Source organism: Actinacidiphila sp. DG2A-62 (assembly GCF_035825295.1).
GTDB lineage: Bacteria > Actinomycetota > Actinomycetes > Streptomycetales > Streptomycetaceae > Actinacidiphila.
The window spans coordinates 4936797-5132500 of record NZ_JAYMGI010000002.1; the positions used below are offsets into that span (position 1 = coordinate 4936797).

A 195704-nucleotide genomic window follows, 5' to 3' on the forward strand; every position below is an offset into this window, starting at 1 on the left:
CGTGCGATGCTCGGGGTGCTGGGCCTGGACCCGCTCGACCCGCACTGGGCCGGCGCCGACCGCGGCGACGACCTGCACGGCGTGGTCGACTCGCTGGTCCGGCTGGTGCTCGACCAGCGGCAGTCGGCCAGGTCCCGCAAGGACTACGCGACCGCCGACGCGATCCGCGACGAACTGGTCCAGGCGGGCCTGGAGATCGAGGACACGCCGACCGGATCGCGCTGGACTCTGCGGGGCTGACCGCTCCGCCGGGCCCGCCGCGCCCCGCCGGGCGCGGGGCGCGCGCCGGGCCGCTACGCCCGTGGACGCCGTAGTTTTCCGCCTGACCGACGAAGTGAGAGTCCCATGGCCGGCAACAGCCAGCGCAGGAACCGCCGTACGACCAACAAGAAGGGCGCCACGGTCGGCAGCGGCGGCCAGCGCCGCAAGGCTCTGGAGGGCAAGGGCCCGACGCCGCCGGCCGAGATGCGCAAGGGCCACAAGAAGAACCGCATCGCCACCGCCCAGGCCAAGCGGGCGGTCTCCGCGCAGTCCCGGCGGCCCTCCGGCCGCGGCGCCAAGTCCACCGCCGAACTCGTCGTCGGCCGCAACCCCGTGGTCGAGGCGCTGCGCGCGGACATCCCGGCGACCGCGGTCTACGTCCAGCAGTTCATCGACAACGACGACCGGGTGCGCGAGGCGCTCAAGCTCGCCACCGACCGCGGCGTGCCGCTGATGGAGGCGGCCCGGCCCGAACTGGACCGGCTCACCGCGGGGCTCAACCACCAGGGCCTGGTGCTGCAGATCCCGCCGTACGAGTACGCGCACCCCGAGGACCTGCTCGCCGACGCCGCGGACGCCGGCCAGGACCCGCTGATCGTGGCGCTGGACGGCGTCACCGACCCGCGCAACCTGGGCGCGGTGGTCCGCTCGGTCGCCGCGTTCGGCGGCCACGGCGTGGTGGTGCCCGAGCGGCGCGCGGCGGGCATGACCGCGGGCGCGTGGAAGACCTCGGCGGGCACCGCGGCGCGCGTGCCGGTGGCGCGGGCCACCAACCTGACCCGCACCCTGGAGGCGTACCAGAAGGCCGGGCTGACCGTGGTCGGCCTGGCCGCGGACGGCGAGGTCGAACTCCAGGACCTGGAACTGCTGTCCGGGCCGGTCGTCGTCGTCGCCGGCAGCGAGGGCAAGGGCCTGTCCCGCCTGGTCGGCGAGACCTGCGACCTGCGGGTGCGCATCCCGATGCCGGGCGGCGCGGAGTCGCTGAACGCGGGCGTCGCGGCGGGCGTGGTGCTGTACGAGGCGTCGCGCCGCAGGGCGTAGCGGCGGCGGGGCGCGGGTCGCGGGCCCGTCGGGGCGGGCGGTGGCGCGGCCCGTGGCGCCGGTCGCGGGTTGGGCCGCGGGTCGCGGGGCTTTGTCGGGGCTCCGACAGCAAGCACGCTGCGAAGCCGTTTCTAAACGGTGTGTCACTCGGTTAGATGAGTGTGGACACCAGAACACCCCGCACTCCCTCGGGGGAGGGGCGCCCGGATTCGACGAGCGTGTGCTGACGATGCCTCGGGTTCCGAGCGATCCCGCCCAGGTCATCGTCAACCATGCGAGCTTCCGGGTGCGGTTGGGGGCGACCTCGACCCGTGCCCTCGGCCTCGGCGGCGACGGCCTCGCCGACACCGCCAGGATTCCCGTCGTCCCGCAGGGCGCCGGCCGGCGCCGCGCCCCCGTGGTGTGGTCCGGGCAGGGCGCGCCGGGCGACGCCCTGGCCGGCGAACTGCTCCAGGCGGTCCGCAGGACCGAGCCCGGCGCGGCCACCCAGGTGCTGCCGCGCCTCGACGAGACGTCCGTCCTGCCGCCCGCCGCGCCCACCGTGGTCGGCCAGCGCGGCGCGCCCGCCGCGGACGGCCTGCGGCCCGGGGCCGCCGACGAGCCCGCGGTCGGCTGGACCGGCGGCGACGGCTCGGACCGGTACGGCCCCGGTACGGACGGCCCCGACCCGTACGGCGACGGCGTGCGCGGCCCCGGCCGGGACCTGCCCGGCGCGCCCGAGGCGGAGCGGCGGCCCCGCAACCGCCGCGGCGAGCCGGTCAAGCACGCCTGGTACCCCGGCCGCCGGATGAACCTCGGCATCGTGCTGCTCCCGCTGCGCGTCTTCCTCGGCTTCGTCTGCATCTACGCCGGCATGGGCAAGCTGTGCGACCGCGTCTACTTCGACGGCGGCAAGCGCGGCTCGATGGTCACCTGGCTGACCTCGCTGCACCCCTGGAAGGTCGCCGAGCCGCTGCGGGACGCCGCGCTGAGCCACCCGGTGGGCGCGGGCCTGAGCATCGCCTTCCTCCAGGTCGTGGTCGGCGTGCTGACCGTCTGCGGGCTGTGGCAGCGGATCGCCGCGGTCTTCGGCGCCGGCCTGTCGATCGCGCTGCTGGTCACCGTGAGCTGGCGGACCGTGCCGGTCTACGACGCGCCGGACTTCATCTACCTCGCCGCGTGGAGCCCGCTGATCATCGCCGGCGCGCCGGTCTACTCCGTCGACGGCCACCTGGCCGGCGACGCGTGGCGGCGGCTCGGCCCCCGGGTCACGCTGTGGGACCTGCGGCGGCGGGTGCTGCGCCGCGGCGCCGTGCTGGCCACGGTGGTCATCGGCCTGACGCTGCTGGTGGGTTCGGTGCTCGGCGCGGCGGTCCGCGCCAGCACCGGGCACGAGGACCGGCCCGGTCCGGCGGTCACGCCGACCAACAACCTGCCCGGCTCGCCGCTGCCGGAGGTCTCCGGCGGCCAGAGCGACGGCGCGTCCCCCTCGCCCTCGGCGTCGGCGCACAAGAAGAAGCACCACGCGCAGGAGAGCACCGAGCCCTCGGCCACGTCGCAGCCCACCCACCACGCGGCCTCGCAGGGCGGCACGACCGCGCCCACGCACTCCGGCGGCGGTTCGAGCAGCACGCCGAGCGGGTCCGGCTCCGGCTCCGGGTCCGGATCGGGCGGCTCGAGTTCGAGCGGCGGCTCCGGCGCCCAGCCGCCCGCCACCTCCGCGCCCACCCAGGCGCCCCCGCCGCCCCCGCCGGCCGACCCCAAGCCCAGCCAGGGCGCGATCGGCGGCCTGCTCGGGCTGCACGCGCCGAGCGGGCTGCTCGGGATGCCGGCGGGATCGGGGTCCCCGACGACGGCGTGACGCCGCGCGTGACGCCGCGCACGGCGTCGTGGGCGGTGAGGTGAGCGGGGCCGGCCCTTGACGGGCCCGGCCCCGCTCGTCGTTGCGCGGGCGCGGGTCCGGGTTCGTACGGTGGCGTGCGGCAGGGCGGTGCGGCGCGGGTCCGGGCTCGTACGGTGGCGTGCGGCGCGGGCGCGGGGCGGACGGGGCCGGCCCGGGCTCGTAGGGCTCAGCGGGCGCCGAGTTCCTTCGCGGCCTCGCTGAGGTCCTTGGCGGTGTCGATCGCCCGCCAGTACGCGCCCTGCGGGATCGGGAAGCCGGCCAGTCGCCGTTCGCGGGCCAGCCGGGGGAAGGTCGTACGCTCGTGGTCGCCGTGGTCCGGCAGCAGCGAGGTGAACTCCGGCGCGAAGACGTACACGCCCGCGTTGATCAGGAACGGCGACGGCGGCGCCTCGATGAAGTCCAGCACCTGGCCGAACTCGTTGGTCTCCACCGCGCCCCACGGGATGCGCGGGCGGGCCAGCGCGAGCGTCGCCGCGGCGTCGCGCTCCTCGTGGAAGGCGGCCATCTCGCGCAGGGAGAAGCGCGTCCAGATGTCGCCGTTGGTGGCGTACCACGGCTCGTCGGCGCGCGGCAGCGACGCGGCGGCGTACTTCAGCCCGCCGCCGCGGCCCAGCGGTTCGTGCTCGACGACCGTCGTGACGTTCAGCGGCAGCGGCGCGGCGTCCAGCCACTCCTGCAGCACCTCGGCGAGGTGCCCGCACGACACCACGGCGTCGGTGACGCCCTCCTCGGCCAGCCAGGCCAGTTGGTGGCCGATGATCGGCGTGCCCGTGCCGGGGATCTCCACCATCGGCTTGGGCCGGTCGTCGGTGTACGGCCGCAGCCGCGAGCCCTGACCGCCGGCGAGCAGGACGGCCTGGGTGACCGCGGTGGCGACGGGTCGGGGGGTCGGGGGTGGTCGGCGCTCGTCATGGAGCGCACCCTATGCGACCGGGGCGCGCCGCCCGGGGAGGGGCGGCACGCCCCGAGGCGTGCCGGGGGCCGGCGTGCCGGCAGGCCGCGGCGGGACCGCGCCGGGGGTCAGCCGACGGAGGCGACGCCCGTGGCGAACGCGGTGTCGCACACCGGGCGGGACCACGCCTGCGCCCGCTTGGTCGCCCCGTCGTACTTCGCCACCGCCGCGCGGCCCAGCGAACGCGCGATGGACGTGCAGTACTTGGCGAGCGAGGGGTGCTTGGCCATGGCGACCTGGAGGTCGGTCAGGGCGGCGCCCGGGTCCTTCTCCTGGAGTTCCGCCAGGAGTCGGCGGCGCAGGGCCTCCTGCGGGGCCTTCGCCGCGCGCTCCGCCTCGGTCTCCTTGGGGGACTTGGCGGACGCGGTGAGGATCTGCGCGTCCGACGACGAGGCGGCCCACGGGACGCGGGTGACGGCGAGCGTTCCCGACAGCACGAGAACGACCGGGAGTACGAGCGCGAATGTCTTGCCGAGACGGCGTGCTACCTGGTTCACGCATCGGATGGTAGCGGCCGGTGATGATTTGGCGACATTTAGTCACTCCGACGAGGGAGTGAAATGCCGCCGGGTGCGTTCGTCGGTTGACGAACGCACCCGGAAGGCCCGATTTGCTGATGTATGCGACGTGCCGCGCCGGCGGCGCGGCGTCAGTCGCTCAGGCGCTCGCCCGTGGAGGTGGAGAACACGTGGGTCTCGCCCGGACGCGGGACGACGTGCAGCACGGAGCCCTTCTCCGGGATCTCGCGGCCGCCGACCCGGAGCACCAGGTCCTTGTGCTCGCCGCCGACCTCCGCGGAGCCGTACACGTAGCCGTCGGCGCCGAGCTCCTCGACGACGTTGACGGTCACGGCCAGGCCCTCGGGGCCCTCCTTGGACAGGCCGCTCGCGCCGCCGGAGGTGATGTCGAAGTGCTCGGGGCGGACGCCCACGGTCACCGTCTTGTCGCCCTTGTCGGCGGCGGCCTGGACCGCGTCGCGCGCCACGTTGACTACGGTGTTGCCGAACTTCACGCCGCCGTCGGTGATCGGGACCTCGACCAGGTTCATCGCCGGGGAGCCGATGAAGCCCGCGACGAAGAGGTTGGCCGGCTTGTCGTACATGTTGCGCGGGCTGTCGACCTGCTGCAGCAGGCCGTCCTTGAGCACCGCGACGCGGTCGCCCATCGTCATGGCCTCGACCTGGTCGTGGGTGACGTAGACCGTGGTGACGCCGAGCCGGCGCTGCAGGCTGGCGATCTGGGTGCGGGTCTGCACGCGGAGCTTGGCGTCGAGGTTCGACAGCGGCTCGTCCATGAGGAAGACCTGCGGCTCGCGGACGATCGCGCGGCCCATCGCGACGCGCTGGCGCTGACCACCGGACAGGGCCTTCGGCTTGCGCGAGAGGTACTCGGTGAGGTCGAGGATCTTCGCGGCCTCCTCCACCCGGGTGCGGATCTCCGCCTTGTTGACGCCGGCGATCTTCAGGGCGAAGCCCATGTTGTCCGCGACGGTCATGTGCGGGTAGAGCGCGTAGTTCTGGAACACCATCGCGATGTCCCGGTCCTTCGGCGGCAGGTGCGTGACGTCGCGCTCACCGATGCGGATGGCGCCGGCGTTGACGTCCTCCAGCCCCGCGAGCATGCGGAGCGAGGTCGACTTGCCGCAGCCGGAGGGGCCGACGAGGACGAGGAACTCGCCGTCGCCCACCTCGATGTCCAGGCCGTCCACGGCGGGCTTCTCGCCGCCCGGGTAGATCCGGGTCGCCTTGTCGAACGTGACAGTTGCCATGACTGGGGTCAGTCCCTTCACCGGCAGGAACGTGCCGGACGATCCGAGTAAAGGAAAGGTATTGGTCTAGTCCGGTGTGAGCGGACCAACAGCGACGCTACCTGCCCGAACCCCCCTTGTCACCAGCCCCCGGCCAACGATTTCCCCCCGGCCCCCCTCGCCACGCCCGCTACACTTCCTCTCGCGCCTCCTTAGCTCAGCTGGCCAGAGCGACGCTCTTGTAAAGCGTAGGTCGTCGGTTCGAACCCGACAGGGGGCTCCGCTGAGGTCCGGGTCGGATGGCTTCCGACCTGGGCTTTTCTGCTTTCCCGCGCCGATCGGCGGAGGCAGCGGGTCCTCGCGGGAGTTCGTTGATCGCCGCCGGTGGACAACCGGTGGACAGGCGTGCAGCGGGCGTGCAGACCCGGGGACAAGCAGGCGGTCGCCAAGGAGCGATGAGGGGGGTGATCACACGGGTGCGTCCGCACTTCTCCGGCAGCGCCGTGTCGCCAGATCTCTTGGGGGGTTCCCATGGAGCGGGCGGCTCGCGGCCCTGATTGGAGAATCAGCAGGTCTGTAGTTCGTTGTGGAGGTTCTGGTCGTGAACGTGATGCGCTTCGACGCGGAGGTGGGGGAGTTCGTCCTCGGCGTCCGGGAGGAGAGCGTGCATCTTCTCAAAGGCATGGGCACGATCTGCCTCCAGGTGGGACTGGACGTGAAGGCGCCCGTCGCCACGAAGGCGGGGAGGTTCCTCGCGTTGCAGGCTGACCTCTACGGCATCGGGGGTTCTTACCAGCGGAATCTCGTGGGCCGGGTGACGGAGATGCTGTCGTTCACTCCCGAGACCGGTGTCGAGCGCCCGGTCTTGAAGTTCCTCATCACCTCGGCCCAGCTCCACGCCATCAATGAGGCCCGCGACGGGGACCTGCGGATGGAACTGGAAGTCACCGGCACGCTGCCGCAAGCCCCGGGCTATCCCGGCCGTACGACGGAGGTGCTGCGCTTCAGCGTGGCCAAGAGCCGCTGGACCGATCAGATCACGGCGCTCGGCCCCTCGGTCGCCTTCGAAATGCAGGTGCCGTTCCCGCTGGAGGACGACCCCCGTGCTGAGCCTGCGCAGCATCTGCGCGCGGCCCAGCGTCGGCTCTTGGACAAGGACATCGACGGCGCGATTCTGGAAACCCGTCAGGCGCTGGAGTGGGTACGGCTGCACAGCGGGTGGACGTGGCCTCTCAACAAGGACCCCCGTCAGCGTGGGCAGGGCGAGCGGTGGGCGGCGATCCGCACGGCTGTGGAAGACCAGGCCAGCGGATCTGTTCATGCGGACGCCGTGACAGCGGCGTTCACGTACAGCCTGGACGAGGCCAGAGCGTTGATCGCCATCGCAGCAGCGCTGCTGACGGTCGTGGACAAACCCGTTTGAACGCTCAGGGAGGCACGCGGATCGGCCCGCCACAAAGGCCGGAGCCCCGGTCAGCTTGCCTCTGACCGGGGCTCCTCTCTCGTCTTCCGCACGCTGTCAGGCGGAACGGTCCTGTTTCGGCACCTCCTTCCTACGTGGCGGCACCATCCTCGGCCTCCGGGAAGCCGTGTTGGGATTTGCCTGTTCATCGTGGACGGCTGCCAGCGGTTTGCGGGGGTGCGGAACGAGCTGCACGACCTTCTCGGCAGCGTCGCGGGCCAGGTCGTCGAGCACGGACTGGTAGATGTCCCGCGTGATCCGAGTGTCGGAGTGACCGAGGGTTTCGGAGACCACCTTGATGTCGACCCCGGCGGCCAGCATCAGCGTGGCGGCGACATGGCGGAGATCGTGGAGCCGGATGGGGGGCAGGCCGGCGGCCCCGGTGAGGCGCTCGAAGAGGTCGCTCACCTTTCCGGGGTGGAGGAGCGAACCGTCTTCCTGGGTGAAGATGCGGCCGGTGTCCTGCCAGCCTTCGCCCCACTCCTGCCGTTCTTGCTGCTGGCGTGCCTTGTGCGCGAGGAGACCTGTGTTGGTCTCCTCGTCCAAGGCCAGCAAACGCACACCGCTGGCGGTCTTGGGTGCATCTTCGTAGACGTCCCAGCCGTCTTGGACAAGCTGGGTGGCGATAGCCAAGGAACCGGCCTTGGCGGAGTGGTCCTCCCAACGGACGCCGCAGGCTTCGCCGCGTCGTGTGCCTCGGAAGGCGATGATCCGCCAGAGCATGTAAAGGCGATCCTGGGCGACGAAGTCGAGGAAGGCACCAGCCTGTTGGGGAGTCCAGACCATGACCGGCGAGGGTCGCTCGCCGGTCTCCTTCCAGCGTGCGATGCGCTCGTCGGTCCAGATCAGGGCCTTCGGCTTCGTCCCCGGTAGCAGCTCGACGTGGGCTGCCGGATTGAAGGCGGGCGTCACCTGCTGGGCGATGGCGACATTCAGGGCGGCGCGCAGGGTGATGCGGATCCGGGGCTGGGTGTTCAACCCGGTGATCCGGCGGAAGGGAGGCATTGCGTCGAGCTGGGCTGAAAGCCACTTCCGCCTCGCCCGGTTCTCAACTCCCCTGTTCGGAGTAGCTTTCAGCTCGTCCGCTACCGCTCGTCGCTGGGCGTTCTGCTCCTGGATCTCGATGTTTCGCTCGTTGATGGCGTCGAACATCTCCGAGACGTGGTGGACCCGAAGCCTGTCGAGGCGGAGGTGCCCCAGGTGGGGCTTGAGGTGAATGCGGATGTCTGACTCGTAGCGTGCGTACCCTGACTTGCGTAGACGCTTACGCCCGGCCAGCCAGGTGTCCAGCCACTCGCCCACGGTGACCTTGGAATTCAGCGCCTGACCGGTCTGGAACCGGCGGCGGATCTCGTCGTAGTCCGGCACGGGAGACTTGTCCTTGACGCAGCTCTCGAGCAGGTCGCTGATCTGCGTTTTGCCCCAGGCGTCGTCCTCTTCGGGGATGGCCATGAGGGCGCGGACCTTGTCCAACTCCTCCTTGGCCTTGGCGGAGGTGTCGAAGCCGCCTCGCCGAAAGCGGCGGCGGCGACCGTCCTGAGCTGGGTCCAGTTCCTGGAAGACTCCGTACGTTCCGTGACGCCGCGACCGGAGCTTGGGACACGACGCCCCGAGATCCTTGCCGGTCTCGGGATCGGTGCACCGGCACCGCCTGGTTATGGTGCCGTTCTTCACTCGCTCTCCTCCGCAGCTGCATCGGGTTCGTCGACGAACGCGAGGTCGTCGGGAAGAGGCGGGGGCACGAGGTCGCGATCGCGCATCCGGGTGCGGAAGGCGCGCAGATCGGCGCAGTCCTCGAAGGCGTGTTCTTCGTACCCGGCTGCACGTTCCAGGAGGGTGGCTCTGCGCTCGCGGTCCAGGGTGGTGCTGGCCTCGCGCCGCCGCTCCTTGGCCAGAGCGGTCGAGGCGGTGGCGGCGGCGACGAGGTCGCCGTGGGTCCGGAAGAGATCGAGCACTTCACGGGCGCTGCCCTGGGGGCCGGCTGGTCGGTGGGGGCTTCGCCGGTGAACCAGGCGAGGGCCTCCCAAATGGAGACCTCCCGGTCCGGGAGGACCTCGACGGTGGCGTCGGCGCCGAGGGGGAAGAGGAGAGTGACCGGGGGGACGCCGAGGACGTCGGCCAGAACGACGAGATCGGCGATCGTGATGCTGGCCCGGCGTCCGCCTTCCCAGTTCTTGATGGTCTGCTCTTTGACGTCCGGGTAACCGCGGTCAGCGCAGCCCTGGGCAACATCGCCCATGGTGAGGCCCGCGGTTTGCCGTGCCTCGCGCATCGCCTGGACCACGCGTGCGGTGAAGACTGCTGGCCATCGCTCTTGTGTCATGACTGCACTTTATGGTCATCAAAAGTGCATCCGCAACATTGTGGTAGACCTTCACCGCGCACAAGGCGCCAGAAACCGTCAGGAGGTCATCGTGAAGGCACTAAAAGCAGCGCGTGAAGTGCGCGGACTGACAGGCGAAGAACTCCTCGGCCTGCCGGCGGTCATCGACCTCGACACCGCGAACCGTGCATTGATGATCGGCCGATCTACCGGGTACGGGCTCGCCAGGCAAGGCGACTACCCGGTCAGGGTGCTCCGCCTGGGAAACGCCTACCGGGTCGTGACGGCTGACCTGCTGAAGTTGCTCGGGCTAGAGCGTCAGCCGGCGGTCGCCAGCCGAACTGACGACGTCGGGAGCGAGCACGGCCTGTGTGCCTGACGGAGGAGAACGTCGCCGATCGCCACAGGGGGGAGCCGGTAGGGTGGACGGCGAGATCACTGTCCGACACAGAAGGCTGCGCGCTGTGACCGCTGCTGCTGGTGTGGCCCCCGCTGCGGATACTTCGGACTTCTAGTCACCAGGCCATTCCGCTGATCTCGTCCACGATGCGGTAGGGGGTGACCCTGTCGTCGAGCTTGCGGACGTCGTTCCGGAGGCTCTCGGTCAGCAGGTAGCCCGCTTCGCAGAAGCGGTCGGTCCGGGCGCTGGCCCCGTTCGCGCAGGTGTCGCCGCAGCCGTCGCCGGTCGAGCACTGGAGCTTGCCGAACGGGTGCGCGGCGAGCACGACCTTCACGTCCAGCGGCGCGAAGTCCTCGTCGTCCAGGTCGGTGAACCCGGGTGCCGTGGTCAGGGTGGTGCCGGTCATGGTGATGTCCTTCCGTCGGGTCGAGGCAGTACGGGAGTTCCGGCCTGCGATTACTGCTGTGCGGTCGGCCAGGACAGGGAGATCCGGGTGTGGGTCTTGTCGATGATCCGGTCGCCGGGGATCTGGTCGTCGGGGGTGCCGGCGGGGTGGACGCGGATGATCGGGCTGGGGCCGCCGCGGTGGGTGTCGGCCCAGTCGTGGAGGTGGCCGGTGAGGATCTGGGCGAAGGCGGCGGCGTCGGGGCCGAGGGCGTGGACGCCGTATTCGACGTGCTGGTTGTCCTGCGTGCGGCGGGTGGTGAGGTAGGCGAAGGTGGTGCCGGTGTCGTTCACAGCGGCCAGGGAGAAGCTCTTGTTGGCCGGGGCGACGATGCCGGTGTCCAGGTCGGGGTCGACGGCCATGGTGCAGAAGCCGGGCAGGGCGATGGCCAGGTGCATCTGGAGGGTGTCCAGCAGCTCGCTGAGGCCGACGGTCACGCCGGTCCACGTCTCGTGGCGGGGGTGGGTGACGGCGTTGTCGAGCAGGCGGGGATCGGTGGGCAGGCCGTCGTCGAAGCGCAGTCCGATCTCCGGGGTGCCGTTGACCAGGAGCAGGTCCTCGTGGTGTGCGGTGGAGCCCTGCATGGGAACGAAAGCAGATCTTCGCCGATTCGCTCTCCAGGTGGTCGCCGGCGCGGGTGAAGGCGATGGAGCGGGTCAGGCCGCGCATCCGCAGCGGCACGACGATGCGGCCGGCGGGGGTGAGCTGGTCGGTCCAGGCGGGCGGGATGTCCCAGGCGCCGGCGGTCACCATGACCACGTCGACCGTGCCCAGGCCGGGGATCGCCTCGGCGGCGTCGGCGGTGACGACGGTGACCCGGCCGTACCCGTGCTCGTCCAGCAGGCGGCGGGCGCGGTCGGTGACGGCGGGGTCGATGTCCACGGTGGTGACCTGGCCCTGGGGGCCGGTGAGTTCGGCGAGGTAGGCGGCGTTGAGGCCGCCCGAGCCGATCTCCAGCACCCGCATCCCGGGGCAGAGGCGGGCCTGCTCCAGCATCAGGGCCTGGATCTGCGGCGCGGACACCGAGCTGAGCTGCACACCGTGCTCGTCGGTCTTGGTGATCACCGCCGCGAACGGGTTGTACGCCTCCTGCACGCTCGCCTCGGGCGCGAACTCATGGCGCGGAACCCTACGCATCACCGCTTCGACCTCGCGGGAGGTGATCCAGCCCCGGTCGCGCAGGGTGTCGACGGCGTTGTTGCGCAGGCGGGTGGCGTCGTCGGGTTCGACGGTGGTCGTCATGAAAGCGGTGCCTTTCGTTGGGCGGTGGTGAGGAGACACGCAGGTCGGCGGGACCAGCCTGAGTGCCCGGGCTGACGAGGTCGACGAGCGCCCCTACGCGGTCGGGGAGCGGCAGGCAAGCGGGGCGGAATCGGGCGACGAGCGGGAACCGCCGGACAGTCCGGCCCTCAGGTCCGGACGCGGGTCACCGCCAGTGGACAACGATGCGGTTCAGCGGGGTGTCGATGGCGAAGAGGCCGGGCCGCTGCTCGCTCGCGGGTGCGTCGAGTCGCTGGATCTCGAAGGATGCCTCACGGCCCCGGTGGTCGCGGTCCCACGTGCGGATCGCGTCGGCGACCTGCGCGGCCAGTTCGTCGGCGCCGGGGCCGTGGCCGATGACGCCGAACTCCCAGAGCTTGCCGCCCTCGGGCCTGGTCTTGTCCAGCGGGCGGCGGGCGAGGTAGGTGAGGGCGCCGTTGTCGACGGCCGCGGTGGAGGAGGGGTAGGGGTCGTCGGTGAGCAGCGTGCCTTTGGCCGCGGTGGGGAACAGCATCCGGAACAGGCCGCTGGGCAGGGAGCAGGAGACGAACAGCTCCATCCACTCCGGCGACTCCATGGCCCGGACGGTCATGCCCGTCCACTCCTCGGTGCGCGGCTGGTCCAGCACGCCGGCCAGGGCTTCGGCGTCGATGGGCTGTCCTGCGAGGCCTGGAGTCGCACGGTGCCGTCGGTGCTGAGGGGGATGACGCGGCGGTCGTCGTCGGCGATGCCCCTGCGCAGCGGCATGAAGGTGTTCACCTTGCTGCTGATGCTGGTCCAGCGGCCGTGGCGCTGTTCGTAGGCGATGGAGCGCGACACGCTTCCCTTGAGGCGCTGGGGGACGACGAGCCGTCCGCCGGGGGCGAGTTGCTCCATCCAGGCGTGGGGGACGCCGTGGGCGCCGACGGTGGCGATGATCCGGTCGTACGGTGCGCCCTCGGCGTGACCGAGCGCTCCGTCGCGGTCAGGGCCTGCACGTTGGTGAATCCGGCGGTGGCCAGGTGGGTGCGGGCTCCTTCCACGAGGTCGTCGACGTCGATGGTGGTGACGTGGCCCCTGTCGCCGACGAGGTGGGCGAGGAGGGCGGCGTTGTCGCCGGTGCCGGCGCCCAGTTCGAGGATGCGTTCGCCAGGCTGCGCGTCGAGCTGGTCGAGCATGAGGGCGACGATGCTGGGTTGGGACGCGCAGGAGATCGATGTGCCGTCGGTGTCGTACTTGATGCTGACCGGGCTGTTGGCGTAGGCGTCCTGGAGGGAGGCGTCGGGCACGAACAGGTGGCGGGGGACGGTCCGCAGCGCGGCCTCGACCGCGGAGGTGCCGACGTGTCCGGCCGCGGTGAGCTCGTCGGCCAGCTGGTGGCGCAGAGCGGTGGCCTCGTCGAGGTCTGTGGCGGGGGGTGTGGTCACGTGCGGGCCTTTCGGTCGGACGGGTTATAGCTGGTCGGGGACGGTGGGTGCGGTGGGGTGGGGATGGTCGGGCGGGCCGGGTTGCGGCGTGCTCGATCGCTCACCTGGCCTGGGCTTCGTCGTGGTCCCGCAGGAGGCGTTTCAGCGCGGCTTCACCGAGGACGACGGACTCGGACAGGGCTTGCCGGTGGCGTGCGGACAGGGTGCCGGCGCCGAGACCGGCCGCCTCGACCACCGAGCCGAGCGTTCCTGCCTGCTCGGCGCTGAGGAGTGCCCGGGCGTGCGGGTGGTTCAGCACCTCACGTGCGGCGTGGGCGTCGAGACGGGCCGCGTCGGCTAGGGCTTCACCGAGCGCCCTCGGCCGGCACCTGCTGCTGCCGAGTTCCAGGGCGGCCAGGCCGGCACGCGTCTGGAACACGGCGGTCGACGGCTCGGGGTCGGTGAGGAGTGCGGCAGCCGCGCGCCGGGCTTGGTCGAGTTCGGCGCGGGGAAGCGGTGCCTGGGCTGGTCGGCAGTGGGCGCGCAGGAGTTGGGCGACGAGGGTCTCCCAGAGCTCGGTGGGCCGTGTGGCGTCGATGAGGTCGCGAGCTTGCTCGTCCAGCCCCTGTTCCATGAGGGCCATGATCTTGATCTGTCTGCCGTCGAGAAGGCGGTTGCCGATGCCGTGGTGCTGGGCCATGGCGTCGGCCGCTGCCGTCCACCGGCCGATGCGGGCAAGGGCGCGGGCGCCGTCCACGAGCAGCGTGATGTAGAGCTCCTGGCACACCGTGCGCTGGTCCTCGTCCGTGCCGGTCAGAAGCGACAGGTCGACGGTGCGGCCGTCGATCGTCGTCTTTTCCCGGTGCCGCGCGGCGTGGTTGAGGCGGGCCAGCAGGTCGTAGGCGGCCTCGCCCCGGCCGTTGCGGGTCAGCAGCCGGGAGAGGTTGACCAGTGGCATCAGCGACATGACGGCGGTTCGCCCGCCCAGGCGTCCGGCGTCGGCGAAGACCCGGTGCTGGCGCCAGCACAGATCGGCGGCCATGTCGGGCAGGCCGATGTCGGAGGCGATGAGCGCGGCGTAGTTGAGGACTCCGCAGGTGCGGGCCACCAGGTCGTGATGGCCCGCGCTTGCGGGCGCGAAGTTCAGGCCGGTGAGGTGGTCGATGCGTTCTCCCAGGGGGAGCGCGGGCGCCTTGGCGCGGCGGACCAGGGGGATGCGGCCGGCTGTCGCGGGGATCAACGCTTCAGCCCTTGCGCGCCCGGTCGACGACGAGTCGGCTGTAGGGCTTGTCGATGACGAAGCGGGGATCGTCCGCCGCCAGCCGGTCGCGGCAGTCGGCGACGGCCATCCGGAAGCCCGGTTCGGGGGCGTCGTTGCCGCCGCCGGCGTCCCAGGCGCGGATCTCGCTCACAACATGCTCGGCGAGATCGGCACCTGCCTCGCCGTGGCCGATCACGCCGATCTCCCAGTAGCGGCCGCGCTCGTCCGCACCCTCACGTACGGTCAGGTACGCCAGCGACCCGCCGTCGAGGGCCGCCATCGAGCCCCAGCCGAAATGCGGGGTGAACCCGGGGCGCTTCCCCGGCAGGCGGGACAGGCCGTTGGGCAGCACGCAGGCCAGGTACAGGTACAGCCACTCCCACGCCGAGCCCTGCCGGAACTTCACTCCGGTGTAGATCTTGGTCTGTTGCCGGTCGAGGACGGTGCAGCGCGTCGCGGTCGATGTCCTGTTCGCTGAACGTCTCCAGGCGGGCGTTGCCCTCTCCGGCCAGCGGCACGACGGTGTACACGTCGTCGCAGACGCCCTTGCGCAGGGGAATGAAGGTGGCCATCTCGCAGGAGACGGTCTTCCACGTGTCGCCGTCGCGTTCGAAGGCGAACGAGCGGGAGATGCTGCCGCGGACGCGCATCGGAAGGACCAGGCGCCCGCCGGCCGCAAGCTGATCGAGGACGTTCACAGGGACGTCGCCGGCGCCGACGGTGAAGATGATCCGGTCATAGGGGGCGTGCTCGGGCAGTCCTTCCGCGCCGTCGGCCACCACTGCGGTGGCGTTGCCGACGCCGGCGTCGGCGAGGTGCTTGTCCGCGCCCGCGACGAGGTCCTCGTCGACGTCGAGGGTCCACACCTGTCCGCCGGGGGAGACGATCTTGCCGAGGAGGGCGGCGTTGTAACCGGTGGCGGCACCGGCTTCGAGGACCTTGTGGCCGGCCGCGGCGCCGAGCTGTTCGAGCTGGGTGGCGACGATGGAGGGCGCGGAGATGCAGGAGATCATCTCCCCGTGCTCGTCGTGCTTGATCGCAACCGCGTCCTCCTTGTACGCGGAGTCAAGGTCGGCACCGGGAAGGAAAGCGTGCCGGTCGGTGGTGCGGAAGGCGTTGATGGCCGCCTGGGTGCGCAGGTGGCCGCTGTCGACGAGGCGCTGGGCGAGGGCTTCGCTCAGCCGGGTGGTGTCGGTCACGGGTGTCACGGTGGTCTCCGTTCGGGGGAGGCTTGGGTCCTCCCGGTCGGACTTGCGGGCGGACACGTCCGCTCCTTCTCCGGTGGAGAAGGCGACGTGACGGCCGAGCCACGCGGTGGCCGCCTGCACGTCGGCGGGCACGCCCGCGCGGTTGAACGCGAAGATCGCATGGTGGGCGAGGACGCCCCGGATTCCGCGTGTGAGTCGGCCGTCAGCGGCGAGCCGGTGCAGGCGGCGGCCGGCGTCCTCGAACGCGGCGACGCGCTCGACCCAACCGGCTTCGGCGTCGGGGCGCAGGGCGGCGTCGGCGTTCATCAGCCGGCGCATCGCCGAAGCGGCTTGCTCCAGCGGGTGCCCCTTGGGCGCAGTGACGGGAGGCCGGAGGGCTGCCCATCGGGCGTAGACGTCGCCGGCTTCGAACGGGTCAAGACCGGCGGCGCGGATCATCGCGGACAGCAGCATCACGCCGCGCTCGCGGGCGCCGGGGGCGCCGGTCTCGGCGAGGGCGGCCGGGCTGTCGGCGCAGAACACGTCGTGCGCGACGTCCATGCCCTCGGGGCCGCCGAAGGCAAGGGTCTCCGGTTCGTAGATCCCGCCCGTCCAGCCGGTGATCACACGGTCGGCGACGAGCTGGTCCAGCAGGTCGGCGGCGGGCTGCGGGGTACGCAGGCGCACCCCGGCGTCCTTGCGCAGGAAGTGGAAGCGGCGCCCGGCCAGCGCGGTCGCCAGGGCCCGGGCCGCATCGGTGTGCGAGTCGGGGAAGACCACGGAGGCGTGCCACCAGGACCTGTCCCGAGGGAGCGGCAGGTTCTCGTCGTCGAAGCTCATGGGCAGGGATTTCCTTGTGGGGCGGCGGGGAAGGGGTCAGGTGAGCAGGAGGACGCGGGTCCAGCCGGTGGCGTCTGTGGCGTTCAGGGCGAGTTGCGCGCCGGCACGGCCCTCCATGACGCCGCGTTTGGTCAGGTGCTCCCAGTCGGCGGCCAACCTCCGGTGCAGGTCTTGCACGATCGGGGCGAAACGCTGGGGTGCGGGGCTGTCGGCGGCGACCGCGCGGGTCAGGACGAGCAGACCGGCCCAGCCGTGGCAGAGGGTCGAGTCGGTGATGCGGGCGAGGCACAGCGGGTCGGTCAGGATGGCCTCGACGGTGTCCTCGGCTGCCTGGCGCCGGGCGGGGTCGTCGAGGGCGAGCGCGGCGAGTTGCTGGGCACGCGCGGTACCGGGCCGGCCGTAGCACCAAGAGGGGCGGGTCGGTTCCGAGACGGGCGCTTGCTCCGCGCCCAGGTGAGCTGCGGTGGACCAGTAGCGGGTGCCGTGCCGGTCGAGCCAGGTCGCGAACGCGCCCACGGCTTCCTCCTGGCCGGGTACGCTGACGCCTTCCCGCAGGGCGAGGGAGAGGATGGCCAGGGGCCCGGCGATGCCATGGGCCATGCCGTTGTTGCCGTGCCCGCCGGCCATCTCCTTCCCGTCCGGGCCGACCGGCGACCACCACCCGGGCAGTATCCGGCCGTGGTTGCGGGCGGGGTGGGCGAGCGAGACGAGGCAGGCGAGCACGTCGGGCAGCCGGGGTGCTTTCGGGCGGCGGGTCAGCAGCAGCGCGGCGAGCCCGGTCAGGCCGCGGACGAGGTCCCATTCGGCGAGGTGGGGCAGGGCGCCGGACGCCTGGCGGCGGTGGGCGGCAGCCAGCCGGGCGTCCACGACGCGGTCGACGGCCGTGCGGATGTCGTCGCCGGCTCCGTGAGCGCGGGCCAGGACGAACTCCAGGGCGGGTGCGCCGTGAAACAGGCTGGCGTTGGTCCCGGTGCTCACCCCGCCGGCGGTGGCCTGGGTGAGGTGGCGGCGGGCGGTGGGCAGGTCACGGCGCTCGATGTCGAGCAGGGCCATTCCCAGGGCGCCCTCGGACAGGTCCTGTGTGCGGGGCACGGTCGTCGTGGTCATGAGCGCCTGGCCAGGGGGATGACGATGCTGTGGGCCCGGCCGCCGATCCACCCGTCGGCACCGGGCGGGGGTGCGTCGTGCAAGGTGGCGATGCCGAAGGGGCTGGCGTCCAGATGCGCGCGTAACAGGTCCAGGTCGATGTCGCGGGTCAGGACGAGGGGAAGGTGCTGGTCGTCCTCGGCGAGCAGGACCCGGTCCGGCACACCGGACCGGGCGCGCCAGGCGTGGAGGTGCTCCGCCCACTGGTGGAGTGGGGCGGTGCGGGCGGGCAGGATGCGGCGGTGGATCCTCCACCGGGCGGCGGTGAGGATCGTGCGCCGGTAGGTGAGGGCCGGGGTGAAGGGCAGGGCCCAGGCGGCGCCCCAGTCGAACCAGGTCACTTGCGGGGACGCGGCCCTGCTGATCTCGCTGAGGAAGCGCGCCATCGGCGGGGTGTAGTTGTTCCACTGGAAGTTGATGGCGGTGGGTGCCAGCAGTTCCAGAGGCTTGCCCGTCGCGGACTCCACCAGCTGCGGGCGGCCTTCGGTGACGGTCACCGCCAGGTCGCGGGGGAAGAGGACGTGCGGGTCGGGGTGCCGGAATTCGCCGACGCTGACGACGCGGGGCAGGGCCTGCGGTGCGCGGGTGAGCAGGTCGGCCGGCACACGTCCGGCGTGGAAGGAGAGCTGCACGAGTTCCGCCTCCGGATCGACCGTAGGCAGGTTCGCGTACGTCGCTGCGACGCCGGGGAACAGGTGCCAGAACCGGCCTGTCATCGATCCGGCCGAGCGGGAGACGGTCAGCACGCGCAGCCGGAAGTCCCCCGGTCCAGAGCCGGGACACAGGAGGAGTGGACCTGCACCGCCAGTTCGAGGTGGGGCGCCAGGCCGTAGGGCTTGTCGCCTGCTGCTTCGAGCTCCTCGATCATCGCTCCGGTCATCGCGACAGTGCGGCTGCCTTCGACGCCGGCCGTGCCGGCAAGCTCCAGCAGCAGGCGGTCACGTCGCGACATCGGCCGGGGCGGTTCGCTCGCCGTGACGAACCCTGCCGGGAAGCCCAATCCTCGGTCGGGGTCCGTCACCGCCTCCACCGGCACCGTGGCGTTCTCGCCGTAGCGCTCCGAGAACTGCTCGATCCACCGCCGCCAGGCCGGTGTCCCGTTCGGATGGGTGACCAGGCGGGCCAGCACGGTCGCCGCGGTCCCCGCTTCGGTCAGCACCTGTCCGGGCAGCCGCACCTCGGCGTCCAGTCGCAGGTCGCATGCGGTCCGCGGTCCTGTTGTCTGGGGGTGCGCCGCCGGAGGTAGGACGCCGGCGGGGTCGGTGACGGTGGCGGGCGCGCGCAGCGAGGAGCGCAGCAACCGCACGCGCAGCAGTTCACCCAACAGCCGGTCGAGCGCGGTCCCGCTCATGGCGGGGAACTCCGCGGCCAGCTTGTCGGACAGCTGGTCGTAGCCGATCGGGGACCGCGCCACGTCGAGCACGAGGCGCAATGCGGGGCTCAGCGCGAGGCGGAACTCGGCATCACCCTCGGACGGCACGTGGACGTGCCGGTCCCGCCGACGGATCAGGTTGTTGACGCAGACCTCGGCGTCGGCCATGCGGGAGGCGTCGCTCTCCCAGGCGCTGAGCATCCCGTCGAGCCCGATCGGGTCGGGGCGGGCGACGGCCTGGTGTTCCCCACCGAAGCGGACAGACGTGGCGTGGCCGAAGCCGAGCGGGGCGACTCCGGCGAACAGGCCGTACGGGATGGAGCGATGGGTGTAGCGGATCACGTAACGGGCCGTGGACAGCGCCGCCCGGCGAACCCTGCGCGCCTTCGGTGTGCGGCCGTCGATGATGGCCAGCACCTGGCCCGCCAGGTGAGGGCTCGCCTGCGACACGGTCCGCCGGAAGTCGCTGTCGGACCACACCGCGCTCAGCCACGACCGCCACTCCTCCACCGGCGCCGTATGCGTCGGCCAGGGCGGCATGGCGGGCCCCGTCGTGTGGACCGTGGCGCGCAGCATGGCCTGCCCCGCGCCCCCGTACAAGCTGGGCCGTTGCCGTGTCATCAGCGCTCTCCTCCTCTTCTGCGTCGCGCGGACGGACGGGGTGGGCCGGGCGGGGAGAGTCCCGCCCGGCCCGATGCCAAGGCGGTCCCGCCTACGAAGTGGTGCAGGCGCTGGGGCAGGAGCTGCCGCAGGTGTCGCCCGTGCTGCACATCAGGGTCGTTTCGGTCGCCGGCGTGCCCTCGATGAAGGTGATGTCGAGCCCGAACGGGTCGTTGTCGACCTTCACGGGGTCCGCCTGAGCGGGAGCGGTCGGCCTCGTGGCCTGGACGGCGGTCATGCATGCCTCCTGGGGATGGTGAACGGTACGGGCCACCGGAATCCGGCCGGACCCCGGAGATTGCGCCCAGACGGCCATGACCGGCGCAGTCACCTGGGCCGTGGCGCCTGGGAGTTGGAGTGCCGCGCAGGCAGGCTGCGGGGTGGTCTGCGGACGTTTTTCCTGACCGCATCGCAGGTCGCACTTCGACGCGAATGACGTTGTCAGCCACGGTCCACAGCCACTCCGGCGTCGGCCGGGCTCGGCCTGGACCACAGAGCCGGGAAGCCAGGCTGCAAGGCGAGATGGGGAGTCGGCTGTCCGAGGGCCCGCAGAAGCAACCGCTCTCCGACGAACGAGGTGCGGCCGTGCAGAAAGCGGTGGTTGTCCAGCACGATCCCCTGCCCCTCGAACAAGGTCAGGCGAATGGTGTTCCGCTCGATGGCTCGGCGTAGCGCCGGCAGGTGCGCTTCGGCTTCCGGAGAGAAGCGGGCGAGGGAATCCTGGCGCAGCCGAAGTCGCCACCGACCGTTGGCAAGACGCTCCAAGACCGGGGCGAAGTGGCCGTCCACACCCCCGAAGTACGCCGCCCGTGGCGCTGCGAGAGCCTCCAGCGCCGAAGGGCGGACGTCGGCGAGTTCGGTGAGAACGGTCCGGCCGTCCACCAGCAAGCTCTCACCGCCGGCATCGGCTGACCGTGCGCATGCCAGCAAGAGCAAACGGGGAGGGTGCGGCAGTTGGGCACACTCGGTGTGCAGCGCGAGGCTGCCGCGCCCCAGGCCGGCGAAGCCCGGTCGGCCCTCATGCCGGCCGGTGTCACGGATGACGGTCAGACCGTCCGGATCAGCGTCGCGGTGCTGCCACACCGCGGACATCAGCCGCCCCGCAGCACCGAGAACGCCCCCGCGTCCCCCGAGCCGCCCGAGCCGGATCAGTCCGCGGTCGCGCAGCGCCGCCGCGGCTCGCTCCAGCGCCTCGCCGCCCAGGGCATCGGGGGTGAACTCCTCGCCCGCAGACGCAACCGCGGTACGGAATGAAGGCATGGAGAATCCCCCTGGTGAGAACGGGCGGATGGGAGTGGACCCACTGTCTCGGACGCATCGGCCCGTAGTGAAGTGACAGATTGTCAAAGCCCGCTCACCCGCAGCGCGGGTATTCGCCGGCGGTCGACTGCTACGTTCGACGGACCCCATGCCCGCTCGCTCACTGCGGAAGAAGAGATGACCGGACAGTCTGAACAGCCCTACGTGCCAGCGACCTTTCCCATCTCGGTCAAGGGCGTCGTCCTCGACCCGCAGGAACGGGTCCTGCTGCTGAAAAATGAGCGGGCGGAGTGGGAGCTGCCCGGCGGGAAGCTGGAGGGATCGGAGACGCCCGAGCAGCGGGTCGAGACCGAGATCCGCGAGGAGAGCGGCTGGGGAGCACGTGCGGGCCACCTGCTCGACGTGTGGCTGTACGAGCCGATCCCCGGCCGACAGGTGTTCATCGTCACCTACGGCTGTACCGCGACGGACACCGGGCGGCCGCCGGTCGTCAGCCACGAACACAAGGAAGCAGGGCTGTTCCACCGCCACGAAGTCCCCGGCCTGGTCATGCCCCAGGGGTACAAGGACTCGATCGCCCGCTGGTACGAACTGCACGACCGGGCGTGACCGGTGAGCCGGCCGAACGCCCACGGCGGCATCCGCTGGCACTGGACGACTCCCCGCGCCCAGGCCATCCTGCGCCGCCGCAGCCTGTCCGAGATCCTCGCCTTCTACCGGGAGCTGAACCACCTCCCGCAGGAAGAACCCGGCGTCCTCCTGGGCTACTCCACCTCGTACATCTCCAGGGTGGAGACAGGGAGCCGAACCATCACCGACATCGGTGCGCTGCGGCACATCGCCGAGCGCCTTGGCCTGCCACCCCACGTCTTCGGTATCACCGACGACGCCGACGGAGACCACCGGGCCATGATCCAGTTCGGGGAGAGCGTGCTGCGACTGGCCGACATCGCCCGCCAGGCCGGTCACGCCGCCGCTGCCGTCGACGAACTCTGGCCTCTCGTCGCCCGCCTGGAAGCCGGCGCCGCCGACGGGCACGCCGACACCGACGTTCTGCGTCTGCTCGCCCGCGCCCGTGTCGGCCTCGGCGTCGCCCTCGGCCACGTCCTGCCGGAAGAACGCCTCGCCACCGCGGCCCGCTGGACGGGAAAGGGCGTAGCCGTCGCACGCCGCCTCGACGACCCCACGCTTCACGCCCACGCTCTGCGCCACCACGGCAACGAGTTGCGCAAGGCCGGTCTGCACCACGCGGCCCTCGAACGGCTCGGCCGCGCCCGCGACCTCTCCCGTACCGCGGACGAACGTGCGGCGGCCGTCATCCTGCTGGCCCGCGCCGCAGGGACTGCCGGCGCCACGAAAGTGTTCGACGATGCCGTGGCGGAATGCCGAAGCCTGCTCGAAACGGCCAGCGTCACCCCGCTGTTCTCCGAGTTCACCGTCCACGAGGTGCACCTGCGCGGGCTGGCCGCCACAGGCCGGACCCGGCAAGCCGTGGACCTGCTTGCACGCTCCCCTGCCCCGGGCCTGCAGGCCAGCCCGCAGTGGCGCATCATCTCCGCGATCACCGCCGGCGAAGTCCTGCTGCGGCGCGGCGGCCGTGACGCGGCAGCCGCGCAGATGCGCTCCGCGTTGCAGGGCGCCGAACTGCACCGCCTGCCGCACCAGGTCCAGCGGGTGGTCCGCGCCAGCGACTCCTTGCCCGACGTCCGTGAGCAGGCGCAGAACACGCTCGCACGGCTGCGGGCGGACATAGCGGCCTGAGCCCGGGGAGCCCAGGCGATACTCGCCCGCGCCGCCGGTGAGCACGTCCAGGCCCCGGCACACATCGAGAAGACAACGGCCCGCGCACCCGCCGGCCTGCCACGCACCCAGGCGCACTCCTGGGCACAACTCCCCACGCTCGCCGAACGCGGCCGGGAACGGGAAGCCGACGCCGGTCGTGCCACGGCCGCACGGGGACTGGAATCCGGCGCGGGCGGAGGGGCAACGGGACGGTTCGGCTACGACGCGGCCGCATATGCCGCCTACGAGGGCGACGCACACCGAGTCCTTCGACGGACCGAACGCGCGCCGGCCTGCGCCGGGCAGTCGCTGAAGGCCGGGCGGGCTGCTTGCTGATGCGGACGGCATGGCGTGTCGACGGTCGCCGGCAGCGAGCCTCGTCGAGCGGGCGGTGTGTTTCACCCGCCGATCTCCCAGGTGTGGTTGCCGGGGTGGGCGGCGAAGAGGCCGCAGGGTTTGCCGATTCCGGGGGAGCAGCTGGTGCAGTCGGGGAGAAGGAAGACGGTGGTGGGCGGGTCCTGGTTCCAGCGGGTCCAGATGGCTCCGGAGTCGTGGCCGGGGAGGTGGTCGTAGACGATGGCGAAGTGGTCGACGGTGTCGTCGTGTTCCGCCAGGTGACAGATGATCTCGTCGACGACGTGGTAGGGGGTGACCCTGTCGTCGAGCTTGCGGATGTCGTTCCGGAGGTTCTCGGTGAGGAGGAGGTAGCCGGCTTCGCAGAAGCGGTCCGTCCTGGTACTGCCGTCGTCGTCGGGGTGTGGTTCGGTCACGTCCGGGCGGCGCCCTTTCTTGTGTCGGAGAAGACGTTCACTGGTGCGCGCTGGCCGTGCACGGCCTACGACGGCCGGTGCGGTCAGTTGTCGTTGTAGGCCGTGGTCGTCAGGGCAGACGGCGGTGCCGCCCGGCGGGTGGAGGGAGCGTGTGGCGGGGCGCGCCGACTGCTGCGAACCCGGAAGCGGGAGATCGGTCCTTGATCATCTGGGACTCGATGATGTGATCGGCGAGTGCCTGCGCACATGGCGCGCAGGAGAAGACGTCCGCGGTGACGCCGTGGACGGACGCCGGGCCGAGCCAGACGACTCGGGTGGTCTCGCGGCCGCACCAGAACCAGCAGCGGCCGGTGGCCCAGCGGTTGCCGTCGTCGAAGTCCGCGATGGGCGGGAGCCGCCAGGGTGCGATGCGGTCGGGCCGGCCGTCCGCGCCGGTGGGTCGGCGGATTGTCACGGACGTTCCGTCGACAACTCGGTCCAGACGGTCTTGTCCGGGCCCACAACTTCTGTGCCCCACCGGTCCGCGATCGCGGCCACGATCAACAAGCCCCGCCCTCTCTCGGATTCCTCGTCGGGTGCGCGGAGCATCTCCGGCAGTGCCCCGCCCTGGTCGGAGACCGAGATGCGGATGCGGCGCTGCGCGAGCAGGGCGATGCTGAGTCGGAAGGACTGGCAGCCGGCGTGCTGGATGGCGTTGCCGGCGAGTTCGGAGGCGACGAGCGCGGCGTCCGCGCCGAGTTGGCCGATGCCCCATGCGGTTAACGCATCCCGGACCAACCTCTTCGCGTAGACCGCGGATTCGAGCTCGCAGGGCCAGGACCCGCTGAAACTGCTGGGTACGTCGGCCGTGCGGGCGTGGGCGCGTGTGTGAGTGGTGGTCACTGGTAGTCCCTCCGGGATCGCTGGAGGCAGCACGACGTGCCGACGGGCAGGCTGGGCCGCACTCCGGACAGAGACTTCGCCAGTACGGAGAGTCGGCATCGCTGTCCGAGAGCAACTCTGGCGTATGAGCAACGTTTCTAGCAACTAGAGTGAACAGAAACGTTGCTCATGCGAGGAAGTTGGCATATGCCAGCAACGTTGCTGGCGCTACCCTTCAAGCGATCACGAGAGAGGCGAGACCATGGCAGAAGCACGGCCCAACGTGCACCGCAGGCGGTTCGGCTCGGCGCTCCGCTCGCTGCGGCTCGCCTCCGGTCTCAGCCTCGAGGAAGCGGCGCAGCGCCTCGGCCTGGCCGGCAAACCCGCGCTCAGCAAGATCGAGACGGGCAAGCAGCGGGTCTCTGGTCTCGGACTGACGGCGTTCCTGAGCGTCTACGCGGTGGACAGCGAAGAGACCGTCGCCAAGATCAAGGCCATGGCTGCGCTCGCTTCGTCCAGCAAGCGAACGAACCTGCTCGACGAGTACAAGGAGGCGATCCAGACCGCCGAGTTCGAGGACTACCTGCACCTGGAAGGAATGGCCTCGAAACACGAGTCGTACCTGCACATGGTCCCGGGGCTCCTCCAGACCAGGGAGTACGCGACCTCCGTCGTGGAACGAAGCCAGGTGTGGGCGTCGCAGCGCGAGGTGAACCGCTTCGTAGACCTCCGGATCGCACGGCAGGCCGCATGGGCCCGGGAGAATCCCCTCAGTGTCTGGTGCATCCTCGACGAAGCGGCTCTGCGCCGCGTCGTCGGCGGCCCGGAGGTCATGCGCGGGCAGTTCCAGCGCCTCCTGGACGTGACCGAGGAGCACGCACACATCGTGATCCAGATCCTGCCGTTCAGTGCCGGAGCACACCCAGGGCTCGACGGTCCGTTCCAGCTCCTGCACTTCCCCGGCGGATCGCCGGTCGCCATGGTCGAGACAAAGACAACGTCCATCTACCTGGAGGAAGATGGCATCGTCGACCGTTATCGAACCGCCCTGGACACCCTCCGCGAAGAGGCTCTCGACGTACAGGCGAGCCGACGCCTCATTCGCGAACTGATCAAGGACAGCTGAATGAACAAGAACGTTGATCTCACGGACGCCCACTGGGTCAAGAGCGACCTGTCCAATGGGGGAAACAACTGCCTTGAGGTGGCCTTCGTGGACGGGGTCGTCGCACTGCGTGACTCGGTCGACGTGGGTGATCCCGAGGCCAAGGTGCTGATCATCTCCCGTAAGGACTACGACCTCTTCACCCAGAGCGTGCGGGCCGGCCAGGAGAACCTCCTCCGTCCCTGATCGCTTCGCCGCCGGTCTGTCACGGGGAGCGCTTGCGTTCGAGTGCCACGAGAGGGCAGTTGAGAGCGTCGGCGATCTTCTTGAGGTTCGCCGGAGTGGCGCTGCGCCAGCCGGACTCGATCTCACCCATCAACTGCTCGGAGATTCCGATGGTCTCGGCGAGAGCTCGTTTGGTCAGGCCCGCCTTCTCGCGCGCCCAGCGCACCACTTCCGGCTCTTGGTGAAGACGGCGAGGAGCCGTACGGGTGCGGGGGCCTGCGGGACGGTCCACGGAGAATTCCTTCCTGCTGTCTGCGAGCCGGTGATGGCCAGCGGCCGGCTGCCCGCGGGCTGGACTGGGCTAGCCTCGCCACCAGCAAACCGTGCGTAGCGACGCGGTGGTACTGGGTAGCGGTACGGGATGCCGTCAACGCCGTCAAAGATCATCTTTGGAACAAGGGGTGCACCATGGCGCGCACTCGGAACGAGTTGCTGGCCGCGGTCATTGCGGAGACTGGTTGGTCGCAGGCCCAAGTCGCAGCGCACGTCGTCAAAGTCGCGGCGGAGAACGGGGTGCAGGAACTGCAGAGCGTCTCCCGGTCCCACATCGCCATGTGGATCAGCGGAGTTCAGCCGGAACGGCGCGCACCGCATATCTTGTGCGAGACCCTCTCGCGGCGGCTCGGGCGCGTGGTGACGCTCAGCCAGCTGGGCCTCGCCCCCGTCGACCGCGCGTTACCCGCGGCGTCCGCATGGGAAGTCGACACTGCTGTCGCACTCGTGGATCTCGGAGACCAGGACATGAAGCGTCGGAGCGTGCTGACGGCCCCGGCGTACTCCGTGGCCCATGCGGCACTGCCGCCGGAGACCTGGTGGGACGAGACCCGTCGCACGGCACGCGATCGGCAGTCGGTGTCCCGGTTCACCGTCACCGTGGCGCACGTGGAGAGCATCCGCGAGGCAGCCCGCTTCTTCAGCCGGCAGGACCAACGTCTGGGCGGCGGCGCCAGCCGGGCAGCGCTCGATGCCTTCCTCAGAACCGACGTTGCGGCCTACGTCGCGGCCCGGTTTCCGAACGACACGGTCCGCCGCGCTCTCTTCTCCGCAGCCGGGGAACTGGTCTACCTGGGCGGATGGATGGCATTCGACTCCGGCGACCACCCCACGGCGCAGAGCCGGTTCACCCTGGCCACCAAGCTGGCAGCCGAGGCCGACGACGCACCGCTGGTCGGCCATGTCCTGCGCGCGGCGGCCCACCAGGCCGTCGATCTCGGGCACCCCACCGTCGCCGTCGAGTTCGCCGAGGGCTCCCTGGCGCGGCGCCGTTACACGTCGGCCAGTCCTCGGGAGAAGGCGCTCCTGGGCGTGGTGCACGCGCGCGCCCTGGCCATCGCCGGTCGAAAGGCCGATGCCCTGGGGGCACTTCGCCGTGCTGAGGACGATCTGCGCAGTGCCGCGGCCGGAGACGAGGAGCCCGAGCGCGTGTTCTTCTTTGCCGAAGCCTCCCTTGCCCACGAGACCGCGGCCACCTTGCGGGACCTGGGCGATCTCAAGGCCGCGGAGGCGCAGTTCAAGCGGAGCGTGCGGACCCGGTCCCTGCCCCTGGCCTCGCGCACCCACGCGGTGACCTTGGGATACCTGGGCGCCGTCCAGGCTCGGCGGGGGATGATCGATGTCGCGTGCGAGACGTGGACGCGGGCGCTGGACAGCATGGACGGCATCCAGTCCGGTCGTACCCGTGACGCTGTGGTGCAGATGCGGCGTTCGCTGTCGCCGGTGCTGCAACGCGGAGGCGGTCCGGCCCGCGAACTGGACCAGCGGGCGAGAGACGTTCTTCGCCGCATAGGCTGACGCCACGGCTCTCCCCGTTCCGCGGAGGAGGCCGCCAGCTTACCGGTCGGCCGGTCTGAGACGGGGAACGATGATGCCAGTCACGATCGAAATCGAGTCCATCGCCACGGTCGTCGGCGGTCACACGGTGCCGGCGGACGACTTTCAGGGCGGCGTCGAGTCGGTCATCCGGCTCGACGAGAGGTTCCCGCTGGAGACCCTGGCCGGTCTCGCGGAGTTCTCGCACCTTGAGGTCGTCTGGTGGTTCTCGAAGGCGTCGCCGAGCGACGTGGCCCTCCACGCGCGCAGCCCGAGGAACAACCCCGCTTGGCCCCGGACCGGCACGTTCGCCCACCGCAACCACCGGCGGCCCAACCAACTGGCGGTGTCCCACCCTCAGTTGCTCGGCGTCGACGGACGTGACCTGCGGGTCACCCACCTCGACGCGGTGGACGGCACGCCCGTCTTCGACATCTCGCCGTACTTCCCCGTCATGGGCCCACAGGGAGAGATCCGCGTGCCGACGTGGGTGTCGGAGATGCTCGACGGCTACTGGGCTCCGGCCGACCAGCGCCCGGGCGAGTAGCCCTTGCACGGTACGCAGCTGCGGAGGGTGGCGCGGGCCAGACGGTGCGTATCGGCGCCAGCGACGTCGCCGTGGTGCAGAGCATGACGGACAAGATCGCGGACATTCTCGATGAACTCGGCGGGGCCCACGCGCGTCCCATGGCAGCGGCGTTCGTCGTGAACCCCGCTGCTGCGCGGGATGGCGTTGCAGGCCGCGAACCTCAAGCACGCCAACAAGGCCCTGTCGCTGGCCGATTCCGCGGCCGAGGCCGCGCCTCGTTCCGGCCCGCGCCTGCAGGCGTTTCTGCGCGGACAGCAGGCCCACGGAGCGGCCCTGGTCGGCGACCGTCGTCTCGCTTTCGCCCATCTCGCCGACACCGAGGCGGCGTTGTCGAAGGCCGACAACCGCAGGGACGCGATCGGCGGATACGACCAGGCGGCGTACCACTTCCACGTGTCCAGCGTCCTGTACGCCTTGGGCGACCTTCCGGGGTCCATCGAGGCGATGAAGGCGTCGAACCGGGCACGTCCGGCGGTCGAACGCCAGGGCAACGCCCACGCCAACGGTCTGCTTGCCCAGCGCCAGATGGAGTTGGGACACCTGGAAGCGGCCTGCGAGACATGGCACGCGTTCCTCGACGACTACGCCACACTGGCCTCCGCCCGCGCCGACGAGCACTTCGACGTGCTGCGCCGCCGCATCCGCCCCCACCTGGGCAACGCGAAAGCACGCGAACTGAACACCCGTGCACGGGAGATGGCCCAGCAGAAAGCGCTGCGCTGACCCGGCGCCCGCGCGTCTCGCGCCATGGGCCGGGGGCTATCTGTGCGTCGATCACGTCCATCACGGAGCTGACGATGACCTACCGTGGCCTGATTCTCGACTTCGGCGGGGTTCTCACCGTCCACATGCGGCTGAACCGGGAGGCGTTCGAGCGCAGTGAGGGGCTGGAGCCCGGCGCCTACTACCGCGCGTTGAACGAGCATCCGGACGGGGTGGCGGTCTACGCGGCTTTGGAGGTGGGCGAGGCCACGCAGGAGGACTGGAACCGCGTCATCGGCGGCATCCTCGGTATCGATCCCACGGACCTGATGCGGCGCGCGCTGGCCAACCTCCACCTGGAGCCGGCCATGGTCGACGCCGCCCGTCGCGCCCGCGCCGCGGGCATCAAGGTCGCCATGCTCTCCAACAGCTTCGGCCTCACGCCCTTCAACCCCTACGCAGCGCTGGGCACGTGGGACGGAGAGTGGGACACGATCGTCCTGTCCGAGCAGCTCGGCGTACGCAAGCCCGACCCGGCCATCTACGCGCACACACTGAAGCAGCTCGACCTTCCCGGCGAGGACTGCGTGTTCGTCGACGACCGCGCGGCCAACCTGCCGCCGGCCGAAGCGCTCGGCATCCGCACGATCCACCACACGCAGGTGGCCGAGACGCTCGCCCAGCTCGACGCGCTGCTGAATCGCGCGCCGACGTCGAACTGACGTTGGACGGCATCACCGTGTCCAGTCGGTGGCCCTTCACCCATATCGCAGAGGCTGCGCGCCCTTTGGGCCGATGAGGAACCCGCGAGATGGCCGAGCGGTCGGTCACCGGGCGCGCCGGTTGCGAGCCCTTCGGGCTGATGAGGGACCCGTCCACACGGTCCAGTTGACCGCGCCCGGCCCGGGTTGCGAGCCCTTCGGGCTGATGAGGGACGTGCGGCAGGTCGCCAGCGCGGAGCGGGATCTGGGGTTGCGAGCCCTTCGGGCTGATGAGGAACAGGCGTCGGCGCCCACCCCGTAGACCAGGGCGTGGTGTTGCGAGCCCTTCGGGCTGATGAGGAACGGGCCGGGTGTGGTCCACGCACGGCGCGGCGGTGATGTTGCGGGCCCTTCGGGCTGATGAGGAACGCGTGTACGCCGTGCATGGGGCGACCTGATGTCCCGGTTGCGAGCCCTTCGGGCTGATGAGGAACCTCCTGTGGGAGGGCGACGACCCGGCGGAGCCGGCGTTGCGAGCCCTTCGGGCTGATGAGGGACCTTGGCCGATCTCACCGATCAGCCTCACGGCCACGTGTTGCGAGCCCTTCGGGCTGATGAGGGACCAGGGCCGATCTCACCGATCAGCCTCACGGCCACGTGTTGCGAGCCCTTCGGGCTGATGAGGGACCTTGGCCGATCTCACCGATCAGCCTCACGGCCACGTGTTGCGAGCCCTTCGGGCTGATGAGGGACCAGGGCCACGCAGTCCGCGATCCACCTGGAGACCCGGTTGCGAGCCCTTCGGGCTGATGAGGGACGGTGATGTTGTGGTCGGCGCCGACGTAGACGCGGGCGTTGCGAGCCCTTCGGGCTGATGAGGGACCCGAGGGTAAAGGCGCAGGCCAGGCCGCGTCCACGCGGGGCTTCTCGTGGTGCTTCTGCAGCGAGCCATCGGTAGTGCATCTGCGGTGGTCAGAGCGTTTTGGGGTGGCCGAAGTCTGTCCCGCAGGCTAGTGGTTGCGAGCGCGGAGGAGCGTCGGTCGCCGCTCGCTGTCAGTGGGGCTCGCTAGCGTGCTCGTCGCGCTGTGGCCTCGCCGATGCCTTCCTGCTCTGGCTCGCTAGGCATATAGCACTTCCCTAGAGTCTTCATGATCTTTCATCTGAAAGACGTTCGTATCGTCGTTTCTTACGTTACGTTGCTCGCCATGAATGACGGTTTAGCCTCGCTCGTGGGGCACCGCCCGTCGCACCTTGGCGGGTGCGCATGCGGTTGAGAGTTGATGTCGCGTCGGATGCGCCCTCCCTCGCCTGGGACAACCTGCACGGTCCAGCGCGCGGTGTGGTGTACGGGCTGCTGCGCGAGCATGATCCCCAGCTGGCCCGGTCGTTGCACGACGACGGGTGGAAGGGGCAGCCGATGAAGCCGGTCGGTGTGGCCTGTCCGCGGTTTCGCGGGGTGCGGCGGCAGAAGGGGGTCTACGCGGCCTCGTCGCAGGGGTCGGTGTGGTTCGCGTCGCCGGTGCCGGAGATCGCGTCGGCGTTGGTGAGCGCGTTGGCCCGGCGTACGGAGATCGACTGGGGAACCGCCAAGCTGCGGGTGCGCGGCTTCACCGTCGACATCGACAATGCGGCCGTCGCTGACGGGTTCGTCGAGGTGGCGACCGCGACGCCCGTCGTCGTCCGGCACGACAGGTGGGATCTGCTGCCCGGCGACGAGCACTACGTGGAGCGCGTGACGCACAACCTCGTGCACAAGGCGGATGTGCTCGGTCTGCCCGCCCCGCAGGGGGTGCGGGTGTTGGAAGCAGGGCCGCGGCGGCGGTTCTCCGTGCGGGGCGCGCCTCGCATCGGGGCCCGGGTGCGGCTGGGGATGGAGGCCGACGCGCGGTTCGTGGACGCCCTGCGCTCATGGGGCGTCGGGCTCGACACCATCCAGGGGTTCGGGTGGGTGGAGTGACGGACGCGCCGGCACTGGCCGTGACGAGCCACCCGCTGCAGCGGGCGGGCGCCTGGGCGGCGGCGATCATCGCCGGCCGTGAACAGCCGGCGGAGATGACCGCCGACGACCTGGCAGCCGTGGCCTCCCGTCTCACGAGCGACATCTGCGAGGCGGCCACCGCATCGAAGGACGGGGCGGCGTACGACTGGTGGAAGGTCCTGTTCGCGCTGTATCCGAACTCGAAGGCGACGCACAGCAAGCGGCCGTCGGAGCAGCGGGCGCTCAAGCCGGAGATCGAGAACCTGTTCGCTCCGGACGCCGCGGGCGCGATCGTCCGCCCCTGCACGTTCTGCGGCGCCGACGCTGGCGCGGTGTGGGCGAAGTCGAACCTGCCGCTGTTCGACACCAGCAAGGCGCTCAACACCCTGCCGCCCGGCGTCCGGGGCTGGCCGGTGTGCCACGGCTGCCGGATCGCGATGTGGGCCCTGCCGTACGGGGCCTGGGTGACGGCCGGATCGGCGACGGTCCTGTCCTGCGAGAACGAGGCGGCGGAGCGGGAGTTCGCGCGACGCAACGTCCAGCGTGCCCGGCGCATTCTGCACGCGGGATTCAACGGACTCGTAGCCGGCGCCCGCGCCGAATTGGTCGCCGTCACCGCCCTGCGCGACGCGGCTGCCGGGCTGTGCGCCACCACCCTGTGGTCCTTCAAGAACGACAACCAGGAGCCCTGGCTGCGGGTGACCCGCACCCGCCGCGCCGTCTCCGTCTTCCTGGCGACGGTCGACGGCAACGCGTCACTGCGGCGCGGCTGGCACCTGCTGCGGCGCGCGCTCACGCGGTACGACGCCAAAGGCGCGGTCACCGCCGGGGGAGCGGGCGAAGCCGCACGGCTGTTGTTCGAAGCCGAGGATGGCCGTAGCCGGTCGCTCCTGCTGCAACTCCACTATCTGCTGAAGGAGTCGGAGGACTCCTGGCGCCTGGCCGACCGGGACGCCCTGACCCGACTCGCCTTCACCTACGCCGAAGAGGTCTACGGAATGACAACGGACCTGGAGCCCGTGGCCGTCCTGCTCACCGAGTGGATCGCCCGGGGTAGCAGCCCGCGCGGTCGCCTCGCCGAGTACAACAACGCCGCGCTGAGCGACTACCACCTCGGGCAGCTCCTGCTACGGGCGTCCGTGCGGCTGCAGATGGACGACACCGGCACGCCCATGGCCGGCCCCAGTACTGGGCGCCGCTGATCGAGCGCCGCCCGCGGGCCTGGGAGCAGCGGCTGCTGCTCTCCGCGCGGGTGCTTCTGCTGCTTCAGCAGCGCGGTGTCGCGGTCGGCGCGAAGGCGCCCGACCCCGAGGAGGAACGGCGGATCGAGGCCGAACTGGATCGGCCGCCGTTCGACGACAGCCACGACGACTTCGCGGCGGACGACTACAGCATGGGACCGGCGTAATGAGCTATCTGGCAGGGACGGTCGTACTCGCGGTCCAGGCGGGCGCGCCCAACAACGGCAAGGGCGAGGACACCACGGCGCGGGTGAAGTACGCGCAGGTGCGCGGACGTAAGCACCCTTACGTCTCCGCGCAGGCGGTACGCCGCTGGATTCGCGACGGCATGGTCGAACTCGGTGACAAAGCCTCCCCGGTGACGCGGGTGGGCAAGGCGCAGGGCAAGGCGCAGAAGGCCAACACCGAGGCGAACCCCGTCAAGTTCGCCGACGACGACCTGTTCGGCTACATGAAGGCCGGTGCCAAGCGGGACGACTCGGCGACGACGCTGCGCGACAGCCCGTTCATGCTCGGCACACTGATGTCCGTCGAACCGGTCTACCCCGCGGTGGACTTCGGAGTGATGTCGCGCGGGGTGACCGAACCGGTGCTGCACGGGCACGAGTTCTACACCGCCGACCTCGCGGCCCCGTTCCTTCTGGACCTGCCGCGCGTGGGCACCTTCACCCTTCCGAACGCCGACGGGGTGGGTCGCCCCAATTACCTCACCGCGGAGCAGGCGCTCCAGGTGGCGGAGGCGACCGCCCACGGCGCGAGCACCCTGCACTTCCGCGATCAGCCCGCTGTACGGCTCCCGCTGGAGGAGCGCGCCCGGCGCGCCGCGCTGCTGCTGGAGGCCATGGCGAATCTCAGCGGAGGGGCCAAGCAGGCGCTCCACTACGGGGACCGGGTGCCGTCGCTGATCGTCCTGGTCCCGTTCAAGGGCGGCATCAACCCCCTGGCCAACGTCATCGACAGCGACATGGTCACCGGGGTGCGAGTCCGCGGCGACGTGCTGCGCCAGGAACTGGAGGCGTGGCAGGGGGAGTGGGAGGCGCCGGTGCGCGTCGGATGGCGTCCCGGCTTCCGTGACCAGGCCCGCGAGGACTTCGAGAAGCAGTGCAAGGACCAGATCGACGACGGAACCGTCGTGATCGGTCACCCTCGGACCGTGCTGCTCGACCTGGCCAGGGAACTGCGCGACGGCAAGCGCAACGCCTGGTTCGACGACCCGGTCCGGCAGGAGGTGCGGTGATCCCGCCCCAGCGGACAGCGACCGCGACAGCTGAGCCCGTCCCGGCCTGGCGCGCGGAGTTCCACGCCCCGGTGGCCTCCTTCCGCGACCCGCTCTTCCCCGGTGTCACCCGCGGGCTCCCCGTCCCGCCGCCGTCGACCGTACGCGGCATGCTGGCGGCGGCCACCGGGGAATCGCTGGAGCCGGTGGTCCTGGGGATGGCCGCGTGGTCCGAGGGCAGCGGCGTGGACACCGAGACGTACCACCCCATCGCGGCGGACGGCACCAACCCGTCCTCCGGCGGCAGGGTGCGGGCCGTCAAGGGCGGGATGACGATCAGGGACCGCAGTTTCCTCGTCGACGTCCACCTCACCGTGTGGCTCCCGGAGCCTGACGGGGAACGGATCGCCCAGGCGCTCCGCCGCCCGCGCTGGCCGCTGCGCCTGGGCCGCTCGCAGGACGTCGTGCACCTCGAAGCCCTGCGCCGGGTGGAACTGCAGCCGGCCGCGACCGCTGTCGTGGACCACGCCCTGGCACCGCGGGACGGGCACGCGGTGGGTGCGGCGTTCGACTACCGCATGGCGACCCAGGTATCCCTCGACCGGCTGACGACCGCCTGGTCGGATTACCTGTGGTGCGACGAGCCCACTGGAGAGCAGCCGGTGTCCGGAGCCCTGCGCGACCCGGACGGAGGCCGGGCCGTATGGCTGCTGGCCCCCTGACCGCGGGCGGACGGCAGCGCAGCCTTGCTGATCTGCGCGCCAAGTCGCGTCCCAGGCACGACCCGGAACGGCTGACCACTCACCTGCGCGCGGTGCACGACGCCGTGGCGCAGATCGAAGCCCGCATCGCCGCCGCCGGGCCCATCGCGACGCGGTCCGGGTTCTGGACGGCCGTCCGCCGCGCGGCGCTCCTGCACGACGCCGGGAAAATCGCTGAAGGCTTCCAGCGGCAGGTCGAGCCCGGTGGGGCGGTGTGGGGCGAGCGGCACGAGGTCCTCTCGCTCGCCTACCTCGACCTGCTCGCACCGGCTGCGGGGTGGAGCAGCGCCGAGCGGCTGCTGATCGGCACGCTGGTCGCCTCCCACCACCGGGCGCTGCACGCCGCGTCGTCGCTCGGTGGCGGGAAGCCGGCGCTGTCCCGCGTGTACAACGAACGGACCAAGTGGGAGGAGGCGTTCTCCGCCACATCCGGGCCGGACGGCACCGTGGTTCAGGTACCGCGCTACCTGCACCAGCAGTTCCTCGCCTGGCTCAGCGGCTTCCTCGCCGTCGACCCGCCGCCGGCCGGCCGTGAGGACCCGCCGCTGGCACACCGCGCCAGCTGGGAACTCACCGATGTGCTCGACGCCTGGCGCGACCCGGTGAAACCCCACACGGGGCTGCTGGCCGTGCTCGCCCAAGGCGCGCTCACCCTGGCCGACCACGCCGGTTCCGCCCACGAGCGGCTCCAGACCCACATGCCGCTGCTGCCCGACTACCTCGAGCGGCTGCCGTACCCCGCCCATCAGCACCAACGGGAGGCCGGGACGACCCTGGGCCACCTCGTCCTCGTCGCCCCGACCGGCAGCGGCAAGACCGAAGCCGGCCTCGCCTGGGCCGCCCGCCAGGCCGACACCATGCCCGGACAGCCCCGCGTCGTGTGGACCCTGCCGTACCGCGCGTCGCTCAACGCGATCCGCCGCCGTTTCGAGAAGGGACTCGCCCCCGCTCCCGGCGAGCGCACCGCGGACATCGGCCTCCTGCACGGAGCCGTCGCGCGCACGCTCCTCTACGAAGCGGTCGAGGAGGACTGCGGGCCGGACACCGCCACGCGCCCGGTCCCCGACAAGGGCGACGCCGGCAAGGCACGGGCGCGGGCCAACGCCATGCGGCTGTTCGCCCAGCGGGTGCGCGTCGCGACCCCGTACCAGCTGCTCAGCGCCGCCATCGCCGGGCCTTCGCACTCCTCCGTCCTGCTGGAGCAGGCCAACTGCCTGTTCGTGATGGACGAACTGCATGCCTACGAGCCGGAGATCCTGGGACGGGTGTGCGCCGCGGCCCGGCTGTGGGAGCAACTCGGCAGCCGTTTCGCCGTGCTCTCCGCGACGCTTGCGCCGCAGCTCCTCGACCTCATCGGCGAGAGCGTCGAGCAACACGTCACCCTCCACAAGGCGCCGCCCGGCACCGCGCCGGTCAGGCACCGCCTCGTCCTCGACGAGTGGCCGATCGACGCCCCCGACAGCGTGACCAGGCTCGGGGAGTGGCTCGGCGAGGGGCACAGCGTCCTCGCCGTCGTCAACACCGTCGACACAGCACAGAAGCTGTTCACCACCCTCGCCGACGAAGTCCGCGCGGCGCGGCCCGACGACCCGCAGGCGGCGCTGCTGCTCCACTCCCGCTTCAAGAACCGCGACCGCGACGCCATCGAGCGCCGGCTGCTGCGCCGGCACCCCGAACGCCGCGAAGGCGAGGCAGAGTCACGCGGCGGGCTCGTCGTGGCGACCCAGGCCGTCGAGGTCTCCCTGACCCTGGACTTCGACCGGGGCGCGGTGGAGAACGCACCGGTCGAAGCCGTCGCCCAGCGGGCTGGCCGGGTCAACCGGCGCGGCCTCCACCCGCACGGCCCGGTCGAGTTCCGCGTGCACCGTGGGTCCGGTTTCCGCCCGTACGAGCAGGGCGCCGTCGAGGCCGCCTGGGAAGCGCTGAAGGCTCTGGGGGCCGAAGGCGCGGACGGCCTCGGCGAGCAGGACATCGACCGGCTGCTGGCCCTCGCGTACGACACCGAGTGGGGGCAGAAGTGGCTTGAGCGGGCCCGTGACGCCCGCGACGCCTTCACCGCGGAGTTCCTGACGTTCACCGACCCCTTCCACGACCGTACCGAGCACGCGAAGGCACTCAGCGAGCGCTTCGACACCGCCGAGGTGCTGCTGCGCGACGACCTCGACGAATACCGCCGGCTCGTCTCCGGCCGGCACGGCGATCCGCTCCTCGCCTCCGGCCTGCTCATCCCCCTGCGATACGGCCAACTCAACACCTACAACGCCGAACTCGACCGGCGCCTCGGCGTCTTCCTGATCGACGGCGACTACGACCCGGTCCTGGGCCTGCGCCCGCCGCCCGACCAGGAGACCATCCTGTGAGCCCCGCGAACCCTGGGAACTCCGGGAACCCCGGTAGCCCGGTTTCCCCGCTCGACCCCGGCGAGGACGACCAGTCGCTCGGCGGCGTCCACATCAAGTACCTGCACCACTGCCCGCGCCAACTCTGGCTGTACATGCGCGGATACCGCCCCGAAGCGCGCAGCGACCTCGTCGCTTTCGGCGAGGTCGTGGACGACACCACCTTCACCCGGCGCCGCGACGTGGACCTAGGCGAGGCGAAGATCGACTGGGTGACGGCCGGCGCGGTCGTCCACGAGACGAAATCCTCCCGGGCACCGTCGGCCGCGCACGAGGCCCAAGTGCGCCACTACTGCCTCCTGTTGGAGCGGCGCGGCATCAACGTCCGCGGCGGCGTCGTCCACTACCCGCTGATCCGGCGCACCACGGACGTCCCCTGGGACGACGAGGCACGCGACCTCGCGGAGACGGCGGAGGCCGACGCCCAGGCGGTCATCGCGGCCCCGACGCCGCCCGACCGCCTCACCCGCGGGAAATGCCGCGGCTGCTCGTATCTCGACTACTGCTGGGGAGAATGACCCATGGCCGCCGTCGGCCGCACCTACTGGCTGACCGAACCCTGCCGCATCCGCCGCGAGGACAACAGCATCCGCGTCGAACGCCCCGACGGCAGCCCGGTCCGCATCCCGATCACCGACATCCGGGACCTGATCGCCTTCGACAACGTCGACGTCAACACCTCCGCCATGTCGCTGCTGAGCCGCAACGGCGTCACGCTCCACGTCCTCGACCACTACGGCAACCATGCCGGCCACTTCGCCCCCGCCGAATCCATGGCCTCGGCCGCAGTCGTACGCCGCCAGGTCGAACTCACCGCCGACACTGCCGCGCGCCTCGCCGTCGCCCGCTCCCTCGTCCTGACCACCGCCGAGAACCTGCGCTGGTCCCTGGACACCGACCTCCTCGCCCCGGCCCTCGACGCTCTGCGTACCGCCGTCCCGACCTGCGAGGACACCGACGCGCTCATGGGCCAGGAAGGCAACTTCCGCCGTACGGGGTGGGCCGTGCTCGACACCTTCCTCCCGCCGTGGCTGCGCCTCAACGGCCGCACCCGCCGCCCGCCGACCAACGCCGGCAACGCCTTCGTCAGCTACCTCAACGCGCTCGTGTACGCCCGCGTTCTGACCGCCCTGCGCAGCACGCCCCTCCACCCGGCCATCGGCTTCCTCCACGCCGACACCGACCGCCGCCGCAACACCCTCGCACTCGACCTCGCGGAGCCTTTCAAGCCCTTGTTCGCCGAGCGTCTGCTCAAGCGCGCCGCGGCACAAAAGCAGCTCAAGGAGAGCGACTTCGAGACCGATGTCGGCCGCGCGTCGCTGAGCAAGGACGGCCGCAAGAAGGTCGCCGCACTCGTCCGCGAGGAACTCGCCACGACCGTCCACCACCGCACCCTGAAACGCCAGGTCTCCTACGACGAGCTGATCCATCTCGAAGCGCTCAAGCTCGTCCGCCTCTGCCTGGAAGGCACACCGTACAAGCCCTTCCGGCCGTGGTGGTGAGCCGACGGTGTTCGTCATCCTCGTCTACGACACGGCGGTCGAACGCAACCCGCACGTGCTGAAGACCTGCCGCAAATACCTCCACTGGACCCAGCGCAGCGTCTTCCAGGGCGAACTCACCGCGGGCCAGTACCGCGCCCTGATGACCACCCTCGGCACGGTCATCGACCCCGACCACGACAGCATCGTCACGTACACGGCCCGTTCCCCCGACTTCATCGCCACGTCCACGCTGGGCGTCTCTCTCGGAGGCCCGGGCGACATCCTCTGACCTGCGACGATGCATTACCGGAGCGCTGCTGCGGAATGATAGGTACGACGAGTTCCAAAGGTCGCCCTGACCTGCGACTTTACCGTCGGGCCGTCATCAGCCCGAGAGGGTTCGCAACGCGCTGACCGGGCTGCTGACCGTCAGCGCGGACACCGCCGTCATCAGCCCGAGAGGGTTCGCAACCAGGTCTCCACCTGGGACCTGAGCAGCGACGACGCCGCCGTCATCAGCCCGAGAGGGTTCGCAACTCCGGACCGAGGTGGAGAAGCTCACCGGCTCGATCGCCGTCATCAGCCCGAGAGGGTTCGCAACCCCGGCGCGCCGGCCAGCTGGACCGCGAGCCCACCAGCCGTCATCAGCCCGAGAGGGTTCGCAACACGAGGGCAGCGCGGGCGGCGAGGAGGAATGGCTGGCGCCGTCATCAGCCCGAGAGGGTTCGCAACAGCGACGGCAGAGCAAGGGTTTGGCGCTGCCACCGTGCCGTCATCAGCCCGAGAGGGTTCGAAACCCGCGGACTACGCCGCTGGCCGCCTCACCTGCGCCCGCCGTCATCAGCCCGGGAGGATTCGAAACAGCTCCATCAGTGCCCTGCCCGGGCCCGAGAGCTACGGCTGTCATCAACCTGAGAGGGATTCAAAACACGGAGATCCGCCCACGACGGAAGGGACGAGAACCCGTTGTGCTTCACCCACGGAAGATCGCTCCGTCTGTCGTCCTCTCCTCCCGACGTGCAGCGAACCGGTTGAGTGGCGCTTGGCAGCGGAGGAGGCTCAGGCTGCTGCCGCCGAGCTTGTCGGTGGCTCCTTGGGCGTTCGCGGAGCGAGGATGGTCATGCGGCATCCGGGGAGGCCGGCGGGTTCCATGACGTGGGTGACGAGTTCGGCTGGCCGCCCGTCGAACGTGGGGAGGGCTATCCGAAGCACGTGGCCGTCGTGGTGCTCGGTTATGTCGCCGGCGCTGCGGGTCCACAGGCCGCGGACGATCGGGTCCTGGGTGGTGTCGTGGATGAGCTGCTGGAGGTCGCAGTCCTTTGGGCGGGCGACGGCGGCGGCACGGAGCATGCGAACGCAGACGACGGCGTCGGCTTGCCAGTCGAGGTGCTGTTCTCTGGCCTCGGGGTTGAGCAGCAGCCAGCGCATGAGGTTGGCTTCCGGCTCGGCTGACCATGGGAACAACTTGGCCATCACCTCGTTGACCGCCAGCACGTTCCAGGCTGGGTCGACGACGTAGGCGGGGAACGGCTGCCGGTCCAGCAGGAGGCGCAGCTCGTCGCTGAGCTGCGGCCGTTCCTTGGGCGCCACCTGGCAGGCCAGCTCGCCCACCGTGGCGAGGAGGAGCGCGTGGCGCTGCGCCATGTCGAGGCCGAAGACCTTGCCCAGGGCTGCGCGTTCCTCTCGGGTGAGGGGGCGGGGGAAGGTGCCGCTCTCAAGGTCGCGGTACCAGCGCTCGCTTCGGTCCAGGGCGCGGGCCACGTCCCGCTGGAGCATGGGGCGACCGGACCTGGCGCCGGCCGCGGCCCGCCAGGCGCGTAGCAGCCCGCCGGCTCCCAGGGTCTCTTCCACACGCGGCGCTGTGTGCGACGTTCTCGTCGCACGTGCGTATCCCTCGAATTCCGTGCCCATTCCACAGTCCTCGTGCTTTCGGATTACCCGATGTGGGACTCACCGGTTTGACCGTGCGCAGATCATACGTGACTCGCAGTTGGCCCAGAACTGTTGCCGACGGTAACAGATGCTGATCTGAAGCTTGTGTCTCGCTGGGTGAACGGCAGAAAAATTGCCGGTCATGGAATTTTTGCCCCTTTTGCCAGTAGTGGTCCAACCGTGCCTCCCGATCCCCTCGCGCGCGTAATTACGCGAAGTCGACTTAAAAACGGGTTAGTTGAGCGAGAGGGGTGCTCGCTTCTTTGCCCGCGGTCACGGAAGGCGGTGCTCCTCTGTGACGGCTCGGTCGCGTTGACGAATGATCTGGACCAAGTCCAAAATCTTTCCGTCCGTGCGGAACTCCAGGTCGTGGGCCATGGCGGGTGGGGGTGGTCGTGATCATCGTTGCTGTGAGAGCCCAGCCCTGCGACCTTCGGCAGCCGTCGAGGGGCGATTCCCTTGCGACGCGGGAGAGATGTCGCTTTGGCATCGTTGCCGCCGAGCGACGGTATCCGCTGGATCGTGGGCGCGGTTGCGTCATACGTTGCTGCTCCGCGCCGGGCTGACCGAAAGGGGAGGGGGACGGGAATGCCGAAAGGCCACCGAAAAGGCCACCGAAGGCTCAGCCTGCCGTAACGACAAACCGGCGCCCGGGAGTTACCAGCTCCCAGACGCCGGGCCGGCATCCCAGAGAGGTGCCGATTCACTGCCACGCGAGCGGCGGGGCCATCTCTGCACGAGAACCGCCGCATCGCGCTCCTACAAGCAAGGGAGTATTGCATGCCCACCGCTTCAGGCGGAACCGTTGGCCTCGACGCCGGCGACGGCGGGCCGACCGATCGGCAGCGGCGGCTCGCGCTGCAACTGGCGGACATGATCCCGGGAGCAGCAACGATCCGGATAAGCCTGACCAACCCGGCGACGGGCTGGCCCCACCCGCACGCCGTCGCCCGGGACGAGCAGGGGCAGCGGATCGAGCTGAACCGGACGACCTCGGCGGTCGCCGCGCGCTGGATTCTGCGCGCCTGGCCGACGGCGGACTGGACCATCCCGCACACCCTGGAGCTCGCTGACGCCGTTCTCACCCGGAGCGACCTGCTCGCCGTGAGCGGGGCCGCTGACGTGGCTCGAATCCGGACCGTCAAGTCGGAGGCGTTCACCTCCGAGTCCCTGGCCTGCGTCACCGTCGAGGCCGAGCGGACCTTCTTCGGACTGCTCACCCAGGCCGACGACGAAGGCCGGCACCGGGACAATCCCGCGATCATCGCCGGCGTGCTGTGGCCGCTGCGGGCCGAGCACACCTCCGTCCACGTCGAGGACGACCTCGCCCAGCTCGCGGACGCGGGTCTGGTCTGCCGGTACACCGGCTGCGACGGAAAGCGGTACCTGCACATCGTCGGCTGGGCCGAACATCAGAAGATCGACAAGCGCAGCCAGTCACGGATGCCGGTATGCACCGAGCACCACGCCGATCACCGGTGCGGCAGGTGCAGCGGCCCGTGCCGAAGCCTCGCCGAACCGTCCGCGACTGCTCCCCAGCCCCTCGCCGAGGGTTCGGCGAAGGCTCCCGGAGCCCTCCCCGAACCCTCGGCGAGCGCTCTCCGAGCCCTCGCGTCACCGTCGAGCCCGGCACCGGCAGCCTCTGCGACCGGTGTTGGCGCCCCCGGAGCCGGCGCGGACACCACGTCCGGTCCGGAGGAAGCCGCTGCCCCGGCAAGCGGAGAATCCACAGGTCACAGCGCTTCCACCGAGTCCTCGGCGAACCCTCCGCGAGCCCTCGCCGAAGGCTCGGCGCCTGGATCTGGGATCTTGGATCGTGGATCTTCTGTTCCTACGGGGCGCCAAGCGCCCGGCGCACCCGATTCGCCCGGCACACCCGATCCGGTCGGCGCGTCCGCTGTCTCGGCGAAGGACCTGATCGGCGAGTACGTCGCCTCGTGCCGGGAGCGCCCGCCCGGCGACGTAATCGGTCACCTGGGCCGGGTGGTCAAGAAGCTTCTCGCGGAGGGCATCGGGGTGGATCACGTGCGGGCCGGGCTGCGCCGGTACGCCGAGATCCAGGGGCACCCGTCGCGGCTGCCGTCGCTGGTCAACGACGCGATAAACGCCCCCGGCGGCTTGGGCTCCGGCTTGGTCCGTCCGGCATCGCGGTCTACCGTGCCCGCTCACCGGGCGTGGACCAACCCGGCCGACCCTGCTGCCGCCTACGCCGAGGAGCTGTGATGCGCACCCGAAGCCGCGAACCGCAGCCCCTCGCCGGAACCGGAGCCCTGGACCGGGTGGCCCGGATTCTGGCCGCCCGCGACATCGACCCGACCGCACTCACCGTGGCGCCGACCGTGGCGGAGGCACCCGACGCGTACGCACCGCTGGACGTCCTGCAGGCCAGGATGCTGCCGCGCTACCGCAACGCCGTGGCCGACCACCCGCAGGTCCTGGCCTGGTGCCGGGAGGTCGCAGCGCAGGCGGTCGCCCCGGGCATCGGCGCGCGCCGGCAGGTGGCCACGGGGCCCTCGCTGCTGATGGCCGGAGTGGTCGGCGCGGGCAAGACGCACCAGGCGTACGGGGCCCTGCGCGCCCTGGCCGAAGCCGGAGTCGGAGTGCGGTGGCGGGCGACGGCCGCCGCGGACCTGTACGCCGAACTGCGCCCGCGCACCGGCGTGGACACGGAGCGGGAGCTGGCGGCGGTGGCCCGGGTGCCGCTACTGATCCTGGACGACCTCGGCGCGGCCAAGGCCAGCGAGTGGACCGAGGAGATCACGTACCGGCTGATCAACCGCCGGTACAACCACATGCTGCCAACGCTGATTACCACCAACCTCGCGATCGGCGACCTGCGGGCGCACGTCGGCGACCGCGTCGCCTCCCGCCTGGCCCAGATGACCACGAAGGTCGCCTTCGACCTGGTCGACCGCAGACGCACCCGAGCAGCCTGACCCGCCGCCAGGCCGTCTCCGCCGGGCCCGCCCCCAGCGCGCCGCCCGCATGAACTTCCCCGACCAGGCATCTCCGCCGCCCGATCCGCGCGCGGAGAGCGATCGGAGCACACCGCGCATGCCCAGCACGCCGAACACCCCTGCCCGCCACCGCTCCCTGGGGGACCAGACGTGGCAGAACCGCGCCGCCTGCCGGCCCACCGAGCACCACCCGGTCGACCCCGAACTCTTCTTCCCCGACCCCGAGGAGATGGACAAGATCCGCGCCGCCAAGGCCCTGTGCAACCAGTGCCCCGTCCGCCGCACCTGCCTGGACGCCGCCCTGGAGAACACCGACACCCACGGCATCCGCGGCGGCCTCACCGAGGAGGAGCGCGCGCCGATGCACACCCGGCTTCCCCACCGGCTGGACTACTCCCGTGTGAACGCGGCCGTCGCCGGCCGAGACATCCACCTCACCCCGGCCGAACGACAGGCCGTCGTGCACGCCGCCTACCGCCACGGCCTGTCCGCCAGCCGCCTCGCGTGGATACTGAAGATTGACGAGGAGACCGCGCAGAAGCGGTATCGCGAGACCCGCCGAGCCCTGCGCCACCAAGACCTCGACCGGACCACCACCGCCAGTCCGCCGCCCGAGCACGGCGGACACCCCCTGGCCCGCGACGACTTCGGGACGGCCGCGTGAACCCCGCCGACGCGCCGACCGCGGCGCTCGTCACCGCCTGGGACCGCCTGGCCGTCATCGTCCTCGGCGGCGCCGGATGCGCCCTGTCCGCCAGCGCTCTCATGCAGATGGCCATCGCCATCCACATCCGTCCCGCTCTGTGCTGGCTCTTCCCGCTGGTCGTCGACGGCTTCATCGCATACGGCATCCGCGCCCTGCTCGTCCTGCGCACCGCACCGCTGCGCGCCCGCCTCTACGTCTGGACGCTGGTCGGCACCGCGACCGGCGTCAGCGTGTGGGCCAACGCGCTGCACGCGGTCCGCCTCAACCAGACCGCCGCCCCGGGCGGCGGACTGCAGCTCGGCGACACCGTGGTCGCTTACCTGTCCACGGTCGCCCCGCTCGCGCTTGCCGGAGCCGTCCACCTGTACATCCTCATCGCCCGGGGCCCGGACAGCCGCGCTGACCGAGCTGACCGAGTCGACCGAGGAGACCGCCCCGGTCAGGTCGGTCACCCGGGCGCGGCCAGCCCGGGGGACCGCACCGCGGTCACCGCGGTCGGCCTGCCCGACCAGCGGTCACCGCACGCCGGCCAGCGCGCTGCCGGTCAGGCGGTCACCGCGCCGACGGAACCGCCCCGCGCGACCCGCGACCGGCCCACCGCGGTCACCGGAGCACTGAACGGGGCAGCCGGCACCGGTCCGGTCACCGGTCATCACGATGCCCAGCCGCAGCGGGACCAGGGCGCTGACCAGGACGGTCAGCCAGACAACAGTCAGGCGGACAGCGGCCGACCGGTCGCCACCCGCGCCGCCGGCCACCCGCCGGCCGGTGACCGCGAAAGCCGCAGAACCGGTGACCGGCGCGCCGACCCGGACACCGAGGATCTGCTGGCGATCGCCCGGTCAGCGGTCAGGGCGGAGGACAAGCTGACCCGCAAGGTGGTCGCCCAGGCGATCCGCGGTCAGAAGATCCCGCTGTCCAGCGACACGCTGACCGCGCTGATGGCTCAGCTCCGCGAACAGCGCGACGAGCCGGTCACCGCCCGTCGGGACTGACCGCACGCCACGGGGCGGGTGACCGGACGACGTCGCCCGGTCACCCGCCCCGGACCGCCCCCACCGACTTCCTCCGACCGACTGGAGAGCACCGTCATGCGCACGACCCTCACCACCCCCGCTGAAGTGGACACCTGGCTGGCCGTCCTGGTCCGAAAAGGCCTCCACCGCGCCGAACACGGACCCGACCGCACCTGGATCGTGCAGCGCGGCCGGCACAGCCGCCCGTGGACCCTGCACCACCCGGTGCTCGCGATGGACTTCATCGAAGACGTCCTGCGCGACGTCCGCCGGCAGGACGCGGAACCCGGCCGATGACCGAGCCCGACCCGACGCACACCACCACGCAAGAACAGCGCGACACCAACTCGGCTCCTGGCGGAGCAAGTTGTCGCGTACGACGGTCCTACGGCCCGTCGAACGCACGTGACCCCGCCCAGGGGAGCGGGGAAGCCCGGTGGGTCCCCGAGCGAGGGCGCACGGGAACCCACCGGAGGCCCGGCACCAGGGGACGCCGGCCGCAGGGGGAGAAGCAACCGATCGCTCGACGACCGAGCAGCCCACCCCACGCACGCCCATCCCCGTGCCCGCGTTCCCCGACCGCGTGCCGCGCCGCCGCGCCCGCAACCCGAGCCGGCGCACCCACAAGCTGACCACGCGCCTGTCGCTCGACGAGAAGAGCGAGATCACCGCCGCCGCAGCTCAGCGCGCCGTCACCGTCGCCCGGTTCCTCGCCGCCGCAGCTCTCACCGCCGCCCGCGGCTCGCTCCCGGTGCGCAGCAACGAGCAACTCGACACGGCGATCGACGAGTTGGCGGCCCTGCGCACCGCGATCTCCCGCGTCGGCAACAACATCAACCAGATCGCGTACGTCTACAACTCCGGCGGCCGGCCCCGGCCCGGCGAACTCGACCACGCACTCGCCGTACTGACCCGCATCCTCGACCGCGTCGACGACACGGCCGACACTCTGGCGCGCAGGCGGGTGTGATGGTCCCGAAGATCCGGCGCGGCTCGCGCACCCACGGCGTGCTCGCCTATCTCTTCGGCCCTGGCAAACGCGACGAGCACACCGACCCCCACCTCGTCGGCTCCTGGGACGGCTTCGCTCCCGACCCCGGCCGCGACACCAGCTCCCGCCCCGACCCGAAGGCGACCCTCGCTCGCCTGGCCGCAGTCCTGGACCTGCGGGTCAAGCAGGCCGGCAGCAGTGCACCCGCCCAGCACGTATGGCACTGTTCGGTCCGCACCGACCCTCACGATCGTCGGCTGAACGACGCCGAGTGGGACACAGTCGCCCGCCGCCTCGTCCAGGCCGTGGGCCTCGCGCCCGAAGGCGACCCGGACGGCTGCCGCTGGGTCGCCGTACGCCACGCCGAGGACCACATCCACATCGTGGCCACCATGGTCAGGGGCGACCTGCGCCGCCCCCGCATGAACTACGACTTCAAGAAGGCCCAGGCCGAATGCCGCCGCATCGAAGGGGAGATGGGCCTGCGCCGGCTCAACCCCGGCGACGGCACCGCCGCCAAGAAGCCCACCAGCGCCGAACGGTTCAAAGCCGAGCGCACCGGCCGCGCCGAGACCCCACGCGAGACACTGCGCGAAGCCGTCCGCCAGGCGCTTGCCGGTGCCGCCGACGAGGCCGAGTTCTTCGCCCGGCTCCGCGACAAGGGCGTACGTATCACGACGCGCGAAGCTCCCTCGGGCGACACCACCGGCTACAGCGTGGCGCTGCCCGGCGACCGCAACCGCGACGGCACCCCGGTCTGGTTCCCCGGCTCCGCCCTCGCGCCCGACCTGTCCCTGCCCAAGATCCGCCTCCGCCTGACCGGCTCCTCCCCGGGCCACCACCCCGTGCCACCGCAGGACGGCCCCGCGCGACCGCCATGGTCACCGCCCGCCCGCGAGCGGCGCATCGCCACCGGCGCCGCCGAACGCGCGGCTCTCGTCCTTGACCGAGGTGGCGACGGAGCCGCCGGCCAGCTCGTCGGCATGGGCGAACTCCTGGACGCCGTCGCGCAGACCTCCCCGACCGCGACCCGAGCCGAACTGGCCACCGCGGCACGCGCCTTCGAACGCGCCACCCGTAGCCACACCCGCGCCGAACACGCCGACATGCGTGCCCTGCGCTCCGCCGCCCGCGGCATCGTCCGGGCCGGCGGGGCGCTGGGCCGGGGCGAAGACGGCGGCGCCACCGCGATGCTCTTGTCCACCCTGATCCTGGCCGCGATCGCCGCGGCCCGCTGGCACTCCGCCCGCGGACACGCCCAGCAAGCAGCAGCCGCTGGCCAGACCGCCCAGCACCTGCGAGCGGCCTACCGCCAAGCGGCCAACGCGCCTCTCCGGACCCTGCGCAGCCAAGGCCGAGCCCTGCCCGAAGCCCAACGTCGGGGCCTCGAAGCCACCATCCGCGCGGTGCTGCCGGAAACGTCCTCGGACCTGGGCGATGAGAGGAAGCACGACGCGCTGGCCGCCACCCTCGCCCAGGCCGAGCGAGCCGGCCACGATCCGCAGGCACTGTTGCGGCAGGCCATCGACATGCGGGAACTCGACACTGCCGACGACGTGAACGACGTCCTGGTCTGGCGCCTGCGCCGCCTGGCCGACCTCCCCGCCAACCCGGGCGGCGCCCCACGTTCCGCCACGACCGGCACCGCCCGCTCGACGGCAACGCCTCGCCGGACCGGCGTTCACGGCGCGCCACCGGCTGCGCCGCGAGCCCTCGCACCGGACTCCCGCGACCGCCCGCCGCGTCGCTGAGCCCCGGCCCGGCGGCCCCGCACCAGACCCGCCGGACCGGCCGAAATCCCTGGACAACCCACCCCACCTGCCGATACGGATGAACAGACCGGCTCAGAGACGGAGATGACGCTCGTGCTCAGAACGAACGACCACTTCACCGAGGCACCTCCCGTCCCGCCTGCTGCTCCTGCCGGCAGCGACCCGCTGCCGCAGCTCCAGCACGAACTCAAGGCTCCGTCCGGCCCCCGCGCCTACCGCTACATTCGCCATCCGCAGAAGCTGGCCCTGCGCGGCATCCCCGTCAGGTGCTCGGCCTGTCGGGCGCTTCGCGACTGGCTCCTGATCAACCAGGGCCGCATCACCTGGGTCCACTGCCGCTGCAACAACGAGTGGCACGAACCCGAGATCACCCGCGCCGCCTTCGAAGCACTGGCCCACCTGCCCGACACCACCACCTACGCCAGCGTGGAGGAGGGCGTGGCCGCCATGGGCTTCGACGGCAGCTTCGCCGGCACCTACCTGGAGTAAGGCCCGGTTCTGCATGACCTTCGATGCGCGCAGGGTGGACGGCGATGCACGGTGGTCACGGAGCGGGCGAAGCGGGTGAGGAAGGTGGCTTCCTCGATGGGGTGTCGCCACCGCCGGTCACGGCGGTGTCCCGGTCCTTGAACGAAAGAAAAAGCCTCAGCAACTTGATGTAGCCGGTCTGGTCGTCGTCGACCATCTCGTCGTCGAGCTTCTCGGTCGGGCCCCGTGTCCTCCATCAGGACGGGACCGTCGACGCCGTCGGGGAAGCCGGGAACTCCTCCACCTCGGTCGAGGTCGTCAGCGAGCCGCCGACGAAGACGGAGCTGCCGAAGAGCAGGGGCGTGAGCTGGGCGCGGGCGGTGTAGAGGGCGGCGGGCACCCGGCGGGGCCGGAGCCGATGATGACGACGTCGCGGATGCCGCCGCTCATGCCGACGGCTCCGGGGCGATCTCGGCAATCAGGCCCTCCACCAGCGTCTTGATCTCGTCGCGGATGGGGCGTACGGCCTCCACGCCCTGGCCGGCCGGGTCTTCGAGATCCCAGTCGAGGTAGCGCTTGCCGGGGAAGACAGGGCAGGTGTCGCCGCAGCCCATGGTGATGCACACATCCGACTCACGGACTGCATCGATGGTGAGGACCTTGGGGACCTCGGCGGAGATGTCGATGCCGACCTCGGCCATGGCCGCCACCGCCGCGGGGTTGACCTCCTTGCCCGGCGTGGAGCCGGCGGAGCGGACCTCGACGCGGTCGCCTGCGAGGTGGGTGAGCCACGCGGCGGCCATCTGGGAGCGGCCGGCGTTGTGGACACAGACGAACAGTACGGACGGCTTGTCGGGCATCGTCTTCGTTCTTCCTGATGGAGTCGGTCGCGGCAGCACGGGGCGAGGCCGCGGAAGGCGTGGGGAGCCCGGACGGGCTGGCGTCAGTCCCCGCTGATGTGAAAGTATCACCCCATGCTGACGTCAGTCGATACTGATCTGATCCGGGTTCTGGCCGATCCCCTGCGGCTGCAGATCGTCACCCTGCTCGCGCGCGAGACGCTGTGCACGACGCACCTGGTGGAGGAGACCGGAGCGCGTCAGACCAACCTGTCCAACCACCTGCGAGTGCTGCGCGAGGCCGGTGTCGTCGACACCGAGCCGTGCGGCCGGTTCACCTACTACAAATTGCGCCCCGCCGTTCTGGAGCAGCTCGCGGGGTCGTTCACCCAACTGGCGGCCACGGCCCGCCAGACGGAGCTGAACAACACCAAGCGTGCCTGTCCCTGATCGTCGCCGATTCCTCCCGCCGGTCTTTGAGGCCGCGCCGTTCCCGTACCCGGAGACCTTCTTGAGCGCCACCGATGCCGCTGCCGGACCCGTCGCCGCCCCCGCGCCCGCCGCGCCGCAACCGGCACCCGGCGCCACCCCGTCTCGGGCGCCCCTGGTGCGCCGGGCCGCTGCCGAACTGGTCGGCACCGCCGCCCTCGTCGCTGTAGTGGTGGGCTCGGGCGTCCAGGCCACCGAACTCACCCACGACGTGGCCCTGCAGCTGCTGGCGAACTCCACCGCCACCGTCTTCGGCCTCGGCGTGCTCATCGCTCTGCTCGGCCCAGTCTCCGGCGCGCACTTCAACCCTGTGGTCACCCTGGCCGAGTGGTGGACCGCCCGCCGCGGCGGAGGCGGAGTCACGTTGCGCGAGGCCGCGGTCTACATACCCGCGCAGATCGCGGGGGCGATCGGCGGCGCGGTCCTCGCGGACGCGATGTTCGGCAAGGTGCTGGTGGAATTCTCCAGCCACGACCGCAGTGCCGGGCACCTGCTGCTCAGCGAGGTCGTGGCCACCGCCGGGCTGATCCTGCTGATCTTCGGCCTGGCCCGCACCGACCGGCTGCACATGGCGGCCGTCGCGGTCGCCTCCTACATCGGCGCCGCGTACTGGTTCACGTCCTCCACCTCGTTCGCCAACCCGGCCGTCGCCATCGGCCGCGCCTTCACCGACACCTTCGCCGGCATCGCACCCGGTTCGCTGGCCGGCTTCGTCGCCGCCCAATTGGTCGGCGCGGTGGTGGGCCTCGCTCTGGTCGCGGTCGTCTTTGGCGAACCGGCGGCGGCACCCGCCGACGGCTGACGCGGCGGGCGCCGCAGTGGACCGAGGATGTCGGCTGTTAGCGCTGCACGCTGCTGGTGTCGATGAGGCGGGCCAGTACGCTGAGGACGGCCAGCTGCTCCAGGGCCTCGTGCTGGGTCCACTCGGCGGTGTCGTGCGCCGCGGGGTTGCGTATGGCGAAGAAGGCGGCCAGTCCCAGCTGGAGCGCGCCGCGCTGACGGCTCTGGGTGGTGGGGCTCGTGGGGTCGCCGGCCACGCGCAGGCGCGGCTTGCCCGCCTCAGCCGGCTTGTCGCTGAAGGCCTCCTGTATCACCTTGTCGTCGGAGATGTCGGTACGGCCCAGCTTGGTCTGGGTGTGGGCGTTGATGGAGCTGGCAGCGGCGTGCACGGCTGCCCGGTAGTGGCGCGAGTCCCAGAAAGTGCGGGCCGCGTCCCAGATCCACGGGTGGAAGCGGTCGGCCACCAGACTCGGAGCGTCTGGTGCCAGCCGGACCTTCCACTCGTCCAGGTCGGCCAGGATGCCCAGGGCCCGTTGCGCCTGGTGGCGTGCGGTGGCCTCGCCGGCCATCTGGTCGATGTCGACCTTCTCGGCGAGCTGCGGATCCAGCGTCCGCAGAATCTGCTTGACGGTCGGTTCCGCGCGGTGCAGCTGGTCGTACAGCCGCTCGTCGCCCAGATACTCACCGGGCGGGGTGCTTCGTTCGTACGCGAGGCAGAGGTTGCTGAACGATTCCAACTGCTGCCGCATCCAGTCGCGATCCACGGCCACAGGCTAGAGGACCGGTCCGACAATACGAGTGGACCTCGCGTCAGCCGGCCGCGGCGGGAAGGTCGAGCATGGTTGCCATGCCTGCGACCACCGAGGGTGCCACCGCGTAGTAGACCCACGTGCCGCGGCGCTCGGAGGTCAGGAGCCCTGCTTCGCGGAGCTTCTTCAGGTGGTGGGAGACGGTCGGCTGGGAGACGCCGACGTCCTGGATGTCGCACACGCACGCTTCCCCGCCCGGGTGCGAGGCGATCTTGGAGAACAGGCGCAGCCGGACCGGGTCGGACAGGGCCTTGAACATCGCGGCCATTCTCTCCGAGTCCTCCACCGACAGCTCGCCTGCGGTGATCGGCGGGCAGCACAGCACGGTCGGCGCGTCCTGGAGGACCGACAGCTCGGCCAACGGCGACGACGGGTTCGACATGCGTCTATGTTGACACTCGTCGATAGTGAGGCAACCTCGGGGATATCGACAGATATCGAAACAGTGGCCGGGTCACCGTCCGGCCGCCCGGAAGAAGGGCACCGCCATGTCAGCTCCCGCCACCGGGGACCTGCCGGTCGTCGTCATCGGCGCCGGCCCCGTCGGCCTCGCCGCCGCCTCCCACCTGACCGAGCGCGGCCTGACCCCGCTCGTCCTGGAGGCCGGCCCGCGCGCCGGATCCGCAGTCCGCGAGTGGGGCCACGTGCGGCTGTTCTCCACGTGGGCCGAGCTGACCGACCCCGCTGCCGAGAAGCTGCTGGCTCCCACCGGCTGGGCCAAGCCCGATGCGGCTACCTACCCCACCGGCAAGGAGTGGGCGGAGGCGTACCTCCAGCCACTCGCCGACACCCTCGGCGACGCCGTACGGTACGGCGCCACGGTGACCGGGGTCTCCCGCGTGGGCCGTGACCGGATCGTCGACGCCGACCGCGATATCCAGCCCTTCACCGTTGACTATCGGCTCGCCGACGGCCGCGAGGAGCGCGTGCTGGCCCGCGCGGTCATCGACGCTTCCGGCACCTTCACCCTCCCCGCACCCGCCGGCGGCAATGGCCTGCCGGCCCTCGGCGAGCGCGCCGCGGCCGACCGCATCACCTACCGCGTCCCCGACCTGGCCGATCCCGCCGTCCGCGCCCGGTACGCCAGGCGGCGCACCGCCGTGATCGGCTCGGGAGCCTCCGCCTTCACCGCGCTGGCCTCCCTCGCCGACCTGGCCAAGGAGGAGCCCGGCACCCACGCGCTGTGGGTGCTGCGCCGCGGCATCTCCGGCTCCACCTTCGGCGGCGGCACCGCCGACCAGCTCCCCGCCCGCGGCGCTCTCGGCTTGGCGGCCAAGGCCGCCGTCGACGACGGACACGCCGACGCCGTCACCGGTTTCCGTACCGACGCGATCGAGACCGACGGCGACGGCCGCCTGGTCCTGGTCGGGGACGACGGCCGCCGACTGGAAGCGGTCGACGAGGTCATCGTGCTGACCGGCCTGCGCCCCGACCTGACCTTCCTCGGCGAGATCCGCCTCGGCCTCGACGAGCGCCTCCAGGCCCCGCCCGCGCTCGCCGAGGAGATCGACCCCAACCAGCACTCCTGCGGCAGCGTCCGCCCCCACGGCCACCGCGAACTCGCCCACCCCGAACCCGACTTCTACATGGTCGGCATGAAGTCCTACGGCCGCGCCCCCACCTTCCTCGCCATGACCGGCTACGAGCAGGCCCGCTCGGTCGCCGCAGCGATCGCCGGCGACCTCGACGCCGCCGACCGCGTCGAACTCACCCTCCCCGAGACCGGCGTGTGCGGCGGCTCGGGCCTGTTCGACGACCCGACCGGACAGACGTCCTCTGGCTGCTGTATCCCCACGCCGCCGCTCGTCCAGATCGGCATCGGTTCCACCGCAGCCATCGAGATTGGCGAGTCCGGCAAGACGTCCGGCAGCTGCCGCGGCTGAGCCTGCCCTGCGTTGCCCGCCGACACCACGAGGCCCAACCAACACCGGGGACTGGTCGCGGCCCGCGCCGCGCTTCTGGCACTGGTCTCGCCTAGACCACCGGCTGCGGCACCCTTTCCTTCTTCCTCGCCACTCCTCCGTCATCCGGCGCGTGTAGTTGACGGAGGAGGTGCCGCACGTTGCAACCGCTGCCCGGTTGGGGGACACCCACCACGGGCGATGTGTCGCCTGATCTGGACGTCAGTTCTTCTTGGTGTACGTGGCGGCGGCGCGGGCCGCCGCGGTCTGGTCGGCGACGTCCGCAGCGAGCCGGAGCACCGTGCCTGCGGAGGGGTGTCCGAGCGGAGCCGCGGTGATGATCTGGCGGAAGAGCCTGAAGGCGGCGTGGGGGCTCTATTCAAACTGGCTGTCGGGGTAGGGCTGGTGGCCGTTGTCCATGGTGATGAGGTCGCGGCGGACCCGGCGGAGGGCGGTGACGTCTGTGCTGGGGCGCCGGGTGGTGCTGGCGGCTTCGATGGCGGCGTCGAGGAGCTGGTGGAGTGCCGGGTAGGCGGGGGTCCATGAGGCGGGGCGTTCGCTGGGCAGGGGAAGCCTTCGGCGGTCGTGATGTCTTCGGACGGTGCAATCGACATCGTGGTGCGGTGGACAGGCGGCCCGTGAGGGCGTTGTCGTTGGGCGGTGCCCCGTGAGGAGTACACAGGCATTACCGGCGGGGGCCGCTGGTGTCCACCGCCGGGCCGGCAGCGGTGGGGCGTTGGCCCAGTCGTGGCGGCTCTGGGGTGCGCGGTGCCTGTACGGAACGGGCGACAGCCGCTTGGGCCAGGCGGATCGCCGGGGTCCGGTCCGGGAGCTGGGCGGCTTCGCGGGCGTCGATGATGTGGCCGATCGCTTGTAGGCGCGCTTGGCTCTCGGCTTGGGCGATGCGCAGATCTGCCGCTGACCTGGTGAGCCGTTCGAGGTCGTAGAAGGCCGGCACTTGGCCGGGCCCGGTCATGCCGTGGAGGCGGTCCTGGTGGACGACGACAGCGTTGGACGAGACGACGAGCGCGGAGCGGATATGCATCGCGGAGCGCAGCAGCGGGTCCTGGACCGGGCATTGGAGGGCGAGGGTCTCCAGCTCCTCGATAGGGCGGGCCCAGGCTTTCTCGATCATCGCAGTGGCATGGTCCAAGACGGTGGCGTCGGGCATAGACGAACTCCCCTTCTCCGGAGGCGATCTGGGGGCTCGTGTCACCGCTTCTCGGTGGTGGCGTAGGCCGTGGCTTGCTCCCGAACGTCAGCGGTGGCGAGCCGGGGTCGGCGAGTCGGTCGGCGGGCTGGTCCCTGGGGTGGGACCGGGACTGCTCGGGTGGTTGGGTGCCGGGTTGGCAGTGCGGCTGCGGGCCTGCGGAGGTCGGCGGCTGTCTGCGGGTTTCGGGCGGCGCGGTGGACGGCCTGCATGACGGCGGTGCGGCGCACGTCGAGCGGAGTGGGAGCCCGCGGGCCCGCAGGCGCGGGCGGGTGCACGGGAGTGAGCGTGACCAGGTGCTCGACGTCGGGGTGGATCGCGTGGCGCTCGCGGAGCACCGGTGTGGGGTCGGTCATGGCGGCTGCGGTGGCGGCGATCAGGTGGGACGGGGTGCGGGAGCTGAAGACGGCTTCCGCGCGGGTGGCCCAACCAGGGGGCCCGGCCCACAGCGTCACGGCTTCGTCGTCGCTGCTGTAGCGGCGGTTGTCGATGAGCGCGCCGGCTTGCCGGTCGGGGGCGATGATCTCGACGGTGCCGGGCTCGGCCGGGCCGCGGGTCCAGCCGACTTCGATCAGCGGATGGATGCAGTCGGCCCAGTACAGCGATCGGGCGGCCAGGAACCGGGCCTCGCCCTGAGCGGTTTCGGCGTCGGCGTAGTCGTGGGCCAGGGCGTGGGTGAGGCCGGCGACGATCTCGGCGGGTGTGACGTGGTTGAAGGTGGCGGTCCAGCGGGGTACGGAGACGGCGTCCTCGGCTGCGCTGATCTTCCACAGCTCGAAGTCGTCGCCGAACCAGCCGATGCGGATGCGTCCGTCGGGGGAGGTGACCAGGAGTTGGCAGGGGCCGTCGTCCAAGTAGTGGTGGGGCCAGTGGGCGACGGGTGCGAAGCCGGCGTCGCCGGTCCCGCTGGACCCGGCGAGTAGCGGGGGCTGACTAGGAGCGGCTGGTCGGGGTGCTGGTCGTCGGGCTGCTGGGTGCTCATGAAGACGTGCTCCGGGGGAGGTGGGGCCCGCGCGCCGTCGTGAGCGGCGCGCGGAGCAGGGATCGGCGGGACGGCGGGTCTGGGGTCCATGAGGGTCACCTACTGCGGGAGGGGGCGGACTGGGCGGTGACGGGTGCCGGCACCGGGGCTGCGGGGCGGGGGCGTGGCTGAACAGGCCGTTCGGGGCGGCGGGGCTACGGTGCAGCGCTGCTGCCGTGCGTATGCCGTCCGGGCGCGAGGCAGCGTGGTGGGTGCGGGTGGCTGTGTCCACCGCAGCGGCAGCGGGACGGTTCGCGGTGGGGTTGCTCCAGTGCTCGAAGGCGGCGTACACCGGGCCGAGTGCCCGGCCGGCGGAAGTGAGGGTGTAGGGGTCGCCGTGCCGGGGGCCGGTGCGGGTGACCAGGCCGTCGTTCTGCAGGCGTATCAGGCGCTGCCGGGTGTAGGGGTCGTCCAGCCCGACCGTCTCGCTGATGTGGACGAACCGCATGGGCCCGCCGTCGAGGGCCTGGATCACGGAGGTGGTGTGGCGCAGGCTCAGCCGACGCACCGCGTCTCCGACGCGCTCGGCACCGGCCACACCGCCTGCCGGGAAGTGGAAGTGCTCGTGCGACCAATCCGTCAGTGCCTGGTGGACCGGGGCCAGTGACGTACCACGGCTGCTGAGCCGGTACGGGGCACGGAGGTCTTCGCCGCGGGTCAGCAGGCCGTCGGCGTGCATCTGGGCCAGCCGCCTGCCGACGAGCGGCTCGCTGACGAAAGGCAGTCGTCGGGCGATCTCCCGTACCCGCATCGGCTGGTGCTGCTGGGCCAGGGTCTGCACGACCCAGTTGGTCCACTTCGGTGCGATCAGGGACAACGCGTCCTCGATGCGCTGGGCGCGGGCGGCGCCGGTCCGCGAGGCACTGGGCTGGGCGAGGGTGGACATGAAGGACTCCAGGGGGACGGGGAAGGCTGGTGGTTCAGTGGGCGCCTTCGGCGCGGAGCAGCTGAAGAACGGCCCCAAGACGGCGGTTGCTGATGTGGATGCCGCGGTCACGAAGGGCCTGGCGCAGCGCGTCGCGAGTGAGGCGGGGCAGGCCGGCGGCGGCCTGGCGGGCGGCGTCCATCACCTCGTGGTCTTCGACAGCGCGGCCGGGCCGCTGGGACAACGGGAGGCGGCCGGCAGCGGGCTGGTCGAGCAGCAGTCGGACGTCCAGCAGATCCCACAACGCTTCGACCTGGGACTGCTCCTGCTGCTCCAGGCGCATGAGTTCGGCGATGTACGGGCGCAGGCGGTCATCTTGGAGGCTGCCGTCGGCGACGGCCTTCTGAACGCTGGTGCGCAGGGCGCGGTGCGTCGCGTGGCCTTGCTCGGCGGTCCGTTCCAGAACGGTCAGTCGGCGCAGCACGATCGGCAGGACGGGGTCGGCCGAGCGGTTGCGGACAACCTCGTCGCGGAGATGCTCCAGCGGGCGGCCGTACCGGTGCTCTACCAGGCGGCGGGTGTGGACAGCAGTGGTGGGCATGGCATTTTCCTTCGTTCAGGTCAGCGGGAGCGGGTCGGCTTCGTCTGACCAGCGGGGCCGACGGCAGGGGGTACCGCCGGCCGCGAGTTGAGGGAGTTCGGGGCGCTGCGGCTGAGAGCGGCGACGCCCTCGGCGACCTGCAGGGCTGTTTGGCCCAGCGCGGTGAGCGACAGGAGCTGCCCCTGTGAGGGCGTTGTGGTGGTGTCAAGGTCGAGCAGGCCGTCGGCGAGCATCCGCTCGACGGTCTGCGCCCAGACCGGGACGAGAATGCCGGTGCCGTCGGATAGGTAGCGGTCCTGCTCGGACAGCGCGCTCTGCTTCAACCGCAGCCCGCCGCGCTCGACGGCCCGCAACGCCTGAAGCTGCCGACCGCCGGCAACGGCCCAGTCGTCGTTCCGACCCGGTGCCTCTTCCTCCATTCGCTCCGGTGCAAGGTCGCGCTCCTCGGCTGCCGCGTCAGTCACTTCGGGAAGCAGCCGCCGGTACCCGGCTACTGCTCGGGCCAGTTGCTGGTACGCCGTGTCCCGGCGGGCTGCGAGCAGTTCGAGCTGCGGGCCGGCGGCGCCCAGGAGTCCGTACGCACCGCGCATCTGGGGGGCTTTGCCCTGGGAGATCGGTTCGAGAGTCTCGATCGCCGCCTTCGCGGCGCGGGTGAGGTCGGCGTGCAGGTCGTCGGTCTCGTGAGCAGCGGTGGCGACGAGCCTGCCCACGATGTCCAGGGGACTGCGCAGCGGGTGGCGGTCGCTGAGTTCCCAGGGCTCGTCGACACCGAGTTCGGCTGCGACCAGGTGCGCGCCGGGCCGGACGGAGGGGTCGTGGGGGTTCACCGGGCCGTCTCCATCCGGGTCAGCAGGGTGCGCACCAGCGTCGGCAAACTGTCGGAGCCTTCGCCGATGCGCAGGTGGCCGTTGGCGTCACCCAGCACGTGTGCCGCGTCCTCGGCGAGGCCGCCGGCGATCTCCATGCAGGCGTCGGTGATCCGGGCCGCGGCCAGCAGTGACAGCGAGAGAAGGCGCACGTACTGGTCAGGTCGGCGGTCTCGGCGGCGGCGCGGACGGCCGCCAGCTCCAGCACGCTGAACCCGAAGCCGGCCCGGGCCGTGCTGTCTTCTCGGGGCAGGAGCGACGCGAGGTCGGGATCGGGAGGCCCGGCGGGGATGCCGACCTGGATGCAGATGTGATCGACGGTGTCGGTCAGCTCGGCGAGGGATTCGGTGAGCCAGCCCAGGGCGGCGGCGTAGGAGGCGAGCGCGAACAGCCCCGCGGGGGTGTCGGGCCATGCCTCGGCGAGGACGTCCTCCAGCCGGTCGTTCAGTTCGCTGACGACCGCGGGCCCGGCGGACAGTACGCCCAGGACCGGGTGCAGGTAGGAGCGAGCGGCCGGCGTGGGGTATTCGGCGCTCACGAGAGCGGAGACGCTGCACGCGGCGCCGGTGAGCAGATCGGCCAGCTCGGTGCGGGACAGCGCAGTGCGGTCGGCGGTCATCGGGTGGTCTTCCGGGCGGTGGCCGATGTGCTGGTGCTGTACGCGGCCGGGGAGGTCGAAGAGCCGGCGGCAAGGCTCGCGGCGTGGGGGAGCGGGACCGGGCAGCGCGGATGCGGGCCGCCGTCGCCGGGTCCGGCAGTGGCGTCTGGGTTCGGCCGGTGCGGTGCTGGGCGGCGCGGTAGACCGCGTAGTCCGCGCGGGGCCGGCGGCGACCAGGTACACCTCGCGCTCGTGCTTGGAGGTGGCCGGTGCGGGCCGGAACTGCACGACGAGCCGGTGGCTGGCCCAGTCGGTTCCCACACCGAGGATGACCTTGTGGAAGCCTTCGAGCCGGCCCTGCAGGCGCTTGGCGACGCGTTCGCCGTTGACGAGGTCCTGCAGGTGCAGCAGTGCCTGGTCACGGATGGGTTCGGGCAGGTTGCGCAGGTCGGCGAGAGCGTCTGGGTGGGCGGCGAAGGCGCGCCGGGGCAGGCTCACAGCGACCTCCCCGGACCCGGCCGCTGGCCCGCGCTGGTGAACGGCGCGGGAAGGGCGTCGAGGCCGCATGCCGTGGCACGCGGGGCGCGGGTCGAGCGGGCGAGCGCGACGCGCCTGCGCACGCCATCGGCGTCGCGGTGGTCCTCGGGCGGCTGCGGCAGCGGGGTGTCGCGGTCCTCCAACCACTGCCGGGCGGTGCCCTCGTCGGGAAACGCGCCCTCGCGCACGGTGTAGGTGCGAGCTGCGGGGTCGACCACCGCAAGGAAGACGCGGACCGGGTTGTCGGCTGCGGCGCTGTCACGCACGAGGGTCCAGTTCTCGCACGGGGCGTCATCCCGCGTCCACGTATCGAGGACCTCGTAGCGCTGCCCGCCCTCGCGGATCGCCTGCTCCAGCCGCAGGGTCTGCTCGTCAGCCGCTTTCACGAAGTCGCCCTCGGCCAGGGCGATCTTGTCGGGCGGGCAGCCGCGCTCGATCAGCCAGGCTTGCGCGAACGGCAGACCGGCGTGGTACTCGGATTCCAGGGTGAACGTGCCCAGACTGAAGTCGCGGGCGACCTCGATCGAGACGAGCTGCGGTGCCCCTGGCACTCCCCAGGTCGCGGACGTGTCGTGGGCGACGACGTAACTGTGCGACCTGTGCGGAGCGGTGTGGTACGCGGCCAGTACCTTCAGGTCAGCGGCCCACAGCACGCTCTCGGTCTGTTCGGAGCCGAGATCGGCGGGGACGAGGCCGTCCAGGGCGAGGTCGAGTTCGGCGGTCACTGGGCGCCGCCCGCCGTCGAGGGGGTTGTTGCCGCGGGCGCCGGTGTGGCGAGGACTCGGTGGGTCGGGCGGACCGGGCTGGTGGTGCACGCGGCGAACGGCCCGTCGGGAGCGCGCAGTTGGGCCAAGGTGTGGTCGAGGTGGTCGCGGTGCCAGGTGGAGGGGCCGGCGAGTCCGGCGTCGGCGTCGGTGAGTTGCTGCCAGGCCAGCCACAGGCCGTGGAGGCGGGCGACGGCTTCCAGGTGCTCGTACCAGCGGTCGCACCAGGGGCGGGTGGTGCTGATCTCGCGGCCGTAGACCGGCAGGAGCAGGTGGTCGACCCAGTTGGCGAGCGCGGCCAGCTCGGCGGCGTACGCATCGCCGCCGAGCGCCAGGATGAACACGCTGGGCGGACCGCTGTCCGGCGCGGCGCCGGCGTCCGCTGCGACGGGGCCAGCATCGTCGGCCGGCGCGGCAGCAGAGGCAGAAGTGTCGGGTTCGACGGCGAGGCGGTCGAGGATGACGCCGTGGTGTCGGACCTCGGCGATGGTCGCGGCGAGGGTGCTGGCGAGGTCGTCGAGGTCCTCGTCGGCGACGCGGAACGGCTCCGGCTCGGTTCCGGGTTCGGGTACGGCCGGGGTGGTTTCGGGCATGGCGCTTCCAGGAGTGGGTGAGCAGGTCGGAGGCGGTGCGCGCGGAAGCGGCGTTCTTCTGGAGACCACGGCGGTGCTCCTCGGGGAGGTCGGCATGGGGGAGAGGGTTGCGGAGGATCGGTGATTTGGCCGGTCCGGGGAAAAGCGGTAGTGCGGCTACGTACCGGCGCAGCGGGAGCAGCGGCGGAAGGGTGGTGCCAGCAACTGCACTGCCCCGGCAGCTTGTTGGGGGATGACGCCGTTGCCCAGCGCGGTGAGCTGGGCGGGTCGGCCGAGACCGGGCGTAGCAGTCACCCAGCCGTCGGGCAGGCCCTGCATCCACTCGACGAAGCGCGGATGCAGCCGCCCGCCGGCATCGGTCGGCGGCGGCGCGGGACGGGTGAGCATCTCCCACCGGGCGACGGCGGCGCCGTACGGCCCCCACCGTCCGTCAGCCCCTCCTCCTCCGGGGTCGTCCGCGCCCACAGCGGCAGGACCACCGCCGACAGCGGCGGACGCCAGCCCGCGCCCGGACGGCGCCCGGGGGTGCCGGTGTCGCTCGCCCGGGGGGTGGGCAGCAGCGAGGCCGCCGCCGAGGCGAGAGTGAGGTCGCCGTTGCCGTGCCGCTGGTTCGGCGAGCCCTTGATCCCGTCCGATGCCTTCGGAGTCCGCAGCAGCCACTCCACCTCGTCCGCCAGGTTCGGCCCGTGACCACCGTTCTTCCTCTTGCCCGGGTGCTGGGAGCCGCCGTTGCTGCCGATGTTGCTCGTCGGCGTCTTGAGGAGCCGGCTCGGCGGGCCAGGCCGTGAGGAAGACGCGTTCGCGGCGGTGGGGTGCTCCGACGTCGCTGGCGCGCAGCACGAGCCATCGCGTGTCGTACCGGAGGTCGGCCAGGGAGCCGAGTACGGCGCCAAGTGCCCGCAGATCGTGGTCTGGCCGGTCTCCCAGACACCACGGGCAGAGTTCCACGTCACCAGCGCGACGAGCGGCGGAGCTGGTGAGGAGTCCTCGGACATTCTCGATCACCACCAGGCAAGGGCGGAGGGCCTCGACGGCACGGGCGACGTGCAGCCACAGCCCCGAGCGGGTGTCGGGCGCGAGTCCGGCGCGGCAGCCGGCGACCGAGACGTCTTTGACACGGGAAGCCCGCGGTCAGCACGCACACCCGCGGTACGTCACCCCAGTTGACCGTCGTGATGTCGCCGTAGTTGGGCACGCCGGGCCAGTGGCGGGCCAGGATGCGGGAGGCGTTCGGGTCGCTCTCGGCATGCCAGACCACGGCGCCGCCGAGCGCGGCCTGCACACCAAGATCCAGGCCGCCATAGCCGGAGCAGAGGCTCCCTATTGCGGGCGCGGTGTTCGACGTCCCGGTCATGAGCGGCTTTTCGCATCCGTAGCCGGTGTCGTTGGAGGTGGCGCCGGGACAACTGGGACGGCACAGGCGGCGGGGGCGGCCCTTCGAGGGCCGCGAGATTGAGCCGCGCGAAGGCGTTCCTCGGTCGCGCGGCGTTTCGCCGTGTACCGCAGCCTCGCGGCCGCCTCGGTCAGGGCATCGCGGGCGGTACCCAGATACGTGGCGGTCCGGCCTCGGGCGAAGGGCGTGTTGACGTCCGGGCGGTCGTAGTCCGCCGCGAAGTGGTCGATGAACAAGTGGGCGTCCTGTGCGGCGGCCATCTCGTTGAGCGCCCGGCCGAGGTTGCCGATGACCAACGTCAGGTCCGACGCGATGATGGCGTACCCCGCAGGGTCGGCGGGCCCGGTGGCACCCAGCGCCGTCAGTGTGCGGTTGAGCTGGGAGTCCAGACGTACCGCAAGGCTGACGACGGCCGTGAGGGCCTCGGCCAGGCGCTCCTGGGACCGGTCCGGCGTGCTGTAGGACGTCGGCATGGTGTGCAGCACGCCCGCGAAGGCGTCGGCCAGGGCTTCGAGTTCGGTGACGGAGCTGGGTGAAGACGGCTCGTGGAGGGGTGGCTGGTTCATGGGCGGCTCCGGGTTGACGGGCGCACGTGCGGTGCGGGTGGGGCACCGGTGCGGCGGGCGTCGGCGGGGGCGGTTTTGGCGATGGCGCGCTTGGTGATGGCCTGGGTCGCGGCGGCTGAGGCCGGGGCGATGTGGCGGGCGGAGGGCCCCTTGAACCAGGGGCGGAGGTTCAGCATCGCGGGGCGCAGGCCGGTGGCGAAGAGGAGGGCCCTGCCTTTGGGGAGGGCGCGAATCGCGTCCGGGGGCAGGATGCGCTCGGTGCGCATGCTGACCGAGGTGGACTTGCCGGACTCGCTGGTGGACACCGAGGTGGTCGGCACCTCGTGCTCACCGATCATGCGGGAGAGCCGGTCGGCGAAGTCGGCGTCGTCGATCCCCGATCCGACGATCTTGACGGTGGCCGCGGACCACAGGGCGTCCATGCCGGTCTCGCCCCAGACGCGCTGGCCCTGCCGGTAGGACTGCAGGATCGTGATCGGGATGACGCCGCGGCTGCCCAGGTGCGAGTACAGGTCGGGCAGGTCGGAGATTTTGCAGACGTTGGCGGCTTCGTCCAGGACGCACAGTGCGGGGTGGGTCGAGCCGGCCGCCGGAGCGCTCGGCGACGACGACGGCGGCGCGCATGACGGCGTCGGCCGCGGCGGCGATGATGGCGCTCGCGCTGCCGCCGCCGTCCTTGCTGAGCAGGTACAGCGTGTCGCGGGAGGTCGCGAAGGCCGTCGGCTTGAATTCCGGCAGATGCGGGGCGGGGGTGACCCAGGCGGCGACCTCGGGGTCCAGCAGGCAGCTGGCGTACTGCCGTGCCGTCTCGTAGATGCCGTCGCGGGTCTCGGTGGCGCCGGAGACGGTGCCCTGGAGCTGGGCGGCGACCGCGTGGTGGCCCGCGTCGGTGAGCAGGTCGACGGGGGTGCGGTCGGCCGGCGAGGCGAGCCAGGCGAGTGCGTCGGTGATCGGCCGCCGGTGTGAGGCCGCGGCGAGGAAGAGGGCGCCGAGGGTGTTGCTGGCGGCGGTGGACCAGAAGTCCGAGCCCGCCGCCTCGTCCACCGACGCGGCGACGAAGTGCCCGGCGAGGCGTTTGGCGCCGGCCAGGTCGCGGGCGTCGGCGAGGATGTCCCACCACATCTGCCGCGGGTGGTGGGCGATCTGCTGCGGGTCCAGCGTCCACACGGTGCCGACCGCGGCGCGGGCGTCGACGGTGGCGGTGAAGGCGTCGTTGGCGGCCTTGTTGGAGGTGAGCAGCACCGGTCCGGGGGCGGCGAGGATCGCGGGGACCGCCAGCCCGGACGTCTTGCCCGAGCGTGGCGCCATGACGGCGACCAGGACGTCCTCCCAGCTGGCGCGGACCTCGGCGCGGCCGGGGGAGAGCGTGCCGAGGAGGATGCCGCGGTCAGCGGGCGCGACCTCTTTTACGCTCCCGGCCGGCCAGGCTCGGCCGCAACTCCTGCGCCTTGGTGGTGATCTCCCGGCCGAGCAGCGGGGCCAGGTCCGCGGCGCCGGCGAGACCGGTCTTCGCGCCGCCGCGCAGACGCAGCCACAGGACACCGGTTGCCGCGAGCAGTCCGAGAGTGAGCAGGCCCGGGACGACGCGCGCTCCGACCAGCAGAGCGGTGGCGCCCAGGTGCGGCCACAGCACATCCGGGTGAAGCAGGGCGTCGCCAACCCGGAACGGCGCCCAGGAGCCTGCGCCGACAGCGGAGTTGGTGAGGTTGCCGGTGAGCCAGGCCAGCGAGCCGAAGGCGAGAACGGCACCGAGGACGCCGAACAGCAGGTACAGGAGGGCGTCGGTTCCGGCGGTGGTGGAGGGCGGGCGGGTACGCGAAGGAGGCATGGCGGGTTCCAGAAGTCTGGGGCAGCGGAACGGTCTGCGGCGGGGCAGCCGGTTCTTGAGCGCGTGGGTGCCGTCGGCGCGGGGGTCACGCGGTGACCGTCAGGGTGAGGCGGTCGGTGAGCAGCGCGAGCCGGTCGCGGGCCTGCTCGGGGCTGTCGGCGGTGACGATGAGGAAGCCCACCCGGGCGGTGGTCAGATCGCCGTGCGGGGGGAGGGTGACGCGGTCGCCGGGCTCGCGCAGCCAGGTCGCCTGGTGCAGCCAGTGGGGCTCGGCGCCGGGCCTGACCGGGAGGCGGACGGTGTCGAGCGTGCCGCTGACCGGCGGGTAGAGGATCGTGATCGCGGCGGTGCGGTGTGCCGTGGCCGTCAGGGCGGGAACGTTTCCGCAGGCGATGTCGGCGGCGATCCGGGGCAGGTCGAGGCCGGTGGCGAGCCGGACGAGCGTGCCGATCAAGTCACCGCCGATACGGGCGTTGACCTCGATGATCCGCGGGCCGGAGGTGGTCAGCCGCATTTCGACGTGCTGGATGCCGGCGCTGATGCCCAGCGCGCGTACCGCCTGCGCGGCGATGGGGGCGACGTGCGGCAGCAGCGGGTCACCTGCGGTGACGGTGTGGCCGGTCTCCTCGAAGTACGGAGCGAAGCCGACCTCCTTGCGGGTGACGGCGAGCGCGGTCGTCGCGCCGCCGACGGTGGCGCACTCCACGCTGATCTCCGGGCCGCGCAGGTACTCCTCCACCAGGACACCGCGCCCTTCCGGGCCCTGTGCGCTCGCTCCGGCGGCGGCGAACTCCCAGCGGTGCGGCAGCTCGTCGGGGTCGTCGACGCGGATGACGCCGATGCTGGCCGCGTGCGAGGCGGGCTTGAGGACGACCGGGTAGCCGATCCGTGAGGCGGCGGCGGTGGCCTGGGTCAGGTCGCGCACCCGGATGGACCGGGCGGAGGGCACGCCGTGTTCGGCGAGCAGGCGCCGGGTGGCGGCCTTGTCGCGGGCGGCGTTCATCGAGGCGACGGTGCTGCCCGGTACGCCGAGCCGGGCGGCGAGGGCCGCCGCGGGCACGAGGGCGTACTCGTCCCAGGTGACGACCCCCGCGATGGCGTGCCGTTCGGCCAGGGCGAGGCCGGCGGCGGTGACGGCGACCGGGTCGCGGGTGTCGGCGACCTCGTGGTCCACGACCAGGTCGCCCTGCCACGTCGGCGGCTTGGCGTCGATCAGCGCGATGTCGTACGCAGCGGCGACCTGCTTCGTGCAGTAACCCCGGTACACCGGGTCGGTGCCGGCGACGACGATCAGCACAGGGCGGGCGGATCGGGACATCGGGAAGCCTCCAACAGGCGGGAATCGGGTGAACGAGGAGAGGGTGAACGGGAGCAGCCGGGGGCGGGGGCGCAGTTCGGCGGGGGCGCTCACGCGCGGCTCGTGGGCTGGAGCGTGCGCTGGTCCGCCGTCGTCGGCGCGGGAGCAGCGGGCGGTGGGTCGCCGACGGGTCGGTGGCGCCGCAGGCCGGCGAAGGATGCGGTCAGCATCAGGCCCTGCAAGACTGCGCAGGCCAGCAGCAGATGGGGCAGGCCGGTGGCGGGCACGACAGCGACGAGTGCCCCGGCCGTGGGCAGCGGCACCAGCATCACGATGATCGTCACGGCCAGGGTCGAGCCGAAGCCGTCGCGCGGGATGAGGTGGGCGCGCAGGGTGCGGAGCACGACCGTCATCGCCCCTTCGGACGCCATCACCAGTGCGACTGCCGCGGTGTAGAAGGCGAAACCGGGTGCCAGGGCGGTGGCCGTGCAGGCGCCGGTGGCGACCGCGGCGGCGACGGCGCCCACCGGCCACACCTGCCAGCGGTCGATGGCCCGGCGCGTCACCCACACGGCCAGCAGGGAGGCGACGGCGGCCGTGCTCCACACCGCGCCGACCGAGGCCGTGGAGCAGCGGAACCGGCGGATGACCGTGATCGGGGCCGCCGCCTGCAGCACACCGGTGGCGAGGTTGGACACCGCGAACCCCGCGACCAGCCAGGCCAGCGCGGGAGAGCGCCGCACGGTCCGCCAACCCGACCGCAGACCGGCCGACGTACCCCCGCGCTCGGTCGAACCGCCACCCGGCGCGCAGACCGCAGCGGCCAGGGCCAGCACCGCGACGACCGCCATCAAGACTCTGCTTCCGACAAGCAGCAGGAGCCCGCCGAGCAGCGGACCGACGAGAGCAGCCCCCTGGTCGATCCCCGTCTGCGCGGCCTGGACCCGATGCGGCTGCAGCGCGCGACGGCCGGCCTCGGCGCCCAGCGTCTCCACCGCCACGTACGAGACCTCCGCCAGCAGGCCCGACGCGGCTCCGAACGCCAGAACCACGCCCGTTACCGCCGTGCCGGTGGGCGGCAGGACCAGCAACACCGCGCTGGTGAACGCGACCGTGGCAGCACGGACCAGATTGGCGACGCGGAAGACACGGCCGGCACTGAAACGGTCGACCAGCGCGCCTGCGAAAGCGAACGCGCTCAGCCGCGGGGTCCACTCCAGCACGAACGCCACGCCGGTCAGCGCCGTCGAACCGGTGGTGATCAGCACCAGCAGCGGAATCGCGTACGCAGCGGTCGCGCCGGCCAGCGCGTCGGTGGCACGCACCAGATACATGCCCGTCAGCCCGGCGGACGCCGGACGCGCCCGGGTCTTGAGGGTCACCACCGTGTTCATCGGGCCCGCGGACCGGTCTGCGGGCCCGGGACGCACGCGGATGCCGGCGGGTGCGGCGCGGCGGACGCCGCAGTGCGCACGGCTCCGGCTTGGATGGCGGGGGAAGGGGCCACCGCCGCCTCACGCACGCCCGGCAGATACGGCAGCGGCGTCCTGATCTGCGCCAACTCGTGCCCTACACCTGGAAGCTCACCTTCTGCCGCGGTGACGAACTCAGCGGCAACGGCGAAACGGTCAGCGAGCTGGTGCGCCTCGTCGTCCAGGTCGGTGACCTGCTCGCCGGCGGCCTCCAGTGCTTCACGCACCCGCTCCAGCACGCCGTGCTCGGGGTGCACGAGCCGTCCGACGGCGTCGCCGAGTTCCCCGCCGCTGCGGGCTCCGCGGATCTGGTCGATCAACTGCAGCAGGTGGTCGTCCAGCGACTGCTCAGCGGGCGCTGCCTGCGTCCGGTCCAGCGCGGGGTCGAGGTCGACGGTGTAGCGGGCGGCGCGGAGCATCTCGGCGGCGTGCGAGGCGACGGCGGCCTGCTCCTCGCGCGCCATCGAGGTCGGAAGCCGGTGCCGGGGGCCGTACCAGTCGTTGGCGAAGGCGAACCCGGCGTGGTCGAGAAGGGACTGGGCAAGGCTGTCGCCACCGCGGGCGACGACGCTGCCGCTCGGCTCGGCGGCGATGGTGACGGTGATGGGCATTGAGTTCTCCGGTAGAGAGGATTGGGCGCTGAACAGGCCAGCACGGCTCAGGTCGCGGCGGCGGTCGAAGCGGACTGAGCACACCCACAGCGGCAGCTCGGGCACCTGGGAACCGCGCCGTTCGACGGTGACTCCCAAGGCGTGGGCCAGTTGAGGCAACGTTTCGGTGTAATTGGCAAAGCCGACCGGTTTGCAGTGGCAATCACCGAGCACCAGACGGGAAATCTCTGGTCGCCGCGCCCACTGCGCGACCAGAGGTGGGCGAACAGGCCGGCGGTGTGGCCGACACGCATGAAGGAGGGCGATGACGAGCTGACCTCGACGGAGACTAGAAGGGCGGGGGCCGGGCAGGTCGTGCTTTCGAGTGACGAGAATCCGCACCACCGTCGATTTGGCCCGTCCGGCAATCGGTGATAGAAGACGCCCGCTCAGCGGTGCACCGTGAACGACCCCTAGCAGTTGGGACGACGCCCCGCGCGTCCAGGCCGGTACAGACTTGGCCGAACGTCGCCGTTGTCCCCGGTCGGCGTGGGCACGGGTGGTCACCGTAGGGCAGCCGGTCAGGGCGCCACGACAGGGCGCGAGGTGACTGAGCTTTTCCCGCGTTGTCCCTCCGGGATGAGGAGGGCTTTGGTGGTGACGCTCGTGCGGTTGGGGCCGATGCGGGACTGCGTGCCCGAGCTACGACCACGGCCGCCGTTGGATGGGCGGCGTTCGGCGGTGGTGACACAGTCGCCCGCACCGACATAGGCCATGTCGGCGAGGATCGGGACCCCCTAGCGACCGCAGATCAGGAAGACCTTGTGGGTGCGGGTGGCTGTGAGGTCGTGGGTCCGGCCCGGGCAGCGCGGGCGGACAGTCACAGGACCTCGCCGGCCGGGTCGGTGATGACTGCACGTTCACCCCGCGACGCTTGTGCTTCGAGGAACAGTGGGCCCTGCCGTCGCCGACACGGTTGCATTCTGCGAGCGTGCCGTTCAGGAGAACGTAGTCTCGGTCGTGCGCGCACAACGTCCTCAGCAGGCCCGGCGCCTGCTCGGCGAGCAGGCCGGTGACCGCGGTGACGTGGGTGTGTGCGATGCCGACGATACGGGCAAGAGTGTTGTGCCGACGCAGGTATACAAGAGCGACCAACGCACGGCGGGGCGGTGAGAGTTTGCATCACCGGTGACCCTCACAGGTGACAATGAGCATCGTGACCCACGCGACCAGGGCATGAGGTAGGTCGTGCGCCAGGATACGGAACCAACAGGGCTCCCGCGCCGCTGAGCTGAGACGTCGAACGCCTCACTCACAGCGGCGAACACAATGAGTTGATCTGTCGCAGGGTGATGAGGCAGCAGGCGAGTTCGCGAAAGGCTTCGTGGGCGTCGGCTCTGCGTTTCCAGCGGATGCGCAGTCGCTTGAAACCGTGGTGGCAGGCGAAGGTGCGCTCCACGACCCAGCGGTAGGTGCCCAACCCGGGCGCCGTGCCGGGTTTCGCGGCGTGCGAGGGCTGGCACGATGCGGCGGGTGCGGACTTGGTCGCGGTAGACGTCGTGGTTGTAGCCGCGGTCTGCGAAGAGCGAAGTCGGCTTTCGGTGAGGTCGTCCGCGTCGGCCACGGATCGCGTCGATCAGCGGCAAGAGCTGGGTGATGTCGTTGCGGTTGCCGCCTGTGGGCCCCTGCGGTTGTCGGTTGAGCCATTAATTTCCGCTTCCGAAATTAATGGCTCAATCCGACGGGTTTATAATCAGGACAAGTTTTTCGATTGCATTATTAAGTCCTGAGGTTGCTAATCTGGAAACGACGATTGCATGGACCGGATCGGGTCCGTATGTCTTCTGCCGCGACCCAGGCGTAGTGCGCTCCGGAACCTAAGAGCGTGTCTGAGATCCGTCGTGTCGGCCGTTCGGGTGGCTCGTTGGGTGGTGTGTGAGTGCTGGTAGGGACGGTTACCCGTCTGATCTGACCGATGAGCAGTGGGCGTTGATCGAGCCCTTGCTGCCCGAGCCGAGGACGGGCAGCAAGGGCGGTCGACGGGAGAAGCACCCGCGTCGGCGGATCGTGGATGCGATCTTGTACCTGGCCCGGACCGGCTGCCAGTGGCGGTACCTGCCCAAGGACTTCCCGCCCTGGCCGACTGTGTACTGGTATTTCACCTGGTGGCACGACGACGGGACCGTCGAGTGCGTCCACGACGCGTTGAGGGTGAAGGTCCGCCAGGCCGACGGCCGCAACGCCGAGCCGTCCGCAGGGCTGGTCGACTCGCAGTCGGTGCGTGCCGCGGACACCGTGCCGAAGGCAACCAGCGGGTTCGATGCCGGAAAGAAGACCAAGGGCCGCAAACGTTTCATCGTCACCGACACCCTCGGTCTCCTGCTGACGGTGCACGTCCTGGCCGCAAGCGTCCAGGACCGCGACGGTGCCAGGCGTTCCCTGCTGTGGACACGCCTCGACCACCCCACCGTGGCCAAGGTCTGGGCGGACCAGGGCTTCGCCGGCCGCCTGGTCCAGTGGGCCGCCGACACCCTCCGCCGCGACCTGGACATCGTCCGCAAACAACCCGGCCAACGCGGCTTCCAGGTCCAGCCCAAGCGCTGGGCGGTCGAGCGCACCTTCGCCTGGATCACCATGCGACGACGCCTGGCCTGCGACTACGAACGCGACCCCGCCCACTCCGAAACGATGATCCGCTGGGCCATGACCGACGTGATACTCCGCCGGCTCACCCGCGGCCGACCCGCCACACGCCCAGGCCCCCGGCCACTACGGAAGATCGCTCCGTAACCCGATCCCAAACACGCTCTAAGAGAGCATTATCTGAATATCGCCTACTTCGGAGCTAAATGCGGCGTGTCGGAGTTTATCGTCATTGTGCGACATGAACGTCGGATTCCAGCGCGTAGAGGTTCGCCAGAGCGCCACCATGTCATTGTCGCGGTCGACTAGTGGTTATCATTTCATCTACCGAATACCCTACTGACACTACATTCTACCTTCGCATCCTTAGGGCGGTCGGTAATTGCCTCTATCGGTAGATGTCACAATTTAACTCGAAGGCTGCAATGATATACCCCTTAGCTGAAGATTAGGTATATCACTAGCGAGATAACAGCAACTAAGGCTGATGTCTGGGTAAGGGTTTTCGAGATGTTACGCGCTCGCTTCCGGCTATACTCCGCAATCAGATCAGCGAGCAGAAAACCTGCGGTCATGCCTAGTGCGAAGATAGAAACTTTACTCATTACACCTCCATTGCCGGACGGCGAGGTAGCCTTCTCGCCGCCCGGCGCATTGCCATCGCTTCAACCGAGGCTGTGTTCGATCAGAAATAGAAGCGCTTGCCTCGTACAACGATGGATCCACGAGCTCTGAATCTCAAATTTGACAGAGTTCTCGCGGCACGGTACCTCAAGCCCCAGCCCCTGCCGATGGGTGTTCCAAAGAGGTAGCCCGTTGCCGCAGACTTGATGTGACTGTAATAGCCGCCATATGTTCTTTTCTTGTGGCGGTGCTTCACGTAGTATCCACCACCGCCGACAAGAAGAGTAGCACTTACAGCGCAGGCTCCCAGCCCGACGCCAGTCCAGCCAGTGGCCCCGCAAGCAAAACCGGCGCCCACGCCTCCCAAAAACGTCTTGTGATGCGTTACATAGCGCTTTGTGTGGTGCCACCCCCACTTAGCTGCCCCGCCGAAACTGAACTCACCGCTCAGATCGGAAGAATTGATGGGGTCACCGTTGCAGTAGTCGTAGGCGTTGGCGCTGCCGCCGGGGACGGGGTCGGTGGTGAGGAAGCGGCCGAGGGTGGGGTCGTAGAGGCGGACACCCATGAGAGTGGCGCCGGTGACGGTTTCCGACGAGCGCTGCTTGCCGCCGAGCCAGCCGTAGCGGGTGGCCGGAGTGCTGTTTTCGGGGTTGCCGAATTCGTCGTAGGCCAGCGCCGTGGGCGCCACGGTGGTGTCCAGCGGGAGTTGGACGGTGACGTCGCCGTGCAGGTCCGTGAGCTGGAGAACGGTTCCGGTGGTGGCGGTGGTGGTGGCGTCGAGGTCGCCGCCGGGGCCCTGGACGTTGCGGGTGATGGTGCCGGCGGCGTCTTCGGCGGTCCAGTCGGGACTGTCGGAGTCGGAGCCGTAGTGGTTGGTCTTGGCTGCGGTCTGGGTCCAGGTGCCGCCGGCGTTGGTTTCGGTGGTCCAGGAGGCCAGGCGCTGGGCGGCGTCGAGGGTCCAGGTCTGGCGGCTGGTGCCGTCGGCGGAGGTCTGCTGGCGAACCAGGTCGTTGGTGTAATAGCCGATCGAAGCGCCGGTGGCCTGGGTGGTGGTGCGGCCGAAGGCGTCGTAGACGATGCCGCCGGTGCCGCCGACGGTCTGGAGGCGGTCGGCGCTGTCGTAGGTGGAGGCGGTGCTGACCGGGGTCCCGGGGGTGCCGTCGGGGTTGTCGACGGTGGTGGTCAGGCCGGTGCGGTTGGTGTTGTCGTCGAAGGTGTAGGTGCGGTGGGTGGTGGTGTCGGCCTGGGTGTCGTCGGTGTGGGTGAGGCGGCCGGCCGGGTCGTAGGTGTACGCCTGGTCGCCGGTGTCGGAGGCGTGGGTGGCCTGCTGGCCCTGGACGGTTTCGGAGGCGGAGTCCTCGGCGACGGTCATGCCGTCGCTGTCACGGGTGTAGGTGCGTGAGGTGTCCGCGCCGGTCTCGTCCTGGCCGAGGGTGAGGGTGTAGCCGCCGGGCAGGGCCTCGGTGGCCAGGTCGCCGTCGGCGTCGTAGGCGGCGGTGAAGGTTCCCGCCACGGAATCGGTGCGGGAGGTCTCCAGGCCGCGCGGGTCCTTGGTGGTGTCGTAGGTGTAGGTGGTCGTCGACGGCGCGGAGTCGGTGGTTTTGGTGGGCCGGTCCAGCTGGTCGTACCAGGTGGTGGCGGTGTTGCCGGCGCCGTCGGTGTACGAGATCTGCCTGCCCAGCGCGTCGTAGCTGTTGCTGATGGTCTGGGTGCCGTTGCTCGTGGTGGCGACCTTGCCGGTGGCCTGGTCGTAGGTGGTGGAGATGTCGGGCACCGCGGTGCCGGCCCCGCCGGTCACCACGACCTTGATGGTCCGCCCGGCACCGTCGTAGGTCGTGGTGGTGGTGCGGGTGACGCCGCCCGCGGTGTCGGCCTCGGTGGCGGTGCTGCCCCACCGGTCGTACGTGGTGGTCGTGGTCGGCAGCTGGGACGGGTTGGTGCCGCCGCCGGTGATGGCGCCGGCCGGGCCGACCGAGCAGACCAGGTCGGCCCATTCGGGGCGGCCCTGGCACGTGCCGGTGCCGGTCGCGGACCAGTAGGTGGTGACGGTGGCGCCGGCGTCGGTGCCGTTGGACTTGGGCAGGGTGGTCTTGATGACGCGGCCCTGTGAGTCGTAACTGGTGGTCTTGACCAGGTTCAGGCCGCCGGGGTCGGTGACCGTCTGGGTCACCAGGCCCTTGGCCCAGTCGTACGCGGTCGTGTTGGTGCGCTTGTCGGCGTCGGTCGAGTATCCGGGCACGGATGCGCCGACGGTGACGGTGGTGGGCTGGTTGGCGGCGGTCGCGGTGCCGTCGGTCGGCCGGCCCTGGTCGTAGGTCGTGACGGTGTGCTGCCGGGCCGGAACGACGCTCCCCGCGGGCAGGTCGGTGCCTCCGGCCGGTGCGCTCAGCGTCGAGGCGAGCGTGACCAGGTGCAGCGGCCCGTACTCCTCCAGCTCACGCTGCCCCACGGTGGCAGGGTCGGTGTCCTTGTCGGTGCCGGCGTCCGAGCTGACGCTGCTGGTGTTGTACACCGACGTCGTCGACAGCTGCTGCGCGCGGTCGGCGGTGGACAGCTCCTCGATGCCGAGTTGCTGCAGCTCGCCGTAGCCGGCGGATGCCGCGCCGGCCAAGGCGAGTTCGCGGTTGCCCGCGGTCAGCTCCCGCACCGTGTTGCCGTATGGGTCGTACTCGGTGGTGGTGATGTGCCCGCCGGGCGAGGCCGTGTTGACCTCGTTCCCCGAGGCGTCGGTGTAGGTGATCGTGGCCCGGCCGTAGTCACCGGCGCCGAGGGCGGTGCCGTCGTGGGTGGAAGGGACCTGGTCGGCGGGGAAGACCGCGGTGGCATCCGAAGGAGTGTCGCTCTGTCCCCACGCGGCGACGTCCGTGCCGCCCATCGCGTAGGGAGCCGAGCTCCCGCTCAGCGGCACGTCGTAGACGACGCTGGTGGTCGCGGTGCCGTTGGTCTGCGTGGCGCTGCCCGGGGTCAGGGTCGCGCGGCTTGCGGAGACGAGCATGCCGTCCCCGGCGACCAGGGAGGTGCCGACCTTGGCGTAGACGAGGGTCCACGGCAGCTCGCCGGCCGGGTCAGTGTGGTGATCCGCCCCGAACTGTCGTAGTCGTAGGCGGTGATCAGCTTGGGGCTGATCCGTGGGTCCCACTCCTGCCGCAGTCGGCCGGAGGTGTCGTACGCGTACTGCGCCACCGCGGTCGCGGTCGCCGCCGACGCGCCGGGGTTGGTCGCCCACAGGCGGATCTGCTGAACCTGCCCGGCGTAGTCGCCGAACACCGACGACGTGGCCGTGGTGGTGGTGGCGTAGACGTATTCCAGGACGCGGCAGCCCTTGGTCGACGGAGTGGCCGCGCAGGTGGCCTGCGTGACCGCGGTGGTCGGCGCGATCACGTACTTCGGCCGCGCCAGCACACTGCTGCCGACGGTGACCTTCTCCGAGACCACCTGCGTGGTGGAGTTGTCGGTGGGCAGGAACGTGGAGGTCACCTGCCAGGTCGTCGCGGCCGGGTCGACCTTCGCGAACGTCGTGGTCGTCCCGTCGGTGTCCTTGAGCGTGAACGTCCCGGTCAGCGAGCCGGTCAACGTGAGGTCCTCGGCGCCGGGTTCTGGTTTCCAGCCGCCGCTCTTGGCGGTGAACCCCGTCGGATCGCCGTCCACGTCGACCAGCGCGACCGAGGTGGCGGACGTCTTGCGGATGTAGGACCAGTCCGAGTCGGTGATCTCCGCGGTGGTGCCCGCGCTCCACTGCGGGCCGAAGATCGCCGCCTGGCCCTCCTGCGACGAGCCCAGGCCAGGACGACGCGAGGAGGCCGTGCGGGTGACGGTCAGGTCGAAGCCCGACGCGTCGGTGGCGCTCAGCGTGGCGTCACCGGTCAGCGAGTTCACGGATACCGGCCCGACGTCCACAGCGGGTGCGGTGCCGGCGTTGCGGTCGACGGTGACGGTGTGCGGCAGGCTGGCCACGGTGGTGGTGCCGTCGGTGAACAGTGCCCGGATGTCGACGGGGCCGTCCTCTGTGAGGCTGTCGGTGACGTTCCACGTCAGCGCGGCCGGCGCACCGCCGGTCAGCGGCACCGGCCACGCCGACAGCGCGCTGCCGCCCGCCGTGGTGACATCAGCGGCGGGAACGGCCTGCCAGGTGTCGGTCTCGCCCCGGCGGTACTGGTAGGTCACGCCGGTGTAGCCCTTGGCGGTGTCCGAGGTCGCCGCCAGTGCGATCCGGCGGGCCGGACGATCGCCGTCGCCGGGCTTGGCCAGCGCCGCACCCGCCCCGGCGTAGAAGGTGTACGTGGCGGCCGCGGAGACGTTGCCCGCAGCGTCGCGGGTGTGCGCGACCAGGGTGTGCTTGCCCTCGCCCTTCAGCGTCAGCGACTTGGTGACCGCGCCGCCGGCGGTGGCGACCGTCGTCCACGTGCCGCCGTCGACCTGGTACTGGAAGTCCTTCACGTCGCTGCTGGGCGAGGTGAACGTGAAGGCGCCGGTGAAGGCGCCGCTCGCGTCCGGCGTGCCCGCCCAGGTACCGGACGGGAAGTCCGTCGAGGCGACGCTCGTGGCCGCGGGCGCGGTGGTGTCCACGGTGAACGTCCGCCAGGACGTGAAACCGCCCGACGCCGACCACCAGTTGGCCCCGTCGTAGGAGGACGCGTGCCACTTGTACGAGCCCTGCGCCAGCGGCGTGCCCGGCGACCAGGTCGCGGTCGCACCAGAGGCCACGTACGGCGAGTACCCGCTGGCCACCAGCGTGGTGCCGGCCGCGTTCCAGATCTCGTAGAGCGTCTTGACCGTGTTGCCGTCCGCGTCGGTGGACTTCGACTGCAGCGCCGGCGTCGTGTCGTTGGTGGCCGCGCCGTTCACCGGCGCGACCAGAGTCGGCAGCGACGGGCGGGAGTTGTACGTCACCGTGATGTTCGGGTTCAGCGACGTCGCGTTGCCGGAGTAGAAGTTCTTCCACCCGTACGGGTCGGACTCGTCCGTCGCGCGCAGACCCAGGTTGTTGGTGCCGTTGCCGTTGCCCGACCACGCCTGCACCAGCGACGTCACATCCGTGCTGGTCCAACCCGCAGCGCACGCCGAGGAGTAGCCTTTGGTCGCGGTGCTGGAGGCGTACTCGCTGCCCCACGTCGGCTGGTTCGTCCACGTCGTGGAGGTGTCCGCGTGCGTGGTCGACCAGATCTCCCAGCTCTTGGCCGTGCACGACCAGGAGTGGAACTCGTACAGGTTCAGCGTCGCCGACGAGACCACCTTGCCCGCGATACTCGTCATCGGGAACGACAGGAACGAACGGGCGATCTGACCGGAGCCGTTGTTGCCCAGCTTCAGCTCCGTCGACGTCGACTCGTCGGTGTTGTACCCCTGCTCCACGAACGTGTCGAAACTGCTCGCCACGTTCACCGTGGGGTCCACCGTCACCGGGAACACGGTCGCCGGATCGGCCAGGAACGCCGCATCCGGCGTCAGCGTCACATCGACATCGTCACCGCTCTGCGCGACCTTCACCCCGACCTGCGCGGTGTGCGTGTGCTCACCGGAATTCGGATCAGTGGTCGCGTCCCACATCGTCGGCGCCGGCAGAACCGCCTGCACCTTGCCCGAGGCGGCATCGGTGAACGCCACCGAACCGTCGCCCTGTGCCGCCGCCCTCAGCCCCGGAGCCGACAGCGTCAACGTCACCGAACCGTTCGCGTCCACCGCGTCCCGGCCCTTGAGCCGCAGAAACTGCTCGAACCCCGTCCGCGTCGTGTCGACCAGCAGATCGGTGTCGGTCAGCGCGTCCGCGTAGGTGGCCTGCGTCCCGGCAACGCTCGGCGCCGCCAGCACACCACGCCAGGAGACCGTCAACGGCTTCCCGTCCGCACCGTCCAGCGTCACCAACGGCACCGCAGGAGTCGCCGGATCACCCGGCGGCGTCCCCGCCGCCTCGATCTTCGCCGCGTCCGCGGCCGACGTCGCCCCCGCCAGCGTCAGCCCCAGCGGATGCGACTTCGCCGCCACCGTCCCGTCCGCCTGCGTCACCAGATCCGGATCGATCGTCCGCCACGTGCCGGAGGCGTCCTTGAAACGCTGCGGCCCCGCATACGCCTGCTCGGTCACCGACCCGTCCGGGTCCACCCACACCGTCGCATACGCCGTCCGCGCCGACAGATCCTCGATCCGCCGCCCCTGCAACCGCGCCATCAACAACGCCGACGCCCGATCCGACGCCTCCGCCGGCCCTGAAACCGACGCCGACCGCGGCTGGGACTGGACCTGCACCGGCGCCGCTGCCGGCGCCGCCGCGACCGCGATCCCCGAATCCCCCGCCAGCGTCGCCGCCTCGACGGCCAACGCCATCACCACAGCAACCGACACCCGCCGCAACCACCGCGACGACGACACCCTCAATCGAGCGCCCGGCCAACGGCGCCGGACACCCCCCCACCCTCTGACCACGCAAACTCCTCAACAGACAGGCCCGACGGGCCCGAGTTGAGGAATCTTCACATAAACCGCACAACCAGGGAAGTGATCAACTAAACCAACTCGCCACAAACCATGGAGTCGCAATGAATTCACCAAGAAGTGCTATGGGGCGTCGACGTTGGGCGAGACGAGAAATCCTCTCTGATCATGCCGAATCCGGCAGCGGGATCGCCTGACGCCGATTCAAACGCCGACTCCCTGTGGCCAAGGACACAGAACCTCGCTGCATCCAGTCCAATTTGGTGCCTCGTCGAACGCCGATAGGAGTCGCGCTGGTCGATCCACCAGCCGGCTCGGGTGACGGTGCGCGCCTTGTCCTCGATCGCTTCCCACTCGGTGTCGGTAGTGCCACCTTCGATGACGAGGGTGGTGTAGGCGGTGGTCAGGAGTTGGTGGCGGCAGCGGATGGCCCAGACGACGGCGCGTTCGGCGCCGTCCAGGGGCGGCATGCGGTACTGGGCTGACCAGGCTTCGGACTCCGCTTGCTCCTCAGCGCGCTTGGCTTGGAGCCATTCGCGGGTGCTCGTGGCGTCCGCTTGGTGGGTCTGCTTCCAGCACTCGGTGCGGGGGCGCTCGCTCAGCCATCGGGCGAGGCCGGCGCGTTCGTCGGCGCGCCGGGTGCCGAGGTCGTGCTCAGCTATGTGTCCGCACGGGTGCGTGATCTGGAAAGTCGTCTTCACGGCCATGAGGGCTGCTCCTTGGGCGGGTTGGGTCAGCGGGCTCGGGAGGGGGCCGTGCGTGGGTCTGTCGGGCGGACGGGGGTGGCGACGGGGACGGGCGCGGGCTTGGTACGGGGCAGGCCCGTGCGGGTGGGGCTGGCGGTGAGTGCGGCTGCGTTCAGGGAGGGGAATGTGCCGGACACCGTGTCCCGGCTCTCGCGGTGCGCTGGGTCGGTCGGTGCCGGGGCGCTGCGGGTGGTGATCTGGGCTGCGCGGGCGGGTTGAACGGCGACCTCAAGGCCCGCTCGGCTCATCGCCGGCGCGGTCCGGGCGACGATGCGGAGGGTGTCCTCGCGGCCGAGGTCGTGGGGCAGGTCGTAGACGTCCCAGGCGGCCCGGTAGCGGAAGCCGTGCTCGTCCAGGATCTGTTCTGCGCGTTCGGCTGACGGGGCGTCGTCGGTCGTGGCGGCGACGACACCGAGGAGGGGGTGGTCGGCGAAGGCGACGTCGGGGGCGCGGTCGGCCGGTCGCCGGGGCAAGTCAGGTGGGGCTGCGGTGGCGCGGGAGCTGGGGGCGGGGAGGCTGATGTCGGGGTCGAGGACGAGGTCGGCGTGGACGTGGTAACCGGCGCGACGGAGCAGGTCGACGGCGCGGGTGGCGCGGGCGTTGGGCTCGTGATGCTGGTTGGCCAGCACGAACATGCCTTGGTGGTTAGAGACGGGGTGGAAGTCGAAGCCGTCGAGCATCCAGGCGGTGGCGGCGAACGGGCCGGAGGTGACGGCGACGATCCCGTACTGGGGGTGGCGGCCGATCGTGAGGTCCAAGTCGGGTATGGCGGGTTCGGGGGTGTGGGCGGGCATGGCGGATTCCTTCGCGGGCGCTGGTCGGGATGGGGCGGCGGGCGAGGGGCGTTCTGCGGATGCCGGGCATGCGGGGTTCCTTCCGGTGCTGGTGCCGGTGCGGGGTGGGGTCAGCGGGTGCGGGTGGGGTCGGTGCCGGCCGGGCTCGGGGAAGCGGATGGTGTGGGCTCGGCACCGGGCGACGGGGGCGGCTGGTCGCGTCGGCTGGTCGCGGCCGGGGAGACCGCCCGGGCTGCGGCTCGGCGTTGTTCGCCAGCGACGACGGGGTGTTGGGGGTGGGTGGTGTGGCGGTCGGCCAGGGTGTTGCGGAGTTGGCGGATGTCCAGGGAGCAGGAGATGAGGTGGCCCGCCATGCGGTGGAGTTGGGCGGCGTAGAGGGGATCGAAGGGGCCGTCGAGGCCGTGCCACCATTCGGCGGCGGCTTCCAGTACGTCGCCGATGTGGTGCAGCGCGCCGTCGCCGGGCGCGGTCAGTTCGCTCAGCGCCGCGATGACCTGGCCGCTGTGCGTGGCCCCTTGGACGGTCTCGGTCAGCTGGGCGAGCCGGTCGTTGAGGCCGACCGCGGTGTCGGGAGGCCGGCCGGGCGGCTGGCCGGTGTCGAGGAGGCCGGCGGGGGCGGCGTAGGCGATGCAGTGGTGCTTGAGGATGTCGACGGCGGCGGTGACGGCGCGGCGCTGTTCGGCGGGGTCGGTCATGCCGACCGGTAGGCGGTGGTGGTGGTCGCCGGTGCGGTCGATGACCGGGATGAACCCGGCCCGGTGCAGGACGGCCTCGACGGCCGGCACGCTGCCCGGGGCGACCGGTCCGCGCAGCAGCGGTATGCCGAGCTGTTCCAGGCGAGTGTCGATGGCGGCGAACAGTGGGCCTGGCGCGGCGCCGTGCTCCTCGTCCGGGCCGCCGGGTTCGGAGTCGTAGACGACTTCGTGCAGTGCAGGATCGCCGGGGTGGCCGCGGGTGACCAGCCACGCCGGAGGAAGGCCGGGCGGGTGCCGCGCGGGCGGCTCCTGGGACGGAGAGATGAGCAGCGCGCTGCCGTCAGGGAGAGCGACATGAACGGTGAAGTCGCTGAGGCCGAACACGACGGCGCAGTCGAGGCCACGCCGACGCAACAGACCGGTGAGGTGCTCGTACGGGTAGTCGCTGTGCGCCGACCGGCGGGCCGAGGCATCGGCGGACGGTCCGCTGGGACCGAGGATGCGGGCGGTGACCCGCGATCCTTGCGCGCTGAAGTGCACGGCGACGTCCGCATCGGTGTCGGGTTCCTGCTGGTGACGGGAGTTGTTCATCAGAGCTGGCCTTGGAGCGAGAGGCGGGGGCGGCCAGTCAGCGCCGGGGGCCGGGGCGGGCCGCAGCGCTGGGCGGCGGGGTCGGTACGGGATCGGTCCGGCTCGTCGCGGCTGCGGCCGCATGGGTGCGCAGGGCGGCGGCCCCGTCGACCCCGAAAGGTCCGCGCTGCGGAGGCGGTGGCGGGCTTTCGGGAGCCGGATCGGGTATCTGCTGGTGTTGGGGGTGGGGTGGGCGGCCGACGCGGTGGGTGAGGTGATCGGCGGCGCGGGCCAGCGCGACGGCGCCGTACGCGAGTTGCTCGGCGATCGGCCAGAGGTCTGCGGCGTGTAGGTGTTCGGTCGGCTGCCGGTGCTGGTCGTGTCCGGCCGGGGTGTGGGCGGTGTCCGCAGTGGACGTGGTGTCCGCGGTGGTGGTCGCCCAGGTGGTGATGGTCTGTCGTGCTCGGGCGAGTGCGGCGTCGATGCCCTGGGCTCGGTGCAGGTCCGGTCCGGTGACGGGATCGTGGTAGTCCTCGGGACGGGCCGTGCGGCGCACGGCGTCCAGGAGCTGCGGGGCGTGGGCGAGCAGGACGTCGACGTAGCGGTGGGCGGCGGCGTTGCGGGCAGCGGTGATCGCGGCTTCGCCCGACGCGTTCGGGGCGTCCCGCGCGGTGAGGCGCGCCTTCGCCTGCTGGTCGGCGTTGCGGATGCCTGCGGCTGCATCGGAGACGATCTTGGTGCGCAGCGTCCAGACGGCGTGTTCGTAGCGGGGCAGCAGGCGTGCGGTGATCCGGTGGGCGGCGCGGGCGGGCTGGGTGGCGGGTAGGTGGATGGCGTGGGGGATGTCGGGGCCGGTGCTCAGGTCGTACATCTGCTGGGTGCCGGGCAGGGCGAGCGCGCCGGTGATGATCGTGTCGGTGCGTGTGGGGTGGTCGACCATGATCAGCCGGAGGGGGCCGGAGGAGAGGATCGCGGCGCGGGGCAGGGGGTGTTCCCAGCTGGCCCACGACACCGATCCGCCGTCCCACAGGTTGTCGTTGGCCTGGGTGCGCAGGCGGGGTGACGCCGTCCAGTCCTGGTCGGTGACGGTCCAGGTGCCGGGGAGACGGCCGGCGACGGCGTGGGCGAGGCGGGAGAGGTCGGCGCGGCGGGTGTTCGGCGGCATGACGGCTTCCTCAGATGGTCGGAGCGGCGGCGGGCCGACGGGGTCAGCGCGGGTGCCGGCCGGCGGGGGCGGTCGACGGCGGCGGGCCCGGGGCGGGTGTGCGGACGGGCGCGGGGTGCGGTGGGGTGAGGAGCGCGAGGTCGATGCCGAGGTCGACGTGGTGGAGCCGGCCGCCGCGGACGGCCGAGCGGCGCAGCGCCTCGGCCAGGACCGGGCCGAGACGTGTCCCGGGCACATCGCGGAAAGCGTGGGTGTGTGTCAACTCCACTGCCCACTCGGCGTGCTCGGGCGAGGCGAGCGTGGCCATGCGCATGATGCGGACCAGCGCGAAGCGTGCCTGGTCCCATCCGCCCGCGCGGACACGGGAGTTGGCGGACGTGGAGGCCAGGACGGTGATGTCCCCGACGGCAATGCCGGGCAGCGGCTGGACGGTTGGGTTGGGCGGGCTCCAGCGCAGGGTCGGACGCAGTGCGGCGAACTCTTCGTGAAGCTCGGTGGCTCCGCGCGGGACGTAGAGGGTGAACAGGCGGGTCATGGACGCTCCTGGGTCGAATCCGGTGATCAGCGGTGGCGCCGCGGCTCGGCGCGCGGCGCGGACACCGGTTCGGGCCTGGGCGCGGGGGAGTCGCGCGGTTCGCCGGCTGGGCCGGTTCGACCTGCTGTCGGGGAGCGGCAGTTGGCTGCGGCGACGCGGGAGGTGTCGCCGGCGGCCTCGGCGCCGGAGGTGTGGTGCGGCCGGCTGAGCAAGCCGGCGACCGGACTGCCGGGTGCGGGGGTGGTGCCGCGGTCGACGGGGGGGATGATGTCGGTGGCGTCGACCGTGCCGTAGGTGATGTGGGTCAGCTGTACTCCGTCGCCCAGGGCGACCTCGACAGCGGCTTGTGTGGATTCGAGGTCGGAGATGCGCGCGTAGGCATCGTCGAGGTTCCGGGCCGGCACGGTGAAGTGCAGCGTGCCGTCCTGAACGACGACGAAGAGGCCAGCCGCGTCAGGGGAGGACTGGGCGGGGGTGCGCGGGTCCGGGTCTTTTGTGGACGCGGGCGTGGCGGTGAATCCCACGGTCTGGCGCAGGGGCTGGTCGGCGGCCGAGCGCTGCTCCGGAACGGTGCCGGGGGTGGCGAGTACGACGGGTTGAGCAAGGTCGCTCACCGCCGTCGGCCCGTCCGGACCGTTCAGCAGCAGACGCTGCTGGACGGCTGCGGCGGCGCGTGCCGGGTCCGCAGGCACCGCGATGCCCGCCGGGGCGAAGGCATGACGCCCCGACGCAGCGGCCCCGGGCGGCGCGAGGGGCGCGATCAGGAACTGTCCCGGGCGCAGCGGGCGCCGCACAGCAAGGAGGATCGTTTCACCGGGGCCGGCCAGCAGCGCCGCGCGCTCGTGGACGAAGTCGCCCACCGCCCACGCGACATGTCCGTCGTCCCACAGCCGGCCGAGGACGTCCTTTCGCAGCGGGTGGTCGTGGAAGTCCTCCACGACCACGGCGTTCCACGAGCCGGGCAGCCGGGCGGCGAGGCCGTTGCTGAACTCCCGCAGGTCCGCTCGTAGCGCCGGACTGGAGGTGCGTGCGGGCATGACGAACTCCCTTGCCGTCAGGCGGACATGCGGGCGTCGGTGTCGAACAGGGCGCGTTCGGCGGGGTGGAGGATGTGCTGGGTGATGAAGGAGCGGCCGGCGACTTTCCACAGGCCGCGGCCCTTGGTCAGGGCGGCCACTGCTTGGGTTTCGACGCCGGTCAGGCCGAGCAGGGAGGCCGCGGCGGCGAGTTGGTCCGGCTCCTGGCGGTAGACGATGCGGGTGGAGCAGTCGGCGAGCAGGCCCTCGGCGAGTACCCGGCCGCGTGATCCGGCGTCGCCGGCGGACAGCAGGTCGGACAGGCGGTGGATGATCATCAGGTTGGCGATGCCGAGGCCGCGACTCAGTTTCCACTGGGACTGCACGCGCTCCAGCAGGCCGATATGCCGCAGGAGTCGCCAGGCTTCGTCGTAGATCACCCAGCGTCGGCCGCCGCCGGGATCGGCGAGCGCTGCCTCCATCCATGCCGAGGCGCAGGTCATGGCGAGGACGAGGGCGGTGTCGTCGCCGGCGGTGCCCAGGCGGGACAGGTCGATGGTCAGCATCGGCGCCGCCGGGTCGAAGGCGACGGTGGAGGGGGCGTCGAACATCCCGGACAGGTCGCCGTGCACGAGGCGGCGCAGGGCGTGCGCGAGGTCCTGGGCGGCGGCGGCCAGGTGGCCGGCCTGGTCGGGGAGGGCCGCGTCGAGGTGTGCGGGTGAGCTAAGGGCGTAGGCGACCTGGCCGAGCAGCGGTACCGTCCCTTGTTCTTCGGCGTGGGCGACGACCAGGTCGAGTGCGACGTCGAGGGCGGTGTGTTCCATCGGTTTGAGGTCGCGGCGCAGCACGGTGCGGGCGAGTGAGCCGAGCAGGGCCAGGCGGCGCTTGCGGACTTCGCCGGTCCAGTCCGCTTCGGTCACGGAGGCGGGCCTGGGCGGGGCGTCCAGCGGGTTGACGCGGCCGGGCAGCCCGGGGCCGAGGGCGATGGTGTGTCCGCCGAGCGCCGTGGCGACCGCGGTCCACTCGCCCTTTGGGTCCGAGGGGACGTAGATCCGGTAGCCGTGGGCGACGGCGCGGGTGGCGATGGACTTGGCCAGTGCGCTCTTGCCCATGCCGATGATCCCGGCGAGCACCGCGTTGGGGTTGGTGAAGCCCTCGATCCGGCCGCTGGAGTACAGCGTGAACGGGTCGTAGCAGAAGGCCGCTTCGGCGTGGACGTCGCGGCCGATGAAGATGCCCTGGGCACCGAGGCCGCCCTCGGCCAGGAACGGATACGCGCCGGAGACGGTCGCGGTGGTCATGCGGTGCGCGGGCAGGCGGAGCTTCCCGCCTCGGGCCGAGGCGGGCCCGGGACGTCCGGCGGGCGGGTAGGTCGGTCGCAGGTCCGGGTCGAGGGCGGCCTCGCGCTGCCGGCCGGGTGGGGTTTGGGCACGGCGGGCCTGCCGGCGGGCTTCGGCGAATCCGGCGCGGGCGGCGCGCTGCTGGGTGCGGGTGGCCTTGCTGGGCACGAACAGGTGGGAGGCGCTGGCGCGGGTGCGGGGCATGAACGGTTCTCCAGACGGGGGGGCGGGCGGCGGGCGTCAGTGGCGGACGAGGCCGGTGAACGGGCCGTGCAGGTCGGCGGGGGTGTTGCGGCGGCGCACCAGGCGGGCGGTGATCTGGTGGCGGCGGCAGATCGTCAGCTCTGGTGCGCCTTCGGGCAGCCCCGCCCGGCACGCCTCGTGTGTCGGCGTCCGGCCGGCCCGGGGCCGGGGAACGGCGTGGTAGGCGGCGTGCACGTGGTCGGCGGCCTGCCAGATCCGGGTACGCGCCGCGCGCAGGCTGTCACCCGCGGCCGGCATGAGCGCGCCGGTCCGTAGGGCGTGCGCGTCGAGCAGTTCGTACACCGCGACCAGGTGCTCGTGCAGCGCGTCGAGTTCCGCCCTGGAGGTGACGAGCGGCCCCGTGGGGACGTTGAGGGCGCGGTGGAAGTCGAGTGCGGCGGTGGCGAAGGGCACGAAGTCCTGCGCGGTCGGCGTGCTGGCGGGGCGGGACATGGGGTGCTCTTTCAGCAGGGGAGAGGGAGGGCCGGCATCACACGGCGAGCGCGAGCGGCAGGGCGCCGGCGGTGAACGCCTCGGCCTGCTGCCAGCTCAGCAAACGCAGGTCGAGCTGGGCGCCGACCGCCGCGGTCTCCACGACCGCGCGCGCCGCGCGCAGCTCGTCCTCGGTGTCCGCGCTTACGGTCAGCAGCCCGGTCAGCGCGACATCGGCATGCCCGGCGATGAGCTGGCGTTCGCGGGCCTTGATGTCGGCGTACTCGATCGCGTCGGCCTCGGAGTCGACCTGGCCGCGCCGGGCGCGCTCGGCGGAGTCCGCGATCACGCCGGCCTTCCTGCGCTGGACGTCGCGCAGCGCGGCGTCCAGGCCCTTCGGCTGGTACGACAACGACAGGGTGCGGCGCACCCCGGCGGTGAACAGCAGCTGGTGCAGGAAGCCGGCGCTGGTCTCGGTCCGGGGCCAGTTCTCCACCCAGTAGGTGGTGTGGACGGCGGAGTCGGTGGCGATGTGGTCGGCCTTCTCCACCACCACGACCGGCCCTGCGGCAGCCGGGTCGGCGGCCGGGCGGCCGGCGGGCGACCAGCGGTCCAGCGCGGCCAGGGCCTTGGGGTCGTACGCGGTGCGCACCACGGCGGCGATCTCGTTCGCCGACAGCCAGCCCGACGGGTTGAGTCCGGCGGTACGCGCCGCCTGGTCGAACGTCGAGGTCAACTGGCCCAGCACGGAGAAGGCACCGGTCAGGCCGCCGCCGGCCTGGTTGATCAGCCGCCGCGCCGCCTTGGCGTCCAAGGACACCGCGACGTACGCCTCGTGCGGGGCCGCGGCCGGACCCGCGCTCGCGATGAGTTCGCCGTAGACCTGCCCGGATACGGGGGCGTCGGGGCTGCCGTGCTGCTGCCAGTACCGGCGCAGCGCGTCACCGGAATCGGGCACGGTGCGCTCCAGGACCTGGACGCGGGCGACCTGGCCGGTGCGGGCGAGCGCGGCCAGGGCACGGCCCCAGCCGGCGACGTTCGCGTTCTGCGTGCCCGGGTCGAGGAGCGCGTACGCCCGGGCGGAGACCTTGACGACGGCGGTCAGCGTGCCGGTGCCGGGGTGGTGGACGGCCCCGTACCGCCGGTCGGGGGCGGTGACCACCCGCAACGAGGCCGCGGTGCCGGGCAGATGAAGCAGTCCCTCGCGGACCGGCCGGTCCGAAGGGCGGGCCAGCCAGAGCAGCTGGCCCCGTGCGCGGCGCAGGGCGTAGCGGGTGACGACCGGTGTCCAGTCGGCCAGGCTCCGGCCCCGGGCCCGTACGAAGGTGAGCGCGGCGAACGCGGCCCACAGGGGGATGAGTTCGAGGGCGCCGACCACACCGCGGGTGAGGATGACGGCCAGGAGCAGCAGGCCGCTGGCGGTCGCCCCGAGGAGCTGGGGTGCGGTGAGGCCGAGCAGGATGCCGCGGCGGCTGCGGTGCGGGAACTTCACGGCGGCCGTGGCGCCTTCGGTGGCGCGGTTGTCAGGCATGGCGGTTCCAGAAGGTAGAAACGGCGGGGCGGGGGCGTGTCCGGATCTGATGACCGGACGCCTCGGCGGGCGGGGAGAAAGGGGCGGACAGCGCACCAGGGGTTGCTGCCCGCCCCGAACGGATGGCCCGGTCACGATTCGGAAGACGGCCTCATCGCTCCTGGCTCGGAGCGGCTGACCGGCGCGACCGCCGGGCTCGAAGTGCCGTCGTCGGAGACCCCGGTGTCGGTTGTGGCGGGCCGGGTGATCAGCGGCGGGATGCCGGGGCGCTGGATGAGTGCGCGGCCCCGGTCACCTGGGGTGTCGCCGGGGGCGTCGTCCTCGTTGTAGCGGAAGGTGGTCTTGGGTGGCGGTGTGCCGTCGATGCCTTCCTTGCTGAGGTGAGACCCGGCCGGGTTGATGCCGGTGGCGACGCCGTCCGTGTCGGCGCCGGGCACCTGGCTGGGCCCCTGGGGCGCGGGGGCGCCGGTGCCGGCCTGCACGGCGAGCGTGCCGGCGGTCTTGGCCGCGCCCGCGGCGACCGCGATGCCGGCGATGCCGGTGCGGTGCAGGTCGTCGTGCCCGCCGCCGTCGCTCGCCCAGTGCACGAACTTGTACGTGGCGTAGGGGCAGACCAGGACCAGGACCATGACGACGAGTCCGGCCATCGCGTCGGACAGCGCGGACAGTCCGTCCGCGGAGTCGCTCTGGCCCATCGCGGACACGCCGATCAGGAAGACCACGGTCATCAGCAGCTTGGAGACGACGAGGGTGGCGGTGGCCTCGATCCAGCCGCGCCGCCAGCGTTTGGCCACGTCCCAGCCGCCTGCGGCGCCGGCGAACACCGCCAGCGCCACCAGGACCAGGACGCCGACCTTGCGGGCGACCATGACGCCCCAGTACATGAACGCCCCGATCGCCATGCCCAGGGCGACCAGCGAGGGGACGCCCCAGCCGAGCCCGTACATCGGCCCCAGCTCACCGACCTTGATCACCCGGCGTACCGCGTCGTCCACGTTGGTGTCCGCGGCTTGGAACAACCCGTCGGACAGCGCGTCGACGACCGTGATGGCCACCGTGGTGAACGCGACGGCGCAGAAGCTGAACAGGACGCCGAGCATCGTGCCGATCGCGGCCTGCGCGAGGGCGCGTTCGTCGCGGCGCCAGGCGGCGAACATCAGCTGCAGGCAGAACGTGCCGACCGTCAGGGCCAGGCCGATCGGGAGCAGCAGCTCGTAGTTGCTGCGGAACCAGGGCGCGTCGAGGTCGATCGCGGTGGTCTCGTTGACGGCCTTGGCCGCGAGGTCGGCGGCGCTGGCGGCGAGATCGCCGGCGGACTTCGCCAGCCAGGCGCCGATGCCGTCGGTGACGGCGGTGCCGGTGCTGGAGACGACGCCGCCGACGGCGTCGCACACCTTGTCCATCAGGGGGAGGTCGCAGGCTCCCATGGCGGAACCTCCTTCCAAGTGTGGGTGGTTGAGGGGGTCAGGGCGCGACGTCGGGCAGGACGCCGGCGAGGGCGCAGGACCGGTCGGGCCTGGCACTGGACGGCGAGGGTGACCGCGCGGGCCTCGGCGCCGCCGCGGGGGGATCCGGTCCAGGCGATCTGCTGGTGGCCGGTGACGGTGACCGCGTAGATGTACGCGGTCGCGAACGCCGCCGGGTCGGCCTGCATCGCCTGCGTGAACGAGGCGGGGATGTGCGCCTCGGCGACGGTCGCGGTGGCGAACTGGGCGTTGTCGGCCATCCGTTCCCACAGCACCGGGGACGGGACCTGGGCGTCGACCGAGGCGGGGTCGACGTACCTGGTCTCGGTGGTCATCCACCCGCGGAGGGCGGTCAGCAGCTCGGGCTGGGAGTACGCGCGGGTGTCGTACGACCACAGCGCGAGGGCTGCGGCCTTCGCAAAGGCGACCGGGTCATGGGTGTCCGGCGGCGCGGGCAGCGTGGTGGTCACGCCGTGCGGCGGCGGTGTCGTTGCCGGCCCGGGGGAGCCCGGCGCGGAGGAAGCCGAAGTCGCCGGCTGCATCGTTGTCTTGGCAGAGGAGCGGCCGTCGCGGGTGAGGTAGGCGACGAGCCCGGCGACGGCGACGAGCACCACCAGGGCCGAGACGCCGAGCAGCATGCGGCGGCGCGCCTGACTCAGGCGGCTGAGCTTCGCGGAGCCGGCGGGCATCAGTGGACCTGCGATCCGAGGTTGCTGAAGAACGCCACGATGCCGTTGGCGGCGCCGAGCAGGAGGGCCGCGCCCGCGGAGACCAGGACGCCCTTCTTGCCGTTGGCCTCGGCCTGGTGGCCGCCGGAGTGGTGGCCCCAGGCCCACACCCCGGCGCTGACCGCCATCGCCCCGACCACCGCGATGATCCCGAACAGGTTGATCGAACCCATCACCTGCTTGAGCACGGACAGGCCCGGCAGCCCGCCCTCGTTCGGCTTGATCCCGGGGTCGTAGGCGAGCGGTGTCACCTTGTCGGCGAGAAACATGGGGAAACTCCAGTTCGATTCAGGGCGGGTGGCAGCCCGCCGGGGGCGCAGTTGCGGCGGCAAAGGCGAAAACAAGGGGGAGGGGGGAGGGCGGCGAGGCGTGGCTGGTCAGACGACGCGGCGGGCAGCGAGGATCTGCGGCTTCCACTCGGCGAGGGTGTTGATGTCGACGACGGCGCCCGTGTGCGGGGCGTTGATGATCAGCCCGGAGCCGATGTACATCCCGACGTGCTCGGGGGCGGCAGCGGTGCCCTCGGTGAAGACGAGATCACCGGGCTGAAGAGCGTTCGCCGACACCGGCCTGCCCTCGTGGACCTGGGTGTACGTCGTCCGCGAGAGGGCGATCCCGGCGGCCTTGTACGACTGCTGCATCAGCGACGAGCAGTCGCAGCGCTGCATCGGGTCCGGGCCGTGCGCATCGGTGCACGACCCGCCCCACTGGTACGGCGTGCCGAGCTGGCCGAGCGCCCAGCGGATCGCGGTCTGCACCTTCACCGGAGCGCTCGCGGGGATCGTGTATCCGGCCGGCACCGAGCCCGGCGGCATGACCCCGAAGCCCGTACCGTCCCCGCCCGGCCCGCAGCCCCCGCCAATACCCGCGTGCACCGGGCTGGTCGTGGTGTCCGAGGAGACGGGAGTTGGCGTTGCGGAGCCGGTTGGTGCCAGCAGCGGTTCGAGCGCCTTGTGCAGCGCGGTGGCCAACGGCTCCCACGTCGCGTACGCATCGGGGAAGCCCGACTTCTGCACCGCCTGGGCAGCCTGTGCGACCGACAGCGACTGCCAGCCCGGCACCTGCTCCAGCACCTGGTAGAACATGGTCGAGGCGTGGACCGGGTCGAGGATCTCGCTCGCAGTACCCCAGCCCTCGGAGGGCCGCTGCTGGAACAAGCCCAGGCTGTCGCGGTCGCCGTAGGCGAGGTTGCGCAGACCGCTCTCCTGCAGCGCCGTCGCCAGCGCCACGACCTGCCCGCGGGCCGGAATGCCCATGGCCAGGCCCGTAGCGGCGATGGTCTTGGCGTTGGGCACCTGCTCGGCCGGATCGTCCAGCCCCGCAACCCTGACGGTGCCGGCACTGCTGCCGTCCAGAATCGCCCGGACCTGAGCGGCAACCGCCGCCGTATCCACAGCCTGCGCGCCCCCGGTGGAACACGAGGCCGCCGCGCTGCCGGCCGTGATGCCCAGCAACGGAACGGCCAGCAGCAGCGGACCGGCGGCGGCCAGACCGACGACGACTCCGGCGGTCTTCTTCACCGCCGCCACCGCTGGCGGCGGTCAACGGCGTAAGGGAGAAGGAGAGTTGGGTCGGGGCCTGGGCGTATCAGGGCGTGCTGCATCGCAGCGGCTCCTCGGAATCGGTAGGAGGCGCGGTGCCGGCTTCTCGTGCACGGCCGCCGGCACCGCGCCGGTGTGAATTCCCGCTTCTGGGCGGGCCTGGGCCAAGGGAGTTGGTGGCTCCCGGACACGGGTCACTGGTTATGCGCGGCAGCCGGCCGCGCTTGTAATCTCAGGTGATACACAACAGACCCCCTGACGAGGGTGGAAAGCCGGCTCGATGAGTGAACGTGCCTTTCCGGTGACGTAATTGGACACGCGAACACGGATCAGCACAGGTCAACCGGGGTGAAGCGGTGCTCCGCTCCGGTGACGTGGCGAGACAGTAGACCGGAAATCCGGACGCGCCAAATGACCCCGGATCGGTCCGTGGAGCGGGCCCGGTCTCGTTAGGACGGTCCGGAATTCACGGCTACCCTCCGGCGCAACCCCCACTCCGAACAGCCGCCTTGGCATTCCCCGGAGCGGGCAGCTCGCTCGCGCCCCGAAAGGCCCCGCGCATGACCTACACGCTGCACCGAGGCGACGCCCTCACCGTACTCAAGACCCTTCCCGACCAGTCCGTGCACGCCGTCATCACCGACCCGCCGTACAACAGCGGCGGGCGCACCAGCTCCGATCGCACCGGCCGTACCGCCCGCGCCAAGTACGTCACCGCGGGAAGCGCGCACGACCTCGCCGACTTCCCCGGTGAGAACCGCGACCAGCGCTCGTACCGCTCCTGGCTGACGGAACTGCTCACCGAGTCCTACCGCGCCGCGGTCGAGCACGCGGTCGCCGCGGTCTTCTCCGACTGGCGCCAGGAACCCACCACAAGCGACGCCCTGCAGATGGCCGGCTGGACATGGTCCGGCACCATTCCCTGGATCAAGCCGGCGAGCCGCCCCCGCAGGGGCGGCTTCAAGCAGGCCGCGGAGTTCGTCACCTGGGGCGTCAAAGGCACCCTCGACCACAGCCGCAACCTCTACCTGCCCGGCCACTTCATCGCCTCCCAGCCCCGCAAGGACCGGGTCCACATCACCCAGAAGCCGATCGAGGTCATGCGGCAGCTCGTCCGCATCTGCCCCGAAGGCGGCACCGTCCTCGACCCGTTCACCGGCAGCGGCACCACCGGAGTCGCCGCCCTGCGCGAAGGCCGCCACTTCGTCGGCATCGAACTGTCCGACCACTACGCCGCCATCGCCGAACGCAGGCTCCAAGCCGAGCTGACCCAGGACGACTTCATCCTGGCCGGACCGGAAGAGTGAGCATGAGAGCCACAAGGCCTCGGCGCACGGACCCGCGGGTACGAGAAACGGGCGGCTGCGCAGTGGAGGTTCGGTGCACCAGTCGTCCCGTCTCTTGCGCTCACGTCGCCTCGAACGCCCGCCGGACCAGCGGGCCCGCTTTCTCCAGGTCGGCCGCCGACGCTATCCGGACTTCCAGGTCCCCGGTCCCGAGGTGCCCGATGCCGCGCATGTCGCGGGTGAAGCCCTCCTCCAGCGCGACGGTGCCCGGGTCGAGTCTGAGGTAGACGAGGATCGCCTCGTGCTTAGGGCGGAAGAGGACCGATGCGACGTTCACAAGCCGGCGGTAGGCGATGTAGTGCCGGAGAGGGACGACGTCGACGTCCCCCCGGGCAGTGAGCGTGTCGTCCAGCTCGGCGTACAGGTCCCGCAAGCTCTCCGGGACAAGGCCGCCGCCTGCCCGCGTGGCGCCGGGCGCCGTCGGCACATCGACGGTCGCCGCCTTTCGCTCCAGGGCGCGCCGGGACGAGGCAGCCTTCACTGAGCCTGGCGAGGAGTCCACGAGCAGCAGGCTCAACAGCCCGCCCTCGAAGAGGCGGTAGCGCACCAGGTCGATCCGCTCGGGCAGCCGCTGCACGGCGACGCGGTCGTGGTGGGAGAAGCCGGCGGCGATGCATACCATTCGAGGCTGACGCCAGTCGATGGTCTCGGCGGCCTCCGCGCCGAGCACCTTCCGGACGAGCGCCTCAATCTCGTGATGCGCGGACTCCAGCCAGGACAGGTAGGAGACGGCCTGAGACAGCACTCCGTTGTCGGAGCCCCTTTTGTACTCGATGACCACCGGGGTGCCGTTCTCGTCCAGACCGAGGGTGTCGATCCGTCCTCGGTGCCACGGCCCCGTCGGGTACTCCGACGCCAGGAACCGAATGCCGAGCATGGCCTCAAGACCGGCCTCGACCCGACGCTGCAAGTCCACTTCCAGCGCCACCGTCGATCCGGACAGCTCGACGTCCCGCCCGTCCGCGTCCCGCCGGAACAACATCAACTCGGCCACCAGCGTCCCCCGTGTCTTCGTACATCTTGGCTCCGGGAGAGCGAATCACCTGCACGAGCTGGCTATTCCGCCCTCCTCGCCTCGCAGTCCCCACTTGACGGCAGCACGCCATGTCGTGATCTTCACCGAGTATCTGGCAGCATAGGGTGCCAACGTAGGTCCTTCACAACAGAACCAAGAAGTCGCAAAGCCGCTGAAGCGCCGCAGGTCACGAAGTGTCTTCCCCGCGCGTCCGGGGATGCTCCGACCCTCGGGGCGACCGTGGGCCCGCTGCTGGTGTCTTCCCCGCGCGTCCGGGGATGCTCCGTCGGCGTGCGTGATGCGGTAGTCACAGTCGCGGTCTTCCCCGCGCGTCCGGGGATGCTCCGGCGCACGAGCTGGGCGTCAGGGTCGTCACCGAGTCTTCCCCGCGCGTCCGGGGATGCTCCCTGCGCGTCCGGCGTGACCGGCGCCGATCGCGTGTCTTCCCCGCGCGTCCGGGGATGCTCCCAGGTCGGCGCGGCGGCCGGCGTCATCCCGGGCGTCTTCCCCGCGCGTCCGGGGATGCTCCGGTGCGTTGCTTGGTCGTAGGCGAAAAGCGGGAGTCTTCCCCGCGCGTTCGGGGATGCTCCGGCCGCTGAGGATCTTCACCAGGCCGGCGGGCAGTCTTCCCTGCGCGTCTGGGGATGCTCCGGACTTCACCGCCGCAGTCGGCAAGGCTTTGGGTCTTCCCCGTGCGTCCGGGGATGCTCCCGTGATCGGGATCACCCCGGCGTACGCGATCCCGTCTTCCCCGCGTGTCCGGGGATGCTCTGCGCGGGATAGGTCGGCATTGCATGGACGGACCGCCTTTCCCCGTGTCTTCGGGCACGAGCGGTCAGTGTGGTCGGCGGCTCGCGTCCTCCTCGTGGTCGTGGCGTCAGCGTTCCTGCGGTGTCGGGCCGGTTGGGTTGAAGCCTGTTGAGGGGGATGCCGCCGCTGACCTGGTGTGGGGTCGCGTTGTCAGTGGGTGGCTCTATGTTCGCAGCGTGATGGAGAACGGTGCGGAGTCCGGGCGTTGCGGCTTATGTGCGCTGGACTTGGGGTTGTGGGGGAAGTCTGACGGTTTGCCGCCGGGGGTGGTGTACCCGCTGATCTGGCATCTGCTGGATACGGCGGCGGTGGCGTGGTGCGTGTGGGACGTGTACATGAGTGGGCCCCAGCGGGAGTCGTTCGCGCGGGGGCTGGATCTTGATCCGGACAGGCCGGAGGATCTGGAGCGGGCTCGGCGTCTGCTGGCGTGCTGGGCGGGGTGGCACGATCTGGGGAAGATCACGGATCTTTTCCAGCGCAAGGACTCCCTGGCGTTTTCGCGGTTGTCGGGCTACCCGCGGCGGAGCCCGGATGACCCGCGTGCTTCGCATGGGTGGGCAACTCATCTGGCGCTGGCCGGTGTTCTGCCTGGGCGCGGGTACGACGCCGAGGGCAGGGACCTCGGGCTTGTGTCGGCGGCGCATCGGGTCGCTCAGGTGTTGGGTGGTCATCACGGGCGGTTCTTCGAGCAGCCCAGGCGTCGTGAGGTGCGGCATCCGGCCATCCGGGGGCGGTGGCTGGGTGCGGGCAGGTGGGAGGAGCAGCGGCTCGCGCATCTGGCGGCGGTCGCCTCGGTGACCGGTGATCCGGTGCCGCCGACGCGGGTGCGCGTCACAGCGGCGGTGCTCGCGGCGCAAGTGGTGGTGCTGGCGGACTGGCTGGCGTCCCAGGACGACTTCGTGGTGGGGCAGTTGGAGGCGTCCCGCCCGCAGGCGGGGGAGCCGGACATCGCGGGGCACTGGGCTCGGACGCTCACCGCGGTGCCGGGCCTGCTTATGGGCGCGGGGCTCGGGCTGCCGCAGTGGGAGGCGACTCCGCTGTCATGACGTTCAAGGACTGGTTCGGTTTCGACCCGAACTCGTTGCAGGCTTCGTTGCTCGACGGGTTGCCCGGATGCGCGTCCCCGGGTGCGCCCGGACTGCTGATCGTGATGTCCGATACGGGAAGCGGCAAGACGGAGGGCGGGCTGTGGGCGTCCCGCTGGCTGGGCGGTCCGCGAGCCGGTGTCCATCTGGCGTTGCCGACGATGGCGACGACGGACGCCGCCCACCGGCGGGTGGAGCGGTGGGCGAGGAAGGCTCTCGCGGCATCCTCGCCGGTGACGCTGGCTCACGGCCAGGCCGGCTGGAACCGGACACCGTCGCGGGTTCTCGCGCACGCGGGCGAGATCGACACCGCCCCGGCGGGATGGTTGTTCGGGCACGGCCGGCCGGTGCTGGCCGGGGTGACCGTTTCGACGATCGACCAGGTGCTGATGGCGGTGCTGCGGGTAAGGCACAACGTGCTGCGACTCGGGGGACTGACCCGCAAGGTGCTGGTGGTGGACGAGTGCCACGCCTACGACCCGTACATGCAGACGCAGTTGCGCCGGGCGCTGGCCTGGTGGGGCGCATTGCGTGTGCCCGTGGTGTTGATGTCCGCGACGCTGCCGGCCGCGGTGGCGACGTCCCTGGCTGCTGCTTACCTCTCGGGTTCGGCGCCGCGCCTTCCGGCGCCCGAGGTGCGTCCGGCGTATCCGGGCTGGCTGTACATCGACGGGGACACGGGTGCGGCGACGGTCTCGAAGCAGATCGCCTCCGACCGCCCCAGGACACTGCAGATGCGCCTGCTGCCGATGCGAGGTTCGTCGCGGGCCGGGCGGCCAGGTCAGGTACCGCCTGCTGACCGGGCGCGCGCAGGCGTGATCACCGGACTGTTCGAGGAGTCCCCGGGCGCGCTGCGCGTACTCACCGTCTGCAATACGGTTGCCTCCGCGCAGCACACCGCCCGGGCGCTGGCGGATCTGCTGGACGACGACGTGGAGATCTTCTTGATCCACGCCCGCTACCGGGTGCGTGACCGCCGTGACCGGACCGGCAGCGTGGAGGCGGTCTTCGGGAAGGACGGCGCACGACGACCCGAGCGCGCGGTGCTGGTCACCACTCAGGTGTGCGAGGCGTCCTTGGACCTGTCCCTGGACCACGTCGTCACCGACCTGGCGCCCATGCCCCAGATCGTCCAGCGCGCCGGGCGGGGTCGGCGCCATGAGACAGGGGCGGACGTGCGGGTGCCGGTGACCGTGCTGATCCCGCAGGACAGTGAAGGCGACTGGGACGACGGGCGGTGGCGCAGGATCTACAGTCCGGCGCTCATCCGCTCCACTCGCCAACTGCTCGCCACGCACGGCGACATCAGCGTGCCTGACGACGTGCAGGACCTGGTGGACACGGTGTGCGCGGGGTGGGATGCCGACACTCCCGAGCCGGATGTGGCCGCGCACCTGCGGGGCGAACAGACCAAGGCCGACGCTGCCGTTCCGGTGGTCATCCCGCATCCGGACGAACTGACCGACCTGTTCGACCTCACCGACCTTCCGATCCCCGACATCGAGGCGGCGACCCGCTACAACCTCGACAGCGTGACCGTGCTGCCGGTGTGGCGCACCGAGGACGGATCGCTCGCCCTGGAACCGGATGCAAGCCTCATGCTGCCCGAACAGGTGCCCGCAGACCTGCGTCCGGTCCACGAGCGGCTGTTGTCGATCCCGCGCGCCGCATGGCAGGACGCCCTGGAATCCGAAGACGCGCTGCCCGATGCGTGGCAGGAGGACGGCCGTCTCGGACGTGTGCTCCTGCTGGTCCACCCGGCCGGCGGTCAGGCACCTGCACCGGCCGGTTGGACGGTCTTCTACGACGACAACCTCGGCCTGGTCACCTGGCCGCCTGCCCCACGGGAGCGCTCGTGACGCGCCGACCTTCGTTCGACCTGGCCACCGAGCCCTGGATCAGCGTCCTTGACCACGACGGGGCACAGCTGCAGGTCGGACTGCGCCAAGCCCTGCGGGACGCGCACCTGATCGCCGATCTGGCACTGCCGTATCCGGCGGCGTACGGCGCTTTGTACCGAGTCCTTGCGGCCCTGGTCTTCCGGATCACGGGCCTGGACCAGCCACCCTTCGGCGAGGACTGGTACCGGCGCCGCAACAAGCTGTTCGCCACGCCGTTCAGCCCGGGCGCCATCGAGTCCTACTTCACCGCACACGCCGAAGGCTTCGACTTGTACGGCGACCGCGGGTTCTTCCAGGACCCGAGGCTGAGGACGGACTGCAAGAAGACGTCGGGCATCAACAAACTCGCCTTCGGCAGGGCAGCGGGCAGCGCGCGGCCGTGGTTCGCGGACAAGCACGGTGACGACGGGCAGAAGCCCCTGGCGTCTGCCGAGGCCGCTGTCCATCTGCTGATGCAGGCCTACTACGGGGCGGGGGGCACGGTCACGACCCGCCGGCACGGCAACCTCAACACCCAGGCCGGCTGCCCGGCCGCACCCTTGCGAGGGACCGTCGGGTTCCACCCCTTGGGGCCCGACCTGCGCACGACACTGCTGGCTCATCTGACCGCACCGACCGCTTACGCGCACGGCCGCCCCGATCGCGCCCCTTGGGAGCACGCCGAACACACGGACCCCACACTTCCGGTGCCTGCTCCTTCCGGACCGGTGTCGCTGCTGGTCGGTCGTATGCGCCACGCCATCCTGCTCGTCCCCGGCCCCGACGCCTCCACCGCCGAGGACGCCACCATCAGCTGGGGCGCCCGCACCCCGGCCGACAAGCCCAAGCCGGGCTACTTCGTCGAGCCGTTCCCCGACCCCTACCTGTCCTACGGATACTCCAAGACCGGCATGCCCTCCACTCCCGTCGACGCCGACGGGGGCCGTCACCTGTTCCGCGACCTGGACGTGCTGCTCAACGCCCCCGAGTCCCGCGGCCCCGCAGCCGGACCGCACCCCCGAACCCGGCCCGCGGTTCTTCACGCCTGCGACCACCTGCCCGACGCGGTCATCGACACCCTGCGACTACGGGTCGTGGGAGTGGACCAGGACCGTAGCCAGACCGTGGACCGCCAGTGGTGGACCAGCACCACGCCGCCGCTGCTCGTCCACAGCGCGCAGCGCGACCCGCAGGCCGCGGAACTCATCGAACAGGCCGTACGCGAGGCGGATGCCAGCGCGTGGAAGCTCAACAAGGCCCTGGCCGCCGCGTTCGCCGACCGACCCAAGGACAAGACGGCCCCCAAACGACGCGAAGCGCGGGTCGCACGCCACTACTGGCCCAGGGCCGACACCGCCTTCTGGCGCCTGTTCGACGGCGACGACCTTTCCCAAGCGCAGGCTGCCATGCGCCGCGCCGCGCTGGACGCCTTCGACGACATCACCGCCGGGATGGCACGCAGCCTGTCCGCCTGCCGCCGCGTGGCCGAAGCGCGTGCCCTGCTCCCCCTGCCCAGAAAGAACACTGACGATGCCTGACACCGACCCCGCCCAGCCCACCCGAGCCGCAAAGTTCGTCGACCACATCACGGCGCACCTGGCGCGGGGCGGACCCGCCCGACGCGCGCTGCAGACCGGCTTGCGCCCCTGGCCCGACCGGGAGCCGCCAGGCCCCATGCACCTCTACGTCGCCACCTGGCTGCCCGAAGGCCTCCACCCGGAGCGCCAGCGGGCCTACTACACCGTCGCCGCGCTGATGACCACCGCCACCAACCGAGCCGGCACCGGCAGCGGCGTCAGCCTCGGGAAGGCGCTCGGCCTCGCGTCGAGGAGGATCTCTGCCACCACGACGGAGCTTTCCGTCAAACGCCTCGTCAGGCACAGCCCCGCCGGACCGTACCCGCACCTGCGCGGCGCGATCCGCCTCGTCTCCGCCGCAGCGGCGCCCCTGGACTGGGCCCGTCTGCTGGACGAACTCGACACCTGGCACTTCCGCGGCGCACGCACCTGCACCCAATGGCAGCAGGACTACTACCGGGCGACAGGATCGCCCCAGCCCTCCGACAGCGAGTGATCACCATGACCAAGACCAGCATCCCCGGCGTGCACATCGACGTGCACATCATTCAGACCCTGCCGCTGTCGGGACTCAACCTCGACGCCGACGGCAATCCCAAGTCCGTCGTCATCGGTGGCGTCCAGCGGGCCCGGCTCAGCCCCCAAGCGCAGAAGCGGGCCGCGCGCCTGCACCTCGAAAACGTGCTGCCCGAGGAGGCCGCCGTCCGCACCAGGCGCCTGATCCACACCGTCAGCGATCTGCTGATCGCACAGAAGTGGCCCAAAGCCGTCGCCGAGCATGCCGCCGTCGACGTCTTCGTCGCCGCCTCCGCCGGCACCATGGCCCTCGGCAGCACAAGCGACAGTGAAGACGAGGAGAGCAACTCCAAAGACCCGCTGGCCACGGCCGCCCTGATCTACACCCCCGCGACAACCGCCGGAAAGCTGGCCGCCGTTGCTGCGACACACCGCGACGCCTACGAGGCCGCCGTCGCAGCCGGAAAGAGCCTGCCCAAGCCCAAGGCCAAGGGCGGCAAGAGCAAGGGAAAGGCCGCGAAGCCCGAGGACGCCACGATCGCCGACCCGAAGGAACTGGCCGGGCTTCTCGCCTCCGCCAACGGCAGCATCGCTCTGCTGGGAAGGACCCTGATGGAGATCGGCGGCGCCGAACGCGACTCCTCCGTGCAGGTCGCCTCCGCCTTCACCACCCACGAAGCAGTCGTCGAAGTCGACTTCTTCGTCGCCGTCGACGACTACGCCGCCGCCAGCGAAGGCGTGCCCGATGTCGGACAGATGGGCGACAGTCAGCAGACCGCCGGCACCTTCTACCGCTACACGACCATCAACCTGCCCAGCCTGCTGCAGGACATCGACAACGACACCGACCTCGCCCGCCGGCTGTGCGAGGCCTTCATCGACGGGTTCATCCACACCTTGCCCGCCACCGGACAGACCAACTCCGCCGCCTGGACCCTGCCCGACCTCGTCCACATCACCGTACGCAGCGACCGCCCCGTCAACCTGTCCACGGCCTTCGACAAGCCCATCCGCACCCAATACGACGGCCACGTTGGCCCGTCGATCGCCGCCCTGGCCACCTACGCCCACAGCATCGAGAAGATCACCGCCAACCGCGGAGTCGTCCACGCCGTCCACGCCCACACCGCCACCGACGAACTCCGCGGCCTGGGCAAGCGCATCGACAACTACACCGACCTGGTGCGTAAAGCCCTCGACGCCGCCTTCGGGACCACCGCGTGACCACCGACCAGGCCCTCGTCCTGCTGTTCGCCGGCCCCCTGCAGGCATGGGGCGTGCGCGGCGGCTTCAACGACTACCGCGACACCCTGGACCACCCCACCCGCTCCGGGGTCCTCGGTTTCTGCGCCTGCGCTCTGGGCCGCCCACGCGGTTCAGCTCCAGGCGACCTGGCCGAACTGGACCTGGCCGTCCGCATCGACCGACCGGGAACCCTCATGGAGGACTTCCACACCATCGGCGGCCAATCCGATGAGGAGGTGGTCCCTTCGGCCGACGGCAGCCGACGCCGCGGCGCCTTCCTCACCCGTCGCGCCTACCGCGCCGACGCCGCGTTCACCGTCGCCCTCACCGGCCCCGATCCCGTCCTGCGCACCCTCCAAGGAGCCCTGGACCACCCCGTCTACACCCCCTACCTCGGCCGGAAAAGCTGCCCACCCGCCACGCCCTACAACCTGGGCATCCACCACGGCACCGTCGAGGACATCCTCGCCACCGCCCCCGTGGACCGGGCAAAACCCGCGCGTGCGGACACCGTCACCGCCGAGGTCATCACCACCGTCCCCCACAACCACACCGCCGGCACCCACGCCGTCCACGACGATCCACGGGGCGGTCGCGCCTTCGGCCAGAGGTTCCTGGCCCGCACCACCATCAGCCTGCCGGCCGACCTGTGCGTCGGCAACGACGCGCCCGCGCGGTACGAACGCCTGCACCACTACCGATACACCACCTGACCCGACTGCTATCCCCGCCCGGCCGGGGACGCCCCCGAAGGACCGATCACGATGGCTCTCGCCTACCTCACCGAGATCCGCCTCAACACACGCGCACGCGAAGTACGCGCCGACCTGAAAAACGGCGGACGCGGCTTCCACCACCGCACCGCCCGCCTGGCACCCCCCGAAACGGCCACCGCCGACGCCCGCCTCCTCTGGCGCCTCGACACCTTCCGCAACGGCCTGCGCCTCCTGGTCCAAACCCCCCAGGAACCCGACCTGTCCACACTCCCCGACACCTACGGCACCGCCCGCACCCACCCCCTCGATCGGCACCTCGAACGACTCACCCAAGGCCAGAGGGTCCGCTACCGCCTCGCCGCCAACCCCGTACGCACCGGCACCGACGAGATCACCGGCATGCCGCTGAAGAACCGCATCCCCTGCAAAGGAGAAGAGATCACCCGCTGGTTCAACCACCGCACCGAGACCCTCGGCCTCGCTCCCGAGACCCTCGCCACCTACCAGCTCGCCCCCGTCACCGGCACACGAGACCACAAACCCGGACTACGCCTCACCCTCACCCGCTACGACGGCATCGCCACCATCACCGACCCCGCAGCCCTGCGCACCGCTATCCTCACCGGCATCGGCCGCGGCCGCGCCTTCGGCGCCGGCCTCCTCACCGTCGCAGCCATCGCCTGACCAGCCTGTGTCGGCAGAGCCGCTCCTTGACAGCTAAAGAACAAGCAAAGCCGCCACGACGACCCAGGTCGAAAAGAGTCTTCCCCGCGCGCTCGGGGATGCTCCGCTCTCAAGAGCTGATGATCATCCATCGCACTGGTCTTCCCCGCGCGCTCGGGGATGCTCCGCAGCGCGTCCCGTTCTGGGGGACCGCGCTGCGGTCTTCCCCGCGCGCTCGGGGATGCTCCGCGGCCGAAGGGCGCGGCCGGGTCCGGCTCCGTGTCTTCCCCGCGCGCTCGGGGATGCTCCGTGCGGTACGCCCAGCCCGAGGCCCGCGGCGTCGTCCTCCTTGCGCGCTCGGGGATGCTTCGTTGTCCTTGCCGCCGAGCGCGGCGTTCCAGACGTCTTCCCCGCGCGTTCGGGGACGCTCTCGAACAGCTGGCGTGTGGGTCTTGGCTCGCTCATTTGTTCGTGTTGGTCAGGCGGCCGGTGCCTCCATGTCGGGCTTGAGAAGGATTGTTGAGTCTCGACAAGCTCGTGCTGGGGACTCTCATGTCTAGAGGCAGACGGGTGGGCTGGGTGGCCGATCGCATCGCGGGCTGAGAAAAGCGGCTGCGCCGGTGGACAGACGGTGGACAGACGCCTGTGTACTGTGCAGCACGGGGTGGCACGGCTCAGCAGCGTCCATAAGTGCTGATCAGGCGAAACGTCATGAGGCGGCACTCTGCGGCACCGGGCGACATGATCGCTCTCGGGCTTGTAAAGCGTAGGTCGTCGGTTCGAACCCGACAGGGGGCTCTTCGCTTGCCCGGCGGTGCGCCGGTCGTTGGCCTGGCCCGGGGCGCAGGGATCAGGCGCTGGGTGCCGCGTAGGTCTCGATGGCGCAGTGGGTCGCCCCGCTGCGTGCGATTCTGGCGTCGCTCGTGACGAGCGGTACGCCGAGGCTCTCGGCGAGGGCCACGTAGTGTGCGTCGTAGGCGGAGAGGTTGTGCGAGAGGTCGCGTACCCGCTGCCACAGGACCAGCGTCGGGTGCAGGTCGAGTGCCAGGGCCTGGTAGTCGGTGATCGCCTTGGCGGCTTCCTTCTCCGTGATCTTCGGCTTGCCCCCGCGTCGCCCGCGCGCCAGGCCGAGGACGGCTGAGGTGATCTCGTAGTCCAGCAGGCCCGGTGCTGCGAGAGCATCCGCGCGACCCACGCGCTCGCGGATCGCGGTCCCGGTGGCGCCGTGGTCGAGGAGGAAGTGCACGAGGCTGGAGCAGTCGATGACGATCAACGCCGTTCACGTCCGTCCTCGATGGCGTCGAGGATGTCGGTCGTGCTGAGCGCTGTGCGGGTTTCCCGTTCGAGGCGTGCCGCCATCTCCGCGAGAGTGGGCTTGGCGGCCTCCCGGGAAAGGAGTTCCAGGGCGTACGCCTGGAGGGACTTGCCCGCCTGTGCGGCGCGCACCTTCAAGGCGTTGACGGTGTCGTCGGGAACGTCCCGAATGGTGATGGCGGTCATGCATTCATTTTAGCAGCAATGCAGGCAATGTGCAGGCGTTCGGTGTCCAGTGCAGGCTGCCGAAAGGGCTACGCGGCCGCCATCGGTGGGTACGCCCAACCTGTCGGCGCGGCGTTGCGGGTGTGGTGGGGTCTGCGGGTGGGTGCTGAGGTGATGTGGGGGGACGGGCGGCGGGTCGGTGTGCGTGCGGTGGAGCGGGGGTTCGTCGTGCGGCGGGGGGCCGCGGTGGTGCCCGGGACCGTGTGGACGCCGGTGGGTCGGTCGGGGGCGGTTCCCATGGTTCTGCTGGGGCACGGCGGCAGCGGGCACCGGCTCAGCGAGCGGATCGTGTCGCTGGCCGCCCGGTTCACCTCGGCCGGCTGCGCCGCGGTGGCGATCGACGGGCCGTACCACGGGGAACGCGTGCGGTCGCCGCTCACGCCGGGGGAGTACCAGGCGCTGATCGTCGCCGAGGGCGTCGGCGCGGTGCTCGACCGGATCGCCGGCGACTGGATCGCCACGAGCAGCCTTCTCGCAGAGGCCGGCATCGCCGACGGCACGCGGCTGGCGTACGTCGGGCTGTCGATGGGCACCCGCTTCGGGCTGCCCACCGCGGCGGCCCTCGGACCGGCGCTGCGGTGTGCCGTGTTCGGGAAGTTCGGCCTCCGGCAGGCCGCGGCCCTCGACCCCGCGCTCCACGCCCCGGAACGCGCCCTGCGCGACGCCTCCCGCATCACCGCGCCGGTCCTCTTCCATCTGCAGTGGGACGACGAGACCTTCCCGCGCGCCGGACAACTCGCCCTCTTCGACGCCTTCGCCGGCGCCGAGAAGGAACTCCACGCCTTCACGGGCCGCCACGGCCACACCCCCCGCCACGCGCCCGACCTCTGGACGGCGTTCGTCACCCGCCACGTGGCCGCGCCCGGCAGTGGCGAACCGCCGAGTACCTGAAGGCGGCGGCGCCGGGCTCAGGTCTGCGTGGCGTAGACGATGAGGTTGTCCACCGGGTGGCCGGCGGCGTCGAACGCGCCGTCGCAGGTGATCAGGCGCAGGGCGTGGGCGCTGGTCGGGCCGTAGACCTTCTGGGTCGGGAAGGACTTCTTGCTGACGCTGTCCACGGCCGTGACGGTGAAGTGCGTCGCCTGGCCGCGGGCGTTGGTGACGGTGATGTCCGCGCCCGTGGCGATGTCCTTCAGGCGGTAGAAGACCGCCTTGCCGTATCGCGTGGAGTTGTGGCCGATGATGACCGCGGCTCCGGCCTCGCCCGGCACCGCGCCGCCGGTGTACCAGCCCGCGGTCGCCCGCTGGTCGGGCGGCGGGACCTGGACGGTTCCGTCGGCCTGGAGGCCCAGCGTCATCAGCGGGGCGGAGATCCCGAGCGAGGGGATGGCGACCTCGGTCGGGGCCGCGGGCCGCGGGCGCGCGGCGGCGGCCACGGGGCGGCTCGCGCCGGCGGGGGTGGTGGTCGTGGCGGTTGTGGTGGCGGCGGGCGGTGGCGTCGCCGACCGCGGCGCGTCCGTCCCGGCGGCGGACGAGCAGCCGGTGAGTACGGCGAGGGCCGCGGTCGCGACGAGGACCGCGGACAGGGCGGGGATCGCGCGGACGGCGGAGACGGCGGGGACGGCGGGGACGGCGCGGATCGCCGGGACGAGGCGTGCGGCGGCCGGCCGGGTGCGGGTGCGAGTGCGGGTGCGGGGGCGCCGCGCCGGAGGCTGGGCGAAGGACACAACGGGCTCCAGAGCAGGACGGGTTGCGGACGCGGTGCCGCCGCGGCGGGCGGGTGCCTCGGCAGGGGGCGGGGGCTTCCCATGGGCGGCACCCGGTGACGCGCGGGGGCGCCCGGTGGCCGGCGGCTCCCGGCGGGTGGCGGCGCCTCCGGGGCGTGCCGCGGCCGGGGCGGCTTCCGATGGCGGGCCGTTCCGGCAGCGGGTGGGTCCCGGCGGCGGGCCGTTCCGGCGACGCGCGGCGGCTCCCCCGTGGCCGGCGGCTCCCGGTGGCCGGCGGCGCCCCGGCGGGACGTGCCGCGGCCGGTGGCGGCACCGCGTCCGCGGTTTGCGGTGGCGGGGTCAGCCGTTGTGCCGGGCCGCGGCGCGGCGGCGCAGGACGACGGTGCCGCCGCCGGCGAGCAGGAGGGCGGCGGCCGCGGAGCCGGCGAGGACGCCGGGGCCGTTGCCGCTGCCGCCGTTCGCGGTGGGCTCCTCGCCCGCGGCGACGGCGCCGCGCGGGATCACCTTCTTGGCCTCGACGACCTTGCCGGCCTTGTCCCTCGCGGCCTTCGCGGCCGCGGCGGCCTTGTCCTTGGCCGCCTTGCCGCCGTCGTCGGTCTTGGCGGCCTCGGCCTTCTGCTCCGCGGCCTTGCGGGCCGCTTCCTTCTGGTCGGCGGACTTCGTGGACGCCGAGGTGCTCGGCGTCGTGTCGGAGGCGACGGCTGCGGTCGCCGGGAGGAGCACCGTGCCGGCCGCGACGGCGGTCAGGACGGCGAGGCGCAGGCGGTGGTGGCGGGACATGTACGACTCCAGTTCCGGGCCCGGCAGGTGGTATCCGGGTGCCGGGCGGCACCGGACGTCCGGGCGTGGCCCCACCCTGGCAATCGCGTATGAGGAAGTTGTCAGGAAGTCATGGTGATCTGATCATCGCCGGGTCGCCGGGTCGCCGGGTCGCCGGGTCGCGGGGTCGCGGGGTCGCGGGGGCGCGGGGGCGCCGGGTCGCCGGGTCGCCGGGTCGCGGGGTCGCGAGGTCGCGAGGTCGCGGGGTCGTCGGGTCGCATCGCCGCGTCCGCGGCCCCGTTCACGGCCGGATCAGGCCCCTCACGGCCGGCTCGGCGGCTCCTCATCCTCCCGCGGCCCGCCGGCCACCGGCACCCGTACGGTGAACACCGAGCCCTCGCCCACCACGCTCTCCACGCTCGCCGTGCCGCCGTGGGCCTCGGCGAGCTTGAGCACGATCGCCAGGCCCAGGCCGCTGCCGCCGGTGCTCCGGTTGCGCGACTTCTCCGCCCGCCAGAAGCGGTCGAACACGTGCGGAAGGTGCTCCGCGGGGATGCCGCTGCCGGTGTCGGCCACCTCGACGGCCACCGACGCGCCCGCGCCCCCGCCCGCCGTACGTGCGCCGCCCCCGTCCGCCGCTCGCGCGTCCCCCGCGCCCCCGTCCGCGCCTGCACCCGCGTCCCCGTCCGCCGTCCGCGCGTCTCCCGCGCCCGCGCCCGCACCCCCGCCCCCGCCCCCGCCCCCGTCCTCCGACCCCGTGGCGTACGCCCGCAGCGTCACCGCTCCGCCGGGCGGTGTGTGGCGCACGGCGTTGGAGACCAGATTGCTCACCGCCTGGCGCAGCCGGACCGGATCGGCGTCGACCAGCGGCGGCCGGGGGTCGCCGGGCGCCGGCCGCAGCACCGTGAGCGTGACGCCCGCGGCCTCGGCCCGCGCCTGGTGCGCCGCAGCGACCTGGCCGAGGAGTTCGCCGATGCGCACCGGCTCGCGGTGCAGCCGCAGCGCGCCCGCGTCGGCCGCCGCGAGGTCCTGCAGGTCGTCGATGATGTGCTGCAGCTGCACCGCCTCCTCCAGCAGCGACGCGACGAACGCCGGGTCCGGCTCGGCCAGGCCGTCCTGGGCCGCCTCCAGCCAGCCGCGGATGTTGCTCAGCGGCGTGCGCAGCTCGTGGGCGACGTCGCTGACCATCACCTTGCGCTGCTCCTCCAGGCGGGAGCGGTGCAGCGCCATGTCGTTGAAGGTCGCGGTCAGACGTCCGATCTCGTTGTCGGCGCCGACCGGTACGGGCTCGGAGTCCAGGCCGTCCCGCATCCGCTGGGCGGCGCCGGTGAGGGCCCGCAGCGGGCGGACGAGCCGGACCCCGGCGATCACCGAGGCGCCGACGGTGAGCAGCAGGACGAGCGCGGTGACGCCGGCGATGCGGGCGGTGTTGGACGGCGAGAGGTCGAATCCGGGCACGCTGACCGCGGCGGGGGAGTCGATGAACAGCAGCGCGGGCGCCGCGACGTAGGCGGTGAGCTGTTCGCGGCGGGCGCTGTCGACGCACGACGCGATGGCCCGGTCGTCCCCGCTGCTGCGGACCTCGGGCACGGAGTCGGTGATCGGCCCGACCTCCGCGCCCGCCTTCTCCTTGGCCGACCTGGCGTCCGCCGCGCTCTGCGCCGCCGCCCGCTTCTTGGCCTCGGCCCACTTGTCGGCGGTGGCCTCGGTCCACTTGCCGGCCTTGACCTCGGCCTCGGCCAGGGCGGTCGACGCGGGGTCGTCGGCCGCCTGCCCGTGTCCGCGGTCCCAGGACAGGTCTGGGTTGAGCTTGAGTCTCACGCCGGTACGGCCCTGGCGTTTCAGGCAGGCGTCGGCCAGTTGGTCGAGGGCGGCCAGGGCCCGCCGCTCGGTCGCGGTGGGGGCGTCCGTCTCAGGAGTCCGGCACTTGTCCTCCATGGAGCTGTCGGCGGGGTCGCCGACGAACTGGACCCGGGGCCTGCCGCTGGCGCTCTGCACGATGTTCGCCGCGATGCCCAGTGCGCCCAGGCACTTCACGCTCCGGTCGGCGGCCCGGCGCAGCTCGGCGCGTTCGCCGGCCGGGAGCAGGAACGGGCCGACGGCGCGTGGATCGACGCGGTCGGCTCCGGCCGAGGCGGCGTCGGGCACCAGCGCGGTGTCGACGGACAGCGGGTCGACGACGGCGGAGGACTGTGCGGGCAACGGGTTCGCGGCCGGGCCGGTCGACCGGTCGGCGGCCGAGTCGAAGAGGGTACGGCGGTCCTCGGTGGTCAGCGCGATCCGGCGGCCGGAGTGCTGGGCGAGCTTGCGTACGGTGTCGTCGACGCCGCTCCAGTCGGGGTGGGTGGCGGCGTACTGCATGAGGACGTTGTAGATCTCGGCGTCGGCGCTGAGGTTCTGGCCCTGTTCCTGGCGGATCGCGCCGGAGGTCGTCTGCACCGCGAGCCAGGCGGTGGCGGCGACCGAGCACGAGGCCACCAGCGCCGAGACGGTCAGCAGCCGGCCGAGCAGGCTCTTGCGCAGCGGCGGCCGGGCCCGCGGGTCACGCCGGCGCATGGGGGGCGTTCCTGGCGGGGTCGGTCAGTTTGTAGCCGACGCCGAACACGGTGAGCAGCCGGACCGGCCGCCGCGGCGTGGGCTCGATCTTCTTGCGCAGGTGCATGATGTGCACGTCCACGCTGCGGTCGCTGATGTACTTCTCGAAGCCGTGCAGCTCCTCCAGCAGGCGCTGCCGGGTGAAGACCCGGTCGGGCTCGGCCGCCATGGCGGCCAGGATGCGGAACTCGCCCGGGGTGCAGTCGACCGGCGTCCCGTCCACCGAGACCTCGTGCCGGACCGGGTCGACCCTCAGCGCGCCCACCGACAGCGCCTCGTCCCGCACGGCCGCGGCTCCGGCTCCGGGGCCCGCGCCGCCGGCCGGACCGCGGCGGCGGCGCAGCAGCGTACGGACCCTGGCCATCAGCTCGCGCGGACTGAACGGCTTGGTGACGTAGTCGTCGGCGCCGAGGTCGAGGCCGAGCAGCAGGTCGTCCTCGGTGCTGCGGGCGGTGAGGATCAGCACCGGGACCTCGCGGTGCTCGGCGCGCAGGATGCGCACGACGTCGAGCCCGTTGGCCCTGGGCATCATCACATCGAGCAGCAGCAGGTCGGGCTCCCGGCGGCGTACCGCGTCGAGAGCGGCGCGGCCGTCCGCGACGACGGTGACCGCGTGCCCCTCGTTCTCCAGGTACCGGCGCACGAGTTCGGCCTGCTTCGTGTCGTCCTCGGCCACCATGATGTCTGCGCACACGCCGACGAGCGTAGCCGCAGGCGGCTGAGGAGCCGTCAGACTCCTGTGAGAGCAGGGGACTTGCGGACGGCCGGGCTGGCCGTCGCGACCAGGGCGACCAGGAGGGTCAGGGCGGTCAGGGCGGCCACCGCGGCGGCCGGGGCGAAGGCGCCCAGGAGGCCGCCGGCCAGCAGCGAGCCGAACGGGATCGCCCCCCAACTGACCAGGAGCACCACGCTCTTGACCCGCGCAAGCAGGTGGCCGGGGATCACCTTGTACTGGTGGCCGACGACCACGACCGACGACGCGGACGGCCTCGCACCACAGCATCACCCGCCGCCGGTCCCAGCGGTCGAGCAGTGCGCCGGCCGGCAGGTAGAACAGCAGGTAGGGCAGCGTGGCGGCGAACCCCGCGACGCCCGCCTTCCCGGCGGAGCCCGTCGTGGCCAGCACGACCAGCGGCACCGCGACCGACGACATCCGCGTGCCCAGCGTCGACAGGACCTGGCCGGACCACAGCAGGACGAAGTCCCGTCTGCGCCACAGGGATTCGGGTCCGCCGCTTCCAGGGGGCCGCTGCGTCACGCTGTTCCCGCCTTCCCGTTCTCCGCCTCGCGCGGGGATGAACGCCCCTCGCGTCTAGCTCTGTTGACGCTCCTGCGCGGACGCGGGCTCGGCCGCCGGGTCCGCGGGTGTCTGCGTCGCGGTCGCGACGATCTCCTGGAGGGCCGCGACGTGGGACGCGAAGGCGGTGCGGCCGGTGGGGGTGAGGCGGGCGCGGAGCTTTCTGCGGGCGCCGGCGAGGCGGCGTTCGGTGGTGATGTAGCCCGCGTCCTCCAGGGTGGTGAGCTGCTTGGACAGGGCGGAGTCGGACAGGCCGAGGCGTTCCTTGAGGTACCCGAACTCGGCCCAGTCCGCCGCCGCGAGCGTGGCGACCAGGGTCAGCCGGGTGCTGGGGTGGATCAGCTCGTCGAACCGCGGCGCGGGCGCCACGGGCGGCGTCGGCGGCGTCATGCGTGCGCCCAGCGGCGCAGCACGCGCAGCATCTCGGGGCCGCCGAACCCGACGACCGCCGCGACCAGCGCCGCCGCCCAGAGCGAGGCGTGGTCGGCGCCGTCCGCGTCGAGGCCGAGGGCGGCGAGGACGGTGAGGCCGATCAGCGCGAGCAGCATGCCGACCACGACCAGCGGGACGCGCGCGCCGGCGACCGCCCTGCTGACCCGCAGTCCGCGGGTGCGGCGGCGGCCGTCGAGCAACCGTGAGGCGGCCACGCCGTGCCCCGCGCCGAAGACCGCGGTCGCGGTCCCGGCCAGCCAGGCGGGCGCGACGCTGCCGAGCACCCCGAGCAGCAGCCAGCCGGCCGCCATGGCCCACCAGTACCCCCGCGGCAGCCCGACCTCCTCCGCCACCTGCCGCCGCGCCCGCTCCACCGCGGCGAGCGCGCCGCGCGCCTCCTCCTGGGCGATGTGCTCCATGGTTCCCCCTACTTTCCTCATCGGAAAGTGAGCGTCCCACTTTCCCTCCAGGAAAGTCAAGAGTCCCGGGTCCTGCCCCGGAAGCCGACACCCGAGGCGCGGGTATCGTGGAGGGAAAGGCTCACCGGAAGGCGCAGCAGCATGGACCCGGAGCACTTCGCCCTCCTGGAGGAGGCTCGCAAAGCCCTCCCGGAGGGGTTCAAGGCCGAGATCTCCGGCGACGCCATCGTGATGATGGTCAGCCCCTCCGGCATCCACCAGCGGAATCTCCTGGTGGTCCGGCGCCAGTTCGACGCCCACGCCCCCGGCGATCTGCTGCCGAGCGAGAACACCGATCTCGTCTCACCCGGGGTCGGCAAGAGCCGAAACCCCGACCTGACCTACCTCCCGGCCGCCGTCCTGGAAACCACCGACAACCAGGTGCCGGCCGAAGTGGCAGCCATCGCCGTCGAGTTGGTCTCACCCTCCAACCCGGAGAACGACTGGGTCGGCAAGGTCAGGGACTACCCCGTGATGCGCATCCCGCTGTACCTCGTGGTCGACGCCCGGCTCAAGACGGTCACCCTCTTCAGCCGTCCGGACGGCAGCAGGTACCACCGCAGGGAGGATGCCGACTTCGGCGAAGTCCTGCGCATCCCCGAGCCCTTCGACTTCGATCTGGACTCGGCGCCGCTGCTCCCGTACGCCTGACCGCGCGCCGGGCGCGCCGGGGCTCGCCGGGGCGTCTCGCGCGTGTCGGGGCGGTACGTCCGACCGGGCGGCGCGTCAGCCGACCAGGTCGGCGAGGCGGGCCGGTGGGGCCGGGGGGCTGGGGGTGGTGCGGCGGGGGAGGAGGAGAGGGGTGGCCAGGAGGAGGACTCCGGCCGCCGCGATCGCCGTGCGGGGGGTGGTGAGCGCGGCCAGTACGCCCCACGCGGCCGTCATCGCCGCGATCGCCGTGCTGGTGCTGACCGACCACGCCGACAGCATCCGCGCGACCCGGCCGGGGTCGGTGTGGTCGAGCCTGCAGGTCGCCAGCACCGGGTTGTAGATCCCGGAGAACAGCACCAGCGCGAACTGCAGCACGATGATCAGCGCCATCCCCGGCACGCCCCGCCCGACGAACGCCAACCCGACCGGCCAGCACGCCCGCAGCGCGCCCACCGCGCGCAGCACCCGATCGCGGCCGTGGCGTTCGACCAGCCCACGGGCCATCCGCGAGCCGATCAGGCCGCCGACGCAGGGCGCGGCGAACACCAGGCCGTACTGCCAGGGCGCGAAGCCCAGCCGGCCGAGCAGCAGGACGGCGAGCAGCGGCTGGGACGCCATGATCAGGCCGTTGACCACGAGGGCGTTGAGGAACAGCGGACGCAGCACCGGGTGGCCGAGGATGTGCCGCCAGCCTTCGAGCAGGTCGCGGGCGCGCGACCGCGCCGCCCCGGTCCGCTCCGGCCGCGGCTCGCCGCCGCCGATCGCGCCGATGCCCAGCGCCGACAGCAGATAGCTGACCGCGTCCGCGACCACCGTCGTCACCGGCCCGAACAGCGCGATCGCCGCCCCGCCCAGCGGCGGCCCGACCACCGAGGACGTCCATGTCGTCGACTCGAAGCGGGCGTTGGCGACCAGCAGGTCCTCCCGCGGCAGCAGCGTCTTCAGATACGCGCCGCTCGCGGACCGGAACGCGATGTCCGCCGCGGCGGTGATCACGGACACGGCGAGGAGTTGGGCGTAGGACAGGGCGCCGCATCCGTACGCGACCGGCACGCTGGCCAGCGCGGCACAACGGACCAGGTCCGTCGCCACCATGACCGGCCGCTTGCGCCGGAACTCCACCCACGGGCCCAGCGGCACCGCGAGCACCGCGCCCGCCAGCCGCCCGGCCGCCGCCAGCGCCGCCACCCGCGTCGGCCCGCAGTGCAGCACCGTGATCGCGATCAGCGGGAACGCGCCGAACCCCAGCCAGGTGCCGTACGAGCTGACCGCGAAGGCCCCCCACAGCCACCCGAACCGCCGCCCCAGCGCCCGCCTGCCCGCCATCTCCACGCGCCCCTCGCCGTCCCGCACCGCCGACCCGCCCGGCCGATCCCGACCCGCCCGGCCGATCCCGGCCGGTCCGACCAGCGCCGAGCCGGTCCGACCAGTATCCAAGCGAGAGGCCGCCGCCCGGGGCAAACAACCGGACGGCCGGCGGCGCACAACCGCCCGTTGTACGGACCCGGGCCCGCCCACGCCGTGCCGCGGCGACCGCCGTACCGACCGACCCGGGCCCGGGCACGCCGTACCGCCCGCGGGCGCGAAGGCCCGCGGGCGGCGATGTGACGGGACGCGCGGTCGACTCCCGCGTCAGGGCGTGTTGTTGGCCAGCGCCAGCAGCCGGTCCGTGCCGCCGCTGAAGCGGTCGCGGTCCACCGCGCCCGAAATGCCGCTCACCGAACCGGAGTCGGTGTACTGCCAGAACGTCCAGAACGGGAAGCCGCTCGGGATGGTCGGGCTCGCCGCGGTGGTCCAGTGCGCGACGAACAGCGGGCTGCGCGTGGACATGCCGCCCCAGCCGCCGGTGCAGGAGTTCCACCAGCTCGCGCTGGTGTAGATCACGACGTCGCGGCTGGTCTTCGCCTTGTAGGTGGTGTAGAAGTCCAGGATCCACGACTGCATCGCCGAGGCCGACTTGCCGTAGCAGCCGCCTTCGAGGTCCAGCATGCCGGGCAGCGTCAGGTTGTCCGCCGACCAGGCGCCGCCGCTGCTCGCGAAGTACGTGGCCTGCGCCGCGCCGCTGGACAGGTCCGGGCGGCCGAAGTGGTAGGCGCCGCGGATCACCCTGGCGTTGTACGCGTTGAGGTAGTTCGCGTTGAAGTTCGGGTCCTTGTACGTGGTGCCCTCGGTGGCCTTGATGTACGCGAACTGGATGCCCGCGGACTTCACCGACGACCAGTTGATCGAGCCCTGGTAGTGGGAGACGTCGATGCCGGCCGGGTAGGTCGCGTCGGGCGAGACGATGCCGGGGGCGTCCAGCCGGAGCTGCCGGGTGTCCGGCGCGAAGCTCTTGCTGTCCTGGAGATAGCCGGCGCCCATGTAGCCGTCGCCGAACGGGATCGGGCTGTTCGCGCCCTTCACGGCGGACGCCGTCGACGCGGACGAGGCGGCGGACGCGGCGGCGGACGCGGCAGCCGGCGACGCGGCGGAGGCCGTGCCGGCCGACAGCGCCGCGGCCAGCGCCGTGCTCAGGCCGATCACGGCGGCGGCCGCGGTGAGCCTGCGGCGCGCGGTGCGGGGGCGGGAGGTGCGGTCGGGGGTGAACAAGGCTTTTCCTCCTGGCACATCGGTGGGTGGGGGTGGTCAGGGGGTGCCGAACCGGGTGGTGCTCTTCGACCGGCGCTTCTACTCGCGTAGACTCTGCGTGCGCGCGGCGCTGTGCAAGACCATCAGGTTGTTGTGTACGTGTCATGAGTGACGCATGAACCGCACCTGTCCGTAAAGGGGTTGCGGCCCTCCTCATTGGTCCAGTCCACTGAGGAGGGCGCGGAGCTGCCGCTACGGATGCGATCCGGCGCGAACTTTCATGCGGATCAGCTGAGTTGGCCGGTGGGCATCAGCGTCAGCTGCTGGACGTTGGCCCGCGGCGGCAGCGTCGCGAGGAAGCCGACCGCGCGCGCCACGTCCTGCGGGTCCAGCCACTCGATGGCCGCGCGGGAGCCGTCGAGCCAGTCGCGCGCGCCCTGGTCGGTCACGTGGCCCTGCAACTCCGTGCCCACGATGCCCGGTTCGATCGCCGCGACCCGGACGTTCCGCGGGCCAAGCTCGGCGCGCAGGTGCCGCGAGAGGTGTGTGACGTACGCCTTCGTGCCCGCGTAGACCGCGAAGTTCGGGTAGAGGTTCTGTGCGGCGATGGACGAGGTGTTGACCAGGTCGGCGACGCCGGTCGCGGCGGCCCGTGCCACCAGTTGCGGGGTGAAGGCGGCGACGGCGTTCATCAGGCCGCCGATGTTCAGGTCGATCTGGTGCTGCCACTGGTCGGTGCGCAGCTCCTCGACCGGCGCGGGCAGCATGACGCCCGCGTTGTTGAACAGCAGGTCGGCCGGGCCGAGTTCGCGGGCGATCCGGTCGGCCGCGGCGGTCATGGCGGCGGCTTCGGTGACGTCGGCCGTGACGGCGAGCGCGGTGCCGCCCTCGGCGGTGACCCGCGCGACCAGCTCGGCGAGCCGGTCGGTGCGGCGGGCGAGCACCGCGACCGAGGCGCCGAGGCCGGCCAGGTGCGCGGCGGTCGCCGCGCCGATGCCGCTGGACGCGCCGGTGATCACGGCGACGCGGCCGCGCAGCGGGCGGTCGCCGCCGGCGGGGGCGGGGGAGGCGCCGACAGACGCGGGCGCGGCCGGCGCGGCGGCGGTCGAGCCAGGAGTCGGCGCGGGGCCCTGCGCCTCGCGGTCGCCAGGAGTGCTGGGGAGGTTGCTGTGCGTGGTCATGCGGGAGTGCGCCTTTCACGGGTCGTACGGATGGGGTTTGCGATGTGGCCCCGGGGCACGGGGTCCTGGGTCCGGGCACGGGCCGACGCCCGAACCCGGGCGGAGGCCCGCCCCCGGCCCGGGGCGGGCCGGGACCGGGGCGGGAGCGGGGCGGCGCCGTGGCCGCCGCGCCCCTGCAACCAGCACACCACCGCGCCCGCCGCCGCGGGACGCCCGAGCTGACCCTGCCGAAGCAGGTACCGGCAGGACCAGGCAGCGCCCACCGCACCGCGCCGGCCCGCGCCAGACTGGAGGCATGGACGGCATGGACAGCAGGGACGTCACGCGGCAGGAGGACGGCACGGGCCGCGGGGCAGGCGCGGATCGCGGGGCCGGTGCGGACCGCGGGGTCGGCGCGGACCACGGGGCCGGCGCGGATCGCGCGCGCCCGGCGACGCCTCCGGCAGGCGGTCCGGTGGGTGGTCCGGCAAGCGGTCGGGTGGGTGGTGCCGCAGGTGGTCCGGCAGGCGGTCCGGTGGATGGTGCCGCAGGCGGCCCGGCAAACGGTCCGGCAAGCGGTCCGGTGGATGGTGCCGCAGGCGGTACAGCAAGCGGTCCGGCAGCCGGTTCCGCAGGCGGTGCGGACGGTCGCCCCGCCGACCCGGCTGCCGCCCGCGCGCGGGAGATTTCCGGCTTCCTGCGCGGCAGGCGCGCGCGGATCACCCCGGACCAGGCGGGGCTGCCCGGCGACGGGCGGGCGCGGCGGGTGCCGGGGCTGCGGCGCGAGGAGGCCGCGCGGCTGGCCGGCGTCAGCACCGAGTACTACACGCGGCTGGAGCAGGGCCGGGCGGGGAACCCGTCGCCCGAGGTGGTCGAGGCGCTCGCCCGGGCGCTACGGCTGGACGCCGCCGAGCGCGAGCACCTCGCCGACCTGCTGGCCAGGCCCGGGGCCACGCGCAGGACCGGCCCGGTCGCCCCGCAGCGGGTACGCCCCGGGCTCTACCGGCTGCTGCGGACGCTGGACCACGTGCCGGCGTTCGTCATCGGCCGCCGCACCGACGTGCTGGCGGCCAACCGGCTGGCCCGCGCCGTCCTCACCGACTTCGATGCGCTGCCCGCCACCCGGCGCAACCTCGCCCGCTACTACCTCCTCGACCCGGAGGCGCAGGAGCGCACCGGCGACTGGGAGCAGATCGCGGCGGAGACCGTCGCGATGCTGCGGCTGGACGCCGGGCGCTTCCCCGACGATCCGCGGCTGGCCGATCTGGTCGGCGAACTCACCTTGCGCTGCCCGCGGTTCACCGAGTGGTGGAACGACCACCGGGTGCTGCGCCGCACCCACGGCGCGAAGACGTACCACCATCCGCTCGTCGGCGAGCTGCACTTCGCGTACGAGTCGCTGCAACTGCCCGGCGACGCCGACCAGTCGCTGTGCGTCTACACCGTCGAGCCGGGCTCGCCCAGCGAACGCGCCCTGGAACTGCTGGGGAGTTGGACGGCACCCGCGACCGAGCCGGCGCGCTGAGCGATCGGTCGCGCTGGCCGAGCGGTCCTGCTGACCGAGGCGGCGCGCTGACCGAGCCGGCGCGCGGAACGGACGACGTGCCGACCGGCCCGCGCGGTGGACACGCGGGCCGGCCGGTGCGCCGCCGGACGCACGGGAGGGGGCGACGCGGCGATCCCCCTGCCGCGCCGCCCCCGTTCACGGGAGCCGAACCAGGTGTGGGTTCAGCTGGGTTGGCAGGTCAGGTCGAGGCTGGTCGGGGCGCTGCCCGAGCCGTTGACGACGTACCCGAAGGTGGTCGAGGCGCCCACTCCCACCTGCCCGTTGTACGGGGCGTTGTGCGCGGTGGTCTGGCTGCCGGACGAACCCTGCACACCGTTCCACAGGTTCACGATCGTCTGGCCCGACGGCTGCGACCACGCCACCGTCCACGCCGACAACGGCACCGAACCCGAGTCCGTCACCGACACCTCGGCCTGATAACCACCCGACCACGCACTCACCAACCGATACGACGCCGTGCACGCCGCACCCGACGTCCCACCCGACGTCGACCCCGCCGACGAACCCGAGCTCGTACCCGACGACGTACCAGAGGTCGTACCACTCGACGTCCCCGACGACGTACCCGAGGTCGTCCCGCTCGACGTACCACTGGACGTGCCGCTCGACGTGCCCGAGGTCGTCCCGGACGACGTGCCGCTCGACGTGCCCGAGGTCGTCCCCGACGACGTGCCGCCGTTCGTCCCGCCCGGCGCGCTGTTCAGCGCGTTCAGCACGGCGGTGTACGCCTGCTTCTTGTTGTAGTTGCCGTCGAAGAGCAGCGGGGTGTCGCTGCTGCGCCACGAGTACTTGTCGGTGATGCCCCAGACCGTGATGCCGGTGCAACGGCTCACCGCCAGGCACGCGTTGACCACCTTGGCGTAGCTGTCGGCCTGCGCGGAGCCGGAGCCGGCGATGTCCAGCTCGGTGATCTGGACGTCCACGCCGAGGTCGGCGAACCGCTGGAGGTTCTGCTGGTAGTCCGAGGTGACCGGGGACTGGCTGTTGAAGTGGCCCTGGAAGCCGACGCAGTCGATCGGGACGCCGCGCGACTTGAAGTCCTTGACCATGTTGTAGACGGCGTTGCTCTTCGCGTTGATGCCGTCGATGTTGTAGTCGTTGTAGCAGAGCTTGGCGTCGGGGTCGGCGGAGTGCGCGGTGCGGAAGGCGTGCTCGATGTAGCCGTCGCCGAGCTTGTCCTGGAAGGGCGAGCTGCGCCGGGCGCCGCTCCCGCCGTCCTGGAACGCCTCGTTGACCACGTCCCAGGCGTAGATCTTGCCCTTGTAGTGGGTGACCAGGTTGGTGATGTGGTTGTCCATCGCGGTCTGCAGGTCCGACGCCGACAACCCGCTGACCCAGTTGGGCAGTTGCTGGTACCACACCAGCGTGTGGCCGCGGATCTTCATCCCGTGCGCCTGGGCGTGCGAGACGATCTGGTCGGCCGACGAGAAGGTGAACTGGCCGCGGTTGGGCTCGGTGGCGTCCCACTTCATCTCGTTCTCGGGCGTCACCGCGTTGAACTCGGTGTCCAGCGTGGACGCGTACTGCGCCTCGCCGAGGTGGCTGAGGGCCACCGCGGTGCCGAAGTAGCGGCCGGAGGCCGCCGCCGAGGCGCCGAGCGTGGTGGCCGCGTGGGCGGTGCCGGCCGAGACCGCGAGGCCCACACCGGCCACCGCGCCCGCCGTCACCGCGGCAAGCGCCATGCGCACGGCGGTGCGCCCGCGTTTGGGCACGCCACGTCCGTGGGGGGTTACTGGGAACAACTTCCGACCTCGTCTCCTGGTTCGGACCGGCCGCCGCGGGCGCGGCGGCCGATCGTGGTGGGGGGACCATTCGCGCGGGTGCCGCCGGCCGGGGAGTGGGCCGAGGACGGCGCGTGGGGGCGCCGGACGCGGCGCGGCCGGGGGACGATCGCAGACGAGTGTGGCCCCGCTGACCCCGAACGTCAACGGCGTGTTTCCGAAAACTCAGAGAAAACTGCCCGGCGACGGCCGGTCGCCTTCCCTGCCACCGGCTGCTGGGGCGTTCCCGCAGGACAGCGCCGCGCGAGGGAGGCCGTGCGGCCCGCGGGACGGCTGTGACGGCAGGTCCGTACCAGCGGTCGGGGCACTCACCGCAGGGTCAAATGCCTTGACGCAGCGCAATCCTGGGCCTACGGTTTCCCGAAACATTCGTAAAGGTGTCGAAAAATTTCGATCGGCCGTGCGGGCCGGTCGGCCCGCACATCCCCCCACATCTGACCGCTCCGGGCCGGGAGGGGAGTCCCGGCCCGGGACGGCGGAACCGCGGAAAGGACACCACCGCCATGACCGCACCCAGCGGCCGGCACGGCCCCCGAGGACTGCGGCGGCTGCTCGTCGCCCTGCTCACCGGGATCGCGCCGCTGCTCGCCGCGCTCCTCGTCGCGGCCGGCTCGGCCGGCACCGCGCACGCCGCCTCGCTCACCGAGGTCACCGGCTTCGGCGCCAACCCCAGCAACCTGCGCATGTACGTGTACGTGCCGAACAGCGCGCCGGCCCACCCGGCGATCCTGGTGGCCGTCCACTACTGCACCGGCTCGGGCCCGGCCTTCTACTCCGGCACCGAGTTCGCCTCGCTCGCCGACCAGTACGGCTTCATCGTCGTCTATCCCTCGGCGACCCGCGACGGCAGCTGCTTCGACGTCTCCTCGCCGCAGGCGCTCAAGCGCGGCGGCGGCAGCGACCCGGTCGGCATCATGTCGATGGTCACATACACCGAGCAGCACTACGGCGGCGACCCCGACCGGGTCTACGTCACCGGCGCGTCGTCCGGCGGCATGATGACGAACGTCCTGCTCGGCGACTACCCCGACGTCTTCAAGGCCGGCGCGGCGTTCATGGGCGTGCCGTTCGGCTGCTTCGCCACCACCGACGGGTCCTCGTGGAACACCGCCTGCGCCAACGGCCAGATCAGCAAGACCCCGCAGCAGTGGGGCGACCTGGTCCGCGGCGCCGACCCCGGCTACACCGGCCCGCGCCCGCGCATGCAGCTGTGGCACGGCACCGCGGACACCACGCTCAACTACGCCAACTTCGGCGAGGAGATCAAGCAGTGGACCGACGTGCTGGGCGTCAGCCAGACGCCGGTCCTCACCGACCACCCGCAGTCGACCTGGACCCGCACGCGCTACGGCTCCGCGGACGTGCACGCCCCGGTCGAGGGCATCAGCATCCAGGGCGTCGGCCACGCGCTGCCCACCAGCGGCATGGCCGCGCAGGCCATCGCCTTCTTCGGCCTCAACGGCTCCTCGGGCGGGACGAACGGCGGCACGTCGTCGGGGACGACCTCGGGCACGTCGAGTGGTACGTCGTCGGGTACGTCCAGTGGTACGTCGAGCGGGACGACCTCGGGTACGACTTCGGGGACGTCGAGTGGTACGAGCTCGGGTTCGTCGGCGGGGTCGACGTCGGGTGGGACGTCGGGTGCGGCGTGCACGGCGTCGTATCGGTTGGTGAGTGCGTGGTCGGGTGGTTATCAGGCCGAGGTGTCGGTGACGGACTCGGGTTCGGTGCCGTTGTCGGCGTGGACGGTGGCGTGGTCGCAGCCGTCGGGCCAGACGATCGTGAACCTGTGGAACGGTGTGCAGGGTTCGTCCGGCAGCCAGACCACCGCGCACAACGCCCCGTACAACGGGCAGGTGGGAGTGGGCGCCTCGACCACCTTCGGGTACGTCGTCAACGGCTCGGGCAGCGCCCCGACCAGCCTCGACCTGACCTGCCAACCCAGCTGAACCCACGCTGAACCGATGCCGAACGGATGAGGAGAACACCGTCGTGACCGCACCCGCAGGGATACCGGCCGTGCCACGGCCGCGCCGGCACGTCCCCGTCGTCGACTCCACCCGCCTGGTCGGCTCGTACGCGGCGCTGACCTTCGACGACGGCCCGCACCCGGTGCACACGCCGCGGCTGCTGTCGGTGCTGCGCAAGCACCGGGTCACGGCGGTGTTCTGCCTGTGGGGCGCGCACGCGCTCGCCCATCCGCAGATCGTCCGCGCGATCGTCGAGGACGGCCATCTGCTGGGCAACCACGGGATGCACCACGACGACATGACCGACTGGACGGCGGCACGCGTCCGCGCCGACCTGGAGGAGACGTCCGCCGCCGTACGCGCCGCCGCGCCGGGCGTGCCCATTCCCTACTTCCGCGCGCCGTACGGGAATTGGGGCCACACGCCGCAGGTCGCGGCGGACCTCGGCATGGTCCCGCTCGGCTGGCGGCTCGCCGTGCGGGACTGGGAGCCGCCGGGCACGGGGGAGTTGCTGCGCCGCCTCACCGAGGGGATCGCGCCCGGCGCGGTGGTGCTGCTGCACGACGGCGGCGGCGACCGGAGCCAGACCGTGGACGCGGTGGACGCCATGGTGCCGCAACTGAAGGCGCGCGGCTGGCGGTTCACCACCCCGGCGTGAGGCGGGGGCCGCGGGGCGCCGTCCGGCAGTAAGCGCTCTCCCGGGCGACAAGCGGCGAGCTGTCCACATTGGTACGTGTCGCTTTTTGGACACCATGCCGCCCGGTAGCCGAAAATCGCAGGTCGGATACGTATTCGAGGGGTCGAGAGGGAATTCGGCGCGCTGTGACCGGCTAGGCACGCAGTGCCTCCATCGGGTACCTATGCAGAAGCGGCCCCTCACGGCGAACTCCCCGCCTTCCGAGAGCGCCGCGGCACCGCGAGGTGCTCCCGGCCGCGGCTCCCCCGAGTCGCCGCGTCCGGGGCCGGACGGCGCATCGACGGGCACGCTCGCCCGGTCGACCCGGGGGGACGCGTCGTTCGGCACGGTGGGGGCCGGCAAGGCCCGCCTGCCCCCACCATCGGTGCCGTTCGTTCCCGGGCTGAGGGGGGACGGGAACGAGCGGCGCCCACTGCTCCGAGACCGGCGCGCGGTCACCGCCCGGCGCGTGCGCCGCCGCCGGCCGGGTGCGTCACTGCCGGCCGCTCGTCAGCGCGCCGGGCGATCGCGGTCCGCGCAGCGCCGCCGCGTACGCCGGGTCCTGCGCCAGCTTCAGGCCCGCCTCGAAGCGGCTGGAGGCGTGCAGGCGCTCCATCAGCTTGGCCACCGCGCGCTGCACCGTGCGCCGGTGCACGCCCATCTTGCGGGCGATCTGGTCGTCGCTGAGCCCGCCGGCCAGCAGCCGGACCACCGTCCGCTCCTGCATGGTCAGCTGCGCCGCCACCGAGGCGCCGTCCTGCGTGTGCGCCTGCTCGTACGGGACCGCGCGCAGCCACAGGTCCTCGTAGAAGCCGACCAGCACGCGGATCAGGGCCGAGCCGCGGACCAGCAGCATCGGGCCGCCGGGGCTGCCCGGGTCGCTGGGCACGCAGGCCGCCTCGCCGTCGTGGATCACCAGGTCGCAGGGGGCGTGGTCGAGCAGCCGCACCTCGGCGCCGAGGTCGGACAGCCGCTCCAGGTAGCCGACGTGGCGGGGGCTCTGCAGCAGCGACAGCGGGTAGATCGAGCGCAGCCGCACCCGCCTCTCCCGCATCTGGGCGTCCCGCCGCAGCGAGTCCTCCAGGACCGGCGGCGACGGCATCGGGCCGGGGTGCATGGAGTCCACCCGGTGGCGCGAGGTGCCGGCCAGCTCGGTCATCGTCCGGTCCTTGTGCCGCCGGTCGGTGAGGTACGCCACCTCGACCTGCGCGGCCTCGGCGGCGACCGCCGGGCGGTAGACCGACATCAGCGACTCGGTGAGCTGCTGGAGCGCGGCGGCCGTGCTGGCCTGCTGGGCCGCGCTGGTCTGGTACGCGGTCATGGTGCGCAGCAGCGCGGTCTCCGGGTCGACCGGCTCCAGCAGGCCGTCGCCCTGCTGGAGCAGGCCGAGGTCCTCCAGCCGGAGCCGGCCGCGGCGGGCCTCCTCGGCGCCGACGCCCGCGGCCCGGCCCAGCTCCGCCTCGGACGCGAAGGAGCCGTGGGCGCGCAGCGCCTGGTAGACCGTCAGCGCCAACTCGTCGTCGCCCGGCATGCGGCCCTCCGAACCTCACCGGCCCGCGGGCCCCCGTCCCCCGCGCGCTCGTACGCTCCCGCTCGCTTCAGTGCGGTGCGGCCGGGGTGCGTGCGCTCACAGGTCGAACTCCGCGGGGTTCAGCCCCACCGCGAAGCACGCCTCGCGCACCACGGCCTGCTCGGACTTGTCGAAGACGCCGTCCGCACCGCCGATGACGATACCGATCTGGATGACCGCACGCGCCTCGGTGGGCTTCTTCTGCACCTTGGCGATCTCCTGGAGGATGGCGACCTTGCCGAAGTCGAAGTCCGAGGTGAGCTTGGTGAGGTAGTCGTCGAAACGGCGCTGGAGGTCGGTCGCCGGGAAGTTCTGCAGCACGTCGTTGCTCGCGATGAGGGAGGCCACGCGCTGCCGCTCGGACGGGTCGACCGAGCCGTCGGCGGCGGAGACCAGCGCGCACATGGCCATGCTGGCGTCCCGGAAGGCCCCGCTCTTCAGGTCGTTCTTCTTCGCGGTCAGCTGGGTCTGCATGCTCTGGGCGGACTCCTTGAAGCGGTCCCACAGCGCCATGTCGGTCTCTCCTCGGGCCATGCGTACGGTCGGTACGGGGTCGGTACGGGTTCGGTACGGGGTGCCGGTACCGGGGGTCGGTACGGGTCGTGTCCGGTCGTTTAACTCGTGACGCGAGTAAAGCAGTTCCCAAATCCGGAGACCGGCCGGGTTCTGTGTTCGCCCAGAGCGAACAGGCGGCGGGCGGCCCCGCGCCGTCCGCGCTCACAGCCGGGGGTAGCGGGCCAGCAGCCCCCACACCGCCGGGTTGTCGGCCAGGTCCTCGTGCAGGTCGGCCAGGTCGGCGACCAGGTCGTGCAGGAAGTCGCGGGCCTCGCGGCGCAGCCCGGCATGGCTCAGCACCAGCGGGGGCTCGTCCGGCGTCCAGTCCGCGGTCACCTCGACGTGGCCGAAGCGGCGGACGAAGCGCAGCCGGTCGGTGGACTCGGTGAAGTCGAACTCCGCGCGCTGCGGCCGCGCGGCCCGGCCGCCCGCGGGGTCGCGGTCGAGGTCCTCGACGATCGCGCACAGCGCCCAGGCGAAGTCCAGCACCGGCACCCAGCCCCACGCGGTGGACAGTTCGCGCTCGCCCTCGGCGAGGTAGACGTCGCCGCAGAACAGGTCGCGCCGCAGTGCCGCGACGTCCGCGGTCCGGTAGTCGGTCTGCGGCGGGTCGGGGAAGCGGCGGGACAGGGCGTATCCGAGGTCGATCACCCGGCCGATGGTGTCAGAGGGCCGGCGCGGCCGCCGTACCCCCCGGCTTGTGCGCGCGGGGGCACGGCGGCCGCGGTGCGGACCGGCGTACCGGCCGGCCGGCGTACCGACCGGCCGGCGTACCGGCCTGCCGGCGGCGGGCCGGCGTGCCGGGAGTCTCAGAGGTTGACGCCGAAGTCGGTGGCGATGCCGACCAGGCCGGAGGCGTAGCCCTGGCCGACCGCGCGGAACTTCCACTCCGCGCCGTTGCGGTACAGCTCGCCGAAGACCATCGCGGTCTCGGTCGCCGCGTCCTCGCTCAGGTCGTAGCGGGCGATCTCGGCGCCGCCGGCCTGGTTGATGATGCGGATGTACGCGTTGCGCACCTGGCCGAAGTTCTGGCTGCGGGCCTCGGCGTCGTAGATCGAGACGGGGAAGACGATCTTGTCCACGTCGGCGGGCAGGGCGGCGAGGTTGACGTTGATCTGCTCGTCGTCGCCCTCGCCCTCGCCGGTGCGGTTGTCGCCGGTGTGGACGATGGTCTGGTCGGGGCTCTGCTTGTTGTTGAAGAAGACGAAGTGGCCGTCCGAGTAGACCTTGCCCGTCGCGTTGACCGCGATGGCGCTCGCGTCGAGGTCGAAGTCCGTACCGGTGGTGGTGCGGACGTCCCAGCCCAGGCCGACGGTCACGGCCGTCAGGCCGGGCGCCTCCTTGCTCAGCGAGACGTTGCCGCCCTTGGTCAGGCTTACCGCCATGGGAAGTCCCCTTTTGTGGTCGTAGGTGTCGCCGACGAAACTACCGTCATCCGTCCATACGCGGAGGGCCCCCGTCATGGTTCCTCCACGGGACGAAATCCCCGTGACGTACGCATGTGCGGGCGGGATCATGGGGGCATGTCCGGAGCACTCCCCATCCGCGGCTCGGTCTCCCTGCCGGAGACCGAGCTGGTGTGGCGTTTCTCGCGGTCCTCCGGGCCCGGCGGACAGCACGTCAACACCAGCGACAGCCAGGTGGAGCTGCGGTTCGACCTGGCGGCCACGCGGGCGCTGCCGCCGGTGTGGAAGGAGCGCGCGCTGGAGCGGCTGGCCGGCCGGCTGCACGACGGCGTGCTGACCGTACGGTCCTCCGAGCACCGCTCGCAGTGGCGCAACCGCGAGACCGCGGCGGCCCGGCTGGCCTCGCTGCTCGCGCAGGCGACCGCGCCGCCGCCCAAGGCCCGCCGCCCCACCCGCATACCCCGCGGCGTCAACGAGCGCCGCCTGCAGGCCAAGAAGCGCCGCGGCGACGTCAAGCGCGGCCGCGCGACGGGCTGGGACTGAGCCGCGGGCCGAGAGGGCCGGGGAAGCCGGGTGCCGGCCCCGGGGATCAGCTCAGGTACCGGTACCGGCCGCGGAAGTAGCTCAGCGGGCCGCCGTCCGCGCTGGGCGTGCGCGCGGCCAGCACCCGGCCGATCACGAGGGTGTGGTCGCCGGCCGGGACCCGCTGGTCGGTCTCGCACTCGAGTATGGACAGCGCCCCGCCGAGCACCGGCGCGCCGGAGTGATGGCCGCGGTAGTAGGCGATGTCCTCGAACAGCAGCCGGTCGCTGATCCGCCCGCGCATCGCGAAGCGCCCGGCGATGTGCCGCTGGCTCTCGCTGAGCACGGACACCGCCCAGCGCGGCTGCCGCTCCAGCAGTTCGTCCATCCGCGACCCGACGCGGACCGACGCCAGCACCAGCGGCGGTTCCAGGGAGACCGACATGAAGGCGGTGGCGGTCATGCCGACGTCCTCCCCGCGCGGTCCGTCGTCGGGGTCGTGCGCGGTCACCAGGACCACCCCCGCGGCGAGGCGGGACATGGCGGCGCGGAAGTCATCGATGTCGACGGTCTGGCCCATGATGGTCCCAGGATGCCGTCCCGGCGGAGTGTGAGGCACGGTTCCACGTTACGGCCCGGTAGGAAGCGGGGCATCGGGCCCCGGTCGCAACCGCGTGGGGACCGGGTCCTAGGTCGCGGGGACCACGGTCCGTGCCCAACTGCTCACCTGGCGGTGTGACTTGAGTCACAAGGGCCAGGAATTGTTGACCCTGTGTACCGATCGCACAGCACCCTGTGATTCAGTGGCGTGTAAATGGAAGAGTGTGAATTACGAAGCGTTCGAAGCGTCGAACGCCGGAACACGAGGAGTCCGCAGTCGAGGGCGTGGAGAGGGCCATGGACACCGAGTCGGAGCCGTACGTCCGCCTCGCGACCCTGCGTCAACTGCACCAGGTCGTGGCGGACCTCAACAGCGCGCGCAGCCTGGCCGACACCCTCCAGGCCGTCGCCGACGGAGTGGTGCGCGGCCTGAGCTACGAGCTGGCCGCGGTCAACCTGGTGCGCCCGGACGGCGACCTGGTGGTGGCCGCGTTCGCCGGCAGCGCCGCGGGCGAGGCGCTGCTCGCCGGGCGGGTCGGCTCCCGCGCGTCCTGGGAGCGCCGGCTGTCCATGGGCGAGCGCTGGGGCCAGCTGCGGTTCATCCCGCACACCGAGGGCTGGGTGCTCATCGACGACGACGTGCCGCAGTGGCACACCGAGGGCCCGCTGCCGCGGTTCCCCGACGAGTGGCACCCCGGCGACCGCCTCTACGCGCCCATGTACTCCTCGCAGACCGTCGGCAGCGAGCTGATCGGCGTCATATCCGTGGACCGGCCGACCAGCGGCCGGCACCCCGGCCCGTGGGGCTGCGAGGCGCTGCAGATGTACGCCTTCCAGGCCGGCATCGCGATCAGCAACGCCCGGATGCGCGCCAACATGCAGCGCGCCCTGGTCCGCCTGGAACGCGACCAGCAGGCGCTGCGCGCCAGCGAGGAGAGCTTCCGGCAGGCCTTCGAGTACGCGCCCAGCGGCATGGCCATCGCCGAGATGGGCGGCGACCAGCACGGCAAGCTGCTGCGCGCCAACGACGCGCTGTGCCGGCTGCTCGGCCGCTCGGCCTCCACGATGCGCCGCTACTCCTTCTCCGACCTGGTCCACCCCGAGGACGTCGGCCTGCTGCTGCGCACCTCCGCCGAGGGCGGCCGCGCGGAACTGCGGCTGGCCCGCCGCGACGGCTCCTACCTGTGGGTGTCGCTGCGCAACTCGGTGGTCGCCGACACCGCGGACGGCCCGCGCTTCCTGCTCACCCACGTCGAGGACATCGAGGAGCGCAAGAGCCGTGAGCTGCAGCTCGCCCACCGCGCCAGCCACGACTCGCTGACCGGCCTGCCCAACAGCGCCGAGCTGCGCTCCCGACTGTCCTCGCGGCTGTGTTCGCGCCCGCAGGACAAGGACGCCGAGGACGCGGCGGCGCTGGTCGCCGACCCCGGCCCCGACGAGTTCGCCTTCAGCTACGGCTACGGGCCGGAGGAGCTGGCCGCGCCGCTCGGCGCGCTCGACGGCCACGTGCACACGGTCGCGCCGGACGAGAACGACGAGGAGTCGTCGACCAAGGGGCTCGCGGTGCTCTTCTGCGACCTCGACGGGTTCAAGTCGATCAACGACCGGTTCGGCCACCACACCGGTGACGCCGTGCTCATAGAGGTGGCCCGCAGGCTCACCGGCGCGGTGCGCGACGGCGACACGGTGGCCCGGCTCGGCGGCGACGAGTTCGTGGTCCTCGCGGACGGCCTCGCGCCGGCCGACGCGGCGGACCTGGCGGTGCGGCTGCGCAACGCGATCATCCCGCCGATCCGGGTGGACGGGCGCGCGGTACGGGTCGGCGCGAGCTTCGGCATCGGCTGGGCCGGCTGCGGGATGACCGCGGAGGAGGTCCTGCACAGCGCGGACCAGCGGATGTACGTGGAGAAGCGCAGCCGCTCCGCCCGCCCCAACCACCGCCGCGCCGGCTGAACGCTGGGCGCCGCGCCATCAGGGGCCCGGCTTTCCGTCCGCGCTGGACGTCAGCCATCCGGGGGAGCGGGTTTCCGTCCGCGCTGGGCGCACGCTGGAAGTCCCTGGTGCGGGAGACTCGGGGAACGGGGGAACGGGGAAAGCGGGACGCGGCCCGAACCGGGGCGCAGCCCGGACCCCCGGCGGCCGGGAGACGGAGAGGCATGGCGACGTACGACAAGGAAGCCGCGGCGGAAGCCGAGACGCGGCGCGCGCGGCGCGACGCGGCGGCGCGGGCCGCGTCGAAGGTGCTCAGCGGGCCGCCGCGCGCGACGATGCCCACCCGCCTCGCGCAGCTCGCGCACGAAGCGGAGGCGGCGTACCAGGACAGTACGCCCGACCAGTACGGAACGGGCCCCGTCCGCGACCTGGAGCGCCGCACCGCGGAGCTCCTCGGCATGGAGGACGCCGCCTTCTTCCCCACCGGCACGATGGCCCAGCAGGTGGCCCTGCGCTGCTGGGCCGGCCGCACCGGCAACCCGGTGGTGGCCCTGCACCCGCTCGCCCACCCCGAGGTGCACGAGCGCGACGCGCTGCACGCCCTCGGCGGCCTGCGCACCGTCCACCCGACCACCGCGCCGCGGCTGCCGACCGCGGAGGAGATCGCGGACTTCGAGGAGCCGTTCGGCACGCTGATGCTCGAACTCCCGCTGCGCGACGCCGGTTTCGTGCTGCCGAGCTGGGAGGAGCTGACCGCGGCCGTCGCCGCGGCGCGGGAGCGGGACGCGGTGGTGCACGTCGACGGCGCGCGGCTGTGGGAGTGCACGCCGCACTTCGACCGCCCGCTGCCGGAGATCGCCGGCCTCGCCGACAGCGTCTACGTCAGCTACTACAAGTCGCTGGGCGGCCTGTCCGGCGCCGCGCTGGCCGCCTCCGCCGACCTGATCGCCGAGGCCAAGGCGTGGCGGCACCGCTACGGCGGGCTGCTCTTCCAGCAGTACCCCGCGGCGCTGGCCGCGCAGGCCGGGCTGCGGGACGAACTGCCGCGGCTGGCCTCGTACGTCCTGCACGCGCGGCCGGTGGCCGAGGCGCTGCGGCGCGGGCTCCTGGACGGCGGCCTCGACCTGGTCAGGGTCCACCCGCCGACGCCGCACACCCACCAGTTCCAGCTGTGGCTGGCGCACCCCGCGCGGGTGCTGGACGAGGCGTCGGTCCGCCAGGCCGAACGCACCGGACTCAGCCTCTTCGGCCGCGGCGTCTTCACCGAACCCGGCCCTCCGGGACTGTCGATGACCGAGGTCACGGTCGGCGCGAGCGCGCTGGAGTGGACCGCGGACGAGGTCCATGAGGCCGCCGAGGCGTACGCGGCGCTCGTCGCCGAGGTGCTGGAGTAGCGCGGCGCGGCGGGGCGGTCAGTACGTCCCGCCGCCGGCCCGTACCAGCCCCGACTCGTACGCCAGGACGACCGCCTGCACCCGGTCGCGCAGCTCCAGCTTGGTGAGGATGCGGCCGACGTGCGTCTTGACGGTCGCCTCGGACAGCACCAGCTTCTGGGCGATCTCGCCGTTGGACAGGCCCTGCGCGACCAGCAGCAGCACCTCGCGCTCCCGCTCGGTGAGCCGGCCGATCTCCTTGGCCTTGTGGCTCTGCTCGGCGCCGGAGCCGGGCAGCATCGGGGTGAAGCGGTCCAGCAGCCGGCGGGTGGTGGACGGCGCCACCACCGCGTCGCCGCTGTGCACCGCGCGGATCGCGGTCAGCAGCTCGTCCGGCGGCACGTCCTTGAGCATGAAGCCGCTCGCGCCGGCCTTCAGCGCGGCGAAGGCGTACTCGTCCAGGTCGAACGTGGTCAGGATGAGCACCCGCGGCCCGCCGTCCCCGTCGCCGTCCGGGCCGCGGGAGCCGCAGATCCTGCGGGTGGCCTCCACGCCGTCCAGCCGCGGCATGCGGACGTCCATCAGCACCACGTCGACGGCGGTGGCGCGCAGCACCTCCAGCGCCTCGGCGCCGTCCCCCGCCTCGGCGACCACCTCCATGTCCGGCTGGGCGGCGAGCACCATGCGGAAGCCGGTGCGCAGCAGCACCTGGTCGTCGACGAGCATGACGCGGATCGCCATGAGGGGTCCTTTCCTGGGGCCGTACGGGGACGGGAGGCGGCGGGGGCGGCGGGGGCGGCGGAACAGCGGGACGGGGGGACAACGGAACAGGGGGACGGCGGGGCGGCGGGGCATCGGGCGGTCAGCGGGCGCGGCGGGGTCAGCGGCCGGTCTTCAACGGCAGCACCGCGCTGATCCGGAAACCGCCGCCGGGCCGCGGGCCCGCGTCCAGGGTGCCGCCGATCATGCCGATCCGCTCGCGCATGCCGATCAGGCCCTGTCCGAGGCCGTCCCGGCCGCCCTGGGCGTACTGCTCGCGGACCGCGCCGCGCCCGTCGTCCTCGATCAGCAGGTCGAGCGCGGACTCGCCGAAGCCCAGCAGCACGCTCGCGCTCGCGCCGTCGCCGCCGTGCTTGCGGACGTTGGTCAGCGCCTCCTGCACGATCCGGTACGCGGTCAGCTCCACGCCGCTGGACAGCGGCCTGGCGTCGCCCGCGACCTCGAAGCGCACCGGCAGCCCGGCGCCGCGGACCTGGTCGATGAGGTCGGCGAGCTGGTCCACACCGGGCTGCGGGACGTACTCGCCGCCGGCGTCGTCGCCGGCCCGCAGCAGGCCGAGCAGCCGGCGCATCTCGGCCAGCGCCTGGCGGCCGGTGGTGGAGATGGTGTTCAGCGCCTGCTTGGCCTGGTCGGGCGCGGCGTCCAGCACATAGGCCGCGCCGTCGGCCTGGACGACCATCACCGAGACGTTGTGCGCGACGACGTCGTGCAGCTCGCGGGCGATCCGGGCGCGTTCGGCGGCGACCGCGGCCTTCGACTGCGCCTCGCGCTCGCGGTGCAGCCGGGCCGCGCGCTCCTCCAGCTCGGCGTAGTACGCCCGCCGGGTGCGCAGCCGGTCGCCGATCACCCACGACAGGGCGAAGATCACCGCGAGGAAGAACGTCTGCAGCGTCGTCGTCCAGATGGTGCTGTCGGCGCTCTCCGGCGGCCAGCGCAGCATCGCCAGCGGGGCGGCGGCCAGGCCCGCGGTCAGCGCGAGGCGCGAGGACCACCGGGCGCCGTTGGAGGCGCAGGTGTAGATGATCGCCAGGAACGCGAGGTTGCCGGGGTTGACCTCCACGTCGAAGGCGAGCTGGGCGAGGCCGGTGGCCACCGCGACGAGCAGCATGCGCTCGGGCGCGCGGCGGCGCAGGGCGACGACGGCGGCCAGCGCGAAGGAGATCGGGATGCCGACGAGCTTGGCCGGGTGGGAGACCCGGTCGTCGACGATCAGCCAGGCAGCGCAGGCCATCAGCAGGACGACGGCCCAGAAGGAGTCGACCCACGTCGGGTGTCGGCGGAAGAAGTCGTAGACGCGCTGCACATCACCCAGCGTAGGCACGGGAACCCGTCGCGGGGTCAACCCCCAGAGCGATCCCCCCTACGCCGCAGGGTGGACTTACGTCGCCCCTGCCCCCCGGGGCTGCCCCTTCCCCCGTCCCGGGACCGTCCCCCGCGGGGTGGCTGGTCGGCCTCCGAGGCTGCCCCGGCCCCGCCGTGCCCGTCTGCCCCGCCGCAGTGGTCGCCCGCGCAGTTCCCCGCGCCCCTGATGGCTGGCCTGCACGGCCGACGTGCACCCCCGGGGGCGCGGGGAACGGCTCCCCCGGACTCCGTCCGGGAGGTACCCCCAGCAACCACCCAGCGGGGGAAGATCCGGCGACGGCGAAAAAGGGGCAGCCCGGACGGGCAGGGGGGACGCCGAAAGCGGGCAGGGGCCGAGCCGAAAGTGGGAGGGGTCACGTGGGGCGCTCAGGCCCGCGCCCAGCGAGTTCGCGTAGGATTGACGAGAAGTGCGAGCCCCCAGGAGGCGCAGTGGTCGTGGACGAGAGGCCGGCACGGCTGGCCGTAGGCGTCGTGGGGGCTGGCCGCGTCGGCGCCGCGCTGACCGCCGCGCTGGCCCGCGCGGGCCACCACCCCGTCGCCGCCTCCGGCGTCTCCGACGCCTCCCGCCGCCGCGCCGAGTCGCTGCTGCCCGGCGTCCCGCTGGTCGAACCCCCTGCCGTGCTCCGCGCCGCGGACCTCGTCCTGCTGACCGTGCCGGACGACGCCCTGCCCGCCCTGGTCAGCGGCCTCGCCGAGACCGGCGCGGTCCGCCCCGGCCAGCTGCTGGTGCACACCTCCGGCCGCTACGGCGCCGCCGTGCTCGACCCGGCCCTGCGCGCCGGCGCGCTGCCGCTCGCGCTGCACCCGGTGATGACGTTCACCGGCACCGCCGTGGACGTGCAGCGGCTGAACGGCTGCACCTTCGGCGTCACCGCGCCCGAGGAGTTGCGCACCGCCGCCGAGGCGCTGGTCATCGAGATGGGCGGCGAGCCGGAGTGGATCGCCGAGGAGGCCCGCCCGCTCTACCACGCGGCGCTGGCGATCGGCGCCAACCACCTGGTCACGCTGGTCTCGCAGGCCATGGACCTGCTCCGGCAGGCGGGCGTCGCCGAGCCCGGCCGGATGCTCGGCCCGCTGCTGGGCGCCGCGCTGGACAACGCGCTGCGCTCCGGCGACGCGGCCCTGACCGGACCGGTGGCCCGCGGCGACGCCGGGACCGTCGCCGCCCACCTGGCCGAGCTGCGCGCCCACGCGCCGCAGGACGTCGCCTCCTACGTGGCGATGGCCCGCGCCACCGCCGACCTGGCGCTCGGCAACGGCATGCTCAAGGCGGAGTACGCGGAGGCGCTGCTCGGCGCCCTCGCCGACGGGGGGACGACCCGATGACCGTGACCGTGCACCGCGCCCGCGACCTCGCGCCGGCCGACGCCGTGGTGATGACGATGGGCGCCCTCCACGAGGGCCACGCCGCGCTGATCCGCGCCGCCCGCGCCCGCGCGGGCGAGGACGGCCGGGTCACCGTGACCGTCTTCGTCAACCCGCTGCAGTTCGGTCCGAACGAGGACCTGGACCGCTACCCGCGCACCCTGGACGCCGACGTGGAGCTCGCCGAGAAGGCCGGCGCCGACGTCGTCTTCGCCCCCGACGTCGCCGAGGTCTACCCCGGCGGGCAGCCCGAGGTCCGCATCTCGGCCGGGGCGATGGGGGAGCGCTACGAGGGCGCGTCCCGGCCCGGCCACTTCGACGGCATGCTCACCGTCGTCGCCAAGCTGCTGCACCTGACCCGGCCGCGGGCCGCGTTCTTCGGCGAGAAGGACGCCCAGCAGCTCGCGCTGATCCGCCGGATGGTCACCGACCTGAACTTCGGCGTGGAGATCGTCGGCGTGCCGACCGTACGGGAGGGCGACGGCGTCGCGCTGTCCAGCCGCAACCGCTATCTGAGCGAGGCCGAGCGGGTCAGCGCCCGCGCGCTGTCCCGCGCCCTGTTCACCGGCCGCGAGGCCGCCCCGCGCGGCCCGGAGGCCGCGCTGCGCGCCGCCCGCGCCGTGCTGGACCGCGCCGCGGCCATGGAACCGCCGGTCGTGCTGGACTACGCCGCGCTGATCGACCCCGCGGACTTCACCGACGCCGGGCCCGGCCACACCGGCCGCGCGGTCCTGGCGGTCGCGGCGAAGGTCGGCACGACCCGTCTGATCGACAACATCCCCCTGGAGTTCGGAGCCCCCGAATGACGGCCACCGGCGATCACGCCGCCCCCGCCCGCGCAGCCACCCCGGGCGCCCCGGGCGCCCCCCGGACCCGTACGGCGTCCGCGACCGCCGCGTCCGCCGACGCCGACCCCGGCCCCGCAACCGACCCCGGCCCCGCAACCGACCCGGGCGCCGCAACCGACCTGGGCGCCGACGCCGACCCGGGCCCCGGCATACGCCTGCACGCCCCCGCGCCCGGCTGGGCGACCGACGCCGACGTGGTCGTGGTCGGCTCCGGCGTCGCCGGGCTCACCGTGGCGCTGCGCTGCGCCGCGGCCGGCGCGAAGGTCACCGTGGTGACCAAGGCGCACCTGGACGACGGCTCCACCCGCTGGGCGCAGGGCGGCATCGCCGCGGCGCTCGGCGACGGCGACACCCCGCAGCAGCACCTGGACGACACCCTGGTGGCCAGCGCCGGCCTGTGCGACGAGCCGGCCGTGCGCACCCTGGTCACCGAGGGCCCCGACGCGGTGCGCCGGCTGATCGCCACCGGCGCCCGCTTCGACACCGACGCCGCCAGCGGCGAGATCCTGCTCACCCGCGAGGGCGGCCACCACCGCAACCGGATCGCGCACGCCGGCGGCGACGCGACCGGCGCCGAGGTCTCCCGCGCGCTGATCGAGGCGGTCCGCGCGGCCGGCGCCACGCCCGACGGCGGCCGGCCCCGGATCGAGCTGGTGGAGAACGCCCTGGTGCTCGACCTGCTCACCGACGCCGCCGGCCGCACCGCCGGCGTCACCCTGCACGTGATGGGCGAGGGCGCCCGCGACGGCGTCGGCGCGGTACGCGCCCGGGCCGTGGTGCTGGCCACCGGCGGCATGGGCCAGGTGTTCTCCGCCACCACCAACCCCGCGGTCTCCACCGGCGACGGCGTCGCGCTCGCGCTGCGGGCCGGCGCCGAGGTCAGCGACGTGGAGTTCGTGCAGTTCCACCCGACCGTGCTGTGGCTCGGCCCGGACGCCGAGGGCCAGCAGCCGCTGGTGTCCGAGGCGGTCCGCGGCGAGGGCGCGCACCTGGTCGACGCCGACGGGACGCGCTTCATGCTCGGGCAGCACGAGCTGGCCGAGCTGGCGCCGCGCGACATCGTCGCCAAGGCGATCACCCGGCGGATGCGGGAGACCGGCGCCGCGCACATGTACCTCGACGCCCGGCACTTCGGCGCCCGGATGTGGGCCGAGCGGTTCCCGACCATCCTCGCCGCCTGCCGGGCGCACGGCATCGACCCGGTCACCGAGCCGATCCCGGTCGCGCCCGCCGCGCACTACGCCTCCGGGGGCGTGCGCACCGACCTGCACGGGCGTACCACCGTGGCCGGTCTGTACGCCTGCGGCGAGGCCGCCTGCACCGGCGTGCACGGCGCGAACCGGCTGGCGTCCAACTCGCTGCTGGAGGGCCTGGTCTTCGCCGAGCGTATCGCCGCCGACGTGGTGGCCCGGCTCGCCGGCGGGACCACCGGCCCGTCCGCCGACACCGACACCGCCCCCGCCGCCCCGCCCCTGCCGCAGGGCGAGCCCGGCCCGCTGCTGGCCTCCGAGGCGCGCTTCGAGGTGCAGCGGATCATGACCGCGGGCGCCGGGGTGCTGCGCAGCGCCGGCAGCCTCGCGGGCGCCGCGGGCGCGCTGGAGCGGCTGCACACCGCGGCCGTCGAGGCGTACGAGCGGGACGGCAAGACCGCGGAGCCGTGCGTGGAGACCTGGGAGGCGACCAACCTCGGTCTGGTCGCCCGGGTCCTGGTGGCCGCCGCCCGGCGGCGCGAGGAGACCCGCGGCTGCCACTGGCGCGAGGACCGCCCCGAGCGCGACGACGACCGGTGGCGGCGGCACCTGGTGGTCCGCCTCACCCCGCACGGCACCCTGGAGGTGCGCACCACCGAAGGACCGGACTTCCCCCTCACACGCCCCGCCGGATTCGGGGATGATGGGGCGACCGCCGCAGCACCCTCGAAGGAGCTTTCGTGATCCCCCCGGAACGCCCGGACCGCACCGCCCCCGCCGACCAGGCGCCCGACGACCGGGCCGCCGGGCAGCCCGCCGGCCGCCCCCAGCTGGTCGCCCTGCCGCTGCCGACGCTCGGCCCGCCCTCCCTCCAGGCCGACGTGGGCGGCTGCGGCGACGGCTGCGCCTGCGGGGTCGGCGACGCCTACGACGAGCACGAGCACGGCGGCTACGGCCTGGACCCGCTGGAGTGCGGCCTCGACCCGGACCTGGCACAGCTGCTCGCCGACGCCGGCCTCGACCCCGTCCAGGTCGAGGACATCGCCCACATGGCGATCGAGGAGGACCTCGACCAGGGCGTGGACGTCACCACCGTCGCCACCGTGCCCGAGGACGCCTTCTCCACCGGCGACTTCACCGCGCGCGAGGCCGGCACGGTCGCGGGCCTGCGGATCGCCGAGGCGGTGCTGTCGGTGGTGTGCACCGACGAGTTCGAGGTCGAGCGGCACGTCGAGGACGGCGACCGGGTCGAGGCCGGGCAGAAGCTGCTGACCGTGCGCACCCGCACCCGTGACCTGCTGACCGCCGAGCGCAGCGCGCTCAACCTGCTGTGCCGGCTGTCCGGCGTGGCGACCGCCACCCGCGCCTGGGCCGACGTCCTGGAGGGCACCGGCGCCCAGGTCCGCGACACCCGCAAGACCACCCCGGGCCTGCGCGCCCTGGAGAAGTACGCGGTGCGCTGCGGCGGCGGCGCCAACCACCGGATGTCGCTGTCGGACGCGGCGCTGGTCAAGGACAACCACGTGATCGCGGCCGGCGGCGTGGCGGCGGCGTTCAAGCTGGTCCGCGAGGAGTTCCCGGACGTGCCGATCGAGGTCGAGGTGGACACCCTGCACCAGGTGCGCGAGGTGCTCGACGCCGGCGCCGACCTGATCCTGCTGGACAACTTCACCCCGGCCGAGACCGCCGAGGCCGTCGCCCTCGTGGCCGGGCGGGCGCAGCTGGAGTCCTCCGGCCGGCTCACCCTGGACACCGCCCGCGCCTACGCCGAGACCGGCGTGGACTTCCTGGCCGTCGGCGCCCTCACCCACTCCTCCCCGATCCTCGACATCGGCCTGGACCTGCGGGCGGACGCGTAGATGCTCCTGACCATCGACGTCGGCAACACGCACACCGTCCTGGGGCTGTTCGACGGCGAGGAGATCGTCGAGCACTGGCGCATCTCCACCGACGCCCGGCGCACCGCGGACGAGCTGGCGGTGCTGCTCCAGGGCCTGATGGGCATGCACCCGCTGCTCGGCGACCTGGGCGACGGCATCGACGGCATCGCCATCTGCTCCACCGTGCCGTCGGTGCTGCACGAGCTGCGCGAGGTCACCCGGCGCTACTACGGCGACGTGCCCTCGGTGCTGGTCGAGCCCGGCATCAAGACCGGCGTGCCGATCCTGGTCGACCACCCCAAGGAGGTCGGCTCCGACCGGATCATCAACTCGCTCGCCGCGGTGCACCTGTACGGCGGCCCCTGCATCGTCGTCGACTTCGGCACCGCCACCACCTTCGACGCGGTCTCCGCGCGCGGCGAGTACGTGGGCGGCGCCATCGCCCCCGGCATCGAGATCTCGGTCGACGCCCTCGGCATGCGCGGCGCCCAGCTGCGCAAGATCGAACTCGCCCGGCCGCGCAGCGTCATCGGCAAGAACACCATCGAGGCGATGCAGTCCGGCATCCTGTACGGCTTCGCGGGCCAGGCCGACGGGATCGCCGAGCGGATGGCCCGCGAGCTGGCCGACGACCCGGACGACGTCACCGTCATCGCCACCGGCGGTCTGGCCCCGCTGGTGATCGGCGAGGCGTCCCTGATCGACGAGCACGAGCCCTGGCTCACGCTGATCGGCCTGCGCTTGGTCTACGAACGCAACGTGTCGACGACGTGAGCCGGCGTGTCGGCCGTGTGAGCCGGTGCGGCGGCCGGATGTGCCGGCGTGTCGGCCGTGTGAACTCCTGACCAACGCCCGGCGCCGCCGGGCGGAACACCCCGTACAACCAATGCCCGCGCCCCGGTGTCTTCTTGGGCACGGGACGGTCCGGCGCGACGCCGGGAACCGTGAGGGGGAGCGGGCGATGCGGCGGTCGGGGCGCGCGGCGCGGACGGGCGGATCGGGACGGACGCGCGCGGGCGCGCCGGGGCCCGCGGGGACGGCGGTGGCGGTGGCCGCGGCGGCACTGTGCGTGCTCGGGCCGGGCGCCCAGGCCCGTGCGGACTCCGGGCCCGTGCCGTCGTCGCCGGCGGCCGGAACGCCTGCCGCGACGGCTTCCGCCGCGGCTTCCCCCTCTGCTTCCTCCCCTGCTTCCCAGACGCGGACCGCCTCCGCGACGCCTTCCCCCACCGGGACCTCCGGCAGGGCGACGGACCCGCCCGGCTCCGGCGACGGCTTCACGGCGGACTACGCCGCCACGCCGTTCGTCGTCACGGGCACGGTCGGCCAGTCGTGGATCGAGGTCCACGTGCCGGAGCCGACCGTGACGATCATCCACGGGACCGCGGAGTACGACAGGACGACGTGGCGCGTGGTCATGCCGCCCGGGGTGACCGCCCTGGTCGCCGACGACCAGGGAGAGGCCGCGATCTGCACGGCGATCGCGGGCGGCCGGGCCGCGGACTGCGGGTTCGGCCCCGCGCCGTTCGGGACGGTGCTGTGGGTGCGCGTCGACCGCAAGGTCCCGGGCGCGATCGGCTCCGTCACGGTCCGTCCCTCCCCGGCCGTCGACCCGAATCCGGCGAACGACACCGCGACCGTGACGACGGACATCACCGACGCCCCGGCCGTTACGGCGGGTGCCTCCGCCGGCGGGACGAGCGGTACGAGCGGTACCAGCGGTACGGGCGGCGCGGGCGGTACGGGCGGCGCGAGCGGCACGCGGGGCGCGACCTCCGGCGGCGCTGCGGCGGGCGGCGGCAACGGGAACGCGCCCGGGACCGCGGGCGGCGCCACGGCCTCGGCCGCCGGCCCGGACACCCTCGCCGCCACCGGCGCGGGCGGCGTCCCGGCCGCCGCGGGGGCTGCCGCGCTGGCCCTGGCGGCGGGCGCGGCGGCGACGGTGGCCGTCCGGCGCGGGCGGCGCGGCTCCCGGGGCGCGCCCACCGCCTGAGCGCCGCCCGACCGGCACGGCGCGACCACCGGGACGGCCGGGACGGCCACGACGCCCAAGCACTCGAACGACCCGAACGGCCCGAACGACCCGAACGACTTCAGCCATCGGAACGGCCGGGACACCACCGGAACAACCACCGGAACGACAGGGGGCGCAGGAATGACGCGGACGGCGAGGCAGCGCGATGACGCGGACGGCGGGAAACGCGGACGCGTCGTGACGAGCGTGACGAGGTGGTGGCCGGGCACCGCGCGGGCCGGGCGCGGGACGGGACGCGGCGCCGAGCGCTCCGGACCGGCGCGCGAGGCACGCGCGGCGCGCGAGGCGTCCGAGCCACGGGCCGGGCGGCGGTCGCGGCGGGTCGCGGTGCTGCTCGCCGCGGCCGGACTGCTGGCCGGAGTGGGGCTGTCGGCCACCGCGGCGCCGGCGCGGGCGGACGGGGCCTCGATGCGCTTCCGGGCCGCCGACCGGTACTACATACCGACCGCGAACAGCGCCCCCGGCGGGGACCACCGCTTCCAGTTCGAGTTCGTCGCCACCAGCGGCCAAGGCGACAACGTCCCCGTCCACGACGTCAAGATCGCCATCGACGTCTCCGCGCTGGCCGGCAAGGTCACCGTCGGCGACCTGGGCTACGGCTGCACCGCCGGCGGTACGGACGGGCTCGTCGTCACCTGCGACCGCGGCGACGTCAACGGCCTGGACTCGTTGACCCTGCCGCTGACCATCACCCCGCTGGCGTCCGCGCCGATCGGCTTCGCCGCCGACATCACGCTGACCGCGACCGCCTCCGACGCGCCGTCCGCCACCCGGGTGATGCACGCCGTGATCGGCCTCCCGCACCTCGTGACGCAGAAGCTCCCGCAGGTCAAGGACCTGCCGCCGGGAGGCGTGGCCTCCTTCACGCCGATCTTCGGCAACACCGGCGAGGTCACCACGACGCACGGCTTCCAGGTGCTCTTCGACGGCTCCAGCTCGCTGGAGCTGGGCGGCCCGCGCTACAGCAACTGCCACTACTCGGCGGACCGCAGCGGCGCCTTCTGGTGCCAGTTCGACCAGGACATCGCACCGGGCACCGCGTACACGCTCGACCGGCAGCTGTCCTACATCACCACCGAGAGGTCGATGATCAGCACGGTGTCGTATCTGATGTTCCCGACCGACACGCAGGACAGCGTGGACCTGCTGGACCCGGTGGCGGGGCCCGGCTACCCGCTGACCGGCACCGGGCCCGTACTCGGCCTGACCCCCTCCACGACCGACGGGCTCACCGAGCCCACCGGGGGCTTCGGCATCCTCTCCGACGAGGAGGCGGACTTCCAGGCGGTCGGCGGTGCGATCAAGGGCAAGCCGGGCGACGTCGTGATGCTCCCGCTCGGCGTGCGCAACGCCGGGCCCGGCGGCTTCGACTTCATCGGTGAGAACCCGGGCGGCGGCTTCGACGTGACGATGCCCAAGGGCGTCACCGTGCTGTCGGTCTTCGAGCCCGACCCGGACGGCGAGTCGCAGGAGTGGATGTGCTCGCCGGGCAAGAACGCGCCGGTCTACCACTGCAAGATCCTGATACCGCTGGAGGTGGGCGCGGTGTGGCAGTTCCGCTTCCAGATCCGCATCGACCGGGCGGTGCGGGGAGCGGTCGGCCAGGTGAAGGTGGTCCCGCCGACCAAGTACTCCATCCACGACACGCACCCGGCGGACGACGTCGCGCCGATCACCGTGGACGTCGCCGGCGGCACGGGCGGCGCGACGTCGGGGGGCTCGGCGGGGTCCACGGCGGGGTCCACGGCGGGCTCGGCGTCGGGCTCCGCCTCGGCCGGTGCGAGCGGGGGCGCGGCGTCCGCGTCCGGCGGCATCGCCACGGGCGGCGGGCCCGCGTCCGGGGGCACGTCCGCGGGCACGGCCTCCGGCGGCACGCAGCCGTCCGGCGGGCGCCTGGCCGCCACCGGCGCGGGCGGCACGACGCTGCTCGCGGGCCTCGGCGCGGCGGCGCTGCTGGCCGGCGGCGCGGCCACGGCGATCGTGGCGGCCCGCCGCAGGAGGGCGTGACGCGGCGGGCAGGACGGCGGGCGCCGGCCGGGGGACCTCGCGCCCGGTCGACGCACCGCGAATGGGCTATTGCGCGAAGTTTGTCCGCTTAGCACTTAAAGTCCATCCATGCCCACGCCACACGGAACCCGAGGCGGCATGGCGTTCAGCGCCGAGGAACTGCGCGTGCTGCGGCGCGCGCTGGCCGAGGTGCTGCACCCCAGCCGCGGCGGCCTCGCGCCCGCCCTCGTGCCCCGCCCGGCGGAGTACGTCCAGGACTACCTGCGGCTGGCCAAAGCCGTCGACGAGGCCGCGGCGGAAGGCGGCAGGCTGCGCACCTTCGCGCTGGCCGAGCTGCGCCGCTACCGCGAGGCGCTGCCGGGCGCCGCGGCCGGCTACCTGGAGCGGCTGACCACCGCGCTGGCCGGCGGCTACGTGCCGGGCGCCGACGACCTGGCGGCGCTGCGCCGGCTGCGCGCCCAGTCCTGCGCCGCCCCCGAGCACCTGCGTCGCACCGCCCTGCTGCACCACTGCGAGACCCTCGCGGAGAACGACGTCCGACTGCGCCTGGAGGCCCACATGCCCGCGCCGCGCCGACTGCTCACCCTTCCCGCGCTCGCCGACGAGCCCGCCCCCGCGCCGTCCCCCGAGCCCGCGGACAAGGCCTGGCGAGCCGGACCAGCGGCCCGGGCGGCCCGCCGCCCCGGCCACGCCCGCGCCCCCGGCGCCCGGCCGCCGCACCCCCACCCCCGCGGAGATCTGGCCGCCCAACCGCCGCCACCCCAAGCCCGACCAGGCCCGCAGCGCCTGACCGTGGCTCTCCGGAGCCCACGGCCGACCGCCGTCCGCTCGTCCCCGCTCCCGCCCGCGCCGCCCGTGGCCGTCCGACGCCGCGGGCGGCTCACTTGCGTTCGAGCCGCAGCATCTGCGCGATCCGGGCGGTGAGGTCGAACAGCTGGTCGGAGTAGGCCAGCGCCTGCCAGCTGGCCATCAGCAGCACGACCGCGCCGATCTCCGGCGGCCGGGCGGCGTACGCGCAGGTCTGCACGATCCTGCCGAGGCCCTCGTCGCCGTCCCCGCCGTTCCCGGCGTCCCCGCCGTTCCCGCCGTTCCCGGCGTCCCCGCCGTTCCCGGCGTTCTCGCCGTTCCCGCCGTCCCTGTCGGTCTCGCCGTTCCCGGCGCCGCCGCCCTGCGGGACGGCCGACGCGCCCGGCCCGCCGGGGCCCGCCGCCACGTACTGGTGGCGCACCTGGACGGCGGGGCCGATCGGCAGGTCGACGTAGGTGACCTCGGCCGGGCGCACCGACTGCCGGGTGGGGGAGGAGAGCCACTCGGCCATCATCGGCAGCGTGATCTCGGGGTACGCGCCGTCCGGGACGTAGTCGGAGACCTCGATCCTGGCCAGCTCGCCGAGCGCCGGGTCCGGGCAGAAGAAGACCGCGCTGACCGGGTCGCGCCGCCGCGAGTCGAGCGTCGCCTCGGCCAGCGCGTCGGCCAGCGCCGCCACCTGCTCCTTCGGCGCCCCCGGGGCCAGCACGCCGCGGGCGATCTCCTTCGCCCACTTCCTGACGTCGAAGCGCTCGCGCACCGGCAGTTCGATGCTGCCGCGCGGCCTGCCGTAGCGCACGTTCCAGTCGTCGGTCCAGCTCGCCATCACGCCATCCACTGCAGGGTCGTGGCGATCGTGTCGAACAGCTCCACCAGCACGTCCGCCAGCGGCTCCATCGAGGTGGAGAACGACAGCAGCAGGTGCAGCGGGCTGTTCGGGATCGCGATCTCGAAGTCGAGGTGGGTCACGGGCAGTTTGTTGCCCGTGGGGTCGTTCTCCCGCGGCGTCTCACGGTAGCGGTGCCGCAGCGCGGGGCCGGCCGGCAGGTCCACCATGCGCACGTCGGCGCCCTCGGCGCCGCGCGCCACGCCGATCTGCTCCAGCTCCGGCAGCGGGCCGCCGCCCGGCTCGGGCGCCACCACCGTCACCACCAGGCCGGCCGGCAGCGGCACGCCGGCCACCTTGGCCAGTGACAGGTACATCTCCACGCCGCCGTTCGCGTGCGCGGCCGCCGCCCGGTCCTTCAGCTCCTCGGCCATCGCGTGCCGCAGATGCGGCTTGTCGTCCACGCCCCGGAAGCCGGCCGCCACGACCGCGTCGATCCGCCGCGGCCACCGCGCCGGGTCCAGCAGGATGCGCTCCCAGCCGTCCGGCACGGCGAGCCGGTAGTCCGACGGCGGCGCGCTCGTCGGCAGCACCGTCGGGGTGCGTGGGGTGGGCGTCTGTCTCGCCGCGGCCAGCTCCTGGGGCGTCCCGCCCGTGGTCATCGCTCGTCCTTTCGTCGTTCTCGCATCGTGGCCTCGCCCCCGGCCACCGCGGCGACCGCCGCGCCCAGCAGCACCAGGCCCGCGGCGCCGGCCACCGCGGCGCCGGCGCCGCCCAGCCCCGAGCGGCCGCCCAGCACCGGCGCGACGCGGTCGGCCGGGTCGTACACCACCGCGCCGGCGTGCCGGCCTGCGTCGTACACCGCCCGTCGTCCCGGTCCACCCGGCGCACCCGGCCGTCCGGCAGCCGCACCCGGCAGTACGCGACGCGTGCGCCGTGCGACCAGGTGCGGTACGGCTCCTCGACGGTCGCGGTCGCCTGCCGGCCGCGTACGGCGAGGTACCACCGCGGGGCCTGCAGCACCGCGGTGCCCAGCAGCGTCGCGCCCGCGGCCGCGGCGAGCGCCACGACCAGCGTCCGGCGGCGGCTGACCGGTCCGGTGAGCAGCAGCGCCAGCAGGCCGATCCAGCCGGCCGCGGCGACCAGCAGGCCGAGCGGGCGCCCGACCAGGACGTCGCAGGCGACGATCGTGGCGGTGCAGACGGCGGCGCCCAGGACGAGGAGCAGCCAGTGGGCGGTGAGGCGGGGGCGGGTGTCGGCGAGCGGGGCGGGGGCGGCTTTGCCGCCGCCGAACTCGGCGATGATGTGACGGACTTGGCGGGCGCCGGGGTCGGTGGCGGCGAGGGTGCGGAGGCGGGGGAGGTCGAAGCCGGACGCTTCCAGCGCGGCGCGGGAGCGGGCGGGCAGCCGGTCGAGCAGCTCCTCGACGGGCGGTTCCTCCGGGGACATGTGGGCCTCTCGGGGTCGTACGGGTGCGCCGGGCGTTGGCCTGGCCGGGTGCGCGGCCGGACCGCCCCCTCCGGCCGCATCTGCGCTGCGGGCTGCGTATTCAGGGGCGCGGGGAACTGCGCGACAAGCCACGACGGCGAGTCGGACAGCGATGATGGGACCGGGGCACGGCGCGGCCGGGGGGGTCAGCTCGCCGCAGGCGTCCAGTGCCAGTTGTAGAAGGGGACGCCGTTCGCCCCGACGCCGGGGATCTCCTTGAGCCGCTCGAAGAGGTTGGGGGCCGTCGCGCCGGACTCCGTGGGCGAGGTGGGCCCCAGGTTGGACCAGCCGGCGACCAGCGGCAGGGTCTGGCTCGCGGTGAAGAGCGCGCGCCCCCCGAGCGCCATCGTCTTGAACGTGGTGGAGCTGACCGCCCGCATCGGGTCGACGAACCCCTTGACCGCGTCGACCGCGTTCGCCGGGTTGAGCGCGGCCTTGAGGCCGGGCCACTCCTTGACCGCGTCGCCGATGTCCTGGAGGTACAGCTTGGGGTTGACCGACGCCTTGACCACGGACTTCAGGTCGGGCAGGAGCTTGGAGGGCGCGAAGTCCAGCGCCTTGGCGACGCCGGCCTCGCGCAGGCCGCCCATGCCCTCGACGATGTCCCACGCCTTGCCGCCCTCCACGCCGATCTCGCGCAGCGCCTGGAAGTCCTTGAGCGCGGAGGAGGCGCGGGCGGCGACCGTGGCCTCCTTGGCGGCGGTGCCGATCAGCCGCCCGGCGCCGAAGGAGAGCACGCCGACCGCGTCGATCGCCACGTCCAGCCAGGTGCCGCGGCCGTCGAGCGCGGAGACGGTGTCGCAGACCAGGGCGACCACCGAGGCGATCAGGGCGAGCGCGCCGAGGACCTCGCCGAGCACCGGCACCCAGCTGAGCAGGAGCGCCGCGACGCCGAGGAAGGCGGCGGCGACGCCGGCCCAGTGCCCCACCTTGGCGACCACGTCCAGCACGCTGTCCCACCAGTGGTGCTCGGGGTCCTTCAGGCCGTCGTGGTCGATGGCGTCGCGGATCGCGGTGGCCGCCTTGTGGGCGTGGTGGTCGCGGAAGTCCAGCGCGGCCTGGAGGTCGTGCCGGGCCTGGAGCAGGTCGGTGTCCGCGAGGTTCTTCTGGTCGTGCATGCGGACCGCGGCCGGGCTGGTGTCGTCCTTGTCCAGCCGGCTGATCGAGGCGCCGTACGAGCGGCTCTCGTCGTACGCCTTCTTGCCCTTGGCCAGGGCGTCGCGGGCCATCGTCTGGGCGTGGTCCAGGGCGTTGGCCCAGTCGTGCTCGGGGTCCAGGCCGGTGCGGTCGCCGAGCGCGTCGGCGGCGGCCTGGTAGCGGGTGTGCGCCTTGGCCAGCTTGTCGGCGGCGTCGCCGGCCTTCTCCTGGAACTTGCGGCCGGCCGGGGAGTCCCAGCCGCTGCCGTCCACCAGGTTGCGCAGGTTGCCGGCCTGGGTGCGGATCATCTCGGCGGTGTTCCTCAGCTGCCGGCCGAGGACGGCGACCTCGTACGGTTCGCCGGGCACCAGGTCGTGGTCGTCGTAGCGGGCGGTGTCCCAGTCCAGATGCGTCAGGTCGGTCATGTGTCCGCCTTCAGCAGCGCGTCGGCCAGGTGGGCGTCGACCCCGTCGTAGGTCTTCGCCGCCGTGTCGGCGACCTTGCCCAGCTCCTCCAGCAGGCCGCACAGCTCCTCGCGCTTCTTCGACCAGTCGCCGGCGAAGTCGCCGAGCGCGTCGGCGAGTTCGCCGGAGCCTATGAACTCGTGGAAGGAGTCGACGATGGTGCTGGAGTGCTCGAACTCGTCCTTGAGCGTGCCCAGCGACCGGCCCACGTCGGCCAGGTCGGTCGTGGACACCTTGAGATGGTCGGTCATGTCCGCCCCCGTGGCGTCGCGCCTCTTCGGTGTGTGCCCGGACGAGTCTGGCGGGGCCGCGCGCCGGGGACAACCGAGGGCGCGCAAAAGGCCCCGGGCAGGGCTGGCTACGCTGGAGGCATGAACTACCTCTCCGCGATCGTGCCCCCGCTGGTGATGGCGGTCTTCTTCATCGGCCTGGTCGTCACGATCATCAAGAACCAGGGCGGCGCCAACAAGGCCAAGGAGGACGCCGCGGTCGACGCCGCGTTCGCCCGCGCCGAGGCGGCCGAGCGGCAGCAGCGAACCGCCGAGTAACAAGTCGGGCATTTCGTCTCATCGGCCCGTAGTATTTCCGGTGTGCCGCGACCACTGGGAGACCTCGAAGACGCGGTCATGACGCGCGTGTGGGAGTGGAACCGCCCGGTCACCGTTCGTGAGGTCCTGGAGGACCTGACCCGGGACCGTTCCATCGCCTACACAACGGTGATGACCGTAATGGACAACCTGCGCCAGAAGGGCTGGCTGCGCCGGACCTCCGAAGGCCGCGCATATCGCTATGAGGCGGTATCGACGAGAGCGGCGTACTCGGCCGCACTGATGAACGAAGCCTGGGCCGCGAGCGACAACCCCGCCGCGGCCCTCGTCCACTTCTTCGGCATGATGTCCCCGGAACAGCGCGAGGCGCTCCGCGACGCAATGCGCATCATCCAGTCCGGCGACCCGGACCCCTCCGACCCTCCGGAACCGCAAGGGCGATAGCGTCCGCCCATGGCCTCCCTGTCGAACCCGCCGAACCCGCAGAACCCGCGCAAGCCGCAGAACCGCGCCGGCGCGCCGAACCCGGCTAATGACGTGACCATCCGGCGCGCCCGTACCGCCGACGTTCCGGCCCTGCGCGCCCTGCTGGACTCCTATGTCCGCGACGGCATCCTGCTCGACAAGGCCACCGTGACGCTTTATGAGGACATCCAGGAGTTCTGGGTGGCCGAGCGGGACCAGGACGCCGAGGTGGTGGCCTGCGGCGCACTGCACGTGATGTGGGAGGACCTGGCCGAGGTCAGGACGCTGGCGGTGGACCCGCGGCTGCGCGGCCGGGGGGTCGGGCACGGGGTGCTGGCGAAGTTGCTGCACACCGCGCGCTGGCTCGGCGTGCGGCGTATTTTCTGCCTGACCTTCGAAGTGGACTTCTTCGCCAAGCACGGCTTCGTCGAGATTGGCGAGACCCCGGTGGACGGCGATGTCTTCGGCGAGCTGCTGCGCTCCAATGACGAGGGCGTGGCGGAGTTCCTCGACCTGGAGCGGGTGAAACCCAACACCTTGGGCAACAGTCGCATGCTGCTGCAACTCTGAGGTGTTCCGGTTTGTCCGGATCGCGCTACCTCGCGGCGCCCTGTTCGCGCAAGGGGTTTGTGTTTTCCGCGGAAAGGCGCTTTGCTTTTACCGTTAATCCGTTTTCGATGAAAGGGAAGCCGGTGGCACAGAAGGTACAGGTCCTTCTTGTTGACGACCTCGACGGCGGCGAGGCGGACGAGACCGTGACGTTCGCACTTGACGGTGTGACGTACGAGATCGACCTCACGACGGAGAATGCCGACAAGCTGCGCGGGCTGCTCACCCCGTACACGGACAGTGGCCGGCGCACCGGCGGCCGGGCCGGGCGGGGCCGCACCAAGGCCGTCCGCAGCAGTGGCGGCGCCTCCGGGCAGGACACCGCCAAGATCCGGGCGTGGGCCAAGGAGAAGGGCTACGAGGTCAACGACCGCGGCCGGGTGCCCGCGACCATCCGTGAGGCGTACGAGAAGGCCCACGGCTGATCCTGGACGCGGGAGCGCAGCGCGATCCGATGGCAGGCCGTCGCCAGGGCGGCCACCAGTGCCGTGAGACCGACGGCAGCGGATCCGCCCGGCGCGCCGGCCTCGGCCGGCCCGCCCCGCCCGTGCCGCCCGTCAGATCCGCCCGCCCCGCCCGCCAGGTCCGCGACACGCAGCGCGGGCACGGTGGACTCCACGTCGAGTCCCGCCCGGGGAGGCCGCAGCCACACCGGCGCCGTCCGGTCGTACGCGGCCTCCCGGCGGCCCCACTCGGGGTGGGCGGGGGCCCGCATCCGCTGCCCGGCGCCCAGGCAGGCCAGGTCCAGCGCGATGCCGCCCCACTCCAGCCACTCCAGCAGCCCCGGCAGCTCCTCCGCGGTGCCGGCCGCCACCAGCAGCCTGACCCGGCGGCCGTCCAGCGCCACCGGCCCCAGCATCCCCGGCGCGGGGAACCGGCTCAGCATCGCGAAGCCCGCCTGCGCGGGGACGTCCAGCGCGTCGAAGCGCACCCCCGTGACCAGCTCCGGGGGACTCCCGGTCACCGGCCACCCGAGTTCGTGCTCGTACCAGCCCATACCTGAGCAACTGCGGCCCGCGGCAAGGGTTACGCACCGCCCCCGCCCGAACGCACAGCGTGGCGGAAAGGTTCCGCCCGCGGCGCGCCCGTTTGTTCGCCCGTAGCGCACTGGAAACGGCCCCGCAGTGTGGATTACCGGCGGCTGAGGGTAAGAAGTACCTAGTGAGAAGGGCTGGTGTTCGAGCAGGTGGGGCGGGCGTTCGCCACGGGCGTAGTGGTTCCCGGGGTATTCGCCTGGCCTGCGGGAACATCGTCTCGCACCATCGAGGTTGTGGGAGTGACGTCAGCCGGTAGCGCAGCTTTCCCCGTGCGAGCGGGGGTGATTCGTGAGCGGCGCCGCTGTGCGGGACTAGCATGCGGTAGGACAGGGAGGGGACCGACCCCTCACTGCCCGACCGCTCTGAGGAGCGATTAACGATGTTCGAGAGGTTCACCGACCGCGCGCGGCGGGTTGTCGTCCTGGCTCAGGAAGAAGCCCGGATGCTCAACCACAACTACATCGGCACCGAGCACATCCTCCTGGGCCTGATCCACGAGGGTGAGGGTGTCGCCGCTAAGGCCCTGGAGAGCCTCGGGATTTCTCTTGAGGCGGTCCGCCAGCAGGTGGAGGAGATCATCGGCCAGGGGCAGCAGGCCCCGTCCGGCCACATCCCCTTCACCCCGCGTGCCAAGAAGGTCCTGGAGCTGTCGCTCCGCGAAGCCCTTCAGCTCGGCCACAACTACATCGGCACCGAGCACATCCTGCTCGGCCTGATCCGCGAGGGCGAGGGCGTCGCCGCCCAGGTCCTGGTGAAGCTGGGCGCCGATCTCAACCGCGTCCGGCAGCAGGTCATCCAGCTGCTGTCCGGCTACTCCGGCGGGAAGGAGTCGGCCACGGCCGGCGGGCCGGCCGAGGGCACCCCCTCGACCTCGCTCGTGCTGGACCAGTTCGGCCGCAACCTCACCCAGGCCGCTCGTGAGACCAAGCTCGACCCGGTGATCGGGCGCGAGAAGGAGATCGAGCGGGTCATGCAGGTGCTGTCCCGCCGCACCAAGAACAACCCCGTCCTGATCGGCGAGCCCGGCGTCGGCAAGACCGCCGTCGTGGAGGGCCTCGCCCAGGCGATCGTCAAGGGCGAGGTGCCCGAGACCCTGAAGGACAAGCAGCTCTACACCCTGGACCTGGGCGCCCTGGTGGCCGGCTCGCGGTACCGCGGTGACTTCGAGGAGCGGCTGAAGAAGGTCCTGAAGGAGATCCGCACCCGCGGCGACATCATCCTGTTCATCGACGAGCTGCACACCCTGGTCGGCGCCGGCGCCGCCGAGGGCGCGATCGACGCGGCCTCCATCCTCAAGCCGATGCTGGCCCGCGGCGAGCTGCAGACCATCGGCGCCACGACGCTCGACGAGTACCGCAAGTACCTGGAGAAGGACGCCGCGCTGGAGCGCCGCTTCCAGCCCATCCAGGTCGCCGAGCCGTCGCTGCCGCACACCATCGAGATCCTCAAGGGCCTGCGCGACCGGTACGAGGCCCACCACCGGGTCTCCATCACCGACGAGGCGTTGGTCCAGGCGGCCACCCTGGCCGACCGCTACATCTCCGACCGGTTCCTGCCGGACAAGGCGATCGACCTCATCGACGAGGCCGGCTCGCGGATGCGCATCCGCCGCATGACCGCGCCGCCGGACCTGCGCGAGTTCGACGAGAAGATCGCCGACGTGCGCCGCGAGAAGGAGTCCGCGATCGACTCGCAGGACTTCGAGAAGGCCGCCTCCCTGCGGGACAACGAGAAGCAGCTGCTCGCGGCGAAGGCCAAGCGGGAGAAGGAGTGGAAGGCCGGCGACATGGACGTCGTCGCCGAGGTCGACGGCGAGCTGATCGCCGAGGTCCTCGCCACCGCCACCGGCATCCCGGTCTTCAAGCTCACCGAGGAGGAGTCCTCCCGGCTGCTGCGCATGGAGGACGAGCTCCACAAGCGCGTCATCGGCCAGAAGGACGCCGTCCAGGCGCTCTCCAAGGCGATCCGCCGCACCCGCGCCGGCCTGAAGGACCCCAAGCGTCCCGGCGGCTCGTTCATCTTCGCCGGCCCGTCCGGCGTCGGTAAGACCGAGCTGTCCAAGGCGCTCGCGGAGTTCCTCTTCGGCGACGAGGACGCGCTGATCTCCCTGGACATGTCGGAGTTCAGCGAGAAGCACACCGTCTCGCGGCTCTTCGGCTCCCCGCCCGGATACGTCGGGTACGAGGAGGGCGGCCAGCTCACCGAGAAGGTGCGCCGCAAGCCGTTCTCCGTGGTGCTCTTCGACGAGGTCGAGAAGGCCCACCCGGACATCTTCAACAGCCTGCTGCAGATCCTGGAGGACGGCCGCCTGACCGACTCCCAGGGCCGGGTCGTGGACTTCAAGAACACGGTGATCATCATGACCACCAACCTCGGCACCCGGGACATCTCCAAGGGCTTCAACCTGGGCTTCGCCGCCCAGGGCGACACCAAGTCCGGGTACGACCGGATGAAGGCCAAGGTCAGCGACGAGCTGAAGCAGCACTTCCGGCCCGAGTTCCTCAACCGCGTGGACGACGTGATCGTCTTCCCGCAGCTCAGCCAGGAGGACATCCTGCAGATCGTCGACCTGATGATCGGCCGGGTGGACGAGCGGCTGAAGGACCGGGACATGGGCATCGAGCTGTCCACCGAGGCGAAGGTCCTGCTCTCCAAGCGGGGCTACGACCCGGTGCTCGGCGCCCGGCCGCTGCGCCGCACCATCCAGCGGGAGATCGAGGACTCGCTGTCCGAGAAGATCCTCTTCGGCGAGCTGCGCCCCGGCCACATCGTCGTCGTGGACGTCGAGGGCGAGGGCGAGTCGGCGAAGTTCACCTTCCGCGGCGAGGAGAAGGTCACCGTGGCCGACGCCCCGCCGGTCGAGACGGCGGGCGGCCCGCCGAACCTCACCAAGGAGGCGTGACGCCTCCGGCGCGGAAGCCCTCACCCGGCCCCCTCCGCGCCCGGCGGCCCCCGGCCGCCACCCCGCGCCCCCGGCCCCGGCCGGCCCCGCCCCTCCCAGGGCTGGGCCCCGGGGCCGGGGGCGTTTCGGCGCTCCCACGCTGCGCCGGCTCTCACGCGCGGGGGCGGGGGCGGATCTCCACGTCGGCCGCGAGGGCGTCGGCGTTCAGGAGGGTCAGGCCGGGGGGTGGGTCCTGGACGACGACCCGGGTCAGCTCGGGCAGGGCGGCCAACGGGGAGAGGTCGACGAAGGGCGGCGCGCTGCCGAAGGGCGCCGTCACCGTGAGGTGGGTGAGACCGGGGAACAGCTCCGGCAGCGGGGCGAACTGCGCGTCGTCGTCCCGCGCGCTGACCTGGAGCCGCCGGATGCCGGGAAGCGGCGGGAAGCTCACGTCGAACACGGGGTCGGGGCTGGAAGCCGGGAGGGACCACAGCTCGGGAAGATCCGCCAGAAGGGCCCAGTCGGCGCGCGAGAGAGGTCGCCGCGCGCGGTGGAACGCCAGGTGCGTGAGCTGCCGCAGCCGCTCCACGCCGCCGAAGCCGTTCACACCGTAAGGGGTGATGAGCGAGCCGACCGGCAGGCCGTCGGGGAGGCTGGTCAGCCCGCCCAGTCGTCGTACGGGCTCTCGACGGCGAGCCAGTGCAGAGCGGTCTGGCCGGCCAGCGCGCCCAGGCCGAGGCCCGGCGGCTGGCGGAGCAGGGAGAGCACGCGCAGTGACAGGCCCGCCAGGGGCGACAGGTCGGTCAGCTGCGAGCAATCGCCGAGCACCAGCGCGGAGAGCCGGGGGAGCGTCGCCAGCCGCCGGAGCTCCTCGTCGGACACCGGGTTCATCAGGTCCACCCTGGTCACGACGTCGGTGTCGGCCAGCCGGTCCAGCACGTCGGTGGCGGTGAGACTTCCCAGCGCGTCGACCTGTTCGACGCCGCCGATGCGTCTCAGCAGGTCCAGCTCGTCCGGCGAGTCGACGGCGTAGAGGGTCTCCGCCCGGGGGAGCCGGTCGAGGATTTCGACGGCATAGCGCTCACGGTCCACTCCCGCCGGGAAGCGGGCGACGTGGTGGCGGACCTTCTGTCCGCCGGGGCCGGTGAATCGGGCCAGCACGGCGATCGCCGCGTCGGTGCCGATCAGCTGGGCTGTCCGTGCCACCGCCAGCGCCTCGTCGTCGTCCAGCCCCTCGGGTCCGGGCAGCAGCTCCAGGACCATCGGGCCGACCTCGGCCAGCTTCTCGGCCTCGGCGGCCGTCCGCGGCGGGATCAGCCGTGCGCCGCGCTCCTCGACCAGCGCGCGGACCGCCGGGTCCAGCTCGGTGGCGTGTTCGAGGCAGGCCATCGCCAGCAGGTGCAGGCGGGCGCGGTGGGACCTGGCGCGGTCGCCGCGCGCGACGATCTTCTTCAGCAGGCGGGCCCGCTCGTCCGGGCGGGCGTGCGCGACGGCCATCCGGATGACGTCGGCCCACTGGTCGTGGTGGGCGTTGCGCGCCATCAGGTCGAAGTCGCGGTCCTCCACCGCCGCCCGCGCGGCCAGGTAGTCCTGGAAAATCCGGTGGACGAAGTCCAGCGAATCGGTCGTGGGCGCGCGCAGCAGGCCGCTGCGTTCGAGCAGGTAGCGGTAGACCGCCGCCGCGTCGCCCAGCGCCGCGACCCCCGGCATGGCCGGCAGCGCCGCCTCGATGAGCCCCAGCGCGTCCTCGCGGTCCATCTCCGCCTGGCCGTTCTTCACCAGCCAGTACGCGAGCTTCTGCAGCAGCTGCACCTGCGGCGCCTCGGCCAGCGCCGGCGCCAGCTCGCGCTGCTCGTCCCGGCGCACCAGCAGCATCGACAGCGCCGCGTCGTACAGCTCCTTGCGCCCGGTCGGCAGATAGCCGCCGCGGTCGCGGTGCAGCGCGCAGATCAGGGCGCACATCAGCGGGTTGGTGGCCAGCCGGGCGAGGTCCTGCTTGGTGCGCAGCGCGTCCAGCAGCGAGCGCTCGTACGCGTCGATGCGGGCCAGCTCTTCGGTGTCCGTCCCGCCGTCCCGGTCCGGCGGGACGGTGGCGCGCGCCGCCTCGTGCCAGCGCGCGGTGAAGGCCCGTACGTCCGCGCGGCTCATCCGCGACAGGGTCAGCTCGGTGAAGCTCGCGTCGGCCAGCCAGGAGTCCTCGACCGCCGAGGGGCGCGAGGTGACCAGCCAGTGGTTGCCCGGATACGCCGCGAGCAGCCCGCGCAGCCAGTCCCCGACGCGTTCGCGGGCCCGCTCGTCGATCTCGTCCAGGCCGTCGACCAGCACCAGCCCGCGCCCCTCGGCCAGCACCCGCTCGGCCCAGCTCGGCGGCGCGGTCATCGGCGCCTCCACCGCGGACAGGAACTCCGCGGGCGCCGGCAGGGCGCCCCGCCGCGCCACCGTGCGCAGCGGCAGCACGAACGGCACCAGGTCCCGTAAGTGGCTGAGCCCCTCGCCGAGGTCCTGCCGCGCCGCGCTCACCGCCAGCCACTGCACCAGCGTGCTCTTGCCGGACCCCGCGACGCCGCGCCGCAGCACCCGCTGGTGCCCGGCGAGCGCCTGCTCCGCGGGGACCGGGCCCGCGGGGACCGGCCCCGGCCCGTCACCGGGCCCCGGGTCCAGCGCGGACATCCCGATGACGGGGACGGGCTGGTGCCAGCGGGACACCGCCCGGCGCGCGCTCGGCGACACCTCCAGGCTGTAGTACGCCGCGTCCAGCGGCCATACCGCCCGCCCGCGCCGGCTGACGTCGATGCCGAAGATCCGCAGCGTCTCGTGGCGCTTGGCGACGTAGCCGGCGTAGCGGGACTCGAACTCCGCGACCTCGTCGCGCACCTGCCCCGGCGGCGGGACCAGGCGGGGCCGCTTGCCGCCGTACCGCCTCAGCGCCGTGTAGAAGCCGTCCTCCGGCAGGAACCTGTGCGCGGGTGTGACGGTGACCCGGCCGTGCCGCCACCCGTGCGGGTCGCCGGCGACGACGCCCAGCAGCGCGCCGCCGGCGAAGACCGCGGCGCCCGACATGCCGGCCAGCGGCGAGAGGCCGTCCGCCCGGGGCGCGGGCGGCGCCCCGTCCAGCACCAGCACGCCGCGACCGGAGAACAGTCCCGTGCCGGGCTTGTACGTGCCGGTGAGCTGCTCGGTGTCCAGCCGCCCGGCCGCGTCGCGCTGCACGTACGGGAAGCCGACCGCCACGCAGCCGGGGATCGGGCCGAGGGAGGTGATGTCCGCCCACGGTTCGAACCATCCCAGGCCGCTCCCGTCGGTCAGCTTCCGTTCGCAGGCGACCAGCGCGACGTCGACGCCGCCGGGGCCCTGTGGCGTGGCACGGTCGCGCCGCCACACCCCGGCGCGGTGGCACACCACCTCGCCGCGCGGCCCGGGCACGGTGACCCGCACCTCCTCCGTGCCCTCCACCACGTGGGCGGCGGTCAGGACGAGGTAGGGGGTCAGCAGATAGCCGCTGCCCTGGCGCCCGCCGCAGCGGACCACGGCGAGCCGCGCGGCCTGCGGACCGGGGGCCCGCCCGCCGGACCCGGCCGCCTGGGCGGCACGCCGGCCGCGGCGGCGCCCTGCGGGGGCTTCGGGCGTGCGGGCCGGTTCCCCCGCGGGCCCGGCGGGCGTGCGGGCCGGTTCCCCCGCGGGCCCGGCGGGCGTGCGGGCCGGTTCCCCCGCGGGCCCGGCGGGCGTGCGGGCCGGTTCCCCCGCTGGCCCGGCGGGTTTCGTCGGCGCGTCCGCCGGCTCCTCCATCGGCTCAGTACCTCCCGCCCGGGCGTGACCCGTCGCCGTCGCCCCCGTCGCCCCCAACGCCATCGCCCTCGCCCTCGCCCGGCCCGGGCACGCCACCCAGCCCCGACACGTCCCCCTCGTCCGGCGCCGCGATCAGCGGCGAGCGCCCGGTCGCCGCGTCCACCGGGCGGAGCGTGAAGGAGACGGTGTGGGTGCGGCCCAGGGCGCGGGAGGCGTCGCCGCCCGCGTCGACCACCCACGCCTTGACGCCCGCGCGGCCGGTACGCGTCCGCTGGAGCTGCACGGAGAACTCCATGTGGATCTCGCCGACCTCGAACCGTATGCCGGAGCCCGCGCCGCGCGCCGCGCCGGCCATCAAGCCCTGCCGGACGGCCTCGACCGCCTCGGCCAGCTCCATCCCGTCCACCGGTCCGCCCGGACGCGCATCCGGTCCGCCCGGACGCGCATCCGGTCCGCTCGGACGCGTCATCGGTTCGTCCCCCTGCGTCGTCATGCGGCCCCCCTCGCGCTCACGTGCGGCCCCCGCCGGCCCTCCCACCGTAACGGCGCGGCTGTGACCGGGGCCACGAAACGGGGGCACGCGGCGGGCCCGCCGGTGATGTGTCCCACGTGAGCCGCGCCACTTACTACCGCGCCTAGTGCGTACGGCGCACCGCGCGCGGCTGTCCACAGGCTGGGGACGGCGCGGTGCGGGGCCGTCCCCGCCCGACAGGGGACGATTCGGGCATCGCGGCGGTTTCCGGCCGCCGGGCGAGGAGCGCGGAACCGCCCGCGGGCCGGGCGCCGGCTACGAAGCGGGGTCGTACGGGGGCTCCTTGTCGGCCGCGGAGGGCCGGGTTACCAAGGATGGGCGACCGGCCGCAGCCGGTTCGGTCGCTCCCCCAACCCCAGTGAGGTCATTTCTTCATGCGCAAGAACTCGACGACGAAGAACCGCGCCCCGAAGTCCGTCACCCGCGGCCGGGTCGCCGTGGTGGCCGGCGGAATGGTCGCGGCGCTCGCGCTGGGCACCTCGGCGGCGCTGGCCGCCGACGCCCACCCCGCAAGCTTCCTCGCCGCTGGTTCGGCACACAGCATCTCGGACGCCGTGGCGAAGCAGGCCGGCGGGCAGAAGGCCGCCGCGGCCAAGGCCGCCGCGGACGCGAAGAAGGCCCAGGCGAAGGCCGCGGCGGAGAAGAAGGCCGCCGCCGAGGCGAAGAAGCGCGCCGCCGCCAAGGCCGCCGCCGACCGCAAGGCCCGGATCGCCGGGTGGGAGACCCCGACCACCGGCTACGTGCTGGGCGCGGGCTACCACCAGGTCGGCTCGCACTGGATCCACACCCACTCCGGCCAGGACTTCGTGGTCCCCAGCGGCACCAGCGTGCGCGCCGCGCACACCGGCACCGTGGTGACGGCCGGCTGGGGCGGCGCCTACGGCAACAACATCGTGATCAAGCACGGCGCGCACCTGTACACGCAGTACGGCCACCTGTCGCACATCGGCGTGCACGTGGGCGAGCACGTGATCACCGGCGAGGAGATCGGCAAGTCCGGCTCCACTGGCAACTCCACCGGTCCGCACCTGCACTTCGAGGTGCGCACCACCCCGGTGTACGGCTCCTCGGTCGAGCCGCTGCACTTCCTGCGGGCGCACGGCGTCAACCCGTAAGCAGTCGACTCCACCCGTGAGGGGTCCCCTCGGCGTGAGGGGAAGCCCCCGCCAGGGGACCCCGCGTCACCGCGTGGCGGTGCTCGGCGCCTCCGCCTGGGCCAGCAGATCGAGGGCGACCTCCAGGACAGCCGCGCGCTTGTCCTCGGGGTCGCCCTCCAGGTTCTGCATGGCGAACATCCCCGCGTGCATCGCGAACAGCGCGGTGACCGAGCGCACCTGCGCCGTCATCGTCGCGCCCTCCTCGCGCAGCAGGGCGTGCAGCCCCTGTACGTTGCTGCGCAGCGTCTCGCCGATGGACAGGTCGCGCACCGTCGCCTGGTTCTCCTGGATGAAGCGGAAGAAGCGCGACGCGCCCCACAGGATGTCGCTGTAGCGGCGCAGCAGTTCCTGCTTGGTGGCCAGGGTGCGCGGCTGCCGCTCGCCCCAGGCGATCAGGTCGGCGACCGGCGTGGCGAGGTCGTCGGCCAGGCTGGCGAGGATGTCCTCCTTGGTCTTGAAGTGGTAGTACAGCGCCGCCTTGGTCACGTCCAGGTGCTCGGCGATCTCGCGCAGGGACGTCTTCTCGTACCCCTGCTGTGCGAACAGCTCCAGCGCGACATCCTGGATGCGGCGACGGGTGTCGCCGCGGCGTTGCTGATGCGGTGTGGCCATGGGCTGTCGCTCTCCTGCTGCACTCCTGCGCTGCCCGTCACCGGGTGCGTGGCGAAACGTGACGGACCGGGCCTCACACGGTAGGCCCTCGGCTTGAGGCTACCCACTTACTTGACGCCCGGCTAGTAGAGACCGTACCGTGTGATCACGACAATTATCTAGCCGGGCGGCAAGTAAGTTACGTACCAGTTTTCTCGGCAGGACGACAGCGGAAGCCGCCCACTTCCGGGGGAAGGAAACCGGTCATGTCCCAGACCGCACCGCCGGCCGACACCGTCGCCGCCAAGCCGGAGCCGCGTCAGCGCAGCGTCCGCGTGGTGATGATCGGCCTGATGATCGCGATGCTGCTCGCGATGCTCGACAACATGATCGTCGGCACCGCGATGCCGACCATCGTCGGCGAACTCGGCGGCCTCAACCACCTGTCGTGGGTGGTCACCGCCTACACCCTGGCCACCGCCGCGTCGACGCCCATCTGGGGCAAGCTCGGCGACATGTACGGCCGCAAGGGCATCTTCCTCACCTCGATCGTGCTCTTCCTGGCCGGCTCCGCGCTGTCCGGCATGTCCCAGAGCATGGACCAGCTGATCAGCTTCCGGGCCATCCAGGGCCTGGGCGCCGGCGGTCTGATGGTCGGCGTGATGGCGATCATCGGCGAGCTGATCCCGCCGCGCGAGCGCGGCAAGTACCAGGGCCTGATCGCCGGCGTCATGGCGATCGCGATGATCGGCGGCCCCCTGGTCGGCGGCTCGATCACCGACAACTGGGGCTGGCGCTGGAGCTTCTACATCAACCTGCCGGTCGGCGCGGTCGCGCTGACCATGGTCACCATCGTGCTGCACCTGCCGAAGAAGCGGACCGAGAGCCGTATCGACTACCTCGGCGCCGCGCTGCTCACCGTCGCGATCACCTCGCTGGTGCTGCTGACCACGTGGGGCGGCACCCAGTACGCATGGGGCTCCGGCCAGATCATCGGCCTGCTGGTGCTGGGCCTGGCGTCGCTGGCCGCGTTCCTCTACGCCGAGACGCGCGCGGTCGAGCCGATCCTGCCGCTGCGGATCTTCCGCAACCACAACTTCTCGCTCATCTCGCTGATCGGCTTCCTGGTCGGCTTCACGATGTTCGGCGCGATGACCTTCCTGCCGCTGTACCAGCAGACCGTGCAGGGCGCGTCGGCCACCAACTCCGGCCTGCTGCTGCTCCCGATGCTGCTGGCGATGATGGCGGTGTCGATGGTCGCCGGCCGGATCACCACCAGCACCGGCCGCTACAAGGTCTTCCCGATCGTCGGCGGCGCGCTGATCACCGTCGGCCTGTACCTGCTGTCCACGATGGACGTGCACACCAGCCGCTTCACCTCCGGCCTGTTCATGGCGGTGCTCGGCGCGGGCATGGGCTTCATCATGCAGATCACCATGCTGATCGCGCAGAACAGCGTGCAGATGCGGGACATCGGCGTCGGGTCGTCGTCCGCGACGCTGTTCCGCACGATCGGCGGTTCGTTCGGCGTCTCGCTGTTCGGCGCGCTGTTCTCGCACAAGATCCAGGACTCGATGGCCGCGAACGCCGGGGCGTCCGGTGCGGCGGTCACCAAGTCCGGGGCGCAGCTGGACCCGGCGTCGATCGCGAAGCTGCCGGCGGGGATCAAGGACGCGTACTTCCACGCGGTGGCTTCGGGTACGCACATCGTGTTCCTGATCGGCGCGGCGATCAGTGTGGTCGGGTTCGCGGCGGCGTGGTTCCTCACGGAGACGCCTCTGCGGGGTTCAGCGCCGAAGACGCCCCCGGCCACGGAGACCTCCGAGGCCGCCCCGACCGCGCCCCCGGCCGCCGAAATCTCCGAGGCCGCGCCGGCCGCGTCCCCCGCTGCGGGAGCCTCCGAGGCCGCGCCGACCGCGTCCCCGGCCGCGGGGTCTGCGGACGACGAGCCGCTGGTGGCCGACGTGCACTGACCCACCCGGCTGACCCTTCCCACCCGGCCGGCGCCGCCTCACCCCGACAAGGCGGCGCCGGCCGGGGCGTACGTGACGCCGACGCCGGGCGCCGCGCGGGCAGCCGTGCCGTGTCGGCACCGACGCCGGGCCTTCACTCGGGCAGCGTCCGGCGTCAGCGTAGCGCTTGGACGACGCGCCGTCGCAGCCGGGGGTCGTGCAGCGCGTCCACGGGCCGCCACGCGGCGCCCGCGACCTCCTCGACCTGGAGTTCGCCCACCTCGGCGTCGGTCCTGAAGAGGAACCGGAAGTCGATGTGCCGGTGCGCGGGCTCGCCCTTCGCGTCGTTGGCGGGGATCGGGTGGACGTCGATGTGCACCGGCCGGTCGTCCAGGAGCGTGACGGCGCCGGGGGAGACGCCGGTCTCCTCGGCGAGTTCCCGCAGCGCGGCGCCGGCCAGGTCCACGTCCGCCGGCTCCAGATGTCCCCCGGGCAGCAGCCACTTCCCGGTGGCGACGTGCAGCACATGCAGCACCAGCCCGTCCGCCCCGACGAGGACCGCGCCGGCGGTCGCGTGCCCCCGGAACTCCTTCCGACTCCCGACGTCCACCCCGCCCGCGTCCGCGCCCCCGGCCAACTCGACCGCGACCGCGAGGTCACCCTTGTCCTCCGGGTACCGTTCGAGATACGCAGCGAGCGTGCTGCGGATGTGCTCGGCCGTGACGGCCACGTAGATCACCTACTGAAGTAGTCGAGCCAGATCCCGGCGACATCGCCCCGGTCGGCCGCACCGACCTCGTGCATGCCAGGAGCCAGGTCGCCGCGGGTGAGCATCCTGATGGCCGCCAGTATCTCGGCCTGCACGAGGTGGATGAACGGTCCCACGCTCGCGCCGTGCAGGAAGTTGACGGCGTTGCCGCCGTTGGCCAGATAGAAGTAGTGGCCCGTGGTCTGGTACCGCGTGACGTGCTCACCAGCCGCCGTGCGGGTGTACACGTCGGGCAGTCCGTTCAGCTCCAACTCGTCCTCGCTGGAGGTGACGGTGGCGACGTACGCACCGTTGCGCACATGAGGGAAGTCCTCGCCGCGCAGGGAAACCGCGCCGGTCGCGCAGAGCACCAGCCCCGCTCCGGCGAGCGCCCCCTGCCGGTCTCGGGCCACGGCGAACCCCTGCGAGAGCGCCTGCGTGCGTCGTACCGGATCGGTGTCGAACACGGTGACCTGGACTCCTTTGGCGTGCAGGAGCCGGGCGATGCTGGAACCGAGCTTGCCGAATCCGATGACCAGCGCGGGTCGGCCGTGCGGAATGTCGCCCCGGCCCCGCATGACGGCCTCCGTGGAGAACACCACGGACTGACCGACCAGGAAGTCCTCGGGTTCCTTCAGCGGTGAGCGTGCCACCGAGACCACCGGGCAAGGCGGCTTGTCCAGGGCGGCGTACCGCCGGTGGCCGTTCTCGGTGTCCTCGACCACTCCCACGACGCGGCCGGAGAACCGCGCGTACAGGCTGGCCAGCGTGGGGGCGAAGTAGCCGCCGACATCGAGCAGCACGATCGGCTCACCCCCGGCGCGGGATTCGAAGTAGTCCAGCGTGGCGTCGGCATCGGCGAACAGTTCACGCGACAGCACGTCGACCGGCACGGTCTTCTCGATCTCGCGCTGTGCCGTTCCGTCGATCGACTTGGGTTTGGGCAGCACCGCCCGCAACCCGCTCATGGCGGCGACCGCCCGCACGAAGCACGGCCGCTCCGGGAGCAGATGCGTCACCAGGAACGATGTCACCGCCTCGCCAGGAGCGAACCGCGCCGCGACCTTGCCGAAGTACGCGTCCAGCCGCGCGCGTTCGAAGGTCTCCATGTCAGTTCCCTTTCTGGGGCGGTTAGGCGGGTTGGGTGGTGGGGTGCCAGGGGTCGGTGAGTTCGTAGCAGTGGCCGCCGGGGTGGTCGGCGTACTGGCAGCAGGTTTCGTCGAGGGGTTCGGGGGCGCGGGTGCGGCAGTCCGGAAGAACCGTGAGGGCGAGGGGGTCGTGGGGGTGGGTCCAGCGGACCCAGAGGGAGCCGGTGTCGGCGCCGGGCAGGTGCATGGCGTAGGCGTGGTGGTCGCCGGTGGTGTGGGCCTGGAGGGTGCAGCGCAGGTCGCGTTCGACGCGTGCGGTTTCGGTGTCGCCGGTAGCGCTGGTGGGGGTGTGGGCGTGGGCGACGGGGACGAGGTGGTCGGGGAGGGTGCGCCGGGCGCCGCAGACGGGGAGGAGCGCGGGGGCGTGGGTGGTGGTGGGGTCGGTCGTGTCGGTGGTGGTGCGGTTGGTCATGGGGTGGCTTTCGGTGTGGTGGTGGGTGGTTGGTGGGTTCTGTGGGTGTGGGTCCCCTCGCCCGGGGTCGAACCGGGGTCTTCCCGGCCGGGGGAGTGCCGGGGGCTCTGCCGTTGAGGTACGAGGGGTGGCGGGGGAGTGCGTGCGGCGAGTCGGTGCGGGTGCTCAGGCGGGTGACGTGTTGAGCAGGGCCCAGACGGTTTTGGTTTCGTCCTGGTGGGGGGTCCAGCCCCAGTCGTGGGACATCGCGTGGACGAGGGGGAGGCCGCGGCCGGTTTCGGCGTACGGGTCGGCGTCGGCCGTCATGGCCGGCGGTTGCGGCGAACTGTCGCGTACCTCGATCAGCAGAGCGCCGCAGTCCGCGGTGACGGTCAGCTCGGTCGCCGGACCGGGGGCGTGTCGTAGCGCGTTGGCGAGCAGTTCGGTGAGCACGAGCAGGGCCGGGTCGGTGATCTGGCCCAGCTGCCATCGCGTGAGGAGTGCGCGGACCGTGCGTCGGGCGTGGCCCACGCGGGCGGGGTCCGGGTCGAGCGCGAGGGTGGCTTTGTGATGCGCGCGGACACGCGGTCGGCGGCGTGGGTCGAGGGCAGTGGCGGCGGGCATGGTGCGGTCTCCGTTCCGGAAAGTCCAGGCGGGGTTGCCCGGTTCTTCTGTCTTGAGGGAATCGGAGTCGGTCCGGCGATCGCGTGGCCATGGGGATGTAAGAAGGATGCAATTCCCGCTTCGCATGAGGCCTGTGAGGGCATGGGGCCTGCAACGTGCCCATTCAGGAGTTACGTTCGGATCGTTCACGTGGTGGTAGCGCCGGAGCTGAGATGACCGCAGACGCTTTGCCCAACAACGTCATCCGCGGGGTGCGGGAGGTCCAGTTCCGCATGAGCCGGGAGGAGTTCGCGCGGCTGGTCAACACGACTGCGGCGGCGACAGGCGAGAACACGGGCTGCACCGCGCGGCTTGTCGCTGCGTGGGAACGCGGGGAGGTGACGAGCCCGCGGCCGGTGTACGAGAGGGTCCTGCACGAACTCACCGGCCGCGGCCTGGCGGAGTTAGGCTTCCGCCCCCGCCGGACCGCGACCGAAACGGCCGTGCGCCTCCCGCAGTTGGCACATCCGAACGATCCGTACACACGAAAGGCGGATGACACCGACGTGGAACGGCGCGCTCTTCTCCGCGACGGGGTCGGCTCGGTCACCAGCGTGGCGCTGGGCTTGAACGGTCCCCAGAGCTCCGGACGCCGGATGGGAATGCGAGAGGTACGTAGCGTCGTCGCGTCGACCATGGCCTTGTACGCGCATGACCATGATCACGGCTCTGCGGTCATGCGGCGCGAGGCCACCAAAGCTCTGCACACCAGCTACGAGTGGCTGAACCACGGCCACTTCACCCAGGCAACTGGACGCCTTCTGCGGTCGGCGACGGGTGCACTTTCCATTGCCGCCGGCTGGTTGTCGTTCGACTCGGGCCAGCACGCCGACGCCCGGTCTCTCTACAACGAGGCCCTGGCCGCCGCTCGACTCGCGCAGGATCCGGAGCTGGAAGCGCACAGCTTCGGCTGCCTGTCCTTGCTGGCGAAAGCAAGTGGACGGCCACGTGAAGCTGTTGCAGCCGCGCAAGCCGCCCGCAGCGTCGCCGGGCCGCTCGGTTCTCCGCGCATGCATGCGTTGTTCGCCATGCGCGAGGCGGGCGGGTGGGCGCTCATCGGGGATCGAAGCGCCTGCGATGCCGCGATCATCGATGCCCACGCTTACTACGCCAAGGGCCCGCGCGAGAACGATCCAGCGTGGCTGGAGTTCTTCACCCCCGCCGAACTGGCGGGGCTGGAGGCACTCTGTCGCGCCGACTTGGGCCAGCACGAGCGCGCCGCGTACGGCGCCGAGCAAGCCGTGCTTCTCCATGGTGAGGCCTTCGCGCGCAACCGCGCGCTCTACGTCGCCGATATCGCGGTTCAGAACGCAGTACGCGACAGGCCGGACCTCGATGCTGCTGTAGACGCCGCGAACAAGGTGCTGACCTTCGTACCCGAAGTGAAGTCCCGCCGCCTCCTGAACGCGCTGCGGGAGGTCGAGGCGGCTTTGCAAAGGCACGCCAAGGCCCCGCTCGCGTCGGAGTGGCTGGACAAGCATCGCGCCCTGACCATTGATTCCGCCTGAGGAGAACAGCGTGACCCGCGCCATGGCAAACAACGACATCGCCGCCGCAGACGAGACTGTTATACGCGTCCACGGTGTCAGCCAGACCCAACCCTTGGTGGACACTTTGGCGGACATCTGGGCGGACGCGCACCCGGAGTTCGCAGCCAACAGCCCGGATGGCCGGGCGCGCAGCGTCGCCTCCTTCCGTCGCCAGGTGAACGGCCATTTCAGACATGCCGGATTCACGTTGGCTGCCGCGTACCAGAGTGGCACTCTCGTGGGGTTCGGCTACGGCTTTCCGTGCTCGGCCGAATACTGGTACGGCGCGGAGCTGTTGCCTGACATCCCCACTGACGCCCGCGAGGATCTGATGGGGCTCTGCGAGCTGGCCGTCCGGCCGGGCTGGCAGTCCCAGGGCATCGGAACGCGCCTGCATCAGCGCCTGGTCGAGGCCGTCGCCCCGCGCTGGACGTCGCTGCTCGTCCGCCCCGACAACCCCAGGGGCCGCGCGCTGTACGACCGTCTCGGCTACCGGTACGCGGGCCCGTACCGCAACGGTGACGAGACGTACGACCTGCTGATCGCCCGCGTGGAGTGAGCGGGGTGTCGGAACGCGGGCAGCGGGCGATCGGTGACGGACAGCGGGATGCGGCGCGGCGGTTGTGGGACTACTGCCGGTTGGGGCACGAGCCGCGGGCGTGTGCCGTCGGGATCGGGCTGGGGAGTCATGATCTCGGGGTGGCCTCGCGGGCGGCGGAGTTGTTCCACGCGGGGATGTTTCCGGTGATCGTGTTCAGCGGGGGGAACAGCCGGACGACGGTTGCGCGGTTCCCGCGGGGAGAGGCGGTGCACTACCGGGAGCACGCACTCGCGTTGGGAGTTCCGGACGCGGCGATCCTGGTCGAGCCGCGGGCCCGGAACACCGGGGAGAACGTCACGTTCTCGCGGCGGGTGCTGGCCGGGGCCGGGATCGTGCCGGAGTCGGTGATGGTGGTGTGCAAGCCGTACGCGGAGCGGCGTTCGTACGCGACGGTGCGGAAGCTGTGGCCGCAGGTCGATGTGGTGTGCGCGTCCGAGGCGTTGGGGTTCGAGGAGTACGTGAAGGGCATCGGCGACGCGAAGTTGGTGGTCGACATGCTCGTGGGCGATGTGCAGCGGATCATGGCGTATCCGCGGCTGGGCTTCGCCGTTGAGCAGGACGTTCCGGATGAGGTGCGGGCCGCGTACGAGGTGCTGGTCCGCGACGGCTTCACGAGCCGTCTCGTTGCCGGCTGAGCGAGCGTGGGGAGTTCGAGCGTGACGGATCTCGTGTACGAGCCCGGGCGGGTGTTCCGTGAGGCGTGGATCGCGGGGGTGCTGCGGCACTATCCGGGGGAGCCGAAGGCCGCGTACGTCGCGGGGTGGGAGGAGACGCCGCAGTGGGAGCGGGCGTCGGCGGCGGCCGTGGAGGACCAGGTCCGGGAGTTCCTCGTGGTCAGCGGCGGGCACGCGGCACGGCTGAGCCGGGAGCAGAAGGGCCGCTTCGTCGCGACGTGCTGGATCGCGCAGATCTACCGGCACTTCGAGCATCCCAAGCCCGGATACGTCGCGGACTGGGCGGAGTTGCCGCAGTGGCAGCGCGAGACCGACGCGGACATCTTCGAAGCGGTTCAGGCGGCGGTCGCCCGAGCCTGAGCGCACCGTTCCGCCGCTTGGCTTCACGTTCGGCGTGGCACCGGGCCAAGTGCCGCTGACCGGCGCCGCGTCGGGCGTCAGCGCGACGCCTGCTCCTGTCGGCGGCCGGCGCTGGCCGTAGCGGGGGCCGGGATCGCGTTGTCCACGAGCACCGCCGCGATCGCCGCCGCGGTGGGAAACGCGTCCGCGTCGAGCACCCGCGTACGCGCCGCCGCGCCGTCGATGAGCAGCGCGAGCTGCTCGCCGAGCTGCTCGGGATCGGCGGCGCCGGCTCGCCGCGCGGCGTCCGTGAGCCGCGCGGCGACGGCCTGCTTGTACTCGCGTGCGTACCGGGACGCGGGGTGCTGCGGGTCGTGCAGCTCGACGGCCGCGGCGATGTACGGGCACAGGGGCGTGGTCGGGGGGATGTCGAAGACCGCGAGGAGCTGTTCGCGGGGGGTGAGGTCGTCGCGGTCGAACACGCCGGACAGCACGGAGGGGTCGAACCGGCGCAGATACTCGGCGACCAGCTCGTCCTTGCTCGCGAAGTGCTGGTAGGCCGTGCGCTTGGACACCTCGGCCGCCGCGCAGAGCTGGTCCATGCCGGTGCGGTTGATGCCCTGCTCGCGGAAGAGCCGCTGGGACGCGCCGAGGATGCGCTCGCGTGCGCCGCGCCCGCGACGCCGGCCGGTGGGGCCCTTCTCCAACTCCTGCTGCGACTCCGTCATGGCTCCATCCTACCCCGGTTGGGTAACGACCGGTGTACATAGTTTGCGCGTCGCCTCGCCGCCCCGTACGGTAAGCACACAGGGCGGTGTACTTAAGCCGTCCTCCCAGGTGCGCACGGCACCACCGGACCCGAGGGAGCGACCATGGGAAAGCTGGACGGCAAGGTAGCGGTCATCACCGGCGGCACCACCGGCATGGCACTGGCCGGAGCGAAGCTGTTCGTCGACGAGGGGGCGTACGTCTTCGTCACCGGCCGCCGGCAGGACGCGCTGGACCAGGCCGTGAAGGAGATCGGCCGCAACGTCACCGGCGTCCGCGGCGACGCCGCCGACCTGGACGACCTGGACCGGCTGTACGACACCGTCAGGCGGGAGAAGGGGAGCCTGGACATCCTGTGGGCCAGCGCGGGCGGCGGCGAGCCCGCGCCGCTCGGCGAGATCACCGAGGCGCAGTTCGACACCTGGTTCGGGCTCAACGCCCGCGGCACCCTGTTCACCGTCCAGAAGGCCCTGCCGCTCCTCAACGACGGCGGCTCCATCCTCATGACCGGCTCCAACGCCTCCCTCGGCGCCTTCCCCGGCTGGAGCGTCTACGCCGGCAGCAAGGCCGTCCAGCAGGCCTGGGCCCGCGTCTGGCTGAACGAACTCAAGGACCGCCGCATCCGCGTCAACGTCCTGACCCCCGGCCAGGTGGCCACCGCCAAGCAGGAGGAGCTCTTCGACGAGGCCACCCGGCAGCAGTTCGAGTCCCTCATCCCGCGCGGGCAGATGGGCCGCCCCGACGAGATCGCCACCGTCGCCCTCTTCCTCGCCTCCGACGACTCCAGCTACGTCAACGGGTTGGAGCTCGTGGCCGACGGCGGCACCACCGCCCTCTGAACCGGACTCTGTGCGACCAGAGGCAGGGCATCACATGAGCAGCATCAGCATCATCGGCACCGGGAACATGGCCCGCGCCATCGGCGCGCGGGCCCTGGCGGGCGGCAACACCGTCGAGATCATGGGCCGGGACGGGGCCAAGGCCGCCGATCTGGCCGAGACCCTCGGCGCCGAGGCGCGCGCCGGCGCTGGCGCCGGCAGCACCGGCCGCGTCGGCAGCACGAGCGGCGCCGGCAGCACCGGCGTCAACGCCGTTGTCACGACGGGCCGGTGGGGCGCCACGCCCGCCGGAGACATCGTCATCGTGGCGCTGCTGCACGACGCCGTCGTGCCGGCCGTCAGCCAGTACGGAGACGCCCTCGCCGGCAAGGTCGTCGTCGACATCAGCAACCCCTTCAACCCGACGTTCGACGGGCTGGCCCACCGCGAGCCGACCTCGGTCGCGCAGGAAGCCGCCCGGGCGGCCCCGGCCGCCGACGTGGTGAAGGCGTTCAACACCGTCTTCCGCCACGTCCTGGAGAACGGCCGCCCCGACGTCTTCATGGCCGGGGACAGCGCGCGGGCCAAAGCGAGCGTGGCGGCGTTCGTCGAGAGCCTCGGGCTGCGCCCGCTGGACGTCGGCGGTCTGCGCATGGCGCACTGGCTGGAAGGAGCCGGTCTGCTCACCGTGGGCCTCGCCAACCACGCGGTGGGCCACCTGGACTTCGCCCTCGGCGTCGCCGAACTCCGGGCCGACGCGGTGAAGTGACCGCCCGTCAGGAGGGCTCGTCGACGTGACCGGCGCCGCGCCCGGTGTCGAGGCCGGGAAGCTGGAGACGCGAGGCCGCGCGGACGAGGTGGGCCAGGGGGAGGGAGCGGCTGTGCGGGGGCCAGGCGATGTGGGTCACGACCGGGGGCGCGTCGGTGAGGGGGACCGCCGCGTGCTCGGGCCACAGCCAGGAGCGGGCCGAGTCGGGGAAGACCGCCACCGCCCGGCCCAGGGCGATCAGTTGGGCGATCTGCGTCAGGTTCTCGATCACCGGGCCGCGGCCGGGCGGCTCGACGCCGCGGGCCGGCCAGCGGGCCAGCGGCAGGTCGGGGATGTCGGCGATCTCGTCCGTCGTCAGGCCGGAACGCGCCGCGAGCGGGTGCGCGGCCGGCAGGATCGCGACCTGGCCCTCGGTCAGCAGCGGCTCGCTGTCGAACCCGACCAGCGAGTTGAACGGCATGTGCATCAGCGCCGCGTCCGCGCGGCCGTCGCGCAGCATGTCGCCCTGCTCGCAGATGTTGCACTGCAGCACCTCGACCTCGACCGCGCCGGGCTCGGCCGCGTAGGCGGACAGCAGCCTGTCCAGCAGGTGGTGGGAGCTGCCCGTCTTCACCGCGAGCATCAGACGGTTGGGCCGGCCGCCCGCTCCGCTCCCGCCGCCGGCCGGGCCCACGCCGTACGCCGCGGCGTCGTCCGCCCCGCCCGCCCGGCGGGTGCGGCGCGCCGCCGCCGTCGCCGCGTCGAGCGCGGCGCGGCCCTCGTGCAGCAGCACCTCGCCCGCCGCGGTCAGGGACACGCCGCGCCGGTTGCGTACCAGCAGCGTGACGCCCAGGCGCCGCTCCAACTGCTGGATCGCCCGGGACAGCGGCGGCTGCGCCATGCCGAGGCGCTCGGCCGCGCGGCCGAAGTGCAGCTCCTCGGCGACGGCCGTGAAGTACCTCAGCTCGCGGGTCTCCAGCATGTCCGCGCCACGGAACGCGTCCGCGCCGCCGGGCGCTCCCGCCTCCGCGCTCGCGGGCGGTCCCGCGACGTCCCGCCGCACCTCCGCGACATCCCACCGCGCGCCTGCGCCCGCGCCCGCGTCCCACCGCGTGCCAGCGGCTGCGCCCGCGTCCGCCGACGCCTCCACCGCCCCCGCTCCGCCCCTCGCCCGACGTGTGTCCATACGACCAGCCTACCCGCCCGGTGATACCGACCGGGTATCACTGGATACCGCATCGGTGTTGGCCGCCCCCCGCCGCCCGGCGTGAGCATCGACCGCATGAGCGACACGAACACCACCGAGCACACCACCGAGCCCACCACCGAGCCCACCACCGACAGCGCCCCCGGCGACGCCGCCGGTGCGAAGACCGCGCTGGTCACCGGCGCGAACAAGGGAATCGGGTACGCCGTCGCCGCCGGCCTCGGCGCCCTCGGCTACCGCGTGGGCATCGGCGCCCGCGACGACGCACGGCGTACGACCGCCGTGGAGAAGCTGCGCGCGGGCGGCGTGGACGCGTTCGGCGTACCGCTGGACGTCACGGACGACCGCAGCGTCGCTGAGGCCGCCGACCTGGTCGCCCGCGTGGCCGGACGCCTGGACGCCCTGGTCAACAACGCCGGGATCTCCGGGGAGATGGCCCCCGGCTGGTACCAGGACCCGACCACGCTCGACCTGGACCTGGTCCGCGAGGTCGTGGAGACCAACGTCCTCGGCGTCATCCGCGTCACCAACGCCATGCTGCCGCTGCTGCGCCGCGCGGCCTCCCCGCGCATCGTCAACATGTCCAGCTCCGTCGCCTCGCTGACCCGCCAGGCCGACCCGGACATCGACGTCGGCCCGATCATGGCGGCGTACGCGCCCTCCAAGACCTTCCTCAACGGCGTGACCGTGCAGTACGCCCGGCAGTTCGCCGGCACGAACCTCCTGGTCAACGCCGCCTGCCCGGGGCTGGTCGCGACCGACTTCACCGGCTTCCACGGGCCGCGCACCCCCGAGCAGGGCGCGGCCACGGCGATCCGGCTCGCCACGCTGCCCGACGGCGGCCCGACCGGCGGCTTCTACGAGGACGCGGGCGTCGTCCCCTGGTGACACCGGGCGTACCCCTGCCGCGCCCCTGCCGCGCCCCTGCCGCGCCCCCGCCTACCCCGGGTGCCGCGGGGGCGGCAGAAGTCCCAGCGCCTGCGCGCGCAGCACCGTGGAGAGCCGGTCCGCGGTGCTGAGCTTCCGGTACAGGTTCCCGATGTGCTTCTGGGCCGTCCGCACGGATATGCCCAGGCGGCGGCCTATCGCCTCGGCGGTCAGGGAGTTCCCGAGCAGCCCGAGCACGACGGTCTCGCGCGGGGTGAGCCCGTGCTCGGCGGCCAGCCGCACCGGGTCGAGGCCGGTGCTCGGGCCGGCGGCCGCGTCGGGTCCCGCGACCGCGTCCGAGCCGGCGGACACCGGCCGGCGCAGCGCCCGCAGATTGCGGCACTGCCGCTCCACCCCGCACAGCAGCGGCTGCAGCCGCTTCGCGTACTCCACCTGCGCCGGCGTGTAGTCGCTGCTGCGCAGCAGCTTCCAGCCGCGGTACGGCTCGTCGAGGGAGGTGTCCGGGAACGGGATGGTCAGCATGTCCCGGACGCCCAGCTCCTCGTAGGAGATCGTCGCGTACGCGGTGTTGCGCCAGGCCAGCCGGCCGATGATGCCCACGGCGCTGGTCGGCGCGGGGTCGGTGGACACGATGTAGTGGTCGATGAACGGGTAGCACCTGCGCACCCGCGCCCGCAGCTGCTCGCTCATCGCCTCGCCGCCGAGCTGCTCGGTCGGCTCCCACATCCGGACCCGGCCCCGCTGCGGGGTCCACTCCTCCTCCTTGTGCACCACGAGGTCCGCGTCCAGCGCGCGCAGCACCTCCTCGGCCAGCGTCCGCCACAGCTCGTCCGGATCCGACGCGTGCAGCGCGCCCAGCGCGAGGTCGGTGATCCGGTCGTGTCCCGCCTGGCCCGCGTACGTCACGGCGTCCCCCTGTATCCGCGTACTACGTAGTTGTACCCATGTTCTCGGCCACATGGGTGCTGGCAAGCTTGTTACGTGACGATCCAGCAGGTCATGACGGCCGGGGAGGGCAACACCGAGGAAATGTCCGAGGGATCGTCCGCGGAAACGTCCGACGACGCGCGGACCGCGCGTCCGAGGAAGCGCGCCGCCGCACGGGACGCGGTGGCGGCGCGGACCCGCAGATGTCCCGGCCCCTTGCAGGGGGAGCGCAGCCGGGGAGGCTGACGCATCGAGGGGAAGCAGGGCCGGGATGCAGCCGGGCCAGGTCGCGGGGGGGATCAGGGCCTGGCCCGGCATTCAGGGGTGTCCGCACGGTCGGGTCGCCGCCCGGAGGCAGGCGCGGCCGTGCGGACACCCCGGGTATCAGCCCACCGCGCTCTCCCGCTGAGCCTGGGCCGGCCCCAGGCGGCCCCCAGGGTCAGGCGGGGTCCTGGGCCGCTCCCGCGCGCAGGCCGTCGAGGACGGTCTCGAAGAGGGGCCGCAGGTAGTCGGGCGATTCGTTGATCTTGGCGATGGCGACGATCACGTCGAAGACCTGCTCCAGCGTCAGGTCGTCGCGGATCTGCCCGGACTCCTGGGCCGCGGTCAGCAGCGGGCGGCCCGCCTCGACGGCCCGGCCGCGGTGGCTGGTGAGGCCGACCCGGCCGGTGTGCTCCAGCAGCTCGGACGCGATCAGCCGCTTGTGCGGGATGAACGCGATGATCAGGCGCAGCCAGGCGATGAGCGCCGCGTCGGGGGACTGGCCGGGCTCGCTCGTCGCCGCGGCGCAGACCTGGTCGACCTCGTCCGCGTAGAGGGCTTCCAGGAGCTCCTGCCGGCCGGGGAAGTTGCGGTACAGCGTGGCCATGCCCACCCCGGCGCGGCGGGCGATCTCCGCCATGGAGATGTCGGGGACGGGCTCGGCGAACGCCTCCCGGGCCGCGTCGAGGATCTTGTCGCGATTGCGCTCCGCGGCCGCCCGCCGCCTGGGGAACGCGGGTTTGCCTGCCTCCATGGACTCCTCCTCCGGACGTCGTGGGCCTGGTCCGCGTCCTGGGCCTGGTCGGCGCGGTCGGCGCGGTCGGCGCGGTCTCCCTGCTCGGTGCGCCTTCCCGCTGCCCCGGGGCTGCCCGCACGCACCTTGGTGGACAGCCTATCCGCTATCGCTCTACGATTGGCGGACAGGCTATCCGGCAACGTCGAGGAGCACCGCCATGCCCAACCGATCACCTCTCGCCCCGGGAACCGGCGCCGCCCCGCCGCCGGCCGCGGACGCCTCGCACGGGGTGGCCAAGCTCGGTGTCCCGCTCGCCGCCGTCGCGGCCGTGGCGTGCGTGGCGCAGTTCATGGTGGTCCTGGACTCCTCCATCGTGAACGTGGCCCTGCCGGCCATGAAGGCGGGCCTCGGCCTGTCCGCCTCCGCCCAGCAGTGGGTGGTCAACGGCTACCTCGTCGCCTTCGGCGGCCTGCTGTTGTTCGCCGCGCGCGCCGGCGACCTGTTCGGACGCCGCCGGGTCTTCCAGATCGGCCTGACCGTCTTCTCGGCGGCCTCGCTGGCGGGCGGGCTGGCGCAGGACGGCTGGATGCTGCTCGCGGCCCGGGTCGTGCAGGGCGCGGGGGCCGCGGCGCTGGCGCCCTCCAGCCTCAGCCTGATCACCGCCAGCCACACCGAACCCGGTCAGCGCACCCGCGCCATGACCTGGTGGGGCGTGGCCGCCTCCAGCGCCGGAGCCGCCGGCATCGTGATCGGCGGCCTGCTGGCGTCGGTGAGCTGGCGCTGGGTGATGCTGGTGAACGTGCCCATCAGCGCCGGCCTGCTGGTCGCGAGCCTGACCTGGCTGGCGCCGACCGCGACGGGACAGCGCCGCTCGCGCATCGACCTGCCGGGCGCCCTCACCGTGACCCTGTCGGCCGCCTCGCTCGTCTACGGTGTGGCAGCGGCGCCCGCCGCGGGCTGGGGAGCCGCCCGCGTGGTCGCCGCGCTCGCGGCGGGGGTGCTCCTGCTCGCCGCGTTCGTCGCCGTCGAGCGGCGCAGCGGCGCGCCGCTGGTCCCGCTGGGGATCTTCTCCGTCGCCAACGTGCGCATGGGCAACGTCCTCACGCTGTGCATGGGCGCCGTCATCACCGCGCCGCTGTTCTTCCTCTCGCTGTACCTCCAGCAGGCCCTGGGGCAGAGCGCCGTGCGCACCGGGCTGTCCCTGCTGCCCATGGTCGCGGTGATCAGCGTCGGGGTGCTGCTGTCGCAGAAGCTCATCCCGGTCGTCGGGGCCCGCCGCCTGGTGGTGATCGGCGGGACCGTCGCCGCGGCCGGGCTGGTGTGGGTGGGGCAGCTTCCGGTCCGCTCCGACTACCTCCCGCACGTGCTGCTGCCCACCGTCGTCGTCGGCGCGGGCACGAGCGTGACGATGATGCCCGCGATCGTCGCCTCGACCGCCGGCATCGACCCCCGCGACGCCGGTGTCGCCTCCGGGCTGCTCAACATGTGCCGCCAGCTCGGCGCGGCCCTCGGCCTGGCCGTGCTGGCCACCGTCGCCGCGGGCGTCACCAGCCACAGCGGCAGCGGCGGCACCGCGGCCGTCGTGGACGGCTACCGCGTCGCCTTCTACGGGCTCGCCGTCCTCGCCCTCGTCACCGCGGCCCTGGCCCTGCGGCTCAAGCCGGCCCCGGACGCCCCGGACGCCCCCGCCGCGCCGAAGCCGGCCGACGCCGCCTGAGCCGTACGGCCGCCGTACCCGTACCGCCGCCGCACCCGTTCTGCCACCGCACCCGTACCGCCGCCTCACCCGGCCTGCCGCCCGCTCCCACCCGTCAGAAGGAAGCACCCCGTGCCCGTCAACGCCCCCTGCGGTCCCGTCGCGGGAATCGCGCGCGAGACCCACACCGCCTACCTTGGCATCCCCTACGCCCGGGCCCCCTACCCCGGCGGCGCCTTCGACCCGCCCCGGTCGCGCGAGAGGTTCACCACCTGCTTCGAGGCGACGGGGTACGGGCCCAGCCCCGCCCACCCGCACGTGGGACAGGACCTCTTCCCCGACCCGGTCGTCGCCGGGGACGACGCGCTCAACCTGAACGTCTACGCCCCCTCCCGCGGCGACGGCCCCTTCCCGGTGGTGGTGTGGCTGTACGGGGGCGGCTTCTTCACCGGCAGCAACGCCAGCCCCTGGTACGACGGCGCCTCCTTCGCCCGCGACGGCGTGGTCTTCGTCGTCCCCAACTACCGGGTCGCCGCCGAAGGGTTCATGATCCTCGACGACCAGGTCGCCAACCGCGCGCTGCTCGACATCACGGCCGCCCTGACCTGGGTGCGCGAGAACATCGCCGCCTTCGGCGGCGACCCCGCCGAGGTCACCCTGGCCGGGCAGTCCGCCGGCGCGACGGCCGCGCTGACCCTGACCGGCGCCCCCGCCGCCCGCGGCCTGTTCCGCCGGCTGGCCGTGATGAGCGCCGGGACCCCGCTGCTCTCCCCGCTGGAGCGGATGACGCGGCTCTCCGCCGACTTCGCCGAACAGCTCGGCACGCCGCGGACCCGGCAGGCCCTGTCGGCGGCGCCGACCGCGCGCCGGATGCACCTCGAACAGGCGTGGCTGCCCGGGGAGGTGCGGGCGCCCGCCGAGAGCGTCGACGAGCGCGCCCGCCGGGCCGGCCAGGACGCGCTGCGCTGGCAGCCCACCCTGGACGGCGAGGTCGTCACCGCCGCGCCCGAGGAGGCACTCGGCGAACCCGGCGCGGTGCAGGCTTTGCTGATCGGCACCACCACACAGGAGTGGAACTTCCTCCTCGGCGACCTCAGCACCGCTCCCAGCACCGACGCCTGCGTGAAGGGCATGGCCAACCTCGGCCTCACCGCCGACGACCTCGACGCCTACCTCGGGCTGCTCGGCACCGACAACCCCGGCCACGCACTCGCCCAGGCGCTGAGCGACCGCACCTTCCAGCAGCCGGCCCGCCGCATCGCCGACACCGCCGCCCGCGCCGGCATACCCGCCTACGCCTACCAGTTCGCCTGGCCGGCCCCCGGCTTCGGCGCCGCCCACTGCGCCGACCTGCCCTTCGTCTTCGACCACCTCGACGCGCCGCAGGCCCCCGAACTGCTGGGACCGGACGCCCCCCGGCAACTGGCGGCGCGGATGCACACCGCCCTCGTCCGCTTCGCCCACGACGGCGACCCGGGCTGGAGCGCCTACACCCCGCACGAGCGCCGGACCATGGTCTTCGACCGCGAGCCCCACGAGTGCGCCGACGGCCTGGGGAGGACGCCCGACGCCCTCCGGTGACGGTTCAGCGCGGGAGCAGCAGTTGCGCGACGGCGCCCGCGACGCCGCGCCCGCCGCCCTCACCGTCGTCGCCCGCGCCGGGCACGGCGCCCTCACCCGCCTCGCCGTCCGCCGCGACGTTGCGGAAGGTCAGCCGCGCGCCGAGCACCCGCGCCTGACCCGCGGCGATGGTCAGTCCCAGGCCGTGCCCCGCGCCCGCGCGGTCGCTGCTGCCGGTGCGGAACCGGGACGGGCCCTCGCGCAGCAGGTCCGCGGGGAAGCCGGGACCGTGGTCGCGGACCCGTACGAACGGGCCGTCGACCACCACCTCGATGGGGCCGCGGCCGTGCCGTGCCGCGTTGGCCAGGAGGTTGCCGAGGATGCGCTCCAGGCGGCGCGGGTCGGTCTGCACCACCGCGTCCTCGTCCACCACGACCGTCGCCTCGGGCGCCAGCGCCTGCACGCGGCGCCGCACGAAATCGCCCAGCGCGACCTCCTGGAGGTCGGCGTGCTCGGCCGCGCCGTCCAGCCGGGCGACCTCCAGCACGTCCTCGACCAGGGTGCGCAGCGCGTGCACCCGGTCGCGCACCAGTTCCGCCGGGCGGCCGGCGGGCAGCAGCTCGGCCGCGGTGACCAGGCCGGTCACCGGGGTGCGCAGCTCGTGCGCGATGTCCGCGGTGACGCGCCGCTCGGCCTCCAGGCGCCGTTGCAGCGCGTCGGCCATCTCGTCCACGGCGCGCGCGAGCTCGTCGGTCTCGTCGCGCACCCGGCGCCCGCCGATGGCCTCCCTGACCCGCACGGTCGGGTCGCCGTCGGCGACCTTGCGGGCCGCGGTCGCCGCCTTGCGCAGCCGCCGCGACATCCGGCCGCCGATCAGCACGCCCACCGCGGTGCCGCAGCCGACCACCGCGACCGAGCCGGCGACCAGCGCCTGGTCGAGGTCGACCAGCACCGAGTAGCGGTCGGTGAAGACGCTCTTCAGCGACAGCACCTTGCCGCCGTCGGCCGGGGTCTCCGCCCACACGGTCGGCGCGCCGTCGTGGTTCTCCTGCACGTAGGTGGCCCGCTGGCCCTTGGCCGCGTACTCCTTCAGCTCGCGCGGCAGGGCCGGGTCGTCCAGCTGGGTCTGGAAGACCCGCCGGCCGGTCGCCTCGTAGATCCGCAGCGCGGACTGCACCCGCTCGTCCTGCACGTCGCGGGTGCTGTTGATCATGCTGACGCGGGCGGCGTTGTGCACGACCAGGCTCAGCGCGAGCGCGACCAGCGCGGAGACGACGGCGATCGCGGCGCTGATCTTCCACCGCAGGCCGCTGCGGAAGAAGCCGCGCAGCCAGGCGCGGGTGGCGCGGCCGGCGCCGGTGGCGCGGTCGGCGCGGGTGGCGCGGTCGCCGCGGGTGGCCGGTGCGCTCCGGTCGCTCCGGGCATCATGGTCGGTCCGGGTGTCGCGGTCGGTCCGGGTGTGGCGGTCGGTCCGGTCGGCGGGGGTGGCCGGTGCGGCCCGGTCCGCGGGGGTTCTCGCCATGGCGACCGCCCTCACGCCCTGAGCTTGTAGCCGAAGCCGCGCACGGTCTCGATGCGGTCCTGGCCGACCTTCGCGCGCAGCCGCTGCACGTGCACGTCCACCACGCGGGTGTCGCCGCCCCACTCGTAGTCCCAGACCCGCTCCAGCAGCCGGTCCCGGGACAGCACGGTGCCGGGCGCGCCGGCGAACTCCAGCAGCAGCCGCATCTCGGTCGGCGTCAGCGCCAGCCGCTCGCCGCCGCGGGTGACCTCCATGCCCTCGGGGTCGATGTCGATGTCGCCGAAGGACAGCACCGGGCCGTCGTCGGCGTCCTCCGCCGCGGTGGCGCGGAACCGCCGCAGCACCGCCCGGATGCGGGCGACCAGCACCGCGCCGTCGAACGGCTTGGTCACGTAGTCGTCCGCGCCGGCCTCCAGGCCGAGCACCACGTCGATGCTCTCCGCGCGCGCGGAGAGCATGATGACCGGGATCATGGACTCGTCGCGGATCCGGCGGCACAGGCTCACCCCGTCCAGGCCCGGCACCATCACGTCCAGCAGCGCCAGGTCCGGCGGCCCGGCGCGGAACGCGTCCAGGCCGGTCAGTCCGTCGGGGGCCGCGGTGACGCGGAAGCCGTCGCGCTCCAGGGCCAGCGTCGTCGCCTCGCGGATCACGTCGTCGTCCTCGACGAACAGCACATGGGTGGGGGCGTGGCCGTGGCCGGCCGGACCCGCGTGGCCGGCGGCGGCCGGGTGCGCGGGGTGCGCGGGGTGCGCGGAGTACGAGGGGTGGGGTGCTGCGGCCATGACGTCTATCGTCCCCCACCGGACGGCGTGGGCGAGGCGGCGTGCGAGGCCGCGTGCGTCGCGGTGTGCGTCGTGGTGTGCGTCCCGGCGTGCGTCGCGGTGTGCGGGCTGCCGCTCGGCAGCCCGGGGTCGAGCGGGTCGGAGTCCGGCAGCGGCACCGGGTCGGTGGACAGCGGCTCGGGGGAGACGGACGGGGACGCGCTGCTGAAGTCCTGGAACTCGCGGCCCACCTGCACGAAGTGGTTGCCGCGCCAGGCGTAGGTCACGGCCTCCTCGCCGGTCGGGTACGACACCGGGTCGTCGGTCCGGTACACCTCGTGGACGATCTCCAGCCGGCCGTCCTCGACGCTGCCGTAGACCGGGGAGTGCTCGTCGGCGAAGACGTTCTGGTACTTGCCGTCGATCATCCGGTACACGTAGGACGCGATGCCGAGGCCGTCGCCGCAGGTGGTGATGTTCACCACCAGGTCGGGGCCGTCGCCGGCGGTGAGGTCGCCGGAGTCGGTGTCCATCGGGTAGTCGTGCCCGTCGCACGGGGTCAGGTCCTCGCGCACGTCGGGGCTGACGCCGGTGTCCTTGCGGATCATCTCGACCAGCGCCTGCGGGTGCGAGGCGATGGCCGGGGCGGCGGTGGAGCGCACCTTGGGGGTCGCCGGCGGCGCCGGGCCCTCCCTGCGGGCGCCGGTGACGCCCGCGCCGCAGCCTGCCACCATGACGGCCGCGCAGGTCAGCGCGCCCGCCGTGGTCACGGAGGCTATGCGGCGCACACGTCCTCCATCCGCGAGTAGCCGTAGGTGCCGTGCTCCAGCTCGTAGCGCAGTCGCGCCAGCGCCCGGTGCAGGGTGCTCTTCACGGTACCCGTGGTCATCCCGAGGGCGCGGGCCGTCTCCTCGGTGGACAGCTGGCCGTAGTGGCGCAGCAGCACGACCTGCCGCTGCTTGGGCGCGAGCACCCGCATCGCGTCGGCGAGCATCTCGCGGTCGGCGCGCTGGTCGGCGCCGTCGTCCACGGTCGCGTCCGGCAGCTCCGCGGAGGGGACCTCCTCCAGTTTGCGGCTGCGCCACCACTCGGTGCGGGTGTTGATCATCACCCGGCGCATGTACGCGTCGGCGAGCGCCTTGTCGGCGATGCCGTGCCAGCGGGGGAAGGTGCGCACCAGGGCGGTCTGCACGAGGTCCTGCGCGTCTATCGGGTCCGGCACGAGCCGGCGGGCGCTGCGCAGCAACGCGTCCTGCCGCGTCCGTACGTAGTCCTCGAACTCCAGAACCGTCGCGCCGTTCGCCGTCATCGGTGCCTCCACCCCGTTTGCCACTGGTCGGGCCGGGGGAAGGAACCTCCCGGCCGACGTCGAAGCTACGGAGCGGATGTCAGGCTTTCGCGACCGCGAACGCACAGCGGCCGCACAGCAACCCATCGGTTGTGTAACGGCGTCGCGAATCGGACTGTACGGGTGTAAAGCGGACAGGTGTCGTCAGACCGGGAGCCGGTAGACGCCGTTGGCGAGCGGCTCGACCAGGCCGTCCTCGACGAGCCCGTCCAGCGCCCGCGCCCGCTGCACCGGCTCGTGCCACACCGCGTCCAGCGCGGCCTGCGGCACCGGCTCGGTCGAGGCGCGCAGCACCGCGAGCAGCCGGCCGCGCACCTGGCGGTCGGTGCCGGCGTACGACTGGCCGCGCCGCGCCGGGCCCTCGTGCGGCGGCGAGCCGGCCAGCCGCCATGCGCAGCGCGACGCCACCGGGCAGGCCCCGCACTGCGGGGAGCGCGCGGTGCACAGCAGCGCGCCCAGTTCCATCGTGGCCGCGGCCCAGCGCGCCGCGGTGCCCTCGTCCCGCGGCAGCAGCGCGGTCGCGGTACGCCGCTCGGCGGCCGTCGTGGCGTTCGGCGGGTATTCCACGCCGGTCACCAGACGCGCGAACACCCGCCGTACGTTGGTGTCCAGGACGATGTGCCGCTGCCCGTAGGCGAACGAGGCGACCGCCGCGGCGGTGTACTCGCCGATGCCGGGCAGGGCGAGCAACTCCGCGTGCTCGCGGGGGACTTCGCCGCCGTGCCGCTGCGCTATGGCGGTGGCCGCGGCGTGCAGCCGCAGCGCGCGGCGGGGATAGCCGAGCCGGCCCAGGCGCGGACCGCCTCGCCGGGGACTCCGCGGCCAGGTCCGCCGGGCGCGGCCAGCGGGCCAGCCACGCCTGGTGCACCGGCAGCACGCGGGACACCGGCGTCTGCTGGAGCATGAACTCGCTGACCATCACCGACCACGCGCCCGCGTCGGGGCGCCGCCACGGCAGGTCGCGGGCGTGCTCGGCGAACCAGTCCACGAGCAGGTCGTGCAGATCCTCGACCCCGGGCGGCGGGGCGGTCGCGGGAGTCGGGCCGCCCGCGTCGCTCAGTTCAGTGCTCATCTCCGTCCGATCCTCGCACACCGCGCCGACGGCCCGCCGCCGCTGCCACGGCCACGGACCGCGTCCGCGGGGCGACTCGGCGCATCCGCCGGCGCGCGGACGCCGATACGTCCGCGGGCGTGCGCGGGCACACGCGTGAACGTAAACGTGATGATCCGTAAAGACCGGACAGCGGGCGGCGCGTGAGTCGACGCCGAACGGGCGATCTCCCCTAGAGTTCGTCCGTGGGCTCAATGCGCAATCCCGTGGGACCTCTGCCATCCTCCATTTACTGGCGGCGGCGGGTCGTTGTGGCCTGCCTGCTCGCGCTGATCGTGGCGCTCGTCGTGTGGGCGCTCACCTCGGGCGGCGGCGGAGGGGGCGGCAAGAGCTCGGGTGCGCCCAGCGGTTCGCACACCCCGGTCACCTCGATCACCCCGGGCCCGGCGCCGAGCGGCACGCACATCAGCGGGCGGCCGGGCGGCCGCGACACCTCCGGCGGCGACGACTCCACCGCGGGTTCCGGTGACAACGCCGGCGCCGGCGACGGCGGTTCGGCCGGCACCGCCGGGGACACGGCCGGCGGGTCCGCGTCGCCGTCCGCCTCGGGCGGCACGTCCGACGGCGCGACGGCCGGCGCCGGCGGCTCCTCCGGCTCCGGTGACAACGGCGGTTCCGGCAGCGGGGGTTCGGGCGGCAGCGGCGACGGCTCGTCCACCGGCGGCGAGGTGCCGGTCGGCTCCAGCCTGCCCGACTGCTCGGCGAGCGCCGTGCAGTTGACGCTGACCAGCGCGCAGAACTCCTACGGTCCCGGCGAGACCCCGCAGTTCCGGCTGAAGGCCGTCAACTCCTCGTCGGTGAGCTGCAAGCTGGACTTCGGGCCGCGCAGCGCGGTGTTCACCATCACCAAGGCCGCGGACAACAGCCACGTGTGGGCGTCCGACGACTGCCCGACCACCGGCTCGCGCCTGATGGAAGTGCCCGCGCACGGCTCCACCACGTACACGCTGCACTGGAACACCAAGACCAGCTCGCCCAAGTGCGCGTCCCCGAAGGGCCAGTCCGCCCAGCCGGGCACGTATCTGGTGCAGGCGCAGCTGCCGGGACACGGCACGGAGCAGGCGTCGTTCGTGCTGAGCCAGGACTGAGCCGGGAGCGAGCCGGAGCCGGGTCGGGGCTCCGCCGGAACCGAGGCGGAACCGAGCCGGAGCCGAGCGCGGCGGCCTAGGGCCGCCGGCGCACACGTAGCGTTCGAGGATCGAGGATTCGGCGAGCCGGGACAGGCCCTCGCGGACCGACCGCGCGCGGGCCTCGCCCACGCCGTCCACCGCCTGCAGGTCGTCCACGCTGGCCGCGAGCAGCTTCTGCAGGCCGCCGAAGTGCTCGACCAGCCGCTCGATCACCGTGTTCGGCAGCCGCGGCACCTTCGCCAGCAGCCGGTAACCGCGCGGCGAGACCGCGGAGTCCAGCGATTCGGGCGAGCCGGTGTAGCCCAACGCGCGGGCCACGGTGGTGAGTTCGATCAGCTCGTTCTGCGGCAGGGTGTCCAGCTCGGCGAGCGCCTCGGCGACCGTACGGCTGCGCTTGGCGGTCGGCTCCGGCACGTAGTCCTGTGCCACCAGCTCGCGTTCCGGCTCGACGCCGGCGATCAGCTCGTCCAGCTGGAGCGCCAGCAGCCGGCCGTCGGTGCCCAACTCGACCACGTACTCGGCGATCTCGGTGGCGATCCGGCGGACCATCTCCAGCCGCTGGGCGACCGCGGTGACGTCGCGGACGGTCACCAGGTCCTCGATCTCCAGCGCGGACAGCGTGCCGGCCACCTCGTCCAGGCGCAGCTTGTAGCGCTCCAGCGTGGCCAGCGCCTGGTTGGCGCGGGACAGGATCGCGGCGGAGTCCTCCAGCACGCGGCGCTGCCCGTCCACGTAGAGGGCGATCAGCCGCATCGACTGGCTGACCGACACCACCGGGAAGTTGACCTGCTTGCTGACCCGGTCCGCGGTGCGGTGCCGGGTGCCGGTCTCCTCGGTGGGGATCGTCGGGTCCGGCACCAGCTGCACGCCGGCCCGCAGGATCTTGGTGATGTCCTTGTCGAGGATCAGCGCGCCGTCCAGCTTGCACAGCTCGCGCAGCCGCGTCGCGGTGAACTCCACGTCCAGCACGAAGCCGCCGGTGCACAGCGACTCGACGGTCTTGTCCATGCCGAGCACGATCAGCCCGCCGGTGTTGCCGCGCACGATGCGCTCCAGGCCGTCCCGCAGGGCGGTGCCGGGCGCGACCGCGCTCAGCGAGGCGCGCATCAGCCCGCCGTCGGCGCCGGGGCCGCCGGCGGACCTGCCGGCGGACTCTCCCGCTGCCTTACGGGCCGGGGCGGCTCCCCCTGCCCGGTCGTTGGCTGCCACTGCGTTCCTCCGGTCGGTGCGGTTGCACGCAGTTTACGTCGTCCCCGCCGTGCGATGGCGGTTTGCCGTCCTGACCAGGTCCGCGAGCGCCGCGCCGAGGAGGGCCGCGGGGTCAGCCGCGGGGCGTGCGGGCCGGGAGCGCCCGCAGCGCGTCGCCTATGTCGGCGACCTCGATGACCCGCATGCCCGGCGGCACCTTGCCCGGGTCCGGCGGGACCAGGGCGTGCGTGAAGCCCAGCCGGTGCGCCTCGGACAGCCGGCGCTGCACGCCGGTGACCCGCCGCACCTCGCCGGCCAGGCCCACCTCGCCGACCGCGACCAGGTTCTTCGGCAGCGGCGTGTCGATCGCCGCGCTGGCCAGGGCCAGCGCCACCGCCAGGTCCGCGGCCGGCTCGGACAGCCGCACCCCGCCGACCGTCGCGGTGTAGATGTCCTGCTTGCCGATCGAGCGGATGCGGCCGCGCTGCTCCAGCACCGCGAGCATCATCGACACCCGCGAATTCTCCAGACCCGAGGTGGTGCGGCGCGGCGACGGGATCTGCGTGTCGACGGTCAGCGCCTGCACCTCGGCGACCAGCGGGCGCCGGCCCTCCAGCGTCACCGTCAGACAGGTGCCCGGCACCGGCTCGTCCCGCCGGGTCAGGAACAGCCCCGAGGGGTCGGCCAGGCCGGTGATGCCCTCGTCGTGCAGTTCGAAGCAGCCGACCTCGTCGGTGGCCCCGAAGCGGTTCTTCACCCCGCGGATCAGCCGCAGCCGCGCGTGCCGGTCGCCCTCGAAGCTCAGCACCACGTCGACCAGGTGCTCCAGCAGCCGCGGGCCGGCGATCGCGCCGTCCTTGGTGACGTGGCCCACCAGCAGCGTGGCCATGCCGCGTTCCTTCGACGCGCGGATCAGCGCGCCGGCGACCTCGCGGACCTGCGCCATGCCGCCGGGCGCGCCGTCGATCTCCGGCGAGGCGACGGTCTGCACCGAGTCCAGCACCAGCAACGACGGCTTCACGTCGTCCAGGTGGCCGAGCACCGCGGCCAGGTCGGTCTCCGCGGCCAGGTAGAGGTGGTCGGCGAGCGCGCCGATCCGGTCCGCGCGCAGCCGCACCTGGGAGGCGGACTCCTCGCCCGTGACGTAGAGCGTCCGGTGCTCGGGGCCCGACGCCTTCGCGGCGACGTCCAGCAGCAGCGTCGACTTGCCCACGCCCGGCTCGCCGGCCAGCAGCACCACGGCGCCGGGGATCAGCCCGCCGCCGAGCACCCGGTCCAGCTCGGCGACGCCGGTGCTGCGGGCGGTCGCCTGCCGGCCGTCGACCTGGCCGATCGGGCGCGCGGCGCTGGTGACCCGGCCCGGCGCGGTGGTGCGCACCGCGGGCGCGGCGCCGTGCTCCTCGATCGTGCCCCACGCCTGGCACTCGCCGCACCGGCCGAGCCACTTGGCCGTGGTCCAGCCGCACTCGGTGCAGCGGTAGGAGGGACGGTCCTTGGCGACGGGTTTACGGGTGGCCATGCGCTTCACCGTAGCGGTCGGGTACGACAACCGCGGTGCGTCGCGGGACGATCCGGTGCGCGCGGGCGGCTCCGGGAGCGCGCGTCCCGGGCCGCCGCGGGCCGCCGCGGGGGGGGCTCGGGGTGCGCGCGTCGCGGGAGGCGGTTCGGGGTGCGCGCGTCGCGGGGAGGCTCGGGGCGCGCGCGGGGCGGGGCGCTCGCGCATGTGCGCGTGGTGTCACTCGTACGCGTGACCGTCTCGTCCGCGTTTCCGGCATAGTGCTACTCGTATGGATGAATGTCCGGCTCGGGGGGTGAACCGGGGCGTCCCGCGGGCCTACCGTCGCCCGGTGACGAGCAGGCAGCAGACCCCTCTCCAGAGCACCGGCGCGCACCGCAGGCCCAAGGCGCCGGCCTGTTCGCGCGCCGAGCGGGAACGGGATCGCGAGCACGGACGGGACCTCGGGAGGGACGCCGGCAGGGACCTCGGGCGGCCCCGCGGCGGCGACCGCCCGCACCGCACTCCGCCGCTGCGGCAGCGGCCGGCCGGCCCGGCCGCGCGGTTCGACACCTACGAGCCGTACCTGGACGGCCTGTTCACCTACTGTCTGTCCATCCTGTGCGAGCACGACGCGGCCGCCGCCGCCCTCGGCGAGGCGCTGGCGATCGCCGAACGCCAGCGCACCCGGCTGCGCGACCCCGCGCTGCGCCGGCCCTGGCTGTACGCCCTCGCCCGCTGGTCCTGCGTGCGCAGGCTCACCGCGGGCGCCGGTCCCGGGGCGGGCACGGGCCTGGGCGGCGCGGCGGGCGCCGGCCCGGCCGGGCGGCTCACCGAGGACGAGGCCGAGGCGCGCCGCGCCCAACTCGCCGCGCTCGCCTGGCCGGAGGCCGCCGGCACCACGCCCGAGCAGCGCGAGGCGCTCGAACTCGCGGTGCGCCACCAGCTGGCGCCCGCCGAGGTCGGGCACGTCCTCGGCGTCGACGGCGACGCCGCGCGCGCCCGCCTGGCCCGCGCCGCCTGCGAGGTGGAGCGCACCAGGACGGCGCTCGCCGTCGTCGACACCGGCGCCTGCCCGCACCTCGCGGGGCTGGCCGGCGGGACCAGGGTGCTGCTCGGCACGGCGCTGCGCACCGAACTGGTACGGCACGTCGACGCGTGCGCGACCTGCCGCCGCGCCGCGGAACGCGTCGTCGCGGCGGGGCCCTGGCCGGGCGCGCCCGACGCCGCCGCCGTCCTCGCCGTCATCGAGGCGCCGCGGGCCGCGGTGCACGCGGCGATGCTGCACGCGGCCGCCGCGGGCGCGGGGCGCACCCGGGAGGGCACGCCGCGGTTCGACCGGCGCGGCTTCCCGCTCGACGTCACGGACCGCGCGGCGCGGCGGGCCCGGATGCGGCACCGCGCGGTGACCACCACGGTCGTCGCGGCGGTCGTCGCCGCCCCGGTGCTCGCGGTGTGGGCGGCCTACCGCGCCGCGCCGCTCGGGGACGAGCCGCACGCGTCCGGGCGGGCGGCGTCGGTGAGCGATCCGGACGGACTGGACGGCGACTCCTACGAGAAGGCCGGCAACACCGTCCCGTCGCCCGGCGCGGGCCGGTCGGGCCGGGCCGGCGGCTCCGACACGGACGCGCCCGACGCGCAGTCCTCGCCGACGGTCACCGTCTCCGGGTCGTCGAACGCGTCCGCGGAGCCGGGGACGGGCGCGGGCCGGCTGTCGGTCAGCGCGGCGCCCGCGCCCGGGGCGACGCGGATCACGCTCACCGCGCAGGGGAGCACGGCGGTGCGGTGGGCGGCGCGGACCTCCGCGTACTGGCTGCGGATGTCCGCACGGGGCGGCGTGCTGCGGCCGGGAGAATCGATCATTCTCCTCGTCAGGGTGGACCGGTCGCTGGAGCCCGGCGGGACGTGGACGGGGGTCATCTCCTTCAGCCCCGGTGACGCGAGGGTCACCCTGCGGGGATCGTCGCGGCGGTCGGTGCCGCCTCCCGCGTCGACTCCGCCGACGTCCACCGCGCCGACGACGCCGCCGCCCACGTCGCCGCCGCCGACCTCGCCTCCTCCGCCCACGTCGCCGCCGCCGACCTCGACGCCCCCCACGTCACCCCCGGCGTCGGACGCCCCCCCGACGTCGTCCGCCCCCACCCCCGACCCCGCGTGACGCCCCGGGCGCCGCACCCGCGCCCGGGAAAGGACGCAGGAGCGCCCGGCGGACCGGAGAGGGTCAGGCCGGATCGGCCGGGTGCGGCGCCAGCAGCGGAAGCGCCGCGGCCAGCCGCGCCTCGCACAGGCCGGCGAGCTCCGCGTAGGCGGCGGGCCCCATCAGCTCGGTGAGCTCGGCCCGGTAGGAGACGTACACCGGCTCCCCCGCCCCGTGCGCGGACGTCGCCGAGGTGCACCACCAGTGCAGGTCGTGCCCGCCCGGCCCCCACCCGCGCCGGTCGTACTCGCCGATCGACACCACGAGCACCCGCGTGTCGTCCGGCCGGTCCACCCAGTCGAACGTCCGCCGGATCGGCAACTGCCAGCACACGTCCGGCTTGGTCTCCAGCGGCTCCCGCCCCTCCCGCAGCGCCAGCGCGTGCAGCGCGCACCCCTGCCCGCCGGCGAATCCCGCCCGGTTGGAGAACACGCACGCGCCGTCCACCACGCGCGTCTGCCGCTCGCCGTCCTCGTTCTCCTCCGCCCAGTAGCCGTCGCGCCCGGTCCCGAGCCCGTGGAACTGCCACAACTCCGGGGTGAGCCGCGCCACGTGCGAGGCGACGCGCTTCTCGTCGTCGTCATCGGAGAAGTGCGCGCCGAGCGAGCAGCAGCCGTCGCCCGCGCGCCCCGCGACGATGCCCTGACAGCCGCTGCCGAACACGCACGTCCAGCGTGACGTCAGCCACGTCAGATCGCAGCGGAACACCTGCTCCTCGTCCGCCGGGTCGACGAACTCCACCCAGGCGCGCGGAAAGTCCAGGTCCGCCTCATCGGCCTCCGCCGTTACGCCGGCCTCCGCCGGGACGCCCGCCTCCGCCGCGACGCCCACCTCGATGTCCGCCCGCTGCCCTGCCGGTCGCCCTGCCCGCTGTACGCCGCCACCGCGGCTCTTCACCTTCGCCACGCGCCCAGCGTAAGACCGGAATGCGCGGATTGCCGCGACCCGCCCGCGCGCGCTCCCGGCCCGGGGCGCTAGCGTCACCCCCATGCGACTCGGAGTGCTCGACGTGGGTTCCAACACCGTCCACCTGCTGGTGGTCGACGCGCACCCGGGCGCGCGCCCGCTGCCCGCGTACTCCCACAAGGCCGAACTGCGGCTCGCCGAGCTGCTCGACGAGCAGGGCGCCATCGGCCCGCACGGCGTGGACCGGCTGGTGGCCACCGTCGCGGACGCGATGCGCGTCGCGGAGGACAAGGGCGTGGAGGACGTGCTGCCGTTCGCCACGTCCGCGGTGCGCGAGGCGGCCAACGGCGAGCAGGTGCTGGCCCGGGTCGCCGAGGAGACCGGGGTACGGCTGACGGTGCTGTCCGGCGAGGACGAGTCGCGGCTGACGTTCCTCGCGGTACGCCGCTGGTTCGGCTGGTCGGCGGGGCGGCTGCTGGTGCTGGACATCGGCGGCGGCTCGCTGGAGATCGGCTTCGGCATGGACGAGTACCCGGACGCGGCGGTGTCGCTGCCGCTGGGCGCCTGGCCGACCGGGGCGTGGCTGCCCGGCGACCCGCCGGACGCCGCCGACGTGCGGCACCTGCGCCGGCACGCGCGCGCCGAGATCGCCCGCACCGTCGCCGAGTTCGCCCGGCTCGGGCGGCCCGACCTGGCGGTGGGCACGTCCAAGACGTTCCGGCAGCTCGCCAGGATCGCGGGGGCGGCCCGCAGCGCCGACGGGCTGTACGTGCAGCGGGTGCTGCGGCGTACGGCGCTGGAGGAATGGGTGCCCAAGCTCGCGGCGATGACCGCGGCGCGCCGGGCCGCGCTGCCCGGCGTCTCCGAGGGCCGCGCCCGGCAACTGCTGGCGGGCGCACTGGTCGCCGAGGGCGCGATGGACCTGTTCGAGCTGGACGAGCTGGAGATATGCCCCTGGGCGCTGCGCGAGGGCGTGATCCTGCGCAAGCTCGACGTCATGGCCCCGGCGGCGTCGGCCGCCGCCGCGGCCCACGCCTCGGCCGCGTCCGGCGTGTCGGGCACCGCCGCCGGCCCCGGCCCGGCCCCGGCCGCACGCGGCGACGCCGTCACCCCCTGGCGCCCCTGAACGGCGCCGCACCGCGTCCGCGCGCGCTCGCCGTAGGCTGGCCCGCGTGGCAGAACGCGTGACACCGACGCAACCCCCGCGCGCCGCGGCGCGCGCCGCGGGGCCGAAGGTCGCGCTGTCCACCGCGTCGACGTACCCCGAGTCCACCGCGACCGCCTTCGAGGTCGCCGCGCGGCTCGGCTACGACGGCGTCGAGGTGATGGTGTGGACCGACCCGGTCAGCCAGGACGTGGAGGCACTGCGCCGGCTGTCCGACCACCACGGCGTCCCGGTGCTCGCCGTGCACGCGCCGTGTCTGCTGATCACCCAGCGGGTGTGGTCCACCGACCCGTGGGTGAAGCTGCAGCGCGCCAAGCAGGCGGCCGACCGGCTGGGCGCGGACACCGTCGTGGTGCACCCGCCGTTCCGCTGGCAGCGCGGCTACGCGCGGGACTTCGTGCGCGGGATCTGGCGGATGGCCGACGAGACGGACGTGCGGTTCGCGGTCGAGAACATGTACCCGTGGCGCTACCGCGACCGGGAGATGCTGGCGTACGCGCCGGACTGGGACGTCACCCAGGACGACTACCGGCACTTCACCGTGGACCTGTCGCACGCGGCGACCGCGCGGACCGGGGCGCTGGCGATGGCCGGGCGGATGGGCGACCGGCTGGCCCACGTGCACATGGCCGACGGGAGCGGGTCGGCGAAGGACGAGCACCTGGTGCCGGGGCGGGGCACGCAGCCGTGCGCCGAGCTGCTGACGATGCTCGCCGCGTCCGGGTTCGACGGGCACGTCGTGGTCGAGGTCAACACCCGGCGCGCCATGTCCGCGGCCGAACGCCAGGCCGACCTGGCGGAGGCCCTCGCCTTCACCCGCCGCCACCTGGCGCTCAACGCCGGGCGCTGACCATCACGGGCTACGGCGACGCCCGACGTCAGCTCACCAGGGGCGCGGGGAACTGCGCGCTCAGCCCTCCACCGGCCGGTGGTCCGGATCGGACCGATCTGCCCCTCCGGGACGGTGACGACCTGTGGGCCGCAGCATGGCTGGTCGCGCAGTTCCCCGCGCCCCTGAAAACCAGGCCCAGCGCCCAGTTGACGTACAGGGCCGCGCCCCTGATCTCGGCGCCCAGCGCACTTGCCACGCCCGCCGGGCGACGTGAGCGCGACGCCGGGCGTTGCGGAGACGTTCCGGGATGCGGACCGCAGGTCCACCCTGTGGGCGTCCGGGCGTAAGCTCGACCGGTACCAGGCAGCACAGCGCAGCGCGACGCAAGGGAGTCGAACCGTGGAGCTGAGGTCACGCACGGTCACCCACGGCCGCAACATGGCAGGAGCCCGCGCCCTGATGCGCGCCTCCGGCGTGGACAACGCCGACATCGGCAAGCCGATCGTCGCCGTGGCGAACAGCTTCACCGAGTTCGTACCCGGCCACACCCACCTCCAGCCGGTCGGCCGGATCGTCTCCGAGGCGATCAAGGCGGCCGGCGCGGTGCCGCGCGAGTTCAACACCATCGCCGTGGACGACGGCATCGCCATGGGCCACGGCGGCATGCTCTACAGCCTGCCCTCGCGCGACCTGATCGCCGACTCCGTCGAGTACATGGTCGAGGCGCACTGCGCGGACGCGCTGGTCTGCATCTCCAACTGCGACAAGATCACCCCGGGCATGCTGATGGCCGCGCTGCGGCTGAACATCCCGACCGTCTTCGTCTCCGGCGGCCCGATGAAGGCCGGCCGGGCCACCCTCGTCGACGGCACGGTCCGCAAGCTGGACCTGATCAACGCGATCTCCGACGCGGTCAACGAGGACGTCTCGGACGAGGACATCCTGCGCATCGAGGAGAACGCCTGCCCGACCTGCGGCTCGTGTTCCGGCATGTTCACCGCCAACTCGATGAACTGCCTGACCGAGGCGATCGGCCTGTCGCTGCCCGGCAACGGCTCGGTGCTGGCCACCCACACCGCCCGCAAGGCGCTGTACGAGCGGGCCGGCTCGACCGTCGTGGAGCTGACCCGCCGGTACTACGAGCAGGACGACGCCTCGGTGCTGCCGCGCGCGATCGCCTCCAGGGCGGCGTTCGAGAACGCCATGGCCCTGGACATCGCCATGGGCGGCTCCACCAACACGATCCTGCACCTGCTGGCCGCGGCCCAGGAGGCGGGCCTGGACTACGGGCTCACCGACATCGACGCGGTCTCCCGCCGGGTCCCGTGCCTGGCCAAGGTCGCGCCGAACGTCGCGCCCGGCGGCACGTACTACATGGAGGACGTGCACCGGGCCGGCGGCATCCCCGCGATCCTCGGCGAGCTGTACCGCGGCGGACTGCTGCACGAGGACGTGCACACCGTGCACTCCCGCTCGATCAAGGAGTGGCTGGAGACCTGGGACGTGCGCAGCGGCGCACCCTCGGACGAGGCGGTCGAGCTGTGGCACGCGGCCCCGGGCTGCGTCCGCTCGGCGCAGGCGTTCTCGCAGTCCGAGCGGTGGGAGTCGCTGGACACCGACGCGGCCGGCGGCTGCATCCGCGACGTGGCGCACGCGTACTCCAAGGACGGCGGCCTCGCGGTGCTGCGCGGCAACCTCGCGGTCGACGGCGCGGTGGTGAAGACCGCGGGCGTGGACGAGTCGATCTGGACCTTCGAGGGACCCGCGGTGGTCTGCGAGTCCCAGGAGGAGGCCGTGGAGAAGATCCTGGCCAAGCAGGTCAAGGCCGGGGACGTGGTGGTGATCCGCTACGAGGGCCCGCGCGGCGGCCCGGGCATGCAGGAGATGCTCTACCCGACGTCGTTCCTCAAGGGCCGCGGCCTGGGCAAGGTGTGCGCGCTGGTCACCGACGGCCGCTTCTCCGGCGGCACCTCGGGCCTGTCGATCGGCCACGCCTCGCCCGAGGCGGCCTCCGGCGGGACGATCGCGCTGGTCGAGGACGGCGACCTGATCCGTATCGACATCCCGTCCCGCTCGATGGAGCTCGTGGTCTCCGACGAGGTGCTGGCCGCCCGCCGCGAGGCGCTCGGCGGGGTCTACGCGCCCCGCAACCGCGAGCGCAAGGTGTCCACGGCGCTGCGCGCGTACGCCGCGATGGCCACCAGCGCGGACCGCGGCGCGGTGCGCGACATCGCGCTGCTGGAGCGCTGACCCCCTCCGCGGACGCCGCGTGCCGCCGTTTCGGCGGTACGCTCGCCCGATCCCGCCCGCGCCCCGGGACCGCCTGACCGGTTCCGGGGCGCGGGCGGGGTGAGCCCCGCCTCAGCCCAGGTGCAGGACCGACGCGGTCTGCCGCGCCATCGCCGCCTCGCCGCGCGCGTTGGGGTGCACGGGCACGAAGTTGGTGCCGAACAGCACCGGCTCGATCCACCGGGTGTCCGCCGCCGCGCACGCGTCGTGGCCCTCGGAGACACCCGACAGGTCGACGTAGGCGGACCCGGTCTCGCGGGCGGCGCGGGCGACCGCCGCGTTGAGGTGCGTCTGCAGGTCGCGCAGGTAGGGCACGTCGCCGGAGGCGATCGGCATCTTGGCGAAGCAGGTCGGGTCGGCGGTGGCCGGGAGGATCCACGGGTAGCCGAGGACCGCCACGCGGGCGCCGGGCGCCTTGGCCCTGACCGCCTGGAGCGCCGCCTTCACCGCCGGGTAGGTGACGGTGTCCACGGTGGTGTCGAAGCTGTCGCCGTACAGGCTCTGGCAGGGGTGGCCGAGGCCCGCGGTGGCGATCCCGGCGGTGCCGCAGGCGAGGATCGCGTCGATGAAGGTGTTGCTGTCGTTGCCGCCGATCGTCATCGTCACCAGGCCGGTGCCGGCGCCCAGCGCGTCCAACTGCGGTGCCACGCCCGGGTACTGGGACCCGGCGTAGTCCTTGGTCTGCGCGCCGCCGCAGGTGACGTCGGTCAGCTGCGCGCCGGTCGCGGCGGCCAGCACGTGCGGGTAGTTCGCGGTGGACCGCGCGCACAGCGGTGAGGCGGACGGGTCGAGCGGGAGGATGCCCGAGCCGGCGCTGTAGCTGTCGCCCATGGCGACGTACGCGACCGGGCCTGCGGTGTGGGGGGCGGGGGCGGCCGCGTGGGCGGCCGGTGCGGTCAGGCCGAGGGCGGCGGTGCCCGCGGCGACCGCCGCGGTGAGCCCCTTGGCGAGGGCGCGCATCGACATGTGCATCTGCTTCTCCTTCGAATCCAGATGACGTCCGGGTGAGGGGGTCCGGCTGAGCGGCGCGTCGCGGAAGTTACTTACTGGTCAGTCAGGAGTCAATGGCTTGCGCACGCATCGGTGCACGGGACGGTTCGCACGCGCGGGGGGATGGGCCATAATCGGCTGGGTGAACGGAACTGAAACCACGACCGACGCGGACACCGGCCCCGGGCAGGCGTCGGGGCCGGAACCGATCCGCTTCTTCGGCACCACCTGGGTGAACCACGACGGCGACTACCGCATGCGCAGGGCAGGCGTCGCCGCCGGCGCGCTGCTCGCCGCCGCGGTCGGTGTCGTCGTCCTGATATTCGGCATGCAGGGCATCCTCGCGGCCACCAGCGGCCCGATGCTGCCGTTCCTGTACACGATCGCCTTTGCGGTCTGCAGCGTGATCGGCTTCCACCACACCTGGGTGTCGTTCCTGCGCCGCCCCGCCCCGACCGCCGAGGACCAGCCGGAGGCCGCGAAGGGCCTCTACACCATCGGCTTCATCGGCGTGCTGCTCGCGTACTTCGCGCGGGTTCTCGTCGAGGCGCCGGGCGAGAAGCTGCACCGCGCGGAGTACGAGGAGCGGGCGGGCGCGGGCACGGCGGCGACGCCCTCGTCGGCGCCGGCGTCCGCGCCGGCCGAGGGGTAGATCCGCCGAGGCCCCGGGTCCGCCCGAGCGCCGGGTCCGCCCGAGCGCCGGGTCCGCTCAGGAACGCTGGGCTCGCCCGGCGTTCGCGCGCGTCCGGGGCCGGGCCAGAGCCACTGCCCCGACCCGGCCCCGGTTCCGTGCCGCTCGGCCTCAGCCGTGCAGCTCGGACGCGGCGCGGCTCTCATTCACACCGCTGCTGGTGGTGCCGCGCTCGGCGGTGCGGCCGCTCCGGCCGCCGCTCTTCGTGGTGCCGCTGTGCGTCGACTCGCTGTGCGTCGACCCGCCGTGCGCCGTGCCGCCGTGGCCGGGCTGCCCCGGCTGTCCGGGCGGCGCCGGCAGGGCCGGGCACGACGTGCTGATCCGGGACTTCGGGACCAGCTTGCCGTTGACGTAGACCTTGCCGTTCACCACCTTGATGGTGATCCTGGCCGGCGCGTGGCCCGGCTTGGCCGGCGTGGCGGGCCCACCCGGCGTCGTCGGCGTGAGCGTGGTCCCCGGCCGCGCGGGCGCGCCCTTCCCGCCGGGGCCGGGCAGCGACGGCAGCGACGGCAGACCGGGCAGCCCCGGCCGCCCCGCCTTGCCGTGGCCCGGCGCGGTGGTCACCACGCACACCACGACCTTGCCGTGGCCCCCGCCCGGACCGCCGACCCCGACGACGACCGCGCCCCCGCCGGCGCTCGTCGCGGTGCCGCCCACCCCGGCGACGCTCGTCGCGCCCCCGCCGGTGCTCGCCGTGCCGCCCACCCCTGCCGTGCTCCTGCCACCCGCGGCGGCGGACGCCGCGTCGGACGCGCTCGCCCCCGCCAGCCCGGACAGGCCCAGGCCCGCGGTGAGCACCGCGCTCACCACGTACCTGCTGGTCCTGCGCTTCCGGCCCGCGGAGGCCGGGGGCGTCACGGGTGTCGTGGATGTCGTGGGCGTCGTGGGTGTCTCGGGCGTCGTGGATGTCGTAGGACTCATGTGACCGCTCCTGACGGTGCGTCGGGGAATGTCTGCCGGACGTCTCGGCGGAGGTGTCCGCCGAGCGGCGCGCCGGCGCCGTGGACGTACCGCGGTGTGCCGACCCGCGCACCGCAGCCTGCGCGGCGACGGCTGAAGCGACCCTGAAGAGGCCCGCGGTGATCTTCATGTTCGCCTTAGGTGTGCCGCTGCACCCTGTGGGACGTGCGGATACTCGTGGTGGAGGACGAACACCGGCTTGCCGACCTGCTCAAGGACGGCCTGACCAGGGAGGGCTTCGCGGTCGACCTCGCGTACGACGGCCGCGAGGGCCTGTGGCTGGCGACCGAGCACGCCTACGACGTGATCGTGCTCGACGTGATGCTGCCCGCCCTGCACGGCTACGCGGTCTGCGCCCGACTGCGCGAGGTCGGCAACTGGACCCCGATCCTCATGCTCACCGCCAAGGACGGCGAGTACGACGAGGCCGAGGCGCTCGACACCGGCGCGGACGACTACCTCACCAAGCCGTTCTCCTACGTCGTGCTGCTCGCCCGGCTGCGCGCCCTGGTCCGCCGCGGCGGCCGGGAGCGCCCCGCGGTGCTGGCCGTCGGCGACCTGCGGATCGACCCGGCCGGGCTCGCGTGCAGCCGGGCCGGCGTGCGGATCGCGCTCACGCCCAAGGAGTTCGCCATCCTGCACTGCCTGGCCCGGCGCGCCGGCGAGGTCGTCCCCAAGTCCGAACTCCTCGCCAAGGCATGGGACTTCGCCTACGACGGCGACTCCAACGTGGTCGAGGTCTACATCAGCGCGCTGCGGCGCAAGATCGACCGCCCGTTCGGCCGCACCACCCTGCACACCGTGCGCGGCGCCGGCTACCGGCTGGAGGGGTGAGCACGCGGTGGGAGTACGGCTGCGCACCACGCTGACCGCCACCGCGGCGGTCGCGGTCGCCCTCGGACTTGCGTCGTTCGCGCTGTTCGCCGCGCTGCACGCGAGCCTGGAGGACACGGCGAAGGACCTCGCGCTCAAGGACGCGCAGGCGCGGGCGGCCCGGCAGTTCGCCGGGCTGCCGGGCGCCCCGCCGCTGCCGGGCGGTGCGGGGGCGTCGGGCGGCGGGCCGGCGTCCGAGGGTGGTTCGGCGTCGGGCGGTGGTTCGGCGTCGGGCGGTGGTTCGGCGTCGAGCCAGGCGGGGCGGGCAGGCGGGGCCGGCCAGGCCGGACAGACGGGCGGGCCGGGGGAGTCGGGGCGGGTGGTCACCACGCCCGGCGTCGCCGGGACCTCGTTCGCGACCGACGACGGCGGCGGTCACCTCGTCGTCACGCAGACCTACACCACCGACCGCGGGCCGGTCACCGTCGTCGGCTCGGCGTCCACCGAACCCGCGAAGGCCGCCATGGACACCCTCACCGGCGTGCTGCTCCCCGGCGCCCCCGCCCTGCTCGCCTTCGTCGCGCTGCTCACCTGGCTCGCGGTCGGCCGCGCGCTCCGCCCGGTCTCCGCGATCCGCGCCAAGGTCGCCGAGATCACCGCGCACGGCCTGCACGAACGCGTGCCCGTGCCCGCCGCCCGCGACGAGGTCGCGCTGCTGGCGCGTACCGTCAACGACACCCTCGACCGGCTGCGCACCGCCGTCGACGCGCACCGGCAGTTCGTCGCCGACGCCGCGCACGAGCTGCGCAGCCCGATGGCGATCCTGCGCACCCGGCTCGAACTCGCCGCCCCGGCGGAACGCCGGCTCGCCGCGGAAGCGCTCGACGACGTCGACCGGCTCGGCGCGCTCACCGCCGATCTGCTGCTGCTCGCGCGGCTCGACGCCCGGCAGCCGCTGCGCCTGCGCGAAGTCGACCTCGGGCAGGTCGTCGCCGAGGAGGCCGCCCGGCGCCGCCCGCGCGCCGAGGTCACCGTCCTCCTCGACCTCGCGCCCGACCTGCTCGTCCTCGGCTCCGCGGAGCACCTGCGGCGCATGGTCGCCAACCTCGTCGACAACGCGGTCCGCCACGCGGCGGGAACCGTCCGGGTCACGCTGTCGCGTACGCGTGGCGGCGGAGTCGTCCTCGACGTCCGCGACGACGGGCCCGGCATCGCGGACGAGCACCGCGACGTCGTGTTCCAGCGCTTCACCCGGCTCGACCACGCCCGCACCCGCGACACCGGCGGCTCCGGCCTCGGCCTGCCGATCGCGCGCGACATCGCCGCGGCGCACGGGGCCTCGCTCGTCCTGCTCCCGGCGGACGGCGACGGCGGAGGGTGCGGGCGCGGATACGGGTGTGGGAGCGGGAACGGGTGCGGGGCGCACTTCCGTGTGGTCCTGCCGCCGGCAACGGACGCGGCTACGGGCACGGCCGCGAGGCCGTCCCCTGCCACGGTCCCGGGGCCGCCCACGGACCCGGACGCGAGGTCGCCCGCGGACCTGGTCACCGGTCCGGACGCGGGGTCGCCCACCGGCCCGGACGCCCGACCGGGCCCCGGACCCCGCGGCGGCCGGCGCCCCGGGGCGCCTCAGCGCGCGGCGGTGCGACTGCCCGCGACCGCGCCGACGACGCCCACCACCGCGCCCACCACCGCGCCGTGCCACAGCCCGCTCCATAGCGAGCTGAAGAAGCCCTGACTGGTCAGGACCTGCCGCACCACCAGGTCGAAGAAGAACATCGCGCCGGCCGGTACCGCCGCGACCTGCCACGGGTGCGAGCGCGCCCACCGGCGAATGCGGCGGTCGCGGCCCGCGCCGCGGGAGGAGTAGCCGAGGACCGCGCCGGCGCCGCCGACGCAGAAGAAGAGCAGCGCCGCGATGGACAGGGCGCCGCTCAGGATGCCCAGTCCGAAGTGGCCGTGCACGATGTGCAGCAGGAGATCGACCCCGCCGCCCAGCGCGCCGACCGTCGCGGCGGGCCGCCACGGTCCGAGGGTCGCCGAAGCCACGGCCAACTGCCGCTTCTCCGCGCCCGAAACGTCGATTTCCCGGGATGAACGCCTCACACCATTAACGGTCCGCCCGCGCGGGTCCCCACGCCATAGGGGATGACCCTGACCCGACCCCCACGCGGTCCCGGAACCGCGAGCCGGGCGGGCGCGCCAGCCGACCTCCCCCGCGCGTACCGGGCACGCACGTACCGGGCACGCACCGGACGCGTACCGGGCACGTGCCCCGCGCCTCCTGTGCGAACGCGCCCAGAAGGCGGGGCCGACCTGCGAGGATGGCGGCGGACCCGTCCACGGACCCGGTCCAGGACCCGCCCGAAAACCCAGCATCCGCACGAGGTGAGCCTTCCCATGACCGCCGACTCGGCGTCCGCCGACCGCCGCCAGACCGTCGCCGTGCTCGGAGCCGGCAAGATCGGCGAAGCCCTCCTGTCCGGCATGATCCGCGCGGGCTGGGCCCCCGCGGACCTGCTCGTCACCACGCGGCGCAGTGAGCGGGCCGAGGAGCTGCGCGGGCGCTACGGCGTCGAGCCCGTCACCAACGCGGCGGCGGCCAAGGCCGCCGACACCCTCATCCTCGCGGCCAAGCCGCAGGACATGGGCGCACTCCTGGACGAGCTCGCCCCGCACCTGGACGCGGACCGCCTCGTGATCAGCGCGGCGGCCGGCATCCCCACGGCGTTCTTCGAGGAACGCCTCGCCGAGGGCACCGCCGTGGTGCGCGTCATGCCCAACACCCCCGTGCTCGTGGACGAGGGCATGTCCGTCATCTCGGCCGGGCGCCACGCGACGGAGGCGCACCTGGTACGGACCGAGGCGATCTTCCAGCCGGTCGGGAAGACGCTGCGCGTCCCGGAGAAGCAGCAGGACGCGGCGACGGCGCTGTCGGGCTCCGGGCCGGCGTACTTCTACTACCTGGTCGAGGCGATGACCGACGCGGGCATTCTG

Annotated in this window: 177 protein-coding genes, 2 tRNA genes, 13 pseudogenes and 3 CRISPR repeat arrays (2 of these 195 cut by a window edge); of the genes and pseudogenes, 86 read left to right on the forward strand and 106 right to left on the reverse strand. The window is 72.6% G+C overall.

All coding sequences use genetic code 11. The annotated features are described in order from the left end of the window. The 3 genes from cysS to VSR01_RS22100 all read left to right on the forward strand — a co-directional run. Positions 1-240, forward strand: partial view of a cysteine--tRNA ligase gene (gene cysS / locus VSR01_RS22090; protein ID WP_326450901.1) — the final stretch only. It extends 1152 nt beyond the left edge of the window; the window shows 240 of its 1392 coding nt (coding positions 1153-1392); its start codon lies off the left edge, out of view; it ends in the stop codon at positions 238-240. Between the two features lie 105 nt (positions 241-345). Then, complete coding sequence (gene rlmB / locus VSR01_RS22095) at positions 346-1302, forward strand: 23S rRNA (guanosine(2251)-2'-O)-methyltransferase RlmB (protein ID WP_326450902.1); 957 nt, start codon at positions 346-348, stop codon at positions 1300-1302. Positions 1303-1531: 229 nt separating this feature from the next. After that, positions 1532-3142, forward strand: a complete 1611-nt coding sequence (locus VSR01_RS22100; RefSeq protein WP_326453755.1) for a DoxX family protein — start codon at positions 1532-1534, stop codon at positions 3140-3142. 208 nt (positions 3143-3350) lie between these two features. On the opposite strand, the gene VSR01_RS22105 is transcribed toward VSR01_RS22100, so the two are convergent. The 3 genes from VSR01_RS22105 to VSR01_RS22115 all read right to left on the reverse strand — a co-directional run bounded on the left by VSR01_RS22105 (position 3351) and on the right by VSR01_RS22115 (position 5904). Beyond that, complete coding sequence (locus VSR01_RS22105; RefSeq protein ID WP_326453756.1) at positions 3351-4034, reverse strand: nucleotidyltransferase family protein; 684 nt, start codon at positions 4032-4034, stop codon at positions 3351-3353. Between the two features lie 170 nt (positions 4035-4204). Continuing rightward, positions 4205-4633 (reverse strand): hypothetical protein, encoded by a 429-nt coding sequence (locus tag VSR01_RS22110; protein ID WP_326450903.1) that lies wholly within the window; start codon positions 4631-4633, stop codon positions 4205-4207. Between the two features lie 152 nt (positions 4634-4785). Beyond that, positions 4786-5904: an ABC transporter ATP-binding protein gene (locus VSR01_RS22115; protein ID WP_326450904.1), complete on the reverse strand. Its 1119-nt coding sequence runs from the start codon at positions 5902-5904 to the stop codon at positions 4786-4788. A 185-nt stretch (positions 5905-6089) separates the two neighbouring features. Here VSR01_RS22115 and VSR01_RS22120 point away from each other — a divergent pair. Together VSR01_RS22120 and VSR01_RS22125 are read left to right on the forward strand one after the other, a co-directional pair. Further along, positions 6090-6163: transfer RNA gene (locus tag VSR01_RS22120), tRNA-Thr, on the forward strand. Positions 6164-6484: 321 nt separating this feature from the next. Continuing rightward, entirely contained in the window at positions 6485-7306 is an 822-nt protein-coding gene (locus VSR01_RS22125) for a hypothetical protein (RefSeq protein WP_326450905.1), read from the forward strand. Between the two features lie 96 nt (positions 7307-7402). On the opposite strand, the gene VSR01_RS22130 is transcribed toward VSR01_RS22125, so the two are convergent. From VSR01_RS22130 to VSR01_RS22140, 3 genes and pseudogenes are all read right to left on the reverse strand, one after another. Beyond that, on the reverse strand, positions 7403-9019 hold the full coding sequence (locus VSR01_RS22130; RefSeq protein WP_326450906.1) for a tyrosine-type recombinase/integrase: 1617 nt from the start codon (positions 9017-9019) through the stop codon (positions 7403-7405). After that, positions 9016-9300 carry a hypothetical protein gene (locus tag VSR01_RS22135; protein WP_326450907.1) on the reverse strand — a complete coding sequence of 95 codons (285 nt, stop codon included), beginning with the start codon at positions 9298-9300 and terminating at the stop codon, positions 9016-9018. Before VSR01_RS22135 ends, VSR01_RS22130 begins: the two co-directional genes overlap by 4 nt. A gap of 197 nt (positions 9301-9497) precedes the next feature. Further along, positions 9498-9668, reverse strand: a pseudogene (locus VSR01_RS22140) (helix-turn-helix domain-containing protein); the annotation flags it as partial. Between VSR01_RS22140 and VSR01_RS22145 the strand changes: the two are divergent. Next, complete coding sequence (locus tag VSR01_RS22145; RefSeq protein ID WP_442785515.1) at positions 9667-10047, forward strand: hypothetical protein; 381 nt, start codon at positions 9667-9669, stop codon at positions 10045-10047. The pseudogene VSR01_RS22140 and the gene VSR01_RS22145 overlap by 2 nt on opposite strands. Positions 10048-10183: 136 nt before the next feature. On the opposite strand, the gene fxlA is transcribed toward VSR01_RS22145, so the two are convergent. The 10 genes and pseudogenes from fxlA to VSR01_RS22200 form a co-directional block, all read right to left on the reverse strand. Further along, entirely contained in the window at positions 10184-10474 is a 291-nt protein-coding gene (fxlA, locus tag VSR01_RS22150; protein WP_326450908.1) for an FxLD family lanthipeptide, read from the reverse strand. Positions 10475-10524: 50 nt separating this feature from the next. Further along, a pseudogene (gene fxlM / locus VSR01_RS22155) lies at positions 10525-11755 on the reverse strand (methyltransferase, FxLD system). A gap of 184 nt (positions 11756-11939) precedes the next feature. After that, positions 11940-13149, reverse strand: a pseudogene (fxlM, locus tag VSR01_RS22160) (methyltransferase, FxLD system); the annotation flags it as partial. Between the two features lie 130 nt (positions 13150-13279). After that, the gene (locus VSR01_RS22165) at positions 13280-14398 is read right to left on the reverse strand and encodes a hypothetical protein (RefSeq protein WP_326450909.1); all 1119 of its coding nucleotides are present in this window, start codon (positions 14396-14398) and stop codon (positions 13280-13282) included. 4 nt (positions 14399-14402) lie between these two features. Further along, entirely contained in the window at positions 14403-14699 is a 297-nt protein-coding gene (locus VSR01_RS22170) for a hypothetical protein (protein ID WP_326450910.1), read from the reverse strand. After that, positions 14653-16446 carry a methyltransferase, FxLD system gene (locus tag VSR01_RS22175; RefSeq protein WP_326450911.1) on the reverse strand — a complete coding sequence of 598 codons (1794 nt, stop codon included), beginning with the start codon at positions 16444-16446 and terminating at the stop codon, positions 14653-14655. The genes VSR01_RS22170 and VSR01_RS22175 overlap by 47 nt, the downstream gene beginning before the upstream one ends. Positions 16447-16482: 36 nt before the next feature. Further along, entirely contained in the window at positions 16483-17553 is a 1071-nt protein-coding gene (locus VSR01_RS22180) for a lanthionine synthetase LanC family protein (RefSeq protein ID WP_326450912.1), read from the reverse strand. Beyond that, positions 17550-19585, reverse strand: a pseudogene (locus VSR01_RS37880) (lantibiotic dehydratase family protein). The gene VSR01_RS22180 and the pseudogene VSR01_RS37880 overlap by 4 nt, the downstream one beginning before the upstream one ends. A 91-nt stretch (positions 19586-19676) precedes the next feature. Then, positions 19677-19862 carry an FxLD family lanthipeptide gene (locus tag VSR01_RS22195; protein WP_326450915.1) on the reverse strand — a complete coding sequence of 62 codons (186 nt, stop codon included), beginning with the start codon at positions 19860-19862 and terminating at the stop codon, positions 19677-19679. A 203-nt stretch (positions 19863-20065) separates the two neighbouring features. Then, on the reverse strand, positions 20066-20884 hold the full coding sequence (locus VSR01_RS22200) for a TauD/TfdA family dioxygenase (protein ID WP_326450916.1): 819 nt from the start codon (positions 20882-20884) through the stop codon (positions 20066-20068). Between the two features lie 177 nt (positions 20885-21061). Between VSR01_RS22200 and VSR01_RS22205 the strand changes: the two genes are divergently transcribed. Then, the gene (locus tag VSR01_RS22205) at positions 21062-21493 is read left to right on the forward strand and encodes an NUDIX hydrolase (RefSeq protein ID WP_326450917.1); all 432 of its coding nucleotides are present in this window, start codon (positions 21062-21064) and stop codon (positions 21491-21493) included. A gap of 3 nt (positions 21494-21496) precedes the next feature. Further along, positions 21497-22645: a helix-turn-helix domain-containing protein gene (locus VSR01_RS22210; RefSeq protein WP_326450918.1), complete on the forward strand. Its 1149-nt coding sequence runs from the start codon at positions 21497-21499 to the stop codon at positions 22643-22645. A 419-nt stretch (positions 22646-23064) separates the two neighbouring features. Here the strand turns inward: VSR01_RS22210 and VSR01_RS22215 are convergent, their stop codons facing one another. From VSR01_RS22215 to VSR01_RS22225, 3 genes are all read right to left on the reverse strand, one after another. Further along, positions 23065-23436, reverse strand: coding sequence for a hypothetical protein (locus VSR01_RS22215; protein WP_326450919.1), 372 nt, complete (start codon positions 23434-23436; stop codon positions 23065-23067). Positions 23437-23545: 109 nt separating this feature from the next. Beyond that, positions 23546-23890 carry a hypothetical protein gene (locus VSR01_RS22220; protein WP_326450920.1) on the reverse strand — a complete coding sequence of 115 codons (345 nt, stop codon included), beginning with the start codon at positions 23888-23890 and terminating at the stop codon, positions 23546-23548. After that, entirely contained in the window at positions 23887-24318 is a 432-nt protein-coding gene (locus tag VSR01_RS22225; RefSeq protein ID WP_326450921.1) for an ATP-binding protein, read from the reverse strand. The genes VSR01_RS22220 and VSR01_RS22225 overlap by 4 nt, the downstream gene beginning before the upstream one ends. Positions 24319-24559: 241 nt before the next feature. Here VSR01_RS22225 and VSR01_RS22230 point away from each other — a divergent pair, with 241 nt between their 5' ends. Next, the gene (locus tag VSR01_RS22230) at positions 24560-25423 is read left to right on the forward strand and encodes a helix-turn-helix domain-containing protein (RefSeq protein WP_326450922.1); all 864 of its coding nucleotides are present in this window, start codon (positions 24560-24562) and stop codon (positions 25421-25423) included. Beyond that, the gene (locus VSR01_RS22235; RefSeq protein ID WP_326450923.1) at positions 25424-25648 is read left to right on the forward strand and encodes a DUF397 domain-containing protein; all 225 of its coding nucleotides are present in this window, start codon (positions 25424-25426) and stop codon (positions 25646-25648) included. Between the two features lie 19 nt (positions 25649-25667). Here VSR01_RS22235 and VSR01_RS22240 read toward each other — a convergent pair whose 3' ends face one another. Continuing rightward, positions 25668-25919: a helix-turn-helix domain-containing protein gene (locus VSR01_RS22240; RefSeq protein WP_326450924.1), complete on the reverse strand. Its 252-nt coding sequence runs from the start codon at positions 25917-25919 to the stop codon at positions 25668-25670. 176 nt (positions 25920-26095) lie between these two features. On the opposite strand from VSR01_RS22240, the gene VSR01_RS22245 reads away from it, so the two are divergent. From VSR01_RS22245 to cas2, 13 genes and pseudogenes are all read left to right on the forward strand, one after another. Then, positions 26096-27478, forward strand: a complete 1383-nt coding sequence (locus tag VSR01_RS22245) for a tetratricopeptide repeat protein (protein ID WP_326450925.1) — start codon at positions 26096-26098, stop codon at positions 27476-27478. A gap of 73 nt (positions 27479-27551) precedes the next feature. After that, a complete protein-coding gene (locus VSR01_RS22250; protein ID WP_326450926.1) occupies positions 27552-28043 on the forward strand; it encodes an SAM-dependent methyltransferase in 492 nt (163 codons plus the stop codon). A gap of 32 nt (positions 28044-28075) precedes the next feature. Continuing rightward, positions 28076-28808, forward strand: a pseudogene (locus tag VSR01_RS22255) (hypothetical protein); the annotation flags it as partial. 74 nt (positions 28809-28882) lie between these two features. Further along, entirely contained in the window at positions 28883-29509 is a 627-nt protein-coding gene (locus VSR01_RS22260; protein ID WP_326450927.1) for an HAD-IA family hydrolase, read from the forward strand. A gap of 53 nt (positions 29510-29562) precedes the next feature. Beyond that, positions 29563-30371: a CRISPR direct-repeat array (repeat unit 29 nt; unit sequence GTTGCGAGCCCTTCGGGCTGATGAGGGAC). A 381-nt stretch (positions 30372-30752) separates the two neighbouring features. Continuing rightward, positions 30753-31445, forward strand: a complete 693-nt coding sequence (gene cas6, locus VSR01_RS22265) for a CRISPR-associated endoribonuclease Cas6 (protein ID WP_326450928.1) — start codon at positions 30753-30755, stop codon at positions 31443-31445. Further along, positions 31442-32668 (forward strand): hypothetical protein, encoded by a 1227-nt coding sequence (locus VSR01_RS22270; protein ID WP_326450929.1) that lies wholly within the window; start codon positions 31442-31444, stop codon positions 32666-32668. The genes cas6 and VSR01_RS22270 overlap by 4 nt, the downstream gene beginning before the upstream one ends. A 50-nt stretch (positions 32669-32718) precedes the next feature. Beyond that, on the forward strand, positions 32719-32874 hold the full coding sequence (locus VSR01_RS22275; protein WP_326450930.1) for a hypothetical protein: 156 nt from the start codon (positions 32719-32721) through the stop codon (positions 32872-32874). Next, positions 32874-33944 carry a type I-B CRISPR-associated protein Cas7/Cst2/DevR gene (gene cas7i / locus VSR01_RS22280; protein ID WP_326450931.1) on the forward strand — a complete coding sequence of 357 codons (1071 nt, stop codon included), beginning with the start codon at positions 32874-32876 and terminating at the stop codon, positions 33942-33944. Before VSR01_RS22275 ends, cas7i begins: the two co-directional genes overlap by 1 nt. Further along, on the forward strand, positions 33941-34645 hold the full coding sequence (cas5, locus tag VSR01_RS22285) for a CRISPR-associated protein Cas5 (RefSeq protein WP_326450932.1): 705 nt from the start codon (positions 33941-33943) through the stop codon (positions 34643-34645). The genes cas7i and cas5 overlap by 4 nt, the downstream gene beginning before the upstream one ends. Then, entirely contained in the window at positions 34627-37044 is a 2418-nt protein-coding gene (cas3, locus tag VSR01_RS22290) for a CRISPR-associated helicase Cas3' (protein WP_326450933.1), read from the forward strand. The genes cas5 and cas3 overlap by 19 nt, the downstream gene beginning before the upstream one ends. Next, on the forward strand, positions 37041-37601 hold the full coding sequence (locus tag VSR01_RS22295; RefSeq protein ID WP_326450934.1) for a CRISPR-associated protein Cas4: 561 nt from the start codon (positions 37041-37043) through the stop codon (positions 37599-37601). Before cas3 ends, VSR01_RS22295 begins: the two co-directional genes overlap by 4 nt. 3 nt (positions 37602-37604) lie before the next feature. Further along, complete coding sequence (gene cas1b / locus VSR01_RS22300; RefSeq protein WP_326450935.1) at positions 37605-38585, forward strand: type I-B CRISPR-associated endonuclease Cas1b; 981 nt, start codon at positions 37605-37607, stop codon at positions 38583-38585. Between the two features lie 7 nt (positions 38586-38592). Continuing rightward, positions 38593-38856, forward strand: a complete 264-nt coding sequence (cas2, locus tag VSR01_RS22305; protein ID WP_326450936.1) for a CRISPR-associated endonuclease Cas2 — start codon at positions 38593-38595, stop codon at positions 38854-38856. A gap of 89 nt (positions 38857-38945) precedes the next feature. After that, positions 38946-39429: a CRISPR direct-repeat array (repeat unit 29 nt; unit sequence GCCGTCATCAGCCCGAGAGGGTTCGCAAC). A gap of 197 nt (positions 39430-39626) precedes the next feature. Here the strand turns inward: cas2 and VSR01_RS22310 are convergent. Beyond that, positions 39627-40418 (reverse strand): helix-turn-helix transcriptional regulator, encoded by a 792-nt coding sequence (locus VSR01_RS22310; protein WP_326450937.1) that lies wholly within the window; start codon positions 40416-40418, stop codon positions 39627-39629. Positions 40419-41279: 861 nt separating this feature from the next. Here VSR01_RS22310 and VSR01_RS22315 point away from each other — a divergent pair. The 8 genes from VSR01_RS22315 to VSR01_RS22350 all read left to right on the forward strand — a co-directional run bounded on the left by VSR01_RS22315 (position 41280) and on the right by VSR01_RS22350 (position 48430). Further along, complete coding sequence (locus VSR01_RS22315) at positions 41280-42722, forward strand: hypothetical protein (RefSeq protein ID WP_442785516.1); 1443 nt, start codon at positions 41280-41282, stop codon at positions 42720-42722. After that, entirely contained in the window at positions 42722-43435 is a 714-nt protein-coding gene (locus VSR01_RS22320) for an ATP-binding protein (protein ID WP_326450938.1), read from the forward strand. The genes VSR01_RS22315 and VSR01_RS22320 overlap by 1 nt, the downstream gene beginning before the upstream one ends. A 118-nt stretch (positions 43436-43553) precedes the next feature. Next, complete coding sequence (locus tag VSR01_RS22325; RefSeq protein WP_326450939.1) at positions 43554-44120, forward strand: WhiB family transcriptional regulator; 567 nt, start codon at positions 43554-43556, stop codon at positions 44118-44120. Next, complete coding sequence (locus tag VSR01_RS22330) at positions 44117-45157, forward strand: DUF2637 domain-containing protein (RefSeq protein WP_326450940.1); 1041 nt, start codon at positions 44117-44119, stop codon at positions 45155-45157. Before VSR01_RS22325 ends, VSR01_RS22330 begins: the two co-directional genes overlap by 4 nt. Before the next feature lie 96 nt (positions 45158-45253). Then, entirely contained in the window at positions 45254-45475 is a 222-nt protein-coding gene (locus VSR01_RS22335; protein ID WP_326450941.1) for a hypothetical protein, read from the forward strand. Positions 45476-45740: 265 nt separating this feature from the next. Next, entirely contained in the window at positions 45741-46148 is a 408-nt protein-coding gene (locus VSR01_RS22340; RefSeq protein WP_326450942.1) for a plasmid mobilization protein, read from the forward strand. Then, a complete protein-coding gene (locus tag VSR01_RS22345) occupies positions 46148-47920 on the forward strand; it encodes a relaxase/mobilization nuclease domain-containing protein (protein WP_326450943.1) in 1773 nt (590 codons plus the stop codon). Before VSR01_RS22340 ends, VSR01_RS22345 begins: the two co-directional genes overlap by 1 nt. Positions 47921-48025: 105 nt before the next feature. Then, positions 48026-48430: a hypothetical protein gene (locus tag VSR01_RS22350; protein WP_326450944.1), complete on the forward strand. Its 405-nt coding sequence runs from the start codon at positions 48026-48028 to the stop codon at positions 48428-48430. Here the strand turns inward: VSR01_RS22350 and VSR01_RS37885 are convergent. Together VSR01_RS37885 and VSR01_RS22365 are read right to left on the reverse strand one after the other, a co-directional pair. Then, positions 48431-48859: pseudogene (locus tag VSR01_RS37885) on the reverse strand (FAD-dependent oxidoreductase); the annotation flags it as partial. Continuing rightward, a complete protein-coding gene (locus VSR01_RS22365) occupies positions 48856-49269 on the reverse strand; it encodes an arsenate reductase ArsC (RefSeq protein ID WP_326450947.1) in 414 nt (137 codons plus the stop codon). The pseudogene VSR01_RS37885 and the gene VSR01_RS22365, both read right to left, overlap by 4 nt. 114 nt (positions 49270-49383) lie before the next feature. Here VSR01_RS22365 and VSR01_RS22370 point away from each other — a divergent pair, with 114 nt between their 5' ends. Together VSR01_RS22370 and VSR01_RS22375 are read left to right on the forward strand one after the other, a co-directional pair. Then, positions 49384-49698 (forward strand): ArsR/SmtB family transcription factor, encoded by a 315-nt coding sequence (locus VSR01_RS22370; protein ID WP_326450948.1) that lies wholly within the window; start codon positions 49384-49386, stop codon positions 49696-49698. Between the two features lie 61 nt (positions 49699-49759). Continuing rightward, complete coding sequence (locus VSR01_RS22375) at positions 49760-50539, forward strand: aquaporin (RefSeq protein ID WP_326450949.1); 780 nt, start codon at positions 49760-49762, stop codon at positions 50537-50539. Between the two features lie 37 nt (positions 50540-50576). On the opposite strand, the gene VSR01_RS22380 is transcribed toward VSR01_RS22375, so the two are convergent. Together VSR01_RS22380 and VSR01_RS22385 are read right to left on the reverse strand one after the other, a co-directional pair. Continuing rightward, positions 50577-51281, reverse strand: coding sequence for a TIGR02391 family protein (locus VSR01_RS22380; protein WP_326450950.1), 705 nt, complete (start codon positions 51279-51281; stop codon positions 50577-50579). A 46-nt stretch (positions 51282-51327) separates the two neighbouring features. Then, positions 51328-51708 carry an ArsR/SmtB family transcription factor gene (locus VSR01_RS22385; protein WP_326450951.1) on the reverse strand — a complete coding sequence of 127 codons (381 nt, stop codon included), beginning with the start codon at positions 51706-51708 and terminating at the stop codon, positions 51328-51330. 106 nt (positions 51709-51814) lie between these two features. Here VSR01_RS22385 and VSR01_RS22390 point away from each other — a divergent pair, with 106 nt between their 5' ends. Next, complete coding sequence (locus VSR01_RS22390; RefSeq protein ID WP_326450952.1) at positions 51815-53209, forward strand: NAD(P)-binding domain-containing protein; 1395 nt, start codon at positions 51815-51817, stop codon at positions 53207-53209. 703 nt (positions 53210-53912) lie between these two features. Here VSR01_RS22390 and VSR01_RS22395 read toward each other — a convergent pair. Together VSR01_RS22395 and VSR01_RS22400 are read right to left on the reverse strand one after the other, a co-directional pair. Then, entirely contained in the window at positions 53913-54362 is a 450-nt protein-coding gene (locus VSR01_RS22395) for a hypothetical protein (protein ID WP_326450953.1), read from the reverse strand. Between the two features lie 77 nt (positions 54363-54439). Continuing rightward, a complete protein-coding gene (locus VSR01_RS22400) occupies positions 54440-56344 on the reverse strand; it encodes a DUF317 domain-containing protein (RefSeq protein ID WP_326450954.1) in 1905 nt (634 codons plus the stop codon). A 37-nt stretch (positions 56345-56381) separates the two neighbouring features. Here VSR01_RS22400 and VSR01_RS22405 point away from each other — a divergent pair, with 37 nt between their 5' ends. Then, positions 56382-56972, forward strand: a complete 591-nt coding sequence (locus VSR01_RS22405) for a hypothetical protein (RefSeq protein WP_326450955.1) — start codon at positions 56382-56384, stop codon at positions 56970-56972. Here the strand turns inward: VSR01_RS22405 and VSR01_RS22410 are convergent. The 13 genes and pseudogenes from VSR01_RS22410 to VSR01_RS22475 form a co-directional block, all read right to left on the reverse strand. Next, a complete protein-coding gene (locus VSR01_RS22410; RefSeq protein ID WP_326450956.1) occupies positions 56945-57751 on the reverse strand; it encodes a hypothetical protein in 807 nt (268 codons plus the stop codon). The two genes, VSR01_RS22405 and VSR01_RS22410, sit on opposite strands and share 28 nt — an antisense overlap. A gap of 19 nt (positions 57752-57770) precedes the next feature. Beyond that, positions 57771-58886 carry a hypothetical protein gene (locus VSR01_RS22415; protein ID WP_326450957.1) on the reverse strand — a complete coding sequence of 372 codons (1116 nt, stop codon included), beginning with the start codon at positions 58884-58886 and terminating at the stop codon, positions 57771-57773. After that, entirely contained in the window at positions 58883-59650 is a 768-nt protein-coding gene (locus tag VSR01_RS22420; RefSeq protein WP_326450958.1) for a glycosyl hydrolase, read from the reverse strand. Before VSR01_RS22420 ends, VSR01_RS22415 begins: the two co-directional genes overlap by 4 nt. Continuing rightward, positions 59647-60282: a DUF4913 domain-containing protein gene (locus VSR01_RS22425; RefSeq protein ID WP_326450959.1), complete on the reverse strand. Its 636-nt coding sequence runs from the start codon at positions 60280-60282 to the stop codon at positions 59647-59649. The genes VSR01_RS22420 and VSR01_RS22425 overlap by 4 nt, the downstream gene beginning before the upstream one ends. 156 nt (positions 60283-60438) lie before the next feature. Further along, positions 60439-61338, reverse strand: coding sequence for a DNA cytosine methyltransferase (locus tag VSR01_RS22430; protein WP_442785698.1), 900 nt, complete (start codon positions 61336-61338; stop codon positions 60439-60441). After that, positions 61232-61636 carry a DNA cytosine methyltransferase gene (locus VSR01_RS22440; RefSeq protein WP_326450960.1) on the reverse strand — a complete coding sequence of 135 codons (405 nt, stop codon included), beginning with the start codon at positions 61634-61636 and terminating at the stop codon, positions 61232-61234. The genes VSR01_RS22430 and VSR01_RS22440 overlap by 107 nt, the downstream gene beginning before the upstream one ends. After that, positions 61633-62241 (reverse strand): hypothetical protein, encoded by a 609-nt coding sequence (locus VSR01_RS22445; protein WP_326450961.1) that lies wholly within the window; start codon positions 62239-62241, stop codon positions 61633-61635. The genes VSR01_RS22440 and VSR01_RS22445 overlap by 4 nt, the downstream gene beginning before the upstream one ends. Next, positions 62238-64069: pseudogene (locus VSR01_RS22450) on the reverse strand (type IV secretory system conjugative DNA transfer family protein). Before VSR01_RS22450 ends, VSR01_RS22445 begins: the two are co-directional and overlap by 4 nt. Before the next feature lie 85 nt (positions 64070-64154). Next, entirely contained in the window at positions 64155-65387 is a 1233-nt protein-coding gene (locus VSR01_RS22455) for an ATP-grasp domain-containing protein (protein WP_326450962.1), read from the reverse strand. A gap of 89 nt (positions 65388-65476) precedes the next feature. Beyond that, positions 65477-66760, reverse strand: coding sequence for an MFS transporter (locus tag VSR01_RS22460; protein WP_326450963.1), 1284 nt, complete (start codon positions 66758-66760; stop codon positions 65477-65479). Continuing rightward, positions 66757-67449 carry a hypothetical protein gene (locus VSR01_RS22465; protein ID WP_326450964.1) on the reverse strand — a complete coding sequence of 231 codons (693 nt, stop codon included), beginning with the start codon at positions 67447-67449 and terminating at the stop codon, positions 66757-66759. The genes VSR01_RS22460 and VSR01_RS22465 overlap by 4 nt, the downstream gene beginning before the upstream one ends. Before the next feature lie 560 nt (positions 67450-68009). Next, positions 68010-68698, reverse strand: a pseudogene (locus VSR01_RS22470) (transposase family protein). A gap of 42 nt (positions 68699-68740) precedes the next feature. After that, positions 68741-69107 (reverse strand): annotated as a pseudogene (locus tag VSR01_RS22475) (transposase); the annotation flags it as partial. A 256-nt stretch (positions 69108-69363) separates the two neighbouring features. Between VSR01_RS22475 and VSR01_RS22480 the strand changes: the two are divergent. Then, positions 69364-70218 carry an IS5 family transposase gene (locus VSR01_RS22480; RefSeq protein ID WP_326450965.1) on the forward strand — a complete coding sequence of 285 codons (855 nt, stop codon included), beginning with the start codon at positions 69364-69366 and terminating at the stop codon, positions 70216-70218. A 538-nt stretch (positions 70219-70756) separates the two neighbouring features. On the opposite strand, the gene VSR01_RS22485 is transcribed toward VSR01_RS22480, so the two are convergent. From VSR01_RS22485 to VSR01_RS22555, 15 genes and pseudogenes are all read right to left on the reverse strand, one after another. Then, positions 70757-73693, reverse strand: a complete 2937-nt coding sequence (locus VSR01_RS22485) for an RHS repeat domain-containing protein (protein WP_326450966.1) — start codon at positions 73691-73693, stop codon at positions 70757-70759. Further along, positions 73663-77019, reverse strand: coding sequence for a DNRLRE domain-containing protein (locus VSR01_RS22490; protein ID WP_326450967.1), 3357 nt, complete (start codon positions 77017-77019; stop codon positions 73663-73665). Before VSR01_RS22490 ends, VSR01_RS22485 begins: the two co-directional genes overlap by 31 nt. Before the next feature lie 218 nt (positions 77020-77237). Beyond that, positions 77238-77834: a hypothetical protein gene (locus VSR01_RS22495; protein ID WP_326450968.1), complete on the reverse strand. Its 597-nt coding sequence runs from the start codon at positions 77832-77834 to the stop codon at positions 77238-77240. Positions 77835-77860: 26 nt separating this feature from the next. After that, positions 77861-78667 (reverse strand): hypothetical protein, encoded by an 807-nt coding sequence (locus VSR01_RS22500; protein ID WP_326450969.1) that lies wholly within the window; start codon positions 78665-78667, stop codon positions 77861-77863. A 110-nt stretch (positions 78668-78777) separates the two neighbouring features. Next, positions 78778-79953: a hypothetical protein gene (locus VSR01_RS22505; protein ID WP_326450970.1), complete on the reverse strand. Its 1176-nt coding sequence runs from the start codon at positions 79951-79953 to the stop codon at positions 78778-78780. A 37-nt stretch (positions 79954-79990) separates the two neighbouring features. Further along, complete coding sequence (locus VSR01_RS22510; RefSeq protein WP_326450971.1) at positions 79991-81097, reverse strand: hypothetical protein; 1107 nt, start codon at positions 81095-81097, stop codon at positions 79991-79993. 43 nt (positions 81098-81140) lie between these two features. Then, the gene (locus VSR01_RS22515) at positions 81141-81632 is read right to left on the reverse strand and encodes a hypothetical protein (protein WP_326450972.1); all 492 of its coding nucleotides are present in this window, start codon (positions 81630-81632) and stop codon (positions 81141-81143) included. A gap of 26 nt (positions 81633-81658) precedes the next feature. Continuing rightward, the gene (locus tag VSR01_RS22520) at positions 81659-82669 is read right to left on the reverse strand and encodes a hypothetical protein (RefSeq protein ID WP_326450973.1); all 1011 of its coding nucleotides are present in this window, start codon (positions 82667-82669) and stop codon (positions 81659-81661) included. Positions 82670-82686: 17 nt separating this feature from the next. After that, positions 82687-84192, reverse strand: coding sequence for an ATP-binding protein (locus VSR01_RS22525; protein ID WP_326450974.1), 1506 nt, complete (start codon positions 84190-84192; stop codon positions 82687-82689). Positions 84193-84228: 36 nt separating this feature from the next. Further along, positions 84229-84684 carry a DUF6238 family protein gene (locus VSR01_RS22530; protein ID WP_326450975.1) on the reverse strand — a complete coding sequence of 152 codons (456 nt, stop codon included), beginning with the start codon at positions 84682-84684 and terminating at the stop codon, positions 84229-84231. 37 nt (positions 84685-84721) lie between these two features. After that, positions 84722-86194: an SCO6880 family protein gene (locus VSR01_RS22535; RefSeq protein WP_326450976.1), complete on the reverse strand. Its 1473-nt coding sequence runs from the start codon at positions 86192-86194 to the stop codon at positions 84722-84724. Positions 86195-86325: 131 nt separating this feature from the next. Next, a complete protein-coding gene (locus tag VSR01_RS22540; RefSeq protein WP_326450977.1) occupies positions 86326-87621 on the reverse strand; it encodes an SCO6881 family protein in 1296 nt (431 codons plus the stop codon). 37 nt (positions 87622-87658) lie between these two features. Next, positions 87659-88349, reverse strand: a pseudogene (locus VSR01_RS22545) (hypothetical protein). Beyond that, the gene (locus VSR01_RS22550; RefSeq protein ID WP_326450978.1) at positions 88349-88657 is read right to left on the reverse strand and encodes a DUF6112 family protein; all 309 of its coding nucleotides are present in this window, start codon (positions 88655-88657) and stop codon (positions 88349-88351) included. The pseudogene VSR01_RS22545 and the gene VSR01_RS22550 overlap by 1 nt, the downstream one beginning before the upstream one ends. A gap of 108 nt (positions 88658-88765) precedes the next feature. Continuing rightward, positions 88766-89908, reverse strand: a complete 1143-nt coding sequence (locus tag VSR01_RS22555; protein WP_326450979.1) for a C40 family peptidase — start codon at positions 89906-89908, stop codon at positions 88766-88768. A 581-nt stretch (positions 89909-90489) separates the two neighbouring features. On the opposite strand from VSR01_RS22555, the gene VSR01_RS22560 reads away from it, so the two are divergent. Next, positions 90490-91236, forward strand: coding sequence for a DNA-methyltransferase (locus VSR01_RS22560; protein WP_326450980.1), 747 nt, complete (start codon positions 90490-90492; stop codon positions 91234-91236). 100 nt (positions 91237-91336) lie between these two features. Here the strand turns inward: VSR01_RS22560 and VSR01_RS22565 are convergent, their stop codons facing one another. Further along, the gene (locus VSR01_RS22565) at positions 91337-92269 is read right to left on the reverse strand and encodes a DUF5655 domain-containing protein (RefSeq protein WP_326450981.1); all 933 of its coding nucleotides are present in this window, start codon (positions 92267-92269) and stop codon (positions 91337-91339) included. 217 nt (positions 92270-92486) lie between these two features. Next, positions 92487-93062: direct repeats of the CRISPR family, unit length 28 nt; unit sequence GTCTTCCCCGCGCGTCCGGGGATGCTCC. 217 nt (positions 93063-93279) lie between these two features. On the opposite strand from VSR01_RS22565, the gene VSR01_RS22570 reads away from it, so the two are divergent. The 8 genes from VSR01_RS22570 (at position 93280) to VSR01_RS22605 (ending at position 101580) form a co-directional block, all read left to right on the forward strand. Then, positions 93280-94146 carry a CRISPR-associated endonuclease Cas3'' gene (locus VSR01_RS22570; protein WP_326453760.1) on the forward strand — a complete coding sequence of 289 codons (867 nt, stop codon included), beginning with the start codon at positions 93280-93282 and terminating at the stop codon, positions 94144-94146. Beyond that, positions 94143-96044, forward strand: coding sequence for a hypothetical protein (locus VSR01_RS22575; protein ID WP_326450982.1), 1902 nt, complete (start codon positions 94143-94145; stop codon positions 96042-96044). Before VSR01_RS22570 ends, VSR01_RS22575 begins: the two co-directional genes overlap by 4 nt. Continuing rightward, positions 96041-97603, forward strand: a complete 1563-nt coding sequence (gene casA / locus VSR01_RS22580) for a type I-E CRISPR-associated protein Cse1/CasA (RefSeq protein WP_326450983.1) — start codon at positions 96041-96043, stop codon at positions 97601-97603. The genes VSR01_RS22575 and casA overlap by 4 nt, the downstream gene beginning before the upstream one ends. Further along, positions 97596-98138, forward strand: a complete 543-nt coding sequence (gene casB, locus VSR01_RS22585) for a type I-E CRISPR-associated protein Cse2/CasB (protein WP_326450984.1) — start codon at positions 97596-97598, stop codon at positions 98136-98138. The genes casA and casB overlap by 8 nt, the downstream gene beginning before the upstream one ends. A 5-nt stretch (positions 98139-98143) precedes the next feature. Further along, positions 98144-99382, forward strand: a complete 1239-nt coding sequence (cas7e, locus tag VSR01_RS22590; RefSeq protein ID WP_326450985.1) for a type I-E CRISPR-associated protein Cas7/Cse4/CasC — start codon at positions 98144-98146, stop codon at positions 99380-99382. After that, complete coding sequence (cas5e, locus tag VSR01_RS22595; RefSeq protein ID WP_326450986.1) at positions 99379-100116, forward strand: type I-E CRISPR-associated protein Cas5/CasD; 738 nt, start codon at positions 99379-99381, stop codon at positions 100114-100116. The genes cas7e and cas5e overlap by 4 nt, the downstream gene beginning before the upstream one ends. A gap of 51 nt (positions 100117-100167) precedes the next feature. Continuing rightward, a complete protein-coding gene (gene cas6e / locus VSR01_RS22600) occupies positions 100168-100803 on the forward strand; it encodes a type I-E CRISPR-associated protein Cas6/Cse3/CasE (protein WP_326450987.1) in 636 nt (211 codons plus the stop codon). A 708-nt stretch (positions 100804-101511) separates the two neighbouring features. Continuing rightward, positions 101512-101580 (forward strand) — tRNA-Ser (locus tag VSR01_RS22605). 52 nt (positions 101581-101632) lie between these two features. Here the strand turns inward: VSR01_RS22605 and VSR01_RS22610 are convergent. Then, entirely contained in the window at positions 101633-102055 is a 423-nt protein-coding gene (locus VSR01_RS22610) for a type II toxin-antitoxin system VapC family toxin (protein WP_326450988.1), read from the reverse strand. After that, on the reverse strand, positions 102052-102282 hold the full coding sequence (locus VSR01_RS22615; protein WP_326450989.1) for a FitA-like ribbon-helix-helix domain-containing protein: 231 nt from the start codon (positions 102280-102282) through the stop codon (positions 102052-102054). Before VSR01_RS22615 ends, VSR01_RS22610 begins: the two co-directional genes overlap by 4 nt. A 276-nt stretch (positions 102283-102558) precedes the next feature. Between VSR01_RS22615 and VSR01_RS22620 the strand changes: the two genes are divergently transcribed. Next, a complete protein-coding gene (locus VSR01_RS22620) occupies positions 102559-103212 on the forward strand; it encodes a dienelactone hydrolase family protein (protein ID WP_326450990.1) in 654 nt (217 codons plus the stop codon). A gap of 17 nt (positions 103213-103229) precedes the next feature. Here VSR01_RS22620 and VSR01_RS22625 read toward each other — a convergent pair whose 3' ends face one another. The 8 genes and pseudogenes from VSR01_RS22625 to VSR01_RS22655 form a co-directional block, all read right to left on the reverse strand. Next, the gene (locus VSR01_RS22625) at positions 103230-103856 is read right to left on the reverse strand and encodes a class F sortase (RefSeq protein WP_442785699.1); all 627 of its coding nucleotides are present in this window, start codon (positions 103854-103856) and stop codon (positions 103230-103232) included. A gap of 471 nt (positions 103857-104327) precedes the next feature. Next, positions 104328-104768, reverse strand: coding sequence for a hypothetical protein (locus VSR01_RS22630; protein ID WP_326450992.1), 441 nt, complete (start codon positions 104766-104768; stop codon positions 104328-104330). A 300-nt stretch (positions 104769-105068) separates the two neighbouring features. Beyond that, positions 105069-107303, reverse strand: coding sequence for a sensor histidine kinase (locus VSR01_RS22635; RefSeq protein ID WP_326450993.1), 2235 nt, complete (start codon positions 107301-107303; stop codon positions 105069-105071). Then, on the reverse strand, positions 107290-108021 hold the full coding sequence (locus VSR01_RS22640; protein WP_326453761.1) for a response regulator transcription factor: 732 nt from the start codon (positions 108019-108021) through the stop codon (positions 107290-107292). The genes VSR01_RS22635 and VSR01_RS22640 overlap by 14 nt, the downstream gene beginning before the upstream one ends. Before the next feature lie 50 nt (positions 108022-108071). Next, positions 108072-108311 carry a hypothetical protein gene (locus VSR01_RS22645; RefSeq protein WP_326450994.1) on the reverse strand — a complete coding sequence of 80 codons (240 nt, stop codon included), beginning with the start codon at positions 108309-108311 and terminating at the stop codon, positions 108072-108074. A 16-nt stretch (positions 108312-108327) separates the two neighbouring features. Beyond that, positions 108328-108600 (reverse strand): annotated as a pseudogene (locus VSR01_RS37890) (MFS transporter); the annotation flags it as partial. Positions 108601-108654: 54 nt separating this feature from the next. After that, the gene (locus tag VSR01_RS22650; protein ID WP_326450995.1) at positions 108655-109029 is read right to left on the reverse strand and encodes a transcriptional regulator; all 375 of its coding nucleotides are present in this window, start codon (positions 109027-109029) and stop codon (positions 108655-108657) included. Next, positions 109026-109490, reverse strand: a complete 465-nt coding sequence (locus VSR01_RS22655) for a hypothetical protein (RefSeq protein WP_326450996.1) — start codon at positions 109488-109490, stop codon at positions 109026-109028. Before VSR01_RS22655 ends, VSR01_RS22650 begins: the two co-directional genes overlap by 4 nt. A gap of 141 nt (positions 109491-109631) precedes the next feature. On the opposite strand from VSR01_RS22655, the gene VSR01_RS22660 reads away from it, so the two are divergent. Continuing rightward, positions 109632-110180 (forward strand): Uma2 family endonuclease, encoded by a 549-nt coding sequence (locus VSR01_RS22660; protein ID WP_326450997.1) that lies wholly within the window; start codon positions 109632-109634, stop codon positions 110178-110180. 75 nt (positions 110181-110255) lie between these two features. Here VSR01_RS22660 and VSR01_RS22665 read toward each other — a convergent pair whose 3' ends face one another. The 3 genes from VSR01_RS22665 to VSR01_RS22675 form a co-directional block, all read right to left on the reverse strand. Next, a complete protein-coding gene (locus VSR01_RS22665) occupies positions 110256-111506 on the reverse strand; it encodes an MFS transporter (protein WP_326450998.1) in 1251 nt (416 codons plus the stop codon). Positions 111507-111812: 306 nt separating this feature from the next. Then, positions 111813-112769, reverse strand: a complete 957-nt coding sequence (locus VSR01_RS22670) for a GH25 family lysozyme (RefSeq protein ID WP_326450999.1) — start codon at positions 112767-112769, stop codon at positions 111813-111815. A gap of 266 nt (positions 112770-113035) precedes the next feature. Continuing rightward, positions 113036-113929, reverse strand: a complete 894-nt coding sequence (locus VSR01_RS22675; protein ID WP_326451000.1) for an SDR family oxidoreductase — start codon at positions 113927-113929, stop codon at positions 113036-113038. Between the two features lie 664 nt (positions 113930-114593). Between VSR01_RS22675 and VSR01_RS22680 the strand changes: the two genes are divergently transcribed. Next, a complete protein-coding gene (locus VSR01_RS22680; protein WP_326453762.1) occupies positions 114594-115433 on the forward strand; it encodes a helix-turn-helix transcriptional regulator in 840 nt (279 codons plus the stop codon). Between the two features lie 203 nt (positions 115434-115636). On the opposite strand, the gene VSR01_RS22685 is transcribed toward VSR01_RS22680, so the two are convergent. Continuing rightward, a complete protein-coding gene (locus tag VSR01_RS22685) occupies positions 115637-117157 on the reverse strand; it encodes an endo-1,4-beta-xylanase (RefSeq protein WP_326451001.1) in 1521 nt (506 codons plus the stop codon). Between the two features lie 602 nt (positions 117158-117759). Here VSR01_RS22685 and VSR01_RS22690 point away from each other — a divergent pair. Continuing rightward, positions 117760-119205, forward strand: coding sequence for an extracellular catalytic domain type 1 short-chain-length polyhydroxyalkanoate depolymerase (locus tag VSR01_RS22690; RefSeq protein ID WP_326451002.1), 1446 nt, complete (start codon positions 117760-117762; stop codon positions 119203-119205). Positions 119206-119248: 43 nt separating this feature from the next. Beyond that, a complete protein-coding gene (locus VSR01_RS22695) occupies positions 119249-119884 on the forward strand; it encodes a polysaccharide deacetylase family protein (RefSeq protein ID WP_326451003.1) in 636 nt (211 codons plus the stop codon). A gap of 511 nt (positions 119885-120395) precedes the next feature. On the opposite strand, the gene VSR01_RS22700 is transcribed toward VSR01_RS22695, so the two are convergent. The 4 genes from VSR01_RS22700 to VSR01_RS22715 all read right to left on the reverse strand — a co-directional run bounded on the left by VSR01_RS22700 (position 120396) and on the right by VSR01_RS22715 (position 123412). Then, a complete protein-coding gene (locus tag VSR01_RS22700) occupies positions 120396-121433 on the reverse strand; it encodes a helix-turn-helix transcriptional regulator (protein ID WP_326451004.1) in 1038 nt (345 codons plus the stop codon). Between the two features lie 96 nt (positions 121434-121529). Further along, on the reverse strand, positions 121530-121985 hold the full coding sequence (locus VSR01_RS22705) for a tellurite resistance TerB family protein (RefSeq protein WP_326451005.1): 456 nt from the start codon (positions 121983-121985) through the stop codon (positions 121530-121532). 204 nt (positions 121986-122189) lie between these two features. Further along, positions 122190-122678 carry a hypothetical protein gene (locus VSR01_RS22710; protein ID WP_326451006.1) on the reverse strand — a complete coding sequence of 163 codons (489 nt, stop codon included), beginning with the start codon at positions 122676-122678 and terminating at the stop codon, positions 122190-122192. A 158-nt stretch (positions 122679-122836) separates the two neighbouring features. Beyond that, the gene (locus tag VSR01_RS22715) at positions 122837-123412 is read right to left on the reverse strand and encodes a TerD family protein (protein ID WP_326451007.1); all 576 of its coding nucleotides are present in this window, start codon (positions 123410-123412) and stop codon (positions 122837-122839) included. 138 nt (positions 123413-123550) lie between these two features. On the opposite strand from VSR01_RS22715, the gene arfB reads away from it, so the two are divergent. Further along, a complete protein-coding gene (gene arfB / locus VSR01_RS22720) occupies positions 123551-123976 on the forward strand; it encodes an alternative ribosome rescue aminoacyl-tRNA hydrolase ArfB (RefSeq protein ID WP_326451008.1) in 426 nt (141 codons plus the stop codon). 46 nt (positions 123977-124022) lie between these two features. On the opposite strand, the gene VSR01_RS22725 is transcribed toward arfB, so the two are convergent. Beyond that, positions 124023-124535 carry a flavin reductase family protein gene (locus VSR01_RS22725; protein WP_326451009.1) on the reverse strand — a complete coding sequence of 171 codons (513 nt, stop codon included), beginning with the start codon at positions 124533-124535 and terminating at the stop codon, positions 124023-124025. Positions 124536-124852: 317 nt separating this feature from the next. On the opposite strand from VSR01_RS22725, the gene cdgB reads away from it, so the two are divergent. Beyond that, positions 124853-126508, forward strand: a complete 1656-nt coding sequence (cdgB, locus tag VSR01_RS22730; RefSeq protein ID WP_326451010.1) for a diguanylate cyclase CdgB — start codon at positions 124853-124855, stop codon at positions 126506-126508. A 203-nt stretch (positions 126509-126711) separates the two neighbouring features. Next, entirely contained in the window at positions 126712-127881 is a 1170-nt protein-coding gene (locus VSR01_RS22735; protein WP_326451011.1) for a threonine aldolase family protein, read from the forward strand. Positions 127882-127899: 18 nt separating this feature from the next. Here VSR01_RS22735 and VSR01_RS22740 read toward each other — a convergent pair whose 3' ends face one another. Further along, positions 127900-128601: a response regulator transcription factor gene (locus VSR01_RS22740; protein ID WP_326451012.1), complete on the reverse strand. Its 702-nt coding sequence runs from the start codon at positions 128599-128601 to the stop codon at positions 127900-127902. 139 nt (positions 128602-128740) lie between these two features. After that, positions 128741-129943, reverse strand: a complete 1203-nt coding sequence (locus VSR01_RS22745) for a sensor histidine kinase (RefSeq protein ID WP_326451013.1) — start codon at positions 129941-129943, stop codon at positions 128741-128743. A 488-nt stretch (positions 129944-130431) separates the two neighbouring features. Between VSR01_RS22745 and VSR01_RS22750 the strand changes: the two genes are divergently transcribed. The 8 genes from VSR01_RS22750 (at position 130432) to VSR01_RS22785 (ending at position 140248) form a co-directional block, all read left to right on the forward strand. Then, the gene (locus VSR01_RS22750) at positions 130432-131328 is read left to right on the forward strand and encodes a Rossmann-like and DUF2520 domain-containing protein (protein ID WP_442785517.1); all 897 of its coding nucleotides are present in this window, start codon (positions 130432-130434) and stop codon (positions 131326-131328) included. Continuing rightward, positions 131325-132173, forward strand: a complete 849-nt coding sequence (panC, locus tag VSR01_RS22755) for a pantoate--beta-alanine ligase (protein WP_326451015.1) — start codon at positions 131325-131327, stop codon at positions 132171-132173. The genes VSR01_RS22750 and panC overlap by 4 nt, the downstream gene beginning before the upstream one ends. After that, a complete protein-coding gene (locus VSR01_RS22760) occupies positions 132170-134149 on the forward strand; it encodes an L-aspartate oxidase (protein WP_326451016.1) in 1980 nt (659 codons plus the stop codon). The genes panC and VSR01_RS22760 overlap by 4 nt, the downstream gene beginning before the upstream one ends. Before the next feature lie 95 nt (positions 134150-134244). After that, positions 134245-135264 carry a carboxylating nicotinate-nucleotide diphosphorylase gene (nadC, locus tag VSR01_RS22765; RefSeq protein ID WP_442785700.1) on the forward strand — a complete coding sequence of 340 codons (1020 nt, stop codon included), beginning with the start codon at positions 134245-134247 and terminating at the stop codon, positions 135262-135264. Continuing rightward, a complete protein-coding gene (locus VSR01_RS22770) occupies positions 135265-136059 on the forward strand; it encodes a type III pantothenate kinase (RefSeq protein WP_326451017.1) in 795 nt (264 codons plus the stop codon). It abuts the gene before it with no gap. Positions 136060-136333: 274 nt separating this feature from the next. After that, positions 136334-137275, forward strand: a complete 942-nt coding sequence (locus VSR01_RS22775; RefSeq protein ID WP_326451018.1) for a hypothetical protein — start codon at positions 136334-136336, stop codon at positions 137273-137275. A gap of 219 nt (positions 137276-137494) precedes the next feature. Continuing rightward, positions 137495-139324, forward strand: coding sequence for a hypothetical protein (locus VSR01_RS22780; RefSeq protein WP_326451019.1), 1830 nt, complete (start codon positions 137495-137497; stop codon positions 139322-139324). 108 nt (positions 139325-139432) lie between these two features. Continuing rightward, positions 139433-140248 carry a hypothetical protein gene (locus VSR01_RS22785; RefSeq protein ID WP_326451020.1) on the forward strand — a complete coding sequence of 272 codons (816 nt, stop codon included), beginning with the start codon at positions 139433-139435 and terminating at the stop codon, positions 140246-140248. Here VSR01_RS22785 and VSR01_RS22790 read toward each other — a convergent pair. Genes VSR01_RS22790 through VSR01_RS22800 form a run of 3 tightly spaced genes read right to left on the reverse strand, consistent with a single transcriptional unit; the run spans position 140205 to position 141819 of the window. After that, entirely contained in the window at positions 140205-140957 is a 753-nt protein-coding gene (locus VSR01_RS22790) for a hypothetical protein (RefSeq protein ID WP_326451021.1), read from the reverse strand. The genes VSR01_RS22785 and VSR01_RS22790 overlap by 44 nt on opposite strands. Continuing rightward, a complete protein-coding gene (locus VSR01_RS22795; protein ID WP_326451022.1) occupies positions 140957-141619 on the reverse strand; it encodes a hypothetical protein in 663 nt (220 codons plus the stop codon). The genes VSR01_RS22790 and VSR01_RS22795 overlap by 1 nt, the downstream gene beginning before the upstream one ends. Further along, a complete protein-coding gene (locus VSR01_RS22800; protein WP_326451023.1) occupies positions 141616-141819 on the reverse strand; it encodes a hypothetical protein in 204 nt (67 codons plus the stop codon). Before VSR01_RS22800 ends, VSR01_RS22795 begins: the two co-directional genes overlap by 4 nt. Before the next feature lie 165 nt (positions 141820-141984). On the opposite strand from VSR01_RS22800, the gene VSR01_RS22805 reads away from it, so the two are divergent. Next, positions 141985-142266: a hypothetical protein gene (locus VSR01_RS22805; protein ID WP_326451024.1), complete on the forward strand. Its 282-nt coding sequence runs from the start codon at positions 141985-141987 to the stop codon at positions 142264-142266. 325 nt (positions 142267-142591) lie between these two features. Here VSR01_RS22805 and VSR01_RS22810 read toward each other — a convergent pair whose 3' ends face one another. Beyond that, positions 142592-144007, reverse strand: a complete 1416-nt coding sequence (locus VSR01_RS22810) for a putative T7SS-secreted protein (RefSeq protein ID WP_326451025.1) — start codon at positions 144005-144007, stop codon at positions 142592-142594. Then, the gene (locus VSR01_RS22815) at positions 144004-144297 is read right to left on the reverse strand and encodes a hypothetical protein (RefSeq protein WP_326451026.1); all 294 of its coding nucleotides are present in this window, start codon (positions 144295-144297) and stop codon (positions 144004-144006) included. The genes VSR01_RS22810 and VSR01_RS22815 overlap by 4 nt, the downstream gene beginning before the upstream one ends. A 120-nt stretch (positions 144298-144417) precedes the next feature. Here VSR01_RS22815 and VSR01_RS22820 point away from each other — a divergent pair, with 120 nt between their 5' ends. The 4 genes from VSR01_RS22820 (at position 144418) to VSR01_RS22835 (ending at position 146093) form a co-directional block, all read left to right on the forward strand. Next, positions 144418-144594 (forward strand): hypothetical protein, encoded by a 177-nt coding sequence (locus VSR01_RS22820; protein WP_326451027.1) that lies wholly within the window; start codon positions 144418-144420, stop codon positions 144592-144594. A 42-nt stretch (positions 144595-144636) separates the two neighbouring features. Next, positions 144637-145038 (forward strand): BlaI/MecI/CopY family transcriptional regulator, encoded by a 402-nt coding sequence (locus tag VSR01_RS22825; RefSeq protein WP_326451028.1) that lies wholly within the window; start codon positions 144637-144639, stop codon positions 145036-145038. Positions 145039-145047: 9 nt separating this feature from the next. Beyond that, positions 145048-145629 (forward strand): amino-acid N-acetyltransferase, encoded by a 582-nt coding sequence (locus VSR01_RS22830; protein ID WP_326451029.1) that lies wholly within the window; start codon positions 145048-145050, stop codon positions 145627-145629. Between the two features lie 122 nt (positions 145630-145751). Next, on the forward strand, positions 145752-146093 hold the full coding sequence (locus tag VSR01_RS22835) for a histone-like nucleoid-structuring protein Lsr2 (RefSeq protein WP_326451030.1): 342 nt from the start codon (positions 145752-145754) through the stop codon (positions 146091-146093). On the opposite strand, the gene VSR01_RS22840 is transcribed toward VSR01_RS22835, so the two are convergent. Continuing rightward, positions 146024-146665, reverse strand: coding sequence for an SCO3374 family protein (locus VSR01_RS22840; protein ID WP_326451031.1), 642 nt, complete (start codon positions 146663-146665; stop codon positions 146024-146026). The genes VSR01_RS22835 and VSR01_RS22840 overlap by 70 nt on opposite strands. A 419-nt stretch (positions 146666-147084) precedes the next feature. Between VSR01_RS22840 and VSR01_RS22845 the strand changes: the two genes are divergently transcribed. Further along, a complete protein-coding gene (locus VSR01_RS22845; protein ID WP_326451032.1) occupies positions 147085-149607 on the forward strand; it encodes an ATP-dependent Clp protease ATP-binding subunit in 2523 nt (840 codons plus the stop codon). Between the two features lie 151 nt (positions 149608-149758). On the opposite strand, the gene VSR01_RS22850 is transcribed toward VSR01_RS22845, so the two are convergent. From VSR01_RS22850 to VSR01_RS22860, 3 genes are read right to left on the reverse strand one after another with little or no spacing between them, the layout of a single operon-like run. Beyond that, positions 149759-150193, reverse strand: coding sequence for a hypothetical protein (locus VSR01_RS22850; RefSeq protein WP_326451033.1), 435 nt, complete (start codon positions 150191-150193; stop codon positions 149759-149761). A gap of 50 nt (positions 150194-150243) precedes the next feature. Then, positions 150244-153372: an NACHT domain-containing protein gene (locus VSR01_RS22855; RefSeq protein WP_326451034.1), complete on the reverse strand. Its 3129-nt coding sequence runs from the start codon at positions 153370-153372 to the stop codon at positions 150244-150246. Between the two features lie 4 nt (positions 153373-153376). After that, on the reverse strand, positions 153377-153769 hold the full coding sequence (locus VSR01_RS22860) for a trypco2 family protein (protein WP_326451035.1): 393 nt from the start codon (positions 153767-153769) through the stop codon (positions 153377-153379). A gap of 509 nt (positions 153770-154278) precedes the next feature. Here VSR01_RS22860 and VSR01_RS22865 point away from each other — a divergent pair. Then, on the forward strand, positions 154279-155019 hold the full coding sequence (locus VSR01_RS22865) for a M23 family metallopeptidase (protein WP_326451036.1): 741 nt from the start codon (positions 154279-154281) through the stop codon (positions 155017-155019). A gap of 66 nt (positions 155020-155085) precedes the next feature. Here VSR01_RS22865 and VSR01_RS22870 read toward each other — a convergent pair whose 3' ends face one another. Beyond that, positions 155086-155673: a TetR/AcrR family transcriptional regulator gene (locus VSR01_RS22870; RefSeq protein ID WP_326451037.1), complete on the reverse strand. Its 588-nt coding sequence runs from the start codon at positions 155671-155673 to the stop codon at positions 155086-155088. A gap of 245 nt (positions 155674-155918) precedes the next feature. Here VSR01_RS22870 and VSR01_RS22875 point away from each other — a divergent pair, with 245 nt between their 5' ends. Then, positions 155919-157625, forward strand: coding sequence for an MDR family MFS transporter (locus tag VSR01_RS22875; RefSeq protein ID WP_326451038.1), 1707 nt, complete (start codon positions 155919-155921; stop codon positions 157623-157625). 154 nt (positions 157626-157779) lie between these two features. Here the strand turns inward: VSR01_RS22875 and VSR01_RS22880 are convergent, their stop codons facing one another. The 4 genes from VSR01_RS22880 to VSR01_RS22895 form a co-directional block, all read right to left on the reverse strand. Beyond that, positions 157780-158334: an NUDIX hydrolase gene (locus VSR01_RS22880; protein ID WP_326451039.1), complete on the reverse strand. Its 555-nt coding sequence runs from the start codon at positions 158332-158334 to the stop codon at positions 157780-157782. A 5-nt stretch (positions 158335-158339) separates the two neighbouring features. Further along, the gene (locus VSR01_RS22885; protein WP_326451040.1) at positions 158340-159461 is read right to left on the reverse strand and encodes an NAD-binding protein; all 1122 of its coding nucleotides are present in this window, start codon (positions 159459-159461) and stop codon (positions 158340-158342) included. A 22-nt stretch (positions 159462-159483) separates the two neighbouring features. Then, positions 159484-159912 (reverse strand): hypothetical protein, encoded by a 429-nt coding sequence (locus tag VSR01_RS22890; RefSeq protein WP_326451041.1) that lies wholly within the window; start codon positions 159910-159912, stop codon positions 159484-159486. A gap of 165 nt (positions 159913-160077) precedes the next feature. Then, positions 160078-160641: an ATP-binding protein gene (locus VSR01_RS22895; protein ID WP_326453764.1), complete on the reverse strand. Its 564-nt coding sequence runs from the start codon at positions 160639-160641 to the stop codon at positions 160078-160080. 86 nt (positions 160642-160727) lie between these two features. Here VSR01_RS22895 and VSR01_RS22900 point away from each other — a divergent pair, with 86 nt between their 5' ends. Genes VSR01_RS22900 through VSR01_RS22915 form a run of 4 tightly spaced genes read left to right on the forward strand, consistent with a single transcriptional unit; the run spans position 160728 to position 163718 of the window. Beyond that, positions 160728-162062: a hypothetical protein gene (locus VSR01_RS22900; protein ID WP_326451042.1), complete on the forward strand. Its 1335-nt coding sequence runs from the start codon at positions 160728-160730 to the stop codon at positions 162060-162062. A 10-nt stretch (positions 162063-162072) separates the two neighbouring features. Continuing rightward, positions 162073-162642 carry a GNAT family N-acetyltransferase gene (locus VSR01_RS22905; RefSeq protein WP_326451043.1) on the forward strand — a complete coding sequence of 190 codons (570 nt, stop codon included), beginning with the start codon at positions 162073-162075 and terminating at the stop codon, positions 162640-162642. Positions 162643-162647: 5 nt separating this feature from the next. After that, positions 162648-163319, forward strand: a complete 672-nt coding sequence (locus VSR01_RS22910) for a YdcF family protein (RefSeq protein WP_326451044.1) — start codon at positions 162648-162650, stop codon at positions 163317-163319. A gap of 21 nt (positions 163320-163340) precedes the next feature. Further along, the gene (locus tag VSR01_RS22915) at positions 163341-163718 is read left to right on the forward strand and encodes a hypothetical protein (protein ID WP_326451045.1); all 378 of its coding nucleotides are present in this window, start codon (positions 163341-163343) and stop codon (positions 163716-163718) included. Between the two features lie 77 nt (positions 163719-163795). Here the strand turns inward: VSR01_RS22915 and VSR01_RS22920 are convergent, their stop codons facing one another. Then, the gene (locus tag VSR01_RS22920) at positions 163796-164425 is read right to left on the reverse strand and encodes a TetR/AcrR family transcriptional regulator (protein WP_326451046.1); all 630 of its coding nucleotides are present in this window, start codon (positions 164423-164425) and stop codon (positions 163796-163798) included. 144 nt (positions 164426-164569) lie between these two features. Between VSR01_RS22920 and VSR01_RS22925 the strand changes: the two genes are divergently transcribed. Together VSR01_RS22925 and VSR01_RS22930 are read left to right on the forward strand one after the other, a co-directional pair. Next, positions 164570-165304 carry an SDR family NAD(P)-dependent oxidoreductase gene (locus tag VSR01_RS22925; RefSeq protein ID WP_326451047.1) on the forward strand — a complete coding sequence of 245 codons (735 nt, stop codon included), beginning with the start codon at positions 164570-164572 and terminating at the stop codon, positions 165302-165304. 34 nt (positions 165305-165338) lie between these two features. After that, the gene (locus VSR01_RS22930; RefSeq protein ID WP_326451048.1) at positions 165339-166052 is read left to right on the forward strand and encodes an NADPH-dependent F420 reductase; all 714 of its coding nucleotides are present in this window, start codon (positions 165339-165341) and stop codon (positions 166050-166052) included. Between the two features lie 7 nt (positions 166053-166059). Here the strand turns inward: VSR01_RS22930 and VSR01_RS22935 are convergent, their stop codons facing one another. Next, on the reverse strand, positions 166060-167013 hold the full coding sequence (locus VSR01_RS22935; protein ID WP_326453765.1) for a LysR family transcriptional regulator: 954 nt from the start codon (positions 167011-167013) through the stop codon (positions 166060-166062). A 300-nt stretch (positions 167014-167313) separates the two neighbouring features. On the opposite strand from VSR01_RS22935, the gene VSR01_RS22940 reads away from it, so the two are divergent. Then, entirely contained in the window at positions 167314-168126 is an 813-nt protein-coding gene (locus VSR01_RS22940) for an SDR family oxidoreductase (RefSeq protein ID WP_326451049.1), read from the forward strand. A gap of 51 nt (positions 168127-168177) precedes the next feature. On the opposite strand, the gene VSR01_RS22945 is transcribed toward VSR01_RS22940, so the two are convergent. Together VSR01_RS22945 and VSR01_RS22950 are read right to left on the reverse strand one after the other, a co-directional pair. After that, a complete protein-coding gene (locus VSR01_RS22945) occupies positions 168178-169032 on the reverse strand; it encodes a helix-turn-helix transcriptional regulator (RefSeq protein ID WP_326451050.1) in 855 nt (284 codons plus the stop codon). A 460-nt stretch (positions 169033-169492) separates the two neighbouring features. Further along, positions 169493-170068: a TetR/AcrR family transcriptional regulator gene (locus VSR01_RS22950; protein WP_326451051.1), complete on the reverse strand. Its 576-nt coding sequence runs from the start codon at positions 170066-170068 to the stop codon at positions 169493-169495. 199 nt (positions 170069-170267) lie between these two features. Here VSR01_RS22950 and VSR01_RS22955 point away from each other — a divergent pair, with 199 nt between their 5' ends. Beyond that, positions 170268-171767 carry an MFS transporter gene (locus VSR01_RS22955; RefSeq protein WP_326451052.1) on the forward strand — a complete coding sequence of 500 codons (1500 nt, stop codon included), beginning with the start codon at positions 170268-170270 and terminating at the stop codon, positions 171765-171767. A 111-nt stretch (positions 171768-171878) separates the two neighbouring features. Next, the gene (locus VSR01_RS22960; RefSeq protein WP_326451053.1) at positions 171879-173327 is read left to right on the forward strand and encodes a carboxylesterase/lipase family protein; all 1449 of its coding nucleotides are present in this window, start codon (positions 171879-171881) and stop codon (positions 173325-173327) included. Positions 173328-173331: 4 nt separating this feature from the next. Here the strand turns inward: VSR01_RS22960 and VSR01_RS22965 are convergent, their stop codons facing one another. The 7 genes and pseudogenes from VSR01_RS22965 to radA form a co-directional block, all read right to left on the reverse strand. Continuing rightward, positions 173332-174828 (reverse strand): sensor histidine kinase, encoded by a 1497-nt coding sequence (locus VSR01_RS22965; protein ID WP_326451054.1) that lies wholly within the window; start codon positions 174826-174828, stop codon positions 173332-173334. An 11-nt stretch (positions 174829-174839) separates the two neighbouring features. Further along, a complete protein-coding gene (gene cseB, locus VSR01_RS22970) occupies positions 174840-175613 on the reverse strand; it encodes a two-component system response regulator CseB (RefSeq protein WP_326451055.1) in 774 nt (257 codons plus the stop codon). Positions 175614-175618: 5 nt separating this feature from the next. After that, on the reverse strand, positions 175619-176380 hold the full coding sequence (locus tag VSR01_RS22975) for a hypothetical protein (protein ID WP_326451056.1): 762 nt from the start codon (positions 176378-176380) through the stop codon (positions 175619-175621). Further along, positions 176368-176901, reverse strand: coding sequence for a SigE family RNA polymerase sigma factor (locus VSR01_RS22980; RefSeq protein ID WP_326451057.1), 534 nt, complete (start codon positions 176899-176901; stop codon positions 176368-176370). Before VSR01_RS22980 ends, VSR01_RS22975 begins: the two co-directional genes overlap by 13 nt. A gap of 183 nt (positions 176902-177084) precedes the next feature. After that, a pseudogene (locus VSR01_RS22985) lies at positions 177085-178012 on the reverse strand (A/G-specific adenine glycosylase). 1220 nt (positions 178013-179232) lie between these two features. Then, positions 179233-180390, reverse strand: a pseudogene (gene disA / locus VSR01_RS22990) (DNA integrity scanning diadenylate cyclase DisA); the annotation flags it as partial. Positions 180391-180502: 112 nt separating this feature from the next. Then, the gene (radA, locus tag VSR01_RS22995; RefSeq protein ID WP_326451058.1) at positions 180503-181888 is read right to left on the reverse strand and encodes a DNA repair protein RadA; all 1386 of its coding nucleotides are present in this window, start codon (positions 181886-181888) and stop codon (positions 180503-180505) included. Positions 181889-182216: 328 nt separating this feature from the next. On the opposite strand from radA, the gene VSR01_RS23000 reads away from it, so the two are divergent. Beyond that, the gene (locus VSR01_RS23000) at positions 182217-184022 is read left to right on the forward strand and encodes a BACON domain-containing protein (protein ID WP_326451059.1); all 1806 of its coding nucleotides are present in this window, start codon (positions 182217-182219) and stop codon (positions 184020-184022) included. Between the two features lie 63 nt (positions 184023-184085). Here VSR01_RS23000 and VSR01_RS23005 read toward each other — a convergent pair whose 3' ends face one another. Further along, positions 184086-184967, reverse strand: coding sequence for a hypothetical protein (locus tag VSR01_RS23005; RefSeq protein WP_442785518.1), 882 nt, complete (start codon positions 184965-184967; stop codon positions 184086-184088). 82 nt (positions 184968-185049) lie between these two features. Between VSR01_RS23005 and VSR01_RS23010 the strand changes: the two genes are divergently transcribed. From VSR01_RS23010 to ilvD, 3 genes are all read left to right on the forward strand, one after another. Further along, positions 185050-186093 carry a Ppx/GppA phosphatase family protein gene (locus VSR01_RS23010; protein ID WP_326451060.1) on the forward strand — a complete coding sequence of 348 codons (1044 nt, stop codon included), beginning with the start codon at positions 185050-185052 and terminating at the stop codon, positions 186091-186093. 46 nt (positions 186094-186139) lie between these two features. Further along, positions 186140-186982, forward strand: coding sequence for a sugar phosphate isomerase/epimerase family protein (locus VSR01_RS23015; protein ID WP_326451061.1), 843 nt, complete (start codon positions 186140-186142; stop codon positions 186980-186982). A gap of 381 nt (positions 186983-187363) precedes the next feature. After that, the gene (gene ilvD, locus VSR01_RS23020; protein ID WP_326451062.1) at positions 187364-189214 is read left to right on the forward strand and encodes a dihydroxy-acid dehydratase; all 1851 of its coding nucleotides are present in this window, start codon (positions 187364-187366) and stop codon (positions 189212-189214) included. Positions 189215-189325: 111 nt separating this feature from the next. On the opposite strand, the gene VSR01_RS23025 is transcribed toward ilvD, so the two are convergent. Then, positions 189326-190219: an SGNH/GDSL hydrolase family protein gene (locus tag VSR01_RS23025; RefSeq protein WP_326453767.1), complete on the reverse strand. Its 894-nt coding sequence runs from the start codon at positions 190217-190219 to the stop codon at positions 189326-189328. Between the two features lie 166 nt (positions 190220-190385). On the opposite strand from VSR01_RS23025, the gene VSR01_RS23030 reads away from it, so the two are divergent. Further along, the gene (locus VSR01_RS23030) at positions 190386-190895 is read left to right on the forward strand and encodes an EamA/RhaT family transporter (protein WP_326451063.1); all 510 of its coding nucleotides are present in this window, start codon (positions 190386-190388) and stop codon (positions 190893-190895) included. A gap of 150 nt (positions 190896-191045) precedes the next feature. Here the strand turns inward: VSR01_RS23030 and VSR01_RS23035 are convergent, their stop codons facing one another. Beyond that, a complete protein-coding gene (locus VSR01_RS23035; RefSeq protein WP_326451064.1) occupies positions 191046-191855 on the reverse strand; it encodes a hypothetical protein in 810 nt (269 codons plus the stop codon). A gap of 204 nt (positions 191856-192059) precedes the next feature. On the opposite strand from VSR01_RS23035, the gene VSR01_RS23040 reads away from it, so the two are divergent. After that, positions 192060-192728 (forward strand): response regulator transcription factor, encoded by a 669-nt coding sequence (locus VSR01_RS23040; protein ID WP_326451065.1) that lies wholly within the window; start codon positions 192060-192062, stop codon positions 192726-192728. 7 nt (positions 192729-192735) lie between these two features. Further along, the gene (locus VSR01_RS23045) at positions 192736-194445 is read left to right on the forward strand and encodes a sensor histidine kinase (protein ID WP_326451066.1); all 1710 of its coding nucleotides are present in this window, start codon (positions 192736-192738) and stop codon (positions 194443-194445) included. On the opposite strand, the gene VSR01_RS23050 is transcribed toward VSR01_RS23045, so the two are convergent. Continuing rightward, a complete protein-coding gene (locus VSR01_RS23050; protein WP_326451067.1) occupies positions 194337-194756 on the reverse strand; it encodes a hypothetical protein in 420 nt (139 codons plus the stop codon). The genes VSR01_RS23045 and VSR01_RS23050 overlap by 109 nt on opposite strands. A gap of 351 nt (positions 194757-195107) precedes the next feature. On the opposite strand from VSR01_RS23050, the gene proC reads away from it, so the two are divergent. Further along, positions 195108-195704 carry the 5' portion of a pyrroline-5-carboxylate reductase gene (gene proC, locus VSR01_RS23055; protein ID WP_326451068.1) on the forward strand. The gene runs 240 nt beyond the window's last position, so 597 of the gene's 837 nt are visible here — the first part of the coding sequence; the start codon lies at positions 195108-195110; the stop codon falls past the right edge of the window.

Excerpts from the sequence above, each read along its gene's own strand:
- VSR01_RS22530 (WP_326450975.1), bottom strand. The coding sequence starts at position 84,684 with ATGTCCCGCCCCGCCAGCACGCCGACCGCGCAGGACTTCGTGCCCTTC.
- VSR01_RS22705 (WP_326451005.1), bottom strand. The coding sequence starts at position 121,985 with ATGGCGCTGTGGGACCGCTTCAAGGAGTCCGCCCAGAGCATGCAGACC.
- VSR01_RS22865 (WP_326451036.1), top strand. The coding sequence starts at position 154,279 with ATGCGCAAGAACTCGACGACGAAGAACCGCGCCCCGAAGTCCGTCACC.
- VSR01_RS22955 (WP_326451052.1), top strand. The coding sequence starts at position 170,268 with ATGCCCAACCGATCACCTCTCGCCCCGGGAACCGGCGCCGCCCCGCCG.
- VSR01_RS22560 (WP_326450980.1), top strand. The coding sequence starts at position 90,490 with ATGACCTACACGCTGCACCGAGGCGACGCCCTCACCGTACTCAAGACC.
- VSR01_RS22485 (WP_326450966.1), bottom strand. The coding sequence starts at position 73,693 with ATGCTCGTCTCCGCAAGCCGCGCGACCCTGACCCCGGGCAGCGCCACG.
- VSR01_RS22935 (WP_326453765.1), bottom strand. The coding sequence starts at position 167,013 with ATGCTGGAGACCCGCGAGCTGAGGTACTTCACGGCCGTCGCCGAGGAG.
- VSR01_RS22795 (WP_326451022.1), bottom strand. The coding sequence starts at position 141,619 with ATGACCACGGGCGGGACGCCCCAGGAGCTGGCCGCGGCGAGACAGACG.
- panC (WP_326451015.1), top strand. The coding sequence starts at position 131,325 with ATGACCGTGACCGTGCACCGCGCCCGCGACCTCGCGCCGGCCGACGCC.
- cas6e (WP_326450987.1), top strand. The coding sequence starts at position 100,168 with ATGGCTCTCGCCTACCTCACCGAGATCCGCCTCAACACACGCGCACGC.
- VSR01_RS22145 (WP_442785515.1), top strand. The coding sequence starts at position 9,667 with ATGACTGCACTTTATGGTCATCAAAAGTGCATCCGCAACATTGTGGTA.
- VSR01_RS22890 (WP_326451041.1), bottom strand. The coding sequence starts at position 159,912 with ATGACCAACCGCACCACCACCGACACGACCGACCCCACCACCACCCAC.
- VSR01_RS22400 (WP_326450954.1), bottom strand. The coding sequence starts at position 56,344 with ATGTCCACCCTCGCCCAGCCCAGTGCCTCGCGGACCGGCGCCGCCCGC.
- VSR01_RS22570 (WP_326453760.1), top strand. The coding sequence starts at position 93,280 with ATGGAGAACGGTGCGGAGTCCGGGCGTTGCGGCTTATGTGCGCTGGAC.
- VSR01_RS22550 (WP_326450978.1), bottom strand. The coding sequence starts at position 88,657 with ATGTTTCTCGCCGACAAGGTGACACCGCTCGCCTACGACCCCGGGATC.
- VSR01_RS22665 (WP_326450998.1), bottom strand. The coding sequence starts at position 111,506 with ATGGCGGGCAGGCGGGCGCTGGGGCGGCGGTTCGGGTGGCTGTGGGGG.
- VSR01_RS22900 (WP_326451042.1), top strand. The coding sequence starts at position 160,728 with ATGACCGCAGACGCTTTGCCCAACAACGTCATCCGCGGGGTGCGGGAG.
- VSR01_RS22245 (WP_326450925.1), top strand. The coding sequence starts at position 26,096 with ATGGCGCGCACTCGGAACGAGTTGCTGGCCGCGGTCATTGCGGAGACT.
- VSR01_RS22785 (WP_326451020.1), top strand. The coding sequence starts at position 139,433 with ATGCCCACGCCACACGGAACCCGAGGCGGCATGGCGTTCAGCGCCGAG.
- VSR01_RS22925 (WP_326451047.1), top strand. The coding sequence starts at position 164,570 with ATGGGAAAGCTGGACGGCAAGGTAGCGGTCATCACCGGCGGCACCACC.
- VSR01_RS22875 (WP_326451038.1), top strand. The coding sequence starts at position 155,919 with ATGTCCCAGACCGCACCGCCGGCCGACACCGTCGCCGCCAAGCCGGAG.
- VSR01_RS22760 (WP_326451016.1), top strand. The coding sequence starts at position 132,170 with ATGACGGCCACCGGCGATCACGCCGCCCCCGCCCGCGCAGCCACCCCG.
- VSR01_RS22200 (WP_326450916.1), bottom strand. The coding sequence starts at position 20,884 with ATGCCTTCATTCCGTACCGCGGTTGCGTCTGCGGGCGAGGAGTTCACC.
- VSR01_RS22820 (WP_326451027.1), top strand. The coding sequence starts at position 144,418 with ATGAACTACCTCTCCGCGATCGTGCCCCCGCTGGTGATGGCGGTCTTC.
- VSR01_RS22440 (WP_326450960.1), bottom strand. The coding sequence starts at position 61,636 with ATGACCGGGACGTCGAACACCGCGCCCGCAATAGGGAGCCTCTGCTCC.
- VSR01_RS22620 (WP_326450990.1), top strand. The coding sequence starts at position 102,559 with ATGGTTCTGCTGGGGCACGGCGGCAGCGGGCACCGGCTCAGCGAGCGG.
- VSR01_RS22505 (WP_326450970.1), bottom strand. The coding sequence starts at position 79,953 with ATGAACAACTCCCGTCACCAGCAGGAACCCGACACCGATGCGGACGTC.
- VSR01_RS22500 (WP_326450969.1), bottom strand. The coding sequence starts at position 78,667 with ATGCCCGCCCACACCCCCGAACCCGCCATACCCGACTTGGACCTCACG.
- VSR01_RS22725 (WP_326451009.1), bottom strand. The coding sequence starts at position 124,535 with ATGGGCCAGACCGTCGACATCGATGACTTCCGCGCCGCCATGTCCCGC.
- VSR01_RS22660 (WP_326450997.1), top strand. The coding sequence starts at position 109,632 with ATGGACCCGGAGCACTTCGCCCTCCTGGAGGAGGCTCGCAAAGCCCTC.
- VSR01_RS22250 (WP_326450926.1), top strand. The coding sequence starts at position 27,552 with ATGCCAGTCACGATCGAAATCGAGTCCATCGCCACGGTCGTCGGCGGT.
- VSR01_RS22180 (WP_326450912.1), bottom strand. The coding sequence starts at position 17,553 with ATGACCACGACGACCGTGCCCCGCACACAGGACCTGTCCGAGGGCGCC.
- VSR01_RS22350 (WP_326450944.1), top strand. The coding sequence starts at position 48,026 with ATGACGCTCGTGCTCAGAACGAACGACCACTTCACCGAGGCACCTCCC.
- VSR01_RS22735 (WP_326451011.1), top strand. The coding sequence starts at position 126,712 with ATGGCGACGTACGACAAGGAAGCCGCGGCGGAAGCCGAGACGCGGCGC.
- VSR01_RS22315 (WP_442785516.1), top strand. The coding sequence starts at position 41,280 with ATGCCCACCGCTTCAGGCGGAACCGTTGGCCTCGACGCCGGCGACGGC.
- VSR01_RS22365 (WP_326450947.1), bottom strand. The coding sequence starts at position 49,269 with ATGCCCGACAAGCCGTCCGTACTGTTCGTCTGTGTCCACAACGCCGGC.
- radA (WP_326451058.1), bottom strand. The coding sequence starts at position 181,888 with ATGGCCACCCGTAAACCCGTCGCCAAGGACCGTCCCTCCTACCGCTGC.
- VSR01_RS22815 (WP_326451026.1), bottom strand. The coding sequence starts at position 144,297 with ATGACCGACCATCTCAAGGTGTCCACGACCGACCTGGCCGACGTGGGC.
- VSR01_RS22390 (WP_326450952.1), top strand. The coding sequence starts at position 51,815 with ATGTCAGCTCCCGCCACCGGGGACCTGCCGGTCGTCGTCATCGGCGCC.
- VSR01_RS22520 (WP_326450973.1), bottom strand. The coding sequence starts at position 82,669 with ATGCCCGCACGCACCTCCAGTCCGGCGCTACGAGCGGACCTGCGGGAG.
- VSR01_RS22740 (WP_326451012.1), bottom strand. The coding sequence starts at position 128,601 with ATGGCGATCCGCGTCATGCTCGTCGACGACCAGGTGCTGCTGCGCACC.
- VSR01_RS22515 (WP_326450972.1), bottom strand. The coding sequence starts at position 81,632 with ATGACCCGCCTGTTCACCCTCTACGTCCCGCGCGGAGCCACCGAGCTT.
- VSR01_RS22650 (WP_326450995.1), bottom strand. The coding sequence starts at position 109,029 with ATGACGCCGCCGACGCCGCCCGTGGCGCCCGCGCCGCGGTTCGACGAG.
- fxlA (WP_326450908.1), bottom strand. The coding sequence starts at position 10,474 with ATGACCGGCACCACCCTGACCACGGCACCCGGGTTCACCGACCTGGAC.
- VSR01_RS22895 (WP_326453764.1), bottom strand. The coding sequence starts at position 160,641 with ATGCGAAGCGGGAATTGCATCCTTCTTACATCCCCATGGCCACGCGAT.
- cas7e (WP_326450985.1), top strand. The coding sequence starts at position 98,144 with ATGACCAAGACCAGCATCCCCGGCGTGCACATCGACGTGCACATCATT.
- cdgB (WP_326451010.1), top strand. The coding sequence starts at position 124,853 with ATGGACACCGAGTCGGAGCCGTACGTCCGCCTCGCGACCCTGCGTCAA.
- cas7i (WP_326450931.1), top strand. The coding sequence starts at position 32,874 with ATGAGCTATCTGGCAGGGACGGTCGTACTCGCGGTCCAGGCGGGCGCG.
- VSR01_RS22860 (WP_326451035.1), bottom strand. The coding sequence starts at position 153,769 with ATGGAGCTGGCCGAGGCGGTCGAGGCCGTCCGGCAGGGCTTGATGGCC.
- VSR01_RS22100 (WP_326453755.1), top strand. The coding sequence starts at position 1,532 with ATGCCTCGGGTTCCGAGCGATCCCGCCCAGGTCATCGTCAACCATGCG.
- VSR01_RS23035 (WP_326451064.1), bottom strand. The coding sequence starts at position 191,855 with ATGAGTCCTACGACATCCACGACGCCCGAGACACCCACGACGCCCACG.
- VSR01_RS22930 (WP_326451048.1), top strand. The coding sequence starts at position 165,339 with ATGAGCAGCATCAGCATCATCGGCACCGGGAACATGGCCCGCGCCATC.
- VSR01_RS22175 (WP_326450911.1), bottom strand. The coding sequence starts at position 16,446 with ATGAGCTTCGACGACGAGAACCTGCCGCTCCCTCGGGACAGGTCCTGG.
- VSR01_RS22490 (WP_326450967.1), bottom strand. The coding sequence starts at position 77,019 with ATGGCGTTGGCCGTCGAGGCGGCGACGCTGGCGGGGGATTCGGGGATC.
- VSR01_RS22690 (WP_326451002.1), top strand. The coding sequence starts at position 117,760 with ATGACCGCACCCAGCGGCCGGCACGGCCCCCGAGGACTGCGGCGGCTG.
- VSR01_RS22525 (WP_326450974.1), bottom strand. The coding sequence starts at position 84,192 with ATGCCCCGCACCCGCGCCAGCGCCTCCCACCTGTTCGTGCCCAGCAAG.
- VSR01_RS22940 (WP_326451049.1), top strand. The coding sequence starts at position 167,314 with ATGAGCGACACGAACACCACCGAGCACACCACCGAGCCCACCACCGAG.
- VSR01_RS22685 (WP_326451001.1), bottom strand. The coding sequence starts at position 117,157 with ATGGCGCTTGCCGCGGTGACGGCGGGCGCGGTGGCCGGTGTGGGCCTC.
- VSR01_RS22425 (WP_326450959.1), bottom strand. The coding sequence starts at position 60,282 with ATGCCCGAAACCACCCCGGCCGTACCCGAACCCGGAACCGAGCCGGAG.
- VSR01_RS22635 (WP_326450993.1), bottom strand. The coding sequence starts at position 107,303 with ATGCGCCGGCGTGACCCGCGGGCCCGGCCGCCGCTGCGCAAGAGCCTG.
- VSR01_RS22260 (WP_326450927.1), top strand. The coding sequence starts at position 28,883 with ATGACCTACCGTGGCCTGATTCTCGACTTCGGCGGGGTTCTCACCGTC.
- VSR01_RS22855 (WP_326451034.1), bottom strand. The coding sequence starts at position 153,372 with ATGGAGGAGCCGGCGGACGCGCCGACGAAACCCGCCGGGCCAGCGGGG.
- cseB (WP_326451055.1), bottom strand. The coding sequence starts at position 175,613 with ATGGCCGCAGCACCCCACCCCTCGTACTCCGCGCACCCCGCGCACCCC.
- VSR01_RS22115 (WP_326450904.1), bottom strand. The coding sequence starts at position 5,904 with ATGGCAACTGTCACGTTCGACAAGGCGACCCGGATCTACCCGGGCGGC.
- VSR01_RS22455 (WP_326450962.1), bottom strand. The coding sequence starts at position 65,387 with ATGTCCCGATCCGCCCGCCCTGTGCTGATCGTCGTCGCCGGCACCGAC.
- VSR01_RS22920 (WP_326451046.1), bottom strand. The coding sequence starts at position 164,425 with ATGACGGAGTCGCAGCAGGAGTTGGAGAAGGGCCCCACCGGCCGGCGT.
- VSR01_RS22830 (WP_326451029.1), top strand. The coding sequence starts at position 145,048 with ATGGCCTCCCTGTCGAACCCGCCGAACCCGCAGAACCCGCGCAAGCCG.
- casB (WP_326450984.1), top strand. The coding sequence starts at position 97,596 with ATGCCTGACACCGACCCCGCCCAGCCCACCCGAGCCGCAAAGTTCGTC.
- VSR01_RS22235 (WP_326450923.1), top strand. The coding sequence starts at position 25,424 with ATGAACAAGAACGTTGATCTCACGGACGCCCACTGGGTCAAGAGCGAC.
- VSR01_RS22495 (WP_326450968.1), bottom strand. The coding sequence starts at position 77,834 with ATGGCCGTGAAGACGACTTTCCAGATCACGCACCCGTGCGGACACATA.
- VSR01_RS22510 (WP_326450971.1), bottom strand. The coding sequence starts at position 81,097 with ATGCCGCCGAACACCCGCCGCGCCGACCTCTCCCGCCTCGCCCACGCC.
- VSR01_RS22320 (WP_326450938.1), top strand. The coding sequence starts at position 42,722 with ATGCGCACCCGAAGCCGCGAACCGCAGCCCCTCGCCGGAACCGGAGCC.
- VSR01_RS22385 (WP_326450951.1), bottom strand. The coding sequence starts at position 51,708 with ATGTCGAACCCGTCGTCGCCGTTGGCCGAGCTGTCGGTCCTCCAGGAC.
- VSR01_RS22325 (WP_326450939.1), top strand. The coding sequence starts at position 43,554 with ATGCCCAGCACGCCGAACACCCCTGCCCGCCACCGCTCCCTGGGGGAC.
- VSR01_RS22370 (WP_326450948.1), top strand. The coding sequence starts at position 49,384 with ATGCTGACGTCAGTCGATACTGATCTGATCCGGGTTCTGGCCGATCCC.
- VSR01_RS22770 (WP_326451017.1), top strand. The coding sequence starts at position 135,265 with ATGCTCCTGACCATCGACGTCGGCAACACGCACACCGTCCTGGGGCTG.
- VSR01_RS23025 (WP_326453767.1), bottom strand. The coding sequence starts at position 190,219 with ATGTCGATGCGCGCCCTCGCCAAGGGGCTCACCGCGGCGGTCGCCGCG.
- VSR01_RS22885 (WP_326451040.1), bottom strand. The coding sequence starts at position 159,461 with ATGGAGACCTTCGAACGCGCGCGGCTGGACGCGTACTTCGGCAAGGTC.
- VSR01_RS22630 (WP_326450992.1), bottom strand. The coding sequence starts at position 104,768 with ATGTCCCGCCACCACCGCCTGCGCCTCGCCGTCCTGACCGCCGTCGCG.
- VSR01_RS22170 (WP_326450910.1), bottom strand. The coding sequence starts at position 14,699 with ATGGCGGCCCTCGACGGCGGGTCGCTGGCGTACCTGACCGTACGTGAG.
- VSR01_RS22870 (WP_326451037.1), bottom strand. The coding sequence starts at position 155,673 with ATGGCCACACCGCATCAGCAACGCCGCGGCGACACCCGTCGCCGCATC.
- VSR01_RS22965 (WP_326451054.1), bottom strand. The coding sequence starts at position 174,828 with ATGGCGAGAACCCCCGCGGACCGGGCCGCACCGGCCACCCCCGCCGAC.
- VSR01_RS22655 (WP_326450996.1), bottom strand. The coding sequence starts at position 109,490 with ATGGAGCACATCGCCCAGGAGGAGGCGCGCGGCGCGCTCGCCGCGGTG.
- VSR01_RS22535 (WP_326450976.1), bottom strand. The coding sequence starts at position 86,194 with ATGCCTGACAACCGCGCCACCGAAGGCGCCACGGCCGCCGTGAAGTTC.
- VSR01_RS22615 (WP_326450989.1), bottom strand. The coding sequence starts at position 102,282 with ATGACCGCCATCACCATTCGGGACGTTCCCGACGACACCGTCAACGCC.
- cas6 (WP_326450928.1), top strand. The coding sequence starts at position 30,753 with ATGCGGTTGAGAGTTGATGTCGCGTCGGATGCGCCCTCCCTCGCCTGG.
- VSR01_RS22345 (WP_326450943.1), top strand. The coding sequence starts at position 46,148 with ATGGTCCCGAAGATCCGGCGCGGCTCGCGCACCCACGGCGTGCTCGCC.
- VSR01_RS22335 (WP_326450941.1), top strand. The coding sequence starts at position 45,254 with ATGCGCACGACCCTCACCACCCCCGCTGAAGTGGACACCTGGCTGGCC.
- rlmB (WP_326450902.1), top strand. The coding sequence starts at position 346 with ATGGCCGGCAACAGCCAGCGCAGGAACCGCCGTACGACCAACAAGAAG.
- VSR01_RS23010 (WP_326451060.1), top strand. The coding sequence starts at position 185,050 with ATGCGACTCGGAGTGCTCGACGTGGGTTCCAACACCGTCCACCTGCTG.
- cas1b (WP_326450935.1), top strand. The coding sequence starts at position 37,605 with ATGGCCGCCGTCGGCCGCACCTACTGGCTGACCGAACCCTGCCGCATC.
- VSR01_RS22980 (WP_326451057.1), bottom strand. The coding sequence starts at position 176,901 with ATGACGGCGAACGGCGCGACGGTTCTGGAGTTCGAGGACTACGTACGG.
- VSR01_RS22205 (WP_326450917.1), top strand. The coding sequence starts at position 21,062 with ATGACCGGACAGTCTGAACAGCCCTACGTGCCAGCGACCTTTCCCATC.
- VSR01_RS22790 (WP_326451021.1), bottom strand. The coding sequence starts at position 140,957 with ATGGCGAGCTGGACCGACGACTGGAACGTGCGCTACGGCAGGCCGCGC.
- cas3 (WP_326450933.1), top strand. The coding sequence starts at position 34,627 with ATGGCTGCTGGCCCCCTGACCGCGGGCGGACGGCAGCGCAGCCTTGCT.
- VSR01_RS22540 (WP_326450977.1), bottom strand. The coding sequence starts at position 87,621 with ATGGGAGCCTGCGACCTCCCCCTGATGGACAAGGTGTGCGACGCCGTC.
- VSR01_RS22700 (WP_326451004.1), bottom strand. The coding sequence starts at position 121,433 with ATGCCGGGCGACGACGAGTTGGCGCTGACGGTCTACCAGGCGCTGCGC.
- VSR01_RS22460 (WP_326450963.1), bottom strand. The coding sequence starts at position 66,760 with ATGAACACGGTGGTGACCCTCAAGACCCGGGCGCGTCCGGCGTCCGCC.
- VSR01_RS22230 (WP_326450922.1), top strand. The coding sequence starts at position 24,560 with ATGGCAGAAGCACGGCCCAACGTGCACCGCAGGCGGTTCGGCTCGGCG.
- VSR01_RS22810 (WP_326451025.1), bottom strand. The coding sequence starts at position 144,007 with ATGACCGACCTGACGCATCTGGACTGGGACACCGCCCGCTACGACGAC.
- VSR01_RS22715 (WP_326451007.1), bottom strand. The coding sequence starts at position 123,412 with ATGGCGGTAAGCCTGACCAAGGGCGGCAACGTCTCGCTGAGCAAGGAG.
- VSR01_RS22640 (WP_326453761.1), bottom strand. The coding sequence starts at position 108,021 with ATGGTGGCCGAGGACGACACGAAGCAGGCCGAACTCGTGCGCCGGTAC.
- VSR01_RS22950 (WP_326451051.1), bottom strand. The coding sequence starts at position 170,068 with ATGGAGGCAGGCAAACCCGCGTTCCCCAGGCGGCGGGCGGCCGCGGAG.
- VSR01_RS22195 (WP_326450915.1), bottom strand. The coding sequence starts at position 19,862 with ATGACCGCCGTCCAGGCCACGAGGCCGACCGCTCCCGCTCAGGCGGAC.
- VSR01_RS22395 (WP_326450953.1), bottom strand. The coding sequence starts at position 54,362 with ATGATCGAGAAAGCCTGGGCCCGCCCTATCGAGGAGCTGGAGACCCTC.
- VSR01_RS22845 (WP_326451032.1), top strand. The coding sequence starts at position 147,085 with ATGTTCGAGAGGTTCACCGACCGCGCGCGGCGGGTTGTCGTCCTGGCT.
- VSR01_RS22675 (WP_326451000.1), bottom strand. The coding sequence starts at position 113,929 with ATGACCACGCACAGCAACCTCCCCAGCACTCCTGGCGACCGCGAGGCG.
- VSR01_RS22840 (WP_326451031.1), bottom strand. The coding sequence starts at position 146,665 with ATGGGCTGGTACGAGCACGAACTCGGGTGGCCGGTGACCGGGAGTCCC.
- VSR01_RS22465 (WP_326450964.1), bottom strand. The coding sequence starts at position 67,449 with ATGCCCATCACCGTCACCATCGCCGCCGAGCCGAGCGGCAGCGTCGTC.
- VSR01_RS22575 (WP_326450982.1), top strand. The coding sequence starts at position 94,143 with ATGACGTTCAAGGACTGGTTCGGTTTCGACCCGAACTCGTTGCAGGCT.
- VSR01_RS22445 (WP_326450961.1), bottom strand. The coding sequence starts at position 62,241 with ATGAACCAGCCACCCCTCCACGAGCCGTCTTCACCCAGCTCCGTCACC.
- arfB (WP_326451008.1), top strand. The coding sequence starts at position 123,551 with ATGTCCGGAGCACTCCCCATCCGCGGCTCGGTCTCCCTGCCGGAGACC.